Origin of the sequence: Apibacter muscae, assembly GCF_007845595.1 — a bacterium.
Lineage (GTDB): Bacteria > Bacteroidota > Bacteroidia > Flavobacteriales > Weeksellaceae > Apibacter > Apibacter muscae.
On sequence record NZ_SELI01000023.1, the window covers coordinates 57,672 to 288,357 of the forward strand.

At 29.3% G+C, this 230,686-nt stretch carries 202 protein-coding genes, 1 CRISPR repeat array and 2 riboswitches; of the genes, 109 read left to right on the forward strand and 93 right to left on the reverse strand.

What is annotated here, in order from left to right; translation table 11 throughout:
• The first annotated feature begins 58 nt into the window (after window positions 1-58).
• Together ETU10_RS09060 and tatC are read left to right on the forward strand one after the other, a co-directional pair.
• A complete protein-coding gene (locus ETU10_RS09060; RefSeq protein WP_146293151.1) occupies window positions 59-1,021 on the forward strand; it encodes a KpsF/GutQ family sugar-phosphate isomerase in 963 nt (320 codons plus the stop codon).
• Window positions 1,022-1,047: 26 nt separating this feature from the next.
• The gene (gene tatC, locus ETU10_RS09065) at window positions 1,048-1,881 is read left to right on the forward strand and encodes a twin-arginine translocase subunit TatC (protein WP_146311659.1); all 834 of its coding nucleotides are present in this window, start codon (window positions 1,048-1,050) and stop codon (window positions 1,879-1,881) included.
• 6 nt (window positions 1,882-1,887) lie between these two features.
• Here tatC and ETU10_RS09070 read toward each other — a convergent pair whose 3' ends face one another.
• Both ETU10_RS09070 and ETU10_RS09075 read right to left on the reverse strand, forming a co-directional pair.
• Window positions 1,888-2,754 carry an EamA family transporter gene (locus tag ETU10_RS09070; RefSeq protein ID WP_146311661.1) on the reverse strand — a complete coding sequence of 289 codons (867 nt, stop codon included), beginning with the start codon at window positions 2,752-2,754 and terminating at the stop codon, window positions 1,888-1,890.
• 83 nt (window positions 2,755-2,837) lie between these two features.
• Window positions 2,838-3,704 carry a sigma-70 family RNA polymerase sigma factor gene (locus ETU10_RS09075; protein ID WP_146263070.1) on the reverse strand — a complete coding sequence of 289 codons (867 nt, stop codon included), beginning with the start codon at window positions 3,702-3,704 and terminating at the stop codon, window positions 2,838-2,840.
• A 232-nt stretch (window positions 3,705-3,936) separates the two neighbouring features.
• Here ETU10_RS09075 and ETU10_RS09080 point away from each other — a divergent pair, with 232 nt between their 5' ends.
• From ETU10_RS09080 to rsgA, 8 genes are all read left to right on the forward strand, one after another.
• The gene (locus tag ETU10_RS09080) at window positions 3,937-4,878 is read left to right on the forward strand and encodes a LysR family transcriptional regulator (protein ID WP_146263069.1); all 942 of its coding nucleotides are present in this window, start codon (window positions 3,937-3,939) and stop codon (window positions 4,876-4,878) included.
• 28 nt (window positions 4,879-4,906) lie between these two features.
• Complete coding sequence (locus tag ETU10_RS09085; RefSeq protein WP_146311663.1) at window positions 4,907-5,959, forward strand: NAD(P)/FAD-dependent oxidoreductase; 1,053 nt, start codon at window positions 4,907-4,909, stop codon at window positions 5,957-5,959.
• 4 nt (window positions 5,960-5,963) lie between these two features.
• The gene (locus tag ETU10_RS09090; protein WP_146311665.1) at window positions 5,964-6,293 is read left to right on the forward strand and encodes a 2Fe-2S iron-sulfur cluster-binding family protein; all 330 of its coding nucleotides are present in this window, start codon (window positions 5,964-5,966) and stop codon (window positions 6,291-6,293) included.
• A gap of 186 nt (window positions 6,294-6,479) precedes the next feature.
• Window positions 6,480-7,343 (forward strand): DUF808 domain-containing protein, encoded by an 864-nt coding sequence (locus ETU10_RS09095; protein ID WP_146311667.1) that lies wholly within the window; start codon window positions 6,480-6,482, stop codon window positions 7,341-7,343.
• Between the two features lie 188 nt (window positions 7,344-7,531).
• On the forward strand, window positions 7,532-8,764 hold the full coding sequence (locus tag ETU10_RS09100) for a DEAD/DEAH box helicase (protein WP_146311669.1): 1,233 nt from the start codon (window positions 7,532-7,534) through the stop codon (window positions 8,762-8,764).
• 5 nt (window positions 8,765-8,769) lie between these two features.
• Window positions 8,770-9,549: a TIGR02757 family protein gene (locus ETU10_RS09105; protein WP_146311671.1), complete on the forward strand. Its 780-nt coding sequence runs from the start codon at window positions 8,770-8,772 to the stop codon at window positions 9,547-9,549.
• Between the two features lie 101 nt (window positions 9,550-9,650).
• The gene (locus ETU10_RS09110; RefSeq protein WP_146263063.1) at window positions 9,651-10,730 is read left to right on the forward strand and encodes a bifunctional 3-deoxy-7-phosphoheptulonate synthase/chorismate mutase type II; all 1,080 of its coding nucleotides are present in this window, start codon (window positions 9,651-9,653) and stop codon (window positions 10,728-10,730) included.
• A 64-nt stretch (window positions 10,731-10,794) separates the two neighbouring features.
• A complete protein-coding gene (gene rsgA / locus ETU10_RS09115; protein ID WP_146311673.1) occupies window positions 10,795-11,709 on the forward strand; it encodes a ribosome small subunit-dependent GTPase A in 915 nt (304 codons plus the stop codon).
• 61 nt (window positions 11,710-11,770) lie between these two features.
• Here rsgA and ETU10_RS09120 read toward each other — a convergent pair whose 3' ends face one another.
• The 10 genes from ETU10_RS09120 to ETU10_RS09165 all read right to left on the reverse strand — a co-directional run bounded on the left by ETU10_RS09120 (window position 11,771) and on the right by ETU10_RS09165 (window position 23,376).
• Entirely contained in the window at window positions 11,771-13,159 is a 1,389-nt protein-coding gene (locus ETU10_RS09120) for an efflux transporter outer membrane subunit (protein WP_146311675.1), read from the reverse strand.
• 24 nt (window positions 13,160-13,183) lie between these two features.
• Complete coding sequence (locus tag ETU10_RS09125) at window positions 13,184-16,336, reverse strand: efflux RND transporter permease subunit (RefSeq protein WP_146311677.1); 3,153 nt, start codon at window positions 16,334-16,336, stop codon at window positions 13,184-13,186.
• A gap of 45 nt (window positions 16,337-16,381) precedes the next feature.
• Window positions 16,382-17,518 (reverse strand): efflux RND transporter periplasmic adaptor subunit, encoded by a 1,137-nt coding sequence (locus tag ETU10_RS09130; protein ID WP_146263059.1) that lies wholly within the window; start codon window positions 17,516-17,518, stop codon window positions 16,382-16,384.
• Window positions 17,519-17,520: 2 nt separating this feature from the next.
• Window positions 17,521-18,057, reverse strand: coding sequence for a MarR family winged helix-turn-helix transcriptional regulator (locus tag ETU10_RS09135; RefSeq protein ID WP_146263058.1), 537 nt, complete (start codon window positions 18,055-18,057; stop codon window positions 17,521-17,523).
• Window positions 18,058-18,163: 106 nt separating this feature from the next.
• Complete coding sequence (purN, locus tag ETU10_RS09140) at window positions 18,164-18,727, reverse strand: phosphoribosylglycinamide formyltransferase (RefSeq protein WP_146311678.1); 564 nt, start codon at window positions 18,725-18,727, stop codon at window positions 18,164-18,166.
• 35 nt (window positions 18,728-18,762) lie between these two features.
• The gene (locus ETU10_RS09145) at window positions 18,763-19,890 is read right to left on the reverse strand and encodes a hypothetical protein (RefSeq protein ID WP_146311680.1); all 1,128 of its coding nucleotides are present in this window, start codon (window positions 19,888-19,890) and stop codon (window positions 18,763-18,765) included.
• Window positions 19,891-20,015: 125 nt separating this feature from the next.
• On the reverse strand, window positions 20,016-21,008 hold the full coding sequence (gene purM / locus ETU10_RS09150) for a phosphoribosylformylglycinamidine cyclo-ligase (protein ID WP_146311682.1): 993 nt from the start codon (window positions 21,006-21,008) through the stop codon (window positions 20,016-20,018).
• A gap of 69 nt (window positions 21,009-21,077) precedes the next feature.
• Entirely contained in the window at window positions 21,078-21,815 is a 738-nt protein-coding gene (locus ETU10_RS09155) for a uroporphyrinogen-III synthase (protein WP_146263054.1), read from the reverse strand.
• 11 nt (window positions 21,816-21,826) lie between these two features.
• A complete protein-coding gene (locus ETU10_RS09160) occupies window positions 21,827-22,492 on the reverse strand; it encodes a DUF4271 domain-containing protein (protein ID WP_146311684.1) in 666 nt (221 codons plus the stop codon).
• Window positions 22,493-22,500: 8 nt separating this feature from the next.
• Complete coding sequence (locus ETU10_RS09165) at window positions 22,501-23,376, reverse strand: carbon-nitrogen hydrolase (RefSeq protein WP_146311686.1); 876 nt, start codon at window positions 23,374-23,376, stop codon at window positions 22,501-22,503.
• A gap of 117 nt (window positions 23,377-23,493) precedes the next feature.
• Here ETU10_RS09165 and trhA point away from each other — a divergent pair, with 117 nt between their 5' ends.
• Both trhA and coaE read left to right on the forward strand, forming a co-directional pair.
• The gene (gene trhA, locus ETU10_RS09170) at window positions 23,494-24,126 is read left to right on the forward strand and encodes a PAQR family membrane homeostasis protein TrhA (protein ID WP_146263051.1); all 633 of its coding nucleotides are present in this window, start codon (window positions 23,494-23,496) and stop codon (window positions 24,124-24,126) included.
• Between the two features lies 1 nt (window position 24,127).
• Window positions 24,128-24,727, forward strand: coding sequence for a dephospho-CoA kinase (gene coaE / locus ETU10_RS09175; protein WP_146263050.1), 600 nt, complete (start codon window positions 24,128-24,130; stop codon window positions 24,725-24,727).
• A gap of 90 nt (window positions 24,728-24,817) precedes the next feature.
• On the opposite strand, the gene ETU10_RS09180 is transcribed toward coaE, so the two are convergent.
• Complete coding sequence (locus ETU10_RS09180; RefSeq protein ID WP_146311688.1) at window positions 24,818-26,032, reverse strand: RsmB/NOP family class I SAM-dependent RNA methyltransferase; 1,215 nt, start codon at window positions 26,030-26,032, stop codon at window positions 24,818-24,820.
• Between the two features lie 194 nt (window positions 26,033-26,226).
• On the opposite strand from ETU10_RS09180, the gene ETU10_RS09185 reads away from it, so the two are divergent.
• Window positions 26,227-26,925 (forward strand): OmpA family protein, encoded by a 699-nt coding sequence (locus tag ETU10_RS09185; RefSeq protein WP_146293143.1) that lies wholly within the window; start codon window positions 26,227-26,229, stop codon window positions 26,923-26,925.
• Window positions 26,926-26,971: 46 nt separating this feature from the next.
• Here ETU10_RS09185 and ETU10_RS09190 read toward each other — a convergent pair whose 3' ends face one another.
• Window positions 26,972-29,146, reverse strand: a complete 2,175-nt coding sequence (locus ETU10_RS09190) for a helix-turn-helix domain-containing protein (RefSeq protein WP_146311690.1) — start codon at window positions 29,144-29,146, stop codon at window positions 26,972-26,974.
• A 204-nt stretch (window positions 29,147-29,350) separates the two neighbouring features.
• Here ETU10_RS09190 and ETU10_RS09195 point away from each other — a divergent pair, with 204 nt between their 5' ends.
• Complete coding sequence (locus ETU10_RS09195; RefSeq protein ID WP_146311692.1) at window positions 29,351-30,013, forward strand: hypothetical protein; 663 nt, start codon at window positions 29,351-29,353, stop codon at window positions 30,011-30,013.
• A gap of 27 nt (window positions 30,014-30,040) precedes the next feature.
• On the opposite strand, the gene ETU10_RS09200 is transcribed toward ETU10_RS09195, so the two are convergent.
• Window positions 30,041-31,291 (reverse strand): glutamate-5-semialdehyde dehydrogenase, encoded by a 1,251-nt coding sequence (locus ETU10_RS09200; protein WP_146311694.1) that lies wholly within the window; start codon window positions 31,289-31,291, stop codon window positions 30,041-30,043.
• 4 nt (window positions 31,292-31,295) lie between these two features.
• A complete protein-coding gene (gene proB, locus ETU10_RS09205) occupies window positions 31,296-32,372 on the reverse strand; it encodes a glutamate 5-kinase (RefSeq protein WP_146311696.1) in 1,077 nt (358 codons plus the stop codon).
• Window positions 32,373-32,588: 216 nt separating this feature from the next.
• Between proB and ETU10_RS09210 the strand changes: the two genes are divergently transcribed.
• Window positions 32,589-32,912 carry a zinc ribbon domain-containing protein YjdM gene (locus ETU10_RS09210; RefSeq protein WP_146311698.1) on the forward strand — a complete coding sequence of 108 codons (324 nt, stop codon included), beginning with the start codon at window positions 32,589-32,591 and terminating at the stop codon, window positions 32,910-32,912.
• Between the two features lie 71 nt (window positions 32,913-32,983).
• On the opposite strand, the gene rpiB is transcribed toward ETU10_RS09210, so the two are convergent.
• The 5 genes from rpiB to purB all read right to left on the reverse strand — a co-directional run bounded on the left by rpiB (window position 32,984) and on the right by purB (window position 36,929).
• Complete coding sequence (gene rpiB, locus ETU10_RS09215; RefSeq protein WP_146263042.1) at window positions 32,984-33,442, reverse strand: ribose 5-phosphate isomerase B; 459 nt, start codon at window positions 33,440-33,442, stop codon at window positions 32,984-32,986.
• Between the two features lie 212 nt (window positions 33,443-33,654).
• Window positions 33,655-34,242, reverse strand: coding sequence for an RdgB/HAM1 family non-canonical purine NTP pyrophosphatase (rdgB, locus tag ETU10_RS09220; protein WP_146311700.1), 588 nt, complete (start codon window positions 34,240-34,242; stop codon window positions 33,655-33,657).
• Window positions 34,227-35,036 carry a CPBP family intramembrane glutamic endopeptidase gene (locus ETU10_RS09225; protein ID WP_146311702.1) on the reverse strand — a complete coding sequence of 270 codons (810 nt, stop codon included), beginning with the start codon at window positions 35,034-35,036 and terminating at the stop codon, window positions 34,227-34,229. Before ETU10_RS09225 ends, rdgB begins: the two co-directional genes overlap by 16 nt.
• Entirely contained in the window at window positions 35,029-35,502 is a 474-nt protein-coding gene (gene rlmH / locus ETU10_RS09230) for a 23S rRNA (pseudouridine(1915)-N(3))-methyltransferase RlmH (protein WP_146311704.1), read from the reverse strand. The genes ETU10_RS09225 and rlmH overlap by 8 nt, the downstream gene beginning before the upstream one ends.
• Entirely contained in the window at window positions 35,502-36,929 is a 1,428-nt protein-coding gene (gene purB / locus ETU10_RS09235) for an adenylosuccinate lyase (RefSeq protein WP_146311706.1), read from the reverse strand. The genes rlmH and purB overlap by 1 nt, the downstream gene beginning before the upstream one ends.
• 193 nt (window positions 36,930-37,122) lie before the next feature.
• On the opposite strand from purB, the gene ETU10_RS09240 reads away from it, so the two are divergent.
• From ETU10_RS09240 to ETU10_RS09250, 3 genes are all read left to right on the forward strand, one after another.
• Window positions 37,123-37,464 (forward strand): hypothetical protein, encoded by a 342-nt coding sequence (locus ETU10_RS09240; RefSeq protein ID WP_246118461.1) that lies wholly within the window; start codon window positions 37,123-37,125, stop codon window positions 37,462-37,464.
• Window positions 37,465-37,571: 107 nt separating this feature from the next.
• The gene (locus tag ETU10_RS09245; RefSeq protein WP_146311708.1) at window positions 37,572-39,461 is read left to right on the forward strand and encodes a hypothetical protein; all 1,890 of its coding nucleotides are present in this window, start codon (window positions 37,572-37,574) and stop codon (window positions 39,459-39,461) included.
• Between the two features lie 31 nt (window positions 39,462-39,492).
• Window positions 39,493-40,821: a peptidylprolyl isomerase gene (locus ETU10_RS09250; RefSeq protein ID WP_146311710.1), complete on the forward strand. Its 1,329-nt coding sequence runs from the start codon at window positions 39,493-39,495 to the stop codon at window positions 40,819-40,821.
• 254 nt (window positions 40,822-41,075) lie between these two features.
• Here the strand turns inward: ETU10_RS09250 and htpG are convergent, their stop codons facing one another.
• Complete coding sequence (htpG, locus tag ETU10_RS09255) at window positions 41,076-42,959, reverse strand: molecular chaperone HtpG (RefSeq protein ID WP_146311712.1); 1,884 nt, start codon at window positions 42,957-42,959, stop codon at window positions 41,076-41,078.
• A 264-nt stretch (window positions 42,960-43,223) separates the two neighbouring features.
• Between htpG and ETU10_RS09260 the strand changes: the two genes are divergently transcribed.
• Together ETU10_RS09260 and ETU10_RS09265 are read left to right on the forward strand one after the other, a co-directional pair.
• Window positions 43,224-43,625 (forward strand): OsmC family protein, encoded by a 402-nt coding sequence (locus tag ETU10_RS09260; protein WP_146263033.1) that lies wholly within the window; start codon window positions 43,224-43,226, stop codon window positions 43,623-43,625.
• 49 nt (window positions 43,626-43,674) lie between these two features.
• Window positions 43,675-45,117, forward strand: coding sequence for an amino acid permease (locus ETU10_RS09265; protein WP_146311714.1), 1,443 nt, complete (start codon window positions 43,675-43,677; stop codon window positions 45,115-45,117).
• A 15-nt stretch (window positions 45,118-45,132) separates the two neighbouring features.
• Here ETU10_RS09265 and ETU10_RS09270 read toward each other — a convergent pair whose 3' ends face one another.
• The 3 genes from ETU10_RS09270 to ETU10_RS09275 form a co-directional block, all read right to left on the reverse strand.
• On the reverse strand, window positions 45,133-46,287 hold the full coding sequence (locus ETU10_RS09270; protein ID WP_317129718.1) for an alkaline phosphatase family protein: 1,155 nt from the start codon (window positions 46,285-46,287) through the stop codon (window positions 45,133-45,135).
• Window positions 46,288-46,340: 53 nt separating this feature from the next.
• Window positions 46,341-46,751, reverse strand: a complete 411-nt coding sequence (locus ETU10_RS11385; protein ID WP_317129719.1) for an alkaline phosphatase family protein — start codon at window positions 46,749-46,751, stop codon at window positions 46,341-46,343.
• A 111-nt stretch (window positions 46,752-46,862) separates the two neighbouring features.
• Entirely contained in the window at window positions 46,863-47,201 is a 339-nt protein-coding gene (locus tag ETU10_RS09275; protein ID WP_146263030.1) for a translation initiation factor, read from the reverse strand.
• A 197-nt stretch (window positions 47,202-47,398) separates the two neighbouring features.
• On the opposite strand from ETU10_RS09275, the gene ETU10_RS09280 reads away from it, so the two are divergent.
• The 10 genes from ETU10_RS09280 to lepB all read left to right on the forward strand — a co-directional run bounded on the left by ETU10_RS09280 (window position 47,399) and on the right by lepB (window position 56,493).
• Window positions 47,399-48,085 carry a murein L,D-transpeptidase catalytic domain-containing protein gene (locus ETU10_RS09280; RefSeq protein ID WP_146263029.1) on the forward strand — a complete coding sequence of 229 codons (687 nt, stop codon included), beginning with the start codon at window positions 47,399-47,401 and terminating at the stop codon, window positions 48,083-48,085.
• Between the two features lie 210 nt (window positions 48,086-48,295).
• A complete protein-coding gene (rpsL, locus tag ETU10_RS09285; protein WP_146263028.1) occupies window positions 48,296-48,676 on the forward strand; it encodes a 30S ribosomal protein S12 in 381 nt (126 codons plus the stop codon).
• Window positions 48,677-48,700: 24 nt separating this feature from the next.
• The gene (gene rpsG / locus ETU10_RS09290) at window positions 48,701-49,177 is read left to right on the forward strand and encodes a 30S ribosomal protein S7 (protein ID WP_146263027.1); all 477 of its coding nucleotides are present in this window, start codon (window positions 48,701-48,703) and stop codon (window positions 49,175-49,177) included.
• A gap of 7 nt (window positions 49,178-49,184) precedes the next feature.
• Window positions 49,185-51,314: an elongation factor G gene (gene fusA, locus ETU10_RS09295; RefSeq protein ID WP_146311716.1), complete on the forward strand. Its 2,130-nt coding sequence runs from the start codon at window positions 49,185-49,187 to the stop codon at window positions 51,312-51,314.
• Between the two features lie 10 nt (window positions 51,315-51,324).
• A complete protein-coding gene (gene rpsJ / locus ETU10_RS09300; RefSeq protein WP_055425679.1) occupies window positions 51,325-51,630 on the forward strand; it encodes a 30S ribosomal protein S10 in 306 nt (101 codons plus the stop codon).
• A gap of 206 nt (window positions 51,631-51,836) precedes the next feature.
• Window positions 51,837-52,613: a ParA family protein gene (locus tag ETU10_RS09305; protein ID WP_146311718.1), complete on the forward strand. Its 777-nt coding sequence runs from the start codon at window positions 51,837-51,839 to the stop codon at window positions 52,611-52,613.
• Between the two features lie 4 nt (window positions 52,614-52,617).
• On the forward strand, window positions 52,618-53,508 hold the full coding sequence (locus ETU10_RS09310) for a ParB/RepB/Spo0J family partition protein (protein WP_146311720.1): 891 nt from the start codon (window positions 52,618-52,620) through the stop codon (window positions 53,506-53,508).
• Window positions 53,509-53,511: 3 nt separating this feature from the next.
• Window positions 53,512-54,108 (forward strand): DUF6677 family protein, encoded by a 597-nt coding sequence (locus ETU10_RS09315; RefSeq protein ID WP_146293110.1) that lies wholly within the window; start codon window positions 53,512-53,514, stop codon window positions 54,106-54,108.
• Window positions 54,109-54,142: 34 nt separating this feature from the next.
• Entirely contained in the window at window positions 54,143-54,844 is a 702-nt protein-coding gene (gene dapB, locus ETU10_RS09320) for a 4-hydroxy-tetrahydrodipicolinate reductase (protein WP_146311722.1), read from the forward strand.
• A gap of 11 nt (window positions 54,845-54,855) precedes the next feature.
• Window positions 54,856-56,493, forward strand: coding sequence for a signal peptidase I (gene lepB / locus ETU10_RS09325; RefSeq protein ID WP_146311724.1), 1,638 nt, complete (start codon window positions 54,856-54,858; stop codon window positions 56,491-56,493).
• Window positions 56,494-56,545: 52 nt separating this feature from the next.
• Here the strand turns inward: lepB and ETU10_RS09330 are convergent, their stop codons facing one another.
• A complete protein-coding gene (locus ETU10_RS09330) occupies window positions 56,546-56,968 on the reverse strand; it encodes a hypothetical protein (protein ID WP_146311726.1) in 423 nt (140 codons plus the stop codon).
• A gap of 134 nt (window positions 56,969-57,102) precedes the next feature.
• On the opposite strand from ETU10_RS09330, the gene gyrA reads away from it, so the two are divergent.
• Both gyrA and ETU10_RS09340 read left to right on the forward strand, forming a co-directional pair.
• Window positions 57,103-59,619, forward strand: coding sequence for a DNA gyrase subunit A (gyrA, locus tag ETU10_RS09335; RefSeq protein ID WP_146311728.1), 2,517 nt, complete (start codon window positions 57,103-57,105; stop codon window positions 59,617-59,619).
• Between the two features lie 415 nt (window positions 59,620-60,034).
• Window positions 60,035-60,334: a hypothetical protein gene (locus ETU10_RS09340; RefSeq protein WP_185145090.1), complete on the forward strand. Its 300-nt coding sequence runs from the start codon at window positions 60,035-60,037 to the stop codon at window positions 60,332-60,334.
• Between the two features lie 32 nt (window positions 60,335-60,366).
• On the opposite strand, the gene ETU10_RS09345 is transcribed toward ETU10_RS09340, so the two are convergent.
• Together ETU10_RS09345 and ETU10_RS09350 are read right to left on the reverse strand one after the other, a co-directional pair.
• Window positions 60,367-61,341: an isochorismate synthase gene (locus tag ETU10_RS09345; RefSeq protein ID WP_146311732.1), complete on the reverse strand. Its 975-nt coding sequence runs from the start codon at window positions 61,339-61,341 to the stop codon at window positions 60,367-60,369.
• Between the two features lie 19 nt (window positions 61,342-61,360).
• On the reverse strand, window positions 61,361-61,795 hold the full coding sequence (locus tag ETU10_RS09350) for a hotdog fold thioesterase (RefSeq protein WP_246118456.1): 435 nt from the start codon (window positions 61,793-61,795) through the stop codon (window positions 61,361-61,363).
• Between the two features lie 243 nt (window positions 61,796-62,038).
• On the opposite strand from ETU10_RS09350, the gene ETU10_RS09355 reads away from it, so the two are divergent.
• The 10 genes from ETU10_RS09355 to ETU10_RS09400 all read left to right on the forward strand — a co-directional run bounded on the left by ETU10_RS09355 (window position 62,039) and on the right by ETU10_RS09400 (window position 76,744).
• Window positions 62,039-62,677, forward strand: coding sequence for a porin family protein (locus ETU10_RS09355; protein ID WP_146263015.1), 639 nt, complete (start codon window positions 62,039-62,041; stop codon window positions 62,675-62,677).
• Between the two features lie 135 nt (window positions 62,678-62,812).
• Window positions 62,813-62,910: riboswitch (purine riboswitch) on the forward strand.
• 48 nt (window positions 62,911-62,958) lie between these two features.
• Window positions 62,959-66,639, forward strand: coding sequence for a phosphoribosylformylglycinamidine synthase (locus ETU10_RS09360; RefSeq protein ID WP_146311737.1), 3,681 nt, complete (start codon window positions 62,959-62,961; stop codon window positions 66,637-66,639).
• 29 nt (window positions 66,640-66,668) lie between these two features.
• Entirely contained in the window at window positions 66,669-67,382 is a 714-nt protein-coding gene (gene purC / locus ETU10_RS09365; protein ID WP_146311739.1) for a phosphoribosylaminoimidazolesuccinocarboxamide synthase, read from the forward strand.
• A gap of 71 nt (window positions 67,383-67,453) precedes the next feature.
• Window positions 67,454-68,878 (forward strand): amidophosphoribosyltransferase, encoded by a 1,425-nt coding sequence (purF, locus tag ETU10_RS09370; RefSeq protein ID WP_146311741.1) that lies wholly within the window; start codon window positions 67,454-67,456, stop codon window positions 68,876-68,878.
• Between the two features lie 26 nt (window positions 68,879-68,904).
• Window positions 68,905-69,954, forward strand: a complete 1,050-nt coding sequence (locus tag ETU10_RS09375) for an acyltransferase (protein WP_146311743.1) — start codon at window positions 68,905-68,907, stop codon at window positions 69,952-69,954.
• 133 nt (window positions 69,955-70,087) lie between these two features.
• Window positions 70,088-71,374 (forward strand): adenylosuccinate synthase, encoded by a 1,287-nt coding sequence (locus ETU10_RS09380; RefSeq protein ID WP_146311745.1) that lies wholly within the window; start codon window positions 70,088-70,090, stop codon window positions 71,372-71,374.
• A gap of 193 nt (window positions 71,375-71,567) precedes the next feature.
• Window positions 71,568-72,464 (forward strand): phosphogluconate dehydrogenase (NAD(+)-dependent, decarboxylating), encoded by an 897-nt coding sequence (gene gnd, locus ETU10_RS09385; RefSeq protein ID WP_146311747.1) that lies wholly within the window; start codon window positions 71,568-71,570, stop codon window positions 72,462-72,464.
• Between the two features lie 41 nt (window positions 72,465-72,505).
• The gene (zwf, locus tag ETU10_RS09390) at window positions 72,506-74,041 is read left to right on the forward strand and encodes a glucose-6-phosphate dehydrogenase (protein ID WP_146311749.1); all 1,536 of its coding nucleotides are present in this window, start codon (window positions 72,506-72,508) and stop codon (window positions 74,039-74,041) included.
• Complete coding sequence (gene pgl / locus ETU10_RS09395; protein WP_146311751.1) at window positions 74,038-74,769, forward strand: 6-phosphogluconolactonase; 732 nt, start codon at window positions 74,038-74,040, stop codon at window positions 74,767-74,769. The genes zwf and pgl overlap by 4 nt, the downstream gene beginning before the upstream one ends.
• A gap of 313 nt (window positions 74,770-75,082) precedes the next feature.
• A complete protein-coding gene (locus tag ETU10_RS09400) occupies window positions 75,083-76,744 on the forward strand; it encodes an amino acid permease (RefSeq protein ID WP_146263006.1) in 1,662 nt (553 codons plus the stop codon).
• 101 nt (window positions 76,745-76,845) lie between these two features.
• On the opposite strand, the gene ETU10_RS09405 is transcribed toward ETU10_RS09400, so the two are convergent.
• Both ETU10_RS09405 and ETU10_RS09410 read right to left on the reverse strand, forming a co-directional pair.
• Window positions 76,846-77,259 (reverse strand): hypothetical protein, encoded by a 414-nt coding sequence (locus ETU10_RS09405; RefSeq protein WP_146311753.1) that lies wholly within the window; start codon window positions 77,257-77,259, stop codon window positions 76,846-76,848.
• A 43-nt stretch (window positions 77,260-77,302) separates the two neighbouring features.
• A complete protein-coding gene (locus tag ETU10_RS09410) occupies window positions 77,303-78,472 on the reverse strand; it encodes a class I SAM-dependent methyltransferase (RefSeq protein ID WP_146311763.1) in 1,170 nt (389 codons plus the stop codon).
• 212 nt (window positions 78,473-78,684) lie between these two features.
• On the opposite strand from ETU10_RS09410, the gene ETU10_RS09415 reads away from it, so the two are divergent.
• The 9 genes from ETU10_RS09415 (at window position 78,685) to ETU10_RS09455 (ending at window position 89,106) form a co-directional block, all read left to right on the forward strand.
• Entirely contained in the window at window positions 78,685-79,794 is a 1,110-nt protein-coding gene (locus ETU10_RS09415) for a DUF6263 family protein (RefSeq protein ID WP_146311766.1), read from the forward strand.
• 21 nt (window positions 79,795-79,815) lie between these two features.
• Window positions 79,816-80,049 (forward strand): hypothetical protein, encoded by a 234-nt coding sequence (locus ETU10_RS09420; protein WP_146263002.1) that lies wholly within the window; start codon window positions 79,816-79,818, stop codon window positions 80,047-80,049.
• Entirely contained in the window at window positions 80,036-82,543 is a 2,508-nt protein-coding gene (locus ETU10_RS09425; protein WP_146311768.1) for a YfhO family protein, read from the forward strand. Before ETU10_RS09420 ends, ETU10_RS09425 begins: the two co-directional genes overlap by 14 nt.
• Before the next feature lie 16 nt (window positions 82,544-82,559).
• Entirely contained in the window at window positions 82,560-83,849 is a 1,290-nt protein-coding gene (locus ETU10_RS09430; protein WP_146311770.1) for a glycosyltransferase family protein, read from the forward strand.
• 141 nt (window positions 83,850-83,990) lie between these two features.
• Window positions 83,991-85,292 carry a 30S ribosomal protein S12 methylthiotransferase RimO gene (gene rimO, locus ETU10_RS09435; protein ID WP_146311772.1) on the forward strand — a complete coding sequence of 434 codons (1,302 nt, stop codon included), beginning with the start codon at window positions 83,991-83,993 and terminating at the stop codon, window positions 85,290-85,292.
• A gap of 115 nt (window positions 85,293-85,407) precedes the next feature.
• Window positions 85,408-86,493, forward strand: coding sequence for a M42 family metallopeptidase (locus ETU10_RS09440; protein WP_146311774.1), 1,086 nt, complete (start codon window positions 85,408-85,410; stop codon window positions 86,491-86,493).
• Window positions 86,494-86,686: 193 nt separating this feature from the next.
• Entirely contained in the window at window positions 86,687-87,124 is a 438-nt protein-coding gene (locus ETU10_RS09445; RefSeq protein WP_146262997.1) for an RrF2 family transcriptional regulator, read from the forward strand.
• Between the two features lie 28 nt (window positions 87,125-87,152).
• Window positions 87,153-87,872: an iron-sulfur cluster repair di-iron protein gene (ric, locus tag ETU10_RS09450; RefSeq protein ID WP_146262996.1), complete on the forward strand. Its 720-nt coding sequence runs from the start codon at window positions 87,153-87,155 to the stop codon at window positions 87,870-87,872.
• Between the two features lie 16 nt (window positions 87,873-87,888).
• Complete coding sequence (locus tag ETU10_RS09455) at window positions 87,889-89,106, forward strand: hypothetical protein (protein ID WP_146311776.1); 1,218 nt, start codon at window positions 87,889-87,891, stop codon at window positions 89,104-89,106.
• Window positions 89,107-89,113: 7 nt separating this feature from the next.
• On the opposite strand, the gene ETU10_RS09460 is transcribed toward ETU10_RS09455, so the two are convergent.
• The gene (locus tag ETU10_RS09460) at window positions 89,114-89,782 is read right to left on the reverse strand and encodes a hypothetical protein (RefSeq protein WP_146311778.1); all 669 of its coding nucleotides are present in this window, start codon (window positions 89,780-89,782) and stop codon (window positions 89,114-89,116) included.
• A gap of 185 nt (window positions 89,783-89,967) precedes the next feature.
• On the opposite strand from ETU10_RS09460, the gene ETU10_RS09465 reads away from it, so the two are divergent.
• Genes ETU10_RS09465 through tpiA form a run of 3 tightly spaced genes read left to right on the forward strand, consistent with a single transcriptional unit; the run spans window position 89,968 to window position 92,387 of the window.
• A complete protein-coding gene (locus ETU10_RS09465) occupies window positions 89,968-90,519 on the forward strand; it encodes a DUF1599 domain-containing protein (protein WP_146311780.1) in 552 nt (183 codons plus the stop codon).
• The gene (locus tag ETU10_RS09470) at window positions 90,516-91,610 is read left to right on the forward strand and encodes a BT_3928 family protein (RefSeq protein WP_146311782.1); all 1,095 of its coding nucleotides are present in this window, start codon (window positions 90,516-90,518) and stop codon (window positions 91,608-91,610) included. The genes ETU10_RS09465 and ETU10_RS09470 overlap by 4 nt, the downstream gene beginning before the upstream one ends.
• Before the next feature lie 18 nt (window positions 91,611-91,628).
• A complete protein-coding gene (gene tpiA, locus ETU10_RS09475) occupies window positions 91,629-92,387 on the forward strand; it encodes a triose-phosphate isomerase (protein ID WP_146311784.1) in 759 nt (252 codons plus the stop codon).
• Window positions 92,388-92,456: 69 nt separating this feature from the next.
• Here the strand turns inward: tpiA and ETU10_RS09480 are convergent, their stop codons facing one another.
• Both ETU10_RS09480 and ETU10_RS09485 read right to left on the reverse strand, forming a co-directional pair.
• A complete protein-coding gene (locus ETU10_RS09480; protein WP_146311786.1) occupies window positions 92,457-92,873 on the reverse strand; it encodes a DUF2752 domain-containing protein in 417 nt (138 codons plus the stop codon).
• A 50-nt stretch (window positions 92,874-92,923) separates the two neighbouring features.
• Window positions 92,924-93,292, reverse strand: coding sequence for a CD225/dispanin family protein (locus ETU10_RS09485; protein WP_146311788.1), 369 nt, complete (start codon window positions 93,290-93,292; stop codon window positions 92,924-92,926).
• A gap of 85 nt (window positions 93,293-93,377) precedes the next feature.
• Here ETU10_RS09485 and pncA point away from each other — a divergent pair, with 85 nt between their 5' ends.
• Window positions 93,378-93,974, forward strand: coding sequence for a bifunctional nicotinamidase/pyrazinamidase (gene pncA / locus ETU10_RS09490; RefSeq protein WP_146311790.1), 597 nt, complete (start codon window positions 93,378-93,380; stop codon window positions 93,972-93,974).
• Between the two features lie 56 nt (window positions 93,975-94,030).
• Here the strand turns inward: pncA and ETU10_RS09495 are convergent, their stop codons facing one another.
• Window positions 94,031-95,347: a solute carrier family 23 protein gene (locus tag ETU10_RS09495; RefSeq protein WP_146311792.1), complete on the reverse strand. Its 1,317-nt coding sequence runs from the start codon at window positions 95,345-95,347 to the stop codon at window positions 94,031-94,033.
• Window positions 95,348-95,538: 191 nt separating this feature from the next.
• Between ETU10_RS09495 and ETU10_RS09500 the strand changes: the two genes are divergently transcribed.
• Both ETU10_RS09500 and ETU10_RS11440 read left to right on the forward strand, forming a co-directional pair.
• Entirely contained in the window at window positions 95,539-95,880 is a 342-nt protein-coding gene (locus ETU10_RS09500; protein WP_146311794.1) for a YhcH/YjgK/YiaL family protein, read from the forward strand.
• A 479-nt stretch (window positions 95,881-96,359) separates the two neighbouring features.
• On the forward strand, window positions 96,360-97,340 hold the full coding sequence (locus tag ETU10_RS11440; protein ID WP_394344707.1) for an acyltransferase: 981 nt from the start codon (window positions 96,360-96,362) through the stop codon (window positions 97,338-97,340).
• A gap of 72 nt (window positions 97,341-97,412) precedes the next feature.
• On the opposite strand, the gene ETU10_RS09510 is transcribed toward ETU10_RS11440, so the two are convergent.
• A complete protein-coding gene (locus ETU10_RS09510) occupies window positions 97,413-97,928 on the reverse strand; it encodes a GNAT family N-acetyltransferase (protein ID WP_146311798.1) in 516 nt (171 codons plus the stop codon).
• Between the two features lie 372 nt (window positions 97,929-98,300).
• Here ETU10_RS09510 and cas9 point away from each other — a divergent pair, with 372 nt between their 5' ends.
• The 3 genes from cas9 to cas2 are packed head-to-tail and all read left to right on the forward strand — an operon-like array spanning window position 98,301 to window position 103,756.
• Window positions 98,301-102,518 carry a type II CRISPR RNA-guided endonuclease Cas9 gene (gene cas9, locus ETU10_RS09515; RefSeq protein ID WP_146311800.1) on the forward strand — a complete coding sequence of 1,406 codons (4,218 nt, stop codon included), beginning with the start codon at window positions 98,301-98,303 and terminating at the stop codon, window positions 102,516-102,518.
• Between the two features lie 12 nt (window positions 102,519-102,530).
• Entirely contained in the window at window positions 102,531-103,421 is an 891-nt protein-coding gene (gene cas1, locus ETU10_RS09520; protein ID WP_146311802.1) for a type II CRISPR-associated endonuclease Cas1, read from the forward strand.
• On the forward strand, window positions 103,418-103,756 hold the full coding sequence (gene cas2 / locus ETU10_RS09525) for a CRISPR-associated endonuclease Cas2 (RefSeq protein ID WP_146262982.1): 339 nt from the start codon (window positions 103,418-103,420) through the stop codon (window positions 103,754-103,756). The genes cas1 and cas2 overlap by 4 nt, the downstream gene beginning before the upstream one ends.
• A gap of 114 nt (window positions 103,757-103,870) precedes the next feature.
• Window positions 103,871-105,513: a CRISPR direct-repeat array (repeat unit 46 nt; unit sequence GTTGTAACAACTGTTGTAAAGATACAAAATGAAAGGAACTCACAAC).
• A gap of 331 nt (window positions 105,514-105,844) precedes the next feature.
• On the opposite strand, the gene ETU10_RS09530 is transcribed toward cas2, so the two are convergent.
• On the reverse strand, window positions 105,845-107,401 hold the full coding sequence (locus ETU10_RS09530; protein WP_246118458.1) for a Do family serine endopeptidase: 1,557 nt from the start codon (window positions 107,399-107,401) through the stop codon (window positions 105,845-105,847).
• Window positions 107,402-107,576: 175 nt separating this feature from the next.
• Between ETU10_RS09530 and pdxY the strand changes: the two genes are divergently transcribed.
• The gene (pdxY, locus tag ETU10_RS09535; RefSeq protein ID WP_146311804.1) at window positions 107,577-108,437 is read left to right on the forward strand and encodes a pyridoxal kinase PdxY; all 861 of its coding nucleotides are present in this window, start codon (window positions 107,577-107,579) and stop codon (window positions 108,435-108,437) included.
• A 583-nt stretch (window positions 108,438-109,020) separates the two neighbouring features.
• Here pdxY and ETU10_RS09540 read toward each other — a convergent pair.
• From ETU10_RS09540 to ETU10_RS09565, 6 genes are read right to left on the reverse strand one after another with little or no spacing between them, the layout of a single operon-like run.
• Window positions 109,021-109,758 carry a LytR/AlgR family response regulator transcription factor gene (locus ETU10_RS09540; RefSeq protein ID WP_146311806.1) on the reverse strand — a complete coding sequence of 246 codons (738 nt, stop codon included), beginning with the start codon at window positions 109,756-109,758 and terminating at the stop codon, window positions 109,021-109,023.
• Window positions 109,745-110,797, reverse strand: a complete 1,053-nt coding sequence (locus ETU10_RS09545) for a sensor histidine kinase (protein WP_146311808.1) — start codon at window positions 110,795-110,797, stop codon at window positions 109,745-109,747. The genes ETU10_RS09540 and ETU10_RS09545 overlap by 14 nt, the downstream gene beginning before the upstream one ends.
• Entirely contained in the window at window positions 110,790-112,010 is a 1,221-nt protein-coding gene (locus tag ETU10_RS09550; protein ID WP_146262978.1) for an ABC transporter permease, read from the reverse strand. The genes ETU10_RS09545 and ETU10_RS09550 overlap by 8 nt, the downstream gene beginning before the upstream one ends.
• A gap of 1 nt (window position 112,011) precedes the next feature.
• Window positions 112,012-112,755: an ABC transporter ATP-binding protein gene (locus ETU10_RS09555; RefSeq protein WP_146311811.1), complete on the reverse strand. Its 744-nt coding sequence runs from the start codon at window positions 112,753-112,755 to the stop codon at window positions 112,012-112,014.
• A gap of 59 nt (window positions 112,756-112,814) precedes the next feature.
• Window positions 112,815-114,029 carry an efflux RND transporter periplasmic adaptor subunit gene (locus tag ETU10_RS09560; protein WP_146311813.1) on the reverse strand — a complete coding sequence of 405 codons (1,215 nt, stop codon included), beginning with the start codon at window positions 114,027-114,029 and terminating at the stop codon, window positions 112,815-112,817.
• Between the two features lie 7 nt (window positions 114,030-114,036).
• Window positions 114,037-115,383 (reverse strand): TolC family protein, encoded by a 1,347-nt coding sequence (locus tag ETU10_RS09565; protein WP_146311815.1) that lies wholly within the window; start codon window positions 115,381-115,383, stop codon window positions 114,037-114,039.
• Between the two features lie 226 nt (window positions 115,384-115,609).
• Here ETU10_RS09565 and ETU10_RS09570 point away from each other — a divergent pair, with 226 nt between their 5' ends.
• From ETU10_RS09570 to ETU10_RS09585, 4 genes are all read left to right on the forward strand, one after another.
• Entirely contained in the window at window positions 115,610-116,611 is a 1,002-nt protein-coding gene (locus ETU10_RS09570; RefSeq protein ID WP_146311817.1) for an NAD-dependent epimerase/dehydratase family protein, read from the forward strand.
• Entirely contained in the window at window positions 116,608-117,678 is a 1,071-nt protein-coding gene (locus ETU10_RS09575; protein ID WP_146311819.1) for a diphosphomevalonate/mevalonate 3,5-bisphosphate decarboxylase family protein, read from the forward strand. Before ETU10_RS09570 ends, ETU10_RS09575 begins: the two co-directional genes overlap by 4 nt.
• Window positions 117,679-117,792: 114 nt before the next feature.
• A complete protein-coding gene (locus ETU10_RS09580; protein ID WP_146262972.1) occupies window positions 117,793-118,065 on the forward strand; it encodes an HU family DNA-binding protein in 273 nt (90 codons plus the stop codon).
• 106 nt (window positions 118,066-118,171) lie between these two features.
• A complete protein-coding gene (locus ETU10_RS09585) occupies window positions 118,172-119,242 on the forward strand; it encodes a peptidylprolyl isomerase (protein ID WP_146311821.1) in 1,071 nt (356 codons plus the stop codon).
• A gap of 59 nt (window positions 119,243-119,301) precedes the next feature.
• On the opposite strand, the gene ETU10_RS09590 is transcribed toward ETU10_RS09585, so the two are convergent.
• From ETU10_RS09590 to kdsA, 9 genes are all read right to left on the reverse strand, one after another.
• Complete coding sequence (locus tag ETU10_RS09590; protein ID WP_146311823.1) at window positions 119,302-120,549, reverse strand: ABC transporter permease; 1,248 nt, start codon at window positions 120,547-120,549, stop codon at window positions 119,302-119,304.
• An 18-nt stretch (window positions 120,550-120,567) separates the two neighbouring features.
• Window positions 120,568-121,794, reverse strand: coding sequence for an ABC transporter permease (locus ETU10_RS09595; protein WP_146311825.1), 1,227 nt, complete (start codon window positions 121,792-121,794; stop codon window positions 120,568-120,570).
• A 14-nt stretch (window positions 121,795-121,808) separates the two neighbouring features.
• The gene (locus tag ETU10_RS09600) at window positions 121,809-122,507 is read right to left on the reverse strand and encodes an ABC transporter ATP-binding protein (RefSeq protein ID WP_146262968.1); all 699 of its coding nucleotides are present in this window, start codon (window positions 122,505-122,507) and stop codon (window positions 121,809-121,811) included.
• Between the two features lie 109 nt (window positions 122,508-122,616).
• On the reverse strand, window positions 122,617-123,498 hold the full coding sequence (gene fabD, locus ETU10_RS09605) for an ACP S-malonyltransferase (RefSeq protein WP_146262967.1): 882 nt from the start codon (window positions 123,496-123,498) through the stop codon (window positions 122,617-122,619).
• Window positions 123,499-123,517: 19 nt separating this feature from the next.
• Window positions 123,518-125,125, reverse strand: coding sequence for an amino acid ABC transporter substrate-binding protein (locus ETU10_RS09610; protein ID WP_146311827.1), 1,608 nt, complete (start codon window positions 125,123-125,125; stop codon window positions 123,518-123,520).
• A 34-nt stretch (window positions 125,126-125,159) separates the two neighbouring features.
• On the reverse strand, window positions 125,160-126,749 hold the full coding sequence (bshC, locus tag ETU10_RS09615; RefSeq protein ID WP_146311829.1) for a bacillithiol biosynthesis cysteine-adding enzyme BshC: 1,590 nt from the start codon (window positions 126,747-126,749) through the stop codon (window positions 125,160-125,162).
• A 75-nt stretch (window positions 126,750-126,824) separates the two neighbouring features.
• Window positions 126,825-128,219 carry a hemolysin family protein gene (locus tag ETU10_RS09620; protein WP_146311831.1) on the reverse strand — a complete coding sequence of 465 codons (1,395 nt, stop codon included), beginning with the start codon at window positions 128,217-128,219 and terminating at the stop codon, window positions 126,825-126,827.
• Window positions 128,220-128,351: 132 nt separating this feature from the next.
• On the reverse strand, window positions 128,352-129,713 hold the full coding sequence (gene hemN / locus ETU10_RS09625) for an oxygen-independent coproporphyrinogen III oxidase (protein ID WP_185145098.1): 1,362 nt from the start codon (window positions 129,711-129,713) through the stop codon (window positions 128,352-128,354).
• A gap of 141 nt (window positions 129,714-129,854) precedes the next feature.
• A complete protein-coding gene (kdsA, locus tag ETU10_RS09630) occupies window positions 129,855-130,673 on the reverse strand; it encodes a 3-deoxy-8-phosphooctulonate synthase (RefSeq protein WP_146311833.1) in 819 nt (272 codons plus the stop codon).
• A 189-nt stretch (window positions 130,674-130,862) separates the two neighbouring features.
• Between kdsA and ETU10_RS09635 the strand changes: the two genes are divergently transcribed.
• From ETU10_RS09635 to ETU10_RS09645, 3 genes are all read left to right on the forward strand, one after another.
• Window positions 130,863-132,164: a hypothetical protein gene (locus ETU10_RS09635; protein ID WP_146311835.1), complete on the forward strand. Its 1,302-nt coding sequence runs from the start codon at window positions 130,863-130,865 to the stop codon at window positions 132,162-132,164.
• Window positions 132,165-132,170: 6 nt separating this feature from the next.
• On the forward strand, window positions 132,171-133,364 hold the full coding sequence (locus ETU10_RS09640) for a DNA ligase-like domain-containing protein (protein ID WP_146311837.1): 1,194 nt from the start codon (window positions 132,171-132,173) through the stop codon (window positions 133,362-133,364).
• A 75-nt stretch (window positions 133,365-133,439) separates the two neighbouring features.
• Window positions 133,440-134,357, forward strand: coding sequence for a phosphatase domain-containing protein (locus ETU10_RS09645; RefSeq protein WP_146311839.1), 918 nt, complete (start codon window positions 133,440-133,442; stop codon window positions 134,355-134,357).
• Window positions 134,358-134,424: 67 nt separating this feature from the next.
• Here ETU10_RS09645 and ETU10_RS09650 read toward each other — a convergent pair whose 3' ends face one another.
• Complete coding sequence (locus tag ETU10_RS09650) at window positions 134,425-135,771, reverse strand: NCS2 family permease (protein WP_146311841.1); 1,347 nt, start codon at window positions 135,769-135,771, stop codon at window positions 134,425-134,427.
• 319 nt (window positions 135,772-136,090) lie between these two features.
• On the opposite strand from ETU10_RS09650, the gene ETU10_RS09655 reads away from it, so the two are divergent.
• Window positions 136,091-136,957 (forward strand): DUF4349 domain-containing protein, encoded by an 867-nt coding sequence (locus ETU10_RS09655; protein ID WP_146311843.1) that lies wholly within the window; start codon window positions 136,091-136,093, stop codon window positions 136,955-136,957.
• A gap of 246 nt (window positions 136,958-137,203) precedes the next feature.
• Here the strand turns inward: ETU10_RS09655 and arfB are convergent, their stop codons facing one another.
• Together arfB and ccsB are read right to left on the reverse strand one after the other, a co-directional pair.
• A complete protein-coding gene (gene arfB, locus ETU10_RS09660; protein ID WP_146311845.1) occupies window positions 137,204-137,599 on the reverse strand; it encodes an alternative ribosome rescue aminoacyl-tRNA hydrolase ArfB in 396 nt (131 codons plus the stop codon).
• Between the two features lie 9 nt (window positions 137,600-137,608).
• Window positions 137,609-140,902 (reverse strand): c-type cytochrome biogenesis protein CcsB, encoded by a 3,294-nt coding sequence (ccsB, locus tag ETU10_RS09665; protein WP_146311847.1) that lies wholly within the window; start codon window positions 140,900-140,902, stop codon window positions 137,609-137,611.
• Between the two features lie 218 nt (window positions 140,903-141,120).
• On the opposite strand from ccsB, the gene ETU10_RS09670 reads away from it, so the two are divergent.
• From ETU10_RS09670 to rplS, 15 genes are all read left to right on the forward strand, one after another.
• Window positions 141,121-141,870, forward strand: coding sequence for an electron transfer flavoprotein subunit beta/FixA family protein (locus tag ETU10_RS09670; protein WP_146311849.1), 750 nt, complete (start codon window positions 141,121-141,123; stop codon window positions 141,868-141,870).
• 27 nt (window positions 141,871-141,897) lie between these two features.
• Window positions 141,898-142,857 (forward strand): electron transfer flavoprotein subunit alpha/FixB family protein, encoded by a 960-nt coding sequence (locus tag ETU10_RS09675; protein WP_146311851.1) that lies wholly within the window; start codon window positions 141,898-141,900, stop codon window positions 142,855-142,857.
• Window positions 142,854-144,350: a GH3 family domain-containing protein gene (locus tag ETU10_RS09680; protein WP_146311853.1), complete on the forward strand. Its 1,497-nt coding sequence runs from the start codon at window positions 142,854-142,856 to the stop codon at window positions 144,348-144,350. Before ETU10_RS09675 ends, ETU10_RS09680 begins: the two co-directional genes overlap by 4 nt.
• A 112-nt stretch (window positions 144,351-144,462) precedes the next feature.
• Window positions 144,463-145,905, forward strand: coding sequence for a mannitol dehydrogenase family protein (locus tag ETU10_RS09685; protein WP_146311855.1), 1,443 nt, complete (start codon window positions 144,463-144,465; stop codon window positions 145,903-145,905).
• A 139-nt stretch (window positions 145,906-146,044) separates the two neighbouring features.
• Window positions 146,045-147,148 carry a DegT/DnrJ/EryC1/StrS family aminotransferase gene (locus ETU10_RS09690; RefSeq protein ID WP_146311857.1) on the forward strand — a complete coding sequence of 368 codons (1,104 nt, stop codon included), beginning with the start codon at window positions 146,045-146,047 and terminating at the stop codon, window positions 147,146-147,148.
• Window positions 147,149-147,313: 165 nt separating this feature from the next.
• A complete protein-coding gene (gene leuS, locus ETU10_RS09695; protein ID WP_146311859.1) occupies window positions 147,314-150,169 on the forward strand; it encodes a leucine--tRNA ligase in 2,856 nt (951 codons plus the stop codon).
• Window positions 150,170-151,240: 1,071 nt separating this feature from the next.
• Window positions 151,241-154,066, forward strand: coding sequence for an excinuclease ABC subunit UvrA (uvrA, locus tag ETU10_RS09700; RefSeq protein WP_146311861.1), 2,826 nt, complete (start codon window positions 151,241-151,243; stop codon window positions 154,064-154,066).
• Between the two features lie 12 nt (window positions 154,067-154,078).
• On the forward strand, window positions 154,079-154,768 hold the full coding sequence (locus ETU10_RS09705; RefSeq protein ID WP_146311863.1) for a DUF4919 domain-containing protein: 690 nt from the start codon (window positions 154,079-154,081) through the stop codon (window positions 154,766-154,768).
• Window positions 154,769-154,839: 71 nt separating this feature from the next.
• The gene (upp, locus tag ETU10_RS09710) at window positions 154,840-155,496 is read left to right on the forward strand and encodes a uracil phosphoribosyltransferase (protein WP_146262946.1); all 657 of its coding nucleotides are present in this window, start codon (window positions 154,840-154,842) and stop codon (window positions 155,494-155,496) included.
• 32 nt (window positions 155,497-155,528) lie between these two features.
• Window positions 155,529-156,191 (forward strand): hypothetical protein, encoded by a 663-nt coding sequence (locus tag ETU10_RS09715; protein ID WP_146262945.1) that lies wholly within the window; start codon window positions 155,529-155,531, stop codon window positions 156,189-156,191.
• Window positions 156,192-156,285: 94 nt separating this feature from the next.
• Window positions 156,286-157,119: a 50S ribosomal protein L11 methyltransferase gene (prmA, locus tag ETU10_RS09720; RefSeq protein ID WP_146293602.1), complete on the forward strand. Its 834-nt coding sequence runs from the start codon at window positions 156,286-156,288 to the stop codon at window positions 157,117-157,119.
• Window positions 157,109-157,396 carry an ATP-dependent Clp protease adaptor ClpS gene (locus ETU10_RS09725; RefSeq protein WP_146311865.1) on the forward strand — a complete coding sequence of 96 codons (288 nt, stop codon included), beginning with the start codon at window positions 157,109-157,111 and terminating at the stop codon, window positions 157,394-157,396. The genes prmA and ETU10_RS09725 overlap by 11 nt, the downstream gene beginning before the upstream one ends.
• Window positions 157,397-157,497: 101 nt before the next feature.
• Window positions 157,498-158,589 (forward strand): redox-regulated ATPase YchF, encoded by a 1,092-nt coding sequence (gene ychF, locus ETU10_RS09730; RefSeq protein WP_146311867.1) that lies wholly within the window; start codon window positions 157,498-157,500, stop codon window positions 158,587-158,589.
• A 101-nt stretch (window positions 158,590-158,690) separates the two neighbouring features.
• Window positions 158,691-159,500 (forward strand): M48 family metallopeptidase, encoded by an 810-nt coding sequence (locus tag ETU10_RS09735; protein ID WP_146262941.1) that lies wholly within the window; start codon window positions 158,691-158,693, stop codon window positions 159,498-159,500.
• A 264-nt stretch (window positions 159,501-159,764) separates the two neighbouring features.
• Complete coding sequence (gene rplS, locus ETU10_RS09740; protein ID WP_146262940.1) at window positions 159,765-160,121, forward strand: 50S ribosomal protein L19; 357 nt, start codon at window positions 159,765-159,767, stop codon at window positions 160,119-160,121.
• Window positions 160,122-160,163: 42 nt separating this feature from the next.
• Here the strand turns inward: rplS and ETU10_RS09745 are convergent, their stop codons facing one another.
• The gene (locus ETU10_RS09745) at window positions 160,164-160,664 is read right to left on the reverse strand and encodes a helix-turn-helix domain-containing protein (RefSeq protein ID WP_146262939.1); all 501 of its coding nucleotides are present in this window, start codon (window positions 160,662-160,664) and stop codon (window positions 160,164-160,166) included.
• Between the two features lie 313 nt (window positions 160,665-160,977).
• On the opposite strand from ETU10_RS09745, the gene ETU10_RS09750 reads away from it, so the two are divergent.
• Window positions 160,978-162,147: a M14 family zinc carboxypeptidase gene (locus ETU10_RS09750; protein WP_146311869.1), complete on the forward strand. Its 1,170-nt coding sequence runs from the start codon at window positions 160,978-160,980 to the stop codon at window positions 162,145-162,147.
• Between the two features lie 40 nt (window positions 162,148-162,187).
• Entirely contained in the window at window positions 162,188-163,468 is a 1,281-nt protein-coding gene (locus tag ETU10_RS09755; protein ID WP_146311871.1) for a replication-associated recombination protein A, read from the forward strand.
• A 19-nt stretch (window positions 163,469-163,487) separates the two neighbouring features.
• Here the strand turns inward: ETU10_RS09755 and ETU10_RS09760 are convergent, their stop codons facing one another.
• Window positions 163,488-164,384, reverse strand: coding sequence for a helix-turn-helix domain-containing protein (locus ETU10_RS09760; protein ID WP_146311873.1), 897 nt, complete (start codon window positions 164,382-164,384; stop codon window positions 163,488-163,490).
• A 250-nt stretch (window positions 164,385-164,634) separates the two neighbouring features.
• Here ETU10_RS09760 and ETU10_RS09765 point away from each other — a divergent pair, with 250 nt between their 5' ends.
• The 4 genes from ETU10_RS09765 (at window position 164,635) to ETU10_RS09780 (ending at window position 168,496) form a co-directional block, all read left to right on the forward strand.
• Window positions 164,635-165,057 carry a cupin domain-containing protein gene (locus tag ETU10_RS09765; protein WP_146311875.1) on the forward strand — a complete coding sequence of 141 codons (423 nt, stop codon included), beginning with the start codon at window positions 164,635-164,637 and terminating at the stop codon, window positions 165,055-165,057.
• Between the two features lie 143 nt (window positions 165,058-165,200).
• Window positions 165,201-165,842, forward strand: coding sequence for a carboxymuconolactone decarboxylase family protein (locus tag ETU10_RS09770; protein WP_146262934.1), 642 nt, complete (start codon window positions 165,201-165,203; stop codon window positions 165,840-165,842).
• 112 nt (window positions 165,843-165,954) lie between these two features.
• Entirely contained in the window at window positions 165,955-166,701 is a 747-nt protein-coding gene (locus tag ETU10_RS09775) for an SDR family oxidoreductase (protein WP_146311877.1), read from the forward strand.
• Between the two features lie 328 nt (window positions 166,702-167,029).
• Complete coding sequence (locus ETU10_RS09780) at window positions 167,030-168,496, forward strand: aminoacyl-histidine dipeptidase (protein WP_146311879.1); 1,467 nt, start codon at window positions 167,030-167,032, stop codon at window positions 168,494-168,496.
• 102 nt (window positions 168,497-168,598) lie between these two features.
• Here ETU10_RS09780 and ETU10_RS09785 read toward each other — a convergent pair whose 3' ends face one another.
• The 4 genes from ETU10_RS09785 to ETU10_RS09800 form a co-directional block, all read right to left on the reverse strand.
• The gene (locus tag ETU10_RS09785) at window positions 168,599-169,291 is read right to left on the reverse strand and encodes a thioredoxin domain-containing protein (RefSeq protein WP_146311881.1); all 693 of its coding nucleotides are present in this window, start codon (window positions 169,289-169,291) and stop codon (window positions 168,599-168,601) included.
• Between the two features lie 102 nt (window positions 169,292-169,393).
• Window positions 169,394-170,269: a hypothetical protein gene (locus ETU10_RS09790; RefSeq protein WP_146311883.1), complete on the reverse strand. Its 876-nt coding sequence runs from the start codon at window positions 170,267-170,269 to the stop codon at window positions 169,394-169,396.
• A gap of 15 nt (window positions 170,270-170,284) precedes the next feature.
• The gene (locus ETU10_RS09795; RefSeq protein ID WP_146311885.1) at window positions 170,285-171,124 is read right to left on the reverse strand and encodes a hypothetical protein; all 840 of its coding nucleotides are present in this window, start codon (window positions 171,122-171,124) and stop codon (window positions 170,285-170,287) included.
• A 12-nt stretch (window positions 171,125-171,136) separates the two neighbouring features.
• A complete protein-coding gene (locus ETU10_RS09800) occupies window positions 171,137-171,934 on the reverse strand; it encodes a hypothetical protein (protein WP_146311887.1) in 798 nt (265 codons plus the stop codon).
• 284 nt (window positions 171,935-172,218) lie between these two features.
• Between ETU10_RS09800 and ETU10_RS11390 the strand changes: the two genes are divergently transcribed.
• From ETU10_RS11390 to ribH, 5 genes are all read left to right on the forward strand, one after another.
• Complete coding sequence (locus tag ETU10_RS11390; protein ID WP_317129720.1) at window positions 172,219-173,280, forward strand: GNAT family N-acetyltransferase; 1,062 nt, start codon at window positions 172,219-172,221, stop codon at window positions 173,278-173,280.
• A 174-nt stretch (window positions 173,281-173,454) separates the two neighbouring features.
• A complete protein-coding gene (gene ribD, locus ETU10_RS09810) occupies window positions 173,455-174,597 on the forward strand; it encodes a bifunctional diaminohydroxyphosphoribosylaminopyrimidine deaminase/5-amino-6-(5-phosphoribosylamino)uracil reductase RibD (protein WP_146311889.1) in 1,143 nt (380 codons plus the stop codon).
• The gene (locus tag ETU10_RS09815; protein WP_146311891.1) at window positions 174,582-175,181 is read left to right on the forward strand and encodes a riboflavin synthase; all 600 of its coding nucleotides are present in this window, start codon (window positions 174,582-174,584) and stop codon (window positions 175,179-175,181) included. Before ribD ends, ETU10_RS09815 begins: the two co-directional genes overlap by 16 nt.
• A complete protein-coding gene (gene ribA, locus ETU10_RS09820; protein WP_146311893.1) occupies window positions 175,178-176,383 on the forward strand; it encodes a GTP cyclohydrolase II RibA in 1,206 nt (401 codons plus the stop codon). Before ETU10_RS09815 ends, ribA begins: the two co-directional genes overlap by 4 nt.
• A 2-nt stretch (window positions 176,384-176,385) precedes the next feature.
• Complete coding sequence (gene ribH, locus ETU10_RS09825) at window positions 176,386-176,802, forward strand: 6,7-dimethyl-8-ribityllumazine synthase (RefSeq protein WP_146262924.1); 417 nt, start codon at window positions 176,386-176,388, stop codon at window positions 176,800-176,802.
• A 403-nt stretch (window positions 176,803-177,205) separates the two neighbouring features.
• Here the strand turns inward: ribH and ETU10_RS09830 are convergent, their stop codons facing one another.
• The 5 genes from ETU10_RS09830 to ETU10_RS09850 form a co-directional block, all read right to left on the reverse strand.
• Entirely contained in the window at window positions 177,206-177,628 is a 423-nt protein-coding gene (locus tag ETU10_RS09830; RefSeq protein WP_146311895.1) for a helix-turn-helix domain-containing protein, read from the reverse strand.
• A gap of 146 nt (window positions 177,629-177,774) precedes the next feature.
• Window positions 177,775-179,499 (reverse strand): arsenical pump-driving ATPase, encoded by a 1,725-nt coding sequence (gene arsA / locus ETU10_RS09835; RefSeq protein WP_317129721.1) that lies wholly within the window; start codon window positions 179,497-179,499, stop codon window positions 177,775-177,777.
• Window positions 179,500-179,507: 8 nt separating this feature from the next.
• Window positions 179,508-179,816 (reverse strand): arsenite efflux transporter metallochaperone ArsD, encoded by a 309-nt coding sequence (gene arsD, locus ETU10_RS09840; RefSeq protein ID WP_146311897.1) that lies wholly within the window; start codon window positions 179,814-179,816, stop codon window positions 179,508-179,510.
• A 74-nt stretch (window positions 179,817-179,890) separates the two neighbouring features.
• Entirely contained in the window at window positions 179,891-180,214 is a 324-nt protein-coding gene (locus ETU10_RS09845; RefSeq protein WP_146262920.1) for an ArsR/SmtB family transcription factor, read from the reverse strand.
• Window positions 180,215-180,708: 494 nt separating this feature from the next.
• Complete coding sequence (locus ETU10_RS09850) at window positions 180,709-181,134, reverse strand: helix-turn-helix transcriptional regulator (RefSeq protein WP_146262919.1); 426 nt, start codon at window positions 181,132-181,134, stop codon at window positions 180,709-180,711.
• A gap of 127 nt (window positions 181,135-181,261) precedes the next feature.
• Between ETU10_RS09850 and ETU10_RS09855 the strand changes: the two genes are divergently transcribed.
• A complete protein-coding gene (locus tag ETU10_RS09855) occupies window positions 181,262-181,462 on the forward strand; it encodes a SymE family type I addiction module toxin (RefSeq protein WP_221410380.1) in 201 nt (66 codons plus the stop codon).
• 241 nt (window positions 181,463-181,703) lie between these two features.
• On the opposite strand, the gene ETU10_RS09860 is transcribed toward ETU10_RS09855, so the two are convergent.
• On the reverse strand, window positions 181,704-182,303 hold the full coding sequence (locus ETU10_RS09860; RefSeq protein ID WP_146262918.1) for a nitroreductase family protein: 600 nt from the start codon (window positions 182,301-182,303) through the stop codon (window positions 181,704-181,706).
• A gap of 91 nt (window positions 182,304-182,394) precedes the next feature.
• On the opposite strand from ETU10_RS09860, the gene ETU10_RS09865 reads away from it, so the two are divergent.
• The gene (locus tag ETU10_RS09865) at window positions 182,395-182,739 is read left to right on the forward strand and encodes a winged helix-turn-helix transcriptional regulator (RefSeq protein ID WP_146312108.1); all 345 of its coding nucleotides are present in this window, start codon (window positions 182,395-182,397) and stop codon (window positions 182,737-182,739) included.
• Between the two features lie 145 nt (window positions 182,740-182,884).
• Here the strand turns inward: ETU10_RS09865 and ETU10_RS09870 are convergent, their stop codons facing one another.
• Both ETU10_RS09870 and ETU10_RS09875 read right to left on the reverse strand, forming a co-directional pair.
• Window positions 182,885-183,613, reverse strand: a complete 729-nt coding sequence (locus ETU10_RS09870) for a carbonic anhydrase family protein (protein WP_146311899.1) — start codon at window positions 183,611-183,613, stop codon at window positions 182,885-182,887.
• A gap of 512 nt (window positions 183,614-184,125) precedes the next feature.
• A complete protein-coding gene (locus ETU10_RS09875; protein WP_146311901.1) occupies window positions 184,126-184,545 on the reverse strand; it encodes a helix-turn-helix transcriptional regulator in 420 nt (139 codons plus the stop codon).
• A gap of 653 nt (window positions 184,546-185,198) precedes the next feature.
• Between ETU10_RS09875 and ETU10_RS09880 the strand changes: the two genes are divergently transcribed.
• On the forward strand, window positions 185,199-186,425 hold the full coding sequence (locus tag ETU10_RS09880) for an aminotransferase class V-fold PLP-dependent enzyme (RefSeq protein WP_146311903.1): 1,227 nt from the start codon (window positions 185,199-185,201) through the stop codon (window positions 186,423-186,425).
• A 67-nt stretch (window positions 186,426-186,492) separates the two neighbouring features.
• On the opposite strand, the gene ETU10_RS09885 is transcribed toward ETU10_RS09880, so the two are convergent.
• From ETU10_RS09885 to ETU10_RS09930, 10 genes are all read right to left on the reverse strand, one after another.
• A complete protein-coding gene (locus ETU10_RS09885) occupies window positions 186,493-187,293 on the reverse strand; it encodes a peptidase associated/transthyretin-like domain-containing protein (RefSeq protein WP_146293579.1) in 801 nt (266 codons plus the stop codon).
• Between the two features lie 71 nt (window positions 187,294-187,364).
• Entirely contained in the window at window positions 187,365-188,852 is a 1,488-nt protein-coding gene (locus ETU10_RS09890) for a lipopolysaccharide biosynthesis protein (RefSeq protein WP_146311905.1), read from the reverse strand.
• A 13-nt stretch (window positions 188,853-188,865) separates the two neighbouring features.
• Window positions 188,866-189,666 carry an FkbM family methyltransferase gene (locus ETU10_RS09895; RefSeq protein WP_146311907.1) on the reverse strand — a complete coding sequence of 267 codons (801 nt, stop codon included), beginning with the start codon at window positions 189,664-189,666 and terminating at the stop codon, window positions 188,866-188,868.
• Window positions 189,663-190,778 (reverse strand): hypothetical protein, encoded by a 1,116-nt coding sequence (locus ETU10_RS09900; protein ID WP_146311909.1) that lies wholly within the window; start codon window positions 190,776-190,778, stop codon window positions 189,663-189,665. The genes ETU10_RS09895 and ETU10_RS09900 overlap by 4 nt, the downstream gene beginning before the upstream one ends.
• Entirely contained in the window at window positions 190,775-191,629 is an 855-nt protein-coding gene (locus tag ETU10_RS09905; RefSeq protein WP_146262908.1) for a glycosyltransferase family 2 protein, read from the reverse strand. The genes ETU10_RS09900 and ETU10_RS09905 overlap by 4 nt, the downstream gene beginning before the upstream one ends.
• 27 nt (window positions 191,630-191,656) lie before the next feature.
• A complete protein-coding gene (locus ETU10_RS09910; protein ID WP_146311912.1) occupies window positions 191,657-193,114 on the reverse strand; it encodes a hypothetical protein in 1,458 nt (485 codons plus the stop codon).
• A gap of 173 nt (window positions 193,115-193,287) precedes the next feature.
• Window positions 193,288-195,906 (reverse strand): valine--tRNA ligase, encoded by a 2,619-nt coding sequence (locus ETU10_RS09915; RefSeq protein WP_146311914.1) that lies wholly within the window; start codon window positions 195,904-195,906, stop codon window positions 193,288-193,290.
• 145 nt (window positions 195,907-196,051) lie between these two features.
• Window positions 196,052-197,245: a homoserine dehydrogenase gene (locus tag ETU10_RS09920; RefSeq protein WP_146311916.1), complete on the reverse strand. Its 1,194-nt coding sequence runs from the start codon at window positions 197,243-197,245 to the stop codon at window positions 196,052-196,054.
• 14 nt (window positions 197,246-197,259) lie between these two features.
• A complete protein-coding gene (locus ETU10_RS09925) occupies window positions 197,260-198,396 on the reverse strand; it encodes a trans-sulfuration enzyme family protein (protein ID WP_146311918.1) in 1,137 nt (378 codons plus the stop codon).
• Between the two features lie 148 nt (window positions 198,397-198,544).
• Window positions 198,545-198,646, reverse strand: a riboswitch (SAM riboswitch).
• A gap of 135 nt (window positions 198,647-198,781) precedes the next feature.
• On the reverse strand, window positions 198,782-199,990 hold the full coding sequence (locus ETU10_RS09930; protein WP_146311920.1) for a serine hydrolase domain-containing protein: 1,209 nt from the start codon (window positions 199,988-199,990) through the stop codon (window positions 198,782-198,784).
• A gap of 316 nt (window positions 199,991-200,306) precedes the next feature.
• On the opposite strand from ETU10_RS09930, the gene ETU10_RS09935 reads away from it, so the two are divergent.
• Window positions 200,307-201,158, forward strand: a complete 852-nt coding sequence (locus ETU10_RS09935; RefSeq protein ID WP_146311922.1) for a fructosamine kinase family protein — start codon at window positions 200,307-200,309, stop codon at window positions 201,156-201,158.
• Window positions 201,159-201,166: 8 nt separating this feature from the next.
• Here ETU10_RS09935 and queG read toward each other — a convergent pair whose 3' ends face one another.
• From queG to ETU10_RS09950, 3 genes are all read right to left on the reverse strand, one after another.
• Window positions 201,167-202,099: a tRNA epoxyqueuosine(34) reductase QueG gene (queG, locus tag ETU10_RS09940; protein ID WP_146311924.1), complete on the reverse strand. Its 933-nt coding sequence runs from the start codon at window positions 202,097-202,099 to the stop codon at window positions 201,167-201,169.
• Between the two features lie 16 nt (window positions 202,100-202,115).
• Window positions 202,116-202,844 (reverse strand): hypothetical protein, encoded by a 729-nt coding sequence (locus tag ETU10_RS09945; RefSeq protein WP_146311926.1) that lies wholly within the window; start codon window positions 202,842-202,844, stop codon window positions 202,116-202,118.
• A gap of 109 nt (window positions 202,845-202,953) precedes the next feature.
• Window positions 202,954-204,141 (reverse strand): MFS transporter, encoded by a 1,188-nt coding sequence (locus tag ETU10_RS09950; RefSeq protein ID WP_146311929.1) that lies wholly within the window; start codon window positions 204,139-204,141, stop codon window positions 202,954-202,956.
• 191 nt (window positions 204,142-204,332) lie between these two features.
• Here ETU10_RS09950 and ETU10_RS09955 point away from each other — a divergent pair, with 191 nt between their 5' ends.
• Together ETU10_RS09955 and ETU10_RS09960 are read left to right on the forward strand one after the other, a co-directional pair.
• A complete protein-coding gene (locus ETU10_RS09955) occupies window positions 204,333-205,094 on the forward strand; it encodes a nucleotidyltransferase domain-containing protein (protein ID WP_146311931.1) in 762 nt (253 codons plus the stop codon).
• Window positions 205,095-205,100: 6 nt separating this feature from the next.
• Complete coding sequence (locus tag ETU10_RS09960; protein WP_146311933.1) at window positions 205,101-206,156, forward strand: DNA polymerase beta superfamily protein; 1,056 nt, start codon at window positions 205,101-205,103, stop codon at window positions 206,154-206,156.
• Window positions 206,157-206,217: 61 nt separating this feature from the next.
• On the opposite strand, the gene ETU10_RS09965 is transcribed toward ETU10_RS09960, so the two are convergent.
• The 4 genes from ETU10_RS09965 to ETU10_RS09980 all read right to left on the reverse strand — a co-directional run bounded on the left by ETU10_RS09965 (window position 206,218) and on the right by ETU10_RS09980 (window position 210,761).
• Window positions 206,218-207,594 (reverse strand): NAD-dependent succinate-semialdehyde dehydrogenase, encoded by a 1,377-nt coding sequence (locus ETU10_RS09965; RefSeq protein WP_146311935.1) that lies wholly within the window; start codon window positions 207,592-207,594, stop codon window positions 206,218-206,220.
• A gap of 170 nt (window positions 207,595-207,764) precedes the next feature.
• Window positions 207,765-208,646: a diacylglycerol/lipid kinase family protein gene (locus tag ETU10_RS09970; protein ID WP_146311937.1), complete on the reverse strand. Its 882-nt coding sequence runs from the start codon at window positions 208,644-208,646 to the stop codon at window positions 207,765-207,767.
• Between the two features lie 30 nt (window positions 208,647-208,676).
• Window positions 208,677-209,330: a ribulose-phosphate 3-epimerase gene (gene rpe, locus ETU10_RS09975; RefSeq protein WP_146262896.1), complete on the reverse strand. Its 654-nt coding sequence runs from the start codon at window positions 209,328-209,330 to the stop codon at window positions 208,677-208,679.
• A gap of 123 nt (window positions 209,331-209,453) precedes the next feature.
• Complete coding sequence (locus ETU10_RS09980; protein ID WP_146311938.1) at window positions 209,454-210,761, reverse strand: MFS transporter; 1,308 nt, start codon at window positions 210,759-210,761, stop codon at window positions 209,454-209,456.
• 364 nt (window positions 210,762-211,125) lie between these two features.
• Here ETU10_RS09980 and ETU10_RS09985 point away from each other — a divergent pair, with 364 nt between their 5' ends.
• The 4 genes from ETU10_RS09985 to ETU10_RS10000 all read left to right on the forward strand — a co-directional run bounded on the left by ETU10_RS09985 (window position 211,126) and on the right by ETU10_RS10000 (window position 216,166).
• The gene (locus tag ETU10_RS09985) at window positions 211,126-213,072 is read left to right on the forward strand and encodes a site-specific recombinase Gcr (protein ID WP_146311939.1); all 1,947 of its coding nucleotides are present in this window, start codon (window positions 211,126-211,128) and stop codon (window positions 213,070-213,072) included.
• 162 nt (window positions 213,073-213,234) lie between these two features.
• Window positions 213,235-214,785 (forward strand): Ig-like domain-containing protein, encoded by a 1,551-nt coding sequence (locus ETU10_RS09990; RefSeq protein WP_185145091.1) that lies wholly within the window; start codon window positions 213,235-213,237, stop codon window positions 214,783-214,785.
• Entirely contained in the window at window positions 214,782-215,222 is a 441-nt protein-coding gene (locus ETU10_RS09995; RefSeq protein WP_146311943.1) for a heme-binding domain-containing protein, read from the forward strand. Before ETU10_RS09990 ends, ETU10_RS09995 begins: the two co-directional genes overlap by 4 nt.
• Window positions 215,223-215,242: 20 nt before the next feature.
• Window positions 215,243-216,166, forward strand: a complete 924-nt coding sequence (locus ETU10_RS10000) for a S66 peptidase family protein (protein WP_146311945.1) — start codon at window positions 215,243-215,245, stop codon at window positions 216,164-216,166.
• A gap of 9 nt (window positions 216,167-216,175) precedes the next feature.
• On the opposite strand, the gene ETU10_RS10005 is transcribed toward ETU10_RS10000, so the two are convergent.
• A complete protein-coding gene (locus tag ETU10_RS10005) occupies window positions 216,176-216,550 on the reverse strand; it encodes a GtrA family protein (protein WP_246118459.1) in 375 nt (124 codons plus the stop codon).
• A 178-nt stretch (window positions 216,551-216,728) separates the two neighbouring features.
• On the opposite strand from ETU10_RS10005, the gene ETU10_RS10010 reads away from it, so the two are divergent.
• Window positions 216,729-217,817 (forward strand): agmatine deiminase family protein, encoded by a 1,089-nt coding sequence (locus tag ETU10_RS10010; protein ID WP_146311949.1) that lies wholly within the window; start codon window positions 216,729-216,731, stop codon window positions 217,815-217,817.
• Window positions 217,818-217,871: 54 nt separating this feature from the next.
• Here ETU10_RS10010 and ETU10_RS10015 read toward each other — a convergent pair whose 3' ends face one another.
• On the reverse strand, window positions 217,872-219,386 hold the full coding sequence (locus tag ETU10_RS10015; RefSeq protein WP_146311951.1) for a YARHG domain-containing protein: 1,515 nt from the start codon (window positions 219,384-219,386) through the stop codon (window positions 217,872-217,874).
• Window positions 219,387-219,454: 68 nt separating this feature from the next.
• Window positions 219,455-220,837, reverse strand: coding sequence for a DHA2 family efflux MFS transporter permease subunit (locus ETU10_RS10020; protein WP_146311953.1), 1,383 nt, complete (start codon window positions 220,835-220,837; stop codon window positions 219,455-219,457).
• Window positions 220,838-221,031: 194 nt separating this feature from the next.
• Here ETU10_RS10020 and uvrC point away from each other — a divergent pair, with 194 nt between their 5' ends.
• Window positions 221,032-222,819: an excinuclease ABC subunit UvrC gene (gene uvrC / locus ETU10_RS10025; RefSeq protein WP_146311956.1), complete on the forward strand. Its 1,788-nt coding sequence runs from the start codon at window positions 221,032-221,034 to the stop codon at window positions 222,817-222,819.
• Between the two features lie 109 nt (window positions 222,820-222,928).
• A complete protein-coding gene (locus ETU10_RS10030; protein ID WP_146311958.1) occupies window positions 222,929-223,648 on the forward strand; it encodes a DUF4197 family protein in 720 nt (239 codons plus the stop codon).
• Between the two features lie 91 nt (window positions 223,649-223,739).
• On the opposite strand, the gene ETU10_RS10035 is transcribed toward ETU10_RS10030, so the two are convergent.
• Window positions 223,740-224,525: a zinc ribbon domain-containing protein gene (locus ETU10_RS10035; protein WP_146311959.1), complete on the reverse strand. Its 786-nt coding sequence runs from the start codon at window positions 224,523-224,525 to the stop codon at window positions 223,740-223,742.
• Between the two features lie 146 nt (window positions 224,526-224,671).
• Complete coding sequence (locus ETU10_RS10040; RefSeq protein WP_146311960.1) at window positions 224,672-225,280, reverse strand: deoxynucleoside kinase; 609 nt, start codon at window positions 225,278-225,280, stop codon at window positions 224,672-224,674.
• Window positions 225,281-225,452: 172 nt separating this feature from the next.
• Here ETU10_RS10040 and ETU10_RS10045 point away from each other — a divergent pair, with 172 nt between their 5' ends.
• Window positions 225,453-226,799: an MATE family efflux transporter gene (locus ETU10_RS10045; protein WP_146293554.1), complete on the forward strand. Its 1,347-nt coding sequence runs from the start codon at window positions 225,453-225,455 to the stop codon at window positions 226,797-226,799.
• Window positions 226,800-227,380: 581 nt separating this feature from the next.
• Here ETU10_RS10045 and ETU10_RS10050 read toward each other — a convergent pair.
• From ETU10_RS10050 to ETU10_RS10060, 3 genes are all read right to left on the reverse strand, one after another.
• Window positions 227,381-228,385 carry a cation diffusion facilitator family transporter gene (locus ETU10_RS10050; RefSeq protein WP_146311961.1) on the reverse strand — a complete coding sequence of 335 codons (1,005 nt, stop codon included), beginning with the start codon at window positions 228,383-228,385 and terminating at the stop codon, window positions 227,381-227,383.
• A gap of 120 nt (window positions 228,386-228,505) precedes the next feature.
• Window positions 228,506-228,985 (reverse strand): copper resistance protein NlpE, encoded by a 480-nt coding sequence (locus ETU10_RS10055; protein ID WP_146311963.1) that lies wholly within the window; start codon window positions 228,983-228,985, stop codon window positions 228,506-228,508.
• Window positions 228,986-229,143: 158 nt separating this feature from the next.
• A complete protein-coding gene (locus ETU10_RS10060) occupies window positions 229,144-230,658 on the reverse strand; it encodes a GH3 auxin-responsive promoter family protein (protein WP_146311965.1) in 1,515 nt (504 codons plus the stop codon).
• Window positions 230,659-230,686 lie beyond the last annotated feature (28 nt).

Here is a 230,686-nt window from a genome sequence, read left to right on the forward strand (position 1 = left end):
TTATTGTGAATTTTAAAAATACAATAATATTCTCTAACAAAAAAATAATATTTATATTTTGGAAAAACATAAGATTTTAGAGTTGGGTAAAAATACGTTAAGTTTAGAAATAAAAGAATTAAATTCTTTAAATGATCGCTTGGGAGAAGATTTTGTAGAAGCTGTAAATCTTATTTTAGGATGTGAAGGAAAAATAATTTTTTGTGGAGTTGGGAAAAGCGCTCATATAGCTAATAAATTAGTTGCTACATTTAATTCAACGGGAACTCCTGCTCAGTTTTTGCATGCTGCTGAAGCTAAGCATGGGGATCTAGGAGTTATTAGATCAGAAGATATAGCTATTTGTATTTCCAATAGTGGAACTTCAATGGAGATTCAAGAGGTAGTACCGTATTTAAAAAAATATTCATCACGCCTAATAGCGATGACATCCAATAAAAATTGTTTATTGGCCGAGCAAGCCGATGTAATCTTAGACACAAAGGTTGATAAAGAAGCAGATCCTAATAATTTAGCACCTACCACGTCTACTATTGTACAACTAGCATTGGGAGATGCATTGGCAATCACTCTTTTACAAGTAAAAGGTTTTAAATCTGAAGATTTTGCGAAATTTCATCCTGGAGGAGCATTAGGAAAAAATTTATTATGGAAAGTTGAACAATTTGTTAAACAAATCCATAAACCTCAAATATGTTTAAATTCTCACTTAAAAGAAGTTATAAATTCATTAACTTCTTCTTCCCATGGTATTACTGTAATTGTAGATAATGAAAAAGTTGTGGGTGTAATTACTGATGGAGATTTAAGAAGAGTTTTGTCTAAAGATGTAGATTATAACAAAATTACAGCTAAGGAAATTATGTCTGTGCATCCTAAAACCATACAAAAAGATGAACTTGCAAGTGTTGCTTTTACTCAATTTAAAGATAATCAAATTGGTCAATTAGTTGTTTTGGATGGAGAAAAATATTTTGGAATTATTGATTTACATGTTCTTTTAGAAAATGGATACAAATAATATATTGACTTTATATATAATTATTAATGGCTAATAAAAAGAAAAATACTGCGAATATGCCTTTTCTTTCTCATGTAGGTGAATTAAGAAAACATATTCTGAGATGTTTACTTGCGGTATGTTTAGGAGCTTCATTGGTGGGTTGGAAAATTCATTTTGTTATGGATCATATAATATTTGGTCCAGTAAATAAGAATTTTATAACTTTTAAAATAATGAATTTTATAAGTCAATTATTTGGTTCTCAGGACGTATTTGTAATGCCGGATCACTTTCCCATCCAAGTAAGAAGAATCTTTGAACAATTAAACACAGCATTTTATATAGCTGTTGCAGGGGGGCTGATCTTAGTGTTTCCTTACATTATCTATGAAATGTGGAAGTTTATTGCTCCAGGTTTAAAGCCAAGGGAAAAGAAAAACTCACTATCATTTTTTATAGCTACATATTTTTTATTCATCATAGGTTGTTCCTTTGGTTATTTTTTAGTTACCCCCTTAACCATGCATTTTGGTTATTTTTTTAATATTTCAGATACCATAAAAGTGAATATAGATTTATCCAGCTATATTAGCATTTTACTTCAAACTGTTCTAGGTATGGGATTTGTATTTTTATTACCAATTATTGTTTATGTTTTAACAAGCTTAGGTATATTGACTCCAAAATTTTTAAAAACCTATAGAAGACATGCCGTAATAATAATACTAATCATTGCAGGATTTATTACTCCTGGAGATATTCCTTCTATGTTAGTGGCATCTTGTCCCTTATATTTGCTTTATGAAGCTAGCATATTAGTATCAACAATTGTTTATAAAAGAAATAATGTTAAGGAAAATAGTATTATTGCTAAGTAAGTGAATCTAAATTTTTGAAATTAAAACTATTGAGATTAAGGCTAGTAACAAACCCCAATAGTTTAGTTTAGACATTTTTTCTTTAAAAAAGATAATTCCAACTATACTTCCAAAAACAATGACTCCCAAGTTCATTGTAGCGAATACAATAGAAGGATTATCTTTTAGGGTTTGGTGAGCTCTTAAATAAAATAAAACATTACCAAAATTAAATATTCCTACTCCAAGTCCCCAGAATATGGCGGATAAATTGAATTTTTGCTTTCTATAAATAATTAAAATTACGCTAAAAATAAATGAACCTATAAAAATTATAAAGGTTGAAGTAATAAAGGAAATGTTTGAATTTTGAATGGCAATAATTTTATATAGAATACTTACCATACCCATTCCTAGAAATATTAATAAGGGTAAATACCATTTATTTAGCATGGAAGGTTTAGCTTTATTTCTATTTATCTTTTCATAAAAAATAAAAAATATAGAAATAAATCCGATACATAAACCGAATACTTTGTTTAAATGAAAAGATTCATTAAAAAATACAAAAGAGGCAATAATTGTTAAGAGTAAGGATATTCTTTGAGCAATATCAGTTTTTGCAATCCCAATATATTTAATGGATTGTCCGATAAGTAAAAAAAGACTAGGCATTAATATACTCATAAGAATATAGATTCCCCATGGAATTTTAGTAAAATTTATTGTGAATATATCAGGTTTAAATATAAGATAACAAAGTATTGCCGAGAAAAGATAATTATAAGTAATTATTTGAAATAAAAGATTCTTACTGTTATTTTTAGTACTATAAATTTTAAGAATTATGGAGACAGCTACATTAAAAATAACACTAATAATAATTTCTATCATAATAAAATTTAATTGTTTATAAAAAATGAAAAAAGAATCAATATACTAATATATTGATTCTTTTAGCTAAATTAGAATAGAATTTATTTTCCTAAGTAAGATTTTAATATTTTACTTCTACTGGTATGTTTTAATCTACGGATTGCTTTTTCTTTAATTTGTCTAACCCTTTCACGAGTTAAGTCAAATGTTTCTCCTATTTCTTCTAAGGTCATAGGATGTTGTCCACTTAAACCAAAGTATAAGCGAATAAGATCTGCCTCTCTAGGGGTAAGTGTAGAAAGTGATCGTTCAATTTCAGTTTGTAAAGATTCCAGCATTAAATCCTTATCAGGACTAGGGGATTCTCCTGAACGAAGTACATCATACAAATTAGAATCTTCTCCTTCAACTAAAGGAGCATCCATGGAAAGATGTCTACCAGAGTTTTTCATGGATTCTTTAATGTCTTCTTCACTCATATCCAGAACTTCACTTAATTCTGCGGCAGAAGGTGCTCTTTCATGTTCTTGCTCTAGATGAGCATAAGCTTTATTTATTTTATTAATAGATCCAATTTTATTTAAAGGTAATCGTACAATTCTGGATTGTTCTGCAAGAGCTTGAAGAATAGATTGTCTAATCCACCAAACTGCATAAGAAATAAACTTAAAACCTCTAGTTTCATCGAAACGCTTAGCTGCTTTTATCAAGCCCAAATTTCCTTCATTAATTAAATCCGGCAAACTTAAACCTTGGTTTTGGTATTGCTTCGCTACAGATACCACAAACCTTAAATTGGCTTTGGTTAATTTTTCTAAAGCTACTCTATCTCCAGCTTTTATACGTTGTGCTAAGTCTACCTCTTCATCAGCAGTAATTAAATCCACCTTCCCAATTTCTTGTAAATATTTATCAAGAGAAGCGGTTTCACGGTTAGTTACCTGTTTGGTAATTTTTAATTGTCTCATCTTTAAAATAGAATGCTAAGTTAAAATATTTAAAAAAGTATTTAAGTTTTAAAATAAAATATAGAATTAAAACATAAATTATTTTATTATTGTGTTTTTCATTAATAAATGTATATACGAGAAGAATATAAATAAGGTTACAAAATATTTAGATTATTTTTAAAAGATATTTAAAATCGTAGTTTTTTTAGTAAATTGCGTCTTAAAACAAAACCATAAAGCTTAATAACTAATGACTTTAATACAGCTTCAATATGTATTGACGGTGGCACAATACAAAAACTTTACAGTAGCCGCAGAAAAAGCATTTGTAAGTCAGCCCACATTAAGCATGCAAATTCAAAAATTAGAAAAAGCTTTGGGAGTTGAGTTGTTTGATAGAACAACGAATCCTATAAAAATCACATCTATAGGCGAAAAAATTATTTCTCAAGCTAGGATCATTTTGCAGGAGGCTGATAAACTACCCAAAATTGTTGAAGAAGATAAAAAAAGCATGAATGGAATTGTAAAAATTGGTATAATTCCAACAATAATTCCAACATTAGTTCCATTATTTTTTAAAATTTTTAAAAATAAACATCCAGAGTCAGAACTAATTATTAAAGAGCTTAAAACAGAAGATATTTTAAAGTCATTAAAAAACGATGAGATAGACTTTGCTATTGTTAGCACGCCATTAAATAATGATTACCCTATAATTGAAAGACCAATATATAGAGAACCTCTGGTAGCTTATATTTCTCCGCAAGACGATTTATATAAAGAAGATTTATTAGAAATTGACAAATTAGATTTTAATAATTTGTTGATGCTAGAAGAAGGTCATTGTTTTAGAGATCACGTATTAGATCTTTGCAAGTATAAAGATTCCATTCATTCCAATATTAAATTGGAAAGTGGTAGTTTTTCTACAATTGTAAGTTTAGTGAATGAAGGTTTTGGTTTTACCATACTTCCATTGCTTGAATCTGAAAACTTATCTGAAACCGATAAGAAAAATTTAAGATATTTTAAAAATTCTCCCTCTAGGGAGATTTCATTAATTTATTCTTCCAACCAAATAAGACTTACATTTGCTGATAAATTTATTGAGCTTATTAAAAGCATATTGAGAGGGAAGTTATTTTTAGAGGAAAAGATTGATAACAAACCACAGTTAAAAATAGTTTAAAATTTAATTATTAAAATTAACTAGTATAATGATTGAAACGGATATATTAATTATAGGAGCGGGGCCTACCGGACTTTTTACTGTATTTGAAGCAGGACTATTAAAATTAAGATGTCACATTATAGATTCTTTACCCAACCCTGGTGGACAATTGGTTGAATTATATCCCAAAAAGCCTATTTTTGACATTCCCGGTTTTCCAACCATTCAAGCCGCAGAATTAATTCAAAATTTACAAGAGCAAATAAAGCAATTTGAACCTGGTTTTACATTAAATGAAGTTGCGCAAACCATTGATAAAAAAGAAGACGGTACTTTTATAGTGACTACTGATAAAGGAACTCAGCATAAGGCTAAAGCTATAGCTATAGCAGCAGGTCTAGGGAGCTTTGAACCTAGAAAACCTTTAATCGAAAATATTGAAAAATATGAAGGTAAAGGGGTTGAATACTTTATAAAAAATCCTGAACTATATAGAAATAAAAAATTAGTGATAGCTGGAGGTGGGGATTCTGCCTTAGATTGGAGTATATTTTTATCAGATATAGCCGAGGAAGTAACTTTGGTACATAGAAGAAATGAATTTAGAGGAGCCTTAGATTCTGTAGAAAAAGTACAAGATTTAAAAAATAAAGGTAAAATTAAACTTATAACTCCAGCAGAAGTTATAGGCATTCATGGAGATGGTAAATTAGAATCCTTAATTATAGAGAAAGAAAATAAAAAAAATGAAATATTCACAGATTATTTCATTCCCTTGTTTGGATTAACTCCTAAGCTAGGACCTATAGCAGAATGGGGATTAGAGATTGAGAAAAATGCTATTAAAGTTAATAATGCTTTAGATTACCAAACCAATATTGAGGGTATTTATGCCATTGGAGATATTAATATCTATCCAGGAAAATTAAAACTAATCCTTTGCGGCTTTCATGAAGCAACATTAATGTGCCAAAGCATTTATAATCGAATAAATCCCAATAAAAAATATGTTTTAAAATATACGACGGTTGGAGGGATACAAGGATTCGATGGTACAATAAAAGAGGCAGAGAAAGCAGTAGTTAAATCCATAGAATAAACAAATGTCAGAAGTCAAAATAACTATAATAGATAGAAAGGGTACTAAACATGAGGTAGTAGCACCCACCGATATGTCTATGAACCTTATGGAGGTAATCAGAGCTTATGAAATAGAACCGGAAGGGACTATAGGTATATGTGGAGGAATGGCAATGTGTGCCTCTTGTCAAGTATACATATTAAATAATCAAGATAGTCTTTCACCCAAAAGTGATGAAGAAGATGCCATGCTTTCTGAAGCATTTAATGTAAAAGAAAATAGCCGTTTAGGATGTCAAATACCTATTCAACAAAATATAGATGGCTTAGAAATACAAATTGCCCAGGAATAAATTTATTATAATTAGTATTTTAAAAAGCAATATTTATAAATATAGTTCATAGTTCATAAAACTCATTAGTTAGCAGATTTATAATTATTTATAAAATATACGATACAATAAAAATTTAAAGGTTTAAGAAATATAGATTTTAATTCAAAAATAAATTTATATTTTTGAATTAAAATTAAACCTACTATGGCTTCAGGAATATTTGCTATATTGGATGATATAGCCGCACTAATGGATGATGTAGCAGTCACTACAAAACTAGCTACAGGCAAAACAGCTGGCATTTTGGGAGATGATTTAGCTGTTAACGCAGAAAAAGCTACAGGATTTGTTTCTTCTAGAGAATTACCCGTATTATGGAAAATTACAAAAGGTTCTTTAATTAATAAAATAATAATTGTACCTATTGCAATTGCATTAAATTTATTTTTTCCAGTAGTTATTCAATACATTTTAATTCTGGGTGGCTTTTATTTAGCTTATGAAGGAGTAGAAAAAATTTTCGAATATTTTTTTCATAAAAATCAACATATAAAAAAAGAAGATGTTACAAATCTTGAAAATGATCCAATTGCTGAAAAGAAAAAAATAAAATCAGCAATATTTACAGATTTTATTCTTTCTATTGAGATAGTAATTATTGCCTTAGGTACAGTAGCCAACCAACCATTATGGATTGAAATTTTTACAGTTTCCATTGTAGCTTTTATAGCGACAGTAGGGGTTTACGGAATTGTAGCTTTAATAGTTCGTTTGGATGATATGGGTAATTTTCTAATTTTAAAATCTAAAGGAAAAGGGATATTAACAGCAATAGGAAAGCTTCTAATCAAATCTTTACCAATTATAATAAAAGTTTTATCCATTGTAGGAACAATTGCATTATTAATGGTTTCCGGAGGAATTTTTGATCATAATATAAATTTTGTTCATCACATTTCATTACAACCAGAAATTTTGAAACAAATCATATTGGGATTGATTGCTGGTTCTATCATTTTATTATTAGTTTCAGGAATAAAACAACTAGTAAAGACAGTAAAATCTTAAAATCATCAAGTTTTATTATATCTATAATTTGATCTTAATAGTAAGTATATAATTGGTGAATTAATAAAAAAGCATACAACTATTTAAGTAATAAAATATTTTATTTTAAAACGTTATAACAAATTAAAAGTCTACCTTTACGGATCATTAAAATAAGAAAAGTCCGTTAAATCTAGGACTAATATAGTATGACATTTGAAAAATTAAATTTAGTTGAGCCTATACTAAGAGCTCTAAAAGATCAAAACTACATAAACCCAACTCCAATACAAGCACAAGCGATCCCCATTCTTTTAGAAGGTAAAGATTTATTAGGCGTTGCACAAACAGGAACCGGTAAAACAGCTGCTTTTTCAATTCCAATCATTCAACAACTACACCAAAATCTAAATAAAAATAGAGGACGTAACATCAAAGCATTGATACTTACACCCACTAGAGAATTGGCTATACAAATTGAAGAAAATATTAAGGAATATAGCAAATATACAAATTTGCGTCACACCGTTATTTTTGGAGGAGTTCCACAAAAAAAACAAACAGATACACTTCGTTCAGGAGTTAATATTTTAATAGCTACTCCGGGAAGATTATTAGATTTAATTAATCAAAAGTTTATAAATCTGAAAACCTTAGAATATTTTGTTTTAGATGAGGCAGACCAAATGCTAGATATGGGATTTATACACGATATAAAAAAAATATTGCCTTTATTACCCAATAAAAGACAATCATTATTCTTTTCTGCAACAATGCCTCCGGAAATTGAAAAATTAGCCAATAACATATTAAACCATCCTTCAAGAATTGAAGTAACTCCAGTATCGTCTACGGTTGATAAAATAGAACAGTCATTGTATTATGTAGAAAAGGCGAACAAAATTAAATTATTAATTGAACTGCTTCAAAATAAAAATTTAGAATCTATACTTGTTTTTGCAAAAACCAAACATGGTTCAGACAAGATTTCAAAGCAATTAAATCAGGTAGGTATAAGAACAGAAGCTATTCATGGGAATAAATCACAGAATGCTAGACAAAATGCTCTTAAAAATTTTAAGGATAAATCCACAAGAGTACTTATAGCTACAGATATTGCAGCTCGGGGTATTGATGTAGATCACCTATCACATGTGTTTAATTATGATTTGCCTAATGTTCCTGAAACCTATGTGCATCGTATTGGAAGAACAGGCCGTGCAGGGCGTAACGGTGTAGCGATTGCCTTTTGCGATCATGATGAATTACCATTACTAAAAGATATTCATAAATTAATTAAGAAAGATATTACTATTGTTAAAGAGCATACTTTTAGGAATGATGAAATAGAATCTTCTTTTTCAAAAAATTTTAAGAAGAAAGAAAATAATTTTAAAAGGAATTTCAAACCAAAAAATAAAAAGAGAAGCTTAAAAGTTTAACTTTTATGAATTTCGATGAACTCAAATTATTTTTAGATGAAAAGTTTGAAGAATACAATCATCATCGATTTATAGAAACAGATCCTATACAAATACCGCATCAGTTTACCAGCAAAGAAGATATTGAGATAATTGGGTTTTTAATAGCTACAATTGCATGGGGAAATAGAAAAAGTATTTTAAAAAGTTCTGAAAAAGTGGTTAATTATTTAGAAGGGGAACCCTATAATTTTATATTAAATCATACAGAAAATGATTTAAAAAAAATTGAAAGGTGTGTGCATAGAACTTTTAATTCTGAGGATTTGATATATTTTATAAAATCATTACAAAATATTTATAAAAATAGAGGAGGACTTGAAAAAATTTTTTCAACCCATAAAGATGAATCAAATACATTTTATGCTATAGAAAGATTTCGGAAAGTATTTTTTGAAATTTTACCATTACAAAGAACACAAAAACATGTAAGTAGCCCATTAAAAAATTCTTCTTCAAAAAGAATAAACATGTATTTACGGTGGATGGTTAGAAAAGATAATAAGGGCGTTGATTTTGGTTTGTGGCAGAGCATTTCACCTTCTCAATTGATGTGTCCTTTGGATATTCATTCGGGAAATACAGCAAGAACTCTAAAACTTCTAAATAGAAATCAAAACGATTGGAAATCTGTGGTTGAACTTACCAATAATTTGAAAAAATTTGACAAAGATGACCCTGTTAAATACGATTATTCCTTGTTTGGTTTAGGCGTTTTTGAAAATTTTGTAAATAAATTTAAATAAAATAATGGCATTTTTAGTGAAAATATTGCATTATAATTTAGATTTGAGAAAATAATATTTAAATTTGAAATTAAATATTGTGCTTAACTAAGTTTTAGATTATGAGTATACGAGATATAAATCAAGATTGGATTAATCAGTTTGACAAGCCACTGATTATTGCTGGGCCATGTAGTGCTGAAAGCGAAAAACAAGTAATGGAAATAGCGGAACGTTTAGATAAAGATTATGTACAAGTTTATCGTGCAGGAATTTGGAAACCTAGAACCAAACCAGGAAGCTTTGAAGGAGTAGGGGCTATAGGATTGAATTGGTTAAGAAGAGTAAAAGAAGAATTTGGTATGCTTACGGCTACCGAAATAGCAAATGCTTCGCATGCTAAATTAGCTTTGGAGTTTGATATAGATTATTTATGGATAGGAGCTAGATCTACGGTTAATCCCTTTGCAATGCAAGAAATTGCAGAATCACTAAGAGATACAGATAAAGTAGTTTTAGTTAAAAATCCTGTAAATCCTGATTTGGATTTGTGGATTGGTGGATTAGAAAGATTAGCAGCTCAAGGCATAAAAAAATTAGGAGTTATTCATAGAGGTTTTTCTTCTAACAATAAGTCTAAATATAGAAATAACCCACAATGGCAAATTGCTTTAGAACTTAAAGATAGATTTCCTAATATACCTATTATTTGCGATCCATCCCATATTGGTGGAACTAGAGAACTAATTTCAGAGATTGCTCAACAGGCGTTTAATTTGGAATACAATGGTTTAATGATTGAAACTCATTGTAACCCAGACGAAGCATGGAGTGATGCTAAACAACAAATTACTCCAGAAAGATTAAAAGAAATTTTAGTAGATCTTACTATTAGAAAGAAAAATGATCTTTCAGATGATTTTTCTTCTAAATTAAACAGATACAGAGGAGAAATTGATGAATTAGACAACCAATTGTTAGGTTTATTAGCTTCAAGAATGGATGTTGCTAAGAAAATTGGAATTCTTAAAAAAGATCATAACGTTGCTATTTTTCAACCAGACAGATGGAATGTTTTAAAGAAATTAGCTATTAGAAATGGCTCTAGAATGGGTTTATCTGAAGAATTTTTAGATCATTTATTAATCTCTATTCATAAAGAATCAGTAGATTTACAAAACAAAATCATGGATGATATATAATGATTTTTACAATATTTATATAATTGAAATGCATCTTTAATGATGCATTTTTTATTTTAAAAAAATGAAGCAAGCAACAATTATTAAATCCACAGGAAGTTGGTATTTATTAAAAGATAAAATAACTAGTACTATTTACGAAGCCAGAATAAGAGGGAAGTTTAAAAAAGAAAAAATTAGTACAACCAATCCATTGGCGGTTGGAGATGAAGTAGATTACGAACTTCATGAGGATGGAGTGGCATGGATAACAACTATACATCCTAGAAAAAATTATATCATTCGTAAGTCTGTAAACTTGTCAAAATCTACACATATTTTAGCTTCAAATATAGATTTAGCATGTATTATTTTTACCATTAAAAATCCACAAACTTCTTTGGGATTTCTAAATAGATTATTGATTACTTGTGAAGCTTATCATATTCCGGTTTTAATTGTTATTAATAAAATTGATTTATTAATAAACGAAGAAGATTTAAAAGAAATTAAAGAGGTAACTCATATTTATAAAAAAATTGGTTATGATATATTAGAGATATCAGCCAATAAAAATATTAATATTGATATTTTAAAAAATTTATTAAAAAATAAAGTAAGTCTTTTTTTAGGACATTCTGGGAGTGGTAAAAGTTCTACAATTAATGCTTTACAACCAGATTTGGATTTAAAAACATCTGTGATTTCAAATTCTAATGATAAAGGAAAACATACTACAACCTTTGCTCAAATGTATGATTGGAGTTTTGGAGGAAGTATTATTGACATTCCAGGAATTAAAGAATTTGAGTTGGTTGAAATTAGTAAGGAGGAATTACAAAATTTTTTTCCGGAAATATATAAATTTCGTTCTTGGTGTAAATTTCATAATTGTTTGCATTTAAATGAACCCAATTGTGCAGTTATAAAAGCTGTTGATGAAGATGAAATATCTGAGAGAAGATATTCAAATTATTTGAAAATTTTGAAAGATCTATGATTTATAACTAAAAAAGTCTGAATATTTTAATTCAGACTTTTTTAGTTTAAATTGTTATTTATTAATTAACGCCTCCACCTAAAGCTTTATATAAATTTATCGCAGATTGGAGTTGTTGAAGTCTATCATTTACTTGATTTAGCTTAGCACTTAATAAGTTTTGCTCAGCAGTTAAAACCTCTGTATAGTTGGCATTGCTATATATCAAAAGTTCTTTTGTAAAATCCACAGACTTTTGTAAGGCTTCAATTTGCAAATTCCTTCCTGTATCTTTACTTTTAGCTTTTTCGTAAGAATATAAAGCATTGGAAACCTCCATACCAGAATTAAGTACGGCTTTTTTAAAGTTTAGTAATGCTTCTTCTTGTTTGGCTTGGCTTATTCTGAGCTGGCTTTTAAGTTTTCCTTGGTTAAATATAGGTTGTGTTAATCCACCCACTATATTTGCAAACATACTAGAGTAATCAAAAAAATTGTTTAAATTTTGATAGGTTGAATATCCTACGTTGCCTGTTAAGGTTAATGAGGGATATAAGGATGCTTTAGCTATATTAGTATTTTCAAAAGAAGCCCTATATGCATATTCGTACATCATCACATCCGGTCTTTTAGACAAGAGTTGTACAGGAACTCCGTATTCAAGTTCAGTAGGAATTACTTGTTCCTCTATTTTAGATCTAACAATTGGACCTGGTTCTTTTCCAAGAAGTAAACTAATTGAATTTTCCAATGTTTTAATATTGGATTCCAAGTCAGGAACATTCAATTTTGTAGAATAAAGTAAAGCTTTACTTTGTTCTACGGCAGCACCAGTAACTATATTAGCTTCTTTCAGATATTGCATGGTTTGAACATTATCTTCTAATAGTTTAATGGTGTTTTTCATTATTTTAAGTTGTTCATCGTAAGCCAACAAATTAAAATAACTGTTTGCAATATTTGCAATTAAAGAAGTTTGAGTGACCAGTCTATAAGCATCACTTTGATAGTAAGAAGCTAAAGCTGAACGTTTGGTACTTGCAATCTTGCCCCAAATATCAGCTTCCCAACTTGCGGTTGCAGATAGTTGAGGGATTTCAGAATGTGTTCTAAATCCTGAGCCTTTTACTTCATTAAGTTTACTATTACTATAAGAAGCTTCCGCTGATAAAGTAGGTAAATATCCTAATTTTGCAGATCTTAAACTTGCTTCAGATTGTTTAATACGTGTTACAGCAATTTGTAAATCAAGATTATTTTGTAAACCCTCTTTAATAAGGTTTTGTAGATTTATATCTTTAAAAAAATTGCTCCATGGAATATCAGCGATAGTTGTACTATCCTTGCTGTTCATATCACGATAAAGTTTATTATCTATGATTTCAGGAGTCTCATACTTTGCCGTAACACAGGAAGTGAGTGAACCTGCCAGGGCTAAAATAGTTATATATTGAATTGGTTGAATTTTCATTCTTATTATTTTAATAATTTAGATTTATAAATCATCATCCTCCAAATCTTCCTTTACGGTAGTTGTAGGTTTTATCTTAGTTATTTTTTCCTGAATAGTCTGGAAAATCACATAAAGCATAGGAGTAACTACCAACCCTACTATAGTTCCTATAAGCATACCACCTACAGCAGCAGTACCAATAGATCTATTACCTTCAGCACCTGCGCCAGAGGCAAACATAAGTGGTAATAAACCTAGGATGAATGCAAAGGATGTCATAAGTATTGGTCTAAAACGAGCTTCAGCACCCTCAATAGCTGCATCAATAATAGATAGTCCATGAAGTCTTCGTTCTAACGCATATTCAACAATTAAAATGGAGTTTTTAGCCAATAGACCGATTAACATGATTAAACAAATCTGTAAGTAAATGTTATTGGTAATTCCAAAAAGTTTTGCAAATAAAAATGCTCCTGCAATACCTATCGGTAAGGATATAATGATTGATATAGGTAATATGTAGCTTTCATATAAGGCAGAAAGTAGGAAATAAACAAACACCAAACAAAGAATAAATATATAAACCGTTTGTGATCCACTGTTTTTCACTTGCTCTCTAGTCATCCCTGAATATTCAAAGGAATATCCTTGTGGCAATGTTTGTGCTGCAACTTCGTTAATTACATTCACGGCATCCCCAGCACTATAGCCTTGATTTGGAGAACCACTAACCGGTATTGATTGATATAAGTTAAATCTTTGTAAAGTTTGTGGACCGTTGGTAGGTTTTATAGTTACAAATCCACCTATAGGGGCCATAACTCCGCTTGCATTTCGCACGTACATACCATCTAAATCGGTTAAATTTTTACGTGCAGATGGATGCGATTGTATATATACTTTGTATTGCTTACCAAATTGGTTGTAATTGGATGCATATATTCCTCCAACGTATCCTTGCAGTGCGCCTAGAATATCAGTAGCTTTTAATCCAGCTCTTTTAATTTCAGCAATATTTAGACTCATTTCATATTGAGGGAAATTAGGATCAAATGATGAAGTTGCATATTGAATTTCAGGACGTTTATTGAGTGCCCCTAGGAATTGCTGACTTACTTCATAAAAATTACTTAAGCTACCACCGGTTTTATCTTGAAGTTGAAGTTCGAAACCGTTAGAGTTACCGAAACCTTGTAAAGTTGGTGCTCCAAAGAAAATAATACGAGCCCCTTGTATATGAGCCGTTTTTATAAATAATTCCTTAACAACATCTTTGATATTGATGTTTGGCCTTTCACTCCAAGGTTTTAATTTTACTAAAACCACAGAATAATTACCTCCTGCACCGCTTAAGAAACTTAAACCATTTAATTGTGCAATATGTTCAACTCCATTGATTTTACTAGCAATTTTATTTACTTCATCACCAATTTTGGTTGATTGTTCCATGGTTGAACCTGGAGGTAAACTAATATCACTTAAAATAAATCCACTATCTTCTTGAGGTACAAAGTCGGTAGGTGTAGTTTTCATTAAATAATACAGCAATCCTGAAAATACTAATATAATTGCAAAAACACTCCATTTGGCTTTTGAAGTAAGTATTAATATTCTCTTATATTTATTGGTAGTTTTTTTGAAAGCAACATTAAATCCATCTTTTAGTCTAGTTATAAATGTTGTTTTATGTTTATCATCACTGTGAGGTTTCAAAAATATTGCACATAAAGCCGGGCTTAAAGTAAGCGCGTTTACCGCCGAAATTACAATGGAAATAGCCAAGGTTAAACCAAATTGTTTGTAGAAAACCCCAGCAGTTCCACCAATAAAACTTACTGGAACGAATACGGATGCCATTACAAGTGTTATAGCTACAATGGCGCCTGCAATATCTGTCATAGCATGGATCGAAGCTTTTTTAGAATCCTTCATGCCATTCTCTAGTTTAGAGTGTACTGCTTCTACCACTACAATGGCATCATCCACCACAATACCAATAGCCAAAATCAATGCAAATAAAGTTAATATATTTATGGTAAAGCCTAAAAGTAGTAAGAAGAAAAAGGTTCCGACAATGGCAACAATTACAGAAATTGCAGGAATTATGGTCGATCTTAAATCTTGTAAAAATACTAAAACAACTATAAATACCAATATAAATGCCTCGATAAGCGTATGTATAACCTTGTCAATGGATGCATTTAAGAAATCATTGGCATTCATCATAAATACAGTTTCAATCCCTGAAGGATAAGATTTTGCGGCTTCCTTCATTGTTACTTCTACTTCTTCAATGATTTTTCTAGCATTAGAACCTGCGGTTTGTGATACTGAAATAATTGTGGAAGGATATCCATCAATGGTAGAAGTAACTTGGTAAGATTCAGCCCCTATTTCAACATCTGCAACATCTTTTAATCGTAATATATCACCAGAAGGTAGCGATTTTAAAACTATATTTTGAAACTGTTTGGCATCTGTCAATCTCCCGGTATATCTTAAAGGGTATTCAAAGGTTTGATTGCTATTATCCCCGAATGAACCAGCTGCGGCTTCTAGATTTTGCTCTGCTAAAACAGCAGAAATATCACTAGGTGTTATACCATAAATGGCCATTTTATCAGGATTAATCCAAATACGCATAGCATAGGTATTTCCACCTCGTGCCTGTGCATCTCCTACACCATTGATACGTTTAATTTCAGGTAGAATATTAATATTGGCATAGTTTTGAAGAAATTTTTGATCAAAATTTGGATTTTTACTAATTAAACCCATAAATAGAATATTACTACTTTGGGTTTTTTGTACAATTACTCCATTTTTGGTAACCTCTGCTGGTAGTAAACTATTTGCCCGAGCTGCAAGATTTTGAACGTTTACTGCGGCAATATCTGGATTTGCATCTTGTTTAAAATAGATTGTAATCGTTGCAGAACCATCGTTTGAAGCTGTTGAAGTCATATAAGTCATATTATCAACTCCATTGATTTGTTCTTCTAATGGAATTACAACACTTTTTAAAACTACGTCGGCACTTGCTCCAGGATAATTGGCTGTAACTTGAACAGTAGGGGGTGCAATTTCAGGGTATTGCGCCACGGGTAGCGTAACCATACCGATACCTCCTAATATCAGAATGATTATTGATATAACGGTTGAAAGAATTGGTCTTTCAATAAAAATTTTAAACATTTATTATTATTTTTAATTAAGAGATAAATTTGAAATTATTTAAAATTATAGTTGTGGTTTAATTTCCATTCCATCTTTTAAATTTTGAATTCCGTTTATGACTATTTTATCGTTAGCTTTTAGTCCGGAGTCTACCACATAAGATTTTCCATCTGGAGTAGGAGTAACTTTTATACTTACTTGTTTTACTTTGTTATCGTTTTGTACCACATATACAAAAGTAATTCCTTGAATTTCATAGGTTGCTTTTTGTGGAATTATTAAAGCATTCTTAATTGTATTTGTAATTCTTACAGTACCAGACAATCCACTTTTAAGAATTCCTTGTGTATTAGGGAATATAGCTCTCATGTTAGCAGCTGCAGTACCGGTATTAATTATACCACTAATTGCATCAATTCTACCACTATCAATGTATTCATTGCCTGTAGATAGTATTAATTTTACTGGCTCTATATGTTTTAATTTTTCATTTTGCGACTTGCCCGGAAGAGTTTTAAGTAAGTCTAATAATTGTTTTTCATTGATTGAAAAATATACATATACATCTGCAGTATTTGCTACAGTTGTTAATGTAGTAGAACTATTAACAAGGCTTCCTAAACGATAGGGGATGGATCCAATACTTCCATTTACCGGGCTAACGATTCTAGTATATGAAACATTTGTTTCAGCATTAGCTAAAGTTGTATATGCTTGGTTTAAAGCTGCTTGTTTTGCTTCTAGTGCATATTTTGCTGCTTCTAATTGGTATTTACTTACAATACCTTTTTCAACTAAAGGAGTTACTTTTCTTACTTCCATCTTAGCATTATTTAAATCAGCTTCTGCCGTTTTAATTGCTGCTAAAGCATTTAGTTTATTTTGCTCATACTGAGGTGCATCTAAGGTAAATAGTACTTGTCCTTTTCTTACGGTAGATCCTTCATCCACTTCAATAGTTTTGATAAATCCTTCTAACATTGGTCTAATTTCAATGTCTTGCGTACCTTTAATGGTTGCTGGATAGTCTACATAAAGTGTAGTGGGTTGTTCTGACAGGACTTGTACAGGATAAGGCTTTACTGCATTTTGTTGCATAGATGCAGCAGCACCAGTTTTACTGTCATTTTTACAAGAAGTTAATTGTAGCGATGTAATAATGAAAAGTGCTAATATAATTTTTATTTTTTTTATTTTCATGCTTATTTATTTTCTACGGTTATATTAAATTTTTCAAGTTCTTTTTGGTAATATTTCAATAAATGTTGTTTAGAATTTTCATCGGATAATAATAAATTAATTAAATTTTCTTGAAATTGTTTTTGTTGATCTTTCAAACAACTGAAAAAGGAATTATTAAAATTTTTTATAATATCATTGGCTTTTTCAACAATTGTTTTGCCTTTTTCAGTAATTTCTATTAAATGAGTTCTAGTGTCCTTATTATTAATATTTCTTATAATTAATCCTTTTTTTTGAAGTGTTCTAAGTGCTGTGGAAGTTGTCATGGCATCTATACCAGACTTATAGGATAATTCTTTTTGAGTAAGATTTAGCTCATTTGTTTTGCTCCAGAAAATACTTAGCAAAAGTAAAAGTTGACTATGTGTGATATCTAAATCTTTAAATCTTTTTTTAAATGAACGAAGCCAATAGTTATTTACCTTCCACAGTAAAAAACCAGTCTTTTCATTCTCTGTTATTTGTGAAAGTTCATTAGAACTATCTACACTTACCATAAATTATGTATATCTTATGCAAAGATAGTAAGTATACATATAAAAAAAAAATTAATATTGTATTTTGTTAATCTTATATTAAAAGGGTTAAAAATATTTATTTAATTTAAGATTGACACAACATTTGAATGGATTTTATTAAAATTTCTTTTTCAATCACTTGAATTTTTTTTTGCAAATCTTTAACTGAATCATTTTCATGTATGAGAAATGATTTTTGAAGAATTATCTTACCTTCATCAACTTCTGAAGTTACAAAATGCACAGTAGCACCTGATTCTGTTTCTCCAGCATCTAAAACGGCTTGATGGACTTTTTCTCCATACATACCTTTACCTCCGTATTTCGGCAGTAATGAGGGATGAATGTTTATTATTTTATTAGCCCATTTGTTGCAGAAATTTGAATTTAAGATGGATAAAAATCCTCCTAAGACAATAAAATCTATAGAATATGAAGACAAAATTTCATCAATTTGGGTTGAAATTTCATTACCTCTATCAACCAAATAGGTAGTTATATCATTGTCTAAAGCTCTTTCAAGTGCATAGCAATTTCTATCCGCGATTACTAATACAATTTTAACATTCTCTAAAATACCTGTATTTATGGCATCTTGAATATTTTGTAGATTAGTACCACCTCCAGAAACGAAAACTGCTATATTCATAAGTTGAAAATTTAAATCAAAAATACAAAAATAGTTTAGGTATTTTTTAAAGAAGTATTATTTTTTAGGCTAATATCTAAAAACCACATGGTATAATCATAGAGAACATATATGAGTGGTAAATATAATATAGGAGAAATTATATATTCATAATTTTTAAGTGCAATACTTCCTAAAGACCATTCTATTAATTTAAATGACAAACAATAAGTTAAGTAAAACAATGGGGGATTGATAATATTTCCTAATATTAAATAGTAATTAATGGAATGATTATCTTTTTTTCTAAATTTTTTTATGAAATAGATATGTATCAAACTAATTAATAATCCAAAAGTTAAAGTAATTCCAACGGGTTTTAACAATAGTAAAAAATAGGATAATGTTGAAATTTTAGGAGACAAACTAATTTTAAATTCTTTTTTATTAATTTTATTTAATCTCCAGAAATATAAATTTTTAGATAATTTTTGTGAAGGATTTCCTATTGTTGATTGTTTAATTTTATAGTTTGGTGGTGTATTTAATTTTACAAAAATGGGTCCAAAGGAATTCCAAAATTTATAAGGAAATAGATAATAATCTAAATTATAGTTCTTTAGAAATCCATAATTATTACTTTCTAAATTCCCTTTATAATTTAAGTGAATTTCATTTTTTCCTTTTTTTAGTAAGCTATTAAAATAAACTAATTCTTTAATATTAAATAAATTTACATTATTTTTTGTATCTATAATACATACGTTCTCATTACCATCAGATTTTATATAAGGGAATATGCTAAATATTAAATTCTGATTTTCTAATATTGAATTTGTATTTACTTCTTTGTCATTAATTAAAATATTAATAGGTGAATTTTTAAAATTTGAAGCAATAAAAATTAATGGAAGAATCTGTTCATGATCAGATTCTATGTGGTATGTAATATTATAATTTACAAAATAGTCTTTAGGATCATTAAAATATGGAACAACATCTATTTCAATTATTTCATGGATAACCTTAGCATTAGAAACTTTAGGAAATAAAATTGAATGTTTACTTCCTTCATTCATTTGCTTTTCAGGTGAATATTCAGCATTTATCTTTAATGGAAATAATATTATTATTAATAGGCAAAATATTAAAAATATGGGAGATTTCTTAATTATTCTCTTCATAAAGTATTTTTAGTTTTAATTCACAATAGCCCCTACATAAATTACAAAAAAATTTATGTAAAAATTATTTACATGTAAATTTATAAAATAAAAGAATAATTAAGATAAAAAAATAATTTTTTTATTTAAAAATTAAGAATAATTTTTTTTGAATTGTTTGTTATATTACCGATGATTGAGCTACCTTCAATTAGATTTAAAATTGGTAGGGAATTTTCTTCATCAACTATAATACACATCCCCACACCCATGTTAAAAGTGCCAAACATTTCATCATTACTTATTTTACCTCTTTTTTGAAGCTCCTTCATAATAGATGGAACATGAATAGATGAAACGCTTATGTTAGCACAAAGCCCATTGGGTATTATTCTTGGTAAATTTTCAATTATACCACCTCCGGTAATATGCGCAATTCCATATAGTGGATATTTTTCTAATATTTTAAATATATCGTTTTGATATAATCTTGTTGGAGTTAACAATGTTTGATACAATGGTTGACCTTCAAAATTTTCATTGATATCAGTGAAAATTTTCCTTATAAGCGAATAACCGTTAGAATGAAAGCCACTTGAAGGTAAACTTATAATTACTTGATCTTTCTTTATTTGGGTTCCATCAATAATATCTTCTTTTTCAACAACTCCTACACAGAACCCAGCTACATCATAATCACCTTTTTTATACATACCTGGCATTTCAGCCGTTTCACCCCCTATTAATGCTGTTTTAGTTTCTTTACAAGCCTTTACAATTCCCAAAATAATTTTTGAAGCAATATCTGAATCTAAATTTCCACAAGCTAAATAATCTAGAAAAAATAATGGCTTTGCTCCATGACATAAAATATCATTTGCACACATGGCAAAACAATCAATACCTATGGTATCATAAATTTCAGAATCTAATGCAATTCTAAGCTTTGTACCAACTCCATCAGTACCAGAAACCAATATAGGTTTTTTATAACCAGAAAGTTCATAAAAGGCTCCAAAACTTCCAATATTATTTAAAACATTTGGATTGTGTGTTTGAGATACTTCGTCTTTAATTTTAGATACGGTTTGGTACCCTTCTTCTTTATCTACACCGGAATCTTTATAAGTTGTCATTATTTAGAATAGCTTGTTTAAATTTAAATTTTTTAGTTTAATTATGTAGCAATTTATATTTTTTAAAATATCTTATTGCAAAAAATCATCCAAAGCTTTTGTCATTGAAGGAGATTCTTTGGTCGGAGCAAATAGACTTACTTTTAGTCCAGCTTCTTCAGCTGTAAATTTAGTTGATGCACCAAAAGTTCCTATGTGTATATTTCCTTGTTTAAAATCTTTGTAATTATCAAAAAGTGATTTAATGCCATAAGGACTAAAGAAAATAAGTGCATCGTAATCATAAATATCTTTGATGTTTGAAACAACGTTACTACTAACAGTTCTAAATAATATTGCACGCGTCCAATCAACTTCTGCTTTATCAAGAGCATCGGGTATATCTTGATTGAGCATATCTGAAGTTGGCAATAAATATTTTTCTTTTTGATTTTTCTTTAATAAAGGAATTATACTTTGAATATTTTTTTCACCGAAATAAATTTTTCTTTTTCGGTATACGATGTATCTTTGAAGATATAAAGCTATGGCTTCAGATTGACACACATACTTCATTGAATCTGGAACTGTAAATCTCATTTCTTCAGCTAATCTGAAAAAATGATCAATAGCATTTCTACTAGTAAAAATTATTGCTGTAAAGTTAGAGAAATCAATCTTTTGGATTCTAACTTCTTTAGCATTGGCTCCTTCAATTTCTATAAATGGACAAAAATCAATTTTAATTTTATGCTTTTTTTGCAAATCAAAATAGGGAGAACTATCTCCTATTGGTTCAGGCTGTGAAACTAAAACGGATTTAATTTTCATATTTAAACAAACTATAATTCTTCTCCTAAAAACGCTATTTTAATTAAACATAGCGTGGGCAATATTTTAAAGGCGCAAAGATATAAAAAATCATAATAATTTGGAATATTTATATTTTTTTTTATAAAAAACATTAAATATATCCATTCTAGAGTAAGTATAATTCCAAGAGTAAATATTGCTATATTTAAAGCATAAAACCTAGGAATGTTCGTATAGTAAATTATAAAACATAGTAAAATTGAAATAACAAGTTTTATAAATGTAAATCTAAAGTTATTAATGTTATTGACTTTATATTCTTCCTTTTTACCTAGTATATAAATAAAGCTATTGCCTAATACATGTGAGGTTACATGATAAATACAAAGAAATGTAAATATTAAACTTATTTTGGCTAGTTGAGAATTATTAAAAGGTATATGAATTTTAAAGAAAGGAACTAAAACTAAGGATAAGAATATTAAATATAATAATGCACAAATTGAAGTGAACAAAGTAAAATTTTCATCTTCTCCCATGAGAGCTTTAAATCTAAAAAAAGATTCTTTTTTAGGAAGGAGAACTATACGGGATAAAACTAAAATAAATAGTGAACTTAAGATAATATAGTTAATCAAGTTGTCATCTATAGAAGGACGGGGGATTGGATTTATGATAAGAAATTTTAACATCATATAATCACTTAATCTTCGTCTATAAATCTTTTACATATGGGTTGGTAAGAATCAATTCTTCGATCTCTCAGAAATGGCCAATGAACTCTATAACTGTCTGATTTTTCAGTATCAATTTCTATAACTTTAACCTCCTCATGATCATGTGAAGCTTGGTATAGAATTGATCCCAACGGATTCGAGACGAAAGATCCTCCCCAAAATTTCATTGCACCCTCTTGTTCATAACCCACACGATTTACACTAACAGTATGTACACCATTGGCTATAGCATGACTTCTTTGTATAGTTTGCCAAGCATTATACTGTTCTGTGTTGGTACCTTCATCTTGAGTAGAAGCCCAACCAATGGCTGTAGGATAAAAGAGGATTTCTGCACCCATAAGAGCAGTAATTCGTGATGCTTCTGGATACCATTGATCCCAGCATATTAGAACTCCTATTTTTGCATATTTAGTATGAAACACTTTGTACCCTAAATCTCCAGGAGTGAAATAAAATTTTTCATAAAAAGCTGGATCATCGGGAATATGCATTTTTCTATATTTTCCTAAATAAGTACCATCCGCGTCTAAAACAGCAGTAGTATTATGATAAAGTCCTTGGGATCTTTTTTCAAATAATGAAGCTATAATTACAACTTTTAATTCTTTAGCAATTTGGGAAAGTTTATCTGTAGTTGGACCAGGGATAGGCTCAGCTAACTTAAAATTATCATAATCTTCGATATCGCAAAAATATAGAGAAGAAAATAATTCTTGAAGACATACTATTTGTGCCCCATCTTTAACAGCCATCTTTATTCCTTCAATAGCTTTATTAATATTATTTTCAATATTATTGGAGCAACTTGATTGTACTAATCCAATTTTTATTTTTGCCATAATTATTTAAGATAAATGTCTTGGCAAAAATACAGTAATTTTTTTTATTTCATTTAAATAGTAAATTTATATTAAAAATATTCTATATTTAATATTTAAAATTCTAGAATTTTTTAAATGAAACTTATAAAATTAAATAGAAATAAAGAAGAAATTTTAAACACGATTTCTCATGCAGCAGGTGTTTTATTTGGAATATTTGGTTTAATATATCTTTTATTCAAAAATAAAAAAAATACTGATTTTAGTACAATTAGTATATGGATATATGGGGTTTCAATGATTGCACTTTTTTTATCTTCAACTTTTTATCATTATTTAGAAAGTGGAAAACTAAAAAACAGAGCTAGGATTTTAGACCATATGAGCATTTTTCTTTTGATTGCTGGTACTTACACTCCTGTTTGTTTAATAACCCTCGAAAAAAGTTCTGGTTGGTTATTATTTACAATTGTATGGTCCATTGCAGCTCTTGGAATAATATTGAAAATATTTTTAACGGGTAAAGTTGATAAGCTTTCTTTGTTACTTTATTTATCCATGGGCTGGTTAATTATTTTTGATATTAGAAACATAATTGATTTAATGAGCCTTCAAGCATTAATCTTCTTAATCATTGGCGGATTATTATATAGTTTAGGTACAATTTTTTATGTTATTGAAAAAATTCCATATTCTCATTTTATTTGGCATTTATTTGTCTTAGGAGGAAGCATTTCACATTTTTTTATGGTTGATTCTCTTGTATAAGATGTTTATTGTTGGATTAACCGGAGGTATGGGAGTTGGAAAATCAACTGTTGCTAATATATTTAATGAGCAAGGGTATCCTGTATACAATTCTGATTCTAATGCAAAAATTTTAATGATTCAAGATTGTCAATTGAAATCTAAAATTATAGATTTACTAGGACCTAATGCTTATATTGGTGATGATTTAAATAGAAAATTCATTGCCGACCAAATATTTTCAAATCCCGAATTATTAAGAAAACAAAATTTAATTGTTCATGAAGCCGTTAAAAATGATTTTGCCAAATGGATATCTACACAAGAAAGTAAAATTTGTATAAAAGAATCAGCTATTTTGTTTGAAAGTGGTTCATATTTAGGTTGCGATGCCACTATTGCAGTAATAGCAAGTGAAAAGATTCGCTTGAAAAGAATTATGCAAAGAGATGGTTGGTCTTTAAGAGAAATTAATGATCGATTAAAAAATCAATGGAGCCAAGAAAAAATTAAAAATTTGACTAATTTTTGTATAGTTAATGATGCAGATTTAGAAAATTTAAAGAGTCAAGTCCAAAATACAATTGAAAAACTAAAAACCTACTTTAAATTAAATGTTTAATTCAAAGTATAGGTGTTTTAAAAATTCAAAAATCCAATAAGGAGTTTTGAATTTTGAATATTCTTTAATATCTGGTCTTTTGAAAAAATATTATTTACGAACTATTTTAGCCATATAAAAACCATCAAAATTACTGGTAGAAGGCATTATTTTCTTTTCATCAATTAATTCAAAATCGGGATTTTTACTTAGAAAATTTTCAACTTGATGTGAGTTTTCAGAAGGCAAAATGGAACAGGTGGCATAAACTAAGTATCCATTTTTTTTAACAAGTTTAGAGTTGTTTTGTAAAATTTGCTTTTGTTCATCAATAATTCTATCTATAAACTCATTGTTTAGTTTCCATTTAGCATCCGGATTTCTTCTTAAAACGCCTAATCCAGAACAAGGTGCATCTATAAGTACTCGATCAGCAGTATTTTCCAAACGTTTAAAAATTTTAGAATCTGTAACAGCTTTCGTTTGAATATTATGTGCACCGTTTCTTCTAGCCCTTTGCTTAAGGGTTTGTAATTTCCACTCATGAATATCTAAAGCTAGTATTTGCCCCTTGTTTTCCATAAGTGCTGCTAAATGCAAGGTTTTACCACCTGCGCCTGCGCATGAATCAATGACTCTCATTCCTGGTTTAGCTTCAAGGTATTCTCCTACCAATTGTGAGGAAGCATCCTGAACCTCAAATAAACCATCTTGAAAGGCCTTTGTTTTAAAAATGTTTTGTTTACGTTCCAGTACTAAAGCATCTTTATAACCTTGAATAAAATTAGTTGCAACTTTTTCTTCTTCTAAACTTTTTTGTAATTTATCTGCATGAGTTTTTAGGGTATTAACCCTTATAATAGTAGAAGCTGGAATATTAAGAGCTTTCATTTCATATATCCAACTCGAACCCAGTTCATTTTCCATTCGAGATTGCAACCAATCAGGAATTGAAAATTCAACGGCTCGAGAAGGAAAAGGTTTTTTAAATCGCTCTTTTATTTTCTTAATATAAATTTTTTCAAATTCTGGAAAAGGAGGGATTTCTTGCTTATTAAGCAGCAAATAAGTAGCTATAATAAAATATATATTATCGTCTTTCATTTCTCGATTTGCATAAAATTCGAGTTGTCTTTTCCATCGAATGATCTCGTAAAAAGACTCGGAGACAAAACCTCGATCTTTACTTCCCCATTTTTTGTTAAGTTTTAAAAGTCTTTCTAAAACTTTATCCGCATACTTGTCAGGCTCAAAAAAACTTGTTTTTATCGCTTGTTCCAATCCTTGAATTAAATTTCTATGAGTCTTTATTTTTTTATTATCCATACTTTGTTGCAAACAAATCCAATTACAAATATATAAGTTAAGATTGAATAATAGATTCAATTTAATGAATGAACATTAAATTGACAAAAGTGTGTATCTATTTTATTTAAATTTTAACCCATATATTCATGTAGAATAATTCATGTTTATAAGAAAGATTTTATATAAATTAGCCTTTTAAAAGATTAAAAATTATGAGAAAAATTAAATTAAAAAGATTAGCATTACTAAATTTTGGTGCACTTGCTTTGGTTCTAACAACTGTTAGTTGTAAATGTGATAAAAATACCAATCATTCTGCTACGGCCACATCATCAACAACTTCAAAATCTGATTCCTTATCTTCAGAACAGTTATTAGTAGAAGAAACTATTGTTGGTAAATTGGATTCTGCTGGTAATTTTATATATGATACTGGTGAAATTTCTGCCATAACTTTGCCAAATAATATAAAGTTGGAAGGTGTGGGTAATAACTCTACAGAATCTAAATTATTCAATTTTTTAAGTGATTCAAGCATTTCAGTAGATGAAACTGATAAAACTAAAGGTTGGATTACTTTAGATAGAGTATACTTTAATACGGGTTCTGCAACATTAACAAATGAATCAAGCAAACAGGTGAAAAATATTGCAGAAATTTTAAAAGCTTTTCCTAATGCAATAGTGAAAGTGGGTGGTTATACTGATAATACAGGTAGCGAAGAAATTAACAATAAAGTTTCTGCGGAGAGAGCAAAAAAGGTTGAAGATGAGTTGGTTAAGTTAGGAATTTCTACCTCTCAAGTATCTTCGGAAGGATACGGTCCACAACACCCGGTTTGTCCAAGTAATGATACTCCAGAATGTAAAGCAAAAAATAGACGTGTGGATATTCGCGTTACTAAGAAATAAATTTAAAAGATAAGTTGTAAAGCTGTTAGAGTAATAACAGCTTTTTTTATTTGCTTAAATTGCTTCGAACATATTTAATTTCATCATAGGAATAATTATCTCCCAAAATTTCTTTTAATAATTTTAGTTCTATATTTTCCATTTTTTTGATTTCGTTTTCTATTTTTTCATATTTTTCTTTTGATATAAAGTTGAATACGGATACTTTATTTTGTGAAATAAGTCGTGATACATGATTGCTTATAGTTGAAATACTGAGATTTCTTTCTTTGGCTATCTCGTCTATTGATTTTCCTTGATTAAGTAATTCTAAAGTTATTTCTACAGTATTATTTTTTTCTTTTGAAACCGTTTTTCCACTATCAGAAATAAAAATGATATCTTTATAACTTAGACGATCATCAATAAGTTTAGCAATTGATATTTGCTTAATTTTATTCTTTAAACTTTCTTCAATTTCTTCAACGAATCTTAAATATTGTGTAATTCTTGATTTATTTTTATACTCTAAATAATGACTAAGTATAGGCTTCCAAACTTTGGTGAATAATTCTTCAATAAAAAATTCAACTGCACTAATGCTTCTTGTTTTTATTTTATTCCAAATTTCAATTTTTAAAGACAGGTCTTTACATTTATTAAACCATTGGTAAATAGTAGTTTCAAATTTATACAAAACAATTTGTAGGTAATTTAAGGTTTCGTCTATAGAAGATATTAGTTCTAGAACACTTTCTTTCTCAGGAATATTCTTTTCAATTGTAATTTTTTTCCATTCATTAATTTCTGTCGTTAGTTCTTTTAAACTTATAGTTTTAAATAAATTATCTAATGCATAGGCATATTTTTCTTTCTCTAAAGTTTCCTCTAACTCATTTAAATTCCACATTTGTTCTTGGAATTCTTTAATCTTTATATCTTGGATGATGTTCGAATTTTGTATTAATGATTTTAATATAATTCCTTCTAAAGTTCTACATCTACTTAAAGCAACATAGACTTGCCCTGAAGCAAATGATTTGCCTGCATCTATAATAACCTTATCAAACGTCAATCCCTGGCTTTTGTGTATGGTTATTGCCCATGCCAATCGAATAGGGAATTGCGAAAAGGATCCTAATTCTTCTTCTTTAATTTTTCCAGTTTCATTATCAACAATGTATCTAATATTTTTCCAGACTTCATGTTCAAGTTTTAATAAATCCTTTTGATTCTCAAAACGTATATAAATATCAAAATCTTCAATTTTTTCAATGATTCCAATCTTTCCATTGAAATACCTGCGTTCTCCGGAACTATCATTTCTTATAAACATGATTTGGGTTCCTTCTTTTAAAATAAGTTCAGCTTCGGTAGGATAGGAGTTTTCAGGAAAAGTTCCGTCTATAATGGCATCAAAATAGTGAATAGGGTTTTCAATTTTCTCTAAAGCTTTTTGGTTTATGGAATCTGCTAAATGATTGTGAGTGGTTAAAGTGATATATCCAAAATGTTCTGGATTAAAATTTGGATTATATCTTTTTTGCAGTAAATTAAAATCTATGGAATCATAATCCTGGTATCGTATTGCATTTAATAAATTTATGAAAACAGGGTCTGCTTGCCGATAAATTTTTTTAAATTCTATACAAATGGGTTGATTATTTTGTAGGACTAAGGCATCAAAAAAGAATAAACTTTTATAATAATTTTTTAAAATTTTCCATTGTTCCTCTTTTATTACTGGGGGAAGCTGATACATATCTCCAATCATTACAATTTGTACTCCGCCAAAGGGTTGCGAACTTTTTCTAACACTTTGTAAAGCCCAATTGATAGCGTCTAAAATATCTGCTCTAAGCATTGAGACCTCATCAATAATCAATAATTCTAATTCAGTTAAAAGTTTTCTTTTTTCTTTGTTATACTTAAAATGTTGGAAAGCTTCTTGTTTGGTAATTGCTATATTTCGATCTTCATTGACATGATTTACAGGTATAAAACTAGTGAGTGGCAATAAAAATAATGAATGTAGTGTAACTCCTCCTGCATTGATTGATGCTATACCTGTGGGAGCAGCAATAACCGTGTTTTTCTCTGACTTTTCTTTTAAGTTTTTTAGAAAAGTAGTTTTTCCTGTGCCTGCTTTACCTGTAATGAAAATATTTTTATGGGTATAACAAATGAGTTTATAAGCTAGTTCTTGTTCTAAATTCTTATTTTCATCTATAGTTTTTTCCATTTTATTAAAGCTTTGTATACAAATATAGTGTTATATGAGTTGTATCTTCGTTGTGTAGCATCTCAAAATTGAATTATACAATTGTTAAATTTTAAATATATTTGACAGGTTATTCGCACAATTATTAAAAAATAAATCATATCATAGTTTAATTAACTATAATAAATTGTTATTTTAAAAGTTAATACAAGTAGTTTAATTTTTATGATGAGGAAAAATCTTATATATTTTATAGTTGCATTGTTTTCTGTATCTGCCTACTCACAAACTCAAAATTCTTTGGATGAAAAGGATTTTACAATTAAAAGAAATAAATATTATGAAAATGAAGAAGGTGTAAAGGTACCTTTAAGATACGGACAAAAATACTCTAAAAAAACAATGAAAGTTTCCGATGAAAATTTAGATGAAAGTTATGACCAAATAGAAACTAATCAAGAATCCTCAATTCTCATTGCAATAAATGAAGATCCACAAATATTTGCAGAAAGAATCATTAAATCTTCAAAGTCAAAATATTCTTATTTAGAGAAAAGATCTAAAGAAGGAGCGGAATCTTTTACTTTTAGATATATTCCTAAGAATGCAACAAATAAAGAAGAATATCACGCAAAAAAAACATGTGCGGATTGTATGGATATAGAATTTAGAAAAAACCCTTCTGACAGTTCCTATACTTTCAGTAATGTTTGGGGAAATTTCAATGATCTATTTTCAGTATGGAAAAAAATGTTTAAAAAAGACGCTAAAGAATCTGACTACCAAGTAACCGCAGATAATCTCTTAGCTGAATGGACAACTTACTACGAAGGCAGAGAAGTAGCATTTGGTAGATTGGGTGAGGTATGGTATATAATTATGAAATAAACGATTCAAATTACGAATCCAATAAAATTATCTTATCTGTCCATTCCCTTTAATTATCCATTTATATGTACATAATTCCTTTAGAGCCATAGGGCCCCTAGCATGCATTTTTTGGGTACTAATACCAATTTCAGCGCCAAGATCAAATTGTGCACCATCTGTAAAAGCTGTTGAAGCGTTTGAATATATACAAGCAGAATCTACCAAGGTTTCAAATTTATGTATGGCTTCTAAATTCTCACTAATTATAGTTTCACTATGTTTAGAACTATACATATTTATATGTTCGATGGCTTCATCCAAACCTTTCACCGTTTTTATTGACATTTTATAGTCTAAAAATTCAGTGCCAAAACTTTGTTCATCTGCATTTGTTAGAAGAGATAGCGGGTATGTATTTAATAAAGCTTTGTAAGAAGCATCATCCGCATAAATGATTACTTTTTCATTTTTCAAACTTTCGCAAAGTTTTGGTAAATCATTTATTCTACTCTCATCAATAACCAAACAATCCAAGGAGTTGCAAACACTTACTTTTCTAGTTTTAGCATTATGTATAATTTTTTTACCAAATTCAACCTTACCGTCTTCATGAAAATAGGTATGACAAACACCTGCTCCGGTTTCAATTACAGGAACAAGTGAATTTTTTCTTACGTATTCAATGAGTTCTTTTCCTCCCCTAGGTATTACCAGATCCACATACCTATTTGCATTTAGTAAAGCATCAGTGGCAGATCTATCCGTAGGTAAAAGGGTACATACATCTGAATTTACATTTGTTTTTTCTAGTACTTTTTTAATAATATTAACAATGGATTGATTAGAATGATAAGCGTCTGAACCTCCTTTTAATAGGCAGGCATTGCCAGATTTTAAGCTAAGTGAGAAAACATCAAAACTTACATTAGGTCTAGCTTCGTAGATAATACCGACAACCCCGAAAGGAACAGAAACTTTGGATATTATTAAGCCGTTATTTAATTTTTTTTCAAAAAATTTGTGACCAATCGGATAGGGGAGCGTCGCTATCTTTTTTAGATCCTCAATAATATTTTCAATCCTAGATTGATTTAAAAGTAAACGATCATATTTAGGATTAGTGATCGGCATTTTATCTGTATCTTTCTTGTTTTCAGCAAGAATATAATCTATATTATTTTCTGTTTCTTTTGCAAGAAGATGTAAAATTTCATTTATAGTTGATTCGCCAAGTAAGCTTAATTCTTTACTTGCTTGTACTGAATTTTTAAATATGTGGTTAAAGTTCTCTTTCATAATTTTATTTGCCTATGTATAAATAATCATAATGGATAATAGGTTTCAAATTGTTTAGTCCAATACAATTTTTAGCTTCGTTACTAGTATAAGAACTACAACCTACACCAATAGAATTTTTATTTTCATCTAAAATTTCAACAATATCTCCCTCTTCAAATTCCCCAGTTATTTTAACTACCCCTACGGGTAAAATACTTATCGCTTTATTTCCAAGTAGAGCGTCTTTAGCACCGGCATTTATATAAATCTTACCCTTAGAAAAATCTTCGGAATGGGCAATCCATTTTTTTATGTTTGAGGTACTTTTTTTAGAAGCAATAAAGGTAGTGGATTTAATAGCATTATTGTTTAGTAGATCAATCAAAATGTTTGAAGTTTCCCCATTAGCTATGACTACTTCAACCCCTTCCTCTGCCACTTTTTTTGCAATATTATATTTAGATTTCATTCCTCCGCGTCCGGCTGATGACTTGGTTGTTTGAATGTATTGTTTAATATGACCATCTCCTGGATAAATTTTCTCTATTAAAGATGATTCCGGATTGCTGGGATTCCCTGTATATATTCCGTCTATATTGCTTAGTATTATCAGTTTACTACAATTCATCATAGTTGCTACAAGTCCCGAAAGTTCATCGTTATCCGTAAACATTAATTCATTTACAGAAATTGCATCATTTTCATTTACAATTGGAATAACCCCATTTTCAATCATTACTTTCATGCAATTTCTTTGATTTAAATAGTGCTTGCGGGTAGAAAAATCGTCCTTAGTTGCTAATATTTGTCCACAAACAATGCTATATTGTTTAAATAGATCGTAATATCTCTGAATTAATTTAACCTGCCCAATGGTGGAAAATAATTGTCGGGAAGAGACGCTATCCAATTTAAATTTAGGTTGAATTTCAGACTTTCCCGCTGCTACGGCACCCGAAGAAACTAATATAATCTCGTAATTATCTTTATGTAATTGAGCCAATTGATCTACTAAAGAAGACATTTGTGTTACATTTAGTGTACCGTCTTTTTTAGTTAATATTTGACTACCAATTTTAATTACTATCCTACCTTTCATATTTAATATAGAGTAACTGTAGGAACAAATTTAGCAACATATTGGTTGTGTTAATTAATTATTTTAAAATTTATTTATTATATGGAAATCGTAGAGTCTATTTATATATTATAAGCACTAATAATTTTTTATAATTGTTATAAAATATATAATTTTAGTGGTTTGCAGATACTGTTTAAATAAAGTATATTTGCCTCCTAAGTTAAAAGATATACAATGACAGATATTCTTAATTGTCCTAAATGTTCCCAAGAAAATGTTTACTTTGATGGTACGTCTAATGTTTGCCCCGATTGTTTTTTTGAATGGTCAGGTGAAGAAAATGAAGCTTCTAGCATACCTTTAGATAGTAATGGTGCTGAGCTAAAAGATGGGGATGCGGTAACTGTAATTAAAGATTTAAAAGTAAAAGGTTCTTCAATGGTTATAAAGAGAGGTACTAAAGTAAGAAGTATAAGGTTAACCGAAAATCCTGATGAAGTTGATTGTAAAATTGACGGATCTAGTATTGTTTTAAAAACATGTTTTTTAAAGAAATAATTTCAGATAAATTTAAAAGCAAAAAGCCGGAATTTCCGGCTTTTTACTTATGTTAAAAAGTAATCATTTTACTATTTATTATATTCAGCTTCGTAGTCACAGATACGTTGTACTTTAGGAGCAGAGCCTCCGCCACTAAATTCAGATTCTAACCAAATATCCAATAAGTTTTTAGCTAGTTCAACGCCTATCACTCTTTCTCCAAAACAAATAATTTGTGCATCATTGCTTTTTCTAGCTCTTTGTGCTGAGAATGAATCATGGCATACCGCAGCTCTAACTCCAGGGATTTTATTTGCAGTTATAGCCATACCAATTCCTGTTCCACAGGTTAATACAGCTCTTTCAAATTCTCCTGCAGCCACTGCTTTAGCAACGCTGGCTGCTACATCAGGATATAAAACAACTTCACCTTTATTAGCGCCAAAGTCTTTTACTTCATAACCTAGTTTTTCTAAATGATCTTTTAAAACTACTTTTAAATCATAGGCAGCTTCGTCACAACCTATGGCTATTTTTTTCTTATTCATTTTTTTAATATTTTATTTAATTGAACGATTTATGTTATACACTACAACAAATTTAATTACTATATCATAACAAAACAATAAAATACGAAATAATATTTATGATATTTAAATGAAATATATTTATTTTTAGTATTATTTAAAAATAAGTATTTGTTAATTAGTTATTTAGCGTTAAAATATTAATTTCGAAATCGAAAGTATTTAAAGAATTTTTATTTATTAATACCTAATTTTTGATTTAGAAAATTGGTAAATTTATTTAAAGCGATGGCTCTATGGCTAATTAAATTCTTTTGTGCTGGCGAGAATTCAGAAAAGCTAATATCATAGCCGTTAGGAATAAAAATAGGATCGTAACCAAATCCATTTTCACCTCTTATATTTTCTGAAATTGTACCATGAATTTTCCCTTCAAAGTATTGAACCTCATTCTTAAAAACCCAGCAAATCACACTTATAAAGTAAGCGTTTCTATTGGAATGAGCTTCCAAATTTTTAAGAACTTTGGCTATATTATCGTTAAATGAACCTGTTCCTGCATATCTTGCGGAATATATTCCAGGTTCACCGTTTAATGCCTCAATCACTAATCCACTATCGTCTGCAAAACAGGGGATATTTGTAAAGTCGAATCCAAATTTTGCTTTTATATAAGCATTTTCCTCAAAAGTTTTTCCACTTTCTTCAATCTCACCTTTAAAATTGTAATCGTTAAATGTTTTAAGATTAAAATTCTGTGGGAGGATGTTAATAATTTCTTCTTTTTTATGTTCGTTTTGTGTTGCTAAAAGGATCTCCATTCGTAATTCTTTGTTTGTTTTAAATAAATATATCCGAAAAATATAACTATTAATATTCCGATCAAAAAGGTTAAATATTCATTTAACCCTAGGGTTGGCATTTCTAATTGATGGTATTTCATAAATAATAAAAAGCCTAAAAAATTATTTAAAAAATGTAACAGAGTGCATATTAATAAAGAACCTGTTTTATAAAAAGATAAGCCTAAAACTATACCTGCAAAAAATCCGCCAACGATTTGCCAAGGATAAAAGTGTATGCCTCCAAATAACAATGCAGAAATAATTATGGATTTGTAGGGTTTAACTTGGTTGTTAAGCATACCTTTCAGTAAAAAACCTCGAAAAAAGATTTCTTCTAACAATGGGGCTAATATACAGATTGAGAAAAAAGTGATCCAAGGGTATTTTTCAAAGTTTCCAAGCAATCCATAGGACATGGATTGATATAATTTACCAAAGATTTTACCTTCGGTAGGAATTAAACTTGATATAAATTCAGAAATAAAAAATTGTCCTATAAATATAATAAGAATTAAAGGGAAATATTTAAAATTTTTTAATGAATAATTTATTTTAAAAATTTCTTTTTTTGATCGTTTTTTAAAATTAGAATAGCTAAAATAGACTAAACCATAACTTAAAAGGGTAGCTATAGGGATAACCACATAGGTATTAATGTTAAGTAAGAGAGCTAATCCCCCTAAAATTGCTCCTATAAGGTTTCCTCCTATAAAAAAGATTATTAGATATAAAGCAATCTCGTATCCGTTTAGTTTTAAATAATTATTCATTGTGGTAAGGTTTTCCTTGCAAAATACTAAAAGCTCTATACAGTTGTTCAACAAAAAATAAACGTACCATTTGGTGTGTAAATGTCATTTTGGACAAGGCTATTTTGTGCGGATTAAGACTGTACATTTTTTGAGAAAATCCCCAAGCACCCCCAATACAAAAAACTAGATGTTTTACGGAATTGTTCATGTGTTGATCCATTAATTGGGAGAACTTCATGGAAGTATATTCTACCCCCTTTTCATCTAGAAGGTAAACAACATCGTTGGGTTCAAGCTGGGAAATAATTAAATCTGCTTCTGCATTTTTTAATTCATTCTCAGAAAGATTTTTTGCATTTTTTATGTCCGGTAATTCTTTTCTTTCAAATTTTATAAAGCTGGGCAAGCGTTTTTCTAAACTTTCAATTAAATTTATAAGTTCCTTAGAGTTTGTCTTACCGATGGCTAATAGGGTAATTTTCATTAAACTTTTAAGTCGGTATCAATACCAAGCAGGTCTTTGTATTTATTTAATATAGGATTTACTTCACCATCTAAAAATTCTTCAGTTTGTTCAGGCGCAAATCCAATAAAGTTAGAAGGGTTTAATAAATTCAATAATTTATCTTTGTCAATATTTACTCTTGAATCGGCGATAATGCGTTCAATTAAATCATTGTTCTTACCTTCAATTTTCACTTGTTTACCTGCTTCCATGGAATGGGTTCTAATAATTTCGTGTAATTCTTGCCTATCTCCACCGTTTTTCACGCCTTCCATAATGATGTATTCGGTAGCCATAAATGGCAATTCTTCTTGAATATGCTTTTCAATCATTTTTGGATACACTACAATTCCATCTAAAATATTATTCCATATAATTAAAATTGCATCAATAGCTAAAAAGGCTTGCGGTAGGCTCAATCGCTTATTTGCTGAATCATCTAAGGTTCTTTCGAACCATTGGGTAGATGCAACCATTGCCGGTGAACTTGCTAATGAAAGTACAAACTTAGCTAAAGAGGCAATACGTTCTGAACGCATAGGATTTCTTTTATATGCCATTGCGCTGGAACCTATTTGGTTTTTTTCAAAAGGTTCTTCAATTTCTTTTAAATTTTGAAGCAGTCTTAGGTCATTGGTAAATTTATGTGCAGATTGTGCTATATTGGATAAAACATTTAAAGCTTGAGCATCAATTTTTCTATCATAAGTTTGTCCACTAACTTTAAAAACATGGGTAAAACCAAAACGTTCAGAAAGTTTTCTATCTAATTCTTTAACTTTATTAAAATCACCATCAAATAACTCTTTAAAACTTGCCGCAGTTCCAGTAGTACCTTTTACTCCTCTAAATCTTAAAGTTTCAATACGAAAATCCAATTCTTCTAAATCTAACAAAACAGATTGTAGCCATAGGGTGGCTCTTTTACCTACAGTAGTAAGTTGTGCCGGTTGATAATGGGTAAAACCTAGGGTAGGAAGATCTTTATACTTTAAAGCAAAATCGTGAAGACCTTTTATAACGTTTACAAGTTTCTTTTTAACTAATTCCAATCCATCCTTAATTTGAATTAAATCAGTATTGTCTCCTACAAAGGCAGAAGTAGCTCCCAAGTGTATTATAGGTCTTGCTTTAGGGGCTACGTCACCATAAGTATGTACATGAGCCATAACATCGTGACGGAACTTCTTTTCATATTCATTTGCTTTAGCAAAATCAATGGGGCTAATGTTATCTTTTAACTCCTTGATTTGTTCGTCTGTGATTTCAAGTCCTAGTTCTTTCTCAATTTCTGCCAAAGCAATCCATAACTTTCTCCAAGTAGTAAATTTTTTTTCAGGAGAAAAATTATATAACATTTCATCACTGCAATAACGACTTTCTAAAGGGTTTTGATATTTGTTCATTATATTTTTATATGTCTGTAAGTGTTAAAATAGAATCCAAAAATAATCAAATTTATTAAGTATTCTTCATTTCACTTTGCAATCCTTTTGTATAAACATTGAAATATAAACGAAAACTATATTTTAGTCAATACTCACATTTTATTTATAAATTTGATACGAATATGAACTATTAAATGTTTTTATGAATGAAATGAAAAGATGGTCTAAAATTGAAAATTTTATGAAAATAAAATTTAATCAAGATGAGACCCCTGATCTAAATACTATTATTTTTTTAATAGGTCTTCAGGAATTTGGCGGTGGGTATAGACGCTATAAAAAAGATGATAAGATGAATTTAATACACATTGCCGTTTGTAGATTGTTAGAGCCTTTTGGTTATTATAAGTTTGATAGGTTTGACGACGATGGATGGCCACATTATATAACTTTAGAAGAACTACCGGATTTAAAATCCAATGAACAAATGCTACTGATAAAAAAAGCTATTATACAATATTTTGAAGACGAGAAATTGATTGAAGATTTTTAAATTATCTGTTTTGATATTTAAATTGAAATCTTGATTAATTTTCTTTTAGATAAAAATTTTTTAAGTACTACTACTTTCAATACTTTTGTAGATAAAATTAATATATAGTGAATAAGTTAGCATTTTTTTTAGGACTTTTTACAACTACATCTTTATATTCTCAATCCGTCTTAATAACAATTAATAAAGACACCATTTATACTCAGAACTTTTTGGAGGAATACTCTAAAAGTTTAGATATATTAGGAACTGATACGACTATTGATAATTTTATTGATTATCAATTAATCAAGCAATACGGACTTAGTAAAGGGGTGGATAAATCCGTTTCTTACTTAAAGGAGTTATCCAATAAACATCGAATGATTCAGGATAGTTTATATTATCCACAAGAAATTCTAAAGCCTTTATTGCAAGATTATTTCAATAAATTACAATTGGAAAAAAAAGTTCAGATATTCATTTTTAATAAAGATAATTTCAAAGATAAATCAGTTGATCAACAAAAATTATTTATTGATAAAACAATTAGAAGCATAAAAAACAATACTAAATTGTTTGAAAAAGCTGCAAACGAATACTCTGTAGAATCTAAATGGATAGAGCCAAAATATTTAGATGTATTTTCAATTAATAAAAATTTATTAGATGCTATTTATGATGCTCCTATTGGCAAAGTAGTTACTTATAAAGACGAAGAGGGCAATAATTATTTAATATTAGTTTCAGAAGAAAGAGAATGGTTGGGGCAGGTTCGATTGGAAGAAATTAAAATTGATGATCCAACAGATAATGGAAAACTAATTATTGAAGCCATTTATAAACAACTAAAAAATGGAGATAAGTTGGAAAATGTTAAACAGAAATATTCTAAGGTTACAGATAAAACAATATTACTAAAGCATTTTGAAAATAAGGAAATCTATAATTATATTATTAGTCAAAAAAATAAATTGCCTTTACATAGAGAGTATTCCAAACCTATAAAAACCAATGAAGGATATGTTATTTATAAATTAGTTTTTTTGGACGAATTTAAAGATTATAATCTAGCTAGTTCAAAAATTTTTTATGAGTTAAAACAAAACAATTTATTGGAAGAACTAGACCGTAAACTTATAGATATATTAAAGAAAAAACCTTTTTTCAATTCAAACTCTATTGCTATAAATAATTTTATCAATAATCTTCCTAATAATTTTAAAGAATTCTCTAATTATTCTGAAAATAGAATTATAGATTTAATAAAAATTGGTAATGAAAATAATGAAGATTATATTTTAACCAATCAGAAATTATTGGATCAATTAAAGTATCAATTAACTTCTTACAATTATATTAATAGGAAATTTATTGTAGATGAATTGATTAACAATTGGCAAGATACAAAACTTATAGAGTTTTATAAAGAGAACTTCTATGATATGGATGATGTTAAAAAGCGTTTGAAATTAGAAGAAGACCAATTGTTAGTTAAATACACTGTATCTTTGTTAACTAACCAATCATATGCTGATGATGAAGGACAACAACAATTTTTAAACGATCATAAATCTAAATATATATGGAAAGAAAGAATTGATGGAACATTTTATTACTGTTTAAATCAAGAAGTGGAAAAGGAATTACTATCCTTATTAAAGAATAATCAATCCGTAGATGATATTAAAAATTTTTATAAAGCTAAAACGGACCATGAAAATAATCCATTGGTTATCATAGAGCAGGGCAAGTTTCCAGCGAAATTTTTAGGATTTTCTTCCGATACAAAATTGTCTAAGGGAATAAAAGTTTTAGACAGCAAGAACAGAAGATTAGTGATGGATATAAAAAATATTATTAAAGATGAACCCTTAAGTTTAGAGGATTTTAAAAAATACTACATTAAAGATTACGTAGATTATAAAATTCAAGAAAATATAAAACAAATGAAAAATAATGCCGTTATTAATAAAAATATAATGGAAATAAATACTTTAAAGAAAAAATATAATTAATTAGATTTTTAAATCTTACCAAATACTAAAAATGAACAGAATACTTTTAATATTAACATTTTTTGCCAGCTTATATACTTACTCACAAGAAAGAAAACTAGACGGAATAGTTGCAGTTGTAGGAGATGAAATAATTACAGATACAGATATTTTTGATGCTGAAAATTACGCAAAATCAGAGGGACAACAGATTACCGACCGATGCGATTTTTTAGAGAACATGATGAAAGAAAAAATTATTCTATATAAAGCCAAACAAGATACTTTAATTTCTGTTAGTAAAGACGAGGTGAATAGGGAAGTAGATTCAAGACTTGATGGATATAAAAATTATTTTAAAACAGATCAGGAATTGTTATTAAACTTTAAGTTTAAAACCATGGCTGAGTTAAGATCGGTTTTGGAAACCATGGTTAGGAATCAAATGTATACACAAAGAAAGATGTTTGAAATTACTAAAAATGTAGATATTTCGCCTGAATATTTGAGAGCTTTTTATCAGGCCCATGAAAATGAATTTCCATATTTAAATGATGAAATTGAATATGCACAAATACTTATGTATCCCCAACTAACAGATGCGCATAAACAAGAATTAATAAATCAACTTAAAGACATAAAAAAACAAATACAAGAGGGGGCAAGTTTTGCAGAAATGGCAAAAGCATATTCTGAAGATCCGGGTTCAGCTCCTAATGGTGGACAAATTTTAAATGTTCGTAGAGGAATTATGGTTAAAGAATTTGATGCAGTAGCATTTAGTTTAGGAGAAGGTGAGATTTCAGAGCCCTTTGAAACCGAATATGGTTACCATATTATATACTTAGAGAAAAAAAGAGGGCAAATTATAGATTTAAGACATATATTATTACAATCAAAACCCAATCAGGAAGAAATTGCTGCTGCTTTAGACAAATTAAAAAAAATAAGGGAGGAAATTATTTCTGACAAAATCACTTTTAATGAAGCGGTTACCAAATATTCCGATGATAAACTTACAAAATACAACGGGGGATTATTATCCAATCAAAAAACGGGAGATAACCGTTTTGAAAGAAGTAAATTGGCAAGAAAAGATTCTTATAATCTACTAGGATTATCTAAAGGGGATGTTTCCGAAGCATTCGAAGATGATCTTAACAATAGAACGGTTGTTAAATTATTAAAAATTACGGATGTAATTCCATCGCATAAAATGAACTTGGAAACTGATTATAATAGAATAAAAGGATTTGCTGAAAAAACTAAGCAAAATGAAGTGGTAGAAAAATGGGTTGAAACCCAAATTCCATCCACTTATATTAAAGTTCAAGACTCCTATGAAAACTGCAAATTTTCAAATCATTGGTTAAAAAATTGAAAACATAAAAAACCTCAACATTACAAGTTGAGGTTTTTTTATATTTTTTAACTAATAATATTTGCCTTAATAAATACCGATGAATTAGATTAATTATAGATAATAAAAAATATATTTAAACTCTGATCTAATCAATTAGTTACCTTGAAACCTATAAATTAATATGTTTTTTTATCCTTTTCAAAAATTTTTATTCAATCATAAAAAAAGCTGTATAATAATTATACAGCTTTTTATGTATGTAAAGAGATACCTTATTTAATTAAATCAAAACTACGTTTAATGAAATTTGTAAGATCTTTACCCTTTAAGATGTTCTGAGATAATTTTGCTAAATCTAACGCTTGTTTTATAATAGTTGCTTTTTCTTCTTTATTTTCTTTTTTCAAAATATCTGAAGCTAATGCACTATTGGTATTCACAACTAAATTATAAGATTCTGGAAAACCACCCATCATACCAAACATTCCACCACCCGTTTGTTGCATATCTTTCATTCTACGCATAAATTCTGGTTGGGTCAAAATAAATGGAGCATCATCTTTACTTAAGTTTTCCAAAGCTATCGTATAAGTTTTAGAGTCAATAGTTTCCTCTAAATCTTTTTTTAATGTTTCTTTTTCTTCATCAGTAAGTATAGAAGCTATATTTTCATCTTTTTTAATAAGATTATTAATATGATCAGCATCTACACGTACAAAAGAAATATTTTCTTTGGTAGATTCCAGTTTTTGTATTAAGTGAGGAACAATAGGAGAATCTAACAATAAAACTTCATACCCTTTTTCTTTAGCCGTTTGTATGTATTGGTCTTGTTCATCTATATTTGAAGCATAAAGAATAATTAATTTACCATCCTTATCCGTTTGGTTATCCTTAATTTTATTTTTTAATTCTTCAAAAGTTAAATATTTACCATCCACTGTTGGATAAAGAGCAAACTTATCAGATTTTTCATAAAATTTCTCTTCAGAGATCATTCCATACTCTATTACCACTTTAATATCATTCCATTTTTTTTCGTAGTCTTCACGGTTATCATTCATTAATGAAACCATTTTATCTGCAACTTTCTTTGTGATGTAAGAAGAAATTTTCTTAACCGCACCATCGGCTTGCAAATAAGAACGTGAAACGTTTAACGGAATGTCTGGAGAGTCAATCACTCCACGAAGCAACATTAAGAAGTCAGGAACTATACCCTTAACTTCGTCTGTAACAAAAACTTGGTTTTGATACAATTGAATTTTATCCTTATCAATATTTAGATTATTACCTAATTTAGGAAAAAATAAAATACCGGTTAAGTGAAAAGGGTAGTCTACATTTAAATGTATATGAAACAAAGGCTCATCAAATTGCATTGGATACAATTCGTGATAAAAAGCTTTATAATCTTCTTCTTTTAACTCAGAAGGTGCTTTGGTCCATGCAGGGTTAGGATTGTTAATGATATCATCAACTGTTACTTTTTCAGGAGTTGCATCCTTATCAGCCCCTTCAGGCAATGGTAAAGTTTCTTCCTTAGTTCCAAACTTAATTGGAATAGGCATAAAACGATTGTATTTTTGCAATAACTCACGTATTTTATACTCTTCTAAAAAATCCTGAGAATCTTCTGCTATATGCAAAACTATTTCAGTACCTCTATCTTTTTTATCAGACGGACCAAGTTCAAATTGTGGGCTACCATCACAAACCCATTGTACAGCAGGTGCATCTGTATAAGACTTAGTAATAATTTCAACCTTATCTGCAACCATAAAGGCAGAATAGAATCCTAAACCAAAATGCCCGATAATACCTTCTTTTTCAGCGTCTTTATGTTTAGAAATAAAATCTTCAGCACCAGAGAAAGCAACCTCATTAATATATTTTTGAACCTCTTCTTCCGTCATCCCTATCCCTTGGTCAATAATATGAAGAGTTTTATTTTCTTTATTTATTTTAACTTCTATCATAGGATTGCCATATTCTACCTTGGCTTCTCCTGTATTGGTTAAATGTTTAAGTTTTAAAGTAGCATCCGTTGCGTTAGAAATTAACTCACGTAAAAATATTTCATGATCACTGTATAAAAATTTCTTAATCAGAGGAAAAATATTTTCTACTGATACATTAATATTTCCTTTAGCCATATTTTAATTTATTTATTTTAATATTATTTTGAAGGTAAAAGTCAAAAAAAATACCAACCCATCGTTAATGACAAAATGACGTTGTTATAGTAAATAAAAAAATCAATTGAATTTTTTGTTACAATAGATTTAGTATGGAATTTTAAACTTATTAATTAATGACTATATAGATTTTTAAAACTAGATTATTTTTTTTAGATTTAACCATTAATTTAGCGTATTAGAATTATAAATTCTAAATAGTTTCAACAAATTATATAAATTATGACAGTAGAAGTATTATACGAAGGAAGTTTGCATACTGAAGCAACTCATATACAAAGTGGAACAAAAATATCCACAGATGCACCTAAAGATAATCATGGAAAGGGAGAAAGTTTTTCTCCTACCGATATGGTAGCAAGTGCTTTAGCTAGCTGTATGCTTACAGTTATGGGAATTAAAGCTTCTTCAATGGGAATAGATATAAAAGGAACCAAGGCAGAAGTTACTAAAATAATGAATGCGGAACCTAGGAGGATAGGGGAGATTAAAGTAATTATATTTTTCCCACTATTAAATTTAGAGGATAAGCAGAAAACAATTTTAGAAAGAGTAGCTTATACTTGTCCAGTTGGGGCAACATTGTCCCCAGAAGTAAAGCAAACCATACAATTTAATTGGTAGACCATTTAGCAGATAATTTATACAATATTATTATTTAATCTAAGAATTTTTGGAAGAAGAAAATAAGAACTTAAATAAAGGCGAGTTAAAAAGAAGTCTTTCCAATCGTCACATACAATTAATAGCATTAGGAGGAGCGATAGGTACTGGATTATTTTTAGGAATTGGTCCGGCAGCGGTATTAGCAGGACCATCCGTTATTATCGGCTATGCCATTGCTGGCTTTATTGCCTTTATGATTATGAGGCAATTAGGAGAAATGGTTGTCCAAGAGCCTATTTCTGGTAGTTTTAGTCAGTTTGCTTACAAATACTGGAGCCCCTTTACAGGTTTTGCTTCTGGTTGGAATTATTGGTTGTTGTATATTTTAGTAAGTATGGCAGAGTTAACAGCTATTGGTACTTACGTACAGTTTTGGTGGCCTGAAATTCCCCTGTGGGCTTCAAGTTTATTCTTCTTTGTAATTATAAATACGATTAACTTAGCAAATGTAAAAATATATGGCGAAGCAGAGTTTTGGTTTTCAATTATCAAGGTTGTTGCCATAGTTGCTATGATTATATTTGGAATATATTTATTATTAAGCGGATCTGGTGGGCCCAAAGCAAATATTTCCAATTTGTGGAGCGATGGAGGACTATTTCCAAAAGGTTTTTTTACCTCAGATGGTAGTGGAGGATACCAAGGATTATTATCTTCATTAGCTTTTATAATGTTTTCATTTGGTGGCTTAGAACTGATAGGTATTGCAGCTGCTGAAACTGACCACCCAGAAAAAACGATTCCGAAAGCAACCAATCAGGTCATTTATAGAATATTAATATTTTATGTAGGAGCATTAATTATATTATTTTCCTTATCTCCTTGGAGGGAAATAACTATTAAAACGAGTCCTTTTGTAACTATATTTAATTCTCTATCAGGATTTCAATTTAATTTATTTGGTACCACTATTTCATTTACTAAACTTATTGCAAATGCGTTAAACCTTGTTGTTCTAACAGCAGCTTTGTCTGTTTATAATAGTAGTGTGTATAGCAATAGTAGAATGTTATACGGTTTATCAAAGCAAGGAAATGCACCTAAATTTTTATCAAAACTAAATAAGAATCATGTTCCTATAATGGCAATACTGGTATCAGCAATTTTTGCAGCTATTTGCGTGATTGTTAATAAAATTATGCCAGAGGAAGCATTAGAATATTTAATGTCCTTAGTAGTCTCATGTTTAGTATTGAATTGGATAATTATTACTATTACACATTTTTATTTTAAAAAAGCATTAAAAAATCAAGGGATTACAAAAACAAAATTTCCATCGCTTTGGTATCCTATAGGAAATTATATATGCTTATTTTTTTTAATAGCTATCTTAATTATCATGTGGTTTACAGGAATGAAATTATCAGTGGAATTGATACCCGTATGGCTGATAGTATTATTTATATGTTACCATCTATTAAAGTATAAGAAAATAAAAAAAGGTTCTTAAAAGAACCTTTTTTTATTAATATTTTATTACTTCCGATAAAATTTGAGAATTTGTAGAATTAGGAAAAGTAATACTTATTTTTTGTGCGATTGTAGGAGCAATTTCGGTAATGTAATGTTTTTCAGAACTTGTTCCATGTGGAGTTTTCCAACCATAAAATATTAAAGGAACATGAGTGTCATAAGTGTAGCTGGAACCATGTGTAGCCCCCTGTGGTTTATATTCAATGTATCCAGGTTTTAGTAGTACATAAATTTGACCATTTTGTTTTTTATCATAACCTCTAAATATCATAGAACCATGCTCATCAACGGCAGAAATATTTAAGATTTCATCTTCAGTATATGCTCTTTTAACTTCAGGGAAAGATTCAATAAAATTAGCAAAATCTTTAACAATTTCATTGAACTTTTTACTAGGGGAAATTAGAGTATCATCAATGTAAATGTTTTGGTTAGAATATGATAAAATTAAATCTTTTTCATATTTTTCAATAGAATAAGCTCTTAATTTATTCTCCATTTCTTTTGCATTTAAAGAGGCAATATCATACCCATGATCTTTTAAATGTTTAGGATTTTCACTACCCGAATGGTCAGCCGTTAAAAAAAGTAAATAGTTTCCTTTGCCAACTTTTTTATCCAAAAATGTTAAAAATTTCCCCAATAAATCATCCAATCTCAAATAAGTATCTAAAGTTTCAATGGAACGAGGTCCAGTTAAATGAGTAATAATATCAGTAGCAGAAAAACTTAAAGCAAGAAAATCAGTGACATCACCATTTCCTAATTTTTCATTTTCAATAAGTTCTTCAGCAAATTCAACAATCAGGTCATTGGTAAATGGAGTACTTTTAATAACCTTAGGTCCAGTCTGAGCAAAATCTTCTGTTAAAAGGTATGGAAATACAGCTTTCTTGTGTATTTTTAAGCCAGTGCTTTCGTAAGGATTATCATCAGGTAGACAGTCTTTATAAAAAGATTTATCTTTAAATAGTTTCCAGCCATCTTGAATGTATTTCATATATCTTTTACTTTCATTAAAAGAAGTTACCCAACTTGGAAATTCATTCCCATAAAAATTGCTTGAAATAAAGTTTCCATTATCGGAAATCCAATAAGCACGATCCGCAAAATGTCCAGCTGGTAGAATTGCACCACGATCTTTCATACTAACTCCATAAACTTTACTCTTAAAATTTGTGGCAAGTTTTAATTCATCAGTTATTGTGCTTGATTGTAAATTTTTAGGGACATTTGTCCTTCTTTATTTTTATCAGGATTTCCAAGGGATACAACGGAAAAGTCTTCTGTACAATAAACATCTCTTTTTAAACCTCTATGGAACCATTCATTGGCTACAATTCCATGATTAACCGGAGTAGTTCCTGTATAAATGGATGCGTGTCCAGGTGCAGTAAATGTAGGCACATAATTATAATGAAGATTACTATAAAAAAAACCATCATTTAATAGTCTTTTAAATCCGTTATCAGAGAAAAGAGAGGAATATCGAAATAAAAATTCGGTTCTCATTTGGTCTACCACAATACCAATCACCAATTTAGGCTTTTGATTTTGAGAAAAGGCTAAAGAAAAAATAATTAAGAAAACCGATAGGAATTTTTTTTTCATAAAATTTGTTTTAAAATATTTCAAAACAAATCTATTTTATATTTGTTAAAAACAGGTTAAGCTATAACCGTCCACTAAAGATTTATTGAATATTTAGTGTAAGAAAGTATACTATCCCCCTACACGCTTAACCTTAAAACCTTTATTTTTTAAAATATCCATTACTTTATCTCTATAATTACCCTGTAAAATTATAATACCTTCTTTAGCAGAACCTCCAACACCTAAAATTGATTTAATTTCTTTAGCTAATTTCTTAAAATCATCATCATCTCCTTGATAACCTTCTAATATGGTAACAGGTTTACCATTTCTTCCTTTTTTTTCATATTTGCAAATGATAGGATCATCTTGAAAAAATAATTCATTATCATTAGATAAACAATCTTCTTCGTTATTTTCAATTTTATGATCTGGGAAAAGTTTTTTAAGTTGATCTTGTAAATCCATAAATGTTTTCTTAGTATTAGAAATAGATGAGATTATAAAGTTTCTTAAATTAAGCTAAAAGAAACTATTCAAAATACAAAAATAGTAAATTAAACAAGTAATAGTTATTCTACTTTAAAGTATAATTTCTCTAAATAAAATATTAAAAAAAAATTTATTTGTTATATAATAAAATTCTTATTTTGTTATAAATTATCATGAAGAATAAAAACTTATTGCTATTAGCTCTTTTTCTTTGTCTATTTTTAGTTAGCAGTTTAGCTTTATACCATAAAAATATGTACAAAGATGCATATGCATACCTAAAGGTTAAGTTATTTAAAAGTATTAATAAGGACATTGTTCATTTAAAACTTAAACCAGATAATTTAGCAGATAAGTCAAAAGAAGCGTATCAATTCATCCAAAATAATGGTTACGATACAACACATGCAATTTTAATAGATTTTAGTATTCATTCTGGGAAAAATCGTTTTTATGTATGGGATTATAACGAAAATAAAGCTATAATTAAAGGTTTAGTAGCCCATGGATATGGAAACGAAAACTTTAGAAGCACTCAAGAAAAAATAGTTTTTTCCAATGTCCCCAATAGTTATACATCTTCTTTAGGGAAATATAAAATTGGGGTACGAGCCCCTAGCCAATGGGGGACAAAAATCCATTATAAAATGCATGGTTTGGAAAAAACTAATAATAAAGCATTTTCAAGAATTATAGTATTGCATTCCTATAGTCAGATGCCTGATCATGAGATTTATCCGGAACATATACCTTTAGGATATAGTCAAGGTTGCCCGGTTATAGATAATAAAACAATGGAAAAGATGGATTCATTGTTAAAGAATAAAACAAAGCCAGTCTTATTATGGATTTATAATTAAAATTAGGACTATTCATTTAAAAGTCTAAATAAATAATTTTTCCAAGAAATCAATTTAAAAATTTTTAATAAAATCTAAAATAATTTCTATTGATCGGATATAAAGATTCACATTAAATATAAAAATTCAATTATAAAAAAGCTTTAAGAGCATAATTTTTTTATTTTGAATAAAAAACATTACATTTGCCCCAAAATTAAAAGAGCATAAATGCCAACTATTCAACAATTAGTAAGAAAAGGAAGGGCCACGCTTACCAAGAAGAGTAAATCGGCTGCTTTGGATTCTTGTCCACAAAGACGTGGAGTATGTACTCGTGTTTATACTACAACACCTAAAAAACCGAATTCAGCACTTAGAAAAGTTGCTAGGGTTCGTTTGACTAATGGGAAAGAAGTAAATGCGTACATTCCAGGTGAAGGACATAATCTCCAAGAGCACTCGATAGTATTGGTGAGAGGCGGAAGGGTAAAAGATTTACCGGGAGTTCGTTATCACATTGTAAGAGGAGCATTGGATACCGCAGGTGTTCAAGGACGTTTACAGAGAAGAAGTAAATATGGAGCTAAACGACCGAAAGACAAAAAATAGTAATAACGAAATTATTCAGGTAAGATGAGAAAAACGAAAGCAAAAAAACGCCCACTTTTACCAGATCCAAAATTTAACGATCAATTGGTAACACGTTTCGTTAATAACTTAATGAAAGATGGTAAAAAAAGTATAGCTTTTAAAATATTCTATGATGCATTAGATATTGTAGAAAGTAAAAAAGAAGATCAAGAAAAAACTTCTTTAGAAATTTGGAAAGATGCTCTAGAGAACGTTATGCCTCATGTTGAAGTTCGTAGCAGAAGAGTAGGAGGAGCTAACTTTCAAATACCAATGCCTATTCGTCCAGATAGAAAAATTTCTATGGCAATGAAATGGTTAATTAAATACTCTAGAGACAGAAATGAAAAATCAATGGCTCAAAGATTAGCAGCTGAAGTTATTGCTGCAGCTAAAGAGGAAGGAGCTGCTGTTAAGAAAAAAACAGATACTCATCGAATGGCTGAGGCTAACAAAGCATTCTCACATTTCAAATTCTAAGAATAATATGTCAAGAGATTTAAAATATACAAGAAATATAGGAATTGCTGCTCATATTGATGCAGGAAAAACAACTACAACCGAAAGGATATTATTCTATACAGGAGTTAACCACAAAATTGGTGAGGTACACGACGGTGCCTCTACCATGGACTGGATGGCTCAAGAAGCAGAAAGAGGAATTACAATTCAATCCGCTGCAACTACATGTAGCTGGAATTTCCCGTTAACTGATGATGGTAAAAAAGTAGCGGATACTCGTGCCTACCATTTTAATATCATTGATACTCCCGGACACGTAGATTTTACTGTTGAAGTAAATCGTTCATTACGTGTATTAGACGGTTTGGTATTCTTATTTAGTGCAGTAGATGGTGTTGAACCGCAGTCTGAAACTAACTGGAGATTAGCAGACAATTACAAAGTTCCTAGAATGGGATTTGTAAATAAGATGGACCGTCAAGGGGCAGATTTCTTAAATGTTTGTCGACAAGTAAAAGATATGTTAGGTTCCAATGCTGTTCCTATCGTTCTTCCTATAGGATCTGAAGAAGATTTTAAAGGAATTGTTGACTTGGTAAAGAATAGAGCTGTAGTTTGGCATAATGATAATTTTGGTTCTACCTTTGATATCGTTGACATTCCTGAAGATATGAAGGAGGAAGTTCAAGAATATCGTCAATTTTTAATCGAAGCTGTTGCTGAATACGATGAAGGATTGATGGAAAAATTCTTTGAAGATCCAGATTCAATTTCTGAAGAAGAAATTCATGAAGCTTTAAGAAAAGCTACTATTGATATTAGTATAATTCCAATGGTATGTGGGTCATCTTTTAAAAATAAAGGTGTTCAGTTTATGCTAGATGCAGTTTGTAGATACCTACCTTCTCCAATTGATAAAGAAGCAATTGAGGGTACAGATCCTAAAACAGATGAACCTATATCTAGAAAACCATCTGCAAAGGAACCATTTGCAGCATTAGCTTTCAAAATTGCTACCGACCCATATGTAGGTCGTTTAGCATTCTTTAGAGCATATTCTGGGCATTTGGATGCAGGTTCTTACGTACTAAACACACGTTCTGGAGATAAAGAGAGAATTTCTCGAATTTATCAAATGCATGCAAATAAACAGAATCCTATTGAATATATTGAAGCAGGGGATATTGGTGCAGCAGTAGGGTTTAAAGACATCAAAACTGGAGATACACTTTGTGATGAAAAAGCTCCGATAGTTTTAGAAAGTATGGTTTTCCCAGATCCAGTTATAGGTATTGCAGTTGAACCGAAAACTAAAGCTGATGTTGATAAACTTGGTTTAGCTTTATCTAAATTAGCAGAAGAAGATCCAACATTCCAAGTAAAAACGGATGAAACTACAGGTCAGACTGTAATTTCAGGGATGGGAGAGCTTCACTTAGATATTATTGTTGATCGTTTAAAGAGAGAGTTTAAAGTTGAAGTTAACCAAGGACAACCTCAAGTAGAGTACAAAGAAGCACTTATGCAATCTGCTGATCATCGCGAAGTTTATAAGAAACAAACCGGTGGTAGAGGTAAATTTGCTGATATTGTGTTTCAATTATCTCCTGCTGATGAAGGTAAAGTTGGATTGGAATTTGTAAATGAAATCAAAGGTGGAAATATTCCAAGAGAATTTGTTCCATCTGTAGAGAAAGGATTTAAAGAAGCCATGAAAAATGGACCTTTAGCAGGATATGAAATTGATGGAATGAAAGTCATTTTAAAAGACGGTTCTTTCCACCCTGTGGATTCCGATCAATTATCCTTTGAATTAGCTGCTAAATTAGGATTTAAAGAAGCAGCTAGAAAAGCGAAACCTGTAATTATGGAACCTATTATGAAATTGGAAGTATTAACTCCAGAAGAATATATGGGGGATATTGTAGGAGATTTAAATCGTCGTAGAGCTACGGTTAATGGTATGGATGATAGAAATAATGCTAAAGTTATTAAAGCTTTTGTTCCATTATCTGAAATGTTTGGATATGTTACTTCTTTAAGAACATTATCTTCTGGACGTGCAACTTCTACCATGGAGTTTGATCATTACGAAGCAGCTCCACAAAATGTTGCAGATGATGTAATAGCAAAAGCTAAGGGTACAAACGCATAATATTAAAAACATGAGCCAAAAAATTAGAATAAAACTTAAATCATACGATTATAATTTAGTTGATAAATCAGCGGAAAAAATCGTAAAAACAGTAAAAGCTACTGGTGCTGTTGTTAATGGTCCAATTCCATTACCTACACACAAAAGAATTTTTACTGTGTTACGTTCTCCACACGTTAATAAAAAATCTCGTGAGCAATTTCAGTTAAACTCTCACAAAAGGTTAATGGATATTTACAGTTCATCTTCTAAAACTGTAGATGCTCTAATGAAATTAGAATTACCTAGTGGAGTTGAAGTAGAAATAAAAGTATAATTGTAATAGATTATATTTATTAAAAGCCTCTCATATCAATGAGAGGTTTTTTATTTGTAGTAATTAAAATTTTTTATTTCAATTTATATTGTTAAATAGTGCTTCAATAAAGCTGACTAAAATGCATATACAATTGTAATGTTAATAATTTTTTCATAAAATAACATTTTAAAATCGTATTTTTACATTCGAAATTTTGAAAACTAATGGGAAAAATTATTGCTATTGCAAATCAAAAAGGAGGAGTTGGAAAAACTACTACAGCTGTTAATTTAGCAGCTGCAATAGGAGTTTTAGAGAAGAAAGTTCTATTAATAGATGCCGATCCTCAAGCAAATGCTAGTTCTGGTTTAGGGATAGATGTTGATCAAGTTGAAGTAGGAACCTATGAAGTTTTAGAACATAGTGCCCAAGCTAAAGAAGCCATTCAAAATACTACATCTCCTAATGTTAAATTAATTCCAGCGCATATTGATTTAGTAGCTGCAGAAATAGAATTAGTAGATAAGGAAAAGCGGGAGTATATGTTAAGAGAAGCGCTTCAAGATATAAAGTCAGACTTTGACTATATAATCATTGATTGTGCTCCTTCTTTAGGTTTAATAACATTAAATGCTCTTACAGCTGCAGATTCTGTGATAGTTCCTATTCAGTGCGAGTATTTTGCTTTAGAAGGACTAGGGAAATTATTAAATACCATTAACAGTGTTCAGAAATTGCATAATCCTACACTTACAATTGAGGGTTTACTTCTTACTATGTATGATGCTAGATTACGATTATCCAATCAGGTAGTGGAGGAAGTAAAAACACACTTTCCTAACATGGTATTTGAAAGTTTGATTCAAAGAAATGTAAGATTAAGTGAAGCCCCTAGCTTTGGTGAATCAATTCTAAAATATGATGCTGAAAGTAAGGGGGCTATCAATTATATTTTATTAGCAGAAGAAGTATTAAATAAAAACAAAGAGGAAGTTAAATAAACTTATGTCAGGGGATAAAAAAAGAGCTATGGGCAGAGGATTGTCTGCAATTTTAAGTGAAAATTCAAAAAAAGTGAATTCAGCAGAGGAAAAAGGAGCTGAAGAACTAGTTGGTAATATTGTTGAAATTTCATTAGAGGATATAATTACCAATCCTAATCAACCAAGAAGTAATTTTGAAGAAAAGGCACTAAAAGAATTGTCAATATCCATCCAACAACTCGGGCTTATACAACCTATCACTGTTCGAAAAAATGGTAGTAAGTACGATCTAATATCTGGTGAAAGAAGATATAGAGCTTCTAAAATGGCGGGTTTAAAAAAATTACCTGCTTTTATACGCTTAGCGAATGATCAGGAATTACTTGAAATGGCTTTAGTTGAAAATATTCAACGTAGAGATTTAGATCCTATTGAAGTTGCCTTATCTTTTGAAAAATTGATTGAGGAAATTCAAATAACCCAAGAAGATTTAAGTCATAGAGTAGGCAAAGATAGGAGTACAATTACCAACTATTTAAGATTATTAAAATTGTCTCCAATTATTCAAACTGGAATTAGAGATAATATTATATCTATGGGACATGGAAGAGCCTTAATTTCTTTGGAAGACCATGGACAGCAAATATTTGTATATGAAAAAGTAGTTAAAGAACAACTATCTGTAAGACAAACGGAAGCCTTAATTAGGACAATAAAAAATCCAAAAGAAAAAAAAGAAAAGAAGGAAAAAGAACTCTCCAATTCACTTAAAAAAGGATTAAAAACTTTTGAAGATTTTTTTGAAACAGATAAAGTAGAAATTAAGGCAAGCGATAAAGGTAAAGGTAAAATAATCATTAATTTTAGTTCCGAAGAAGAGTTTCAAAGAATTCAAAAGATATTAGAAAATTAAGTAATGATTAAAATTATACTCTTAATTTTTTCTTTTTTAACAATATCTATTGTTAAATCTCAACAGTATAAGCAAGATAGCTTAATCTCTGTTCAGGAAGATCTAATTATTAATAATACCAATAGAACTGATTCATTAACGCAAAGCCTTACCAGAAGTCCTTTAAAAGCATCCTTATATTCAGCCATATTGCCCGGTTTAGGACAAATGTATAATAGAAAATATATTAAGGCACCTATAGTTTTAGGAGTAATTGCAACCGGAGTAGGTTTTATAAAACATTATGACGATAGATACAATAAGTATCATAAAGCATATTTAGCTCAATTATCAGGTAAAACCCATGAGTTTTCAGGAGTGCAAGGAATTGATGCTCGAGTATTGGCGAATGCACAAGATACAGAAAGAAGAAATAGAGATTATGCTATTGTACTCACCACATTAGCCTATCTACTTAATATAGTTGATGCTGCTGTTGATGCACATTTATCAATATTCGATAAGGATAAAGATCTTGCGATAAAACCTGTTATACTTGAAGATCCAAATACTGTATTATACAATCAAAAGTTGGGCTTAGCATTTAGCTTTAACTTTTAGTAAACTTTAATATTTAAAATTTAAACAATATTTCATGAAAATAGCATTAGTAGGTTATGGAAAAATGGGAAAAGCTATAGAAACAATAGCTGAAGCTCAAGGAGATCAAATAGTTGCTAGACTTGAAGAAATGCCGACTAAAGAAAATATAAATGAAGCAGATGTAGCCATTGAATTTTCCACCCCTCAAACAGCATATGACAATGTTGTGGCTTGCTTAGAATTAGGTATACCAGTTGTTTGTGGAACTACAGCTTGGCTAGATAGATTGCCTGAAGTAGAGAAAATATGTAGTCAGGTTAATGGTGCATTTATCTATGCGTCTAATTATAGCTTAGGAGTTAACTTATTCTTTGAAATAAACAAAAGAATTGCTCAGTTAATGCAAAATTATCCAGATTATACAATTAGTTTGGAAGAAATACATCACACCGAAAAAAAAGATGCACCAAGTGGTACTGCTATAACATTAGCAGAAGAAATTATACCGATCTATCATATGGATGGTTGGAAATTATCTTCTGAATCTTCAAGTAATCAATTAGCCATTGAAGCTAAAAGAGAAAAAGATGTTCCCGGAACACATACAGTGTTATATAACTCAGAAGTAGATCAAATTGAAATAAAACACATCGCTCATTCTAGAAAAGGCTTTGCCTCAGGCGCTTTAGTAGCAGCTAAATGGTTAGTAGGAAAAAAAGGTATTTTCACTATGAAGGATGTGTTAGGATTATAAAATTATTTTAGATGAATTTATTACAATATTACCTTATTTTTGGAATAATTACCAATATTCTATATTTTTTAACAACATGGAAATTATTTCAAAAAGCAGGTAGAAAAGCTTGGGAATCATTAATTCCTGTATATAATTTATTAGTTACCATTAAAATCATCCATAGGCCTTGGTGGTGGATTTTTATAGTGTTTATTCCGATTGTGGGACCTATAATGACCATAATAATTTTAGTAGATTTTATCAGTCATTACAATAGAAGATCGTGGATGGATGCTTTGCTCGTTGTTTTATTTTCTTTTATTTTTTTAGCCTATATAAATTATTCACCACAAACCAAATATATCGGTAAGATAGAAAGAAAGGAAACTCTTATTTCAGCAGTTCTTTTTGCTGTTATATTTGCTACCGTTATTCATACCTTCATTATTCAACCTTTTACGATTCCAACCGGATCAATGGAAAGAACCTTATTGGTCGGTGATTTTCTTTTTGTTAATAAGATAAAATACGGAATACGATTACCTATGACCCCGGTGGCATTGCCGTTTTTACAAAATAAAATACCTTTAGGGGATAGTAGTAAGCCACAGCACCAAACCAACTCCTATATAGATAATATACGTCTTCCTTACTTTAGACTTCCTGGATGGACGGATGTCAAAAGAGGAGATATAGTAGTTTTTAACTATCCTACAGATTCCCTACATACGGCTATTGATCGTAAAGATCCTTACGTTAAGAGAGCAGTGGGTGTACCAGGAGATATTTTGGAGATTAAAGACGCAAATCTATATGTAAATGGTAAACCTGAAAATATAAAAAAGGACGAAGAGCAACAAAGAAGATATAACGTTTATACTAATGAATCAGGAATAAGTCCAAAAAAAATAGATGATTTATTAGGGTATGCTCCCTATTTTGAAACTCAATCTGAAATAAGAGATAAAAGAAAATATACTTTTGAAGGATTAACTACCGAAAATTTAAATTTAATTAAAAATTTAAATACGGTTGATTCTGTTGCTCAAGACATAGCCAAAGTAGGTGTGCAAGATCTTAGGATCAATGCTTACGGAAAAATTGATTCAGCTCAATCAATATTTCCAATCACTAAGCATTGGAATAGATCACAGTATGGACCTATCCAAATCCCACGAAAAGGTGATGTTATACATTTAAATCATGAAAATATTGAGCAGTATAGAGATATAATTACTAGATATGAAAATAATGATTTGAAGATAGTTGGTAATCAATTTTACATAAATGGAACCCCTACAGACAATTACACAATTAAACAAAATTATTATTGGATGATGGGAGACAATAGAGATAATTCTTTGGATAGTAGATATTTTGGATATGTTCCAGAAAATCATATAATAGGTTCCCCTGTATTTACTTGGTTAAGTATCCAAGGATTGTTTGAAAATACATTTAAAACACCTTCGGGAGAAAAAGTGGACGGATACGGACATAAAGCCAAGTTTAAAATAAGATGGGATCGAATGTTTAAAATTCCAAATACCGATACATTACCCAAAGATAAAACTAGTTACTTACCCTATTTCATTGTTCTTTTAATTGCATATTTTTCTTACGATTATTTTAAGAAAAAAAAGAAAAAGAAACTAAAGAATCAATAATATGTTATAAAAAAAAGATGGATTTTATATCCATCTTTTTTTATAAATTAAATTATCTAAATTCGGGATTACTACTCGTTTTAATTAGCTTTCCACTACCTTTAACACCTCTCTTACCATCGAAGTAATATGACTTATAATAAAGTGTATTGCCTTCAATTTTCTCAGGTGATATAGATATACCACCATTGTCATTTATAAATTTTTTAAAAGGATCCTTTTTAGCTTCTTTTTTATCAAAGAGTAAAATGTAATCACAGTCGTTTAACCATCTTATATTCTTATTAGATTTAACCCCATTAACTATTTCCAGTTGTTTATTTTTGTTTCGAATAATAACTGAATTTAGAGTTAGATTTTCATTATTTATATTGTTAAATTCGCCGATGGTGAATTTTCGGCATTCGTCACTATTTACTTGTCCTATAGAAAAATACGAGGAAACAGTAAAGAAAATAAAAATAATCTTTTTCATCTATCAAAGATATAAATAAATAAAAAACATAAAAAGATTTAATTTAATCTAAACTAATAGGATTTTTTGCCTTGTTTATCTATATAAAAAAGAGTACTTTTACAAGCTATCATTTATAATAAATAATAAATCATATGACAGGAGAAGGGGAAAAGTTAATTCCTATAAACATTGAGGATGAGATGAAATCATCTTACATAGACTATTCCATGTCTGTAATAGTTTCTAGAGCTCTTCCTGATGTAAGAGATGGATTAAAACCCGTACATAGAAGAGTTTTATTTGGAATGCATGAACTAGGAGTTACCTCAAGTAGTTCTTATAAAAAATCGGCAAGAATTGTAGGGGAAGTTATGGGAAAATACCATCCACATGGAGATTCTTCCGTATACGATACTATGGTACGTTTAGCTCAAGAATGGTCGATGAGATATCAATTGGTAGATGGACAAGGAAACTATGGTTCCATTGATGGTGATCCACCAGCAGCAATGCGATATACGGAGGCAAGATTAAAAAAGATTTCAGAAGATATACTTTCAGATATAGATAAAGATACGGTTGATACTCAGTTAAACTTTGATGATACTTTAGAAGAGCCTAAAGTTATGCCAACTCGTATTCCTAATCTGTTAATTAATGGAGCATCAGGAATAGCGGTGGGAATGGCGACTAATATGGCACCACACAATTTATCTGAATCTATTGATGCTATTTGTGCTTACATTGAAAATAGAGAAATAACCATTGAAGACTTAATGCAATATATTAAGGCTCCAGATTTCCCAACCGGCGGAATTATTTATGGATATGAAGGAGTAAAATCTGCTTTTGAAACAGGAAGAGGACGAATTGTTTTAAGGGGTAGAGCGAATTTTGAAGAAGTACACGGTAGAGAGGCAATTATAGTTACAGAAATTCCTTATCAAGTGAATAAAGCAGATATGATTGCACGTACTGCAGAATTAATTAAAGAAGATAAATTACAAGGAATTTCCGAAATAAGAGATGAGTCCGATAGAAAGGGAATGAGAGTTGTCTACATTTTAAAAAATGATGCAATTCCAAATGTAGTTTTAAACTTGCTTTATAAATATACGGCTTTACAAACTTCTTTTAGCGTTAATAATATAGCCTTAGTGAAAGGTAGACCGGTTCAACTAAATTTAAAAGATATTATTCATCATTTTGTTGAACATAGGCATGATGTTGTCGTTCGAAGAACCAATTATCTTTTAAGAAAAGCACAAGAGCGAGCACATATTCTAGAAGGATTTATGAAAGTGATAGCCACTCAAGATTCTTTAGATTTAGCCATTAAAATAATTAGAAATAGCTCGAATCCAAGTGAAGCTAAGTCAGGATTAATTCAAGAATTTGAATTGTCTGAAATTCAAGCTCAAGCAGTTTTAGATTTAAGATTGGCTCGTCTAACCGGAATGGAGTTAAATAAAATCCGAGAGGAGTATGAGGCTATCATGAAAGAGATTGAATATTTGAATAACATTCTTAATGATGAAGGACTACGTTTTCAAATAATCAAAGAAGAATTGCAGGAAATTAAGAAAAAGTATGGAGATGAAAGACGTACTGAAATTAATTTTGCTGGTGGAGAAATGAGTATTGAGGATATTATACCTGATGAGAAAGTAGTATTAACTATTTCTAAAATGGGTTATATTAAAAGAACTTCACTTTCTGAATATAAAACTCAATCAAGAGGAGGAATAGGAAATAAGGCAGCATCTACCAGAGATGAAGATTTCCTTGAATATGTAGTTTCAGCAACTGCACATCAGTATATGCTATTCTTTACTGAAAAAGGCAAATGTTTTTGGTTACGTGTATATGAAGTGCCCGAGGGATCAAAAGCATCTAAAGGTAGACCAATTCAAAATTTAATAAATATTGAGTCTAACGATAAAGTAAAAGCTTATATACTGACTCATGATTTAAAAAATGAAGAATATATCCGAAATACTTTTGTGGTAATGGTAACTCAAAAAGGAACCATAAAAAAAACATCCCTTGAAGCATATTCAAGGCCAAGATCTAACGGAATTAATGCAATAAACGTTAGAGATGGTGAAACATTGATTAGCGCAAGTTTAACTTCTGGGAACGATGAAATTATGTTGGCAACCTTATATGGTAAAGCACTTAGATTTCCACAAGAAAAACTTAGATCCATAGGAAGAAATGCATCAGGGGTAAGAGGAATTACACTTGGAGATGAAAAGGATGAAGTTATTGGAATGGTAATCATTTCAGATCCAGAAAAAGATACAGTGTTAGTTGTATCTGAAAAAGGATTTGGAAAGAGAACCCATGCAGATGCTTATAGAATTACGAATAGAGGAGGAAAAGGGGTAATAACATTAAATATTACCGAAAAAACTGGAGGATTGATAGCTATTCAAAAAGTTTCTGATGATAATGATTTAATGATCATTAATAAATCCGGAGTTGCAATTAGAATGTCTGTAGAAGAATTAAGAGTTATGAGCAGAAATACACAAGGAGTAAGACTGATCAATCTTAGAAAAAACGATGAAATTGCTGCAATTACAAAAATTGAAAAGGAAGAAGGTGTAGAAATTGAAGAAGAAATTAAAGATAGTGAAAACAACTCTGATTTAGTAAATGAATAAACATATCTAATAAACAAAAATTATATTTTAAAGCCTCTTAATTTAAGAGGCTTTTTTAATTAAATATTAATAATGATTATTTTCAAATCCTAAAGCAGTATTGCCTAAATTTGATTCATCTACATGGCCTTATTATATGTCTACTTTACCTAACTACACTTATTTTATGCAAGATAAGAATTAGCTAGAAACACAAAGTAGCTATATTAAATCTCAAGTGATGAATATGAATGTAAAAAATATTTCTCCTTTAGATTTATTAAACTCATTACCCTTAGAAAAACAAAATTTATTTTATAAATTAACAAAATTCGACAAATAAAAATTCAGTGAATTATTTAATAAATAATCCAAAAAGAATTTAATAATAATCGGCACAACTAATTCCTCTGCCCAACAGCAATATATAAGTCAGGTGTACAATGATTACTCAAATGAATATGATATATTTTATAAACCACACCCAGCAGATAGGGATTATCTAGATTATGAAAAAACTTATCCTGGATTAATCTTGCTACCTGCACAAATGCCTTTTGAAGTATTTGTATGGTCATTGATTGATGAAATTGATGTAATTGGGGGAAACCAATCAACAGTATTTATGACAGTTCCAGCTAATAAAATTAAATTTATATTTGCAAAAGATTCTGAGTCTTTATTTAGACCTTTAAATTTAATTTTTATAGATACAGATATTGAGTGGATACAATAATAAAAAAGCCAAAATTAATTTTTTGGCTTTTCTTATAATAAACAATCAACGATAATTTTAGATTTCATTTCAGTTTCCAACCATTCCTTTTCAGGGATGCTTTGTGCGGTAATTCCACCACCAACATAAAGTAATGCTCCATTACTAAATAGTTTTCCACATCTTAGATTTACAAAATATTGCTTAAAATTAACATCTTCTACCCCAATAAATCCTGCGTAAAAATCTCTATCATAGCCTTCATTTTCATCAATGAATTTTTTACTTAAATTTAAAGGCAATCCGCAAACGGCAGGTGTAGGATGCAAAGCGTTTATTAATTCGTATATAGATTTATCATTTTTTATTTGAGAAGAAAAATGAGTAACTAGATGTTTAATGTGATTAAGACCATAGGTTTCTGGACCTAATATTGATATATTATCGCAGTAAATTTTTAGGGTTTGAATTATATAATCAGAAACTAATTTCTGTTCATAAATTTCTTTTTCACTCCAATGGTATGAATTTTTGTTGGGTAAAGTGCCTGCCAATGCCATAGTTTTAAAAATAGAGTTGTTATAATATCCTAAAATTTCAGGAGTTGAACCGATCCAAATCTCGTCATTGTTCCACACACTTAAATGACAGAAAGAGTTTGGATTAGCATCACACAATGCCAAGAAAGAATTAATTGGATTAATATTTAATCTTGGAAGCCATAAATTTCTAGATATTACAATTTTTAAAGCATTACTGTTTTTAATATTATCAATTGTTTTATTTACTAGCGAGATATAATCACTTTTCTTTAGAATCTTTACATCTTCACTGTCGCGTAACGAGAAATTTAAATTTTTAAATTCAGGTCTTTCAATTTCAATTAATTTATGATATGAAAGTTTATATTGTTTAGAATTATTAAAGGAATTGAAAGTGTATAAATTAGAACCATTTTTATCATTTTCAATTAGAAAATATTTTGAACATTTAGGCAAACGTATTATTGCAAATGGTAATTTATACATACAGATTACTCAATATTAATTATTTAATTCTGTCCTTTTTTACAATTCTATTAATCATTGTAACAAAACAATTTTTAAATTTTTTACCTTCAATTTCATTAAAAATATTAATTTCTATAACTTGAGTTGATCTTCCTTTATGTATAAATGTAGCTATGGCTATAATTTTACCTTCTTTAACTGGTTTTAGGTGATAACCATTCACTTCAGAACCAAAAACATAATTTTCATCTAAATTAGTAGTGGTCATAGACAAGCAAGAACCTATGGTTTCAGCTAATGCTAAAGATGTTCCTCCGTGTAAAAAATTCATAGGTTGTAAAACTTTAGAGCATACTTCTAATTCTGCTATTAAGCTATCTTCTGTAAAAGAAATAAATTTAATTCCTAATGTTTCTATAAGCGTATTCTTAGAAATTTGATTTAATTGATCTATAATTTCTGAATTTTTCACAATCTTATAATATATAAATTTATGTTTACAAACATAATAAATATTTATCTAAACTTATATAAATTTATTTGTTACTCAATAATTGAAGGTATTTATTAAAAATTATTAATTAATATATTTATTTTTATAATGTAAATAATTTTAAATCATAATATTTATTCTTTATTATAATTAATAATATACACATGTTTATTTTTTTAATTATATTTTTGCCACAAACTAAAGAAATTATTGCCAAATATTATGAAAAACAAATTCATATTGCTTAATTTATTCGTTATAAGTTTTTTTAACGTAAAATCTCAAGCTCAAAATCGTTTTGGTGTTAAGACTAATTTACAATTCACGAATGTAACCAATGTACATGAAGATTCAAAAATAAGAAATTTTGGTTTAGGGATAGGTTTTTTTTCTCAAGTTCCTATGAATGATTATAATGACAGATTTTTTCTTAGACCTGAATTATTTTATTCCCAACAAGGGGGCGAACAAAATAAAGATAATCATTTAATAAAGTTTTATCAAAATTATTTAAACATAAATCTATTGTTAAAATATTATTTTCCAGATCAAATATTTATGTCTAGACAGGGATGTGCCTGTCATATGAAAACCAATCACGAATTTTTCATAGAAGCAGGACCACAGTTTGGATATATTTTAAGTGAGAATAATAAATATTTAGATGATTTAGAGTTTGGAGGTTCTACAAAGTTTGATTTGTCTCTAGGTATTGGTGCTGGTATTAGTATAAGGAGAAAATTTGAATTTAGTCTACGTTATAATTATGGCTTAACAGATACTTATAGATTCTATCCCAAACAAAATTCTACAACTAACTTAGCCTTTTCAATATCTTATTTTTTTGGACGTGAAGCATAAAATATCAAAATTAATTATTATAATTTAATAATAAGTTTCTATTAAATGATATGTAACTATTTATTCAAATTTTTTGGAATAATTTATGATTAAATATATCCATAAATGGAAAAAATAAAAGTATATTTGTAAGCAACCTAAATTAAATTTATCATTTGTATAAGCTCATAATAAGGATGGGTGTTTCTACGGCAAACCTTAAATTTGTCACTACAAATGGGTAATTCTTTTGTCCATTTGTAAGTTAATCTATTTTTATTATAAAGATTGAAATTTATTAAATGAACAAAAGAATATTTATAGAAAAAAAAAATGATTTTGACTTTGAAAGCCAAAAATTATTTACGGAAATAAAAGACATATATTCTATCAATTATTTAAAAGTATATCTCATTTATGATATTTTTAATGTAACAGATAAGGAGTATACTCAAATTTTAAATACTATATTTTCTGATAAAATTACCGACATATGTTATGAAAATATTCCTGTTCAAGAAGATTGTTTTGCCGTAGAATATATGCCAGGTCAGTATGATCAAAGAGCCGATTCAGCACAACAATTAATTTCAATATTAACTGGAAATGTAAATTGTAAAGTTAAAACAGGGAAATTATATTGCATTAAAGGTTCATTTGATCTGCAATCCATAAAAAAATATTTAATTAATCCAGTTGATAGTAGAGAGAAAGATTTAACTGTTCTACAAGATTCATATTCACAACCTCCTTCTAATGTAAAAATTTATGATAATTTTATTCAATTAGATCAACAAGAATTAGAAAGGTTCTATCATGAAAATAATTTCGCTTTTGACCTTGATGATCTAAAATTTATTCAAAATTATTTTCATCAAATCAATAGAAATCCAACTGAAACTGAGCTTAAAGTATTAGATACTTATTGGAGTGATCATTGTCGTCATACAACCTTTATGACTGAATTAAAAAATATAAGTTTTGTTGGAAATTTTAAAAATACATTAGAATCAATTTTTTCAAAATATTTATCCTTAAGAAGTGAATTGGGTAGAGACAATAAACCAATCACATTAATGGATTTAGCAACTATAGCCGGAAGATATTTTCTAAAAAATGGTAAATTGGATGACCTAGTTATTTCAGAAGAAATAAATGCATGCACTATAAAAGTAGATGTGGATGTGGATGGTAAAAAGGAACCTTGGTATCTATTATTTAAAAATGAAACTCATAACCATCCCACTGAAATTGAGCCTTTTGGGGGAGCATCTACATGTATTGGCGGAGCAATTCGAGATCCATTAAGTGGCAGAGCTTTTGTATATCAAGCCATGAGGATTTCTGGCTCAGGAAATCCATTAGAAGCATTTGATAATACTTTACCAGATAAGCTACCACAAAAGAAAATAACACAAGGAGCAGCCAATGGATATTCGTCTTATGGGAATCAAATAGGATTAGCAACTTCTCATATATCGGAGATATATGAGGAAGGGTATAAAGCTAAGAGAATGGAAGTAGGTATGGTTGTGGGGGCTGTACCTCAGAATTGGGTTAGAAGAGAAAAACCTGTTGAAGGTGATAGAATAATTGTCTTAGGAGGAAAAACAGGGAGAGATGGAGTAGGAGGAGCGACAGGATCATCTAAAGTACATGACGAGACATCTATTCATACATTAAGCGCAGAAGTTCAAAAAGGAGACGCTGTTCAAGAAAGAAAAATCCAAAGATTTTTTAGGAATAAAGAAGTAACTCAATTAATTAAAAAATGTAACGATTTTGGTGCAGGTGGAGTTTCCGTTGCTATTGGAGAGCTTGCAGAAGGATTAGAAATTAATTTGGATGTACTTCCAGTTAAATATGAGGGGCTTAATGGAACTGAACTAGCAATTTCAGAATCTCAAGAGAGAATGGCTGTTGTAGTAGAGGCTAAAGATGTAGATAAATTTATTCATCTCGCACAGCAGGAAAATCTTTTAGCTGTTGAAGCAGCTAAAGTAACGTCCGATCAAACTTTAACTATGATCTGGAGAGGTCAAAAAATAGTTGAATTATCAAGAACATTTTTAGATAGTAATGGAGCAACAAAAGAAAATCAAGTTTCAGTAAATATTAATGATAAGATTTTTGATAATAAAATAATAAATTTTACAGAAGAATACTTTGAAAACGAATTAAAATCATTAAATCATTGTTCACAAAAGGGCTTGATTGAAAAGTTTGACAGTACTGTTGGAAGAACGACTGTACTTATGCCTCTCGGAGGAAAAAATCAAATAACACCAGCCGAAGGAAGTGTTCATACATTTCCATTGTTAAAAGGTAATACAACGACTGTATCCCTTGCCACTTGGGGATTTTCTCCTGAAATATCTAAAAAAAGCACATTACATGGAGGAGCCTATGCCGTTGTGGAATCTGTAGCCAAAATTGTAGCTTTAGGAGAAGACTATAAAAATATAAGATTTAGTTTTCAAGAATATTTTGAGCGTTTAGGACATAATCCAGAAAAATGGGGAAAACCTTTTGCTTCATTATTAGGTGCTTTGCAAGCTCAGCTAGCTTTTGAATGTCCAGCTATTGGAGGAAAAGATAGTATGTCAGGAACGTTTAAAGACATAAACGTACCGCCCACATTAATATCTTTTGCTTGTTCTGTAGGTAGTAAAGAAAATATAATATCATCTGAATTAAAAAATGAAGGAAATTATATTTATTTATTTGATCATATAGCTAACGAGGATGAAATGCCTAATTATGAACAATTGAAAAATGTATATAGTTTCATACATCAACAAGTTATTCAAGGAAATGTAAAAGCTATAAAAACCATAAAAAATTCACATCCCGCTATTGAATTAGCCAAAATGGCATTAGGGAATGATTTAGGTTTTAAAGTTGAAATTCCAAATAAAAAATGTATTGTAGGTTCATTATTAATTGAGAGTAAAAATGAAATTAATCATCCAAACCTAACTAAAATAGGAGTAGTTACCAGTGGTGATATATTTAGCGTAAACTCTATTTTATACAATATTTCTAAACTTAAAAAAAGTTATGAGAAAACCTTAGAACCTATATTTATTTCCAATAAATCTCAAGATAAAAATTTTGAAGAAATAAAAATTCAAAATTTGAATTCGGGAAAAACTATTCAAAGTAACTCAAATTCAATTCAACCCAAAGTAGTAATACCAATTTTTCCTGGAACGAATTGTGAGTACGAAAGCATACAAGTATTTCAAGAAGAAGGAGCTAGTGTAAGTTCTGTAATCATTAACAATCTTAATTTTAATCTTCTTAGAGAATCAATTTTAAATTTTGAAACTCAATTACAGGATGCACATATATTAATGTTACCTGGTGGATTTTCTGCTGGAGATGAGCCGGATGGTTCTGCTAAATTTATGGTTTCAATTTTGAAAGATGAAAGCATAAAAAATGCTGTACACAGATTATTAGAAAGAGGTGGACTTATTTTAGGAATTTGTAATGGATTTCAAGCCTTAATAAAATCTGGTTTATTACCTTATGGTAGAATACAAGATGTAGATGAAAATTCGCCAACTCTTACCCATAATTTTATAGGAAGGCATATATCACAAATGGTTACAATTAAAGTACATTCAGACCGAAGCCCATGGTTGAAAGGAATGAAAGATCAAACTTTTACTATACCTGTTTCACACGGAGAAGGACGTTTTTATGCTAATGATAAAACAATTGAAAATTTATTAGAAAATGATCAAATAGCTACCCAATATATTGATTCTAATGGAAAACCCTCTCTACAAATGCCATTTAATCCCAATGGATCTACCTATGCTATTGAAGGTATAACAAGTAAATGCGGACAGATATATGGGAGAATGGGACATCCAGAAAGATTTAACTCAGGACTAATTAAAAATATACCAGGGGCCAATTATCACAACATATTTAAAAATGGTGTTGATTATTTTAAAAATAATAAAAAATAATAATTACCGTTAAAAATTTCTTTCAAATAATGGAAAAAAAAGAATTTCTTTACGAAGGCAAAGCAAAACAAATTTATGCAACTGAACATACAGATAAAGTAGTTGTACATTATAAAGATGATGCTACCGCTTTTAATGCTCAGAAAAAAGGGTCAATTACAGATAAAGGGGTAATAAACAATGAAATAACTACATTACTATTTGAATACTTACAAAAGAAAGGTATTCCTACACACTTTATAAAAAAATTGAGCGATAGAGAACAGTTAGTTCAAAAGGTTTCAATTATACCTTTAGAAGTTATTATTCGCAATTATATTGCTGGTAGCATGGCAAAAAGATTAGCAATAGAAGAAGGAACTAAATCTCCAGTAGTAATCACAGAGATCTGTTATAAGAAAGACGAATTAGAAGATCCATTGATTAATAATGATCACGCAGTTGCACTAGGAGTTGCTACTTACAGCGAATTAGATGAAATTTTTAGAATTACACACAAAATAAACGAGTTAATTAAAGATTTATTTGATAAAATTAATATCATCTTAGTAGATTTTAAAATTGAGTTTGGAAAAAATTCAAAGGGAGAAATTATATTAGCAGACGAAATTAGTCCTGATACATGTAGATTATGGGACAAGGATACATTAGAGAAATTAGATAAAGATAGATTTAGGAGAGATTTAGGGAAAGTTGAAGATGCCTACCATGAAATTTTAAATAGACTTAAAACAGTTCTATAAATATTTTGAGCTTACTTTTATAAGTACAGTTATTTATTGTCTTAAAATTGTTATTTGAATATTTATAATCAATGGATAAAAATTATTATCAAAGAAATAGATTTAGAAAAAGTGAAAATATTTTATTTGATTCTCCAGAAGAAGAATGTGGAGTATTTGGAGTCTATTCTACTAAAAATATAGATACATTTTCACTTGTTCAATTTGGATTATTCGCCTTGCAACATAGAGGTCAAGAGGCCTGTGGTTTTTCGGTCTTAAAAGAGGGTACTATATATACAGTTAAACAAAGCGGCTTGGTATTAGATGCTTTCAAATCTGTAGAAGATACTGAAAATTATCAGGGAAATGCTGCCATAGGTCATAATCGATATACAACTGCCGGTGATAAAAAAAGATACAATTATCAACCCCTATTTGCTAAAAATGAGTACGATAGAACTATATTATCCATTGTACATAATGGGAATTTGGTTGGTATCGATGAATTAAGAAATCGTTTAGAAAAAGAAGGCGTTAATTTTTTAGCAACCTCAGACACTGAAGTAATGCTTCGATTACTTCAAAAACATTTAAGTAATGGCTTAGAAAATGCAATAAAAGAATCTGCTAAATATTTAAAAGGTGCATTTTCTGTATTAACACTAACTAAAGAAAAATTAGTGGCGTTTAGAGATCCCAATGGTATTAGACCTTTGTGCATTGGAGTAATTGATGAAAACACTTATGTATTTGCTTCAGAGTCCTGTGCCTTAGATGGAGTAGGAGCACAATATTTAAGAGACGTAATGCCTGGAGAAATGGTAATTGTTGACAAAAATGGATTAAGATCTGAAATGATTTATGAAAATCCAATTCGTAGAATATGTTCTTTTGAATATATATATTTTGCACGTCCGGATTCAATTATTGAAAATATAGAAGTATATAAAGTACGCGAAAAAAGTGGTGAAAAATTATGCGAGCAAAGTCCTGTTGAAGCAGATTTAGTAATTGGAGTTCCAGATTCAGGTATTCCTGCTGCTATAGGATATTCAAAAGCTTCTAAAATTCCATTTATGCCTGTTCTTATAAAAAATCGTTATATTGGTAGATCCTTTATTGTGCCTACTCAAGAGATGAGAGAAAGGGTTGTTAATTTAAAACTTAATCCTATTGAATCTGAAATAAAAGGGAAGAGAATTATTATAATTGATGATAGCATTGTTAGAGGTACAACGTCCAAAAGACTCGTAAAAATTCTTCAAGAAGCAGGTGCAACAGAAATACATTTTAGAAGTGCATCCCCCGCAATTATTGCACCCTGTTACTTAGGAATAGATACACCAGATAAAACCCATCTAATATCTTCTCAAAAGTCTAAAGAAGAGCTTAAAAACTATTTGAATGTTAATTCGCTGGATTTTTTATCTCTTGAAAATCTTTATGAAATTCTAGGTAGTAAAAACCATTGTTTTGGTTGCTTTACAGAAAAATATCCAGTTAGTAAAGATTAATATGCATTCATATTATAATTTACCTAATGGCAAAAATTTTAAAAAATAATTATCACATTATTTGGATTGAAAATTTAAGGGCAATTGCAACTTTAGCAGTAGTCTTGTTGCATGTTGCATCTCAAATGTTTTATAATTTTGGAAAGGTTTCTGATATGCATTGGTGGGCTTCTAATTTGTATATCAATTTAGGTAGATTTTCAGTTCCATGCTTTATAATGATTACAGGCGCGCTTATACTAGGAAAAAACTATAATTGGAAAAACTTTACAAAAAGAAGATTAGTAAGAATACTATTCCCATTTATTTTTTGGAGTATAATATATATTATATATAATTTAGTTAGAATTATATATAAAGACTCATCTAAACTCAATTTAAAATTTATATTAGATTATGTTCAAAATAAATTGGCATACGGTGCATCATATCAGATGTGGTACATATATATGTTAATTGGAATATACTTAATCTTTCCAATTTTTAACAAATGGATTATTAATAGCAATAAAAAAGAACAACTATATTTTCTTTTAATATGTTTATTAAATTATTTAATACAAAATTTACCTATTGATTTTCTAAAAACAGATGTCAATATTAGTTTTTTTTCAGAATCTCTTGGATATTTAGTTTTAGGATATTATTTAACAAACAATAAGTTTAATTTTGATGGGAAAAAAAGATTTTATTTTTTAATACTTATTTCAGTCTTTTTAATTTCGTATTTGATTATTTGTATAGATACATATTATTCTTCAATTATTAAAAATTCACCTATTCAAAAAATTAAACCTTGGGATTTACTACAAACAATTTCTATATTTTTATTATTTTTATATATACCGTATTTAAATAAAAAAATAAGACTTTTGTCTATAGTTAATAATTATAGTTTTGGAATTTATTTAATTCATGTGCTTATTATGGATTTACTTGCTAAAGCTGGATTAGCATATTATTCTTTTAATCCTTATCTATCCATACCAATAACATTCATTTGTACAATATTTTTTTCAATTTTAGTGCTATATTTACTTAGTAAATTACCCTATGGTAAGTATGTAACAAGATAAATTTACGTTTTTTAATTTTTTAAATTAAACTAATTATAATTAATAATATTCTATTAATTTTGTAAGGAAAGAACCCAACTAAAATAATTTCTTTCCTATTAAAAATTAAGATAACAAACAAAATTCAACCAATATGTCAACGTACGTTGTTGTCGGTCTGCAATGGGGCGACGAAGGAAAAGGAAAAATTACTGATGTTTTAGCAGAGAAATCGGATTATGTAGTTAGATATCAAGGAGGAAATAACGCTGGTCACACTGTATATGTAGGAGAAAATAAATTTGTTTTACACCTTCTTCCCTCAGGAGTATTGCAATGCAAAGGTAAATGTATTATCGGAAATGGTGTTGTCGTAAATCCAGAAGCATTTTTAGATGAAATTTCTCAAATTGAAAAAAAAGGATTGTCAGCAGATCATGTATTTATTAGCAGTAGAGCACATATAATTATGCCTTATCATATATTATTAGATACATATAGAGAGGAAGCAGTTGGCAATACACCTATAGGCACTACCAAAAGAGGTATAGGACCTTGTTATGAAGACAAAGTAGCAAGAGTAGGAATAAGGGCAATCGATCTTTTAAATAAAGATATTTTAAAAGAAAAAATTAAACAAAACTTAATTGTAAAAAATGCCTTGTTCGAAAAATTATTTGATAAAGAGCCATTGTCCTTTCAAGAAATATATAATCAATATTTAGACTTTTCTGATAAATTAAAGCCTAGAATTATTGATTGTGAGTATGAATTAAATACAGCTATCTGTGAAAATAAAAATGTTTTATTTGAAGGAGCTCAAGCCTTAATGCTAGATGTAGATTTTGGAACCTATCCTTATGTTACTTCATCCTCTCCAACTACAGGAGGTGTTAGCATAGGTACAGGTGTTCCACCCACCCGTCTGAAAAATTTAATAGGAGTATCAAAAGCATATTGCACTAGAGTAGGAAATGGTCCCTTCCCTACAGAATTAGAAGATGAAACCGGTGAGCAAATGAGAAAGGTAGGTCATGAATATGGAGCTTCAACCGGACGTCCTCGTAGATGCGGATGGCTAGATTTAGTTGCATTGCGTTATTCCTGTATGATTAATGGAATAACTCATTTAGTTATTACAAAACTAGATGTTTTAAGTGGTTTTGATAATATTAAAGTATGTACATCTTACAAAACTCCAGAAGGAGATAATATTGATAAATTTCCTTCAACGACTGAAGAATTATCTAAATATAATGCAACATATACAGATTTAGAAGGCTGGAAAGAAGACATTTCAAAAATTAAAAAATTTGAAGATTTACCACTAGCAGCTCAGAATTACTTGCAATTTATTGAAGATTTTTTAGGAATTAAAATTCATTTAATATCTGTAGGACCAGAAAGATCACAAAATATTATTAAAACCGAATTGGATTAAATAAACGAATCATATATATCGTAAAGTCTAACATTACAATGTTAGACTTTTTTATTTTAAAATATTAATATAATTTATAAAAATTCAATTTTTTTGAATATAAGATTATAAAAAAAGTTACTTGAATTCATATTTTATATGCATGATTTTTGTTAACTTGTATTACAAATAAAAATTAAAGCAAATATAAATTATGAAAATAGGATTTATAGGTCTTGGTAAGATGGGTGGGAAAATGGTAGAGCGATTATTAAATCAAAATCATGAAGTTGTAGCTTACAATCTTACACAAAAAGAAATTGACGATGTATGTAAGAAAGGAGCAATACCAGCAAATAGCGTAAAAGATCTTGTTGATAAACTAGAAGGCAGAAAATTAGTATGGTTAATGGTACCTGCAGGCAAACCTGTAGATGAAAATATTGATGAACTGCTTACATTACTGGATCAAGGGGATATTATTGTTGATGGTGGAAATAGTTTTTGGAAAGATTCAATTCGTAGAGGAAAAAAATTAAAAGAAAAAGGAATCTATTATTTAGACTGCGGTACAAGTGGAGGCGTATGGGGACTTCAAAATGGTTATTGTTTAATGTATGGAGGTGAAAAAGAACCTTGCGATTTTGCTGAGCCTATATTCAAATCATTAGCCCCAGAAAATGGATATTTACGTTGTGGAGAAGTAGGTTCTGGGCATATGGTTAAGATGATTCATAACGGTATAGAATATGGAATGATGCAAGCCTATGCAGAAGGTTTTGAGATTATGAAAAATTCCCCTTATAATGTGGATTTAGAAAAAGTTTCTCGTGTTTGGATGCAAGGTTCCGTAGTAAGATCTTGGTTATTAGAGCTTATTGGTAATGCTTTAGATGGCAATGAAAATTTAGATGGCATTAAGGATTACGTTCAAGATAGTGGAGAAGGTAGATGGACTGTAGAAGCAGCTATGGAATTTAATGTACCGGCACATGTAATTACTTCATCTCTATTTACAAGATTTGCTTCTAGGCAAGAATCATCTTTTGCAATGAAATTACTAGCGGCTATGAGAAATCAGTTTGGAGGTCATGAGATTAAAAAAGATTAAAAATAAATTTTACAGCTACATTTAAAACATAATTTATTAGCATGCCGACTAACAAAATTGCCAATCAGATATTAATTATTTTTGGCGCATCAGGAGACTTAACATATAGAAAGTTAATTCCAGCAATCTTTGATCTTTATAAGCAAAATTCTTTACCAGAAAAATTTTCTGTTCTGGGAGTTTCTCGAACACCATTTACAGACGATTCATTTCGTGAAAAAATGAAAGAAGGAATCTTGAAATTTTCGGGACTTAAGCCTGAAAATGAAGATGAGCTAAATAAATTTTGTAATATTTTACATTATTTACCTATCAATACAGCAGAATCTAAAGACTATTCCCAGTTGACTTTAAGATTGGACGAAATTGATAAAAATGAAAATACACAAGGAAACTATATATTTTATCTATCTACTCCTCCATCACTTTATGGAGTAATACCAAAATATTTAGCTGCCGAAGGATTAAATATTGAAAATAATTGCTTTAGAAGAATTATAATTGAAAAACCGTTTGGAACAAATTTAAAATCTGCCATTGAGCTCAATTCTATTTTAAAAGAGGATTATAAAGAAGAACAGATCTATAGAATAGACCATTACTTAGGAAAAGAAACCGTACAAAATTTATTAGTCACACGATTTGCAAATGGAATTTATGAACCCCTTTGGAATAGAAATTATATTCATCACGTTGAAATAACAGCCGCTGAAAGTATAGGTATTGAAAATAGAGGAGGATATTACGATCATTCAGGAGCATTAAGAGATATGGTTCAAAACCACCTCATGCAATTGTTAGCACTTGTAGCTATGGAGCCACCAATGTCTATTGATGCAACCTCCATAAGAAATGAAAAACTAAAAGTTTTTCAGGCTCTTCGCCCTATGAAAGACGATGATTTATTTAAAAATGTAGTTCGTGGACAATATCTACCCTCAAATACGAATGGAAATTATTATAAAGGATATAGAGAAGAAAAAGACGTAGCCAAAGATTCAAGAACTGAAACTTATGTAGCTTTAAAACTATTTATTGATAATTGGCGATGGGCAGATGTTCCGTTTTACATTCGAACAGGAAAAAGATTACCAACCAGAGTTTCAGAAATTGTTATACATTTTCGCCCTGCTCCACAAAACTTATTTCCAGGACAAGAAATTCATAAGAACAATGACAATCAATTAATTCTAAGAATACAGCCGGATGAAGGAGTATCGTTTCAAACTAAAATGAAAATTCCTGGTAGTGGTTATAGAGTTAAAAACGTAAATATGGATTTTCATTACTCGCAACTGCATAATGTTTATTTGCCTGATGCATATGAACGTTTATTGTTAGATTGTATGATGGGAGATCCTACACTATATATTGATAGTGGAGCTTTAGAAGCCACTTGGAAATTTGTTCAACCGTTGTTAGACTTTTGGAAAAATAATACCGAAGCTCCGCTTTACGGATATCCAGCAGGTTCTTGGGGGCCTGAAAATGCAGATCGATTAATTGAAGGAGAAAATAAATCTTTTCGCTATCCATGTAAAAACTTGTCCAACGATGAAAATTATTGTGAATTATGATAAAAGAAAATATTCAAATATTTAATACATCTGATGAACTTAGTGAAAATTTCACTAAGTTCTTACAAAATTTACTTTCCGTATATCCACATATAAATATATCTTTATCCGGTGGTTCTACGCCAAAACAGTTATTTAATTATTGGTCTCAAAATAATAAACAAAATCTAAAATTAGATTGGGGAAGAATTACTTTTTATTGGGGAGATGAACGATGCGTTCCACCCGACAATGAAATGAGTAATTATGGAATGACTGAAAAATATTTGTTTAAGAATATTCACCAAATTCAAAACCAAAATATTCATAGAATACAAGGGGAAAATGATCCTACTATTGAGGCCCAGAGATACGCTAAACTTTTAAATAGTAATTTGGCAGTTTATAAAAATACTCCTTGTTTTGAATTAATTCTATTAGGAATGGGGGATGATGGTCATACCGCATCCATATTTCCAGATCAAATGAATTTGTGGAATAGTGAAAATGATTGCGTTGTAGCTAAACATCCTGAAACAGGAATGCAAAGAATAAGTCTTAGCGGAAAGGTTATTAATAATGCACAACACGTTGCTTTTTTAGTAACAGGAAAAGACAAAGCTGAAAAGGTTAGTGAAATTATAAAGAATAGATCTGCTTCTGAAACATTATATCCTGCGGCAAAAGTGAATCCTTCTAATGGATTTTTATATTGGTTTTTAGATAAAGAATCGGCAAAACTCTTATAAAATATATAAAAGAATTATTAGGCAAATATCTATCAAGATTTTGCCATTATTTATACTTATAAATCTCAATTTTTAATCTCATATCTAAGTATTTAAATTAATGATACTTAGATATATATATTTATTTTTCCATGAAGTTAATTTTCATATATTTTATTATATATTAAAATATATGAATTTAAAAATAGAAAAAATTCTTAATTCATGATTTTCATTTATATATAAAAAGTCAAATATTATTATTAAAGTACTTAAAGATTGCAATTATTATTAATTTTTTAAATATTTTTGTAACAAATAATTAAGCCTTAATATGTTATTCAAACGAAAACCCATTGAAAATATAATCGAAGAGTCTGGCACAAAATCAAATCTAAAGAGATCTTTAGGGCCCATAGCTTTAATTGCTTTGGGAGTTGGAGCCATTGTTGGTGCAGGATTATTTTCCGTTACTGGAAAAGCTGCTGGGGATTATGCTGGACCGGGAGTTATGATTTCCTTTTTAATTGCGGCTATAGGATGTGCTTTTGCTGGATTATGCTACGCTGAATTTGCCTCCATGATACCGGTTGCAGGAAGTGCTTATACTTATTCCTACGCTACAATGGGAGAATTTATAGCTTGGATTATTGGTTGGGATTTAGTCTTAGAATATTCTGTTGCATCTGCTGCAGTTGCCTCTAGTTGGACAGGGTATTTTAATCAATTTTTACTGAGTTTTAATATTCATTTCCCTGTAGAATTATTAAAAACACCCTTTGAAGGAGGAATTATAAATCTACCTGCTGCCTTTATTGTAATTGCTATGTCATTGGTTTTAATGAGAGGAACTAAGGGGTCTGCTTCATTCAATAATTTTATAGTTATACTTAAAGTTTCTATTGTATTAATATTTATTGCCTTAGGTTTTAAATATATTAATCCTGAAAATTTAACCCCTTTAGTACCACCCAATACCACCGGTAAGTTTGGAGATTTTGGCTGGAGTGGAATATTAAGAGCTGCCGGAATAATGTTTTTTGCTTATATAGGTTTTGATGCCGTATCAACAGCAGCACAAGAAGCTAAAAATCCTAAGAAAAATATGCCTATAGGTATATTGGGTTCGCTATTAATTTGTACTATTTTATATATAACATTTGCTTATGTTATGACAGGGATAGTTAATTATACAGAATTTAGCAATGCTGGTACAGAATCTTTAGCCCCTGTAGTTATAGCAATCAATCAAATGGGAAATATAGGAGCTGATGGAACTATAATTCCTGCCTACCCATGGCTCAATATATTTATTGTATTTTCCGTATTACTAGGTTTTTCGTCCATTATTCTAGTGATGCTTTTAGGTCAAAGTAGAGTGTTTTTTTCCATGAGCCAAGACGGTTTAATTCCAAAGATTTTTTCACAAACCCATTCCAAATTTAAAACACCTGTAAAATCTAATTTTATATTCATGGTATTTATTAGTGCTTGTGCTGGATTTATACCGGGAAGCGTAATAAGTGAAATGACGAGCATTGGTACTTTGTTTGCATTTGTTTTGGTTTGTATAGGAGTTATTGTATTAAGAAAGAAAAATCCTAATGCACCCCGAGGATTTAAAACTCCTCTAGTACCACTAATACCAATTTTAGGTGTTTTGACCTGTTTTGGATTAATGGTTTCATTACCTTTAGATACATGGATAAGATTGGTTATTTGGATGATATTAGGCTTCGATATTTACTTATGGTACGGAATTAAGAAAAGTATAATGGCTGTAAAAGATACAGATAACGACCGAAGAAAAAGCTATACAATCACCTCTTATTGTGGGATTTTTGTCAGCATAATTCTAATGATCTTAACCTACCTACATCATAAATTAAGCGATGGGAATGATCAAATACTTATTTATTTTTCTGTAATTTTTTGTGTAATAAATTTATTAATTTTTATCTATTACATATATAAATCAAAGTTCAACTCCAAATAGTTAAATTTTATCATAAATATTGGCTATCATTAAAGCAATAAAAAACATTAAATGGTTACCATTTAATGTTTTTTATTTGAAATAATTTAAAACTAAATCCTTTAATGTAATAGTTTATTAAATTCCTCTTTAAAATCAAAGTTATTAATTTCTTCTTCAACTTTAGGGAATAAAAAAACTCTATTAAAAATTCCAATCCCTATGGGATTCCACTGATCTCTATAATTTAATTCAATGACAGTAAGCAAATAATAATTTTTGTTTCTTATTCTGCTATCAATCTTCTCTTTTATCCATTGATCACCGGCTAGAGGTAGTAAATTTTTACCCAAATTAGCCAATAAGCGTAATTTAGGATCATTGGATTGGCTAATTTCCTGAGAAACCTTATTATTAAAAACAGAAATAAATTTTTGTTTAATAAAATTATCTACTACAGGTTTTGAAGGATTTGTGTAAAACAAAATTCCGGCTATAGATACTATCAATAAAAGAAATATATATTTTATTTTCATAATTTTTTATTATCCAACTAACAAATAAATTGCCAAACTAATATTATACAAGAGAACACACAATTTTATAAGTTTTGTTTTTTGCTTTTAAGAAAATTAAGTATAAATTTCCACCCTCCAACAGTTTATATTTTTTTTTAATTTCATCAATATTCAAAGGATAGTTTTTTGTAATGATGTTAAACTTTTTCTCATCATATTTATTAGGTTGGAAATTTAGATCAATAATTCTAAAAATTCTACCTGGAAAGTTTTCAAGCTTTATATCTGAAGTATAAATATGTGTATTATTGTCTAATTTGTCTAATTGATAAGAATTTCCTAATAATTTAAATGCTCCAGATTTTAATATGGAAGCATTAGGCATATAAAGATATTTCTTTGGAACGGACAATTTAGAGCACAAGTATCTATTTTCTTCATTATAATTAAAATTAAAAATGGGTTGATTAGATTCTAAATTGATACAATGAATTTCTGGGTTGTTAGAATAACTATTGATATGTAATTTAAGTATTAACTCTTTCACTTCATTTTTAACAGAAATAATATAAATTTTTTGGATAGGAAGTAATTCAATACTTCTTTTTAAATCTAATAAAGGAGAAAGCTTAATATAAACGCACGGAGCTAGTTTGCATAATTGTTCTTTAATCTCCATAACATTTGGACATAAGTCTTCAATCAATATTTTTTTATTCTTATTTTCATCTCTTCTAGAAGGATCCATAAAAATAAAATCTAAACCAGGCTTTTGCTTTGATATAAATTCTTCAGCGGAACAATTCTCTAGAACAATGTTATCTTTCTTTAATACCTTAAAATTATGTTTGGTAATATTAAATAAATTTAGATTGGGTTCTACATAGTAAAACTTATCCCTATTTTCAGAGAGAAATAGAGTATCTATTCCCATTCCACCAGTTAAATCCGCACCAATTTTTCCCTCAAAAATCTTTTGTTTAAATAAAGCTGTACTTTGTGACGAAGCTTGTTCTAAATTTAAATGGGGAGGATATATAATTTGATGATTATTATATAATATGGGGAATTTTTTTTGAGCAATTCTTTTCCCTTGTATTTGCTGCACCAGCTGTAAAGAACTAATGTTTTCAAAAGGAGATTTTTTCATTCTTAGTTCTACTAAATCTGTATTTATATGTTCATTTATATATTCCTGAACTTTTTTATCTAATAAATTTATTCCTTCCAATTTTAAATATGCTTTTTTTATATTTCACAAAAATAAATTTTATATATATAAATGTGTGATAATTAAATATTATATTTAAAGTTCTTAAATGAAAGATTAAAGAAATTTTAGTAAAAAATAATTCCTAAAATCATGTTAAATATTGGCAGGTTTTGTGTATTTAACTCATATATTTATAAATTATCTTGTTAAATTGCGAAAAATTTCATCCAATGAAAAAATCTCTTACAGTATTGTCTGTAATTTCAGCTTTAGTTTTAACTATAGTTTCTTGTAAGAATAAAGAAGAATCTAAATTAATAGATACTTCTGTTCAAAATTCTAATACAACAAAAGGTGATAGCCTAACTCATTTTAATTCTCCTGCTACACCATTAATTAACGTTTTAGAACAACCTTCTACGGAGAATTTAACAGGAATTTATCAAAGTTCTGATGGTGCATACCACCTAGTTTATAATTTAGAAAAAGGCAAAACCTATAATTTTAATATAAGAGAAGTAAACACCCAAACACAAACTTTATCAGCGTCTGGAAAAGATGAAAATGGAGAGAAAAAAACTGTAAACGAGACTAGTAAGCCACTCGTACAGGAATCTATTGAGCCTTTAAGTTTTACAGTCTCAGATTTTACAGATGGGGTATATACCCTTCAAGTAAAAATGGGAGGTCGAAAATTAATTATGAAGGCAGACGGAAAGCAACAAACCATTTTGGATACCAATGGAAAACAACCCACAAATCCAGAACAAGCGCGCCTATGGAAAATGTATAAAGCCATTAGCGAATTATCATTTATTATAAAAATGAATATTAACGGATCCATTTTACAAGTAAGTGGTTTTGAAAGTATCTACGATAAAGCTAAAAATGCTGTTAAGAATGACTTAAAGGGGAAAGAGTTAACAGAGTTTATAAACGATTTTAAAAAAGGTGTTAATGAGAATGTATTCAAAGCTCAATTTGAAAATAGCCTTATGAAATTCCCTGCAGAAGGGGTTAAAGTTGGAGGTAAATGGAACAACGATCCAGCCATGAAAGGGAAAGGATACAATCAATTAGTTAGGGTAGATACTAATACAGCCGTTGTAAAACTATACGCAGATATACCCTCCCAATCGCAATCTGATAAAAAAGATGGTGTAAGCTTAAAGGCTAGTTTAACAGGCTCTCAAAGCGGGAAAATAAGTTTAGATATAAAGTCTGGTTGGGTTTCTAAAGGTACTTTAACAACATCTGTAACTGAAAGTCAAACGGCTAGTAAAGATGGAGACTACCAAAAGATGACGAATAAAGTGGTTACAAATATTTATATAAATTAACATTTAAAAAGCAAATAAATAATGGCGAAATTATTTGAATTCATATTTTTTGTTGTTGTTGCTTATTTTGTATTTAAATTTTTAAATCAATTTTTTACTAAAACTACTATTAAAACAAATCATAGAAATACAAATAATCAAACAAAATCCCAGTACAAACAACAAAACCAAAAGTCTAAAACCTCAGATATAAATTGGGATGCTGAAACCATTGATTATGAAGAAATAGATTCTAACGAAAATGAAAAAAAATAATTTATTTCCTATTTTAGGCTGTCTTGTTTTATTTGCAATTATTTCATTTGCATACTTTACACCGCTTTTGTCTAACAAATATATCTCTCAACCCGATATTATTCATTACAAAGGCGGAGCGCATGAATTGGAAGAATATAGAAAGATACATGGAGAAGATACTTATTGGAGTAATTCCATGTTCGGAGGGATGCCGACCTATCAAATGGGAGCTAACTATCCTTCAGACATAATTAAAAGTATAGATCGTATTCTTCGATATTTTCCTACACCTGCCAGCTATCTATTTTTACTCCTTAGCGGATTCTTTCTTTTAGGCATGGTTTGGTTAAAGAACTGGAAATATGCTCTGCTAGGAAGTGCAATGTTTGCTTTTTCTACTTATTTTTTTATCATCATTGGTGCTGGACATAATGCAAAAGTACATACCATTGCTTATTTTGCTCCATTTGTAGCTGGTGTATATTTATTATATCAAAAAAAGTATGTTTGGGGCTTTATTTTATCTACCCTATTTTTATCCTTACAAATAGCGGCGAATCATCCTCAGATGACATACTATCTTTTTTTAGCTTTGGGAATATTTGCAGTTGTTGAAATTATTCAAACTATAAAATATAAGACCTATAAATCCTTTGCAATTTCAACTGGTTTATTGATCATAGGTTTATTTTTAGCTATAGGTATGAATTCATCTCGCTTACTTTCAACCTATGAATATTCTAAAGAAACTACAAGAGGTAAATCTGAATTAACCATAAATAAAAATCCAACATCCTCCGTTAAAGGATTAGATACGGATTATATTACGCATTGGAGCTATGGCATTTTGGAAACGGCAAATTTGTTTGTTCCAAATTTTATGGGAGGCGGAAATAATGAAAAGGGTTTTAAACCTAATCATTTACAATCTGCTTTGCAGCAAAACATTAAGTCAGAAGAGGAATATCAGCAATTTCAAAGAGCATTCAACGGTTCTTATTGGGGTGAACAACCCGGCACCTCAGGTCCGGCTTATCAAGGTGCAGTAGTGATTTTTTTGGCTATACTTGCTTTATTTTATTATAGTGGGAAATACAAATGGTGGTTAGTCTTTGCTACACTACTAAGCTTTTTATTGGCATGGGGTAAAAATTTTGGAATTTTTACGAATTTTATGATTGAGTATTTTCCATTCTATACCAAATTTAGAGCAGTTTCGTCTGCATTAGTCATTGCAGAATTTACAATCCCTTTACTTGCATTGCTGGGTCTTTACGCTTATTTTAATGATAAAACTTTAAAATCAGTATATAAGAAAAAAGTTTTATTAGTTAGTTCTGGTATTATTGTACTTGGACTATTGATATTATATTTGTTTGGACTTCACCTGTTTAGTTTTCATACAAAATTAGAAGGGGAATATATTAGTACTTCCATTCTGGAAGCTATTAAAGAAGATAGATTTAGTCTATTTCAAAAAGATGTATTAAGAACTTTAATATTTGTCATATTTACAGGAGGAATACTATACGTTTCACTGTTAAATAAATTGAAATCAGATTATTTGGTATTATCCTTAGCTATCTTATCATTGTTAGACTTATGGGGAGTAAATAAACGTTATTTGAATGATGATAACTTTGTAGAAAAATCACTTTATAAAAATCCATTTCCAACCCAAGCCTCAGAACAACAAATTCAAAGAGCAGAACATGATCCAAGTTTAGCAAGAATTTTAAATGTAATACCTGTCAATCAAGTATTGGAAGAAATAAAAGAAAAAGATCCTTCCAATTATAGAATTTATAATCTATTATTAAGTCCCTTCAACGAAACGAATACTTCTTATTTTCATCAATCCATTGGAGGTTATCACGGTGCAAAATTAAGACGTTACCAAGATGTAATTGACTTTTATCTTACGGATAGTTTGAATTTTCCAATTTTGGATATGTTGAATACTAAATACATCATTACCGCTGATTCAATCATACGTCCGATTCCTAATCCCAATAATAATGGGAATGCTTGGTTTGTAAATGATCTTGTTTTTGTTAATAATGCGGACGAAGAAATAAGTCAATTGGCAAAAATTAATAATAAAAAACAAGCCATTGTAAACCGTAAATATCAACAAGAATTAAATATTTCTCAACCTAAGGATTCTTTAAAAGGAACTATAACTTTAGAAAAGTATCAACCCAATCAACTAACTTATAAATCGTATAATGCCAACGAACAGCTAGGAGTTTTTTCAGAGATTTATTATCCATACGGTTGGACGGCTACCATTGATGGTAATCCGGCTACCATTTATCCGGTAAATTATCTTTTAAGAGCATTAAAGATTCCAAAAGGTACACATACCATTGTATTTAAATTTGATCCTCCGGTTATTCATAAAGGCAAAACGATCACGCAAATATCATTTATAATTTTCATTCTTTTAAGCGCTGGATTTTTATTTTGGGATACTTGGAAGAAGAAAAAAAAACAATCAGTTCATTCTTAATATTATGTGCGGATAAATGAAAAAAATTTTAATCGTTTCCTATTATTGGCCACCGGCAGGAGGGCCAGGAGTTCAAAGGTGGTTAAAATTCACAAAATATTTATCTGAATATGGGTATGAACCATTTGTTTATATACCAGAAAACCCATCTTATCCTATATTAGATGATTCATTGAAAAAAGAAATATCTTCAAAGGTAAAAATCTTAAAAAATAGAATATGGGAACCTTATCAAATTGCTGAAAAGATAAGCAAAAAGAATAAGGACTATAAGGCAGGGCAATTTGAAACAGAAAAAAAAGAAGGATTAATTTCTCAGTTATCCGTATTTATTAGAGGAAATTTTTTCATACCAGATGCAAGAAAGTTTTGGATTCAGCCATCCATAAACTTTTTAGAAAAATTTTTAAACAATTATGAGATTGATTATTTAGTCACTACAGGTCCACCGCATAGTATGCATTTGATAGGCTTAGGATTAAAAGAAAAATTTCCTCTATTGAAATGGATTGCCGACTTTAGAGATCCGTGGACACAAATTTCTTATTATTCTCAGTTAAAACTAACCTCATGGGCAGATAAGAAACATAAATTTCTAGAAAAGAAAGTTTTGCAAAAAGCAGATCTTATTCTTTCCACCAGTTATACCGATAAAGTTAATTTTGAAAAATTAGGAGCAAAGAAAGTATCTTGTATTACCAACGGTTTTGATACAGAAATCCAAGAATCATATCAATCCACTTCATTATTTACCTTGTCCTATGTTGGAATGTTGGAAACACTGAGAAACCCTACCAATTTATGGAAAGTTTTACAGGATATACTTTTGAGTGATGAAAATTTTAATAAGGATTTTCGACTAAGATTTGTAGGAAAAATAGCGGATTCTATTCTTGAAAATATTAAGCATAGTTCTTTAAAAGACCATACTACTATTCTTGGTTATGTCTCTCACGAGGAAGCAATCCTAGAAATGAATCAATCAAATTTATTACTTATAACCAATTTTCCAGAAGAGAAATCCAAAGGTATTATACCGGGTAAGTTGTTTGAATATTTAGCCACCAATAAAACAATTTTATCTTTGGGGTATAAAGATTCAGATGTAAAAAAAATTCTTCAGGAAACCCAAGCTGGAGAACATTTTACTTTTAATGATTATGATAATTTAAAGTCATTTATACTTGAAGAATACTTTAAGTGGAAAAATAATTTAACGTCAAATAAAGTTAATTCAACTCAAAAATATCATAGGAAAGAATTAACAAAAAAATTGGTAGAATGTTTGGAAGGACTTGAACAATAAAGTGTTTTTTTATATTGCAAATGGTATCTTACTAATTTCATTTATATATTTGTGAAAATTTATAATGAATCGTCCAACCTCTCATAATAAAAAAATTAAATCTTAATAAATTCTTTAAAAAGTATTTTTACTTAATAAATCATGCGAACAAAATCAATAGGTAAGAAAAAAATTAACATCATAACTTTAGGATGTTCTAAAAATGTATATGATTCTGAAGTGTTAATTAATCAGCTTAAAGCAAATAATAAGGAAGTGGTTCATGAGCAAAAGGGAGATGTTGTTGTGATTAATACCTGTGGATTTATAGACAATGCAAAAGAAGAGAGTATAAATACTATTTTAGAATGTGTGGAGAAAAAAGAGCAAGGATTTATAGAAAAAGTTTTTGTGACCGGTTGTCTTTCAGAAAGATATAAACCTGATTTGGAAAAAGAAATTCCCAATGTAGATCAATATTTCGGAACTCGTGAATTACCATTATTATTAAAAGCTTTAGGAGCAGATTATAAACACGAACTGGTCGGAGAAAGATTGGTGACAACCCCAAGGCACTATGCCTACTTAAAAATTGCGGAAGGTTGTGATAGACCTTGTAGCTTCTGCGCTATTCCTTTAATGAGAGGAAAACATATTTCAACCCCTATTGAAAAGCTTGTTAAGGAAGCTCAGGCTCTAGCAAAAGGTGGAACAAAAGAATTAATATTAATAGCACAAGATCTTACCTATTACGGCTTAGATTTATACAAAAAAAGAGCTTTAGCAGATCTTCTTAAAGAATTGGTAAAAGTAGATGGAATTGAGTGGATTCGTTTGCATTATGCCTTTCCAACAGGTTTTCCACACGATGTATTAGAACTAATGAAAGATGAAACTAAAATTTGCAACTATTTAGATATTCCATTGCAACATATTTCTGACAGTATTTTGGCTTCAATGAAAAGAGGTACCAATAAGGAGAAAACTAATCGTTTATTGAATGAATTTAGGACTATAGTCCCGGATATGGCTATAAGAACTACCTTAATTGTAGGATATCCTGGTGAAACTAAAGAGAATTTTGAAGAATTAAAAGAGTGGGTAAAAGAACAAAGATTTGATCGCTTGGGATGCTTTACCTATTCACACGAAGAAAATACCACCGCATACCAATTGGATGATTCTATTTCAGATAAAGAAAAAATGGAGAGAGTAAATCAGATCATGGAAATACAATCTCAAATCTCATGGGAACTCAATCAAGAAAAGATTGGAAAAAATTTCAAATGCATCATTGATAGGAAAGAGGGAGAGTATTTTGTGGGTAGAACAGAGTATGATTCTCCAGATGTGGATAACGAAGTACTTATCACCGCTAAAGACCTATATTTATCTCCAGGAAGTTTTGTGAATGTAAAAATTACTAAAGCAGAGGATTTTGATTTATACGGAGAACTCGTATAATTTAAATTTATACTTAATTAATAAAAAAATATCTTATAGATGATAAAATTATTAGTTATTTATAAATTCCTTATATTTGATAATCAATCATTAATAATAAATATATAAAATAAAAATGAAAGATTTTGAAATAAATAAAAAATCAATTAAATTCCTAGAAAAATATTTAAACACCCCCTCTCCAACAGGAGCAGAAAGCGAAGGCCAAAAAGTTTGGATAGATTATATAAAGCCATATGTTGATGAAGTTAGAACCGATAATTATGGTACAGCTTATGGAATCGTTAATCCTAAAGCGGATTACAAAGTTGTCATAGAAGCACATGCGGATGAAATCTCTTGGTTTGTAAATTATATCACAGAAGATGGGTTGATATACGTAGTTAGAAATGGAGGTTCAGATCATATGATTGCTCCTTCTAAACGTGTAAACATACATACTAGTAAAGGTATTGTGGAAGGGGTTTTCGGTTGGCCAGCCATTCATACAAGAAATTACACAGTAGCCGAAGAGGCGCCAAAGGTTGAAACACTTTGGGTTGATTGCGGTGCAACTTCAAAAAAAGAAGTTGAAAAATTAGGAATTCATGTTGGTTGTATTATAACCTACCCGGATGAATTTTTTATATTGAATGATAATTATTTTGTTTGTAGAGCTTTAGATAATAGAGTAGGAGGTTTTATGATTGCTGAAGTAGCCAGACTATTAAAAGAAAATAAAGATGAATTAGGCTATGGGCTATATGTAACGAATTCCGTACAAGAGGAAGTAGGTTTAAGAGGAGCTGAAATGATAACACAAACCATAAAACCCGACGTTGCTATTGTAACCGACGTTACTCATGACACTTCTACCCCAATGATTGAAAAGAAAAAACACGGGGAGATTAAATGTGGAGAAGGCGCTGTAATTTCTTATGCACCTGCCATACAAAACAATTTAAGAGATTTAATTATACATACCTCAGAAAAAAATAAAATTCCTTTTCAAAGACAAGCGTCTAGTAGATTTACAGGTACGGATACTGATGCTTTTGCTTATTCTAACGGCGGAGTTCCTTCAGCATTAATTTCTTTACCTTTACGCTATATGCATACCACCGTAGAAATGGTAAATAAAAAAGATGTGGAAAATGTTATAAAACTGATCTATCAAACTTTAAAAAATATTAAGCCTAACCATATTTTTAAATACATATAAAATAATTTAAAGTATAAAAAAAGCTAAATCTGAATGATTTAGCTTTTTTTATTGTCAAATATTTGGAGAATCTGATAGATTAGTTCAACTATTAATAAAACCGAATAATATTTTCAATAATAAAAATAATAAAGGATAAATTTGTCCTTTATTATTTTTATGTATATATTTGATTATAGATATAAAATATCATATGTTTTCAAAGAGTTGTGAATATGCAATTAGATCCTGTTTGTTTATTGCTATAAAATCTAGCAATAATTATAAAGTGGGAATTAGAGAGATTTCTAACGAAATTAATTCTCCCATTGCATTTACAGCTAAAATTTTACAAAAATTAGGTAAAAATCATTTAATAAAATCATTGAAAGGACCCAAGGGAGGTTTTTACCTTGAAGGTAAAGATTTAGAAAATATAAAATTATCTCATGTGGTTTCAGCCATAGACGGCGAATCCGTTTATAAAGGTTGTGCCTTAGGCTTGCCTAAATGTTCTGAAACCCAACCATGTCCCGTTCACTTTAAATTTAAATCCATAAGAGAAGAATTAAGTAAAATGTTGTTATCAACCAGTTTAAAGGATTTAATAGACGGATTGGATAGGGGAGAAACTTTCTTAAAAATAAAATAAATATTAATAAAATTAAATTATTTACTCAATGGAAACCATGTTTAAAAAAGCTACAGTAGGAGAAATAGTAGCTGAAAATTATAAAACTGCAGCAGTATTTTCAAAACATAAAATTGATTTTTGTTGCAAAGGAGACAGAACTTTAGAACAAGTTTGCGAAAAAAAATCAGTAGATTATTCAACCTTAGTTAATGAATTGAATGAGGTAATAAAAGATAAATCTTCTGGTGAAGATTTTAATACTTGGCCATTAGATCAATTATCTGATTACATCGTTAGAACCTATCATGAGTATATAAGAGAAAAAATCCCACCATTAACACAGTTTTTAACTAAGGTAGATAAAGTACATGGAGATGGACATCCTGAATTGCATGAAATCTTAGCCATATTTTTAGAATCTGCTGAGGATTTACAAACTCATTTAAGAAAAGAAGAGATGATTTTATTTCCATTTATTAAACAAATGACTCAGGCAAAAAACAATGGTCAACCATTGCCTACTCCTCCTTTTGGTAGCGTTGAAAATCCTATTGAAATGATGAAAGATGACCATTCAATAGAAGGAGATAGATTTAGAAAAATTTCAGAATTGTCTAATAATTATACACCTCCTGAAGGAGCTTGTAATACTTATAAAGTATCTTTGGCTATGCTTCAAGAATTTGAAGAAAAATTGCACGAGCATATTCATTTAGAAAATAATATTCTATTTCCTAAAGCCATTCAGTTAGAAAGTACTTTTTAAATTATTTTATTTTTCAATGAACAAGAGCTGGGTTCTATTAAATCTATCCAATCTATTAATTGTTTCGTTTCTAGGAATAATACTTAGATTTTTCCAGCTCTTTCATACTAAATATTTATATGGAAATTATTTACATACACATTCTCATGTAGCCATTTTAGGTTGGATGTTTTTATCTTTTTTTATTGCAATCTACTATTTTTTTATACCTAAAAATAATGGTAATCTAAAAAAAATTCAGACACTTTACATTATTTCGCAAATAAGTGTTTGGGGTATGTTGCTAAGTTTTCCCTTTCAAGGCTATGGATCAATTTCCATAGCTTTTTCAACCATACATATTTTATGTGCTTATGCCTTTGTATGGCTAATATGGAAAAATATAAATTTGAAGGAATATGACCAAAAATTCTTAAAAACTTCCCTCATATTTATGGTTATTTCCACCTTAGGGATATGGGGTTTAGGAGGTGTAATATCAATAGTTGGTAAAAATTCATTTTTATATCACTTAGCTATACAGTTTTTTTTACATTTTCAAATTCAGGGATGGTTTCTATTTGCTTTATGGGCATGTTTATTTAAGTTGATAAAAAATAAATTATCCATTTATCCAAACTATAGCAAAGCGTTTTTCAATTTAAATCTAATTGCAGTAATATTTTCCTTTTCATTACCCATTTTAAAATATCAAGAAAATCAAATTACTTATCTTAATATTTTTCTACATCTAAGTAGTATTTTAAACTTCATTGCCTTGATAATTTATTTAAAACATATTCATCCTAAGATTAAAACTATAATAAAGAATGAACCTGCTTGTTGTTCCATGGCGTATCATACCTTTTTATTAAGTTATAGTTTAAAAATAATTGTACCTATGTTTTTACTTATTTCTAATTCAATTAACGAAATAATAATTATAAATAATTTTTACATAGGATTTTTACATCTTACAGTTTTAGGAGTTTATTCTTTTTTTATATTTTTTTTAATGAGTCTTAAAATTGAAAAAAGACATTTAAATAAATTCACCTTAGGATTAGGTTTAGTGATCACAGCCTTTATAATAACTGAACTATTATTAATGATTCAGGGGTTCTTTATCTATTTTAATTTAGGAAGTTTAAAATTTTATTATCCACTAATAATTAGTTCTTCCATCTTATTTCCATTTGGTACTGCATTGTTATTACTTAGTTTTATCCCACAGAGGATAAATAAATTTAAATAAATTTGATCTATTGACTAATACTTAGAATTTTTTTCCAGTTATACAATTTTGGATTATAAGTTTTATTATAAAATTTAGCATAAGCAACCAACTGTTCTTCAGTTGTAAAATTTCGCACATTTAATTTCCCAAAAGTTTTAAATTTATTAAATATTTTATTAAAATTTTTATTTTGCAAAGAATCTTTAAATATTGAAATTGAAACTCTAGTTCTATAGCCAGGATTATCTTTTATTTTCATAGGTAATAAATTAATTTTTTCAACTAAGAATGAATCAAGTTCATAATATTTAATATATTTTAGTTTACTAGGATTTAAATAGATGTAAGGATATTTAGTTGAATCAGATATAAATATTAGTTTTTCACTATTAAATATTACAAGTGTTGCTTCTTGGTTTTTGTTCGGTATAAAGCGTCCTTGGTCTTCAAAAAAACAAATTGTTGAATCATTATAAAATATAAAATTGTACAAACCATAAATGCCCTGATTTTTTAGTTTTGAGTTGCTAAACTTAGAATTAAGTTTTGATTTGTTATACTCAGCTAAAATGAATATATCATCTTTATTATTCATTAAAAAAGTATTCTCGCTTTTTTTACAGGAAAACAATAAAAATACGAATCCAATAGCAAGCGATATATATCCAATTGGTATTAATCTATATATTTCCATAAAACAATATTAAATATATTTAATTGTTAAAACTTTATATAAATTATAAAATTTCAAAATAAGGTATTAACTCTAATACTAATTTTTATATTACAAAAAAGATATATCAACAATATAAACATTCAATTTCTAGGAATATATATACATAAATCTTATTTTTGCAGTACACCCATTGAAATATTATCATGTCACAAACTTCTCATGAATTTGATACGATTATAAATAACTGCCAAACATTATTCAAAAATAAAATGCTGGATTATGGAGCGGCTTGGAGAATATTAAGATTACCCTCTTTAACCGATCAAATCTATATAAAAGCGAACCGAATCAGAACCATTCAAGAAAAAGGAGAGCAAAAAGTGGAAGAAAATATTGACAATGAATTTATTGCAATTGTTAACTATTCCATAATGTCACTGATTCAATTGGAAAAAGGAGTAGCCAATCAACCGGATTTAAGTGTTGAGCAAGCTTTGCAATGGTATGATAAAAAATCCAAGGAAGCTAAAAATCTAATGTTAGCTAAAAATCACGACTATGGAGAAGCTTGGCGAGATTTACGTATAAGCTCCATTACAGATCTTATTTTACAGAAATTGTTAAGAGTAAAACAAATTGAAGATAACATGGGTAAAACAATAGTTTCAGAAGGTTTGGAAGCCAATTATTTTGATATCGTTAACTATGCGGTTTTTGCACTCATTCATCTAAACAATAAAGAAAATAATAAATGAAATATATCACCCATTTAGTGAGATTTATTGTAGGGATTATTTTTATTATATCAGGATTTGTAAAAACCATTGATCCCATAGGGTTTTCTTATAAATTGGAAGAGTATTTTGGACCCGGAGTATTTAACATTCCAATATTACAAAACTTTGCATTGCCCCTTTCAATTCTATTTGTAATTCTTGAAGTGTTAGTAGGTGTGTTGTTACTCTTAGGAATGTGGAAAAGATTAACAGTATATTTACTTCTTACACTTATCGTTTTTTTTACTTTTTTAACCTTTTATTCCGCCTATTTTAATAAAGTAACAGATTGTGGTTGTTTTGGAGATGCTTTAAAGTTAACCCCTTGGATGTCTTTTATTAAAGACATTATCCTATTAGTTATGATTATATTTTTAGCAAGGCAAATCAGATTTATAAAACCATTTTTAAAATACAAAACAAATAAAATAATAGTTATATTATCATTAATTCTATGTATAGTAGTGGCTTACCAAGGAATTGCTCATTTACCAATTATAGATTTTAGACCTTATGCTGTTGGAAAAGATTTAAAAAAAGGCATGCAAGACGGAAGTCCACAGGTTGAATCCATTGTATATACCTTAGAGAATTTAAAAAATAAGGAAGAGAAAAAGATGACTTCTGATGAGTATATTAATTCAAATATATGGGCTGATACACTAACCTGGAAAATTAAAAATTCTGATATTAAAATAATTAAAGAAGGAGTTTTACCTTCTGTGCATGATTTTATTATTGATTGTGGAGGTCAAGATCGAACAGAATCCATTTTAGAAGAAAATAAAATAGTGGTGATTACGGTGCCTTATGCAGAAAAAATGAGTCTATTAGAAAAAGCAAAGCTTAAAAAAATTATTTCAGATTTAAAAGTTAAAAGGCTTAAATATGTACTTATGGCGAATGATCCACAAAAATTAAGAATACCCAACGCTTGTATATCAGACCAAACCACCATAAAAACCATTAATAGAAGTAATCCAGGATTTATGGTATTAAAAAAAGGAATAGTAGTTGCTAAATATCATGGGGATGATTTTCCATCCTTAAAAAAAATTGAAAAATTATAATAAATATTTGAGTTTAAAATGAGAAAAAAAATAGTTGCTGGAAACTGGAAAATGAATAAAACGCTTTCTGAAGCCAATACATTATTAGCTGAATTAGATTCTTACGTAAAGACTAACAATCCCAAATGTGAAGTGGTTGTAGGAATTCCTTACCTATATTTAGCGAATGCTAAAGAAAAATATGAAAATTTAAATATTTATGCTGAAGATGTTTCAGAACATCAGTCAGGGGCTTATACGGGAGAAATTTCTGCAGAAATGCTAAAATCCATTCAAGTAGATGGAGCTATCATTGGACATTCCGAAAGGAGACAATACCATAAAGAAACGGATGAGCAAATTGGAGCTAAGGTTAAAATTGCTTTAGAAAATGGTTTAACTCCAATTTTTTGTAACGGAGAATTATTAGAAGAAAGAAAGTCAGGAAAACACTTTGAAGTTGTAAAAAAACAAACAGAAGTTGCTCTTTTTCAATTGTCCCCAGAGGAAATCAAAAAAGTAGTGATTGCTTACGAACCGGTTTGGGCTATAGGTACAGGAGAGACAGCTACTCCAGAACAAGCGCAGGAAATTCATGCGTATATTCGTTCTCTAATTGCTGAAAAATACGGAAAAGAAATTGCTGATGAAATTTCTATTTTATATGGAGGAAGTGTTAAACCTGCCAATGCTAAAGAGATTTTTTCTAAACCTGATGTTGACGGTGGATTAATTGGCGGAGCATCCTTAAATATTAAGGATTTTGGAGCTCTAATTCAGACATATTCAGATTTATAATTAATAATATATAAATAAGAAAACGCTTATATAAAGCGTTTTTTTTATTTAGTCATAAATATATAATTTTTATTTAGGAGGAGATAAAAATATAAAAGGCTTACAAGGAATGTTTCTTAGAATTGTATAAAGTATAATTACGATTAATGCAATTTTACCAAACTGATTGGAAAATATAAAACCTTGCTGAAATTTTTTATTTTTAAAAAAATAAACTTCTATAATTACATATAATAGATATATAAATAAAGGAATAAAATAAATAAATATATTGTACTGCAAAGCTTTCCAAAATTCACCATGTAGAAGAAAATGAAAAGCTCTTTGTCCTCCACATCCTGGACAGTTTAAACCTGTGAATTTCTTAAATGAGCATGTAAAACCTAAATTAGTTTCTTCTGGATTTATATAATAATAAAAAACTACTAAAAATATAAGTGAGAATAGGAATACTAACCCTATTAAAATTTTAAAACCTTTATTCATTCTCTAAAAACTTTAAAAACATCTATGCGCTCAAGGTCTACATAGGCGAATTAGTCCAAATTTAAAATTCCTTTTATGGTAGTAAAAAATATAGGAAAAATAATATTGATAATTATACCTATGGCAAATAATCCAATGGCAATAAGAGATAGAATCTTAGCCGTTTGAGAAGATCTTTTAGCCCCCAAATAATCTTGAAGAATAAATTTATCTTTAACTTGATTAGCATAAACAATTGCTATTATCCCTAAAATTAAACTTATACAATTAAATGAACAACAAGAAATAAAGGTTGCAATTATAGCTAAAGGCATATGAGTATTCGGAAGAATAGGAGTACTATTTAATTGATCAAATTCAGAATCTGAATAAAAATTATCGTTGTACTGCATATCTAATAGTAGTGTTGCGTTGAACATTAAATAACAAATATAAGTGAATATTTAAAAAGAAATTTATAATTATAGAAAAACGATTAAATTTGAAAACCTAATCACTAGAACTATGAAAGCACTTATTATTGTTGATATGCAAAATGATTTTCTGCCCGATGGAAGTTTGGCTGTTGAAAATGGCAATGCAATTATACCCAAGATAAATAGTATACAAGCGAACTATGAACTAGTGGTAGCAACCCAAGATTGGCATCCAAAAAATCATAAAAGTTTTATAACTCAACATCCTAATAACAGAGTGTTTGATCAAATTCAATTAGAAGGTTTAAAGCAAACTTTATGGCCAGAACATTGTGTGCAAGGTACCCAAGGCGCAGAATTTTCATCTTTATTAAATCAAAACTCAATTGAAGCAATTTTTAGAAAAGGAATGGATGAAAATATTGATAGTTATAGTGGTTTTTTTGACAATGGAAAAAAGAAAAGCACAGCCTTAGGAGATTATTTACGAGCAAAAAATATAAAAGAAGTACATATTTGCGGTTTAGCTGCAGATTTTTGTGTGTATTATACAGCTAAAGATGCTTTGGAGCTTGGTTATAATACTTCTATTGTTGAAAACGCAACTTTAGCAATTAATCCCCATGATTTTAACGATAAAAAAAGGTATTTTCAAGAGGAAGGCGGAAAAATTATTCAGTTATAATAAGGGTTTGTAATCACTTCTAATATATTTAAGATAAAATATTTTCAAACAAATGTTTATTCTTTAAACATTTGTTTGAAATTTATTGATTCTTTTCCCGGAAGAATTTGATTTAGTATAATTCCAATAATTGAAGCTAGCGCCATACCTTCCAATGAGAATAAATCTCCCACATGTATAGCAGCACCCCCTATTCCAATCACTAAGATAACCGAAGCAATTATTAAATTACGTTTCAGGCTAAAATCAACTTTATTTTCTACCAACATACGTAATCCACTAGAAGCTATAATCCCGAAAAGAAGAATAGAAACTCCGCCCATAACTGGGGGAGGAATAGTACTTAAAATCGCTGCTATCTTACCACAAAAACCAAATAATATAGCAAAGATAGCTGCTCCAATAAAAAGGTATATGCTATAAGCTCTAGTTATGGCAAGAACACCAATATTTTCCCCATAGGTGGTATTGGGTGGTCCACCTAATAGAGCCGCAAACATGGTTGCAACCCCATCGCCCAACATAGATTTATCCAATCCAGGATCTTTGATTAAATCTTTATCTACAACTTTGCTTAGCACCAATTGATGTCCAATATGTTCAGCAATAGGTACTATAGATACAGGAATCATTAGCAATAATATACGAGTTGAAATGCCCGGGGTATAATCTATAAATGGAAATGTAAAGGGAGGAATTTCAAACCAATCAGCCTGTAAAACTGTAGTGAAATTTACCAATCCTAGAAAGGAAGAAAATAAGTATCCACCAACGATGCCTATTAATACAGGAATCACACTCAAAAAACCTTTAGTAAACACAGCAACCAGTATGGTTATTGATAAGGTTACAAAACCAACGGCAACATATTTTAGATCGTATCCCTGTGTGTCAATGTTATTTGTTACCATACCTACGGCAGTAGAGGCTAATCCTAAGCCTATAACCATAATCACCGGTCCTACAACAATAGGAGGGAGCAGTTTCATGAGCCATTGGGTGCCCACTTTAGATATAAGTAAGGCTACGCAAGCATAGGTGAGACCCACAAAAAAACAGCCCACTAAAAAATCTCCGGAACCTACTCCAGAGTTAGGATCAGTAGCTAAACTTTTCGCTACTAAAATAGGATTTATAAAAGCAAAAGAAGAACCTAAATAAGAAGGAACTTTTCCCTTCGTAATTATAATAAAAGTAAGGGTTGCTATTCCGCTGGATACCAGAGCAACAGCAGGACTCATTCCAGTTAAAGCAGGTACCAATACCGTTGAGCCAAACATTGCAAATAAATGCTGTATACTTAATAATATCCATTGTAAAAACCTGGGGCGCTCATTGATTTGCAAAATCACCCTTGAATTTTTATCTTTCATCGTATATTTATCTAAATAAATTAATATCTTCCTAAATTAAAATTTTTCTAAATAAACTAAGTATTAATTGAGTTTAAAAAACATTAACGGCTGGCAAAAATAATTCTTTGTTAGATTTTTACAAGGTAGATTAAAAAAATATAAGGAAAAAAGATTAAATTTATTAGTAAATTAAAATAAATTTAATCGTTATGATCATAGACTCATTAAATAATATATCTAAATATACCGCTTTACATCCCTTGTTTCCTAAAGCTTTTGAATACATTCAAAATTTAGATATAAAAAATTTAAAAATAGGTACATTTCCAATACAAAATCAGTATATTTTTGCTATAATTAATAAAAGCGATATGGGTGCAATTGAAAACACCTACTTAGAAGCTCACAATCAATACATAGATATTCAAGTGCCATTCTTTAAAACGGAAAAATACGGTTGGGCACCCCGCTTCTTATTAAAAAATCCATTAGCTAAATACGATGAATTAGAAGATATTCAATATTTTAAAGATCAATATTCCTTAACTTAACCCATGGTGCATTTAGAAAAAAAATAAATGTTACTGATTATCAGTGAAATAATATTTCCAATTTTAATGATTATATTCAAAATAACCTCAAAACACTTAAAAATTTAAAATCAGAATAACAAATAATTTTGAGCAATAAATATAAGTGATTAATATTCAATATATTATATTTTAATTTCTAAATGCACCATGGGTTTAACTTATGATTTAAAACCTGAAAATTTTGTGTTTTTCTTCCAGAAGATGCGCACGCTCCTTGCCTAAGGGAAGGCAGTATTATTAAATTAGTTATAAAAGTAGCTACTATAATTTAAGATAAAACTACTAATAATTTATACAAATTCCATCAATAATTTTTAAATTTATTGATTATTATAATGCATATTTGAAAATCATTATTATATTTAATATAAATTTTATTAGTCTACAAATTAGCTATGAAAAACTATATAAGTAATTTAAGAAATATATCAACTGTAATGGTTATAATTATACATACAGTTGCTGACTATATAAGATTTTATAATATTACTGATCTAAATCTTTGGCAAATATCTAATTTCATAAATTCAATGGTCAGATTTTGTGTTCCTATTTTTTTTATGATTTCAGGAGCTACACTTCTAGGTAAAGATGAAGATTTAATAGTCTTTATAAGTAAAAGATTCAAAAGAATTTTATTACCATTCATTTTTTGGGTAACTATATATTTCTTTATTTACTTAGAGTTTAATTTACTCAGTTTTATTGATATATTAAAAATTTTCCTTGTAAATTTATTTAGAGGAGCTCAATATTCATATCATTTCTGGTTCATATATACATTATTAGGATTATACTTATTTTTACCAATTTTAAGAAAATGGATATTAAATTCAAGTAAATATAATGTTATATATTTTATAGTAATTTGGGGAGTAACATTACTTATAAATTATAAAACTCAAAAGTACTTTCCAGCAATTGATTTATCTTACTTTAGTGGTAGTATTGGATATTTAGTATTAGGTTATTTTATAGATAAATACGTTAGTAATTATAATAAATATAATTTGTATACATCAATGATCTTTATTTTAATAGGTTTTATGTCTACATTTTTTTTAAGTGAATTTTACAGTATTAAAAATAATAAATTTGAAGATTTCTTTTATGATTATTTATCACCTAATATCGCTCTTTATTCTATAGGTATTTTTATGCTATTTAAATTTAAATTTAATAAAGTTTTTAAAATAGGTCAATTTTTAGATAAAAATAGTTATGGTATTTATTTAATTCATGTTTTTATACTTAATATAGTTGAAATAGTATTTAAGACTTTCAATATTTTTATAATTGATAAACCTTTATATTTTATTTTTTATATAATATGCGTAAGTTTTTTAACCTACAGCATATCATTATTAATTATAAATACTCTATCAAAAATTAAAATTTTAAAATCATTTATAACTTAAATTAGAATAAAAAAATGCATTTAATTATAATTTTAAAATAAATTGATGGATTCTAAAACCTTAGAAAAACATTTAATCCTTAGGTATTAGAAGTTTTTCAAAAGCTTTTCTAGAAGATCCTCTAAAAGTTACCTCTCCACAAAATTTATATCCTAATTTATGAAAAATGGCTAGCATGCCAGCATTGTCAAAATTAGTATCAGCTTTAATGCTTTTTATATTATTATTTTCTGCAAATTCTTCAATAAAATTCATCATTTTTATAGCTAAACCTTTGCCCAAATAGTTTTCTGATATTGCTACACGATGAAAAGCTACAAAGTCACCATTACTAAGCCAATTTCCTACAATATTACTATAAGCAGGTTCATCATTGATGAAAATAGCACAATACCCAACCACTTTATTATCGTTTACCAGCACATATCCTGCGTTAGAGTCTATATCCTTTTCAATTACCTGAGGGTTAGGATATCCATCCTGCCATTGTTTACTACCCTCAGCTTTTCTTCTTGCGATGGCTTGTTGTAATATTTCCCAAATAACTTCAATGTCTTCCTTGTTTGCTTTTCTAAATGTTAATTCCATAATTGATATGAGTGGAGATAAATTTTTATAAAAATAAGAGTTTTTTTTAAAAATTTAGATCTATAAATGAATTAAATAAACATCCGAGTTTATATCTACTACTTTGGTTTGGGATATAATAGGCTATTATTTAAATAATAGTAATCATAACAATGGAAGGAATTAAGACTAAAATTGGCTTAGAATGTCAAAAACTTAGAAATTAATTCAATAAAAAAAGACGAGTTGCCCCGTCTTAAATGTTTTCACAACGGAATAATCCTTATTGTGAGTCCTTTCACTGCAAATATAGATAATATTTTTAAAATAAATACCTTTTAAAGATAAATATTTATGTATATTGTGTCAATATAATATATTATTAATAAATATATGAAACATATTTTAGGTCTGGATTTAGGGACTACATCCATCGGATGGGCGTTAATTAAAGAAGCGGAAGATGCAAATGAAAAATCTTCCATAGTAAAAGTAGGAGTAAGGGTAAACCCTTTAACGGTGGATGAGCAAACCAATTTTGAAAAGGGAAAACCAATTACTACCAATGCAGTAAGAGCTCAAGCACGATCAGCTCGAAGAAATTTACAACGCTATAAGCTACGTAGAGAAAATCTTATCCAATTACTTATAGAAAATCATTTTATAGATTCCTCAACTATCTTAGCAGAGAATGGAAAAAATACTACTTTCCAAATTTGTGAACTACGTGCCAAAGCCGCTCAGGAAGTTTTAAGCCTTACAGATTTTGCAAGAGTTTTATTAGCCATTAATAAAAAAAGAGGTTACAAAAGTAGTCGGAAAGTGAATACTACAGAAGACGGTCAATTGATCGATGGAATGGAAATAGCTAAAAAATTATACGAGGATCATTTAACCCCGGGGCAATACGTTTACCAAAATTCTTTACATAAAAACTTTTCAATTCCTGAATTTTATCGATCCGATTTAGAAAATGAATTTTTACGCGTTTGGGAATTTCAAAAACAGTTTTATTCAGATATATTGACGGATGAACTTAAAGAAAATATTAAAGATAAAAATAAATCACAAACATGGGCCATATTAAAAGAGCCTTTGCAGTTGGTAGGCATTAAGAGAGATAAAAAAGGTAAAGAGCTACGTTTAGAGAACTACCAATGGAGAAATGAAGCTCTAGTACAACAACTAAACTTAGAAACTTTGGCAATTGTGCTACAAGAAATCAACGGACAAATTGCAGGATCCTCGGGGTACTTAGGAGCAATCAGCGACCGAAGTAAAGAACTATATTTCAATAAACAAACGGTAGGGCAGTATTTATATAGCCAATTGCAAAAAAATAAACATGCGCGTTTAAGAGGGCAAGTATTTTATAGACAAGACTATTTGGATGAATTTGAAAAAATTTGGGAAGTACAAGCCCAACAACACCAAGAACTTACCAGTGAATTAAAAGAAAAAATTAGAGATGTCATAATTTTTTACCAACGTAAACTAAAGTCCAAAAAAAACCTTATTAGCCTTTGTGAATTTGAGCAAAGAGAAATTAAAGACAAAAACGGAAAAGCACGCACCGTTGGTTTGCGAGTAGCACCAAAATCTTCTCCATTATTTCAAGAAGTTAAGATTTGGCAACAGTTGCACAATGTAAAGATAAAACATAAAAAAACGGGTGAAGAGTTAGATTTGTGCCAAGAAGATAAAAATTTACTTTTTGAAGAACTAAATTTAAAAGGTTGCATGAGTGCCGAACAAGTCCTAAATATTTTAGGCAAGGGTAAGGAATACAAGTTAAACTACAAAGTACTGGAAGGAAATCTTACCAACGAACAATTGTACAATAAATATTTAGATATTTTAGACCTATCAGGATACGATCTACGTAAAAATTTTAAAGTTAGTACCGGGAAAGAAGAAGTAAACCTAAAAGATATAAAATTAGATGCTCATGAAATAAAAAATACAGTGCAAGCGATCTTTGAAGATTTAGGAATTAATACTGAAATACTAAATTTTCATTCGGAATGGGAAGGTGAACAATTTCAAAAACAGCCGGCTTACCAGCTTTGGCATCTTTTATATTCTTACAATGAAGATGATATACCGCCAGAGATAAAAAAAGAATCCCGTACCGGAATGGAATATTTATACGTACAGTTGCATAAAAAATTCGGCTTTACTTTAGAGCAAGCCAAGCGATTAGGAACGGTAGTTTTTAAAGATGATTACGGAAGCTTAAGCACCAAAGCATTAAAGAAAATATCGGTATATATCAAAGAAAATGACTACGCACAAGCCTGTGCATTGGCAGGATACAGACATTCCAAAAACTCTTTAACCCAAGAAGAATTAGCCCATAGAAAACTAAAAGACAGGTTGGAAAATCTTCCTAAGAACAGCTTAAGAAATCCAGTGGTTGAAAAAATTTTGAACCAAATGGTAAATGTTGTAAATACCTTATTGGATAGTGAAAACGACCGATTAGAAGCACAAGGTCAGGAACGAAATTTTAAATTGGATGAAATACGTATAGAGCTAGCCCGCGAGTTGAAAAAAAATGCTAAAGAAAGAGAGGAACTTTCTAAACAAGTGGAATCTGCCCATAAGTACCATCAAAAAATAATTGAAATTTTACAGCAAGCACCCTTTCATATTAAAAATCCAAGCCGTAACGATATTATTCGTTACAAACTTTACCAAGAACTTAAAATCAATGGTTATAAAGACTTATATACCAACCAATACATAGAACCCCAGCATTTATTTTCTAACTTGTACGACATTGATCATATACTACCGAAAGCTCTTTTGTTTGACGATAGTTTTTCTAATAAAACCTTATCTCCCAAAAAAATTAATAGAGATAAGAGTGCAAGTACAGCCTACGATTATATCCTTAATCACCAAGGTCCCCAAGGGTTGGAAGATTTCATAGCAAGAGTAGAAAATCTTTATAAAGCCAAGGAGGGAGGAATTACTGAGGCTAAATATAAAAAACTACTAAAAAAAGCTACTGAAATTGGAGACGGTTTTATAGAAAGAGATTTAAGAGATACCCAATACATAGCCAAAAAAGCCAAAGATTTACTGTTTCAAATTACTCCTACGGTGGTCTCTACCACCGGTTCGGTTACTCAAAAATTAAGGGAAGATTGGGGCTTGTTAAATGTAATGAAGGAACTGAATTTACCCAAATACAGGCAAGCAGGCTTAACAGAAATCATAGATAATAAAAAAGGGGAACAAATTATAGATTGGACAAAGAGAAATGACCATCGCCATCATGCCATGGATGCACTCACCGTTGCATTTACTAAACCTTCCCATATTCAATATTTAAATTATAAAAACGCAAGGTCAAATGAAAATCATCCCTTTCATCCGATAATTACAGCCATAGAAGATAAAGAACTTATAAAAGTGAAAAGTAAATCCGGAAAAAATAAATCTTTATTTAAGGAACCCCTTCCCAATTTTAGACAACAAGCGCGAGAACACTTAGAAACAGTATTAATCTCTCATAAAAATAAAAATAAGGTAGTTACTAAAAACAAAAACAAAATTGCAGGCAATTCTAAAATACAAGATACTCTTACCCCTAGAGGGCAGATGCATAAAGAAACCATCTATGGTAAAATTAAACAATATGTTTATAAAGAATATAAGATAAATGCTTCGTTTGACGAACCAACCATTCTTAAAATTTGCAATTCTTTACACAGAAATTTACTCTTGAAACGGCTCAAAGAAAATAACAACGATCCTAAAAAAGCCTTTACAGGAAAAAATTCGTTACGCAAAAATCCTATTTATTTGGATGATGAAAAAAAAGAAACTTTGCCTGACAAGGTGAAATTGCGAGAGATCGTGGAGAGATTTACCATAAGAAAAAATGTTGATCCTGATTTGAATATTGATAAAGTGCTTGACGAGGGAATTAAGCGAATTTTAAAGCAGAGATTGTTGGATTATGGAAACAATCCTAAAGTTGCTTTTTCCAATTTAGATGAAAATCCCATTTGGTTAAATAAGAAAAAAAATAAAGCTTTACGTAGGGTAACTATTTTTGGAGTTATTAATGCTGAACCTTTACATACAAAAAAAGATCATTTAGGAAAAGAGATATTAAACGAGAAAGGCCACCCAATACCGGTAGATTACATTAGTACAGGTAATAATCACCATGTGGCTATCTATAGAGATGAAAAGGGGAATTTGCAAGAAAAAGTAGTTTCATTTATGGAAGCTGTTGAAAGGAAAAATCAAAACTTGCCCGTAATTGATAAAACCTATCAACAAAACTTGGGTTGGACGTTTTTATTTACCCTTAAACAAAATGAAATGTTTGTTTTCCCTTCTGAAGATTTCCATCCTGCTGAAATAAATTTACTGGATAAAAAAAATTACCAACTTATTAGTAAACATTTATTTAGAGTACAAAAAATAGCCACTAAAGATTACTTTTTTAGGCATCATTTAGAAACCAATGTTGAAACCCATGCAAAAACTAAAGATTTGACATGGAAAAGAGTAAGATTGTCAGAAATTGAAAATATTGTTAAAGTTAGAATTAATCATTTAGGTGAGATTGTGCAAATCGGCGAATATTAAAATTGTAAACTCATGCTTAAGCGAACCATCTATGTAGGCAATCCCGCCTATTTAAAACTGAAAGATCACCAGTTAAATGTTGAAGATCCTGCAACGGGAACAATTAACGGTACAGTTCCCGTGGAAGATATGGGCTTTTTGGTACTTGATCATTCTCAAATTACTTTGACACATCCACTTATGGTTGCTTTGCAACAGAACAATGTAGGAATTATAAGCTGTGATGCTTACCATTTGCCCATTTCCTTAATGTTACCGTTGGCCGGTCATGTCGAACATTCCCGTAGGCTCAGAGAACAAACAAATCTTTCCGAACCTTTGCGCAAACAACTGTGGAAACAAACGGTGGAAACTAAAATTTATCAACAAAAATGTTTATTACAAAAACTAGGACATTCTTTTGAACCGATGTTGGAGTATATGAACGAAGTAAAATCTGGAGATACCACCAATAGGGAAGGGATAGCCGCCCAATACTATTGGAAACAAATGTTTGAGAATTTTACCCGAGAACGAAAGGGAGAAACACCTAACCAATTTCTAAACTATGGCTACAGCCTTTTAAGAAGTATGGTAGCAAGAGCTTTGGTTAGTTCCGGCTTGAATCCAACCCTAGGGCTGTTTCATAAAAATAAATACAACCCGTACGGGTTGGCGGATGACGTTATGGAACCCTATCGTCCTTTTGTGGATGAAATGGTGGTGGAATGGTTGCAGCAGAATCTCCAAGAAGAAAAACTTTCTAAATCAGCCAAATTGCATTTTTTGCAGTTGCCTACACGGGATGTACGATTGGAAGGGAGTAAAAAACCTTTATTGGTAGCCCTAAGCTCAACCACCAGTTCCCTGTATAAATGTATAATCGGAGAAAACCGAATCATTCGGTATCCTGAATTTGTATGAGTTTTAGTCGTTACAATGCATATAGAATCATGTGGGTATTAGTATTGTTTGATTTACCAACCGAAACTAAGAAACAAAGAAGCCAAGCCTCTAGATTTAGAAAGGATTTGTTGGACGATGGGTTTACTATGTTTCAATTTTCTATTTATTTACGCAATTGCCCCAGTAAAGAAAATGCCGATGTGCATATAAAAAGAGTTAAAAATAAACTGCCCCAGTACGGAAAAGTAGGAATTATTAGTATCACTGATAAGCAATTTTCTCAAATGGAAATATTCTTTTCCAAACAAGCTTCCAATTTGCCTTTAGCTCCCCAACAATTAGAAATGTTTTAGGTTAGAAAATCAAAAAGCCATAAGAAAAAGTTTTTTCTTATGGCTTTTAATTCTTTTTTTAAATCCTAATTGAGCTTCTAAATATTTATCTATCAACCCTTTGTAGGATTAGAGGTTGTAACAACTGTTGTAAAGATACAAAATGAAAGGAACTCACAACCAAAGCTTGTCATTATTTTTTTCATTAATTGTTGTAACAACTGTTGTAAAGATACAAAATGAAAGGAACTCACAACTGATAGCTGGAGTAGTAGCAACTCTGGCTGGGTTGTAACAACTGTTGTAAAGATACAAAATGAAAGGAACTCACAACGATCGTGAGCAAGTTTTAACAGGAACACTTGTTGTAACAACTGTTGTAAAGATACAAAATGAAAGGAACTCACAACGTGTGTTTAGTTATTGCTTGAATAGTAGAAGTTGTAACAACTGTTGTAAAGATACAAAATGAAAGGAACTCACAACTACTTTTACTTACGCTTTCCTTGGTTGTAAGTTGTAACAACTGTTGTAAAGATACAAAATGAAAGGAACTCACAACTAAATAGGCTTTTTTATAGTACCTCTTTCTGTTGTAACAACTGTTGTAAAGATACAAAATGAAAGGAACTCACAACAAACGCGTGGATAATTTTAGAATGGAATAAGTTGTAACAACTGTTGTAAAGATACAAAATGAAAGGAACTCACAACAAAAAAGCGATATAAATTATGTTACTGGTGGTTGTAACAACTGTTGTAAAGATACAAAATGAAAGGAACTCACAACAGATATTCACAAAAATGATGGGAAATGTGAGTTGTAACAACTGTTGTAAAGATACAAAATGAAAGGAACTCACAACCTAGAGTGAAGTGTTATGGTGCATTCTTCTGTTGTAACAACTGTTGTAAAGATACAAAATGAAAGGAACTCACAACCAATGTATTAATTGGTGCTTTTGCCCCCTGGTTGTAACAACTGTTGTAAAGATACAAAATGAAAGGAACTCACAACTAAAAATGAGTACATCCAAAGGATAATTTAGTTGTAACAACTGTTGTAAAGATACAAAATGAAAGGAACTCACAACTGATCATTATTTTGATTACTTTCACGAAAAGTTGTAACAACTGTTGTAAAGATACAAAATGAAAGGAACTCACAACTGATTTATATCTTTCTACCCATGAGCTTATGTTGTAACAACTGTTGTAAAGATACAAAATGAAAGGAACTCACAACACCCGATAACTCCTTCTACTCCCTTGTACCGTTGTAACAACTGTTGTAAAGATACAAAATGAAAGGAACTCACAACCTTCAATGATTTCTTTTGTTGACGGATATCGTTGTAACAACTGTTGTAAAGATACAAAATGAAAGGAACTCACAACCTTCAATGATTTCTTTTGTTGACGGATATCGTTGTAACAACTGCTGTAAAGATACAAAATGAAAGGAACTCACAACTACGTTATATACAGGACTTTTCATAAAATAGTTGTAACAACTGTTGTAAAGATACAAAAGGAAAGGAACTCACAACCATTTCGTAGTTGTTTTCATCTAAAAGTTCGTTGTAACAACTGCTGTAAAGATGCAAAATGAAAGGAACTCACAACCCTATTTCACTAATGAACTATCTGTAGAGCGTTATAACAACTGCTGTAAAGATACAAAAGGAAAGGAGCTCACAAAGAATGATAATAATGTCAAAAACTTGTTATTGTTGTTACAACTACTGTAAAGATATAAATGGAAAGGGACTCACAAACCTTTATAGTTATAAAAATATTCTTGTTTAAACTTTTACAAAGGTATAAAATTTAATTTATCAACCAAGGCATACCATGATAGTTTTATATATTATATTATTAACCTAATTTTTAAAAAGTTTCATTTTCAATACTTCAATACTAGATATAAACTAATAAGATCGTGGCATGCTTTATAAAACAAGAATATTTTAAAACCACTACTATACCTTGTTTTCAGAGCTTAATTTATATTGAAGTTAATTAAATAATTAAATAGAAAAAGCATTAATAAAAAAAAGCATCCGTATTGATACGGATGCTTGTTTATAGGTTAATATTTTTCAATTATTAATTCATTTTGAAACCCCTTCTATAAAATCTACCGTAAGGATCTACGTATTTTACAGAAACAGTACCGTTGTAATTTTTTAATAATCTTTCTATATCCTTGTCACTGTTTACAGGTTTATCATTGATTTCCATAATAATGAAACCTTCATTAATTCCAATGGATCTAAGTTTTCCATTGGCATCCACGTTGGTAACAACCACCCCGGATTCAAGCCCGTAATTCACTTTTTCTTGCTCGGTTAAAGAAGTAAATTCTCCTCCTAATTTTTCAGTCACCGATAAATCTGCTTTGGTTTTTACAGAAGTTCCTCCTTGTGCATCTTTTACTTTTACTTTAAAAGATTTTAAACTACCGTCTCTCATAATCGTTACAGAAACGTTGTCTCCCGGTCTTTTTTCACCAATAATTCCGGAAAGGGTAGGGAAGTTTCTTATAGTAACCCCATCAATTTGGGTAATGATATCTCCTTTTTTTATGCCAGCATCTTTAGCGCCACCGTCTTCCTGAACTTCGGTAACTAAAACCCCTTGTTGAGATTTGTAAGAAGTTTTATTTTTTGCATTGTATTGTTTAACCGCAGAATCATCACTCATATCTAAAGCCCCAATCCCTAAATATCCTCTTTGCACCAAACCGTATTTTCTAATATCTTCTACAATTTTTTTAGCAATGTTTGACGGTACAGCAAAGCTATAACCTTCAAAAGTACCCGCACCGGAATGGGAAGCAATAGCAGTATTTATACCTATAAGATCGCCGTTGGTATTAACCAAAGCACCACCGCTATTCCCAGGGTTTACAGCCGCATCGGTTTGTATAAAAGATTCAATAGGGTTTTTAGAGTTAGATCTTAGTATATCTAAACTACGTCCTTTGGCAGAGATAATCCCCGCAGTCACGGTTGATGTTAATCCAAATGGATTACCCACAGCTAAAACCCATTCACCCACCTTTACATTGTCCGAATCATAAAAATTTAAAAAAGGCAAGCCTTTTTCTTCAATTTTTAGTAAAGCTATGTCTGAATTGGGATCAGTCCCAACTAAGGTAGCGGTATAAGTTTTTTGGTTGTTAAGAGTAATTTCAATTTTATCAGCGCCGTCAATAACATGATTGTTGGTTACTATATAACCGTCTGATGAGATAATTACTCCGGAACCTAAACCGTTAGGTGTATCTTTGGGTTGTTGAGGTTGTGATCTTCGAGGTGAATTATTAAAAGGATCTCCGAAAAAGAAATCAAAAGGATCAATAAACTGTTGTCTTTGTTGCTGTGGGCTGTAGGAAGAATAATTCTTAACACTTACCACTGCATTGATGGTTTTTTCAGCAGCTACCGTTAGATCAGGCGGATTATAGCTTGCAGTGCTATAGCTTGCCGATTGAAAATAGCCTTTTTCATTTTGGTCTTTTTTAAATATTTCGAAATCACTAAGATTTGTGTTTTTTTTCATTGCAGAAAAAACACCTACGGACAGTGCAGCTCCTGCAACTCCCATAAGGATATAAGAAGCTACTTTTTTAATTTGAAATTTGCTTTTTTTATTATTCATAGTCATTAAACTAAATTGAATTATTAGTTATTTCTCATTTCAAAAGTAGTACCAAATTACTAGTTTGTCTGTGGTTTAACATATATTTACCGAGTACCTGACAGCTTATAGTTTTTATACTATTTTACAAATAATTTGTATAGATTTGCTTCCTAAAATAAAAGTAAATTTAAGGATGAAAAATATTTTATCCATTCAGTCACATGTCGTATTTGGGCATGCAGGAAATAGTGCCGCAGAGTTCCCTATGCAACGATGTGGGGTAGGTGTGTGGTCTTTAAATACCGTACAATTTTCCAATCACACACAGTATGGTAAATGGACGGGTGAGGTAATGCCTGCCCTCCACTTATTGGAAATTGTTGAAGGTATAGACAACATACAACAATTAAATAAATGTGATGCTATTCTTAACGGTTATATTGGTTCTCCGGAACAGGGAAAAGCCATTTTAGAAATAGTAAAAAAAATTAAATCCATCAATCCGAATGCTGTTTATTTTTGCGACCCTGTGATGGGGCATCCAGAGAAAGGTTGCATAGTAGCGGAAGGAGTATCAGATTTTTTTAAAAATGAAGCTATTCAAGCTAGTGACATTATGTCGCCTAATTTACTGGAACTTGAAATACTGACAGGCAAAACCATGAATCATATGGACGATGTTTTGCAAGGAACTAAGATATTACACCAAAAAGGGGTGAATATTGTATTGGTGAAACATTTAAGCAAAGCAGCTAAAAGTTTAGATCAATTTGAAATGATTCTATCCACGAAAGACGAAGTTTGGCATATTGCACGACCTTTGTTTGATTTTGGTACTCGACAACCGGTAGGAGTCGGAGATTTAACCTCAGGTTTATTGTTGACGCATTTATTACTAGGTAAAAATGGTAAAGAAGCATTGGAAGCGACTACTGCAGCCGTTTATGCGGTAATGTTGGAAACCTATAAGCGGGGAGAATATGAATTGCAATTGGTAGCGGCGCAAGAAGAAATTGCTAATCCTTCCCAACATTTTGAAGCTATAAAAATATAATTTTCTAAATTTTTCTTAGATACGTCATATTTACTCCATTATTGGAGTAAATATGCTTGCTTCTATCCTTGAGTATAAAATTTTTATTAAGATAGGGGGTAAGGGTTTGCACAAAACTTTCTAATTCTTTTAAATCCTTCGGTTTTGAAAAAGGTATTAAAAGATTAATGCTGGTTCGAATTTTAATTTTATCGGTTAGGGTACAGAGGGTTAAATATCAAAAATTATAATTTCTATCAATGGTAATTTCATGGAGTTGTTCAAGAGGTACCATCCATTCTTTATTGGAGTAATTAATAGTTAAATGGGACAGATCATAAATAATTTTCCACTATATTTTTTGATTGATTAGCAATCCATAACAAGAATAAACCTTCGAAAAGTAAAGATATAGCAATGTCTATTTTAAATATTCCATTGCCTCTTAAAAAGGGTACTAAAGCAGAAATAATTAGCATAAATAAAAACAGGCTTAACAGAAAAAAATACAACAAGAAACCTATATTTAGCTCTGTTTTAAAATCTATTCCATAAAATTTATACTCTTTCTTAAAACTACTCGTGCCAATATTTTTGCCCCCCCTTAATTTATGGAATTTGATTGTATGAATTTGTAAAAATTTTCTTTATGCTGTTCTGATATGGTAATGTGTTGCTGATGGATAATGACTTGATTTTTTTCTATGGATTGTATATGTTCAAGAGAGATAATAAAAGATCTATGTACCCGCATAAATCGATCTTTGGGTAACTCTTCTTCCAATTTTTTTAAACTCATTAAAGTTAGAATTGGTTTAGGCTCATCTTTTAACCAAATTTTCACATAATCTTTTAAACTTTCTATATATAAAATTTTATGAAAGCTTATTTTTATTTGTCTGTATTCTGACTTTACAAAAAAATACTCCGGAGATTGTCTTTTACTTACCCCTTTTTGATCTTTTGCATGAATTAATTCAAACCATTCTTTAGCTTTGTTCGCCGCTAGAATAAATTCTTTATAATCAAAAGGTTTTAAAAGATAATCCAGTGCATTTACTTTATATCCCTCTAGGGCGTATTGATCGAAGGCAGTTGTGAAAATTATTTTAGTATGGTCTTTTATGGTTTCTGCCAATTGTAAGCCATTCAATTCTGGCATTTGTATATCTAAAAAAATTAAATCAACTTTTTGTTTATTTATAAAGTCAAGAACTTCAATAGCATTGTTAAATTTTCCTATTAGTTCTAAATATGCCGTTTGGTTTACATAATTTTCAATCAGTTGAAGCGCCATAGGCTCATCATCTACGATTATGCAAGATATTTTATTGGAATTCATTTGTTTTTAATTTAATCTCTAAATTAAAAATAAATTCATTCCCACAAATTTCTGAACTATATCGGTATTGATTGGGGTATAAAAGATCCAATCTTTTTTTTAAGTTTTGCATACCAATTCCGGAACCGCTTTTATCCATTATATTTTTTTGAAAGTTATGGTTTTTAGAAAATAAAGAAATTCTATCTTCCCACAATTCCATAGAAAATTCTATCACAGAAGTTTGTGTGGCGGAAACTCCGTGTTTAAATGCATTTTCAATAATTGAAATAAATAATAAAGGAGGAATTTGTATGGATGAACTAATTTTAGGAAAGTTTACTTTCACTTGGGTTTTCTCTGTAAGCCTTAGCTTCATTAACTCAATATATTTGTTTAAAAATTCTATCTCTTTTTCTAATCGTACGGTTTCTGTATTGGATTCATAGAGCAAATATCTCATCAGCTTGCTTAAGCTATGTATGGTTTCTTTAGCTTTTTCCGGTGAAATATCTACCAATGAATATATATTGTTTAAAGAATTGAAGAAAAAATGAGGTTGAATTTGGTATTTTAAATGCTGCAACTCGGCTTGCAATTTATAATTTTCAACTTCATTTTTTTCTGATTCAGTTTTTACCCAACGTTCGCTAATACGAAATGCAAGAGCAAATACCATGGGAATAATCATAGAAATGCTATCAAAATATATAAAAAAGGAACGTGAGGGTCTGGATGGTCTTCTAAAATGAGGATCTTCTGTAAGCAGTTTAAATATTAACTCGTGCTTTAATATTACTAATAGAGCTATAACAATAACATTTATTGTTATAAAAATTAAAATTTTATTGTTGAAAATAAATTTTTTTATCAGCCATAAATAATTAATATAAAACAAAAAAGCATAGATTAATAAAGATACCCAGGACCTTCTTGCCACAAACGATAATTCTTCTTGTCCATAAGAGAATAAATAAGGCGAAATGAAAAGTACTCCCCAAACGACAAAGTGCAGAAAATATACTAATTTTTTGTTTTGTAAAAGGCGAAATTTATTCATATCTTAATGCATCAATAGGGTCTAAATCAGAGGCTTTTTTGGCAGGATACCATCCAAAAAATATTCCGGTAACTGTACATACTGCGAAGGAAATAAATATGGAAAAAAGAGTTATGCTTACCGGCCAGCCTGCAAAAGTTTTAATACTGTACGTAGATATTAAACCAATTAAAACTCCTATGGCTCCTCCTGTAAAACTAATAAGAATAGATTCTATTAAGAATTGCATAAGAATATCTTTTCCTTTGGCTCCTACAGCCATTCTCAAACCTATTTCTCGGGTACGTTCTTTTACGGATACATACATAATATTCATAATGCCTATTCCTCCTACAAGCAAGGAAATGCTAGCAATTGCCACTAAAAGTATAGTTAGCATTTCGCTGGTGGAATTCATGGTTGAAAGTATTTCTTGTTGAGAGGAAATATTAAAGTTATCTGGATCGGATGAATTTAATTGATGGGATTCCCTCATTAATGTTGTAAGCTGATCTACTGCATTGGATGCTTGTTCTTCGCTAACGGCTGATGCAACAATGGAATTTAGGTAAGTTATAGCTAAAACTCTTTTTTGTATTGTTGTAAAAGGTGCTAAAATTATATTGTCTTGGTCTTGCCCAAAAGCATTCTCCCCTTTAGGGCTAAGGGTTCCTATAACTTTTAATGGGATTTTATTGAAACGAATAATTTGTCCTATGGGGTTTTCTCCATTGGGAAATAAATTATCTATAACCGTTTTACCTAAAATGCAGACTTTAGAATAAGAATTGACTTCTTGTGTTGTGAACATACTTCCATCAAGAATTTCTAAATTCCTAATAGATAGATATTCCGGAGTAACCCCGTAGAGGGTAGTAGGCCAGTTGTTAGCTCCATGTATGGATTGTCCACTGCCATTAACCACCGGGGAAATTTCTGTGATTAAATTGGCATTTTTGCTAAGAAAATTTAGATCCTTTAAGGTTAAAGTTTGAGAAGCACTCATATCTAAACGTACGCCTCCTTGTCTTCCAGCCCCTGGGCGTATGGTTATAATATTGGAACCCATGGAAGAAAGGCTGTCTTTTATACTTTGTTTAGAACCTTCTCCAATGGCTAGCATAGCAATTACGGAAGCAACGCCAATGATGATTCCTAGCATAGTTAGCAAAGTTCTCATCTTATTAAGCAAAATCGCTCGAAATGATATTTTAAAAAGGTTAGATAAGTTCATTTTAATCGGTTTTGTTGGATAATTTTTGTAATTCATCCGAGGCATTAAGTCTATTTTTAATAGCTTCGTCTTTAATAATAAAACCATCTTTTAAAACTATGGTTCTATGGCTAAATAAAGCTATATCGGGTTCGTGAGTTACAAATGCAATGGTAATTCCTTGTTCGTTAAGTTCTTGAAATAGTGCCATAACTTCATAGGAGGTTTTGGTATCTAAATTACCGGTAGCTTCGTCTGCAAGTAATATTACTGGGTGATTCACTAAAGCTCTTGCAATAGCTACCCGTTGCTGTTGACCTCCGGATAGTTGGCTGGGAACATGGGTTAACCTACTTTCCAAACCCACTCTCTTCAAAGCTGTTACCGCTCGTTCTTTACGTTCTTTGGAAGACACCGTTGAATTGTACATAAGTGGTAGTTCTGCATTGTCTATGCAGGTGGTTCTTGGCAATAGATTATAAGCCTGAAAGACAAATCCTATTTTTTCATTTCTAATTCTAGCCAACTGATCTTTGGATAAATTTTTAACTCTTACTCCGTCTAATTCATAAGTACCTTCGGAAGGCTGGTCTAAACATCCAAGAATATTTAAAAGGGTAGATTTTCCTGATCCACTGGAACCCATAATGGTTAAAAATTCTCCTTCTTGAACCGTAAGATTTATTCCTTTTAGCGCTTGAACAATCTCTGACCCCATTTTAAATTCTCTTTTTAAATTTTCTATATGTATAATGGGTTTACTCATCTCATGTATTTTTAATTATTTGTAAAGGTTCCTTCTAAACTAAATATTTAAGAAATCAACTATTTTTTCTTACTTGCTCCAGGTCTTTTAGGCATAAAAGGACTGCTTTCTTGTTTGTTTGAAGATGTACCGTCTTGCTTATTTTTCATACTATAAACAACTTCATCGCCTACTTTTAAACCACTTATAACTTCAACATTTATTCCATCGCTTTCGCCAATTTTCACTGATTTTTGTTCTAAAATTCCTTGTTTGTTTCTGATCCACACATATTTCTCGTCATCATTACTTTTATTAATGGTACTTATTTTAGTATTTAATTGATGTTCTTTATTGTATATTTCCAAAATTTTAGAATCCATGGTGAAATTTAATGCCTTAGCTGGTAAAGTAATAATATCATTTAATTCTTTTGTATAAATGGTAACAGTTGCGGTTAATCCGGGTTTTAATTTTAAATTGCTGTTATCTGTAACAATAATAACTGTATAGGTTACTACATTAGAGGTTACAGTGGCTCCTAAACGTACTTGATTAACCGTACCGTTAAAAGTAATGGAAGGATAAGCATCAACCGTAAAAGTTACTCTTTGCCCAACTTGTACATTTCCTATATCAGCCTCATCTACATTGGCTTCCACTTGCATTTTTGTAAGATCTTGAGCAATTGTAAATAGAGTAGGAGTGCTCATGGAAGCTGCAACGGTTTGCCCTTCTTCTACTTCTTTAGTGACGATAACTCCGTCTATAGGGGAATAGATGTTCGCATAACCAAGATTGGTTTGTGCCTTTTGCAAAGTTGATTTTGCTTGTTTCACGGACTCTTTTGCATCATTCAATGAAAAACTAGCCGTTTCAAAATCTGCTTTGCTAATCACTTGTGCGTTGTACATATTCTTTTGCCTGTTAAAATTTTGTTGTTGGTAGCTTAGTTGATTCAATGCGGAGGAATAGGTGGCTTGTGCATCGGTTAGAGTTGCTAATAGATTGGTTCTATCAATTTGTGCTATAAGTTGCCCTTTTTTTACTGGACTATTATAATCTACATATATTTTTTCAATTATTCCCGAAACCTGCGTACCTACAGTCACTTCATTTACAGGATTTACAGTTCCTGTGGCTGTTATGGCTTCACTTACATTTCCTTTTTCAACTTTAACAGTTTCTACGGAGAGTGTTGGTTTAGAAGCTGAAAAGAAATATTTATAAATAAAAAATATGGATACAATTGAAATTATTGCAATCACTAATATTTTAATTTTATTTGTCTTCATATTTGTTTTATTGAATTTTAATAGGTTGTCCTTGGTAATATTGAAGTAATTGTTGGTATAAAAGCCCCATATATTTGGTTTGTAAGTACTTTTGTTCGGCGTTTAAATAATTGGTTTGACTAACCAAAAGATCCGTGGTTGTTGATCCACCAAATTCATATTTTTTAATAGATAAGTCGTATGATAATTTGGAGGTATCTCGTAAAGTTTTTGAAGATTTAGATTCTGCTTGATTTGTAGTTGCATTTAGCCATGCCATTTCAATTTTTTGATATAAATCTTTATTAGCCTGAATTTTATTCAATTCACTTTGTTGAATATTGATTTTTGCTAAAGCTACATTGGTTTTGTTTTGAAATTTAGAGAAAATTGGAATATTTAAAGACAAAGATACATTCTGACTTTTATTCCCGTCTAGTTGCCTACCAAAGTCAATATAATCACGCGTGCTTGAATAACCAGTACTTAAACTTCCAGATAAATTTAAGGTAGGTAAATACCCTGCCTTAGCAATCTCCAAATCCTTTTCATTGATTTGCTTTTCTATGTCGTAAATTTTAGTATCGGGCAATTTATTTACCGCTTGTTCAAAAATAATCTCTTTGTTAGGAATTAAATAATCTTTGGTATCCGATAATTCCGGAATTTCGATTTGAAAATCTATTTTTGGATCTAGTTCAAGCAATTGCTTAAGTGCTAATACTTGTTGTGCATACTGGGTTTGTGCTGATACAATATTATATTGATTGGTAGCATTTTGTGCTTCTAAATCAGCCAAATCACTTCTTGACAAAGCTCCGTTTGAAAATTTTATTTGTCCTTGCTTTAAAAGGTCTTCAGTAGACTTCGCTGAATTTTTAGCAATTTCAATAGCTTCTTGGGTGTATAAGGCTTGTACATAAGCTTCAAGTATACTTAAAATAATATTATTTTCTGCTTGTTCTATATACAAACTATTTTGATTAACTAATAATTGATTTTGTTCAATAGTATTGGTAAGTTTATTACCATTGTAAAGAGCTACGCTGGTAGAAATGTTTCCGTTTACAGATTTATAAAATTCATTTTGAAATGATGAGGTGATAGGATCTATACTACTTCCGTTAGTCATACCCCCATTAATATTTGTATTTAGATTGGGTAATCGATTATTTTTGGATTGTTTTAAATTTAAATCAGAAGAGTTTTTACTTAAAATAGCTTTTTTAATCGTAATATTGTTGGCTATTGCATACTCTAAACATTCTTCTAAACTCCAAACAAACCTTCTATTTAAATTATTTTGAGATTTTATATTTATTAATGATAATAAATAAATGGTTACAAGTAATAACAATTGTTTATTTAACGTCATTGTTAATTCATATTTTTTATTCTCCAACAAATGTAATCCTAATCCTAAAGAAATTATTTACAAATCGACTTGAATGAATTATTACTATATAAAAAGCTATTTTTTAAGGATAATTAAATTACTTTTGCATACGTCTGTATTAGTTAATCTATATAAAATGATGAATTACTATATAAATCTTTCATTTAATAATTTATCTAAAAATTAATTTCTTCATAATTTATCTATGATATTAGTTACCGGTGGAACGGGTTTATTAGGAACATATGTAGTTTTAAAACTAGCAAAAGAAAATCAAAATCTAAAGGTTTTGATTAGAGATGAAAATTTAAAAGAAAATATTTTATATATATTCAAAATTTATGAACCGATTAATTATCAAGAATTATTTAATTCAATCCATTGGGTCAAAGGAGATATTCTTGATATATATTCACTGGAACCAGCCCTGGAAGGTGTTACAAAAATATATCATATTGCAGGAAAAATCTCTTTTCAAGAAAAAGATAAAAAAGAATTATACAAAGTTAATGTTGGAGGTACAAGAAACTTAGTAAATCTTTCCATTGAAAAAAATATAAATAAATTCTGTTATATAAGCTCTATAGCAACACTAGACCCAGAGATTGATCAAAATGATATCTATGAAAATTCTGAATGGAATTTTAAAACCTATCATTCTTCCTATGCATGTTCTAAATTTGCTGCAGAAATGGAAGTTTGGAGAGGTTCACAAGAGGGGTTAAATGTTATAATTATTTGTCCAGGAGTCATCTTGGGATCTGGAAATTGGAATCGAAGCAGCGGAATGCTTTTTGACATGGCAATTTCCAATAAAGTTTATAGTACCAAAGGTTTAACTGGATTTGTTGATGCAGAAGATGTAGCTAATATAATTGTGAAGCTAATGGAAAGTGACGTAATTAACGAAAAGTATATAGTTGTTTCTGAGAATGCTTCTTACAAACAAGTTTTTTCAATTTTAAGAAGACACATAAATCAGTCAGAACCAATTGTGATTTCTAATTTTCTGATCAAATCATTAGCCTTACTTATCAAAGTTTTACCTACACAAAAAAAATTAAGTAGATCTGTGGTAAATGCTTTGATTAACACTACGACTTATTCTAATCAAAAAATAATTTCTAAAATTAACTATAAATTTAAATCTTTAGAAGACTCTTTACTATTTCATTTTAATAATTTTATTAAGCATAAGAATTTATGAAAATAACTGAAAAAGAATTTATTTCCGAGGATAATTATACACTGATTGAAAAAGGAGAAGTCAGCCACAAGTGTCCTTCCAATATAGCGTTGGTAAAATATTGGGGGAAATATGAGAACCAAATCCCTGCAAATCCTTCATTAAGTTATACATTAACAGATAGTTTTACTGAAACAAAGATAGAATTTAATAAATCTGATAAATTTAAGGTTGAGGTATACTTGGATGGAAGGTTCCAAGAAAGTTTTACTGAAAAAATTAAAAAATATTTTCTATCACTTAAAAAGTATTTACTTTTTATTGATCAATATCATTATAAAATTTATACTGAAAATAATTTCCCGCATAGTAGTGGTATAGCCTCTTCTGCTTCCGGGTTCGGAGCATTGGCTAAATGCTTGATAGAAATGAGTAAAATATTAAGTGATGATAAACTATCTGAAGAATTTAAATTAAAAAAAACATCATTTATAGCCAGACTAGGTTCTGGTAGCGCTTGTAGATCATTATATAATGGCTTGGTTCTATGGGGTGAACATCCGGATATTATTGAAAGCTCAAATTTATATGCAGTCCCTTATCCTTTAGAAATTAATTCAGTGTTTGAAACTTTTATAGATACAGTTTTACTTTTGGATGAAGGGGTTAAAGAAGTAAGTAGTTCTGTAGGGCATCAATTAATGAATGAACACCCCTATGCATCTGTACGCTTTAACGAAGCTACTAAAAATATAACTAAATTAATTTCAATATTGAAAGAAGGAGATTTAGAATCTTTTGGATACATAGTTGAGAATGAATCACTTAGCTTGCATTCGATGATGATGACTTCTAAACCTTCATTTATATTATTAAAACCAGCAACACTTTTGGTTATTGATAAAATTTGGAAGTTTCGAAAAAATTGTAATGCGCATCTCTATTTTAGTATAGATGCCGGTGCTAACATCCATTTATTATATCCTGAAAAAGACAAAGGAATAGTTTCAAGTTTTATTCAAAATGACTTGATTAAATTTACAGAAAATGGAAATTTAATATCCAATCAAATATCTTTTTTAAAGTAAGTATATAATTTATATATATAAAAGATAAAAAAATTGAAAAAACTTGTACATAAGAAACAAAACCTTATCTTTGCGTCACGCAACATGTAGAACCTTATATAAAAATAAATTGTCATGAACAAATCAGAATTAATCGATGCAATTGCAGCTGATGCTGGTCTATCAAAAGCAGATGCAAAAAAAGCATTAGATGCTTTTACATCTAATGTAACAAAAACTTTAAGCAAAGGTGATAAAATATCTTTAATCGGATTTGGTACTTTTTCTGTTACTGAAAGAAGTGCTAGAGAAGGAATTAATCCTCAGACTAAAGAAAAAATAAAAATAGCTGCGAAAAAGGTTGCTAAATTTAAACCAGGCGCTGAATTATCTGATGCAGTAAACTAAGACATCGATAGAAATATATAAAAAGCTATTACAAATTTTCGTAATAGCTTTTTTATTTTTAGAATACTATACATTTTCTTAAATTTGATTTAAAATAAATAAAAATATGATTCAAAAGATCATAATTTTTTTGTTACTATCATTAACCCTTATAAATTGTAAAACTTTGGAAACAATTGACAATCAAACGTATGATAATCTTGAAAATGGACTATATGCCAATATAAAAACCAATCAAGGCAATATATTAGTAAAATTTTTTGATAAAGAATCACCGGTAACTGTCGCAAACTTTATTGGTTTAGCAGAAGGAAATATTCCTAATAGTGCTAAGAAGAAAGGAGAACCTTTTTATGATGGAATTATTTTTCATCGTGTTATCAAAGACTTTATGATTCAAACCGGAGATCCTGAAGGAACAGGTATGGGAGGACCTGGATATAGATTTGAAGATGAAAAAAACAATTTAAAACATTCTGGTGGTGGAATATTGTCAATGGCAAACTCAGGACCCAATACCAATGGAAGCCAATTTTTTATTACTGAGGTTCCAACTCCATGGTTAGATGGGAAACATACTATTTTTGCTGAAGTTATAAAAGGTATTGATGTAGTTAATACAATAGCAGCTGCTAAAACAGGGGCACAAGATAGACCTTTAGAACCTATTATTATTGAAAAGGTTAGTATTCTTAAAAAAGGGGATGAATATAAAAACTATGATGCTGCTAAGTTCTTTGAAGAAAATAAAGATTTAATTTCTGAGAGAAATAAAAAATTTATAGATGAAAAAGAAAAAGAAAGCACCTTAAAATTAGAACAATTAAAATCAGAAATGACCCAAACACCATCAGGACTCTATTACAAAATTTCTCATGAAGGCTCAGGTTCTATGGCTAAAGTGGGTGATAAAGTATCTGTTCATTACGAAGGATCATTATTAAACGGAAATATATTTGATTCTTCTTTTGCTAGAAATGAACCAATAGATTTTCCTTTAGGAAAAGGTATGGTTATTCAAGGATGGGAGGAAGGTATTTCTTTATTGAAAGAAGGTTCAAAAGCGACTCTTTTAATTCCACCAGCTTTGGGTTATGGCTCTCAAGGTGCTGGAGGAGTGATTCCACCCAACGCTTGGTTATTGTTTGAAGTTGAACTTGTCAAAGTAAATAACTAGTTTTTAAAAGTAAAAAAGTATTTTCAATATAATTTGGAAATACTTTTTTTAATTAAATATTATTCAGCCCTTAATGCTTCAATGGGTTTTATTCTTACAGCTTGTTGTGCTGGTATCAAACCGATAGATAAACCTAAACTGACCATTAAGCTAAGTGCTGCAAGAACATTCCACATACTTATGGAAGGATTATAAAACGGGATATTCGGATTGTTTACGATCATTTGATTAATAAAGAATAAAAAAAGTATTCCTCCTATAAAACCTATTAAACCAGAAAAAATTGTTAAAAAAACACTTTCCATCAAAATTTGGTATCTAATTTCTTTAGGTTTCGCACCAAGAGCTCTTTTTATTCCTATTTCTAAAGTTCTTTCTTTAACTGTTATTAGTAAAATATTAGAAATGGCTATTACCCCAGCCAAAATTGTTAGTCCCCCCACTATCCATGTAAGTAGTTGCATACCTTCCAAAAATCTAACTAATTTTTTATAACCCTCTGCAAAATTAAACCCGGCAAAAGCTTTTTCATCTGTGGGTGAAACTTTATGTCTTTGTTTCAAAATATTTTTTATTTTTATTTCAGCTTTTTTTACATCATATTGAGGCTTTATAACTATAACCATCCATCCAATTTTATTACCTCTATTGTAAATTTGTTGATATGTGTTAAAGGGTATAAATAATTGATTATCGCTGGTGTTACTTCCATTAGGGTTTTTATAAACTCCAATAACTTTAAAATACGTATTATTAATTTTAATATATTCACCTATTGGATTTTCATTTTTAGAAAAAAATTGCTCTGCGATCTCTTTTCCTATAACGACTACTTTTCTGTTATGATTAATATCTTCTTCGTTTAATAACCGACCACGAATAATTTCTTTTTTTACCAACTGATTAGCAATGGGATAATCACCAAATACACTATATCTTTTCGTAATTTTATGCCTGTTTATAATTCCTTGTTCAGAAGAGGCTGCACTTCTGGGGGCTATAGTTTCAATTTCTTCTACTTCAGTTTTTAAATAATTTATATCTTCTAAATTTAAATCAATAGGTCGATACTTAGGTAATCCATGATAAGGTTCACTAGTAGATTCGCCCCAGAGAAATATACTATTGGTTGCAAAACCATCAAATATTTTATTAAATCCATTTTCAACTCCTTTTGCTGCTCCTAATAGAAAAACATACAAAAACATTCCCCATGCAACTCCAATCATCGTTAAAATTGTTCTAAGCTTATTCTTACTAAGCGTATAATAAATTTCACTCCAAATTTCTCTATTTAAAATAAGCATGATTATTAAGTTTATGTATTAATCTTTTAATGCTTCCACAGGTTTTATCTTTGCTGCATTTCTAGCTGGTATAAATCCAGCAATGGCTCCAAATATTACAAGAGCTAAAGTGGCATATAAAATTAACTTCCAACTAACAGAAGGGTTAATAATTAAAATTTCAACATAACGATCTTTAATAAGATTCAAAACTAATATACCTACTAAAGCTCCGAAAATCCCTGAAATTAAAGTTATAAATATGGATTCTTGCAAAATCAAACCAATAATATTCCAAGGATGTGCACCAAGTGCTTTTCTAACACCAATTTCTTTGGTTCGTTCTTTAACAATAAAAACCATTATATTACTAATTCCAATAATTCCTGCCATTATGGTTCCAAAACCTATAAACAATACTAGAAAGGATATAACATTGAAAAAAGCGAGAGGTTTTTCCATATTTTCTGCTTTATTTCTTACAATCAAACCGTTATTATCCTCCTTAGAAATCTTTAGTTTTGTTTTTAAAGTTGTTTTAATGTTCTCTCCAAGCTCAATAGCTTTAGTAGGTGATATGTTATCGTTATAGACAACATCAATTTGATTAATAATATCTGTATTTGATTTTTGTTTTTGATGCGTTCGAATGGGTATATATATAATTCTTTCATAATTATCCCCATCCTTATTGTTGAAAACACCTATGACTTTATAATTTGTATTTCCAATATTTATATATTTACCTAGAGGATTTTCATTTTTAAATAAATCTTTTTGCACTAGGCGACCAATAACAGCAAATTTAGACTCGTTCTGTAAATCGTAATTGTTTAAATACCTACCAGAAGTAATGATAATTTTTTCAATATATTTTTTTTCAGGATAAGTGGCAATAATAGAATAATTTCCGGACTCATTTTTGTAAAAAACATTTTCTGAGCTTGACGAAGTTGATGTTTTATATTTTAATTGATTGGAATAATTCTTATTAATTAAATCTAAATCTTCATTTTTTAAAGTAATGGTTCTATATTCTTGTAAACCGGCATAAGCCCTTGAAGTAATTCCTGGAATATAACTAATTAGATTTGGGGAGTCTAGTATAAATTGAAGTGAAAATCCATTTTTTAAACCATTACCAATTCCAGAAAGTAATATAAATATAAATAATCCTAAAGATATTGTTAATCCAGATAAAAAGGTTCTTAATTTGTTTTGCTTAATTGAATAAAAGATTTCATGCCAACGATCTAGATTAAACATAGTATTAATTGTTATTAAAGTTTTATTTGATCTATGATTTCATCTTTTTCAATAATTCCATCTTTTAAATGTACAATTCTTTTACACTGTGCTGCTACTTCTGGTTCATGAGTAACTATTAATATGGTTTTACCTTCCATATTTATTTCTTGAAAAAACTTCATTACCTCGTAAGTAGTTTTACTATCTAAAGCTCCAGTAGGTTCGTCTGCTAGAATAACTTTAGGATGAGTAACTAGAGCTCTTGCAATTGCTACTCTTTGTTTTTGTCCCCCAGAAAGTTCATTGGGCATGTGAGTAGCTCTGTCGTATAAGCCTACTCTTTTTAAATAATCTAAAGCTATTGAATTTCTTTGAGATCTCTTAACCCCTTGGTAATATAAGGGCAAAGCAACATTTTCCATGGCATTCTTGAAGTTAATTAAATTAAAGGATTGAAAAACAAATCCTAAGAATTTATTTCTATAATCTGCTGCCTTAGATTCGCTTAAATGATTATCAATCTTAACTTGATTCAAAAAATACTCTCCTTCATCAGCATAATCTAATATTCCTAGAATGTTGAGCAGGGTTGATTTACCTGATCCTGATGAACCCATGATAGCAACCATCTCACTTTCTTTTATTTCTAGATTAATACCTTTTAATACATGCAAATTATTATTCCCAGTGTTATAATATTTATGCACATTTTTTAATGAAATTAGATTCATTTTAAATATAACTATAGTATTGCTTTATAAATAAGTAGCAATATTTTTAAAATTGTTACTTATTTATAAAACTTATATAGAATATTTGAATTTGAAGAATTTTGTAATTTTATAAACTATTAACTTCTACTGAGTTATTAATTTTTTTAATTAATCCTTGTAAAACTTTTCCTGGTCCAGTTTCTTTAAATGTTAAACAACCATCCAAAATCATTTGATTTACAAGTTTTGTCCAATTTACTGGAGAGGTAAGCTGTTGAATTAAATTTTCTTTAATTTCTTCAACTTTTGTAACAGAAGTATTGGTTGTATTTTGATATATGGGTATAGTAGGGGATGAAAAAGTGGTATTATTTATGGCTTTTTCTAATTGGTCTTGAGCGGGTTTCATTAAGGGGGAATGAAATGCACCTCCCACAGGAATCACTAAAGCTCTTTTAGCTCCAGCTTCTTTTAATTTTTCACAAGCCTCTTGAACGGCTTCCACATGTCCTGAAATTACTAATTGCCCGGGGCAATTGTAATTGGCTGGCACTACTATATAATCAGGCTTAGAAATTTCTTTACAGATATCTTCTACAACTTGGTCAGATAGACCTAATATTGCTGCCATGGTAGAAGGATTTTTTTCACAAGCTTCTTGCATAGCTAAGGCTCTTTGATAAACTAGTTTTAAACCATTTTCAAAGGTTAGTACCCCATTGTTTACTAATGCTGAAAATTCTCCTAAAGAGTGTCCAGCAACCATATTAATATTCGAATTATTGATTGTTTTAGAAATAGCTACAGAATAAATAAAGATCGCTGGCTGTGTAACATTCGTTTGAACCAGTTGTTCCTTTGTTCCATGAAACATGATATCTAAAATATCAAAACCTAATATTTCATTGGCAGAATCCATCAATTTTTTAATGTCCGAGCTACTATCATAGATATCTTTACCCATCCCAGGAAACTGAGATCCCTGTCCAGGAAATACTAATGAATTCATAAATTTTATATATTTTTTATTACATTAATTTTATAATTCTAACTCCTTGATTTGTCCAAGCTCCACTCTTTTTAACTCTATTAAAATAATATTTATTACTTAATTGCTTTCGTTCAATTTTCATGGAATGATCGGCTAGATTACCTTTAGAATCTACACGGTTTAATATATCATAAGTTACATCAAAACCTGAAACAGAATATTTATTTAAAGATTCACAGAATTTCTTTTTGTAAGAATTGAGTGTTTTTTCTTCATTAAATCCATTTTCATTTACGTAATTAGTATCCGAATATAAAAGCCCCATCTGTAGTAGTTGGTTTGAATATTTAGGTAAATCAAATAGATAGGAATAATTTAATGAAATAGGAAATACATTGCTTTGGTTCAGTTCTAATAATTGGTCTAAATACTGTTTAGTAAGACTTTCTTTATCAGAAATTAAAACCGCATAAATATCATCCGTTTCATCCGTAACTAAATTTTGCTCAGTTTTAATCTCTTGTGCATTTTGCGTTAATATAACTTCTGCATTATTTTTTCTACTTAAAATAAGAGATTGTAAATATAAGGCATTTTGATAATTGTTTTCATCGTATAAGATGTAGATTTTTTCTCCATCATACTTTTTAAGAAGCTCATCCGCCAATTTTTCAATTAGTGTTTGCTCTTTAGTATTGTACATAATAATGTTAGAATAGTCATCCAACTCATCACTAGATGTAAATGGGGAGATTATAGGTATATTTTTATTAATTTTTGCTACGTTAATTAAATCAGATTTAAATAAAGGCCCTATAATTAAATTTGTAGTTGAGAAATCGTAAGAATTTATCATATCAACAAAATTAGTTCCATCACTATTGTCAATTAAACTTAAGTTAAATCTCTTTCCATTGTTTGATAAAGAATCAAGAGCTAATTTAGCTCCTGAATAAAAATCCAATGCTAATTCTTTTTCCTTATTCGATTTAGATTGAAAAGGAAGAATCATAACAACATTAATAGCATCTTTAGAATAGTAATCTGAGGGTAAACTAGTATTTTTCGATTCATTTAATATTGTATCTGACTTGATAACTTTTCTTTCTTTAAGTTTTGAGTTTTTATTAGGTAATTTTAAAACCTCTCCAATTTTAGGTCCATGAATGTCCATGGTAGGATTAAGTTTTTGAATTGTTTCAATAGACACATTATATTTCTTACTTAATGAATATAATGTTTCTTTAGGTTCTATAGTTATATAAATATAATTTGGCTCATTTAAATTTTGTCTAACAATATTATCTATGATATCATCTTTAGAAATGTTTTCACTGTTGGATTTATTTCCCTTAGATGAACCAATTTCTGAAATTTTATTATTAGAATTTTCCTCTAATTCAACATTCTTTGAATTAGAAACTTTATTAGGCGTATTATTTTCAGGAATGGAGAGCTTTTCACCTATTTGGGGTGTTCTCTCCAAAAGTTTAGGATTTTCTCTTTTTAAATCTTCAATAGAAACATTGTATTTTTTACTAATACCATAAAGAGTTTCTTTTGCTTCTACTATGTGTTGTTTTTTTTGTCCAAAAATAAAAGCGTTAAATAATAATATAGATAGTAAAATAAAAAATTTTTTCATTTTAGTTAATATAATTTGTACAAATGTAAATAAATTATTTATCAATATTTACTATTGAAATTACAGATTCAAATTCATTAATATTTGAATATATAAGATCAAAAAAATCAGTTCCCATATTGGCATAATACTCTGAAAAATTTATAATTCTTTCTTGCCACTGGTTGTATGGAAAAATTTCCATATACAATTTTTCAAAGTTTGATATATATTCATTGTATTTTAACCGTTCAGCTTTATGAAATCGTTCATTTATCTTATTTAAACCATTCAATTGCTTTTTTTGTTGGGCTAGAATCATATCTCTCCAGGTAGAATCTGTATTTATTGATTCATGAATAAGATCATTAAAAATATTTTTAAGTTGATTTTCATATTTTTTTAAATCAAATTTATTAGTGGAGAGCTGATTCACCAAAGAATCTATAATTTTCTTTTTTGATTCAAAAATATTAATTCCTTTCCAATCAAGCTTTTGCATTTTTTTCTCCTGAATGCTATTTAACAATAGAACTGAATTACGTGGGATAAGAATAGGATAGACTAAATTTTGTTCATCAAAATATTTTTTTAATTCCAACCAATAGGCAATTTCCGCATTTCCACCTATATATGCTACATTGGGCAATATAACTTCCTGATAAACAGGTCTTAATAAGGCATTGGGACTGAATTTCTCCGGAAATAAATCTAACTCTTTTACAATTTCATCTGAACTAAAAGTTTTTTTAGTATCTACAATTTTATATTTATTACCTACAGGTTCAATTCTTTTTCTTTCTTGATTGTCTCTATAAAAGAAATTTATATTTCTAGGATTAACTTGTATCTTATAATTATCTTTTAATAAATTAATTGTTTTCGAAATTTCATGAAATGACTTTTGATATTTTATATCATCTTTGATGAATGGAACAAAAAGCTTTTTTAAATTTCTACTATTTCCATCAATAAATAGTAAACCATAATCTTTAAATAACCTATGCACAAATTTCTGAGTAGCTTCTGCAAGATTTTCTGATGTAAAATAAGAATTTTCAATAATTTCTCTAAGTTGTCTTCCCTTTGGAAAATATTTTAATTTTTCATGAAAAGGATGTAGAACATCTTCTAAGCTTGTAGTTGGTATTTCTCCTACATAATCTTTAAATTGATCCTTCCATTCTATTTTTTTATTATTAAAATAAAAATGATTAATTTCCTCAAAGTCATGATCTTCCGTAGCCATCCAAAACATCGGAACAAAATAAATTTCTTTTTGATTTTTATTCATAAAATCACATAATTTAATTACGTGTAATATTTTATAAATAAAAAATAAAGGTCCAGACATTAAATTTAATTGGTGACCGGTAGTAATCGTTACCGTATTTTTTAAAGAAAGTTTCTCTAAATTTAATTTTTGCTTATCAGATAAATGTATTTTACTCAGCTGTTCACTGAGTTCATAAACTAGAGTTTCTCTATGGAGATAATTATTTATTTTTTCTTTGGACTGATTTATTAAATTTTGATAATTAAAATCTTGATGATAAAAAGATCTTACAAATGATTCTTTATTTAAATAATCCTTTACAAGTTTATTAATAGAAGGAATCTCTGAAATATTAATTTGATTTTCCATTAATTTCAAATTTACGATAAAATTAATTTGTATTAATTTAAAGATTTAGAAAATCATTACCTAATAATATTTTATTTAGCCAGCTTCTGTAGTATTAGAATCATTATTTAGATCTTCGATAATTTTAAGTTGTATGGATTCAACAGAATTTCTATACATCTTTAAAATTTTACCTTTATATTCATCTAAATCAATAATATCATTTACTTTAAGTTCCCTTTCATTGTATTTTTCCGAAATATATCCAGCTAATGTTTCATAGTGTTCATTTTCTTCAAAAGGGTAGGGAATGAATTTATTTATATCCGATATTTTATTGTGAGAATTTACAATATAAATATCTTTAGAAACATTAACAACTATAGGTTCTTCATTGTCGTACTCATCTTGAATTTCACCCACTAGTTCTTCTAATATATCTTCTAAGGTTACTAAACCAGAGAATTCTCCTAATTCATTGGTTACAATGGCTAATTGTGAGTGTTTCTGCTGAAAAGTTTTTAATACATTTTTTATTAATGCTGTCTCACTAACGAATAAAGGTATTCGTAAAATTTCTTTAATTTTTAGATTCTTTTGATAGCTAGTATAAGCTTTAAACAAATCTTTTGTATATAAAATTCCTTTGATATTTTCAATAGAATGCTCATAAACCGGATATCTTGAATAGCCTTCAGCTAAGGTATATTTTATAATTTCTTCAATAGGGGAATCTATATTTATGGCAGAAACATTTTTTTTGGGCATCATTATGTAACCCACTCTTCGATTATCAAAATCAAAAACATTTTGTATTAATTCCCTTTCTGTTTCTTTGATAGCTCCACCTTCTTGACTTTCAGAAATAATCATTTTTAATTCTTCCTCCGTGTGAATGTCTGAACCGTGAATAGGTCTGATTCCAAAAATTTTTAAAATTATACTAGCTAAACCATTCATTATAAAAATTACGGGTTTAAAAATAGCATAAAATAGTTTCAAGGGCCATGCTACGGCAAAGGTAGTTTTAGTAGGAAACTGAATGGCTAATGATTTAGGCGCAAGCTCTCCGAATACTATGTGTAACATAGTAATAATAATAAAGGCTATAGGAAAAGATATTTTACGAGCTATTTCTGCGTATTCATTACCTATAAACCCAATAAAAGTAAAGGTTTTATAAATGACTGGAGTTAAAGAACTTTCACCTACCCATCCCAATCCTAATGAGGCTAGCGTAATGCCAAGTTGTGTTGCTGCCAAATAGGAATCTAAATTATTGACAATTGTTTTAGCCGCTTTTGCTTTTCTTGGACTCTGGCTAGATTCAACTACTATCTGAGAAGATCTAACTTTTACAATTGCAAATTCTGCTGCAACAAAAAAACCATTTAAAAGTACTAAGAATATGGTTAAGAATAGTTTAGGTAGTGAAATAGTATCAGTTACATTGAGTACAGTAAACAATATACTCAGGGGTAAATCATCCATAAAAATTTTAATTATATAAAACTAGTGCAAATTTATTAATTCAAAACAATTTATTCTAAATATTGTAAAAAAAATCTAATTTTTTATTTGATCAAATAAGTGTTCAATATAAAAATTATATTAAAAAATTATTTATACAGTCATTGAAAATAATTGAGTTTGAGGAAGTTTTCTCATCATTCTTAAATCAAAAGCCATACATATATTACGAATGTAGGGTCTGCCTTTTTCATTAACCTTTATTGAATTTGAAGTTAAGGATATCAATTTATCATGTTCAAATTCCTGCAATCGTTCAAAAATGTCTGGATGATGATGAATTAAATCCTCCGCGTCCCAATGAGTTTCAAGCAAACACATTAAATTTAGTATATGTTTACGAATGCTTAAATCTTCCTCATTTAATATATGTCCTTTAAAAACGGGTAATTCTTGATTATTAATTTTATCGTAATATTCCTCAAGAGTTTTTACATTTTGGGCAAAAGAATACCAACTGTCAGAAATTGACGAAACTCCTAAACCAATCATAACTTGGGTTGAAGATGAAGTATATCCCATAAAATTTCTATGAATATTTTTATCCATCATCGACTGGTATAAGGAATCAGTCTTTAAAGAAAAGTGGTCCATTCCTATTTCAAAATATCCCATCTCTTCTAATTTTTCTTTACCTTTCTTATATAGCTCCCTTTTTTCCTCACCACTAGGCAAATCTTTGTCTTTAAAACCTCTTTGTCCCACACCTTTTACCCAAGGAACATGAGCATAGGAATAAAAAGCAATTCTATCCGGATGAAGCTGTTTAGTTATTTCAATGGTATTTAAAACTTTAGATAAATTTTGAAATGGAAGTCCAAAAACTAAATCATGACTAATACTTTCGTATCCAATATTTCTTGCCCATTCGGTTACCTTTTTTACATTTTCTAAAGGTTGAAATCTATGTATAGCTTTTTGTACTTCCGTATCATAATCTTGAACCCCAAAGCTCACACGTCTAAATCCTAAATCATATAATGTTTGTAAATGTTCTTGACTCGTATTATTAGGATGTCCTTCAAAACTAAATTCTTTATTGGGGTGTAAAATTGAACTTGCCAAAATGGTATCAAGTAAAAAATGTAAATTTTTAGGAGAAAAAAAAGAGGGAGTACCTCCACCTAAATGAATTTCTCTTATTACAGGTTTATCAGGAAGTATGGAAAGATATAACTTCCATTCTTTAATTAAAGCCTGAATATAAGGAAGCTCTACATTATGCTGTTTAGTAATTCGCTTATTACAAGCACAAAAGGTACATAAGCTTTCGCAAAATGGAAGATGAATATATAAGCTAATACCTTCTTTATTATTGCTTTCAATAAAAGATTTTTGTAATGAATCAATCCATTTATTTTGTGTAAAAGTATCCAAATCCCAATAGGGAACAGTAGGGTAGCTTGTATATCTGGGCCCAGGAACGTTATATTTTTGAATCAAGTTGTTTTGCATCATCGCAAAGTTATTCATTTATAATATTTATTACTATTTTAGTATGATATCCAGTAAAAAAAAATTTACACCTAACAAAGAAAATTTTCTATATAAATATTTATAAATAATAACTTTAAAATTTTATGGTTAATAAGAAATTTATAATATAGCTTTTCTTATTTTAACTAATTTTTCTAACAAATCTTCCAATAAATTAATATTTAGCATATTAGCTCCATCGGAAAGTGCTTTTGAGGGTTGAGGATGGGTTTCAATAAAAATACCATCAGCACCTACAGCAATTCCCGCTTTGGCAATAGTTTCAATCATATCCGGACGTCCTCCGGTTACTCCTGAAGTTTGATTGGGTTGCTGTAACGAGTGGGTAACATCTAATACAACGGGTGCATATTGTTTCATGGTTGGAATTCCACGGTAGTCCACAATTAAATCATGATATCCAAATGAAGAACCTCTGTCAATAATAGCATAATTTTCATTCCCAGAATCTTTGATTTTTTGAGCCGCAAATTGCATAGCTTCTGGAGAAAGAAATTGACCTTTTTTTAAAGTTATGTACTTTCCCGTTTTAGCCGCTGCAACTAATAAATCGGTTTGTCTGATTAAAAAGGCAGGTATCTGTAACACATCCACATATTTTGCAGCTAAAGCAGCATGTTCATTTTCGTGAATATCTGTAGTTGTAGGAATATTATAAGTCTCTCCAACTTTTTTTAAAATCTCTAAAGATTTTTCTTCCCCAATGCTGGTAAAGCTATCTACGCGTGATCGATTTGCTTTCTTAAAAGAACCTTTAAAAATGTAAGGAATCCCTAGTTTATCTGTGATTTCAATAACTTTACCCGCAATATCTAGAGCCATTTGCTCTCCTTCAATAATACAAGGACCTGCTATTAGCACAAAATTATTTTTATCGGTATTTTTAATTTTTGGTATGTGATATAAACTATTTTTCATTCAGTTATTTTTTACAAATTTACCAATAAAAATCATGATCAATACAATCCTGTGAAAATAATACGGGAATTACAATCTCATATTGTTCTTAAAGATTTAATAAAAAATCCATCAAAAAAAAAATAAAAAATTAACTACGTATTTAGATTGCGTATATCTGTTCTAGGTTTGCATCATAATAATAAAGTTATGTTTATCAAATTTAAAAGTGAAAATGAATATCTGCTAGATATTCTTTATAAAAATCCACAAACAGATTTAGGTTTATATTTTAAACCCCTTAAAAAGGGAATTATTGTGGGCAATGTAGTTAGTTCTAAAGAATACGAAATTATTTTTCAGGATTCTAAATACAGTTATCTACCAGAAAGCAGTAATCAAATAGATTTTCAAAGTTATTGTAGCCCACTCGTAATTTTAGATATTTCTAAAGAATTATTTTCCCATCTTTTAAAAGAAAAAAACGAATATAAAAATAAATCCATCCATTGGTTAAATATATCGCAAGGGGAAGCAGATGTTAAGGAATGCACTATAGAAGTCCCAACTTTCTTTATTGATTCCAATTGGTATAAAAATGATGAATTTCTACTGTCCAGATATTTTACAGGTGTAGAAATATCACATAAAAGCGGAAAAATATTTAGTTTAAAGATTACAGCGAAATCAGTATTTGAAGCATTAAATTTGCTGAACCTTATTGCCTTGTTTGTTCATATAACCAATAACTATGGCGTATTCACCTATATCACTGATGATTTTGCTGAAAAATATGTACGCATATTAACCAATATTGATGAAGTTCCATATTTCGTATTTTATCTATTTATTAAAAGAGCGGTAAAATCTGAAAAGCAATTTTTAAATTTTAAGCCCATTTTTGAAAATTACTTGAATAAATATCATATTAAAGCTAATCTTACCTGGTATAGTACTCATGCAGATCGTATAAATTTCATTACTTCTCAACTAGATATAAATACACCTATCGTAGATATTGGTTGTGGCGAATTTATCTATTATAAAAGAATTATGAATAAAAATTTTACAGCCTCATATATTGCTATAGATAAAGATGAGAAATTTTCATCGATGGCAGGTAAAATGGCAGAAAGATTTAAAACAGGAAATCTGCATTTTTATACTTCCTTAGATGAAGTTATAATTCAAGAAAAAGTAAATATTCTTCTAACTGAAGTCATTGAACATAATACTTTAAATGAGGCTGAAAAATTAATTAAGCAAGCACTAACATTTAACTTCAATCAAATATTTATTACAACTCCAAATCCTGATTTTAATCCCTATTATTTTGAAAATTTAAAATTTAGGCACGACGATCATAAATTTGAATTAAACTCTAAAGAATTTAAATCTTTTATATACAAATGTCTGGAAGGCAGTATTGGATTAGAAGTTGAATTTTTTGGTATAGGAGATCAATTAAACGGAACACAACCAACTCAAGCAGTAATAATTACTAAAAATTAAAAAACGATGGAAAAAACGGATGAACTAAGAAGACTAAAAAAACGCATCGATTGGTTTTGTGAAAATAAAGTAAATGCCTTTTCACCCACAATTGCACCCGCACCTAAATCTATGGAAAGAAATGAAATTGAAAGTCCATATGAAGCTATTCAATATTATTTAAAAAATGGTATTGAAGAGCTAATTGTGCAAAAGAAATATATGGGATCTTATTGTGACATTTATTTGCATAAAGATTTAAATAAAACTTATTTTGTTAGTAGAAATGGTTATATTATTGAACATATAGATTTAGATAAGGCTAAACAAGCCTGTAAAGAATTACATTCTCGATTGGATTGGAATGGGATTGAATATATAATTATACAATCTGAATTGATGCCTTGGAGTGTTTTAGGAAAAGGATTAATTGAAAATGAATTTGGGGGCTACTTATATATTCATGAAAATCATTTTGAAGTATTAAAGAACTCTGAAGTTTATAAAAAAATAGAAGCCTTAAAACAATCCTCCGATTATAAAAATTACATCCAATTTAGAAATAACCATTCTTCTAAAGAGATTAAAGAGAATTTTCCTGAACATATAGTTAGACAATACAATTCTTTAGAAATTTTTTGGGTGAAAAATCTAGATAACTATAAAAAAGCAATTGATATTTATTCTAAACAAATTTCGCATTTTGGAAAAGAGCAAGAAATATATTTTAAACCTTTTAATATTCTAAAAATTGTAAGAGAGGATAAATCTGAAATTTTTGTCAACGATAATTTAAGTTATCAGGAAGTAAATGACGACTATTTTTTACACATTCCCATAAAAACAGAAAAAGATATAAAGATAGCAGAAGAAAAAATTTACCACTGGTTCAATGATTTAAGTAATGAAAATGAAGAAGGAATTATTATCAAACCACGCAAAGCTTTTATTAAAGGAGTTGCACCTGCTTTAAAAGTTAGAAATGATCGATACTTAACTATGATTTACGGTATTAATTTTTTAGAGGACTACCAATATTATTTAAATAAAAGAAAAATTAATAAAAAATTGGAATGTTCTATTAATGATTGGATGATAAATTGGGATTTATTGAAAGTACCTTATACACAAATCAACAAAGAAAATTACTATTTCAAAAATCTGGTTTATGATAGAATTATGGGTGAGAGGGTAGAAGGTACATTGGATCTAAGATTGTAAGTTTATAAATAACACTGAACCAACTTTTTTATAACTTAAATATTATATATTTTTTAACCAATAAGAATATAAATAATGAAAAAAAATTTAAATATATTATTACTAGTGGGACCTCCAGGAAGTGGAAAATCCACGTTTGCTAAATACTTTTTAAGAACAGAAGAGAATTGGATGAGAGTAAGTAGAGATGATTTCCGAATGATGAACTTTACTCAAGGAAATCTTTCAGATAAACAAGAAAATTTAATCACCGAAATGGTTGATGCTTCAATCACGGCTTTATTGAATAAAAACATAAATGTATTAATAGATGCTACCCATTGCAAAAAAGAATATATAGATAATTATATAAAAAAATACAATTCGCGAGCAGATATATCTTTTAAATTGTTTGATATTGAAAAAAATGAATTGTTGAAACGATGTGAAACACGTTACAAAGAAACTGGTAAATATATACCTGAAAAAGTTTTAAATAAAATGTATTCGCAATTTGAAATTTTAAAAAATGAATTTGATTTTTCAATTCGTTCAAAAATTGAAAATCTACCCGTGGAAATCCGCCAACAGAAAGCAGATTTACCCAAAGCTATCATCTGTGATTTAGATGGTACATTGGCATTGATTCATGGAAGAAATCCGTTTGATGCATCCAAATGCAATGACGATCATTTAAATGAACCCATTGGTAATTTATTAAAGAATTATGCGCAACTGGGGTACAAAATATTATTAGTTTCTGGACGGGAAGATAGATTTAAAGAGCCTACTTTAGAGTTTTTAAATAAATATAAAATTCCATTTAACGAATTATGGATGCGTAAAACTTTGGACAAGAGAAAAGATGCTATTGTTAAAGAGGAAATTTTTGAAACTCATATTAATAATAACTATTATATTGAATTTGTTTTGGACGACAGGAATCAAGTAGTAGATATGTGGAGAAAAAATTTAAAAATTACTTGTTTTCAAGTCAATTATGGAGATTTCTAATTAATTTTTAAATACAATAAAAAAAGCTGTTTAATTTATAAACAGCTTTTTTTATATAGATACTTTACTATCCCAATATATGCAAGGCATCTAAAACAATTTTTAGTATAAATAATACAGATACTAAATAAACGGTCATTGAAACTTCTTTATGTCTACCTGAAAAAACTTTAAGAATCATAAAACTTAACATACCAAAAACAATACCTTCAGCTATACTATAAGTAAATGGCATGAAAGCAATTGTTAAGAAAGCAGGCAAACCTTCAGTAAAATCAGAAAAATTAATTTTTGCCACTGAAGAAATCATAAATAATCCTATAATAATTAAAGCTGGAGCAGTAGCAGCCGTAGGAACCATAAGAAAAAGAGGAGCAAAAAATAAAGCCAATAAAAACATAAGAGCCGTACCTACGGAAGTTAACCCCGTTTTTCCTCCGGAAGCTACTCCGGCAGCACTCTCTACATAAGCGGTTATGGTACTTGTACCTAAAATAGCACCTGCTGTTGTACCAATAGCATCAGAGAATAAAGCTTTTTTCATTCTAGGAAAATTTCCATCCTTATCTGTAATACCCATTTTTGAGACTACTCCTATAAGCGTACCCACCGTATCAAATAAATTAACAAATAAAAAGGTAAATACTATAATTAACATATCTACCGAAAAAATCTGTTTCCATCCCTCCAAAGTAAGCATAGGTTCAATGGCTTTACCAAATATGGGAGATATAGATGGTGGAACACTCATAAACGAACCCTCTGGTAAAGTTATATCTCCTAAAATAAAAGCAAATATTGTAGAAACAATGATACCTATTAATATAGCACCGTTGACATTTCTTGCGAAGAAAATTGCGGTAACAATTAACCCTGCAAATGCAATCCATACATTATGCTGAGAAAAGTCTCCTAAACTAACAAGAGTATTAGGATTTGACACTACTATACCAGACACTTTAAAACCTATAAGCGCAATAAACAATCCAATTCCGGCAGGTATAGCATCTTTTAATACATTGGGTATGCTCTTTATAATTATTTCTCTAATATTAAAAAAAGTAAGTAAAATAAATATCACTCCCTCTATAAAAACAGCTGTTAGAGCAAATTGCCAAGAATAACCTAAGCCTAAAACCACAGAAAAAGCAAAAAAACTATTTAGTCCCATCCCTGGTCCCTGGGCTATAGGCAATTTTGCTAAAAATGCCATTAAAAGAGTGGCAAGAATGGTAGCCAATGCCGTTGTAGTAAACAAGGCTTCACGATCCATGCCTGTTTCAGATAAGATGTTTGGATTTACGATCAACACATAAGACATGGTTAGAAAAGTAATTATTCCTGCCAATAACTCTTTTTTTATTGTCGTTTGATTTTCCTTCAGTTGAAAAAAATGATATAAAAATTGTTTCATGGGTGATTCTTAAAAAAAATTTTTGCGAAAATAAAAACATTGAAAAGAATAATGCATAGAAATGCCTGAAAATATTCACGATATATAAAACTAGTTTTTTCAGATGAACAAAAAAAATTATTAATTACTTGAATTTTAACTTAAAATAGATCAAAATATACGTATTGTTTTTTATTTTCTACACTTTTAAAACAACTTAAGTAATTAATTTTCAATAGATCAATTTTGTAAAACTTATTTACAATTATTTTATAAGAGAAGATTAAAACTTTACAAGAGATTGCTCAATACTTTTGCTTCGAACACAAAATTAAATATTATGAAAAAGTTTATTTTTCCAATTATTTTGGCTATTGGTTTAATAAGTTGTGAACAAAAAAGATTTAAAGATTCTACTTTAGACGAATCCATTGAAAGTATTACAATAGAATCTACCTTAAAACAAACGAATAAGCAGTTTATTCATAAAGCCCATATTGATGGGGAAGTTAAAGATGTTTTGAAATCCACTTTAAACATAGAAAGAAGTGTTATAGATTTAGGCGGATATATTACAACCAGTAAGATCAATTCAGAACTTAAATCAAAAACGATTGAACCAATATCAGCAGATAGTGCAAAAGAAATTAAGATTTTTAAAACGCTGGCCGAAATACAGGTAAAAGTCCCTCAAATCTATTTAAGCCAATTTTTAGCAAATGTAAATGCGGAAATAGAATACTTAAACACAAGGGTAATTGAAGCTACTGATATTACATACCAAGGACAAGAACTTAGTTTAGATGAAAAAAGATTGATTCAAACACAAAAAAAACTTGATACTGTTAATATTCCTAATAAAAATAAACAGCGTTTAATTAAACAACAAGACCATATACAGCTTAATCTAGATCATACCAAATTAGCCCAAGCTATTTTATCTGATAAAATTAAATTTTTAACGGTATCAATTAATTTAATAGGAAAAGATACATTTCAAGAAAATATAGTTCCGAATACTGATCATTATCAGTTATACAATAACAATCATTTATTCTATAGATTGAAAACAGCATTTGTAAGTGGTTGGATTATTTTACAGACCATCATAGTAACCTTATGTTATTTGTGGCCCATTGTAATCTTAGCTTTTATAAGTTTTATACTTTATAAAAAATATAAAAAAGAAATTAGAAAGAGTAAATAAAATGAGTGAATTGTTATTTTATTTTAAAACTTCTTCAACAGAAGCTATTTTCCTAGCTATGTTAAAATAAAATTTTTAAGTAAATTCAGATTTATATAAGCGGATAAAAAAAACTAAACCTAACTAAGAAAAGGTCAATTAAGGATATAGAAAGTAAATCAAATTTAGTGAGTTGGAAATAAGGAAAGGATTTGAAAGAATTGGAATATAAGTGATAAAAAAACACTCTCTATTAGAGAGTGTTTTTTATAAAATAGAATTATTTCTAAGTTTTTTTATTTCCGAATTCTTTTTTTTCTCTTTCAAACGCCTTTCTATGGAAGATTTGCTTCTTCTAGTTGCTATTCTATTTTTAGGTATATATAAAGAGCAAGATACTAAATCAGTAATTCTTTTTAAAACTAAATTTTTATTCACTAATTGAGATCTGTTTTCTGAACATTTAACAAGTAACTCGCCTTCTTTATTGATTCTATTTTTTAATTTAAAGTTGATTCGTAGTTTTTCATCCTCCGAAAAAAAAATTGAATCATTTACATTCCAGACGGCTTCAACCATAGTTTCAACCTTATTTACATTTTGTCCCCCCTTACCGCTGCTTCTTGAAGTTCTAAATCTTATTTCTGATTGAAAATCCTGCATTCAAAATTTTTATTTATTAAACTTACGTTTATGTGCAAAATAAGAAGAATTGGCCAGTAATGTTACAATGGCAATTACAATATACACCCAATTAGGCACAGGAACCGGATCACCCTGTGCATAGGAATGTAAACCGGATAGATAATAATTTACGCCAAAATAAGTCATAATAACACTAGAAAATGAGAGTAGAGATAATAAATTGAAAATATATTTGCCTCTCCAACCAGGAACCAATCGTATGTGTAGTACTACAGCATAAATGATAACCGAAATAAAAGCCCATGTCTCTTTAGGGTCCCAACTCCAATAACGTCCCCAGCTTTCATTTGCCCAAACGCCACCTAAAAAAGTTCCTACAGTTAATAGAAATATTCCAATGGTTAGGGAAATTTCATTTACAATGGTCAATTCTCTTATAGAATCTTCAACCTTTAAATAAATCTTTTTATTATTAAGGGTGAATAATAGCAATACTACAGTACCAATTAATGCGCTTAATCCAAAAAATCCATAACTGGACGTTATTATTGCAACATGAATCATCAACCAATAAGATTTTAACACAGGAACTAAAGGAGTGATTTGTGGATTCATTTGGTCACCTCCATGAGCAAAACCCATTAGTATTACTGCTACTAAGCATCCAGCCGCAGGAATAAATCCATTCCGGTTTCTGTAAAGAATGAAACCAGACAATACACTAATCCAACTAATAAACATTACGGCTTCATACCCGTTGGACCATGGCTCATGCCCAGAAATATACCAACGAATTCCTAAACCAAATCCATGAATAATAAAGGTAATTATAACCAAGAGTAATAAACTGCGCTCTAAAAATGTAATTATACTGCTTTTATCTAAAAATAATTTTACAAAAGCTATTGTTAAAAGTACAGTACCCAAAAGGGCATAGACTATCATTATTTTAAAAAATATGTTCCAATGATTGTATCTAATTTCCCAATGAATTTTGGTTTCTGATGGAATCACCTGTTTTCCCCATTTGTATTGATATTCAGATATTCTATTTAATTGCTCATCAGCCAATTTCCAATTTCCAGTTTTTTCTGCATCCATAACAGCTCTAAAATATCCACCTATAAAACGTGTAGCTGTACTATCCGTTTTAAAATCTGGAGTAGCCCAAGAAGTCCAAGTATTTTTAGGATCGTTTTGTATAGGTATAAAACGTAAATATAAACCACTAATAACCGCTTGTAAAGCTTGTAATTTATCGTTTAATTCTATTATCTCTTTGTCGTAATTAGAGCGTTCCGCAGGTTTTTTTGCAAAAGATTTTTTATACTCACTATCCAGTACAAAGTAAGGCAACCCATCGGGTCCGGGAGGAAATAAATTCATTAAAGTGGTATATCCATCTTCATTTGCACGCGTGAGTTTTTTAAGATCATCGCCCCCTTTGTTACCCACTTTAATTAAAGGTACTTGCGACCATGATAAGGGATCCAAAGAAATGGAAATTAAAAACTGATTGGCATCTAAATCATAAAACTTATCACTCTTGTGTATTTTTCTTAGAATTTCTAATGCTAAAGTATTGGTAGGTTGTATACGACCATCAAAAGATTGCACTAACATTTCTCCAAACTTATCCGCATGTTCCTTAGGAATTTTTATTGTTTCTGAAAAAACCTTCGGATCTAAAGGTTGTTTAGGTATAGAATTTTTAAATGAAAAAATGGAACTAGAACTATTTCCACTATTTTCATGAATCTGTTTCCCCTCATGTACACCCTCTACAATGGTTTCTTTTTTTATGGATCCATCCTCAGTGCCATGCATATCAATATTCTGAGAATATGTGATTAGGCTTGATAAGAACAATAAAAGAACCATCATTTTTTTATTTTTTGCAATTTTTTTCAATTGATCATTTAATTTCCAAAAACGAGTTCCTTTCCAAAATAATGTTGTAAACATGCCTAAGATTAACAAAGCATACCCAATATACGTGATGGTGGTTCCCCAAAAATCATGATTCACTGACAAAATTGTTCCTTTTAAATCAGGATCAAAACTAGATTGAAAGAATCTATAACCTTTATAATTCAATATATGATTCATGTATATTTTATAAGGAATTTCTTTGCCTTCATCTATAATTGAAACTTCAGATTCATATGCAGAAGGACTATTACTTCCGGGGTAATGCTCCATGATAAATTTATTTAATTTTAAATAAAAAGGTTCTGTCTTATAAATTTTAGAGCCATAGCCCACTGAAACCAACAATCCATCTACCATTACTTGTTTTTGTAATCCTGTCCAGCCTTTTTTTCCATAAAAAGAAAATTCTTTAGAATCATTACCCGAGGATACTTTCATGAAAATCAAGTCTGGATCTGAAGAATTTTTATTTTTATCACCCGCATAATGTACAATTTTACCCCTTTCTGGTGCTGTAGGAACAACGAAAGTAAGATTGGGAAACTGGTACAAGCTTGCCAATTGCAAAGGCTGTACTTTATTTTCTCCCTGTACGGTTAGTTCTTGCTGAGTGGTCATAACCATTCTTCTACCCATTAAAGGCGAAGAAATTGTCAGTTCATCCTCTGGACTTGACGTAATATGAATTGCCGTAGAATCAGGATTTTGAACATTAAAGGCCACTAAAGCATTTTGAATTTGTTTAGAGGCACCTTCTTCAATAAATTCAGTTTTTCGGCCTTCTTCACTTGTAGTTATTAATTTCAATATTTTTTTTCCATTCGGTAATGGTTGAATGGAATCTTGTGCCCAAGGTATAAAACCGGTGCTTTCTAACTGAACAATTTTTCCTAAATAGTCATATTTGGAATTAAATTTTTTTTGAAAAGGTTTTAATAGAAATGGAATATTTTCTGGCGTAAAAATAAAAGGAATATCATTGTAGGCTTTTACTATTCCTTTATCATTCGTAATTTGAGTTTTTAAAAAAGTTCCTTCAGAGGTTACTTGGTTGGTAGTTTCATTCTCTCTAATATGCATTTGTCCCTCATAACTTATGTAGCGAGTAATAGCTCCTCCTACAAACAAAAAAATAAATGAAATATGAAAAATTAAAACCGGCCATTTTTTTATAGACCAGAGCTGATATCTTTGTATATTCCCTATGAAATTTAGTATTAATATAAGCATTATAATTTCAAACCAAGTAGAATTATAAATTAATGCTTTAGCCACAGGCGTACCATAATTATTTTCAATCAACGTAGCCCATGCCATACTTATGGCGTAAAGAGCTAACATTATAGCTGTAGTTTTAGTTGAAAATAATAGGTTTATAAATTTTTTCATAATTGATTTCTAATTAAAAGAATTCCAAAAATACATCAAGATAGTTCTACAGCAAAATGTTTACTACTAAAAATCCTAGATGTTTCTACCAATTGGCAATAATATACTTAGAATGTATAATTTGAATTATATTTACGTCTATCTATGCATTATTACACTTTTACTTCTTGTAGTGTAGATTCTTTTTACTATTTTAGTACAGAGAAAATGTTAATAATATGAAAATATTGGTAGCTATTAGTGCGGTACCGGATACTACTTCTAAAATAAATTTCAATGATAATGACACAAAATTCGATAAAAGTGGAGTTCAATTCATTATAAATCCATTAGACGAATATTGTGTAAATAAAGCTTTGCAATTTCAAGAAAATCATCAAGCAGAAGTAAGCTTGATTACCGTAGGTGAACCGTCCATTGAATCAGTAATGAGAAAAGCCTTGGCTTTGGGAATTAATGAAGCCATAAGAGTAAATATTGAACCTACGGATAGCGAAATAGTAGCCCATGAGATAGCAACTATAGCCGAAAAGAACAATTATGATCTTCTCTTGTTAGGAAAAGAATCTTTAGACTTTAACGGCGCGGCTGTGCCAGGCTTAACGGCAGCACTATTAGGATATAATTTTGTCAATGATGTGATCTCCATAAATATTTTAGACAATAATAAAATAAGTGTTGTTAGAGAGTTCGATAATGGTGTGGAAACAATCGAATTAAAACTCCCAGTTGTTTTAGCCGGTAAAAAAGGATTGGTTAAAGAAAATGAAATTAAAATTCCTACTATGAGAGGTATAATGGCTGCTAGAACTAAAAAAATTATAGTTGAAGAAGCTCAAAATATTCCTTCCAAATTAAAATCGATCAAATTTGAAAAAGCGAAGGCACGATCTGAAGTTAGGTTGATTGATCCCAATCATTTGGATGAATTGGTTAATTTACTTCATGATGAAGCTAAAGTTATTTAGAATTTACTTATTATAATTATACTTACAATGATTTACATCTATATAGAAACTTTAAATAAAATTTTTAAAAACTCAGCATTTGAATTAGCTACTTATGCAAAAAAAATTGCTGATTCTACTCAAGATAAAGTTTATGCTATTGTAATAAATTCAGAAGATAACCCTGAAAAATTATTGGATTACGGAGTTTCATTAGTACATAAAATTAATGATGAAAAACTTAAAGATTTTAACCCTAAGGTGTATGCCTCGGTAATCTCTCAAATAGCCAATGGCAATTTGATTCTTTTTTCACATTCCTCCGAAAGTCTTTCAATAGCCCCCTATGTTGTTAAAGATAAAAAAGCGGCTTATATAACAAACGTTGTTTCTTTGCCTTTATCCTTATCTCCATTTACGGTAAAAAAGAGAGTTTTTTCCGGAAAAGCAGATGTTATTGTGGAAACTGATGATAAATGTAAGGTTTTAACAATTTCTAATTATTCAATAGGTGCTCTACAATCACCTGTAGAAGGTACCATTGAACAAAGTACAGTTCAAATAAATCCGGATTCTAACTATGTAGTTTTAGATCAAGAGATATCAACAGGATCCATAAGTATAGAAAATGCTAAAATTGTAGTTGGAGGAGGTAAAGGCATTGAAAGTCCTGAAAATTGGAACATGTTAGAAAATTTAGCAAATGTTCTAGATGGCACTACGGCTTGTTCACGTGTAGTTTCCGATTTAGGTTGGAGACCTGATTCTGAGCATGTAGGACAAACCGGTAAATCTATAGCTCCAAATCTATATATAGCTGTAGGAATTTCAGGTGCAATTCAACACCTTGCTGGAGTTATAAATAGTAAAACCATTGTAGTAATAAATAAAGATCCTGAAGCACCATTTTTTAAAACTGCTGATTATGGTGTTGTAGGAGATTTATTTGAAGTTGTACCCCAATTAATAGAAAAATTGCAAGCATTTAAAAAGCAATCCAATTTATGAGCTTTTTAAAGTCTAAAATAGCTAATGCATGGGCTTCCTTTTATGTAAAGAAAGATTATAAATGGATTGAAAATCCTGTAGATTATCAAAATTTATGGTTTAAAAAATTAATAAAGGATGCTGAAAATACAACTTTTGGTAAGGCCCATTATTTCTCTGAAATTAATAATATTAAAGATTTTCAGGAAAGAGTTACCTTACAGGATTATGAAAGCTTAGTACCTTACATTGATAAAATTAAAAAAGGAGAAAAAGATATTCTATATTGTAATAAGCCACAATATTTAGCAAAAACCTCAGGGACAACCTCGGGTACCAAATATATTCCTGTTACTGAAAAATCTATGACTTTTCAAGTAGAAGGTGTTAAAGGGGCTTTAATGCACTATATTCATAAATTCGGAAATTCAAATTTTATTAATGGTAAAATGATATTTCTTCAAGGTAGCCCTAAGTTGGAAGAACTAAACGGATTAAAAATTGGTCGATTGTCCGGAATATCAGCACACTTTGTTCCTAAATATTTACAAAGAAATCGATTGCCATCATGGGAAACCAACTGCATAGAAGATTGGGAAACTAAAGTAGATAAAATTGTTGATGAAACTATAAACCAAAACATGACTTTAATTGGTGGTATCCCTCCTTGGTTAGTCATGTACTTTGAAAAACTGATCGAAAGATCTGGAAAACCTATAAAACACTTGTTTCCGAATCTTCAATTATTAGTTACTGGAGGAGTGAATTATAACCCATATCAAGAAAAATTAGAAGACTTAATGGGGCAAAAGATTGATACTATTCAAACTTATCCTGCATCTGAAGGATTTATAGGTTTTCAAGATGATGTAAATTCCAATGATTTATTATTAATGGTGAATCACGGAATTTTTTATGAATTTGTACCAGCCGAAGAAATTGGAAAAAATAATCCGACTCGATTAACTTTAAAAGAAGTTGAATTAAATAAAGATTATGCGATTATTCTAACGACCAATGCCGGCTTATGGGCTTATGAAATTGGAGATTTAATCCGTTTTGTTCATTTAAAACCTTATAAAATTATAGTTTCTGGAAGAACTAAACATTTTACTTCCGCCTTCGGAGAGCATGTAATTTCCTGCGAAGTAGAAGAATCTATGCAAGAGGCTACCAATCAATCACAAATTATTGTTACAGAATTTACATTAGCACCACAAGTAAATCCAAAAGAAGGTTTGCCATACCATGAATGGTTTATTGAATTTGAAAATTACCCAACCAACCTAGATGAATTTGCCTTAGAATTAGATAATGCAATGAGAAAAAGGAATTCTTACTACGATGATCTTATTTCAGGTAATATTCTAAGAACACTAAAAATTACACCTATACAAAAAAATGGTTTTAATGAATATATGAAAGAAATAGGAAAACTGGGAGCACAAAATAAGTTACCTAGACTTTCCAATGATCGAAAAATTGCAGATAAATTAATTAAATATATGTTATAATAATTTAAATTTTCAAAATTTTATCAATTAATTAGCATAAAATATCTATTTTTTATATCTTAGTTATTCTAAGTTTCTTAAAAAAAACCTAGAGCAATTAAATATTTAAATTATGGAATTTATAAAATCAAATTTTGAATCTTCTACTATTAATTGTGGAATTTTACATATTGGTGTAGGAAACTTTCATAGAGCACATCAAGCATATTATATCAATCAATTATTAGAATTTAAAGACCAAAACCAATGGGGAATATGCGGAGTTGGCTTGCTTCCTTCCGATAAGAAATTAATGGATGCTTTACATTCGCAAAATCTAGCTTATACACTTACCGTTTGTGGTAGAAATGGAGACAAAAAAGTTTATGAAATAAATTCTATACAAGAACTAATATGGGGAATTGAAAATCCAGAAGCCGTACTTAATAAAATTGCCGATGAAAGTATACGAATAATTTCTTTAACTATCACTGAAGGAGGTTACAATATAGACAAAGAAAACGGTAATTTCGACATAAACGAAGAACAGATTAAGCACGATTTAGAAAATCCCCAAAATCCTAGGACTATTTTTGGGTTTATTTCAGAAGGATTAAGAAGAAGAAAAGAAAAGTGCAATAAAGGCTTAACAATCCTTTCGTGCGATAATTTACAACACAATGGGAATACAGCAAGAAAAGCATTTCTAACTTTTATCCAAGCTCAAGATAGTGAACTTGCTCCATGGGTGGAACAAAAGGTTACCTTTCCTAATTCTATGGTAGACAGAATTACACCCGTAACTACTGTTGAGGATATTTTTAAATTAAATAACCTAAGCGGAATGGAAGATAAGGCCCCGGTGTATTGCGAAGATTTTATACAATGGGTGATAGAAGATAACTTCGCAGAAGGACGGCCAAATCTTGAAAGGGTGGGAGTGGAATTTACCCAAGAAGTAGATATTTATGAAAATATGAAACTAAGCTTATTAAACGCTTCACATACCTTACTATCGTATCCTGCATTTCTCAAAGGATTTAGAAAAGTGGATGAAGCTATGTATGACGAAGATATACTTGAATATGTAAAAGAATTTATGAATGAAGACATTACTCCTTATGTACCAGCACCTCCAAATACAAATTTAGAGGATTACAAAAAAATTCTAATCGAAAGATTCTCAAATCATGCAGTTAGTGATCAGGTATCAAGATTATGCGCCGATGGGGTGTCCAAGTTTCCAGTATATATAGTTCCTAACTTAATCAAAATGATTGAAGATCGTAAAGATTTAAAGCGAATTGCTTTTTTAGTAGCTTCATATAGACATTATTTAAAATATAAAGTTGATGATAAGGGTAATTCTTACGAGATCAATGAACCTTGGTTAAGTAATGAAGATCAGAAAAATATTGAAAGTTCAAATGTTAGAGATTTTTTAAAAATATCTCCATTTAAAAGTTGTAATTTAATTGATGTAGATTCATTTGTTGATACATACATTATATATGCAGAAAATATAAACAAAAATGGAATGTCTATAGAGCTAAAAAAATTGATACATAAGCAATAATTTAATTCTATATATCTTCAAATATTTAATTATCTTCTAATTAATTGAACATTATAGAATAAAATATATTTTAAATTATCAGATAATATGATTAATTTAGCAAATTATTTTTTAATTCAAAATAATTAAAGCTAATGTTATGATTCCTGTTACTAAACCTCAATTACCTCCTTTAGAAGAATTTAATGAATATTTAATAAAAATATGGGACAAACAGTGGTTAACCAATAATGGTCCCTTACATCAAGAGTTAGAAGAGGAACTATGTAAGTATTTAGGTGTGAAATATATAAGTCTTTTCGCAAATGGTACAATGGCTTTAATTACAGCCATACAAGCCTTAAATCTTTCTGGAGAAGTAATTACAACTCCATATAGTTTTGTTGCTACCACTCATTCTTTATGGTGGAACAACATTAAACCTGTGTTTGTTGATATTGAACCCACATACTTAAACATTGATCCAAATAAAATTGAAGCAGCAATAACTCCAAAAACTACAGGAATACTCCCTGTACATGTATATGGAAATCCTTGTGAAGTAGATAAAATTGAAAAAATTGCTGAAACCTATGGACTAAAGGTTCTATACGATGCTGCTCATGCATTTGGTACAAAGATAAATAATAATTCAATTTTAAACTTTGGCGATTTATCCATTTTAAGTTTTCATGCTACTAAAGTTTATAGTACTATTGAAGGAGGAGCAATAATATCTCATACAAAAAAGGAAAAAGATAGAATTGATAAGCTTAAAAATTTTGGCTTTGAAGATGAAATAACTGTTCTTTCCCCAGGAATAAATGCAAAATTAAATGAAATTCAAGCAGCTTATGGTTTATTGCAGTTAAAATATGTAGATCAAATGATTAAAAATAGAGAAAATATTGATTTACTCTATAGAAAAAATCTAGCTGATATTAAAGGAATTCATTTATTACCATCAAAAAACAATGTAAGTAAGCCCTATTCCTATTTTCCGATTTTAATAGATAAGTCTGAATACGGGAAAACTAGAGACGAGCTTTATGAAATATTCAAATCTAAAGAAATTTTCTGCCGTAGGTACTTTTATCCCTTAATAAGTAATTTTCCTACCTATAAAGGTTTAGAATCTTCTTCAATTTCAAATCTATCCATAGCCAATAAAATTGCAAATGAAGTTCTATGTTTGCCCATGTTTTCAGAATTGGAATTGAGAGAAGTTGAGAAAATTACCCAGATCATAAAAGAATATTCTTAAGAATAAAACCGCTATAAAAATTTTTTATAAATATTAAATTAAACAATATTCAATATTTAATATAATTAAATATTGAATAACCAAAATACTACTTAATTTTATTAACTATCATAAATTATTACCTTTGTAGAAATTCATAAATCTTAAAAAGATCGTAGTATAAATATGCAATATAACTTCAAAGAAATAGAAAAAAAATGGCAAAAGAAATGGCTTAATCAAAAAACTTTTGCTACCTCTCAGGATCCTTCAAAACCTAAATATTATGTTTTAGATATGTTCCCTTATCCATCTGGAGCTGGGCTGCACGTAGGACATCCTTTAGGATATATAGCTTCAGATATTTATGCAAGATATAAAAGGCATCAAGGATATAATGTACTGCATCCCATAGGTTATGATAGTTTTGGACTTCCGGCAGAACAATACGCTATACAAACAGGGCAACATCCTGCTACAACAACAAAAGTAAATATTGATGGCGGATTGGATAAAAAAGGTGATAAAATTACTGGTTATAGTAATCAATTAAAAAAATTAGGTTTCTCTTTTGACTGGGATAGAGAATTACGCACCTCAGATTCAGAATACTACCGATGGACTCAATGGATATTTATACAATTGTTTCATTCCTATTATTGTAAAAATAGTAATAAAGCACTACCAATAAATCATTTGATAGATATTTTTTCTAAAGAAGGGAATGCTACAATTAATGCTTGTACAACACAAAAAAATATTTTTACCGCCAACGATTGGAATAATTACTCTGATAATGAAAAGCAAGATATACTTTCTAAATATAGATTAACTTATCGCGCAGAAGCCACGGTTAATTGGTGCCCAGCCCTAGGAACTGTTCTTGCCAATGATGAAGTAATCAACGGTGTATCCGAGCGAGGAGGGTATCCTGTATATCAAAAAAAAATGATGCAATGGTCTATGAGGATTACAGCATATGCAGAACGATTGCTATCAGGATTAGATAAAATTGAGTGGAGCGAGCCCATCAAAGAAAGTCAAAAAAATTGGATTGGTAAATCTCAAGGTGCAGAAATAGATTTTGAAATTGCTAACTCTAATAAAAAAATTAAAATTTTTACTACACGTCCGGATACCATTTACGGATCTACCTTCATAGTTTTAGCTCCAGAACATCCCTTGGTAGATGAAATAACCACGGAAGAATTCATAATGGCTGTTAATCAATACAAAGAAGATAGCTCCAAACGATCAGAAAGAGAAAGAATTGCAGATGCTAAAACAATTTCAGGACAATTTACCGGAGCCTATGGTATTCATCCCTTTACCAAAAAAAACATTCCTATCTATATCGCTGATTATGTGTTAATGGGCTATGGTACTGGAGCTATCATGGCAGTGCCTGCTCATGATGATCGAGATCATCGATTTGCCAAACATTTCCAAATTCCTATAGTAGAAGTAATTCAAGGCGGAACAGATGTGCAAGAAGAAGCCTTTACTTCCAAAGATGGTATTTGCATAAATTCTGAGCTAATTAATGGTTTAAAAGTTAAAGATGCCCAACAAGTTATAATTTCAGAAATTGAAAAAATAAATATTGGACACGGAACTATAAATTATCGATTACGAGACGCTGTTTTTTCAAGACAAAGATATTGGGGAGAACCTATTCCCATCTATTATAAAGATGATATTGCCTATACGCTACCAGAAACAGCATTGCCTTTGGTACTTCCAGAAGTAGAAAAATATTTACCCACAGAAGACGGAGATCCACCCCTTGGACGTGCTTCTATTTGGGCATGGGATATAGAAAAAGAACAGGTAGTTAGTAAAGAAAGAATAAACCATACTACAGTTTTTCCATTAGATTTAAACACCATGCCGGGCTGGGCAGGAAGTTCATGGTATTATTTAAGATATACTGATCCCAAAAACGGATCAAAATTAGCAGATCCTGAATGCATAAAATTTTGGGAAAATGTAGATCTTTATATAGGGGGGAGCGAACATGCAACCGGACATTTATTGTATTCTCGTTTTTGGAATAAATTTTTAAAAGATTTAGGTTACGTAAATAAGGAAGAACCTTTCCATAAGCTTATCAATCAAGGAATGATTTTAGGACAAAGTGCTTTTGTTTATAGAATGGATGGAACACAGAACTATATTTCTCGCAACTTAATTGAACCCCAACACAAAATTACTCCTATTCATGTAGACGTAAATTTATTAAAAGGTACTTCTGATGAAATTGATATTGACAAATTAAGAAATTGGAGAGATGAATTTAAAGAAGCCGAATTTATATTAGAAAATGGGAAATACATTTGTGGAAGAGAAATTGAAAAAATGTCTAAAAGATGGTATAATGTAATAAACCCAGACGATGTATGTGAAGAATATGGCGCAGACACGCTCCGTTTATACGAAATGTTTTTAGGTCCATTGGAACAATCGAAACCATGGAATACACAAGGATTGGTAGGCGTTCACAATTTTGTGAAAAAATTATGGAAATTGTATCATTCCGGTCCTAACGATTCTTTTTTAGTTTCAGAAGATAAACCTTCGAAAGAAGAATTAAAAATTTTGCATCAGCTAATAAAAAAAGTAACTGATGATCTAGAAAATTTTTCCTTCAATACTACCGTGAGTTCTTTTATGATTGCTGTAAACGAATGGTCTAAGTTAAAATGTACTAAGAGAGAAATTTTAGAATCCTTACTTCTAATTTTTTCACCTTATGCTCCACACATTGCCGAAGAATTATGGGAAAAACTAGGACATTCTGAAAGTATTGAATATGTTGCAATGCCAGCCTTCAATCCTTCATATCTAGTTTCTGATTCATTTGAATACCCAGTGAGTTTTAATGGGAAAGTTCGATTTAAAATTGAACTACCTGCTAATTTATCTTCCAAGGAAGTTGAAATTGCTGTGCTGGAACACGAAAAAACGCCTAAATATTTAGACGGAAAAAATCCTAAAAAAATTATTGTTATACCTAATAGAATTGTAAATATTGTTTTATAAAGTTTTTAATAAATTCTATTATATATTACAAGATAAAAAAAGTAATTGATCTAATTTCAATTACTTTTTTATTTATAATAAACAGATTTTAAGAAAATTTCTCATATCCCATATAATATAAATTGAACATCTTTAAATGAATAGATATCATTCAAAAAGTATATTGAAAAACACGTAATGAAAATTATTAACATAATACCCATGGTGCATTTAGAAAAAAAATAAATGTTACTGATTATCAGTGAAATAATATTTCCAATTTTAATGATTATATTCAAAATAACCTCAAAACACTTAAAAATTTAAAATCAGAATAACAAATAATTTTGAGCAATAAATATAAGTGATTAATATTCAATATATTATATTTTAATTTCTAAATGCACCACGGGTAACATAATATATTTTGGTATACTTTTAATGTATTTTAAAGTTTTATAATTACATAAAATTCCCAAAATAAAAAAAGGAAAAAAATAAAAGGTTCTTCCAACAGCAAAATAGTACTGTTGGAAATCTGAATAACTAATAATAACTGAAGAAAATATTGATAATAAAAGTATAAATTTTAAGCTAAATTTTTTTCTTAAAGAAATAAAAATATATCTCCAACAAATCAAACTTATTAAATACCAAAGTGAAAAATTTGGAATCAATAATAGATTTAACAATGAGAATTTATTAAAAATAATATAATCAATTATAGTATAAATTATTTGAAAAATAATTTAGATATAGATTAATTTTTTAGATGTATGTTTTAGTTTATCTAAGCATATATTTTTAGAAAAATATCCAGAGATAAATATAAATAATGGCATGTAAAAAGAATATATAAATAAATATATACTCTTAAAATATGTAATATTCTATAATACGCCCGAAAATAACAAGTAGGATTAATAAAAACTTAAGATTATCAAAAAAATAACTCCTTTCTTTAAAAAAATTCATATAAGGTAGCGTTTAAAAAATCTAATTTATAAATAATAAATTAGATATTAGAAAATACATTTCTATCTTTGTTTAATCTTTCAATTAAGTCTACTCATTAATTCCTAGTAATAAACAATGAATCAGGATTATATTAAAATATACGGAGCTAGAGAACATAATCTAAAAGACATCTCCATTGAAATACCTAGAAAAAAATTAGTGGTAATAACAGGGCTTAGTGGAAGTGGAAAATCATCCCTAGCTTTTGATACAATTTTTGCAGAAGGGCAAAGACGATATATAGAGACTTTTTCTGCCTATGCCAGACAGTTTTTAGGAAATTTAGAGCGACCCGATGTAGACAAAATTGACGGACTTTCTCCTGTTATAGCCATAGAACAAAAAACAACATCTAAAAATCCACGTTCAACAGTGGGTACTGTAACTGAACTATATGATTTTTTACGCTTGCTATATGCAAGAGCTTCCGATGCTTTCTCATATAATACAGGTGAAAAAATGGTTAAATACTCAGAGGACCAAATTATTGAACTAATATATAAAGATTTTAATCATGAAAAGGTTATACTATTAGCTCCCATTATACGCTCTAGAAAAGGACATTATAGAGAGTTGTTTGCTAGCCTTGCTAAAAAAGGTTTTTTACAAGTAAGAGTAGACGGTGAAATTTTAGATATTCAAACGGATATGAAATTGGATAGATACAAAATCCATGACATTGAAGTAGTTATTGATAAATTAGTTATTGATACTGAAGATCATTCTCAGCGTATTCTATCATCTATTCGTTTAGCTATGCAATACGGAGAAGGAACTATAATGCTTTTAAAACAAGGCGAAAATCTTGGCAAACTTTTTAGTAAAAACTTAATGTGTCCCACCACTGGATTGTCCTATCCAATGCCAGAACCCAATACCTTTTCCTTTAATTCTCCCAAAGGTGCTTGCAATACTTGCAATGGTTTAGGTAAAATTAATGAAATTGAAATTAACAAACTAATTCCGAATCCTAAACTGAGTTTTAAAAAAAATGTTATCCCCATTTTTGAAGAACTTAAACATACCGGATGGCTGATATCTCAAATTGAAGTTATTCTTAAGAAAAATGACTTTAATTTAACTACTCCTTGGGAAGAAATTTCAGAGAAAACACAAAATGAAATTTTATACGGCGTAAACGAAAAAGTTACTTTAGATTTAGATTATGCGCAAATTAAGAAAACCTATAAAATTAGCTTTGAAGGAGTCATCCAATATTTAACTCGTTTAGCTAAGGGCAATGAAGAGGGTGAGTCCCAAAAATTTAAAACTCTAATTTTTGAAGATAAAATTTGTCCAAATTGTAAAGGTAAAAGACTAAAAAAAGAAAGTCTTTTTTTTAAACTAGACCATAAAGATATTTCCGAAATTTCTAATTTCCCTTTAAAACAATTAGAAAAATGGTTAAAAGTATTGCCAAAACATTTATCTGAAAATCAGAAAATAATTGCGACTGAGCTTTTACAGGAAATAAGCAAACGTTTAAGTTTCTTGCTGGATGTTGGTTTGGATTATTTAAGTTTAAATCGACCATCACAAACTCTTTCCGGAGGAGAATCTCAAAGAATTAGATTAGCCACACAAATCGGATCCCAATTGGTAAACGTTTTGTATATTTTAGATGAACCCAGTATTGGCTTGCACCAAAGAGACAATGTAAAACTGATAGATTCGTTAAAAAAATTAAGGGATTTAGGAAATTCTGTTTTAGTGGTTGAGCATGATAAAGATATGATTCTAAATGCGGATTATGTCATTGATTTAGGTCCATATGCTGGTAAAAATGGAGGAGAAATTGTTTGGCAAGGAGATCCTAAAGATATTATTAAGGCTAATACATTAACTTCTAAATATATAAATGGAGAATTAAAAATTGCTGTGCCTCAAAAAAGAAGGACAGGTAATGATCATTATTTAAAGTTAACTGGATGTACAGGTAATAATTTAAAAAATGTGACCTTAAAAATCCCACTAGGAGTTCTAACTTGCATAACTGGAGTTTCAGGAAGTGGAAAATCTTCATTAATCACCAATACCCTTTACCCCATACTAAACAAACATTTTTATAGAGCAGAAAAAGAACCTTTGCCTTACAAAAAAATTGAAGGATTGGAACACTTAGATAAAATTGTAGATGTAGATCAATCTCCCATAGGGAGAACGCCACGCTCAAATCCGGCTACTTATACAGGTGTTTTTACAGAAATACGCAACTTATTTGCAAATTTACCGGAATCCAAAATTAGGGGTTACAAATTAGGGAGATTTTCCTTTAACGTAAAAGGGGGGAGATGTGAAGTATGCCAAGGATCTGGATTACGATTAATTGAAATGAATTTCCTACCAGACATTTATGTAAACTGTGAAACTTGTCATGGAAAGAGATTTAACAGAGAAACTCTTGAAGTTCGTTATAAAGGAAAGTCCATTTCAGATATTTTAGAAATGTCTATTGATGAAGCGGTAGACTTCTTTCAACCCATTCCTAAAATATATCAAAAAGTAAAAACTTTACAAGAAGTAGGATTAGGTTACATTACGCTAGGGCAACAATCTACTACACTATCCGGTGGGGAGGCACAAAGAGTAAAATTAGCAACCGAGCTAAGTAAGAAACAAACCGGCAATACCATATACATATTAGATGAACCAACCACGGGCTTGCACTTTGAAGATATTCGTATATTAATGGAAGTAATCAATCGTTTGGTAGACTTAGGCAATACAGTCCTAATCATTGAGCATAATCTAGATGTTATTAAAGCTTCAGATTATGTGATTGATATAGGCTTAGAAGGAGGAGAAAAAGGGGGAAGCATCATTGTAGAAGGCACACCAGAACAGGTATCTCAAAATAAAATTAGTTATACTGCTAAATTTTTAAAGAAAGAACTTATTTAATATAATAAACCTATGAAAAATAAAATTTTAACCTATGTTTTTTTACTAATTGGCATATTTTCATTAGGACAAGAAATTGATTTAGAAAAAATAAAAAACAATACTCAAGACAAAGATTCAAAATACTATTATGATAAATTAGTAGAAGAATTTATTCAATCTAATCAATCACTTTTAGCAGATAAAGAAAAATTGCAAAATCTCTACTACGGTAAACTTTTTTCTCCATATTATAAAGAATCCTCCGAAATGAAATCTGATTATTTAAAATTTATGAAATTGGTAGGAGCAAAAAAAATAAAAAAATATCCGAAAGCTATTGAATTAGGAGAAAACATATTAAAAAAAGATCCCATCAATCTCATGGTTATTATGAATTTAAGGAATTCATACACCAATACCAAAGACAATGAAAATAGATTGAAAGAACTTAAATCTCAATCAGAACTCTTAATGTCTGCGATAGCAGCAAGCGGTGACGGTACATCTAAAGAAACTGCTTTTAAGGTGATAACCTTGGCTGATGAGATTACACTTTTAAATTATCTAGGTATAAATATGGGGAAATACAATAGAAATTCAAAGATCATAAATAAATATACGGTCTTAGATCTATGGACCAAACATAATAATTATAATGAAGAACATAGAGATCAAATATTTATTGAAGTGTTTAATAATGGAAATAAAATTAAATTATAAGTTTAAAAATTTAATTTAATTGAAATCTTAGCTTAAATAAAAATCTTAACAATTAAATATATAAAGAAAAAATGATAATTCATGATTTTACCCATAAACGTTCCATACTAAATCACTTTGTGGGAGAACTACGAGACGTAAACATTCAAAAAGATAGAATGCGATTTAGGCGAAACCTTGAAAGAATAGGGGAGGTTTTAGGGTATGAACTTAGTAAAACATTAGATTATTACCCTGTAAATATAAATTCACCCTTGGGCATAAAACCCTCTGAGTATATAAGTAAACAACCCGTCTTATGCACAATTCTACGTGCAGGATTACCATTGCACCAAGGAATGATGAATTTTTTTGATCAAGCAGAAACTACTTTTGTATCTGCATTTAGAAATCATTCCAAAAACAGTAAAGAATTTGAAGTCGTTGTTGAATATTTAGCTACCCCATCTTTAGATAATAAAACACTTATTATCTCAGATCCCATGTTAGCTACAGGAGAATCATTAGCTAATGTTTACGAAGTACTGCTAAAATACGGCTCACCTAAAAAAGTACACATTGTAGCAGCTATAGGATCAAAACCAGGCATTGATTATATTAAGGAAAAATTACCAGAGAGTACAGAGCTTTGGATAGCTTCTGTAGATGAAATTTTAAACGAAAAACAATACATTGTTCCAGGATTAGGAGATGCAGGAGATTTAGCCTTCGGAAAAAAACTACATTAATCAAAAACACTCTACATAAAAAACTAACTACTATGAAAGAAAATTTAAAATATGCCGTAAAATTATCTGCGGTAGCAATCAAAAGTTTTATAAAAGTAAACTTTTTAGGAGGAATTTCAACAATCCTATTTACAATCTTAGGACTTTTATTATTAATAAAAGACATGGGTAATGTGCAGACAGGTCATGTAAATCCTACTATTGCGTTTGTTATACTTTTCACACATCGCCCTACAGCAACAATTTTAATTGTACTAGGTATTATTTCAAGTCCATTTATATTTTTTACATTAGGTAATAAATATATAATTAGTAAACTCTCCAATAAAATAATTAACGATAAAGCGGAAAATTTTATTTATCCATTTATTGATAAAATTTTAAATATTTTTCAAAAAAACCAACCCAAAATTATTCAAAATGCGGCTGATTTTTCAATGAATAAATTGAAAATAATTCAAACCATTAAAGAAAATAAAGAAACCAATAAATGGATAAGGAGGATAGTTGCATTCGGAATGAATAAAGTACATTTAAGTGATATTGATTTTAATCATGGAAATCAAAATTTTAATGAAATATTAAAAAATAAAACTCTACAAAGTTTAAAAAATATTTCTGAACCTAGCCTTAAATTCGTTTGGATAGCTATAGCTATTCAGTGGATAATCATACTATATATTTGGTTATTTTAATTAAGAAATAATTATTTAAATGTTAAGCGAATATAGTTTTCTAAAAATTATTTTTAATTAATTTATTTTAAATTTGCAGTGTTTTATAAACTATATGAAGTATAAAGAATACCAATTTAATATTGAACCGCTTGAACCATGGAGAGAAATCTTAATTGCCTATTTAGCAGAACTACCCTTTGAAAGTTTTGTAGAATCTGAATTAGGGTTGCTTGCCTACATAAAAGACGAGTATGATAAAGAAAACTTAATTGAAGATCTACCTCTATTTTCTAATAAGGAAGTGAAGATAAGCTTTACTAAGCAAGGTTCACCGGATATTAATTGGAACGAGGAATGGGAGAAAAATTTTCCTCCAGTCTTAGTCGAAAATAAAATTTATCTACACACTGATTTTCATCCAAAAAAAGATGAAATTCCTCATCAGATTCTTATTGAACCTAAAATGTCGTTTGGGACCGGACATCACGAGACCACCTACAATATGCTAAACGCTATGTTAGAAATTGATTTTAAAAATAAGGATGTTTTAGATATGGGAACGGGAACGGGAGTTTTAGCAATTTTTGCAAAAATGTTGGACGCAAATTATGTGGATGCTATTGATATAGATCATTGGTCTTACCAGAATGCAATTGATAATGCAAAAAAAAATAATATGCATATTAATGTTCAATTGGGAGATGCAAGTTTATTAGGACAACAGAATTATGACATAATATTAGCCAATATAAACAAAAATATACTATTACAAGATATCGGTGCTTATGTGAAAAATTTAAAACCGAAAGGATTTTTATTAGTAAGTGGAATCTATGAACACGATTTTAATGATATTATTAAGAAAGCTAACCTACACGGATTAAATTTTATAAAAAAATGGTCTAAAAATAATTGGATATCAATCTTATTAAATTATGAATTATAGCAACTCTCCTCTTTGGAAAGAAAAAGAGGAACTAGATACTTTATTAGAAGAAGAACAGTCTCATACTATTGTCTTACATAATGACGAAGTGAATACCTTTGATTACGTCATCAATTGTTTAATCGAAATCTGTGAACACACATTGGAACAAGCTCAACAATGCACTTATTTAGTTCATTACAAAGGCAAATGTGAAGTTAAATCAGGATCTATTGATTATTTAATACCTATAAATAATGCTTTACTAAAAAAAGGATTATCCTCGGAAATTGTTTAATAGTATATTTCGATAAATTCATTCTCTAATAAGAATCGTCTGAACATAGAATAATAAATCTCTAAATATAAGCACTATATTTGTGCAAATTTTTTCAAAATATGAAATGTGGAATTGTTGGCTTACCAAACGTAGGGAAATCTACTTTATTTAATTGCTTGTCTAATGCTAAAGCACAATCGGCAAACTATCCGTTTTGTACCATAGAGCCTAATGTTGGAACAGTATCCGTTCCAGATCCTAGATTAAATAAATTAGAAAAATTGGTGGTACCTGAAAGAGTGCTCCCAGCAGTTGTTGAAATTGTTGATATCGCCGGATTGGTGAAAGGAGCAAGCAAAGGGGAAGGTTTAGGAAACCAATTTTTAGCTAATATTAGAGAAACCAATGCTATTATACATGTACTTAGATGTTTTCAAAATGAAAATATTACGCATGTAGAAGGAAGTATAGATCCTGTTAGAGACAAAGAGATTATTGATATTGAGTTGCAATTAAAAGATTTAGATACTATTGAAAAGAAAATAGAAAAATCCAAAAAAGCAGCAAAAGCTGGTAATAAAGAGGATCAGTTAATTGTTTCAGTTCTTGATAAGTTAAAATCATTTATGGAGGAAGGAAATAATGCTAGAGAATTTGAAACGGATGAAATTTCATTTCCTGTAATCTCTGATCTACAATTGCTCACTTTTAAGCCCATCTTGTATGTTTGCAATGTAGATGAAAAATCAGCCAAATCAGGAAACGAATATGTAGAACAAGTGAAAGAAAAAGTGAAAAATGAAAATGCACAAGTACTAGTTTTGGCAGCCCAAATTGAAGCCGATATTTCTGAATTGGAAACCTATGAAGAGCGTCAAGTATTTTTAGAAGAATTAGGATTAGATGAACCTGGAGTTAATCGATTAATAAGACAAGCCTATCAACTCCTAAATTTACAAACTTATTTTACTGCTGGAGTAAAAGAAGTAAGAGCTTGGACCATTCAAAAAGGTTGGACAGCACCACAGGCGGCTGGAGTTATTCATAGCGATTTTGAAAAAGGGTTTATTAGAGCAGAAGTCATTGCTTATGAAGATTTTATTAAATATGGATCTGAACAGAAGGTAAAGGAAGCAGGTAAATTATCTGTAGAAGGAAAAGAATACATTGTCAAAGATGGGGATGTTATGCATTTCCGATTCAATGTATAAGTACACTTTTATAATATATTTAAAAAAACGATTAAAAACAAGCTTTAATCGTTTTTTTTATCTTAATATTTTATATATTTGAAAAAAATTTACTTAATATTATGAAAAAAATTATTTTAACTATTTCATTCGCTTGCTTAGTTGCTTCAGGAATGACCGCTCAAATTAAAATTGGTAAAACAAGTATTGGCAAAGGTAAAATTGAAGCCGCTCAGAAAGCAGCTAAAGCATTAACAGTATCTGATGCAGAAATGGCAGAAATGGCTGCCAAATCCATTAAATGGATGGATGAGAATAATCCGGTTTGTACTACTAAAGATAAAGATAAAAAGAAAAAAGCTTATGCTGAAAGACTTGAAAAAATTTTTGGTCCCTATAAAAATTATGATGGACTAAACCTAAACTATAAAGTTTATTATGTAACCGATATCAATGCCTTTGCTAGTCCAGACGGTAGCGTTCGTGTATTCTCATCACTTATGGATATAATGACAGATGATGAACTTTTAGGAATTATTGGGCACGAAATTGGACATGTAAAATTAGGACATTCTAAAAAGGCTTATAAACAAGCATTACTTACTGCAGCTGCAACTCAATATGCAGGAGAGACCGGAGGATCTGTAGGAAGTTTAGTCAATAGTGCTAATATAGGAGATTTTGCTCAAGCTTTGGTAGAAGCTCAGTTTTCTCAAACACAGGAAACAGCTGCTGATGAATATTCTTATACATTCTTAGTATCCAATGGTAAGGATCCTAAAGCATTAATTTCTGCATTCAAAAAATTAGCTGATTTAGGAAGTGGTAAAGATTCATTTAAGGATAAAATACTTTCTAGCCACCCAGGAAGTGAAAAGAGAGCACAAAATATTGAGAAAAAAATTGAAAAGGATTCTAAAAAGAAAAAATAGAAGTCATTTAACCATTAAGTTATAACACATCCGAATAATTATTTGGATGTGTTTTTTTATTTAAAATTAGTTATATCATCAGTTTTAGATTTTCATTAATAAAAATGAGCTATTGATCCTTGATTTTAATAATATATAATGTAAAAATTTATATTTTAATTTTTGTATAAACCATTAAAATATTTATTTTTGTAACCAATTGACCAACCTCTGGCGAAAGACGTATATTGTTGCTCAATTTTAATAAATATATTTATTTATATCATGGAACCATTAATTAAATATGTACAAGAAAAGTACATTGCAAAAAAAGAATTTCCTAAATTCGGAGCAGGGGATACCCTTACAGTTTATTACGAAATTAAAGAGGGTAATAAGACAAGAACCCAGTTCTTTAAAGGTGTAGTTATTCAAGTAAGAGGTACTGGCGCTACTAAAACTTTTACCATTAGAAAAATGAGTGGTGATGTAGGAGTGGAACGTGTATTTCCAGTAAATATGCCGGCTTTACAAAAAATTGAAGTAAACAGAAAAGGTAAAGTTCGTAGAGCAAGAATTTATTACTTTAGAAAGTTAAGAGGTAAAAAAGCAAGAATTAAAGACGCTAATACCTTTAATTAAAAATAAAAAAGGAGAAATATATTTTATTTCTCCTTTTTTATTTTAACTTTCATAAACCTCAAAAGTACCATCTTCATAAAAAAACAAAATTCTATTAATTTTTTTCTTACTATTTAATTGGCTAAATCTAGGGAGATCTTCCTTAGGTGTGGAATCATTTTTAGAATTTACATTATTCTTCTCTTCATCTATATCAACTAAATTATAACTATTAGATTTATAATTTTTCTTAGATTCGCTATTATCAACCACAGTTGTAAATAATGTTGGCTGTTCAATAATATTATTTTTTAAAATATTCTTTTTTTTATCAATTTCTTCTTCCTTATTCTTTAAAGGTTTCCCTTTCCCCAATATTAACCAATCAGAATTTATCTCAGGAAAAACGGATAAAGTTCTTTCTAGAAAATCCAAAGAAGGTTTATTCCTTGCAGAAGTAATATGAGAAATACTAGATCTCTGAACATTAATCTTATCTGCAAATTCACCAGGAGATAAACCTAGCAATTCAATTAAAGTTATAATTCTCTTATCAATATCCATAATTTACAAATGTTAACTATTCACATATGTAAATAGAAGCAGTTTATTACAAATGTAAGAAACTTTAAGTATATATACTTAAATTACAATTTAAAGTTTACTTAAAGTGAAGGTTTATTAAATAGGTGTTATTTAGTTGATTTTTAATTACTTAAATTTTTTAATTATATTTTTGTTATTGGATTTTTGTTACCCCTGTCATTTTGTCTGAGTTCCCATCAGTTGGTTTAAATTGGTTTTTTACATGCGTGAATTACAAATGTAAATAAATATTCATTTTTATATTTTGTATATTTGTATTAAACCAAAGCCTATGACTTTTAATATTTTAGAATTAGATAAAACATTTGAATTAGAATCAAATTTTAATTGTAGATATTTATCCCCAACAAAACTTCATCACTTTCTAATAGAATATTATGATAAACACATTGATAAAATTGGTTGCTCCGAACTAGGAAAACCTATTTATAAATTAACACTGGGTAATGGTTCTAAAAATATTCTTTTATGGAGTCAAATGCATGGCAATGAAACAACAGGAACATTCAGCTGTTTAGATGTTATTAAATTTCTTGCTGAAGATTCTGCTATATCAAAAAAAATACTAGAAGCTTTTACATTGGATTTTATCTTAATGTTAAATCCGGATGGAGCTGAAATTTGGACACGAAGAAATATATTAGGTATAGATATAAATAGAGATTTTCTAACTTCTTCTTCTATAGAAATGCAATTGTTAAAAAAGGTTGCATCAAGTAAAAAATACGATTTAGCTTTTAATCTACATGATCAAAGAACCATTTTTGGAGTAACCGGAAAAAAAGAACCAGCAACCTTAGCTTTCTTATCACCTTCTGAATCAGAAAATAGAGAAATTACAGAAACCAGAAAAAAATCTATGGGACTTATTGCTGATATATATAAAGAAATATCACAAGTAATTCCTAATAAAATTTCCAGATTTACAGATGAATTTTATCCTCGTTCTGTAGGTGATAATTTTCAAAAATTAGGAATTCCTACTATTTTGTTTGAAGGAGGACATTATCCCAAAGATTACTTTAGACAAAATACAAGAAGATATTTTAGTTTAGCTCTTATTACAGCATTATATTATGCCACAGTCAAAAATAATTGGGAAGAAAATTATGAAGTTTATGAAACTATCCCAAAAAACTCTACTTCTTTTTATGATATTATATATAGAAATGTGCAATTGAGCAGTATAAATGATACTAAAGCAGACCTAGGAATCCAATATTCTGAAGAAATAAGAAAAGGAGACACTGAGATTATTTTTGTAGCAAAAATAGAAGACATTGGAGATTTATCGCTAATGCATGCTCATAAAGAAATAGATGCAGAGGGTAGATATTTAAGCTTACCGGATGGAAAATTACCTAAAATAGGTATTCTGGCAGATTTTAAATTGGATGAATGGATTATTAGTAACGGTAAAAAATTAGAACATTGGGTGTAATAATCCTTGTTTTATTAAATAATTTTAAAACTATAATTTCATGAATTTACCTCCTTTAGCAGAAAGAATGCGTCCCCAAAAACTAAATGAATACTTATACCAAAAACATTTAGTAGGTGAAGGAGCTTCCATAGAGCGAATGGTAAAAAATGATTCAATTGCTTCTATGATTTTATGGGGACCACCAGGAACAGGTAAAACAACCCTAGCAGAAATCATTGCTAAAGAATCAGGAAGAGAATATTATACATTAAGTGCGATAAATTCAGGAGTAAAAGAAGTTAGAGAAGTTATAGAGCAAGCAAAAAAACAAAATTTATTTAAAGGTAAAAGTCCAATTTTATTTATTGATGAAATTCATCGTTTTAATAAATCCCAACAAGACAGCTTATTACAAGCGGTAGAAAAGGGATGGATAATTTTAATAGGGGCAACTACAGAAAATCCTAGTTTTGAAGTGGTTTCAGCCTTACTTTCCAGATGTCAGGTTTATACCTTAAAACCCTTGGATAGAGAAGCTTTATCCAACCTAATTCAAAGGGCAATTCAAGAAGATAAACTTTTAAGTCAAAAAAAAATAATAATAAAAGAAAAAGAAGCCTTGATCCAATATTCTGGAGGTGATGCCCGTAAGCTATTGAATGGATTAGAATTAGTAGTTCAACAAATTAATACCACAGAAGAAATTTTGATAACCAATGAAGAAGTACAAAAAGTGATACAAAAAAATATGGCTTTGTACGACAAAAATGGGGAGCAACATTATGATATTATTTCTGCTTTCATAAAATCCATAAGAGGTTCAGATCCCAATGCAGCAGTTTATTGGTTGGCAAGAATGTTGGAAGGAGGAGAAGATATCAAATTTATAGCCCGTCGGTTAGTTATATTAGCTTCGGAAGATATTGGAATGGCGAATCCTACCGCACTTATTTTAGCCAATAATACCTTTCAGGCTATAAACGTAATAGGGAATCCTGAGTCCAGAATTTTACTTAGCCAATGTGCTATTTATTTAGCAACTTCTCCCAAATCTAATTCTTCATATTTAGCCATTAATGAAGCAACTAATTATGTTAGAGAAACAGGAGATCTCTCTGTTCCATTGCATCTTAGAAATGCTCCTACTAAATTAATGAAGGAATTAAACTATGGAACCCATTATAAGTATTCTCATGACTATCCGGGCCATTTTGCTTTTCAAGAATTTTTACCTGAAGAGGCTTCTAACAACGCTTTTTATAAACCTTCAGATAATCCCAAAGAAAATAAATTAAAAGAGTATTTAAAAAACTTATGGGGGGATAAATATAATATGTAATATAAAACCAGTATAATTTTTAATTTAGATTTCTATATTCATTAGGAGTAAAACCAGTTTCTTTCTTAAACATTCGACTAAAATGTTGAGGATATTTAAAACCTAATTCATAGGCGATTTCATTGATGGATTTAGAGTTATCAAATATTTTTTCCTTAGAAAGGTTCATTAACTTTAAATGAATGTATTCTTGAGCACTTTTTCCGGTTTCTTTTTTTACTAAATCACCAAAATAATTGGCGGATAAATGAAGTTCTTCAGCAAAATAATTTACTTTCGGATGCCCTTTTTTTTGAAGAAGATCCGAATATAGGTAATTATTTAATAGAATTTCAAATTTTTCTAAAATTCCTCTATTAATTGTGTCCCGAGTAATGAATTGACGATCATAAAAACGGGTGCAATAGTTAAGTAATAATTCTATATTACTTACCACCAGCTTTGAACTATGCTTATCTATTCTTTGCTCTATTTCATCCTCAATTTTTTTTAAACATTCCAAAACTACCTTTCTTTCTCTTGTTGATATATGTAAAGCCTCATGAGCCTCATAAGAAAAAAAAGAAAAATTATTCATTTCCTTGGCTAAGGATGTCCTACTTAAAAGATCAGGATGGAAAAGTAAAGCAAATCCTTTAGGAATTACTTTTATACCATTATTTTCAATCTTCATTATCTGTCCTGGAGCAAAAAAAACTAAGGTTCCTTCTTGATAATCATAATATTCTTTTCCATATTTAATATCCCCACATTTTACATCCTTTAAGAATATTGCATAAAAACCGAAGTTAAAGGAACCGTGATTAACCGGTTTACATTTTGAAAAATCAATAACACTAACCAAAGGATGTAAGGTTTCAACACCAAGAAGATCATTATAATCGGATATCTTATTCAGTTGTTCTATTTTCTCCATAGCGAATAGTTATAACATATAAGCAATACAAATTTATCCATTTATTTTTGGCTTAAATGAATTAATCTAGAAAATAAGTAAAAATGGTAGAAATATCCTTAATACATATACAGGTTTAAATTTAGATATTTTAGAATTTTGTATTAAATAAAATATAAAAAAAAATTTTTGATGTTTTTAAAAATAATCATGTCTGCATCCATATTTATATTATGCATAACATGTAGTCCACTAAAAACAAAACAACAAAATGCAAACAAAAAATTCAAACATCAGTAATTTTCTTATAGGAGAAGAAAACACTTCGTATCAACAATATTTCTCAGGAAAATCATGGCTTGCTCCACTTACAAAAAATAAGGATTTAAATGTACCTATGAATAATGTAACCTTTGAACCTGGTTGTAGAAATAATTGGCATAGTCATACAGGTGGGCAAATCCTTATCGCAGTAGGAGGTGTTGGTTATTACCAGGAAAGAGGAAAGGAAGCACAGCGTTTAGAACTTGGAGATGTAGTTGAAATAGCTCCAAATATAGAACATTGGCATGGAGCAGCACCAGATAGTTGGTTTTCACATATAGCAATAGAGTGTAATCCCCAAACCAATAATAATAAATGGCTAGATCCAGTTTCTGATGAAGAATATGCAGAAGCTGTAGGAAAAAAATAAAACTTTTTCCAATAAGTATTTTATAATAACTATGAGAGCAATCCTAAATTATTGATTAAGTAAAATGTTTTAAAGTGAGTATAAGAACATTAATATTCCTATTACCAATGCTTGTAAACTCACAATCTTATAAACAAAATAAAATGGGAAATAAAATAAATTTAGATAATAAACAACAACTTGTAGTAAATATTTCAGCATTTACAGCAGTTGGGAATATGGACAGCCTTACTATTGAGCTTGGTAGAGGGTTAGAAGCAGGATTAACCATCAATAAAATTAAAGAAATTTTAGTGCATTTATATGCTTATACAGGTTTCCCTCGTAGTTTAAATGCACTTGCTGCATTTATGCAAGTAATAGAAGAAGCTAAGAAACAAGGAAAAGAATATATTGAAGGGGAAAATACCAGTCCTTTACCTGAAAATACAGATATATTGAAATTGGGAACTCAAGTGCAAACTGAATTAGTGGGACAGCCTGTTTCAGGAGGTGTTATGGAATTTGCCCCTGCCATTGACCGATATTTAAAAACACATCTTTTTGGAGATATCTTTGCAGGCGATGTACTTACTTACCAACAAAGAGAATTAGTTACAGTATCTGCATTAGCAGCAATGACTGGATTAGAATCTCAGTTACAATCACATTTGGTTATAGCCATGAATACAGGACTTACAGAAAACCAATTATTAGAGGTAATGGATCAAATTGAACAAAATATTAATAAAGAACAAGCAGATATAGGCCGAAAAATTTTATCAAAATTAAAAGAATATAAGTGATTATAGAATAATAAAATACCGAGCACAAATGATTGGCTATATGCTTATTTCTTTATATAGTGAATTACATGGAAATTTTAACAAATGAAAAACTATACAATATAAATAAAAAATGGAAAATAACATCAAAGAAAAAGTAGTGGTAATTACCGGAGCTAGTAGTGGATTTGGAAAAATATCCGCAGAACATTTATCTAATTTAGGAGCAACGGTAGTATTAGGAGCACGTAGTACTGATAAAATTGAAAAAATATCAGAAGAAATTAACTCTAAAGGAGGTAAATCCTTAGCGGTAACTACAGATGTTACAAAAGTTGAACAAGTAAAAAACCTTGTTGATAGTGCAATCAATAAATTTGGTAAAATAGATGTTTTATTAAACAATGCAGGTTTGATGCCCCTTTCACCACTTGAATATCTAAAAGTAGAGGATTGGAATCGATGTATTGATGTGAATATTAAAGGAGTTTTATATGGTATTGCAGCAGCACTTCCTTATATGAAAGAACAAAAATTTGGTCAAATCATAAGTGTTTCCTCAGTAGCAGGTCATACCATTCGTCCCGGAGGTGCTATATATTCTGCTTCAAAATATGCCGTAAGAGTAATTTCAGAAGCTTTAAGACAAGAAGTTAAACCCTATAATATACGCACAGCAGTAATATCTCCGGGAGCTGTTGAGACAAACTTACCCAATAGCATAACTGCTACTGATATTTCTAAAAATATTCACGAATATTATAGTAAACATGCTATTTCTGTTGATTCTTTTGCTAGATGTTTAGAATTTATTATAAACCAACCGGAAGATATGGATGTTAATGAAATCTTATTCCGCCCAACCATTCAGCAACTATAAATTTTGAACTAAAAATAAAAGAAGAATTTATAACTATATAATTTTAAAAAAAGCAATTTCCATTAATTGAAATTGCTTTTTTCATAGTTAATTATAAAAATAAGTTCATTTTATCTTAAAAAAAAAGTTAAAAAAAATTTAAGTTTATCAATATTTTATTGGCTCTTTTGTTATATGATATAAATCTGACTTTTTACTTCTAAATACCTATTTACAAAATGAAAAATCTTAAATCTAATTATATGTAATTGAATATTTATTATATATATTAAAACATCCTTTGTTTAATAAAAAAATTGCGAACTTTGAGTGATAAATTATAATTTAAATGAGCAGTAATCAATTAATACGAGAACAAGAACCGAAAAAATTATGGAATTTCTTTGCTGATATCAATGCAATTCCTCGCCCTTCTAAAAAAGAAAAAAAAATAAGAATATTTATTCAAGAGTTTGCAAAATCATTGAATTTAGAAGTGAAAGAAGATTCCGTTGGAAATATTTTAATAAAGAAAGAAGCATCTGAAGGTTATGAGAATCGTAAGAAAGTAGTACTACAAGCTCATTTGGATATGGTATGTCAAAAAAATACGGATACAGATTTTAATTTTGATACCCAAGGGATTCAAATGAAGATAGAGGGGGAATGGGTACAAGCGAAAGATACAACCTTAGGAGCAGATAATGGGATAGGAGTGGCAACTATATTAGCCATACTAGCATCTAAAAATATAAAGCATCCTGCAATAGAGGCTTTGTTTACGGTAGATGAAGAAACAGGTATGACTGGAGCTTTTGGATTAGATAAAAATTTTTTAAGTGGAGACATTCTTTTAAATTTAGATACAGAAGAAGATAATGAAATAGATATAGGGTGTGCCGGAGGGGTAGATGTTACAGCCGAAATAAGCTATAAAGAAGAAAATATTACCTCTGAGATGATTGGCTTTAAAATAGAATTAACCGGATTGCATGGAGGACATTCAGGAATTGAAATACATAAAGGCTTAGGAAATGCTAATAAATTATTAAATCGGTTTTTATATGAATTTTTAGATTTTAAAATTCAATTAATTTCTTTTATAGGGGGTGGTTTAAGAAATGCTATACCTAGAGAAGCAATTTCTTATTTTATTATTCCCAAAAATTACAAAGCTGAATTGGAAATCTGTTTTAAATCTTTAAAAAAAGAAATTATAGAAGAATTTAAATCATTAGAAGAAAATGTTTTAATTACTCTTTCCCCAATTGAAATTGAAAATGAAAAATCTTTAGGTTTCACACAAAGCAAACAAATTATTGAAGCCATACAAACTGCCCATGATGGGGTTTATAAAATGAGCCCAGATATTGAAAACCTTGTAGAAGCTTCTAATAATCTAGCACGCGTTGAAATAGGAAAAGGTAAAGCTAGCATATATTGCCTTACACGTTCTTCTGTAGAAAGTTCTAAAAAATGGGTAAGTACATCCTTAAAAGCAGCCTTTGAATTAGCTGGAATGAAAGTATCCTTTTCAGGTTCTTATCCAGGTTGGAAACCTAACCCTAATTCAGAAATATTAAAAATAGCATTAGATATTTATGAAAAACAAAATAACGAAAAACCATTTGTAGTAGCTTGTCATGCAGGTTTAGAATGTGGTATAATAGGAGAGAAGTTTCCAGATATGGATATGATTTCTTTTGGCCCAACCATTAAAGGAGCCCATTCTCCTAAAGAAAGAGTAAGCATTCCTTCAGTACAAAAATTTTGGAAATATACTTTAGACCTGTTAGAGAATATTCCTCTAAAATAAGCTTTCAAAAAATAATGTAATTAAATATTTTAGTTAGTGTTTGAATCTATTAAAAAAACAGATAATATTAATATTATCTGTTTTTTTAACTAGATTAAGTAATTAATTGATAAGATCTTCAATTAACTTAGTTAGACTATCTTCATCCAGCAGACCAATCTGCTCCCATTGTATTTTTCCATTTTTATAAGCTATTAAAATTGGAAATCCTTTTTCAATATACGGCTTGGATAAATTTTTATTTTCATCTGCATTTATTTTTACTAAAGTTAACTTATCCTTATATTTATCTGAAAGTCTTTCAAACATAGGAGTCATCTGTACACAAGGACCACACCAAGGAGCATAAAAATCAACTAAAACTATATCATCACTTTTAAGTAATTTATTAAATTCATCATAAGATATCTTATCAGGCATTTCACCTACTACAGGCCTATTTTGTTTCTTCCATTCCGTAATACCACCTTGTAAATCATATAAATTTTTAAAACCTAATGATTTTAATGAATCAATAGCTGCCGCAGATCTTACACCTGTCCTACAATATACCATATAGGTTTTATTCTTATCTAATTTTTGAATCTTTTCTTTAAAATTAGGATTTCTATAATCTATGTCAATAGCATTTTCTAAATGTCCTGTATTGTATTCTTCTGGAGTTCGTACATCCAGAATTACAACTCCATCCTCGGAAATTTTTTTTGAAAAGTCATCTGCCTTTAACAGATTCTTGGTTTGAGAAGATAAAAAGCCTCCTAATATGATTGTAAAAGATAAGAAAAGTTTTTGCATATTAAATTTTTTATTTATTAAATCTATATTTCCTATCGCAAAGATAGGAAATATATTTTAGAAAACAACATGCTTATATTTTATAACAAAATTGAATTACTATTAAATCTCAGCAATTGTAAGAACATTAGAAGCACCATCTGGTGATAATTGAGCTGATCTGATAATGTTAATAATATTAACAGCAATATAAACAGACTCGCCTTTTTTTAAGTAAAATATTTTTTTACAAGTATTAGACATAGTTATTGAACCTGTACCTCCAAAGTAGGTAACAACACTTTTAGCCCCTTGATAATCAATGGCTAAATAATCATCTAATAATTGTATTAAGCTCAATTCATAACTAGAAATAGAACCAGACCTAATTTGTACATTATTAAATACTGCTGATACTGAAATTCTATATACCCCGTCTCTAGGAGCTGTAAATAAACCTGAAACTGGATCAAAACTTTTAGTATCATCACTCACAACTGTCCAATTATTTAAAACTTGATTTATAGATCCGAAAGAGACAATATAATTGCTACCCGATGTATTTTCAGCCAATACAAATACTCTTTTTTTCTCAGAGGATAATTGGACCCAATTACTACCATTTGAAAATTCAAGAGCTTTAAATGTAGGATTGTATCTTAAGACTCCAGAACCTACCAAACTTGGATCAATATCTGAATATCCTATTCCTAAAGAACGATTAAATTGATTGGGTGATTTATCCCTTAAATCAAGTTTCACCAAAGAATTACTGTTTTCAACTATATCAATATACCCTTTTTTATTAATACTGAATAAACTTAATCCTTTAGAATTTTTCACATTAAAGATCTTATTAATATCATTAGTAGAATTAGTAACTATATCTAATACTGCTGTAGGATTTTTAGTATTTATTCCAACCTGTGCATAAATTTTAAGATTACCTGTTGATAGAAAAAATACATAATAAATTAAGAATATATAAAATAATTTCATGATAATTTATCTTATTTATTGAGCAAAAATATATAAGTTATTATAATTTAAATCTGATTCAGGTTGAGATGGTGTTGAACCATAAACTCTTAATTTTTTTTCAGTACCTAAATTATGATAGATTTTAGGTGTAAGTGTGTAACCTTTTAAAAGTTTCATAGAACCTGAACAAGTAATGGAACCCATACCATTACCTTGTACAGGAAAATATTGAATAGATTTTACAACATAGCCGTTGCTAGCAATCCATGATGCTTCAATATATGAATCCGCTAAAATTTGACCGTATGCAAAAGAGATAGTAAAGGAAAAAACATATACTCCATCCATCGGTATAGTATAAGTTGAATTATTTATATCAAAAGCATTATAACTATCTTTTATAACAGTAAAACCATCGAGAACAGTACTTTGATCATTGGGATAAGTCCCAGCAATATAATTGTTCTCAGCAACTAAAAACGGTCGTTCTAAGTTAGATGTAAATCTATACCAAGAATTATTAACAGAAGCTTGAAGTTCACTAATTCCAGGTACATAACGAATTACACCATCTCCAAGAATTTCAGGAGATAGATTAGTTGATCCTATCCCTAATAAAGGTATTTTATGATCACTTCTAAGGTCTAATCCTACCTTAGGATTTTCTACACCAACTCCTACATTTCCATCAGCAGTTATGTTAAATATTTCTTTACCATCGGAACTGGTCATTTTTAAAAGTTTATCATTCAAATCAGTAGGAATCTGTTGAATTTCAACATTAGTTTCCTGATTGGAAATACTAATTCCTAAGTTTTGAGAATTAATGCCTATATAGATAAAAAATAATATGTGAAAAAATTTCAACTTCATTTTAATGAAAATTTAAAGTTCAACAATTGAAAAAAAACTATATTCTTGTATTATGGTTTGTGAATAACCGGTGTTTTGAAAAATTTCTACATAAAAAGTTTCATCTTTATCTAACAAAAAACTCCCACTACACTGTATAGTAGGATAATTTGTTGAACTAACTGCATAGGTATCTAAACATTTATTTTTTTTTCCATCAGAAGTTAGAAAATTTGTTTCAAAATAAGTATTTGCATTAACCATAGATTTTCGAAAAGTAATATTCAGATTAAATGCATAGTTGCCACTATGTGGAGCCTTAAAGTATCCAGAAGTTAAGTCCATAGATTGATAGTCATCGGACAAAATTTCCCAATTGATATTTTTTTTAGTTAAATCATTCTCAATAGATAAACCTTCCTGCGGTCGTGCAGATACTAAAACACGTAAGGGTTTTAAATTTATTTCTTTCCATGCAGAATCCGTAGATAAATAATATTTATTACTATCTATTTCGTACTTTATAACTCCTTCTCCTGCATCTTTATAACTTAAAGAAGTGTTACCTACTGCTAATACATCCCCTTCTTCACCTCCCCTTAAATCAAAAAGTAAAGGCGAATTATTTACTCCCTTAGTTTGTACTTTACCATCATTTTTAATAGTAAAAATTTGATTGCCTTGAGAATCTTTGATTGAGAAGATGTCATCCAATACCAGATTTGATTGACGTATATCTAGAGTAGCTTCTGGATTACTAGTATTGATACCCACTTGAGAAGGAGACATTATATAAACGAATAAACATAAATTTACAAACGCAGATCTCATTGATTAATAAGTTTTAAATACTATAAAATTAATAAATTTTATGCAAATATAAAATAATATTAATAATTATTTATATTTTTTAAATTTTATTATAAAAAAGTCACTTAAAACAAAAATTTATAATTATTTATTAAGAGTTATATAATTGAAAGTATTATACTTTTTAAAAGTTTAAATTCTCAGTTATTTATTTATATAATTCTGCTATAATAAATAGAATTTAAAAGTTTTAAAATTTTAAATAAAATTTATTTACTTTGTCCGTTTTAAAAAATAAGATTGCAATGGAAAAGATTTGTATAAAAAATATTAAATCTAAGGATGTTCATATTCTACAAACAATTGCTAAACAAACATTTATAGATACTTTTGAAGAATTTAGCTCTCCGGAAGACATGGAGCTATATTGCAAAAATAGTTTTAGTTTAGAGCAACTAAATCAAGAATTAAATAATACTAATTCCCAATTTTATATAGCAGAAAATAAAAATGAAATTGTATTAGGTTATTTAAAAATTAATTTTAAAGAAGCCCAAACGGAATTAAAAGATAATTTAAGTTTAGAAATTCAACGTATTTATGTTCTTAAAGATTATCAAAAACAGAAGGTAGGACAAGCATTGTTAGAAAAAGCTATGCAGATAGCCATTCATGATAACTTAGAATATGTGTGGTTGGGAGTTTGGGAAGAAAATCATAAAGCTATATCATTTTATAAGAAAAATGGATTTATTCCCTTTGATAAACATGTATTTAGATTAGGAAATGAAGATCAAACCGATATTTTAATGAAAAAAGAAATAAAAATATCTAATACTATTCATTTACAGCCTTCACTTGAAAATGACAAGATTCTTTTAAGCCCGCTTTTAAAAGAAGATTTTTTATCATTATATAAGGTTGCTTTAGACCCTGAAATTTGGGAACAACATCCCAACCAAGATCGTTGGAAAAAGGAAATTTTTGAAGTTTTTTTCAATGGTGCCATTGAAAGTAAAGGAGCTTTTAAAATTCTGGACAAAGAAACCAATCAAATAATTGGATCTACACGATATTATAATTTTAACCCAATAGAAAACAGCATATGTATAGGGTATACTTTTTTTAGTAAAGCTTGTTGGGGAAAAGGAATTAATCCTAAAGTTAAAAATCTTATGCTTAACTATATTTTTAAGTACGTAACTATCGTTTATTTCCATGTAGGTTCTGAAAACAAACGTTCCCAAATAGCAATTGAAAGATTAGGAGCGAAAAAAATAGATGAAAAAGAAATAACCTATTACGGTGAAAAACCTAAATTAAATTTTATTTATAAAATAGATAAATCTGAGTGGAGCAACTCTTAACTATTAGAATAAAAAACAATCACTTTTTTCACCGGTAAATGATAAAATTTACAGTAGTGTAATAAAATTTATGATTAAAGATTTAATAAAATTTTACATTTTTTTACAGATGTTTATATCTATAAGGCTTATAAAACCCAAAAAATAGAAAAATATTTAACTAACTTTGCCTATATGCAAATCACCGAAGATACATATATGCAACGGGCTTTAGAACTAGCTGCTCAGGCAGGTGGTTATTGTTATCCCAATCCTAAAGTGGGTTGTGTTATAGTTAAAGATGGAAAAATAATTTCTGAAGGATATCATAGAAAATACGGAGAGTATCACGCGGAAAGAATGGCTATTCTGAACAGTAAAGAAAGTGTAGAAAATTCTGAAGTTTATGTTACCTTAGAACCTTGTTCACATACAGGTAAACAACCCCCTTGTGCTGATTTACTTATTGAATCGAAAGTTAAAAGAGTAATTATAGCTAATGCAGATCCAGATACAAAAGTAAACGGTAAAGGTATTGAAAAATTAAAAGACTCAGGTATAGAGGTTCATCTAGGAATTTTAAATGATAAAGCCTACCAACTAAACGAAGATTACTTTTATCATAGAATTAACCAAGTACCCTATGTAGTTGGAAAAATTGCTACGAGTATAGATGGAAAAACTAGTACTTTTAACAAAAAGAGTCAGTGGATCACCAATGAAAAATCCCGACAATATTCTCATTACTTACGTAGTAGATTCCAAGCCATTATGGTCGGGGCTAGTACCTTTAACGAAGACAATCCCAAGTTAAATGTAAGAATTAATGATGGAAAAGACTACTACAACCCCATAAAAATAATAGTTACATCTTCTGGTAAAATAAATCTTAACCATGATTTATTTAAAGAAAGATCTAATAATATCATTATTTGTACCACTCCTAAAATTGATTTTCAACAAGAAACTAAGTTAAATCAAATGGGTTGTACTGTACTAAAGATTCCAGAGAATGATCAAGGGCAGGTAGATATTAAATTAATGCTAAAAGAATTAGGAAAACGTAACATTGTATCTATATATTTAGAAGGAGGAAGCGCTTTATTGGAAAGTTTTATAAAATTAGATTTATTGCAAAAATTACTTGTATTTATGGGAAATCAAATTTTAGGTGGACTAAACAACGGCATTATAAATTCAAACATTTATCCTGAAATTTCCAATTCGCCTTCCTTTGTTTTAAATCAAGTACGTACCTTTGAAAATAATGTAATGCTGGATTATTACACTCAAAATTATTACAAGAAATTAAAAAAACAATTATGTTTACCGGTATAATTAAACACCAATCAAAAATAATATCTTTAGAAAAATCCGAAGATATTATAAAATTAACTGTAGAATCTGACCAATTATTTCAGAATGCAGCTGTTGACGATAGCATTGCAGTAAATGGTGTATGTCTTACCATTACTCAATTGCAAGAAAATAAAGCTAGTTTTGATGTTCTTCCTGAAACTATTGAAAGAACCAATTTATCACTTTTAAAAGTAGGGGATGTGGTAAATACAGAAGATTCAATGACAGCATCCACCAGAATTGGTGGACATTTTGTACAAGGACATGTAGATACCAAATCAACCATTACCAAAGTAGAAGAAGACGGAGAAGCCTACGATATATATTTCACTTGCGATAAAAAATATCTAAACATGCTGGTGGAAAAAGCCTATATTGCTTTGGATGGCATGAGCCTTACAGTTACAGCCGTAACCCCTGAATTTTTTAAAGTAATGATTATACCACATACATTTTCCCAAACCATAGTTAAAAACTACTGGAAAGTGGGTTACCAAGTAAATACAGAAATAGATATTTTAAATAAATCTATATATAAATATATAAACGATATACAAAAATGAGTAATACGGTTTTAAAAGCCTTAGAAAGTCTAAAACAAGGTAGACCTATTATAATCGCTGATAGCAAGGATAGAGAAAATGAAGGGGATTTGGTAGCTTCTGCACGTACGGTAACTGATGGAACTGTAAATTTTATGGTGCAACATAGTAGCGGGGTTTTATGTTTAGTAATGACGGAAGATCGGATGAAGGAACTAAAATTAACCAAGTTAAGAACAGAAGATCACCAAAGAGATAAGTTTATGACCAATTTTGGTGAAACTTTTGAAGCGGCAGAAGGTATTACAACAGGAATAAGTGCTAAAGATCGTGCTTATAGTGTGCGTCTAGCCGCAGATCCTTCTACAACTTATAAGGATATAATTTCTCCGGGGCATGTATTTACTTTGGCAGCACATAAAAATTTACTAAAAGGAAGACGCGGACATACGGAAGCTAGTGCCACGGCTTGCGAATTGGCTGGATTGGGACAATCGGCTGTAATTGTAGAAGTTGCTAGCCCCAGCGGTGGAATTATGACAGGCAATGAGCTAACCAACTTTGCAAATACTTATAATATAGATATTGTTACCATTGATGAGCTGGAAGAATTTTACGACAACCCTAGTCGTGTAATTAAATATTCTGAAAGTAATTTACCTACGCAATTCGGAGAATTTAAAATTTCTGTATGGAAAAATACCTCTGGCGAAGAAATTATTGCAGTAGCAAAGGGAGATTTACAAGGAGAAGGTATTCCTGTTCGTTTTCATTCCCAATGTTTAACCGGGGAAGTTTTTCACTCTTTAAAATGCGATTGTGAAGAACAACTCGACCGTTTTTTACAATTTATGCAAGAAAATAACCAAGGATTACTTCTTTATTTAAATCAAGAAGGGAGGGGAATAGGCATTGCAGACAAAATAAAAGCGTACTCTTTGCAAGACCAAGGAAGAAATACCATAGAAGCAAATTTAGAAATTGGTAAACCTGTAGACGCTCGTAATTGGGATTTTGCCTTAGAAGTTTTAAAACAATATCCATTAAAATCAATTAAATTAGTCACAAATAATCCTGATAAAGTTAAAGCAGTCTCCGAGATTATTAACCAGGTAGAAGTCATACATTTACCATCAACAGTAAATAAATACAACCAAGGTTACTTAGAAACTAAAATAAAACAATTAAATCACAACATTAGGATTAATAAAGATAAAAATTAACCATGAACATTGCAATAGTTAAAGCCCTTTGGAACCAAGACATCAACGACTTATTAGAAAATAGTTGCGAACAAGAGTTGCTGAAACAGGGAGCAAAGATCTCTAAATATACCGTTTCCGGAGCGGTTGAACTCCCGGTATTAGCAAAACAAATCATTGAAAAAAAGAAAGTGGATGCCGTTATTTGCATTGGTACTATTATAAAAAGAGAAACTGATCACTATACCTTTGTGGCTTATCAAGCCTCCTACGGTTGCCAAAAAGTGGCAGTTGAAACCGGTACTCCGGTAATTTTTGGAGTTTTAACCACCAACAATAAAGAACAAGCATTGGCACGTGCCAATGGAGAGCATTCTTTTTCTGGAAAAGAATGGGCAGAAGCCGCAGTACAATTGGTGAATACTATTAAATCTTTGTAATTTAAGGTTTACAATAATAAACATCAACCAGCAATTGCCTAAGTAATTGCTGGTTTTATAATTGATTATTCTTTGCTTTTCTAAAGCTGGTATTAATACGAATTACTTCTTCCTAAATATGTATGGCTTATTTTCATTCTTTGAAATGCTGGGGAGTAAGTGCTTAAAGCTATGAGTGTAATACAATGAATAAAACTTTGATAAACAACAACTTTAGAAACCTAATAAATGCAAAAAAGAATTACATATATAATAATCCATTAACTTAATATTTCTTAACTAATTATTACTGCTCAGGTTTAATTATTTATTCAATAAACATTGAATTTAATAAATATTAATATGCTATAGAATTTTTGAGGAATATTTCTATTCTTAAATTTTATAATACTAATCTTAGAAATTAGCCCATTTTATCTAAAATATCCTTCATAAGTTTAGTTTTCTCTTTTTCGCTTTCCAATAGTCGCTCAAAGAGCTCCATTACTTTATCTACAGGATTGAAGGTAGGTTGGTAACTGAATCCAGAGGCTACAGCATTATCTTTAAAATCTTGAAAAGAATATGTATTTGCAATTACGTTTACAGCTTTTTCATCATCAAAATTCTGAAAAGCTTCCATCGGAATTTTTAAAACTCCGGAAATTTGTTGAAGTAGGGCAGGTTCAATTTCTTCTTTTTGTTCCAAAAGTGAAATCTTTTTTTGGTTCCATTCTTCTCCCAACTCCAAGGCTAAAGCTTCTTGTTTGATCCCTAACATTTCTCTAAAACGCTTTATATTTCTCCCTTGGTGCACTTTTTTGGGTTGTGTTACTTCTACATTCATGGAACAAAAATAGTTATTTTTAATAGTTGCTAATTTACAAAATTTTAAGATAAATAACTGGAGGCTTATATTCTATAAAATTTAATAATCATAATTTAAATTATATGTGCAATATTTTTAAATTTTATACTTATGTAAAACTTAAATCAATGATCCATCCATTGCACTAAAGCCACATTTCCATGGGAAAGCTTATCTACTTTAGCTATCCAATCGATTTCACTTTGTGCTTTAGACATCAAAAAAGGATTATTGGTATTCGTTAAAGATAAACAAGAATTCACGATCCACCATTTATTAAAGATATTGGCCCGTTTCAAATCTTTTTGTAAGCGCTCGGCTTCTAAAACTGGAGTAGCTTCTGGTAGGGTTACAATGACAACTTCAGTTACATTGGAGTCTCTTAATCTGGGTAATAAATTTTTCACTGAGTTAGGAATGTCCCCTCGGCTTCTTTCCACTTCTTTATGATAACTTTCAGAAGCATCTAAAAGCAAAAGAGTATGTCCGGTAGGTGCCGTATCAATCACCACAATTTCATCATCTGCCTTTTCCACAATTTGTGCAAAAGCTTTAAAAACCGCAATCTCCTGGGTGCAAGGGGATCTTAAATCTTCTTCAATATAGGCAATATCTTCATCACTTAAAGTTTCCCTTGCTTTATCTAAAACTTCTTTCTTATATTCATTTAAAGCTTTTTTTTCATCAATATGGCTCAAAGTAAGGAAAGAACTATTTATCAAATCCGAATTTAGATGATTGGCAGGATCTGTGGTAGTTAAATGGACTTTTAACCCTTTTTTAGCCAATCCTTGTGCTATTTGTGTAGCTAAAGTAGTTTTTCCTACCCCGCCTTTTCCCATGGTGAAAATGACCCGTTTATGGGTTAAGTATAAATCATCAATTAAATCCCCTAATCCATTTTTAGAAAATGAAATATTTTCAAAATCTTCTAATTTAGTGCTAATTTCTTCGTGTAACATTTTTCTAATACTATTAATATTAGATAAGTGATACGAGCGTAATGAAACTTTGTAAGATTCAATATTTTTTAAATTATTCGGTAAGTTTTCTAATGCCAATTGTTGTCTATGAAACATAAATTGGGAAATTTCATCAGTGATATTAGCTTTATCCAACAAACCATTAACAACTAAAACTTGATTTTTTAAACCTAATAATTTAAGTTCCTGAGAGGAACGAGAGGCTTCTTTTAAGGGAGATTCCTCTGGACGAGTCACTAAAATTAATTGGGTTAAACAAATATCTGAAAGAATTTCTACGGCTTGTTTGTATATATTTTTTTTCTCTTGTAAACCCGACAATTGACCTAAACAAGAAGCTCCATGGGTGCTTTCATTTATAAATGTATTCCAGGCTGAAGGTAGTTGTAACATCCGTAAGGTATGTCCGGTAGGGGCTGTATCAAAAATAATATGATCGAATTCTTCCTGTTTTGCATCGTCCGTAAGAAATGTACAAAATTCATTAAATGCCGCAATTTCTACTGTGCATGAACCGGAGAGCTGTTCTTCCATGTTTTGAATAACTGTTGCTGGAAGTTTTCCTCGGTAGGGTGCAACTACAGATTCTTTATATTCGGCAGCGGCTAACTCCGGATCTAAATTAGCAACGGTTAAACCCGGAACTTCTTCTATATTTTTTCCGTGAATATTTAATTCCTGATTAAAAACATCCTGCAAGTTGGAAGCTGGATCCGTACTAATTAGTAACACTTTTTTACCCTGATCGGCTAACCCTACAGCCGTAGCACATGCTAGAGAGGTTTTACCAACTCCACCTTTACCTGTAAAAAAAAGGTAAGTAGTAAAGTTTATTTTTGTTAAATCATAATTTTGCATTTCAAGCATATAAAAAGTTATATAGTTAATCCTGTCCAATTTTCTAGTTGGGCATCCGTTGGATATTTTTTGGTTAAAACAATATCCCCATCTACCACTGTGATTGGTAGTATATCTACTCCGAACTTAGTTAGTTGCTCATTCACCAACGGATGATCTATATAGGCTTGGGGTTCGGTATTTAAATTATGACGTAAGATAGTTGCTCCTTGTTTTTTTAGTTTATCTAAAGAGCTCGCAATACGCATTAAATCAGTATCTACACTTGGGCCACATACTCCGGTAGAACAACATAAGGAAGGATCAAAAATTTCAATGGTTTTCATTTTTCTATGATTTTATTTATAATTATTCAATTGTTTGTATATCGTAAAAATACGAACATTAGATCTAAATTTTTTTAACAGCTTTCATTCTGTTTACCTATTTCGGTAAACAGTTGATCAAATAAAGTTTTTAATCGTTCTATATTTTTTCTATCTACACAATAGCGAATGGAGGGAGGATTAATTTCTCCCTGAATAAGTCCGGCTTCTTTTAATTCTTTTAAATGTTGGGAGAGGGTGCTTTTTGCTATGGGCAATACTTCGGATAAATCGCCGTGATAGCAACAGCTTTGGCTGGCTAGTAATTGCAATATAGCAATACGTACCGGATGCCCCATTGCCTTGGCAAATCTAGCCAGTTGTTCCTGCTCTTGTGTATATTTTTTTTCTGTACTCATACTTATTAGTATTTCGCAAATATACGAACACTGGATTATATTGCAAAATTTTTTGAAGGGAATTTTACATATGTATTTTTTTATTGTAGTAATGAGATTTAAAAAAGCGGAATGAAATCTATGAATAAATTTATCTAGATTTTCCATACAACAAAATATCTGAAATAAATACCAAAGTTCAAATTTTAAATCATTATCCATATCTAACATTTCTGCTTTACCACATAATTCTAATAAAGATACTAGGTAATTTATTTCGTTAGAAATAGGTTTGTTAAATATATCTTTTAGTTTTTTATAAGTGGAAAATTATTATCTATATTCAGGATAATTCACCAATATAAAAACAAGATAAGATAAAAATATTTACTATAAATATTTCAGAAACTTATAATTAATTAGTTTAACCGAATAACGATTAACTATTTTCTCTTTTAATAAAAAAGTCGTAGATGTTTAAATAAATTCTTAGCTGTAATACTAATCTGAGATAATTAACCCATTTTGTCTAAAATATCCTTCATTAGTTTAGTTTTCTCTTTCTCGCTTTCTAATAGTCGTTCAAAGAGTTCCATAACTTTATCAAAGGGATTAAACGTACATTTAAAATTTACTTGTGCACTATCACTAAAAGTATTTGCAACAGCGCTATCATGAAATGTATTAGCAATAATATTTATAGCTTTTTCTTCATCAAAACTTTGAAAAGCTTCCACCGGAATTTTTAAAACTCCGGAAATTTGTTGGAGTAGGGTAGGTTCAATTTCTTCTTTTTGTTCCAAAAGTGAAATCTTTTTTTGGTTCCAATCTTCCCCCAATTCAAAAGCTAAAGCTTCTTGTTTGATCCCTAACATTTCTCTAAAACGCTTTATATTTCTTCCTTGGTGTACATTTTTGGGCTGTGTTGCTTCTACATTCATGGAACAAAAATAATTTTTTTAATGGTTGCTAAATTACTAAATTTTAGGATAAATGATTCGGTAAAATATCCATGCAAAGATTTTTATATGCTTAAAATATGGAATTGTTTTGTAACAAACATGATAAATGAAAAGCAAAGAAAAAAATTTAAGAAATATAAAGGTTAAAAAAGTTTATGATATAGGTTTCGAACGAATGCGCCATAGCTGTGTTTATTATCCAGAAATAAGGTTGGCGGGTAAATGGTTGCAAGATTTTGGGTTTAAAGCCGGGGATATTCTAACCTTAGAGTGCAACAAAAACCAAATTGTTATAAAAAAAGTATAGTTTGGGTGAGATATATTGCTCACTAAAATTATTTTAATAAATATAGATTATAATTGTAATCCCATATATAAAATAAGTTCATTTTTATTTAATTCTTAATTATTTAAGTTACTTCCATCTGCAATGCTATTATTATTTTAATTACGTATTGCAGGTTATCTAATTTTGCTGAAAGCTATTTACCTACGGTAAATAGCTTTTTGTTCTTAAATAATACAGAATTTATTTTTAAAGGAGATTCTTATCTAAATTCAATTATCTGTTCCTGATCTTTTCTAGATTTAGGAGTAATATTGGGTTGGTTTTTATCTTCCGGATCTCTGTAACCTATGGCTACGGCAAACATGGTTGTATAGTCTTTAATTTTCAATAATTCATCGTATTCTTCTTTTACAATCCCTTCCATAGGGGTACTGTCTATACCCATAGCAGCACAAGCGCTAAGAAAATACCCCAACGATATATATACTTGGTTGTGTAGCCATTCTTTAATGGTGGTTTCAGGTTTTGTTTTGATCATTTGATTGTAATAATTGATACTCCCTTCGTCTAAATAATCTTTCATTGATTCTTCAAAAACGGAAAGATTATCTATACAACTAAATATTACTAAATGGCTAGCTTGGTTTACTCTACTTTCATTGATAAATGAAGATTTAGCAAATTTCTTTTTAAGTTCTTCATTAGATACAATGGTAAATTTCCAGGGTTGAGAGTTGATAGAGGAGGGTCCTAATTGTAAAATTTCTTTTAACTTTTCAATATCTTCGTCAGATACTTTTTTTGTGGTATCGTATTGTTTGGTTGTGTATCTATTTCTTGCTAATTCTAAAAAATTCATATTCAAAGTTTTTGTTATACTATATTTTTTATAGTAGCAAAATTAAGTATAGTTTATTATTTTTGCAAGAACTATTAAAATGGATAGTACCATGTATTATATAGAGAATAAAAAATATCCTTGCAGTACAAGCCTAACCATGAGCTATATTGGTGGAAAATGGAAATCTGTGATATTAATTCATTTAAAGGAAAAAAAAAGATATAACGAGTTGAGGAAAAATATCCCCGTGATTACGGAAAGAACCTTAAGCCTACAATTGAAAGAATTGGAAGCGGATGGTTTAGTGCTACGCACGGTGCATACCCAAAAACCTCCTTTAAAGGTAGATTATGAATTAACCGATTTTGGTAAAACATTAATACCTTTGCTAGAAGCCATATCTGAATGGGGGAAAATGGCTGCAAAGTATAATCAGAAAATTAAAGGAAATTAATTACTTACTAAACTTTATTTATAAAAAAAACTATGCTTTCCGTTCATCAAGCATAGCTATATAGTTTCTTCTTATAGAGTAAAAATTTAAGTATAATAAAAAAGTAAAATTTACTTTTTTAGATTTTTTACTATAAATTTTAGAATTATAGAAATTCTACTTTTCCCTCCTTCATATCGTAGATGCCCCCAATAATTTTTATTTCTCCCTTTTCTTCCATATCTCTTAGTATAGGGCTTCTTTCCCTAATTTCTTTTAAGGATAGTTCTACATTGTATTTACATACAGCATCTACAAATTCAGGATTTTTTGCCGATTGTTCCCCTTTAAAAGTTTCTTTGGCTTCCAGCACCGCAGGTTTTATTTTGTCCAGCAAATGGGTGATATGCCCAAGTTCAACCCCTTTAATACTGGATTTTATAGCCCCGCAATGTTCATGCCCCAATACTAAGACTACTTTAGAACCGGATACTTTACAGGCATATTCTAGACTACCTAAAATATCATCATTAACAATATTTCCAGCTACCCTAGTTACAAAAATATCTCCAATGCCTTTGTGAAAAACATCTTCTACAGGTACTCTGGAATCTAAACAAGACAAAACCACAGCTTCTGGATATTGTCCTAAGGAAGCCTCACGAACTCTTTCTGAATTATTGCGGATGGTTAGTTTATCATCAACAAAATCTTTATTACCATCTTTTAAATCTTGTATTACTTGATCGGGGGTTAATTTTTCTTGATCTTCTTTGGTTATAATTTTGTTACTAATAATTTCTTCATTAGTAACAATGGTTAAAGGATCTTCTAGATTATTTTTGCACGAAACGAGCAAAACAATTACACCTAGAGAAATAATTAATCGTCTCATGTAAAGTTTTTTAGTGTTAATTTGCTTTAAGAAAGCTCTTAACCCATAGAAAAAATCGTACCAAACTTTTAAAATATATAAAATGTTTATTTTTTTTAATATTTTTGATTGATTACAATTAAAAAATTAAAATATTAAAATATCATTGATTGAATATAAAAATAAATAAGCATGATTTTTATGATCAATGGTTTAAAATTTTATATTTAGTACTTATTTTTATATTTATAAAGTATATAGTTATTTAAAACAATTAAAATTTTTATACTGTTAGAAACTTTGGGAGTATTTAATTTAAAAAAAGGGGAGTATGTGAAAGGATTATTTATATTCTTTATTCATTAATAAAAGGGACTTTATTAAAGTGAAATATTCTTACAATAAATTGATGCGTTAGTCCACCAGCTTTATAACTATCTACAAGTGTTTTTTTTTTTTTTAAATGCATCACATCTTTTCTAAAATATTCTCAATAACTTAATTTTCTCTTTTTAACTTTCAAGTAAAAGTTATTACTTACTCTCAATCAACCTCTCTAACTTATCGATCATTTCCTTTTGTTGTTGGAGCATACGCTCATAAAGCTCCACCATTTTATCCACAGGATTAAAGCTTGGTTGATAATTTAAAACTGCTGGATTTGTCATAGTTGCATTGTCATTATTGTTTATTGTATTAGAAATAACATTTATAGCAAGCTCATCATCAAAATTTTTTATAGCTTCCGCAGGAACTTTTAAAATTTCAGCAATTTTTTCCAACACTTTGTCTTCCACCTGATCTTTTTGTTCGAGTAAGGAAATTTTCTTCTGATTCCAGTCTTCACCCAGTTCCCAAGCCAATGCTTCCTGTTTTATTCCTAACATTTCGCGGAAACGTTTTATATTACGACCTTGGTGAATATTCTTAGGGGTAGGGTTTTCAATAGTCATAGTTACAAATCTACAAATTTATCTTTGGGCTAAGATACAAAAATGATCTAAAATATTAGTCTATCACTTGCCTGAAGTGGGCATATAATAATTAAAACAAGGAATTTTTGTACTAAATATTAAACTTTAAAATATTATGTTAAATAGAATGGGTAAAAAATAATATATGAGAGTAAAAAAGGTTGATTCTTTAATCTTAAATAATCTTAGGATCTAATTTTTATATACTTTACATACCTAAATATCTTTAGAAATTAATAAAGAAGCATAAAATATTTCTAGACAAATAAAACTGCCTTTGATTAAATTTTTTATAATATATAATGGATGATACCCGTAAATAAAATTTTACAGGTGTTCACCAAAAAATCTGAATAACTTTTCAGATATAACGTATACTTATTTAGTGCAAAAATTTATTACATAAATTATTTCTAAAGGTTGTCAATTTTAAAGAATATGCACATGGAATGTGAAATTTGACAATAATTACATTATTGGAATCTTTATAGAACTTACTAAAAATCACTATAAAATCTAAAATCTAAAAATTTGCCTATAATTTATATTATGTTAAATAGGGTTTTTCAATTCCTATTCTATTTATTGCCATCCTAATTTTCACTAACTTTGGGTTTCTATTAAATTTTAAAATGAGTATTGATACAAAACATATACAAACCCAATTTCCTATCTTAGGTGAAAAAATAAACAATCATACAATTGTATATTTAGACAATGCTGCAACCACGCAGAAACCTAATATGGTTTTGGATGCAGAAATTAACTATTACCAAAACATTAACTCCAATGTACACAGAGGTATCCATACCTTAAGCCAATTGGCTACTATGGAAATGGAAGAATCCAGAAAGGTGGTACAATCATTTATAAATGCTAAGAAAGACTATGAAATTATATTTACCAAAGGGACGACCGAAGGTATAAACTTAGTAGCTTCTGGTTTAGAAAGATTATTAAATGCTGGAGATGAAATTATTATTTCTCAGTTAGAACATCATTCCAATATTGTTCCTTGGCAACTGTTAGCCAATCGAAAAGATTTGATATTAAAAATTATCCCAGTAGATGAGCATGGAGATTTAATTCTGGAGGATTATAAAAATCTTTTGACGGAAAAAACAAAATTGGTAGCGGTAAACCATGTATCCAATGCTTTAGGAGTTGTAAATCCTGTAGAATCCATTATACAACTCGCACATCAAGCCGGTGCCTATGTATTGATAGATGGTGCACAATCCATTCCACACTTAAAGGTGGATGTGCAAGAACTAGACGCGGATTTCTATGTTTTCTCGGCTCATAAAATGTATGGACCTACGGGTGTGGGTATTCTTTACGGAAAAGAACATCTTTTGGAGGTTATGGATCCCTACCAAGGCGGTGGTGAAATGATTAAAGAAGTTACTTTTGAAAAAACCACTTTTGCCGAATTGCCTTTTAAATTTGAAGCTGGCACTCCTAATATCGCGGGAAATATAGTTTTAAGAAAATCCATTGAATTTATACAAAGTTTAGGTTTAAAAAATATTCAACATCATGAAGATGAACTACTAAGATATGCAACCCAAAAACTTGAAGAAATTGAAAACTTAACGATTTATTCTAAAAATGCTAAACAGAGGGCTGGATTGATCTCTTTTAATCTGGATATAGCCAATACAAATTCTTCTGACGTTGGATTTATTTTAGACAAACATGGAATAGCGGTACGTACGGGACACCATTGCGCCCAACCTATAATGAAAAGATTTGAAATACCGGGAACCATCCGTGCTTCCTTCGCAGTTTATAATACGCTGGAGGATATAGATTTACTTGTAAACGGTATTCAAGAAGCAAAAAAAATGTTATTATAAAATTTACCTTACTTATTTAAAATCCAAGTGCTTATCTTTGATAAGCACTTGGATTTTAAAGGACTTATTACTTAGATTCATTTTTTTTAGATTTATAATTTTCAATTGATTTATTGAAAATGCTTAGAATTACATAATAATTCTGATGATCGTAGAAATATCTTAAGTTGTAATTTAAATACGTAAATAATAAAAATTCATTGATTTGATCTTTATTTAACCCTTGATCGATAAAATATTGATCTCCTAAATAGTCTCTAATATCTTGCAAAACATTCATGCGATCTTCATAAATGTATAATTTTTCTTTCTTTTTAGTTTCTCCAGACAAGGCTCCTAGCATATTGTCTATACTAAATTTCATAGGTGCTAAACGTGCCAACTGCGAATCTAAATCTGTAGAACCGTCCATTTTTTGCGTAGGCATTAATTCTCCTAGTTTATTCATCAGTTCGTTGGTTTTATTCTTCATAGGAATTCGTTTAACATCCAATTCTAAACTTCCATAAGATTTAAGTCCTACCACTGTAACACTTTCTAAAACCGTTCCGGTAGAAATATCCAATTGAATTCTCATTTTTTTTTCTTCATACATTGTTGGTGTAACAGTTACGATTCGTTCTTCTGTATGATAAGAGGTAAATTGTATTTTATCTTCTGCTTGTGCAGGTATAACAAAATTTCCTGTTAAATCGGTTATAGTGGTATAGCCGGTATTTATATTTTTTACGTAAATATCAGCAACTGATTCCTCCGAAGAAGTATCAAAAAAATATACTTTGCCTTTCAATAATCTTTCTTGGGAATAAGTGAAACAAGAATATATAAGTATGAAACTTATGGATAGGTATTTTTTATATATATTCATTAATTTTTTAGGTATTATACAATATAAACGTTAAGAAATTCTTATTTATTTCCATTTTTAACTCATAAAATTTATTTTTTATTTACTCCTGTTAAAAATGTTTTCCAATTTTTATTGCATATTTTATCTAAAGGTACAAATTTGAATAGTAAATTGCTTAGGGAAAAAGTTATTAGTACAGTTAAAGGCTTAGTTATTAGATTTATAAAATTAATGGTAGATTCTGGAATTATTAAAGCAATTCCATAGGCGATGATTCCAACTATAAATATATATAAGTATTGAATAGTAAAGGGATGAATTTTAAATTTAGCATAGTTAAACCACAGTTTAACAATATTATATATAGTTAATGAAATAGCTGTAGCCATAGCTACTCCTTCAATACCAAGATTTAGATGTTTTATAAAAATCCAATTCGTGCATATGGTTAACCCAGCTAAAAATAGCATTGTATAGATATTAAATCTATAGTATTTTGAGTAGGTAATTATATGGCTGTTAAAACCTGTAGCTAAATCAAACAAGGTTGATACTCCTAGTATATAAATGATGGCTTTAGCATCTAAGAGATCTTTACCATTTTTCATTAATAAAAAAAGGTATTCCATCCCAGAGAGAATACATGTTAATAATACAGTTCCAAATAAAAATAAATATTTAGAAATATTTTTATAGAAGATTCCTAGTTCCTCGAATTTATGGTTTTCTATTTTTTCAACAATTATAGGCCCTGAAATTGCAAATATTCCTGCCAAAGGTATGGTTAGAAAACCTATGATTGACATTAAGATCGAGTAAATTCCATTCTGTTTATAATCTATAAGTTCCGAAATCATAAGATTATCTATGCGCAATGCTAGTTGGTTTCCTAAACTACCGAGTACTGAGAAAAAACAAAAATAAAAAACTTCAGTTCTAAAGGGTTTGTCTTTAAGAATATCTAAGCGATTACTTCTCTTATCCTTGTTTAGCTTAAAAAAATATAGCACCATTCCCAGCATAGCTATAGCAAAGAAAAAAACAAATATGGATAAGGACGCAGAGGATGAAAATCCAATATACACACAAAATACAAAACCTACTAGAGAACCTAGTTTGGGGAAAAAATTTTCGAATATTCCTGTAATGGCAACTCTTTTAAAATTGGAAACATATTTTGAAAATAGTTGAGTAATTGCTAAAAATAAGGCTGCGGGTAAAATGTATTGTTTCATTTTCCAAAAATCGGAACTGCTTATACCTGAATAATAAGTAGCTAAAAGCCAAAAGATGAGTGAAAGTATTATAAAACTTAGGAATATAAACTTTATAGAAAATAGTAAAAAATCTATTTGTTGATTTTTAGCCTTAAATTTTTGATGATATTTTATATTGGCATAACTAAGACCAAATACCATAAATGGAAAAATAATTTCTGCCGATGGTTGTATGAAACGTATTTTTCCTAAAAACTCTGTATCTGCCGGATAAATTACTATGGTAGAGAAAGTTCCCAATAAAAAACTTAAATAACTAACAATACTGTATTTTATTCCCTGCCGGGCAACAATTCCCATTCCTTAGATCAATTTAATTTTTTGGTAAGAAAATAAAATTATTTAAATATTGTTTTTTATTTTGAATATCTGAATTCTTTTGATTCGTATCTACCATTGAGGTGAAATTCTTTAATTGAAAAGAATTCTTGTCCCAAAAATAGGGATCGTAACCCAATTTTAAAATAGGCTGTATTACCTTCCATACAGATTCCTGATTATGATGCCTCTCTTCTACTTCAACGATTAAAATCGGTTTAAATTTTTGTATAGCATTTATGCCTCCAGCAATTACATCCATCTCTGCCCCCTCTACGTCTATCTTTAAAAAATCTATTTTTTTAATATGGTTTTTGTTTACGTAATTATCCAAGGTATCCGCAGGTACCCCTAATAATTTAAAAGAGGTTTCATTATCCTCAACATATTCAGTTTTTAAGGTACCTCTCGTGGATATTTCTTCATTATTTATACTGGGAACTTTAAAGGTTAATGTTCCCTGAGTATTACACAGTGCCAAATGCTCTAAATGTACAGAAGGAAATAAATGTTTAGTTCTTTTAAATAAATAAGGATTGGGTTCAAAACCATAAATATGATTAGAACCTATAATTTTTTCTACATAATAAAGGTATGATCCTACATTCGAACCAACATCAAAAAAAACATTGTTCGGTTTCAAATATTCTGATAAATAAAGAAATTCATATTCTACATTTCTTTCTTCGATATTTATTTTTGTTAAATGATTTAACTTTTTAAAAAATCTTTTTTTATATAAGTAAGGCAAGTATTTATAGGTGAATTCTATTAATTTTTCTCTAAATTTCGTCATACATTTATTAATTTATCAAAGACATTGATCATATGCTTACTTGCATTTGATTGGGAGAATAATTTGGCATTCTTTAATAATCCTTTGGTGTCTTCAATATATTTCTCAAAGGTAAGATTTTCTAAAATATTAATTAAGTCTTGATGATTTTTATAATAAAGATTATCCCAATTTTTCATTTTATAAAATTCTGGGAAAATTCCTATTTTTCCATAATAGATGCAATCGGTTTCATTTCCTGAAATCTTAGTTTTTCCATAAATTTCTTTTTGTAAATAAAAGGAGGTTTCTTTATGCACAAGACATAGTAGATAATGAGAAGAAAACATTTCAGCATCAAATTCCTTTTGTGAAATCCATTGAGAATAATATTTAATTTGAATTCTGTTCGAAAATTTAGATTTAGAAAAATTTTCTAATTTTTTTTGCATTTTAACATTTTCAGGCTTTCCTAAAAAAACAAAACATAAATTGGCTTTCGGAGCTAATTCTGGCAAGATTTTAAATATCAAGTCGTAGTCTCTTCTTATTTGGGAAATATTACCTGGAATAACAATCTTTATTTGTGATTGGTTGTATGAAATTTCAAGAGACTTATTATAAAATAGAGGAATAAAATACTTGTTTTTATTATGATCGTTACTGTTACTAAGAATTTCTTCAGATAAAAATCCGAATCCCCCTGCCCTATTTATAATACTTTTATTTTTATAAATTTTTTCTTTATAAATTAATTTTAGATAATAATAATTCAATTGTACATTGAAATTTTTAATAAGATATCTAAATTTATAATTGGTAGACTTAAAATAAAAATTTGAATTGTGAACTAATAAAAGTGTCTTATATTTTTTAAATATAAAAGCATATTTTTCAAAATTTCTATGTAGTGTATTAATAATTACTAAATCAAAATTAAACAATTTATTATTTAAATCAATAAAATGTTCAATTACTGTTATTTTAGTAGAAGTTATATCCCTTAGCTGTTTATTAATATTTTTGGATACAAAAAAATGGTATTGGTAACTATTTTGATCTTGAAGTATCCTATCCCACAAATAGAGCAAATGAGAGTGAGTTTCAAATTCTAAAATAGCTACATTCTTCATAAACCTATCTTCTGTAAAGTCTCATACCATCGAAACTTTCTTATAAACTTTATTTCTTCAGGAGTAATTTCTCTTTTCGTTTTTTTTACACTCATTTTTACATAAGTTCTGTAGGAAATAAAAAAATTCTTTACAGATTTATCTATCCATGCAGCTTTAGCACTAGAAATAAATGCAAGACCGTAGTCTAATCCTATATTATAATAGTACTTTCCTAATTTTTCTGCTTTGGTATCCTTATAGACATGGGCGGTAGGTTTTAGCAATTTAACCCAAATATCTTTAATTACCCTTACTTCCCAACCTTTCATATGGGACAATAGAACATCTAGATTATCCCAACCCAAAGTTTCCCTTAATCCTCCTATATCTTCAAAACATTGTCTTCTATAGGTTTTTATTGCTCCTCGTATATGATTTTTATTTGCAACTCCTTCATGAGCCCAAACTCCATTTTGTTTTGTATATACCAAACCTCCAACCATTCCAACTCTTGAATTAGCTTTCAATGTATTAATCATTATTTTGTAATAGTCCGGAGGTAGAATAATATCTGCATCTAACTTAGCTATTGCATCATATTGTGAATAGTCAACAGTATTTAAGCCGGAATAAAAGGTTCGTACCACCTTAGCCCCAGGACTATGTTCTGATCGATGATTGAGGCTAAGGTATTGAAAATTAGGTTTATCTTTTATAAAATTTTGAATGATCTCTGGAGATTTATCTGTGGAAGCATCATTAACTATTACCCAAGTAATTTTGTCATAAGTTTGATTTTCAAATGACTCTAAACAAGATAGAAGAAACTCTGCTTCGTTATAAACAGGTATAATTACAAGTAATTTCAATTTAATTTATTAATTTTTGTTTGAGTTTTATTTCTTTATATATTCCACACTTTTTGGTAATTTATAACTATATTCTTTCAATGATGTTTTTAAGTATTCAATATCTATTAAATCATTACTTACACTAAAGATAGCTACCTCATTATCTCCTAATGCAACAGGGTTATATTTTAGCTTCCAACTTCCTATTTCTTTATATTTTGAATAAAAATTTGGACTAAACCAACTTTTATATATAAAAATAACTTTAACATTATTATTTTCCAACTCTTCATTGGATACTTTAATAACATCTTTCTGATTTTTTTTTGCTAAGGCAATATTCGTATTTCCTAAACCAACAAGATCTACAACATGACCTTTTGAAATCAGAGAAGGATATCCTACATCATTAACTCCAATATTAGCATATGGATAGAATTCACTTATAAAAAGAGCTGTTTGATATTGTTGATTATAAATATCATTGCAAGCTAATAACAAATTTTTGGTATTATTATAAGTTCTTTTGGATAAATAATAACTTGGATATAAAAGCACAATAAAACACCCCAAATATAAAATATTCTCAAATGCCATTACTTGCTTTAAATTTATATATAAATAATATATTGAATAAAATAAAATGCATAATATGGAGGGTATAATATAAGCCTCGTATCTATCAAGCCACCCAAATTTTGAATATAAAACCTGTAAAAACAAAGCTATAAATAAGGTAACAATTATAGAATATATTCTATTTTTTCCTTTTTGTATTATTAATGTATAAATTAAAATAATTATAAAGCTTAGAAGTAATGAACGGTAAGATTTATTACTAAAATAATTTAATTTTATTAAGTTATATGGAAGAATTTTAGATATAAGTCCACCATTTTCACTAACTAAAGATGTTTTCAGTATTAATGAATATGGCAAAAATGTTCCTCCCTTAGAAATAAAATAAAATCCAAAAATTGATATTGAAAATAAAGCTATCAATCCACCCAAAATTGACAATTTAAAATTCTTTAGACATAATAATACAATACTCCCTCCTATAATAATAAATAATCCTTCATACCTTGAAATTGGTAATAAAAAACAAATTACTAAATATAAATATGCAATTTTATTACTCCTTTCTTTATACACTACAATCCTCCATAGGATAAGAATATATAAAAGTGTGAAAAAAGCATGCATGACATGTTCCATTGCAATAATAGTCATGTTAGGTAAAGGAGTTATAATTATGATAGTTAACAATAATATACTTAATAAAAAAATATTTATTTTATTTTTAAAAAAATTCCAAGCAAAATAAATTATTAGTATAGAAAAAAAAATATTTATAAATATTGAAATATAAATATTTACTCCAAAAAAATAAAAAAGTGTAGATAGGAGTACTGTAAATAATGGAGATGAAGAGGCAGAACCAAATTCATCATAACAAACGCCCCAAACCCCATTTTGAACAATATTTTTTGCTATACTCATATGAATATAAGAATCATCTAAAGGATAAATAAATATATTATTATTTTTAGAAACAAAAAATAAATATCCCACACAAAATATATAAAATAATACTGATATTATCAATATTAAATTCAATGAAGCTTTATTATTCATAAAATTAGACATACTTCTCATAAAATTAGTTTTAGTATTTATAAACTCTGTAATTGCTTATTTAAAATTTCAATTTTTTGTAAAGCATCTGCTTGTTTCTTTCTTTCTATTTCAATCACCTTTTCTGGCGCTCCATTCATAAATTTTTCATTGGACAATTTTGCCATTACCCCCTTTAAAAACCCTTGGTAATAATTAATTTCTTCTTGTAGTTTTTTCTTTTCGTCTTCTATATTGATAGTTTCTGCAAAAGGTATTGAAAACTCTGTTTTATCAATTAAAAATTTATAAGCAGGTAAATCTGTATTTTTATTACAGTAAATAGTACTTAAATTGGCTAGTTTTTTTATACTTTCCAAATTATCTATACTTTCTTCTGAACCAATATATAATTCAAAAGCTTCCTTATGAGAAATTCCTTTTCCAGATCTAAAATTTCGAACTGCGGTAACGATTTCTTTCGATTTTTCAAATTTAGCTATTAAATTATCATCGTAAGGAATATTTTCGGGATAAGTGGATATAATTAAACTTTCGTTGATATCTCTATTTTTCATATTTTGCCATATTTCTTCTGTAATAAATGGCATATAGGGATGCAACAATTTTAGTAAGTCTTCTAAAATGGAAAGTGTCTCATTGTAAGATTCTTCATCTATTTTTTCACCAAATGGAGGCTTTATTATTTCTAAATACCACGAACAATAATCATCCCAAACCAATTTATACAAGGACATTAATGCCTCAGAAATCTTATATTTTTTATAATCTAAATTGGTCTGATCAATTGTTTTAGAAATTTTATTTTTTAACCAAGTAATAGCTTCTTTATTTTCAATTGGTAAAACTTTATCTGAAGCAATTTCCCAAGACTTCACTAATCGATAAGAATTCCAAATTTTATTGGCAAAATTACGACCTTGTAAACAAAGATCTTCATCAAACATAAGATCATTTCCCGCTGATGAACTTAGCAAGACACCTACCCTAACTCCATCCGCACCGTATTGTTGAATTAGATCTATAGGGTCTGGAGAGTTTCCCAATTGTTTAGACATTTTTCTTCTTTGTTTATCCCTTACAATTCCTGTAAAATATACATTGAAAAATGGTTTTTCATTTCTAAAAGCATAACCTGCCATTACCATTCGGGCTACCCAAAAGAAAATGATATCGGGACCTGTTACTAAATCTTGGGTAGGATAATAATAATTGATTTCTTTGTTTTGGGGTTCATTAATCCCATTAAATACGGATATTGGCCATAACCAAGAAGAAAACCAAGTATCCAAAACATCTTCTTCTTGAATTAAGTTTTCAGCTTTAATGTTAGGATTTTTTTGTTGGGCTAAGATCAAAGCTTCTTCCAATGTTTCAGCCACTACAAAATCGTCTTCATCGGTTCCGTAAAAGAAAGCGGGTATACGATGTCCCCACCACAATTGTCGAGAAATATTCCAATCGTGAACATTCTCTAACCAGTTTTTATAAGTGGTTTTAAATTTTTCTGGATATAATTTTAATTCATCCTTTAAAACGACATCTAAAGCAGATTTTGAAAAATCCCCCATTTTCATAAACCATTGAATAGATAATCTAGGTTCAATTACTGCTCCCGTTCTCTCAGAAGTTCCAATCTTGTTTAAATGATCCTCTTCTTTTTCTAATAAGTTTTTTTCTTTTAATTCTTTAACAACTTCCTTTCTAACTATAAAACGGTCTTTGCCTTGGTAGTGAAGTCCTTTATCGTTTAAAGTAGCATTTTTTTCAAAAATATCAATAACTTCTAAATTATGTTTTAGACCCAATTGGTAATCATTCACATCATGGGCTGGAGTAACTTTTAAAGCACCGGTACCAAATTCTATATCTACATAAGCATCTTCAATCACTGGAACTTCTCTATTAACGATTGGTACAACTACCTTTTTTCCTTTTAGAAAAGTGTATCTTTCATCGTTGGGATTAATACATAAGGCTGAATCACCAAAAATTGTTTCCGGGCGAGTGGTGGCAACCGTTATAAATCTATCTTCATCAACAACTTTATATTTTAAATAATATAATTTTCCGTTTTGTTCTTTATAGATAACTTCTTCATCAGAAATATTGGTTTGAGCTTCTGGATCCCAATTAATCATTTTATTTCCTTTGTAGATATATCCTCTTCTATATAAATCTACAAAGCTTTTAATAACAGAAGTATATAAGTCTTTATCCAGAGTGAATTTTGTTCTGTCCCAATCGCAAGAACATCCTAATTTCTTCAATTGTTCTAAAATAATTCCCCCATGTTTATGGGTCCATTCCCAAGCATGTTCCAAAAATTTTTCTCTACCTATTTCATGTTTATTTATACCCTCTTCTTTAAGCTTGTCTACTACTTTAGCTTCAGTAGCAATAGAGGCATGATCGGTGCCAGGAACCCAACAAGCGTTAAATCCTAACATTCGCGCACGCCTAATTAAAACATCCTGAATGGTATTGTTTAACATATGCCCCATATGTAATACTCCTGTTACGTTGGGTGGAGGTATTACAATGGTATAAGGTTTTTTATCGTTGGGTTCTGAATGAAAAAATTTATGATCCATCCAAAACTGATACCATTTAGATTCTATTTGATTGGGCGAATATTTGGATTCTATTTCTGACATGAAATTTTATTTATGATTTGTAACATGGATACAAATGTAATATTTTTAGAATCTTTTTTAAAGTTGAATTATTATAATGTGTATATATTTAAAAAAAATCCAGAAAGTTAGTTTCTGGATTTTTTCATGATTAAATTATTGTAAATTATTCGATATTTTGATTACAAAATATAACATTGATATTTTTATCTTTTATCCATTTTGAATTTATGATTTTATCTAATGTTATGATTCCAATGAAATAATTTCCTTGCGGGCTAATAAATTTTTCTTCCATGGTTAAGAAATCATCAAAGCTATCAAAATCATCATAATATCTAACATACACTCTATATTTACCTGTACTTTCCAGTTTTAATGATGGATCTACATGTAAATATTTTTTATTTTCATACCTATACCCATAAGTTAAGGCAGAAATATCTGAAAGTACGGCAGAACCTGTAGGTTTATCACCAGCTCCTTTTCCAATCATTAGTTGATTTTCGGAAAAAGCACTTTCTAAAACTACACCATTGTATTCATATTTTACGTGAGCTAAAGGATCTTTATTTTCTATAAAACTAGGTGCAACCAAGCCACTAATCTCATTTCCGTTTTTCTTACAACTGGCGATTAATTTAATTGCATAGTTGCGTTGGGTAGCAAAATTTAAATCAAAATCATTAATCCTAGATATTCCAAAGTTAAAAATATTTTCTGGTTTAGTAATTAAACCAAAGGCATGGAATAAAATTATACATAACTTATATTTCGGATCAATGCCTTCCACATCTAAAGTAGGATCAGTTTCTGCAAATCCTTTATTTTGTGCCTCTTTTAATGCCTCTGGATAGGGAATATTATCATCAATCATTTGAGTAAGAATATAATTGGTAGAACCGTTAAATATTCCTGAAACTGATGTTAATAAATCATTATCATAATATTCTTCTAAATTTCTAATGATGGGTATACTTGCACATACAGATGCCTCGTATAAAAATGAAACTTGATATTTTTTCTCAAGTTCTAAAAGTTCAGGCAAATGCTCCGCAATCATTTTTTTATTGGCTGAAACAACGTCTTTACCCTTTTTCATTGCTTCTGATACAATTTCAAAAGCAGCTTCTGCATCATCAATTAATTCAACAATTACATTGATTTCCGGATCGTTTAAAAGATCTTCTTTGTGGGTTGTAAAGTATTTTGCATCTATAGGACGAGGCTTATTGGCATGCTTTATACATATTTTTTTGATATTTGCTTCTACACTACCCGTTTCCTCTAGCACTTTGTAAAGCCCTGTGCCTACGCACCCAAATCCAAAAATACCTAATTTCAACCTATTTCTTTTCATAATAATTTATCGTATTAACACAATGCTTGTTCTATATCTTTAATTAAGTCTTCAGGATCTTCAATACCTACCGATAAACGTATTAAAGAATCTTGAATACCTGTTTCTCTTCTTATTTGAGCTGGGGTTGATTTATGTGTCATTGTTGCTGGATGACTAGCTAAACTTCTCACATCTCCCAAATTCTCAGCTAATATAAATATTTTTGTTTTTGTAAGAAAGCGTGTTGCTGCTTCTAATGTATCTTCTTTTAAACTAAAAGAAACCATTCCTCCAAAAGCATCTTGTTGTTTTAAAGCAATCTCATGATTTTTATGGTTTTTTAACCCTGGATAGTACACTTTATCAATTTTTGGGTTAGTTAAAAGATATTCAGCTATTTTTTGAGCATTGGAAGAATGTTTTTGTAAACGTAAAGCTAAGGTTTGAATTCCTCTTAAAGTTAGCCATGAATCAAAAGGTGATAAAACAGCCCCTGAGGTATTTTGAATATATTTAAGTTGCTCGGCAACTTCCTCTGAATTAACTACTACGAATCCGGACAATACATCTCCATGTCCGGACAAATATTTGGTACCGCTATGAACAACTATATCTGCACCTAATTCTATTGGACGCTGCAAGGCAGGTGATAAAAAAGTATTATCTACAATCAGCCATGCTCCTATACTCTTAGCTATTTTAGCTATTTCTTTAATATCTGACACTTTTAATGTTGGATTGGTGGGAGTTTCAATCCAAATTACTTTTGTTTTATCAGAAATTGCATTTGCAACATTTTTTACATCGGTGGTATCAATAAATTTGGAAGTAATTCCAAATCGATTATATACCGTACTTAATATTCGGTAAGTACCTCCATAAATATCATTACCCGCAACCACTTCATCTCCCTGATTCAATAGCTTTAATACACAATCAGTAGCTGCTAGTCCAGAAGAAAAAGCAAATCCTGCAAATCCTACTTCCAATTCTGCTATGGCTTGTTCTACCACTTTCCTAGTCGGATTGGCAGTTCTAGAATAGGCAAATCCTTTGTGTACATCTGGAGATTCTTGGATATAGGAAGACGTTTGATAAATAGGGGTTGAAATGGCGCCAGTTAATTCATCAGGCTTAGAAATGTGTACGAGTTTGGTTTGTAATTTCATGAATTTTTTATTAATTAATTAGTAAAATTTATTAATCAATCATCAAAAAATAACTTACTCAAGAGTCTTTTAAAAAAAATAGCTTCTTCCGATAAAATTGGAAGAAGCTATTCTTAAATATTATTGTTTTAAATTTAAAGCTACTTACAACTTATCTTTCCTTATATAAGGGTTGGATGCAGCACCTACTCATTACAGAGGGTTGCTAAGGTATCATAGGGCCAAATCCCTCCACCTTTCTTGATAAGTATTTTGTTAATGATCTTAGGTTTATCTCATGCAAACTTATTTATTTTTTTTTTAGCAAACAAGAAAAATTTATTTTAATTTAACTTTTAATAGAAGTTTAAAAAATTTAAATGAAATATAAGTTAAAGATTTTAAATTAATGAAGATCCTCCATATTCAAAGGATAATCACCAAAAAGAGCGGTTAAATTTATAGCAGAATATATGGCTCTTGAATATTTATTACCTATAGCAATAATGGTAACTTTTTCATCAAGAAGATGAATAAATATTGCATTACTTCCGTGCCACCAACCGGTATGATAAACTATCTTCTTCCCGTTTTCAAAAACCATTAATCGCATTCCTAGACCATAATTCTTAATTCCTTTTTTTTCATTACTATAAGGGGTGAACATTTTTTCTAGCAAATTTTTAGGTAAAAAATTTGGAGCAAACATAGCTTTACTCAATCTAAATAAATCATCAGGAGTAGTATATAAATTCTTATCTCCGTATATCAGGTCTAAATATTCAAAATTATATGGTTTTCCATTGGCATAGTAGGATAATGTTGAATATGGCACATATTTCTCTTGAAGTATATAGGAATGATCCATGCCCAAAGGTTTAAAAATCATATAGTTTACAAGACTTGGAAAAGAAGTATTCGTAATTTTTTCAGCGATTAAGGCTAGTAGAACAAAATTTGTATTTGAGTATAAAAATTGTGTATCTCTTTTAAATAAAAGCTCCGGTTGTGTGTTTGAAAATAAGTTTAAAATGTCTTGATTAGATAGTAAGGTCGTTCTATCTGTATTTTTATCCGTTAAATAGGCATAGTTGGGTAGTCCGCTTCTGTGCGTTAATAAATCTTGTATGGTTAATTCTGAATATGGAAAGTTTTTCAGTATGGTGTTTACTTTTTGATCAAAGTTTATTTCACCTACTTCAACCAATTTTAATATTACTAAAGAGGTTAGTATTTTACTAATAGAAGCTACATGCATAGGCGTTGTAGCTGTTATAGGAGTTTTAAGATCATAATTTGAATATCCAGAATACTTTTCTAGTAAAATATTATTACCTCTAGCCACTAAAATTCCTCCACTTAATTTAGCTGTTTCCCATACATCTTTATAATATTTATTTAATATAACTTTTATTCTATTATCGTCGGCAGAATAATTATCACTTTCTGTGAAAATAGATTGAAAATTAATCCCTGAATAAGATGGAATGGGTGGATTTTGTAAACTATGATTAGAATTTTTATTTATTTTTTCAGATTTATTACAGGATATTAGGGTATTACAAAAAACTATAAAGATTAAAAGAATGAATCCTGTATATTTACTTATTATCATGAGAATTTTAAAATAATGTTTTAAATATTTAAATATTATTTATGCTATAAATTTTTTGTTATAAATAATTTAGTATATATATATCAAGCATCAACTATGCTTACAAATAATTCTACTTGCATTTACAAGAATTAAATTTTAAATTTATCTTAACAAAACTTTGAATGTAGCAATTCCTATGCCTTAAAATAGTAGAATTTAAATTTATATATAGTTTTGAGATCATTTCTTTATTAGCCTATTTTCAAAAAATTATAAAATTCATATTTTTATAATTACAACTTTAGAACTTGAAAATCTTTAATTATAAATTAAGATGGAACTCTTAAAAATTTTAAATATTCTTTCTTTTAAAATAAAAAATTATAAATTTATTTCTGGCGGAGATATTAATCAAACCTATTGTTTAGATACCGATCAAGGCAAAATGTTTTTAAAGTACAATTTAAAATCCTATTACCCTAATTTGTTCAAATGTGAATACAAAGGTTTAAAAGTGATTGAAGAATCACAAACATTTAAAATTCCTACGATCATTGAATGTAATGAAGAAAATCACTTGCAATTTTTAATTTTAAAATGGATCGAAAAAGGTACTCCCCAGAAAAAAACATGGGAAATTTTTGGTTCAAAATTAGCTAAAATGCATTGCATTCCCCAACCGTTTTATGGATTTACTGAGGATAATTATTTAGGAACTCTAGTTCAAAAAAATCCTCAATGTATATCTTGGAAAGATCTTTATAGCAATTTTAGAATCTTGCCTTTAGCAGAGAAATTATTTAATGATAAAAAATTTAATTCTAAGGATTTACTATCTACTGAGAAATTTTGTAATTCCATAAATGAAATTTTTCCAACTGAAAATCCTTCTCTTTTACATGGCGATTTATGGAGTGGAAATTTTATAATTTCTAATACACAAGAAATTTATTTCATTGATCCTGCTGTCTACTATGGACACAGAGAAATGGATCTAGGAATGTCTAAATTGTTTGGAGGATTTCCTCCCTTATTCTATGAATCCTACAACGAAGTATATCCTTTAGAGAAAGGATGGATATTTCGTTTGCCATATACACAATTGTATCCCTTAATGTTTCATGCTTATGAATTCGGAGGTTTCTATATAGATGAAGTAAGAAATATTCTAAAAAAATTTTATTAACCAATTATTTATTTCTTTTTTATAAAATTGATATTTCCTTTTAAACCAGTATACTTTGCTCTTTTGATGGCTGAATATTTAAAAATTTTTCTAAAAGTTTCCTCTTCCAAATCTTCCCAATCTTTATAAGTAAAGTCTAATAAATCTGAAGAAGGTTGAAATCTTGATTCAGTATTGGGTTTTGAAAATCGATTCCAAGGACAAACATCTTGGCAAATGTCACAACCAAAGATCCAATCCTTCATTTTTCCCTTAAACTCTTCCCCTATTTCATCTTTAAGCTCAATGGTTAAATATGAAATACATTTTCTAGAATCTATAACTTTTTCAGAAATGATTGCTTGGGTAGGACAAGCATCTATACAACGTGTGCAACTTCCACAATGGTTGGTTTTAAAAGGAGAATCATACTCTAATTCTAGATCGCAAATAATTTCTGCTAAGAAAAAGAATGAACCTTTTTGTTTAGATAATAATAATGAGTTTTTACCTATCCAGCCCAAACCTGATTTTTTAGCCCAAGCTCTTTCCATAACTGGAGCAGAATCTGTAAATACACGATAAGAGAAATCTCCCACTTTTTCTTTAATCAGATGAATTAAAAACTCAAGTTTTTCTCTGATAACTATATGGTAATCTTCTCCATAAGCGTATTTAGCTATTTTATAGGTATCGGATTTTTGAGTTTCTGATGGGTAGTAGTTGTAGGAAAAACTAATCACAGATTTGGCTCCATCTACCAATAGTGAGGGATTTAATCTTTTATCAAAATGATTTTCTAAATAAGACATTTTCCCTTGATTGCCCTCTTTCAACCATTTCTCTAAACGTGGGGCTTCTTCTTCTAAAAAGCCTGATTTAGAAATGCCACAATCTAAAAAAGAAAGTTCTTGTGATTTTTGTTTTATGAATTGAGTAAGCTGTTCTTTATTCAAAATTATAGATTAGTAGTATTGCTTACCAATCACTTTCTCTTTCATCTAGAAAAAATCCTCCTCCTGATTGTGGTGGTTTTTCGTTGGTCTTATGTTGAAGGTTTTTCATGGAAAATCTTTGGTATTCTTCTTCCTCAAATTTCAACCATTCTTCTTTCGTAAATGCTTTACCTTTAAAAATTTTATATGGTTGATTGGGGTTAACTTCAGCTTGATATTCTTCTTTTTTCTTTACCGACTGTTTTTCTTCTTCTATAGAGTGATTGGTATCCAGATCATCAATAAAAGATCTATTCCTGTAATTATCTTTCTCATTCTTGGTATCTGCATTTAGCTTTTCAGTCTCATTTTCATCATCTAAACTAGATTTTAATATCTTCATTAAAGCACCTTTTTCTCTAGTAGCTAGCATTTCTTTCAAAATACTAAAGGGTGAGAAAATCATTCCCACAGGTTCAAAATTTTTTATAACTGGTTTTTTATAATATTTTGAATTTTCATTTTTATCTATTTCCCAATCGCCACCATAATTTTTTTTAAACAATTCTCCCAAATAGCAAGAAGCATCGTAGAAGTCATCATCTTTTATAGTTACATGTTTATCTAATAGATAATTTTCTAAAGTGTTTATGGATGTCTTTGTGAAATCAATAGAAAAACCTAATTGATTCAATTTTTTAATAAAACTATCAACTATATCGTCTAAATTATAAATAAAATCTCTAAATTCTTTGTCAAAATTATTTTCCATACCCTTATATTAAAATAAATTGAATATTTATTTATGAATTACTAAGCTAATTTAAAAAATTTTCATCTAACGTGGATTAAAAAAAATTGGATGTTCTATTTTGTGAAACTTATTTTTGTGATTTTATATGGTACAAATGAAAAATCATTAGTAATAATGCAATAAATCCTCCAGTAAAAACTACTCCGAACCAATTGTAGTATTGAAATGCATTCGCTGCCAAAGCGGTGCCTATTGAACCACCTATAAAATAGCTAGTCATATATATGGTGTTTACACGATTGGATGCCTCTGGATTACTAGAAAAAATAATGGATTGATTAGTGATATGCGTAGCTTGCACCCCTATATCCACTAAAATTACTCCAACAATTAACCCTAAATAAGAAAAACCTCTCCAATAAAAGATAAACCATGATAATAATGTTAATGCAGAAAAAAGGGTAAGGAGTGTATTTTTATTGTATTTAGGAATTACCTTTCCTATAAACACAGCTACAATCGCACCGCACGCCCCTACCAATCCAAACTTACCAGATATGTTACTAGCTGCACCATTGCTTAATTGAAAATTTTTTTCTAAATGAAAGACTAAAGGTGTCCAAAAAGCACTTAAAGATCCAAATGCTAAGGCTCCTCGTAATGATGCCATTCTTAAATCAGGATCTTTTTTAAATAAATCCAACAAAGACTTCATCAGTTGTTTATAAGTGCCTTTAAATTTTGGATACACTTCGGGCAATTTAAAATAAATTAAAACAAAAAGAATAATCATTATTATAGCCGCTATGTAGTACATGGTTCTCCACCCCCAAACATCGCCCACATATCCGCTTAACACACGTGAACCTAAAATCCCTACTAGTAGTCCCCCCATTACAATTCCAACTACCTTAGGTCTCTCCTCTGGTTTGGCTAATGATGCAGCCATGGGCACAAATAATTGAGGAATTACTGAAGTAAAACCAATAACAAAACTAATAGGAAATAATAAAACTACAGATTTACTCACTGCCATAGCTAAAAGGGACATGATAACAAAAATAAAATCTATAAGAATTAATTTTTTTCTTTTAAACCTATCACCCAATGGTATGAAGAAAAACAAACCAAAAGCATAACCTATTTGTGTACACATAGTTATGGCACTAATTTGTGATTCTTTTACATTGAAGTCTTTAGCCATTAAACCCAATAGGGGTTGATTGTAATAGTTGTTAGCAACGACCAACCCAGTACTGATTGTCATTAGCCATAGTATTGAATTGGTTAATTTTGGCTGTTTTTTAATTTCCATAAATATTAATTAGTTTTGAATAGCTTGTATAAAGTTTAAAATATCATTGCATTAAAAAAGTTAACGAAGGTATACTTTTTTAAAATAAAAAAAAATAATATTGTTTCCATGGACTAGTCTCATATACTTTGAAAGAGATATTATACAATACTGGATACTTTTATCGTTTTATAAAAAACTATTTAATTGTTATGCTAAAAATAGATATTATTGATTCTCTATGCAAAATTGAAAAAAAGTACAATATTAAAATTTTATATTCCTGTGAATCGGGAAGTAGAGCTTGGGGATTTCCTTCTCCTTCCAGTGATTTTGATGTTAGATTTATTTATGTTAGAAATATCAAGGACTATTTATCCGTTGAGAATTTAGATTTACAGATTAATATTCCAATCAGTAATGATTTAGACTTGGTTGGCTGGGATTTAAAGAAAGTATTGCAATTAATAAAAAAATCTAATACTACTCCTTTTGAATGGTTACAATCTCCAATAATTTATACTGAAATAGAAGGTTTTCATCAACGTCTATTTAAATTATGTGAAAATTATTTTCACCAACGCTCCAATGTATTTCATTACATTGGTGTTGCTAAAAGTGCATTAAATAATTTAAATGGGAATACTATTAAAATTAAGAAGTTATTTTATATACTTCGACCACTTTTAGCAGCCATGTGGTGTTTGAAAAATAACCAGATTGCTCCCATGGAAATCAAAGATTTATTAATTAATATACCATTAAATATATCGTCTAAAATCATAGATTTAATTGAGTTTAAAAAAAATGTTGCTGAGGATTATCCTATAAATTTAGAGCAAGAATTGAAAGAATTTATATTTAAAAATTATGAGAATTGTTTAGTGATTGCTAATTCCTTGGAAATAAAATCTTTTTCATTAGAACCTTTGAATGAATTTTTCTCAACAGAACTAGATTTATATAAAATATAGAGAATAATGACTATACAGGATTTAAAAAATCAAAATCTTATTTTATTTGAAGTTATTAGTGGAAGTAAAGCATTTGGGCTTAGCACTCCTTCCTCAGATACTGACATTAAAGGAGTTTATTACTTACCCAAGGATAGATTTTTTAGTATGAATTATATACCACAAATTAGTAATGAAACGAACGATGAAGTTTATTTTGAATTAGGAAGATTTGTTGAACTGTTATTAAAAAATAATCCTAATACTCTTGAAATTTTAGCTTCCCCTGAGGATTGCATTCTATATAAAAATTCAGTTATGAGTAATTTAACTATTGAATTGTTTCTTTCTAAATTAGTTAAAGATACTTTTGCTGGTTATGCAATAAGCCAAATAAAAAAAGCACAAGGTTTTAAGAAGAAAATAGTAAATCCTATTGATAAACAAAGAAAATCTATTCTTGATTTTTGCTTTGTTCTTTATGGAAATAATTCCATTGAAATAAAGGAATGGTTACTAATAAATAATTTAAAGAAAGAATTATGTGGTTTAGTTAAAATTCCTAATACTATAGGTATTTACGCTATTTACTACGATTATTTGGAAATAAACAATTTTCGCGGAATTTTACAAAATGAATTATCTAATGAATTAAGTCTATCATCGATTCCTTCCAATTGCCCTGTTAAAGCATATCTTTACTTTAATAAAGATGGTTATTCCTCATATTGCAAAGAATATAAACTATATTGGGATTGGGTAAATAGTAGGAATATTGAACGTTTTAAAATGAATCAATCTCACGGAAAAAATTACGATTCAAAAAACATGATGCATACGATACGTTTACTTCAATCTGCAAAAAATATATTAAAAACTGGTACTTTAAATATTCGTAGTACAAATAGAGAAGAACTTTTGAATATAAAATATGGAAAGTGGTCTTATAAAGATCTAATGAGTTATGCCAATCAATTATTAAATGAAATTGAAATATTATATGAGAGAACTTCTTTGCCTAAGTTGCCTAATTATAGTTTAGCAGAAGATACTTTAATAAAAATGAGAGAAACGTTATATTAAAATTAAAAAAAACAAAAATTTTAAAATTTTCGTTTTTTTTAATTGTTCTGTTCTATTAGAATCATTTTGCTATACGAATCAATTTTTCATTCACAAATTCATAAATACCTAATTCAGACAATTCTTTTCCATAGCCTGATTGTTTGGTACCTCCAAAAGGAAGTTCAGGGGATGTCCCTGTTAATTCATTGATAAAAACCATACCGGTATCAATTTTTCGGGCAACTTCTACAGCATGATTGATATCTTTAGAAAATATGGTTGCACCTAATCCAAATTCAGTGTCATTGGCTAGTTCTATTGCCTCAGCTTCATTCTTTACAGCATATATACATAATACAGGACCAAAAATTTCATCAGTATAGGCTAGCATACCTTTCTTAATCCCTATGAGTATGGTTGGTTCCATATATGCCCCCTCTCCCTTTATTTTTTTGCCACCAAAAACCAATTTAGCTCCTTGCGAAACTGTCTTTTCCACTTGACTAATTACTTCTTCTAAAGCTTTTTGGCTACTTAATGGTGCTAAATTTGTATTTGGGTCTAAGGGATCTCCAACTGTAACCCTTTCATAAATCTCCTTGGATTTTTGAATAAACTGATCAGCAAAAGATTCCATAACAATAATTCTTTTAGGCGATACGCAAACTTGACCTGCATTCCACAATCTACCGTAGGCGGCAACTTCAACCGCAGAATCAATATCTGCATCTTCTAAAACAATAAAAGGATCACTTCCCCCTAACTCTAAAGTAGATTTCTTAATATTTTTTCCTGCAACGCTTGCTAAGCTAGCACCTGCGGGTTCGCTACCGGTTAATGCTACACCTTTAATTCTATTATCAGCGGCAAGATTAGAAACTTTACTACCGGGTATAAATAGATTTGTATATACACCCTTTGGCAATCCAGCATCAAGAAATAGTTTTTCCATCATTTCTGCACATTGGGGTACGTTGGAAGCATGTTTCATAACCATTGTATTACCTGCCATTATATTTGGTGCAGAGGAACGCACAAGTTGATAAAAGGGGAAATTCCAAGGCTGTACACTTAGTATTACTCCTATAGGCTCATAGCAAATGAATGCTTTTCCTTGAGGTGTGTCTATGGGTTTATCTGCTAAAAATTCCTTGGACTTATCGGCATAATAATCCAATATGTTGGCACATAATTCAACCTCTGCAATTCCTTCTTCTAGAATTTTACCCATTTCTTTGGCGCAAAGCTTTGCAAGGTCCTCTTTTTTTTCTCTCATTAAAGAAGCTGTAGTATGAATAATTTCAGCTCTATCTTCAAAACTTGTAATTTTCCATTGTTGAAATGCATAAACTGCCTTATCTAAAATTTGGTTAATTTGTTCTTCAGACATTTCTTGAAATTCCTTTTCAATTTTACCTGTGGCTGGATTGACTGTTTTAATACTAGATGTTTTCATAACTAATAAGAATTTAATTTTAAAACAATTAAAAGTGAAAGATTTTTTTTAAAGTTTTAAATATTCTACTTATTAATTAGCAAATTTTATTCCTTTTTTAAATAAAATATCAAAAATAAAATAGTTTTATATATTGTATTGAAATAAGAATTTGCTTAATTGTATAAGAATTATCCTACGAGGATTTTTAAAGCTTTAGGAATAATATTAATTTTTAATGAAGAAGAATTTAAAGATAAATATTCACCGTCTATCTGCATAACATTGGAAGAAGTATTCAATTCTAATTCTTTTACTTTCAATTGAATGCGATTTTTACCTAAATCTAAATGAAGAAGATAACCAATACCAATCCATAAAAATGCAAGCCAATTGGATTTTTTTACTATATTAACATCGAGCCAACCATCTTTCAATGAAGCTTTAGGACAAATAGAAAAATTATAACCCATACAATTACTATTGGATATATTGAGCATCATAATTTCTCCAGAATATTGATGGTTGGGTGGTTTGATAGTAGCAATTACAGGCTTAAAGTTTCTAATACTAAGTACTATTGATTTTAAGTACCCTATTAGCTTCCTTGTCTTTTGATTAGAATAATTTCCAATGGTTTCAGCATCAAAACCAATACCTGTATTACTAAAGAAATAATTTTCATTTACTTTACCTACATCTATCGTTTCAATATATTTTTTTGAATTCAAAATTAAATCCAAAGCCTTGGTATAAGACAATGGAATCTTTAAATGTCTAGCTAATCCATTTCCTGAGCCTATAGGTACAATGGCTAAGGGAATATGGCTTCCAACCAAAGCAGAGGCAACCTCATTTAAAGTTCCATCTCCACCACAACTAACCACACAACTAGCATTATTTTCTATTGCTAGCTTGGTAAATGCATGAGCATCCCCCTTCTGCGTAGTTACATGTATATGGGATATGTAATCTAAAAATTTATTTTTTATATATTCTACTATTAGTTTACCTTTTCCTCCTCCAGAAATTGGATTTACAATAAAATAAATTATTTTATTTTGATTTATCAAACTATACGATCAGTTTAAACAATAAGAATATTAAACAGCTAAAGATTTAAAACTTTTAATCGTTTCTAAAGGGTTCTCGGAATTAAAAATAGCACTCCCTGCGACTAAAACATCCGCCCCCGTATCAGCCAATTTTTTTATATTATTAGTATTCACTCCACCATCCACTTGAATCCGTGCAGATGAATTTTTTTGAATAATTAAATCTTTAGTATTCGCGATCTTTTTATACGTATTTTCAATAAATTTTTGACCTCCAAATCCTGGATTCACACTCATTATTAGAACCAAATCCAGCTCTTCAATTATATCATCCAATAAATGAATGTTTGAATGTGGGTTTAGGGCAACTCCAGCTTTTAATCCTTCTGATTTTATAGCTTGTATAGTTCGATTAAGATGTAAACAAGCTTCATAATGCACAGTTAAAGAGTCTGCTCCTAGTTTTTTAAAAGTTTGTATATATTCATCGGCATGAGCAATCATCAAATGAACATCTTTAAACTTTGTAGCTTTTTTATTTAAGGCTTCTAAAATAGGAAACCCAAAGGATATATTAGGTACAAATACACCATCCATAATGTCGACATGAAACCAATCAGCTTCACTTTGATTAATCATTTCAATATCTTTATTCAAATTTCCAAAATCTGCGGAAAGTATGGATGGAGCTAGTAGTATCATATTTACAGTAATTTATTCAAGTCATACAAATTTATTAAAATATTATCAATTATTAAAGTTTATAAAAAACTATTATAGCTTATAAAAAACAGTTCCGAGGATTATTAAGTTACTTTTTCATACTTAATTTTTTGCAAAAGATTCATCTCTTGTTTTAGTGCGAAGAAGATAGAATCCAAGTAACAATCCCATCGTAAACAAAAGTATTACATAATAGGCCGGTGCCTTATGACTTACCAGATTAGTTAATAAAGATAGTAACAAGGGAGTTAATCCTCCGGCTATTGCATATGCCATATTAAAAGAAAAAGATACACCGGAATATCTAATATTGGCTGGAAAACTTTTAACCATATAATGAGCAAATGATCCTACAATTCCTACTCCAAAGCCAGCCAATCCATAGGTAATAAAAAGGATTTCCGGATGTGTTACCAAAGAGGTATAGAAAAATATGGTGGTTAAAATACAAAGTATACATCCAATAATTAAAGTTTTGGAAAAGCCTATTTTATCAGATAGCATTCCAAAGACCACACAACCAATGCCATTCATTAATATAGCTACGCTATTGGCTTCTTGCGATTTTAAAATTGTATAGCTATAAACATTATGTAAATAACTAGGTGCTAATAAAATTATAACCATAATTCCCGCAGATAAAACCCAAGTAAGTAACATACAGATAATCACTGAATGTTTATGCTTAGAAACTACAATTTTAACGGGTATATCCTTATCCAGTTTTTTCCTTTTTTCCATTTCAGAAAAAATGGGTGTTTCTTTTAGCCATCTTCTTAAGAACATGGAAATTAAACCAAAAACACCTCCAATAATGAACGCTAATCTCCAACCTATAATTAAAATTTGAGTTTCTGAATAATTTCTATTTATTAAGGTAGCAATGATTGACCCCAATAAAATGCCTGTAACTAATCCTCCCGTTAAAATCCCGCAAGCCAATCCTATCCTCTTTTCAGGGACGTGTTCAGAGACAAAGACCCATGCACCTGGAATTTCACCGCCAACCGCTGCACCTTGGCAAATTCTCATAAATAACAATAGTAGTGGTGCAAAAATTCCTATGGTTTGATAAGTGGGTAATAAACCGATGAATAAAGTTGGTAAAGACATGAGTAGAATACTAAAGGCAAACATTTTTTTTCTACCCAATCGATCTCCAAAATGTGCCATAATTATACCACCAAAAGGTCTTGCTAAATAACCAGCAGCAAAAATGCCAAATGTTTGTACTTGTGATAGCCATTGTGGAATATCTGATGGAAAAAATAGGGTTTCAATAGCTTTTGAAAAAAATACATATATAATAAAATCATAGAATTCTAAAGCACCACCTAAGGCTGATAACCCCAAAATTTTATAATCTTGTGTAGATAATTTTCTAACTGAATTGGATTTAATTTCTTGCATAAACTTTAAGTTCAATAATAAATTAGCAAGCAAAAGTAATTATTATTCTATTCTAAATAAAATTACTACTATACTTATTAATTATATTTAAACTCAACAGTTTTTTTTCATATATTTTATAACTAAATGATATATTTATATTAAATGAGGATCTGTTTTATATCAAAAATATTTTAAAATCTTTACATTATACTGTTTAAAAAGTACTTATAAAATATAGAAAAATAGGAAAAAAAAATATTTTTATTTATCTTCGAACGGAAATTTTAAATCTTTTAATGAAAATTGATGCCTTATTTGCATTGTTAAATATATATATTTTAAATTTATAAGCTTGAATTTCATCTACCTTTGTTAATGAATTATGGAAGAAAAAATTGAAAAAATCTTAAGTTCTAACGAAGAACGAAATTTTTTATTGAGTTTACTACGAGTGGGTCGTAAAGACTTTGACAATTCAATTGAGTTTATAGATTTTCTTACCGAAACTATTAAAAATAACCCTATCATTAAAGAAAAATTTAATGAACGGTTAAAACCTATCTTTAGAGGTATAAGGATGCAAAGGTTTATCACTGATTTTGGTATTTTTTCTGATGATAAAATAATTCCTCTTCTTTTTAGAGAGCTAGGAAATAAAATTTTACCTCAAATTTCTGACGACCAAACACTTTTATCATTAACCAATGAGGTTCTATACTCTCGTGAAAATCATAACTTTGTTAAATTAATCCCTGTTGATCGGTGGGCAAATTTTTACGAAGCTTTATTCAACAATGATAATTTAATTTGCAACCGGGAATATGTAAAAAAACAAATTCGTGAAGGGGCTTTAATTCTTATTGATAGAATTGTCGGAGGGGCTGCTGATACTGAAATTTTTAAAATGGGTACGATTAAAAGTATTGAAGAAAATCCATTTCAAAAATTAGATCGGAATCTTATTAAAATTCTGCAAGATCATGATATTATTGACATTGAAAAAGTAGAAGGAATTATAAGACAAATACAAGTCTGCTCTGTTTATTTAGATTCTATTATCGATCAAAAAGAAGTTAAAGGTATTTCTCTAAAAATAACCATTAAAATAACTCTACTTAAGCAACAACTGGAAAGAATCAAAATTTTAGTAAATGCCTTACATTTACTAGATGATTCTACAATTTCTTGTGCTATGGCTAATATTACCAAAAATTGGCTAGGGTTTTATTCTACCAAAAGCAAAGTAAGTAATACATTCCAAAGCACACTTTATGTAGTTGCTTCATTAATTACTTGGCACAATAAACAAACGGGAGAAAAATACATAACCACTACTACTAAAGAATATATGAAAATGCTATATTCTGCAATGGGTGGTGGTTTATTAGTAGCTATATTATGTTTTATTAAGACACAAATGGGTATGGGAATACATACCCCATTTTTTCAAGCTTTGCTGTATAGCTTAAATTATGCTTGGGGTTTTACCGCTATTTATCTAATGCATTGGTCTTTAGCTACAAAACAACCCGCTATGACGGCGGCTGCACTGGCACATGCCCTTAGTCAAGACGAAAAATCTGATTCTGACTATAAAGAGTTTGGTATTATATTTTCTCGTTTATTTAGAAGTCAATTTATAGCATTTATTGGTAATGTACTAGCTGTATTTGTCGTGGCAATAATTCTTTTTTATGCTTTGTCTTTCTTTACTAATTTAGAATTAATTAACAATCATAAAGCGAATGATGCCATCAACGAATTAGTAAATTTAGATCCTAAAATATTTTGGTTTGCAGCAATTGCAGGATTATTTTTATTTTTATCAGGATTAGTAACCGGAATAACAGATAATTATACTCGTTATAATAATATTCCTGAGAGGCTTTATAATCATCCGTTATTAAAAAGATTTGTTAAAGAAACCAGGAGAAGAAAATGGTCCAATTGGTACAAAAATAATATTGGCGGAATTTCCGGAAATGTAATTTTTGGTTTCTGTTTGGGAAGTTCATTCTTAATTGGTAATTTCTTAGGAATTCCATTTGATATTAGACACATTACTTTTTCTGCAGGAAATTACGCCATTGCTCTTGCTCATTTTAATTTTGAAATCACATGGCAAGATTTTATACTCGGTTGCATTGGCATTTTTGGTATTGGTGCATTAAATTTTTTGGTAAGTTTCTCTCTTTCCCTTTGGTTAGCTATGAAATCTGTAAATGTACCTACCCGAGAAATGGGTAAAATATTATATTCTGCGTTAAAATTGTTTCTTAAAAATCCTGTTCAATTCTTTATACCTATAAGAAGTAAGAAGAATAACTAGGGTTTCAATTACTATGGATGAAATGTGAGCTTTATTTTCAATGAGCTATCAAGGATTTTTAAATTGATTAAATAAGTATATTTGTTCTAGATATTCAATCTAAATATGCAAAAACTCTTATACATTTTCTGTTTAACTTATTTATTTACCTCTTGTGCTAGAATGAGTATGCCAGAGGGAGGACCTAAAGATATAAACCCACCCAAGTTTTTAGGATCTAATCCAAAGATGTTTGCTACCAATGTTGATGTAAACACTAAAGATTTAACTTTAGATTTTGATGAATATATGCTTGTGAAAGATGTTGATAAACAAGTGGTAGTATCGCCACCTCCACAAACATCTCCTGTGATAACTCCTACCTCTAGTGCTCAAAAAAAATTAACGGTTCGTTTTTCAGAACCTTTGGAGAAAAACACCACTTATACCATTAATTTTGGTTCAAGTATACAGGATAATAATGAGGGGAATCAACTAAAAAATTTTTCTTATATTTTTTCAACCGGCGATTATATTGATAGTCTTGAATTGTCAGGTAAAGTACAAAAAAGTCTAAATAAAGATTGGGATCCTTCAACAGTGATTGGGCTTTACAAAGTTGTAAAAGATAGTTTAGGGAATGATTCCATAAATCTTAAAAATAAACCTTACTATATTACAAAAATAGATTCTGCTGGGAATTTTAGCTTAAAAAATTTGCACGAAGGTAATTATCGTTTATTTGCTTTTACGGATCTGAATTCAAATTTAATTTTAGATACTAAAAATGAAGCCGCTGGTTTTTATCCAGAAATCATAAATCCTTTACTATCCTCTGAATATTCTATCACCCTATCTCCAATTAAACAAGCATATAGGGCTGAAAAAATTAGTCAAGAAGCTCAAGGTATAATAAAAATTAATTTTAAAGGTAATCCTAAAGATGTAACCATTCAACCTTTGGATTCAAATTTCCCTTCCTATGATATAGATCACAAGCCTTTTTCAGATAGTTTATACCTATACTTTAACAATAAAAAATTCATTAATAAAGAAAAAAAATTTAAACTGGAATTTTTAGTTGAATCAAGTAATATTAAAGATACATTATCCTTCATCTACGATAACAGTAAAGAAAGTCCTTTAAAATTAGCTCAAAACCATAAAGAGGTTACCCCTACACAATCTTTAACTTTAGAATCCAATAATTATATTAAAACTATTGATAATAATTTAATAAAAGTCTATAAAGATTCTGATACTTTAAATTTCATTGCTGTCATCGATTCTACAGATACAAAAAAAATTAATCTAAATTTCCCTGTTACTTATGATTCTAATTACAAAATTGAAATCAATAAGAATGCAATTGAAGATTTTTTAGGTCAGAAAAACGAAGATTCAATAGTCTATACATTGAAAACAAAAAAACAAAATGAATTGGGTAATTTAAATATAGAAATACAAAATAAACCTACTTCTAATTTTTTCTTCCAATTGCTAGATGATAAAGGAAAAATTATTGAAAACATTTATGGCAATAATGATTCTTTTAATTTTAAAAATTTGATTCCTGGAACTTATTCTATTAGAATTTTAGTGGATGAAAACAACAATGGTTTTTGGGATTTACTAGATCTTGAGAATCTTATTCCTGCTGAAAAATATTACCTTTATCCTAAAGCTATTGAAGTTAGACCTTATTGGGATCTAAATGAAACATGGGTATTATGAAAAAAAAAATACTAATTGCACTAGCGATTCTATTAGCTATACAATTGTTTCGGATTGATAAAACTAATAAACCCATAAATAAAAACCTAGATTATGTTTCACTTACTTATGCACCAAAAAATATTGAGAAAATTTTAGAAAAATCTTGTTATAATTGTCATTCAAACCAAACGATTTATCCTTGGTATGCAAATGTAGCTCCTATCTCGTGGTTGGTAAAAAGCCATATAAATGAAGGAAAAAAATTTCTTAATTTTTCAGAATATGGTTTATATAATGTATATCAAAAAGATCATATCAATAAAGGGTTGTATGAAGTGATTAAAAACGGGCGTATGCCATTGTCTAGCTATTTATTTTTACATCAAGAAGACAACTTATCAAAAGAACAAAGACAAGAATTACTAAACTGGTTTAGTATTATTTTAAATCAATAAAATTCTATAAAATAGACTGAATGCATTCACTTAAAAAAAATGATAAAATTTTAATTGTAGCTCCTGCCGGAGCAGTAACTAAGGAACATATACAACCGGCAATTAAAATAATTGAAGATCATGGTTGGAAATATGAAATTGGAAAAAATACTTTTAACAGTTACTCTTTCGGTTATAATTATTCAGGAAAACCTAAAGAAAGATTAAATGATTTACAATGGGCTTTGGATCATCCCGAAGCTAAAGCCATTTGGTTTGCCAGAGGGGGGTATGGAGCTGTACAAATTGTAGATCTACTTAATTTAAATAAATTTATAAAACATCCCAAATGGTTGATAGGTTATTCTGATAATACTGTATTTCATCAACATTTCAATAGACGTGGATTTCCAACTCTACACGCTACTGTATGCAAACCTTTAGCAGATGGTCATTCTGATGAGACTTTTACTTCTTTAATCAATGCTTTACAAAAAAATAAATTAAACTATTCTTTTAATGTTCATCCATTAAATAAAGGCAATTCATTGGAAGGGACAGTCACAGGCGGTAATTTATCCATATTGTATAGTTTAATTGGTAGTAATTCTTTAGATCTTTTCGATGATAAAATTTTATTTATTGAAGATTGGTATGAGAATTTTTACCATATAGATAGGATATTAATAAGTTTAAAAAGAGCAGGTGTCTTAAACAAAGTTAAAGGATTCTTAATTGGTGGATTTACAAGAATGGATAGCAAAGAGGACAATATAAATTATAATAATCCTTTTGATAATGAAGCATATCTTGTGATTGATGAACGGCTTAAAAGTTTTGACGTGCCAAAAATATATGGGTTTCCAGCAGGTCATATTCACGACTGTAGAGCAATAATTATGAATGGTAAAATTTCAATTAAAATTGAAAATAATAAAATTTTATTTAGCAATAGTATTTCCTAACCCAGTCAATTAGTTAGAAAACACTATTTTTTTCTTGGCAATATAATTTATTACAGATACTAGTAAAATTGCAACGGCTTTGCAGAATACAATATCTCCCACTGTAATTATATGAAAAATATTAATGGGTTCATGTATAAATGAATGAAAGAATGCAAATACCCCCCAACTCATAAGCATAGTTATAATGGATAATATTAAAAATAGGGCAAATTCTTTTCTTTTTGAATGTTTCCCTCTTTCAAAAACATAACGAATACTAAAAAAATAATTGCTCATAATACCACCAGCCGTTGAAATTATATTTGATAATGGATAAGCATGAGCCTTATTTTCAAATGAAAATAAACTTGGTAGCATTTGTGGTAAACTTAAAATTTTCATTAAGCTTATCTCTATTATCGCACTTATGAAACCAGCAATAAAGAACAAAATTATTTGTTTTTTGTGTTTTTTTATAGCAGTTATCATTTATATTAAATCTTAAAAATATAGCAACAAAAATAGGCTATTTTTTTTATAATCTTTATTTTTGAAACTAAATTTTATACTAAATAATAATATGGACAAAACAAAATATATTAAAAATATAACTTCAGATATTAACAATTATACTCCAAAAGAATTGGGGTATTATTTCCCTGCTGAATTTTACCCTCATAAAGCTACTTGGTTATCTTGGCCGCATAGAGAATCTTCTTGGCCTGGAAAAATTGTTAAAATCTATCAGCCCTATTCAAAATTTATAGCAGAAGTTTCTAAAGGTGAATTAGTAAATATAAATGTTGTAAATCTTGAGATGAAAGACTTTGCTTTAAAATATTTAAAGCAAACTGATGCAAATTTTGAACACATCAATTTTTATATTCATCCTACAAATGATGCGTGGTGTAGAGATCATGGTCCAGCTTTTTTAATTAATCCTTTAGCTAAAGATTATAAAAAGGTAATTGTAAATTGGGAGTTTAATGCTTGGGGAAGTAAATATCCCCCATTCGATTTGGATAATCGCATACCTTTATTAATTGCTAATGAACTTAAATTACCTGTATTTAATCCAAAAATAATTATGGAGGGTGGATCTGTTGATTTTAATGGTAAAGGAACGGTTATAACTTCAAAATCTTGCTTATTAAATAAAAACAGAAATCCGAATTTATCACAAGAACAAATAGAAAATTACTTAATGGATTTCTATGGAGTAGAACAAGTTTTATGGGTAAATGATGGAATTGTTGGTGATGATACGGATGGACACATCGACGATACTGTACGATTTGTGAATGAGGATACTGTGCTAACAGTAACTGAAACAGATCCGAATGACGAAAATTATGAGCTTTTACAAACCAATCTGGAACAATTAAAAAATATGAAGTTAATAGGTGGTAAACCTTTAAATGTAATTGAACTTCCTATGCCTAAACCAGTGATATATGATGGAATTCGTTTACCTGCTTCTTATGCCAACTTTTATATAGCTAACGAAGTTGTTATTGTACCTATATTTAATTGTGATAATGATGAAATTGCATTAAATATAATTCAAAAATGTTTTAAAGATAGAAAAGTGATTGGAATTGATTCTACTGAAATAGTTTGGGGATTAGGTAGTTTTCATTGTTTAAGTCAACAAGAACCAGCAATTTAATTTAAATATCATATAAAAAAATAGGTTAATTCTATGAATTAACCTCTCTTTAATTTAATAATATTGATATTCAAGTATAGATATATAATATTTATAGTTTTCTTCCTCCACAAGTTTTACTGATGACAGTCTAGAATTTTTACCTCGAACCACTTCCTTGACATCTCTATTTAATCTATAAAAAGGATACTCTTTCTCCTTAACTATTTTAAAACAGTTCTTACTAAGAAGTAAGTCTTGTGTCTCATTGTATTCATAATTGCAACCTGTCTCTTTATTTTTTAAGTATCCTGTATTCAAATTATCTCTATTCTCAAAAAAATATTCGGTAACCATTTCCTCATTGCCTTCTTTATCTTTATAATATTCTTTTACTAAATTACCATCATAGTCATAATCATAGTAAATAGACTCATTAAAATTATTATTCTGATAAATATCTTTCTGTGTTATATTTTGGTTGCTATCATAAGTAAAAAAAGTTTCTTCCGTTGTTCCAGCCGTATAATCTAACTTAACGGTTTTTAAAGGAAGTCCATTAAAATCATAATAAAAATAGGTATCGTTTGCCCCATCAACATGCTCAACCAATAGATCTTTATTAAAATAGTTTACAAATTTATCTTTATTAATCATACAATCTTGTTGAAAGGTTGCAATCCCTTTTTTATTGTATTCAGTATATACACATTTACTACCGCCTAAAGTATCTTGTTTCATATATTTCATACTTTTTAAGAGATTTTCCCCATATGTTGAATTGCTTGAAGTTTCTAATGGCAATACTTGGCTGTAAGATTTCAAATTCAAATCATGATAGGCTACTTTTCCTCTATAGAGATCAATCATAGCCACATTATCCAATTCTAAATCATTCAATTCTACTAGTTTATTATCAACAAGAGGTTCGTACCAGTTTTGACTAAAAAAGTAATCAGCCACTGATGGTTCTGAAAATCTATACCCATATCTAGCATAAATTTCGTTTCTCATAATTTCCAATTCCTTGGGTTTTTTATTCCTTAAATCTTCATCACCCAATCTAGTAAAGCCTGTTTGTGGATATTTTCCTGGAAATTCTTCCGGGGTAATTTCTACCTCATCATCGTTAATTCTACAATTGGTATTTCCAAACTTATCTTTAGAGCACACCATAAGTTTGATAGGAATTTCATTGATATTTTCATAATTAGTTCCTTTTTCTTTTAGTAATATGTAAGATGCTTTTAGCTGATCTGAAATAAAATTATTCCCATCAATTGTAATATTGGTAAGTTTTTCAACTTTTCTATGTAAATCTCCACCTTTTTTACTATTAAAATCTAGAATTACAAATTCACTAATACTTTGGGCATAAGTTTTACCCTCTAAATTCATAATTTTAATAAAATGGCTTTTATTATCGTTTCTAAAATGAAAAATATGATTGACTTTTTTTGCTCTATCCCCCACCTCTTCATTAACTAAGGAAGGATCTACTTTAGCCCCACTTTTAAAATAATTTTTAGTTCCTTGAGAATTCCCAATCAAAGAAATTAAAATAAATGTATAGCATAGTATGCTTTTCATAATTGCAATTTTTTAGCAAAGATACTAATACTTAAACAATATAATTAAGAATGTTTTTATACAAATTACTAGTTTCCGGACATAGATGTGCCATCATCATTTTTTAAAAATGCAAAGGTGAATGCCGATAAAATAGTTATAATTCCTAACGTTAAAAATGTTAATTTAAAAGCTGTAATTACATGGTTGTTTTCAAATATTTCGTAGCTGTTAAAAAGCATCGCACTTAAAGAAATACCAAAGCTCATAGACAGTTGCTGCGTCACAGAAAACATGGTATTCCCTCCACTAGCATCCTTAGGGGTTAAATCAGCAAGTGATATACTATTCATTGCAGACATTTGTATAGAGTTAAACGCTCCATATGCAATTAGAATTGGGATTAACCAAACCAATGGAGTATTTTCATTGGGAAACATAAATAAGGTTATAGCCACTCCTAAAATAATCGTGTTATAAATCAATAGTTTTTTATAACCAAAATGTTTGATTAATGGAATAGCAGATGATTTGGCCAATATAGTAGCAACAGCTGAAAATATAAGCATTGCTCCTGAAATTACAGAGTTTTTTCCAAATCCTACTTGTAGCAATAAGGGAAGCATTAAAGGAATCCCTCCTACCCCTAATCTTGTAATTATATTACCTATAATTCCTATACGTAAGGTTCTAATTTTAAATAATTTTAAATTGATTAAGGGTTTAGACACTTTTTGTGAATATACTATATATAAAACAATAAGTATGATACCAACAAATAAAACAAGAAATACAGTATTTAATGATATTATTCTATTCCCGGCAAACTCTAAGCTTAATGATATTAACACCAATCCTAAACTTAGTAGTAAGAAACCTATAAAATCAAATTTTCCTTCCGTTCTTTTATAATTAGGTATGAATTTCCAAGCAAGAATCATCCCTGCCACTCCAATTGGTATATTTATTAAAAAAATCCAATGCCAACTGGCAACATGCACCAACCAACCTCCTAAGGTAGGTCCTATAACTGGTCCTATTAATCCTGGAATTGTTATAAAATTTATAACTTTTAAAAGCTTATCTTTGGGATAGGTGTACAACAAAGCAAGTCTTGATACGGGTACCATCATTGAACCTCCAATGGCTTGAAGTATTCTCATATAAACCAAGGCTTCCAAACTGGTACAAAATACACAAGCCAATGACCCTAGGGTGAAAATTCCTACGGCAAATGTAAAAATATTTCTAGAACCAAATTTATCTGATAGCCAACCGCTTAAGGGGATTAATAAAGCTAGGGTTAATACATAAGCAATGATAATGGGTTGCATTTTTAGCGGCGATTTATTTAAATCATGCGCTATGGATGGTAAAGCAGTATTCAGTATAGTCCCATCCAACGATTGCATAAAAAATGCAATAGCAGCTACCCAAGGCAACCATTTTGATACTTTGATCTCCTCTTCCATAAATTTCTCTTAAAATTGTAAGTGATGTATTTTTGTAAACGTCAAAATTAAAGCTATTTTTTCAATTCATTTAAATATTTAGAATTTTTATGAATGTATTCTGCTTTTGATTTATTAAAAAATTTTTTAGAATTTAAACTTAAAGCGTTATAAATTTAAATTGGTAAATTTGAATTTATCTTATATAGAATAAAATGTCTATTGAATTACAATTAAAAACTTTACCTAATCAGCCGGGCGTTTATCAATTTTTTGATGACAAAAAAGTAGTTATATATGTGGGTAAAGCAAAAAACCTAAAAAAAAGAGTTACATCTTATTTTTCTAAAGAACACACGGGAAAAACTAAAGTTTTAGTCTCAAAAATTCGAAATATAAAAACAACAATTGTTGATACTGAATACGATGCTTTGTTATTAGAAAATAATTTAATAAAAGAGTTCCAGCCTAGGTATAACATTCGTTTAAAAGATGACAAAACATATCCTTGGATTTGCATAAAAAATGAACCATTTCCTAGAGTTTTTTTAACCAGAAAACTTATTCACGACGGTTCTGAATACTATGGGCCTTACACCTCAGTAATTATTGCCAGAGCTTTATTGGAATTAGTGAAAAGTATTTACCCTTTACGAAGTTGTAGTTTAGATTTAAAGAAAGAAAAGATATTGCTTAATAAGTTTTCTGTATGTTTAGAGTTTCACATTCATAATTGTTTGGGACCTTGTGAAGATAAACAATCTAGCGAAGATTATTTAGAGAATATTCAAGGGGTGAAAAATATTATTAAAGGAAACATTTCAGAGCCTTTAGCATTATTAAAGAAAAAAATGTTTACGTATTCAAAAAAAATGGAATTTGAACAAGCCCAGAAAATTAAGGATAAATTAGACTTATTAGAAAAATATCAAGCAAAATCTACCATTATTTCACCTTCCATTTCAGATGTGGACGTTTTTGGTTTTACCAGTGATGAATCTGCCGCATATATTAACTATTTTAAAATTATCAAAGGAAGAATCATACAATCTTATACCACTGAGATAAGAAAATTATTAGACGAAACTCAAGAAGAATTATTAGAAAAAGCAATTATAGATATTCGCAAAAAATTTCAATCTATTTCTAAAGAGATTTTTGTCCCATTTAAAATTGATATTGAGATACCTTCAGTGAACTTCTATATACCTAAAATTGGCGATAAGAAAAAGATTTTAGATTTATCTGAAAAAAATGCTAAAGAATATCGCTTAGAAAAGATGAAACAAATAAAAATTATGGATCCTGAAAGACATTCAAATCGCATAATGTCTGAAATGAAACAATTGCTTCATCTTCCTAAGGAACCAAGATTAATTGAAGGTTTTGATAATTCAAATATTCAAGGTACAAATCCAGTATCTGCCTGTGTTGTTTTTAGAAATGGCAAACCAAGCAAAGGTGAATATAGAATATTTAATGTTAAAACCGTTGAAGGTCCTAACGATTTTGCTACTATGGAAGAAGTAATCTATCGTAGATATAAAAGACAGTTAGAAGAGGACAACGAACTCCCACAACTAATATTAATAGATGGGGGAAAAGGTCAGCTCAGTTCTGCCTATAAATCTTTAGAGTTACTAGGCTTAGCCGGTAAAATTCCTATCATAGGCATAGCTAAACGTTTAGAGGAAATCTATTTCCCCCATGACCCAGTACCGTTGTATTTAGACAAAACTTCAGAAACATTGAAAGTCTTGCAACAAGTAAGAGACGAAGCTCACCGATATGGAATTACCCGACATAGAAACAAAAGAAGCAAAAAAACCTTTACATCTGAGTTAGAAAATATAAATGGTATCGGTGAAAAATCCATACAACTATTACTTAATACATTTAAATCTGTGCAAAAAATAAAGGAAGCTCCCCTAGAAGAAATTGAATCTATTATTGGAAATAAAAGAGCATTAATAATTATGGATTATTTTAAAAAAGAAAGTTAGTCTATAGAATTATCCTAATACTACATAAAATATTAGCTCTTATATATCCTTAAAAAAAATTAATGATTATGGTGTAATCTTTGATGCAGTATAGAAAAGTTTATAAATTATGAAATTAGTTACTCTATCTAAAGTCGTTTTAGCTTCCACTTTAGTCTTAAGTTTGCAATCCTGTGATACACAAACTATATCTGTAAACAATAAAGGTGTAGGTGTAAACGCAATTAAACAATTGCTGACTTCTACAACCAATAAAAGTTTTTCAATTCTTGAAAATTCTGAATCTTTTTTAACAAATTCTTTGATTGATGCTGCAATGCCAAGCCAACTAAAACAAATTAACTCTACATTGGAAAATTTAGGCTTAAACTCACTTGTTGAAAAAGAAAAAAAATATATTGCCGATGCTGCTTCAACTTCAGCTACAGTAGCTAAGCCAATTATTGCTTCAGCTATTCAAGATATAACCTTAACCGATGCTATTTCTATAGTTAAAGGTGGAAAAGGGGCTGGAATTGAATATTTAAAAAACAAAACTCAAGATAAACTTATAGCAGCTATACAACCGAAAGTTGAGCAACAATTAAATGCTAACGGTGTTACTTCTCTAATTGAAAATGCTACCGGGAATAATTCAAAAATTCAAAATACTTTAAATTTAATCATTGGTAATAAAAACACTACTTCAGCTCAAACTTTGAAAAATTCTATCAGTAAATATGCATCTGAACAGATTGTTAATGGTATGTTTGATATAGCAAAAGACTACGAAGTTAACCAATCCAACATATCATCTAAAATCATCAATTCTGTTTTGAAAGGTAATTAAAACAAAATTATACTTGCTTAAACTTTAGATTATTTTTTTATAAAAAAGGAGATAAATAATTATCTCCTTTTTTTATCATTAAATAGAATTTTTATTTCCCTAAAAATTCTTTCATTTTTTCTAGCTCTTCTTTAGCTAAATATTCATCCACTAAAATTTTACCGCTATGCTCATCCAATATAATTTTCTTTCTGGATGCTATTTCCACTTGTTTTTGAGGTGGGACTGTAAAGAAAGAACCTACTACTGCTCCCCTATCAATACTTGTAATAGCTAACCCATTTTTAGAACTTTTTCTAATTTTACGATAACTATTTAATAATCTTTCATCAATTTTAGTTGATAATTCCTTAGATTTTTCAAGTAAGAAATTTTCTTCATTCTCCGTTTCTTTTATTAAATTGGATAACTCAGATTTTTTATGATTCAAATGATTATTTAGACTTGCTAATTTAGATTGTTGTTCTTCGATTTGATTTTTTTTGAAATCTATCTTAGCATTAATTTCTTTAATCTTTTTGTTCTGCAACTGAATTTCTAATTCTTGATACTCTATTTCTTTAGCTAATGCTTCAAACTCTCTATTATTTCTAACGTTTTCTTGTTGAGTTTTGTATTTTTTAATTTGAGATTCTGAATTCTTGTTCAATTCATTTTTAACCTTGATGTCATTTGATAAGTTAATAACCTCATCTTCAATTTTTTCAATCCTTTTTTCAAGACCAACAATTTCATTTTCTAAATCTTCAACTTCAATAGGTAACTCACCTCTTAAATTTTTTAATTCATCCAATCTAGAATCAATAATTTGTAAATCATACAAAGCTCTTAATTTATCTTCTACTGTAGTCGTATCTGCTTTTTTATTTGTAGCCATAGGATATCAATGTGTAATTATTTTAGTATTTTTAAGAATATTAAAATTGCTAATTTCATTCAAGGCTACAAAAATACTAAAATTTACTATATTTTTACTACTTAATTATTTACTTTTTTAATTCATTTTTTTTATAATAATTAAGTCTAAATACGAATTTTTGTATCCACTAAATGAATTATATGTTCAAAATCTTTGGATTGATCTACAAAATCTAACGAGTCTACATCAACAATTAATAGCTCTCCTTCCTTATATCCACCAATCCATTTTTCGTACTTGTCATTTAATCGATTTAAATAGTCTAAACTAATCGAAGATTCACATTCTCTCCCTCTTTTTTTTATTTGATTTACCAGTGTTGGAACAGAGGCTCTTAGATATATAAGTAAATCAGGAGCTTGCACATACTCTTTCATTAGAGTGAATAACGTTAAATAATTATTGTAATCACGCGTTTGCATTAAATTCATTTCATACAAATTAGAAGCAAAAATGTAAGCATCTTCATATATTGTTCGGTCTTGAACAAAGTTATTTTTACTTTTTCTTATCTCTTGGATTTGTTTAAATCTTAAACTTAAAAAATAGATTTGAAGATTAAATGACCATTGGGCCATATTGTAATAAAAATCATCCAAATAAGGATTATCTTCTGTGTCTTCAAAGTGAGCCAACCATTTATAATGATTCGCCATTAATTTGGTTAAAGTTGTTTTTCCAGCTCCTATATTTCCAGTAATTGCAATATGCATTATTATAATATCTAAGTATGTAAAGATACATAAATCGTTTTATTTTTTTAAGCTGGATGTTTTAAAATATCCTATAAAAAATTAAAATTTATTAATAGTTCGTAAATTGAAATACAAAAAAATATTGTTCCAATTTTAGAATTAGTATCTTTGCCGATTGCAATTTTTATATATGACAATTAAAGAACATTTTAAAGCTAATTCTAAATTAGCCATTCCTGTATTAATTACTCAACTAGGACAAGTATCTGTAAATTTTATTGATATTATTATCATTGCCGGACTTGGTGAAAAAGCGGTAGCTTCAGCTTCTCTAGCTACTAGTGTTTTTATTGTTTTTTTAGTATTTTTATTAGGATTTTCATTCTCGATGTCTCCTTTAATATCTTCTTCCGTGGCTAGAGGCAATAATGAAAGAGTAGGTAGAATTTTTACTCATGGTTTTACAATGAATGTGTTACTTGCATTAATTAGTATCGCAATATTAGAAATAGGTTCTCCTTTATTGTATTACACCAAACAAGACCCATCAGTTATTCCTGACGCCATTCGTTTTTTAAATATAAGTGCATATAGTTTATTACCATTAATGATCTTCCAGTCATATAGACAATTCTCAGAAGGTATATCCATGACTATTCTTGTTACCATTGCTACAATTATTTCAAACATAACTAATATAATTTTAAATTTTGGATTGATTTATGGCAAATGGGGTCTTCCTAATATGGGAGTAGAGGGTTCTGCAATGGCTACTTTAATTGCTAGAATATTAATGATGCTAATAATAATAACCGTATTGCATATAAATAAAAAATCAGCTTTTTATTTAAATATGATTCAATGGAAATCTTTAAAGGCTGTTTATTATAGAAAATTAATTTCCATTGGTCTTCCCTCCTCTTTACAATCTTTATTTGAAATTTGTTCTTTTGCTATATCAGCATTTATTGCAGGGGCTGGCATTAATAAATATTTAGATACCTCTGCCCATTCGGTAACTACTAATTTAGCTTCTATGACATTCCAAATTTGTATGGGCTTTGGAATAGCTGCTACTGTACGTGTGGCTGGTTTTTATGGTCTTAAGAATAGAATTGATTTAAGAAAAGCAGGTCTTACCAATTTGTATTTGGTAATCGCCTTTATGACATTTGCAGGTATTATATTTGTAACTTTCAGGAACTATATACCTCTAATCTACTTCAAAAAAGAACAGGTAGAAGTAATAAAATTAGCCTCTCATTTAATAATTATAGCTGCCATATTTCAAATTTTTGATGGCATTCAGGTTGTAATGCTTGGTGCATTAAGAGGAATGAGAGATGTTAAAATACCAACCATAATTTGTTTTATTGCTTACATTATTATTGCTATTCCTATTGGCTATTACTTATGTATAGAAAAAAAAATGGGTGCTTTTGGTATGTGGATAGGATTATGTTTGGGGCTAATATTTGCCTCCATACTTTTATTATTAAGATTCAATACATTAACTCGTAAAAATTCCGACTTTTGATTATTAAAAATTTTTAAATATTCATTCTTGATATGCTCTAGCGAAATTAAAACTTTAAACTTTCAAAAAATATGAAGTTTTTAAATTTTTAATTAAAATTCAGCTATTGGAAATTTAAAATACTAGGAATATTATTCAATTGTAATGAGATGATAGATTTAAAAACCTATTAGTAAATTTATATAATTAATGACACTTTTTATAGGATTAAAATCAAAAACTTTAAAGGCTTCCATGTTAAATAAATTAGGTAATAAGCTACATCAAAGATTAAATTTCAGGCAAGTAAATTTTTTAATTTATTTGTCCTGAATATTCCTAATAAAAGAAAAATTATTCCAAAAAGCACAAATTTAAATATTGGTAGAGAATAACTAATTTTCATTAAATGAAACCAATCTTTCAAAGATATTTCTCCTGTAAATAGAAACTTAGAGGTAAAATAATTGTCAACAAATGAATGTAGCAAAAAGTCAATAACAAACATAATAAAGAGTAGTATAGAAAGAAAAATTATTATATAACCTAATCTTCCTAGAGAACTGAATATTTTTTTTTCAATTTTTAAATATTTCATAGTGTTATTCATGGGTTGAAGATTTTAAGGCATGATGTTTATCTATTTCAATATTATCCACCGTCCATGTTATTTCTTTTTCAAAAAAGTGTTTTCTATATGGACATTCTTTTTTTTTGCAGATTTTACATGAAAAATCTTCGCAACCTTCTACATAAACAAACATTTCAAAACTATTCCCAAAATTATCTTGAATAATTTTTTCAAGTTTATCAGATTCTCTTTTGGTTTCTTTTATATTAAAAAACCATGGCATAGTAAGGTGGCAATCTAGATGTAAGCTACTACCATATTTTATAAATCGTACGTTATGAATATCTATCCAATTTGGATTTCTATTTTCTTCTAAAGTACAAACCAATTTTTTAATAAGCTCTTGATCTGCTTCATCCATAATTCCGGCAAGAGATTTTCTAATAATCTTTACTCCTGTGAAAATAATTATACCCGAAAAAATTAAAGCTATTATACTATCCAACCAATATATATGAGTAAAGTAGATAATTATTAATCCTAGTACTAAACCTATCGTTGAGTAAGTATCAGATTTCAAGTGTTCTCCACCAGAAACAAGTGCTAATGAATTATTTTTTTTTCCTTTTCGAATCGCTAATTCTCCTAATACATAATTGGCTATCCCTGTGACTGCAATTAGAACAATTCCATAATCTAATTTGGAAATAGTATTTGGATATAAAATATTTTTTACTGATTCATAGATGATTATAATTCCTGCAATTGTAATTAGCCCTCCTTCTATACCTGCTGAAATAAACTCAATCTTTCCATGTCCATAAGGATGATCTCGATCTTTAGGTTTTCCAGATATGTATAAACTGTAGAGAGAAAATAAACCTGCAATTACATTGATTGTGCTTTCTAAAGCATCAGTCAATATTGCCACAGATCTTGTAAAAAACCATGCTGCTAATTTTATAACAAATAAAATTACACCTATAATTACAATAGATTTTTGAAAAGAATAATTTTCCTTAGCAACGGAATTCATTTACAAAATTTAATATAGAAAACAAATATACTTTTTTTAGTATAATTACCATTGAAATAAAAATAAATAAAAAAACTATCACTTAGATCGTGATAGCTTTTTTTATAAACTTTTTTTAAATTATTGTTTTTTTAGGATATAATGAGCAGAAATATCCCCTGTTATTTCATTGCCTTCTTGATCCAGCCATACCAATCTATCTTCTTGAACTTTAAATGATTGTTTTGTACTATTCTGAACTATTGTAATGATTGTTCCATTGTTATTCCATGTATAATTACCTTCGATAACGGTAGGTTTACTCTTATCTTTCTCTCCTAAATAATCCGAAGTGAAAATAAACTGATTTCCCTCTTTTAATTCAACTGTTACTTTTATTCCCTCACAATCAGCACAAGGTATAATCCCTTCATAAATCCCTAAATAATCTAGGGAATTTTGTGGAGTACTGTTATCAATTATTGGTGATTCATTATTATTTACTTTAATTGAATCTATAGAATTGCTATTTTCTTTAGGAACTAAAGTTTCTGAGTTTTTTTTAGTACAGTTTAAAAGTGTTAACGAAAACAATGATAGTATGAAAATCTTTTTTAACATATAATTAATTAAATTTTGAGTCAAGAAATTTAAACAAAAATAGTGCCGACAAGCTTAATCAATTTTTATACTTTAAATTAAACAATTAATAGTATTGTATTTTCATATTTATAATTTATTTATTATAAAAGTCTTTGCAAAAGTATTATTACAAATTGTTATAGCTCATTATTCATTTCTAACAAAGCATTTAAATATTCTCGATCATTAGCTAAACGTGGAATTTTATTTTGTCCTCCTAACTTTCCTCTTAGTTTCATCCATTCATAAAACAGATTCTTTTTTGCAGAATGTACTTTAGGTGGATTTAATGTCATATTATTATATCGTTTGGCTTCATAGTCAGAGTTTAATTTTTGTAACTCTAAATCTAATATTCTTGTAAATTCTTCCATTGAATCTGGTTGACACTCAAACTCTATAATCCATTCATGTGCTCCTTTTTCTTTACCATCCATAAAAACAGGTCCGGCTGTATATTCAGAAATAATAGCTTTAGTTTTTTCTTGAGCTACTTTTAGCGCTTGTTCTGCATTTTCAACCATTAATTCTTCTCCAAATGCATTGATATAAAATTTAGTTCTTCCTGTTACTTTTATTCTATAAGGTTTTTTAGAAACAAAGCGAACCGTGTCCCCTATAATATAACGCCAAAGACCTCCATTAGTTGAAATAACCAATGCATAATTTATATTTAATTGAACATCTTCTAAGCATACGATTGTAGGATTTTCAGAATAAAATTCATCCATAGGGATAAATTCATAAAAAATTCCATAATCCAACATTAATATCATATCCTTCGATGAATTGGTATCTTGCATTGCAAAATATCCCTCAGAAGCATTATAGATTTCGTAATAATTAATAGATTTTTTTAAAATATTTTTATACTGCTCCACATAGGGAGTAAAACTTATACCACCATGGAAAAAACATTCTAGATTGGGCCATATTTCATCTATATATTTAATATGATTGTTTTCCAAAATATTCCTAAGTAAAATCATCATCCAAGAAGGTACCCCTGTAAGACTTCCTACATTTTGATTAACAACTTGATTAATAATTGCTGGCATTTTAATCTCCCAATCTTTTAATAAGGAAACTTGTTTATTAGGTGTACTTTTCCATTCTGCCCAAAAGGGTAAGTTGTCTATAAGAACAGCAGATAAATCTCCGTATTTAGAATTAAAGCCTTCATAGTCTTCCCGAGTTCCTCCTAAACGTAAATTTTTACAATTAAAAATTTTAGTTTCGGGATTATTGTAGGCGTAAATGGAAAATAAATCTTTCCCTGCTTTGTAGTGGCAATCGTTTAAACTGCTTTTAGTGATAGGTATAAACTTACTCTTTGCGTTTGTTGTTCCTGAGGATTTAGCATACCACTCAATACTTCCCGGCCAAATTAAATTCTTTTCACCTTTTCTTGAACGAGTTATATACGGTTCAAAATCTTCGTAATAAACTAAAGGAACTTGATCTTTGAATTCTCTATAGGAGATAATATCATTAAACTTATATTTTTTTCCGTATTCGGTATCTTTAGCAGCTTTTAATAATTTAGATAATACATTCTTTTGAATATCAATGGGATTTTCAAAAAAAAACTGCATTTGCTTTACTCTTTTACGAACATACCATTGAATTAAAGAATTAGTTATCCCCTTCATATTTTAACTTTTGTTATTGATTTATAAA

What these genes read in the sequence shown, in the direction of transcription:
- ETU10_RS09685 (WP_146311855.1), top strand. Translation starts at nt 144,463, where the DNA reads ATGGAATTTATAAAATCAAATTTTGAATCTTCTACTATTAATTGTGGA.
- ETU10_RS09640 (WP_146311837.1), top strand. Translation starts at nt 132,171, where the DNA reads ATGGAAAAAACGGATGAACTAAGAAGACTAAAAAAACGCATCGATTGG.
- ETU10_RS09120 (WP_146311675.1), bottom strand. Translation starts at nt 13,159, where the DNA reads ATGAAAATTCAACCAATTCAATATATAACTATTTTAGCCCTGGCAGGT.
- prmA (WP_146293602.1), top strand. Translation starts at nt 156,286, where the DNA reads ATGAAGTATAAAGAATACCAATTTAATATTGAACCGCTTGAACCATGG.
- ETU10_RS09790 (WP_146311883.1), bottom strand. Translation starts at nt 170,269, where the DNA reads ATGAAATTATTTTATATATTCTTAATTTATTATGTATTTTTTCTATCA.
- leuS (WP_146311859.1), top strand. Translation starts at nt 147,314, where the DNA reads ATGCAATATAACTTCAAAGAAATAGAAAAAAAATGGCAAAAGAAATGG.
- ETU10_RS09680 (WP_146311853.1), top strand. Translation starts at nt 142,854, where the DNA reads ATGAGCTTTTTAAAGTCTAAAATAGCTAATGCATGGGCTTCCTTTTAT.
- ribH (WP_146262924.1), top strand. Translation starts at nt 176,386, where the DNA reads ATGAACATTGCAATAGTTAAAGCCCTTTGGAACCAAGACATCAACGAC.
- pgl (WP_146311751.1), top strand. Translation starts at nt 74,038, where the DNA reads ATGATAAAAGAAAATATTCAAATATTTAATACATCTGATGAACTTAGT.
- ribA (WP_146311893.1), top strand. Translation starts at nt 175,178, where the DNA reads ATGAGTAATACGGTTTTAAAAGCCTTAGAAAGTCTAAAACAAGGTAGA.
- ETU10_RS11440 (WP_394344707.1), top strand. Translation starts at nt 96,360, where the DNA reads ATGGTTATAATTATACATACAGTTGCTGACTATATAAGATTTTATAAT.
- purC (WP_146311739.1), top strand. Translation starts at nt 66,669, where the DNA reads ATGGAAAAAAAAGAATTTCTTTACGAAGGCAAAGCAAAACAAATTTAT.
- ETU10_RS09240 (WP_246118461.1), top strand. Translation starts at nt 37,123, where the DNA reads ATGAAAAGATGGTCTAAAATTGAAAATTTTATGAAAATAAAATTTAAT.
- ETU10_RS09600 (WP_146262968.1), bottom strand. Translation starts at nt 122,507, where the DNA reads ATGAATCTAATTTCATTAAAAAATGTGCATAAATATTATAACACTGGG.
- rpsL (WP_146263028.1), top strand. Translation starts at nt 48,296, where the DNA reads ATGCCAACTATTCAACAATTAGTAAGAAAAGGAAGGGCCACGCTTACC.
- ETU10_RS09480 (WP_146311786.1), bottom strand. Translation starts at nt 92,873, where the DNA reads ATGAATAAAGGTTTTAAAATTTTAATAGGGTTAGTATTCCTATTCTCA.
- ETU10_RS09655 (WP_146311843.1), top strand. Translation starts at nt 136,091, where the DNA reads ATGAAAAAGTTTATTTTTCCAATTATTTTGGCTATTGGTTTAATAAGT.
- ETU10_RS09100 (WP_146311669.1), top strand. Translation starts at nt 7,532, where the DNA reads ATGACATTTGAAAAATTAAATTTAGTTGAGCCTATACTAAGAGCTCTA.
- ETU10_RS10060 (WP_146311965.1), bottom strand. Translation starts at nt 230,658, where the DNA reads ATGAAGGGGATAACTAATTCTTTAATTCAATGGTATGTTCGTAAAAGA.
- ETU10_RS09145 (WP_146311680.1), bottom strand. Translation starts at nt 19,890, where the DNA reads ATGAAGAGAATAATTAAGAAATCTCCCATATTTTTAATATTTTGCCTA.
- cas9 (WP_146311800.1), top strand. Translation starts at nt 98,301, where the DNA reads ATGAAACATATTTTAGGTCTGGATTTAGGGACTACATCCATCGGATGG.
- arfB (WP_146311845.1), bottom strand. Translation starts at nt 137,599, where the DNA reads ATGCAGGATTTTCAATCAGAAATAAGATTTAGAACTTCAAGAAGCAGC.
- ETU10_RS09420 (WP_146263002.1), top strand. Translation starts at nt 79,816, where the DNA reads ATGGCGAAATTATTTGAATTCATATTTTTTGTTGTTGTTGCTTATTTT.
- ETU10_RS09560 (WP_146311813.1), bottom strand. Translation starts at nt 114,029, where the DNA reads ATGAAGACAAATAAAATTAAAATATTAGTGATTGCAATAATTTCAATT.
- purF (WP_146311741.1), top strand. Translation starts at nt 67,454, where the DNA reads ATGGATAAAAATTATTATCAAAGAAATAGATTTAGAAAAAGTGAAAAT.
- ETU10_RS09670 (WP_146311849.1), top strand. Translation starts at nt 141,121, where the DNA reads ATGAAAATATTGGTAGCTATTAGTGCGGTACCGGATACTACTTCTAAA.
- uvrC (WP_146311956.1), top strand. Translation starts at nt 221,032, where the DNA reads ATGTCTATTGAATTACAATTAAAAACTTTACCTAATCAGCCGGGCGTT.
- ETU10_RS09990 (WP_185145091.1), top strand. Translation starts at nt 213,235, where the DNA reads ATGAGTATGCCAGAGGGAGGACCTAAAGATATAAACCCACCCAAGTTT.
- ETU10_RS09745 (WP_146262939.1), bottom strand. Translation starts at nt 160,664, where the DNA reads ATGGATATTGATAAGAGAATTATAACTTTAATTGAATTGCTAGGTTTA.
- ETU10_RS09850 (WP_146262919.1), bottom strand. Translation starts at nt 181,134, where the DNA reads ATGAATGTAGAAGCAACACAGCCCAAAAATGTACACCAAGGAAGAAAT.
- upp (WP_146262946.1), top strand. Translation starts at nt 154,840, where the DNA reads ATGATAATTCATGATTTTACCCATAAACGTTCCATACTAAATCACTTT.
- gnd (WP_146311747.1), top strand. Translation starts at nt 71,568, where the DNA reads ATGAAAATAGGATTTATAGGTCTTGGTAAGATGGGTGGGAAAATGGTA.
- ETU10_RS09155 (WP_146263054.1), bottom strand. Translation starts at nt 21,815, where the DNA reads ATGAAAATTAAATCCGTTTTAGTTTCACAGCCTGAACCAATAGGAGAT.
- ETU10_RS09690 (WP_146311857.1), top strand. Translation starts at nt 146,045, where the DNA reads ATGATTCCTGTTACTAAACCTCAATTACCTCCTTTAGAAGAATTTAAT.
- purB (WP_146311706.1), bottom strand. Translation starts at nt 36,929, where the DNA reads ATGAACAAATATCAAAACCCTTTAGAAAGTCGTTATTGCAGTGATGAA.
- ETU10_RS09455 (WP_146311776.1), top strand. Translation starts at nt 87,889, where the DNA reads ATGAACAAGAGCTGGGTTCTATTAAATCTATCCAATCTATTAATTGTT.
- rpsG (WP_146263027.1), top strand. Translation starts at nt 48,701, where the DNA reads ATGAGAAAAACGAAAGCAAAAAAACGCCCACTTTTACCAGATCCAAAA.
- ETU10_RS10005 (WP_246118459.1), bottom strand. Translation starts at nt 216,550, where the DNA reads ATGAAAATTTTAAGTTTACCACAAATGCTACCAAGTTTATTTTCATTT.
- ETU10_RS09495 (WP_146311792.1), bottom strand. Translation starts at nt 95,347, where the DNA reads ATGAAAGATAAAAATTCAAGGGTGATTTTGCAAATCAATGAGCGCCCC.
- pncA (WP_146311790.1), top strand. Translation starts at nt 93,378, where the DNA reads ATGAAAGCACTTATTATTGTTGATATGCAAAATGATTTTCTGCCCGAT.
- ETU10_RS09930 (WP_146311920.1), bottom strand. Translation starts at nt 199,990, where the DNA reads ATGATAATAAGTAAATATACAGGATTCATTCTTTTAATCTTTATAGTT.
- ETU10_RS09785 (WP_146311881.1), bottom strand. Translation starts at nt 169,291, where the DNA reads ATGCAAAAACTTTTCTTATCTTTTACAATCATATTAGGAGGCTTTTTA.
- ETU10_RS09585 (WP_146311821.1), top strand. Translation starts at nt 118,172, where the DNA reads ATGATTCAAAAGATCATAATTTTTTTGTTACTATCATTAACCCTTATA.
- ETU10_RS09470 (WP_146311782.1), top strand. Translation starts at nt 90,516, where the DNA reads ATGAAATATATCACCCATTTAGTGAGATTTATTGTAGGGATTATTTTT.
- ETU10_RS09195 (WP_146311692.1), top strand. Translation starts at nt 29,351, where the DNA reads ATGATGAGGAAAAATCTTATATATTTTATAGTTGCATTGTTTTCTGTA.
- cas1 (WP_146311802.1), top strand. Translation starts at nt 102,531, where the DNA reads ATGCTTAAGCGAACCATCTATGTAGGCAATCCCGCCTATTTAAAACTG.
- ETU10_RS09165 (WP_146311686.1), bottom strand. Translation starts at nt 23,376, where the DNA reads ATGGCAAAAATAAAAATTGGATTAGTACAATCAAGTTGCTCCAATAAT.
- ETU10_RS09160 (WP_146311684.1), bottom strand. Translation starts at nt 22,492, where the DNA reads ATGATGTTAAAATTTCTTATCATAAATCCAATCCCCCGTCCTTCTATA.
- ETU10_RS09870 (WP_146311899.1), bottom strand. Translation starts at nt 183,613, where the DNA reads ATGAGACGATTAATTATTTCTCTAGGTGTAATTGTTTTGCTCGTTTCG.
- ETU10_RS09920 (WP_146311916.1), bottom strand. Translation starts at nt 197,245, where the DNA reads ATGAAAAGAAATAGGTTGAAATTAGGTATTTTTGGATTTGGGTGCGTA.
- ETU10_RS09915 (WP_146311914.1), bottom strand. Translation starts at nt 195,906, where the DNA reads ATGTCAGAAATAGAATCCAAATATTCGCCCAATCAAATAGAATCTAAA.
- ETU10_RS09380 (WP_146311745.1), top strand. Translation starts at nt 70,088, where the DNA reads ATGTCAACGTACGTTGTTGTCGGTCTGCAATGGGGCGACGAAGGAAAA.
- ETU10_RS09130 (WP_146263059.1), bottom strand. Translation starts at nt 17,518, where the DNA reads ATGAAAATAAAAAAAATAAAAATTATATTAGCACTTTTCATTATTACA.
- ETU10_RS09945 (WP_146311926.1), bottom strand. Translation starts at nt 202,844, where the DNA reads ATGGAAAATAATTTTGACAAAGAATTTAGAGATTTTATTTATAATTTA.
- ETU10_RS09310 (WP_146311720.1), top strand. Translation starts at nt 52,618, where the DNA reads ATGTCAGGGGATAAAAAAAGAGCTATGGGCAGAGGATTGTCTGCAATT.
- ETU10_RS09565 (WP_146311815.1), bottom strand. Translation starts at nt 115,383, where the DNA reads ATGACGTTAAATAAACAATTGTTATTACTTGTAACCATTTATTTATTA.
- ETU10_RS09985 (WP_146311939.1), top strand. Translation starts at nt 211,126, where the DNA reads ATGGAAGAAAAAATTGAAAAAATCTTAAGTTCTAACGAAGAACGAAAT.
- trhA (WP_146263051.1), top strand. Translation starts at nt 23,494, where the DNA reads ATGAAACTTATAAAATTAAATAGAAATAAAGAAGAAATTTTAAACACG.
- ETU10_RS09735 (WP_146262941.1), top strand. Translation starts at nt 158,691, where the DNA reads ATGAAAAAAATTATTTTAACTATTTCATTCGCTTGCTTAGTTGCTTCA.
- arsD (WP_146311897.1), bottom strand. Translation starts at nt 179,816, where the DNA reads ATGAAAACCATTGAAATTTTTGATCCTTCCTTATGTTGTTCTACCGGA.
- ETU10_RS09485 (WP_146311788.1), bottom strand. Translation starts at nt 93,292, where the DNA reads ATGTTCAACGCAACACTACTATTAGATATGCAGTACAACGATAATTTT.
- ETU10_RS09330 (WP_146311726.1), bottom strand. Translation starts at nt 56,968, where the DNA reads ATGAAAAAGATTATTTTTATTTTCTTTACTGTTTCCTCGTATTTTTCT.
- ETU10_RS11390 (WP_317129720.1), top strand. Translation starts at nt 172,219, where the DNA reads ATGGAAAAGATTTGTATAAAAAATATTAAATCTAAGGATGTTCATATT.
- ETU10_RS09760 (WP_146311873.1), bottom strand. Translation starts at nt 164,384, where the DNA reads ATGGAGAAAATAGAACAACTGAATAAGATATCCGATTATAATGATCTT.
- rpsJ (WP_055425679.1), top strand. Translation starts at nt 51,325, where the DNA reads ATGAGCCAAAAAATTAGAATAAAACTTAAATCATACGATTATAATTTA.
- ETU10_RS09890 (WP_146311905.1), bottom strand. Translation starts at nt 188,852, where the DNA reads ATGGGAATTGTTGCCCGGCAGGGAATAAAATACAGTATTGTTAGTTAT.
- ETU10_RS09770 (WP_146262934.1), top strand. Translation starts at nt 165,201, where the DNA reads ATGGGAAATAAAATAAATTTAGATAATAAACAACAACTTGTAGTAAAT.
- ETU10_RS09910 (WP_146311912.1), bottom strand. Translation starts at nt 193,114, where the DNA reads ATGAGTATAGCAAAAAATATTGTTCAAAATGGGGTTTGGGGCGTTTGT.
- ETU10_RS10045 (WP_146293554.1), top strand. Translation starts at nt 225,453, where the DNA reads ATGACAATTAAAGAACATTTTAAAGCTAATTCTAAATTAGCCATTCCT.
- rpe (WP_146262896.1), bottom strand. Translation starts at nt 209,330, where the DNA reads ATGATACTACTAGCTCCATCCATACTTTCCGCAGATTTTGGAAATTTG.
- ETU10_RS09540 (WP_146311806.1), bottom strand. Translation starts at nt 109,758, where the DNA reads ATGAATTCCAATAAAATATCTTGCATAATCGTAGATGATGAGCCTATG.
- ETU10_RS09865 (WP_146312108.1), top strand. Translation starts at nt 182,395, where the DNA reads ATGTATTATATAGAGAATAAAAAATATCCTTGCAGTACAAGCCTAACC.
- ETU10_RS09645 (WP_146311839.1), top strand. Translation starts at nt 133,440, where the DNA reads ATGAAAAAAAATTTAAATATATTATTACTAGTGGGACCTCCAGGAAGT.
- gyrA (WP_146311728.1), top strand. Translation starts at nt 57,103, where the DNA reads ATGACAGGAGAAGGGGAAAAGTTAATTCCTATAAACATTGAGGATGAG.
- ETU10_RS09955 (WP_146311931.1), top strand. Translation starts at nt 204,333, where the DNA reads ATGCTAAAAATAGATATTATTGATTCTCTATGCAAAATTGAAAAAAAG.
- uvrA (WP_146311861.1), top strand. Translation starts at nt 151,241, where the DNA reads ATGAATCAGGATTATATTAAAATATACGGAGCTAGAGAACATAATCTA.
- ETU10_RS09425 (WP_146311768.1), top strand. Translation starts at nt 80,036, where the DNA reads ATGAAAAAAAATAATTTATTTCCTATTTTAGGCTGTCTTGTTTTATTT.
- ETU10_RS09135 (WP_146263058.1), bottom strand. Translation starts at nt 18,057, where the DNA reads ATGGTAAGTGTAGATAGTTCTAATGAACTTTCACAAATAACAGAGAAT.
- ETU10_RS09715 (WP_146262945.1), top strand. Translation starts at nt 155,529, where the DNA reads ATGAAAGAAAATTTAAAATATGCCGTAAAATTATCTGCGGTAGCAATC.
- ETU10_RS09965 (WP_146311935.1), bottom strand. Translation starts at nt 207,594, where the DNA reads ATGAAAACATCTAGTATTAAAACAGTCAATCCAGCCACAGGTAAAATT.
- purN (WP_146311678.1), bottom strand. Translation starts at nt 18,727, where the DNA reads ATGAATATAGCAGTTTTCGTTTCTGGAGGTGGTACTAATCTACAAAAT.
- ETU10_RS09400 (WP_146263006.1), top strand. Translation starts at nt 75,083, where the DNA reads ATGTTATTCAAACGAAAACCCATTGAAAATATAATCGAAGAGTCTGGC.
- ccsB (WP_146311847.1), bottom strand. Translation starts at nt 140,902, where the DNA reads ATGAAAAAATTTATAAACCTATTATTTTCAACTAAAACTACAGCTATA.
- ETU10_RS09880 (WP_146311903.1), top strand. Translation starts at nt 185,199, where the DNA reads ATGAGTATTGATACAAAACATATACAAACCCAATTTCCTATCTTAGGT.
- ychF (WP_146311867.1), top strand. Translation starts at nt 157,498, where the DNA reads ATGAAATGTGGAATTGTTGGCTTACCAAACGTAGGGAAATCTACTTTA.
- ETU10_RS09580 (WP_146262972.1), top strand. Translation starts at nt 117,793, where the DNA reads ATGAACAAATCAGAATTAATCGATGCAATTGCAGCTGATGCTGGTCTA.
- ETU10_RS09355 (WP_146263015.1), top strand. Translation starts at nt 62,039, where the DNA reads ATGAAAAACAAATTCATATTGCTTAATTTATTCGTTATAAGTTTTTTT.
- ETU10_RS09900 (WP_146311909.1), bottom strand. Translation starts at nt 190,778, where the DNA reads ATGAAGAATGTAGCTATTTTAGAATTTGAAACTCACTCTCATTTGCTC.
- ETU10_RS09895 (WP_146311907.1), bottom strand. Translation starts at nt 189,666, where the DNA reads ATGACGAAATTTAGAGAAAAATTAATAGAATTCACCTATAAATACTTG.
- ETU10_RS09675 (WP_146311851.1), top strand. Translation starts at nt 141,898, where the DNA reads ATGATTTACATCTATATAGAAACTTTAAATAAAATTTTTAAAAACTCA.
- ETU10_RS09780 (WP_146311879.1), top strand. Translation starts at nt 167,030, where the DNA reads ATGAGCAGTAATCAATTAATACGAGAACAAGAACCGAAAAAATTATGG.
- ETU10_RS09750 (WP_146311869.1), top strand. Translation starts at nt 160,978, where the DNA reads ATGACTTTTAATATTTTAGAATTAGATAAAACATTTGAATTAGAATCA.
- ribD (WP_146311889.1), top strand. Translation starts at nt 173,455, where the DNA reads ATGCAAATCACCGAAGATACATATATGCAACGGGCTTTAGAACTAGCT.
- rimO (WP_146311772.1), top strand. Translation starts at nt 83,991, where the DNA reads ATGCGAACAAAATCAATAGGTAAGAAAAAAATTAACATCATAACTTTA.
- ETU10_RS09460 (WP_146311778.1), bottom strand. Translation starts at nt 89,782, where the DNA reads ATGGAAATATATAGATTAATACCAATTGGATATATATCGCTTGCTATT.
- ETU10_RS09070 (WP_146311661.1), bottom strand. Translation starts at nt 2,754, where the DNA reads ATGATAGAAATTATTATTAGTGTTATTTTTAATGTAGCTGTCTCCATA.
- ETU10_RS09375 (WP_146311743.1), top strand. Translation starts at nt 68,905, where the DNA reads ATGGCAAAAATTTTAAAAAATAATTATCACATTATTTGGATTGAAAAT.
- ETU10_RS09830 (WP_146311895.1), bottom strand. Translation starts at nt 177,628, where the DNA reads ATGAATGTAGAAGTAACACAACCCAAAAAAGTGCACCAAGGGAGAAAT.
- fusA (WP_146311716.1), top strand. Translation starts at nt 49,185, where the DNA reads ATGTCAAGAGATTTAAAATATACAAGAAATATAGGAATTGCTGCTCAT.
- ETU10_RS09440 (WP_146311774.1), top strand. Translation starts at nt 85,408, where the DNA reads ATGAAAGATTTTGAAATAAATAAAAAATCAATTAAATTCCTAGAAAAA.
- ETU10_RS09610 (WP_146311827.1), bottom strand. Translation starts at nt 125,125, where the DNA reads ATGAAAAAATTTTTTATTTTACTATCTATATTATTATTTAACGCTTTT.
- ETU10_RS09275 (WP_146263030.1), bottom strand. Translation starts at nt 47,201, where the DNA reads ATGGATTTACAAGATCAACTTAAAAAACTTTTCCCAGATCATAAAATT.
- rdgB (WP_146311700.1), bottom strand. Translation starts at nt 34,242, where the DNA reads ATGGAGATCCTTTTAGCAACACAAAACGAACATAAAAAAGAAGAAATT.
- ETU10_RS11385 (WP_317129719.1), bottom strand. Translation starts at nt 46,751, where the DNA reads ATGAAAAAAAAATTCCTATCGGTTTTCTTAATTATTTTTTCTTTAGCC.
- ETU10_RS09935 (WP_146311922.1), top strand. Translation starts at nt 200,307, where the DNA reads ATGGAACTCTTAAAAATTTTAAATATTCTTTCTTTTAAAATAAAAAAT.
- ETU10_RS09875 (WP_146311901.1), bottom strand. Translation starts at nt 184,545, where the DNA reads ATGACTATTGAAAACCCTACCCCTAAGAATATTCACCAAGGTCGTAAT.
- ETU10_RS10055 (WP_146311963.1), bottom strand. Translation starts at nt 228,985, where the DNA reads ATGTTAAAAAAGATTTTCATACTATCATTGTTTTCGTTAACACTTTTA.
- rpiB (WP_146263042.1), bottom strand. Translation starts at nt 33,442, where the DNA reads ATGAATAAGAAAAAAATAGCCATAGGTTGTGACGAAGCTGCCTATGAT.
- arsA (WP_317129721.1), bottom strand. Translation starts at nt 179,499, where the DNA reads ATGCTTGAAATGCAAAATTATGATTTAACAAAAATAAACTTTACTACT.
- rlmH (WP_146311704.1), bottom strand. Translation starts at nt 35,502, where the DNA reads ATGAAAATTACCCTATTAGCCATCGGTAAGACAAACTCTAAGGAACTT.
- fabD (WP_146262967.1), bottom strand. Translation starts at nt 123,498, where the DNA reads ATGAATTCATTAGTATTTCCTGGACAGGGATCTCAGTTTCCTGGGATG.
- ETU10_RS09500 (WP_146311794.1), top strand. Translation starts at nt 95,539, where the DNA reads ATGATCATAGACTCATTAAATAATATATCTAAATATACCGCTTTACAT.
- ETU10_RS09405 (WP_146311753.1), bottom strand. Translation starts at nt 77,259, where the DNA reads ATGAAAATAAAATATATATTTCTTTTATTGATAGTATCTATAGCCGGA.
- ETU10_RS09595 (WP_146311825.1), bottom strand. Translation starts at nt 121,794, where the DNA reads ATGTTTAATCTAGATCGTTGGCATGAAATCTTTTATTCAATTAAGCAA.
- ETU10_RS09125 (WP_146311677.1), bottom strand. Translation starts at nt 16,336, where the DNA reads ATGTTTAAAATTTTTATTGAAAGACCAATTCTTTCAACCGTTATATCA.
- rsgA (WP_146311673.1), top strand. Translation starts at nt 10,795, where the DNA reads ATGAAGCAAGCAACAATTATTAAATCCACAGGAAGTTGGTATTTATTA.
- ETU10_RS09075 (WP_146263070.1), bottom strand. Translation starts at nt 3,704, where the DNA reads ATGAGACAATTAAAAATTACCAAACAGGTAACTAACCGTGAAACCGCT.
- ETU10_RS10010 (WP_146311949.1), top strand. Translation starts at nt 216,729, where the DNA reads ATGGACAAAACAAAATATATTAAAAATATAACTTCAGATATTAACAAT.
- ETU10_RS09755 (WP_146311871.1), top strand. Translation starts at nt 162,188, where the DNA reads ATGAATTTACCTCCTTTAGCAGAAAGAATGCGTCCCCAAAAACTAAAT.
- ETU10_RS09430 (WP_146311770.1), top strand. Translation starts at nt 82,560, where the DNA reads ATGAAAAAAATTTTAATCGTTTCCTATTATTGGCCACCGGCAGGAGGG.
- ETU10_RS09315 (WP_146293110.1), top strand. Translation starts at nt 53,512, where the DNA reads ATGATTAAAATTATACTCTTAATTTTTTCTTTTTTAACAATATCTATT.
- ETU10_RS09465 (WP_146311780.1), top strand. Translation starts at nt 89,968, where the DNA reads ATGTCACAAACTTCTCATGAATTTGATACGATTATAAATAACTGCCAA.
- proB (WP_146311696.1), bottom strand. Translation starts at nt 32,372, where the DNA reads ATGAAAGGTAGGATAGTAATTAAAATTGGTAGTCAAATATTAACTAAA.
- ETU10_RS09200 (WP_146311694.1), bottom strand. Translation starts at nt 31,291, where the DNA reads ATGAAAGAGAACTTTAACCACATATTTAAAAATTCAGTACAAGCAAGT.
- ETU10_RS09225 (WP_146311702.1), bottom strand. Translation starts at nt 35,036, where the DNA reads ATGAATAATTATTTAAAACTAAACGGATACGAGATTGCTTTATATCTA.
- ETU10_RS09855 (WP_221410380.1), top strand. Translation starts at nt 181,262, where the DNA reads ATGAAAAGCAAAGAAAAAAATTTAAGAAATATAAAGGTTAAAAAAGTT.
- ETU10_RS09590 (WP_146311823.1), bottom strand. Translation starts at nt 120,549, where the DNA reads ATGCTTATTTTAAATAGAGAAATTTGGAGTGAAATTTATTATACGCTT.
- ETU10_RS09105 (WP_146311671.1), top strand. Translation starts at nt 8,770, where the DNA reads ATGAATTTCGATGAACTCAAATTATTTTTAGATGAAAAGTTTGAAGAA.
- ETU10_RS09555 (WP_146311811.1), bottom strand. Translation starts at nt 112,755, where the DNA reads ATGAGTAAACCCATTATACATATAGAAAATTTAAAAAGAGAATTTAAA.
- ETU10_RS09530 (WP_246118458.1), bottom strand. Translation starts at nt 107,401, where the DNA reads ATGAATAATAAAAAAAGCAAATTTCAAATTAAAAAAGTAGCTTCTTAT.
- ETU10_RS09725 (WP_146311865.1), top strand. Translation starts at nt 157,109, where the DNA reads ATGAATTATAGCAACTCTCCTCTTTGGAAAGAAAAAGAGGAACTAGAT.
- ETU10_RS09190 (WP_146311690.1), bottom strand. Translation starts at nt 29,146, where the DNA reads ATGGAAAAAACTATAGATGAAAATAAGAATTTAGAACAAGAACTAGCT.
- ETU10_RS09765 (WP_146311875.1), top strand. Translation starts at nt 164,635, where the DNA reads ATGCAAACAAAAAATTCAAACATCAGTAATTTTCTTATAGGAGAAGAA.
- ETU10_RS09510 (WP_146311798.1), bottom strand. Translation starts at nt 97,928, where the DNA reads ATGGAATTAACATTTAGAAAAGCAAACAAGGAAGACATTGAAGTTATT.
- ETU10_RS10020 (WP_146311953.1), bottom strand. Translation starts at nt 220,837, where the DNA reads ATGGAAGAGGAGATCAAAGTATCAAAATGGTTGCCTTGGGTAGCTGCT.
- ETU10_RS09575 (WP_146311819.1), top strand. Translation starts at nt 116,608, where the DNA reads ATGAAAATAACTGAAAAAGAATTTATTTCCGAGGATAATTATACACTG.
- ETU10_RS09305 (WP_146311718.1), top strand. Translation starts at nt 51,837, where the DNA reads ATGGGAAAAATTATTGCTATTGCAAATCAAAAAGGAGGAGTTGGAAAA.
- cas2 (WP_146262982.1), top strand. Translation starts at nt 103,418, where the DNA reads ATGAGTTTTAGTCGTTACAATGCATATAGAATCATGTGGGTATTAGTA.
- ETU10_RS10035 (WP_146311959.1), bottom strand. Translation starts at nt 224,525, where the DNA reads ATGGCTACAAATAAAAAAGCAGATACGACTACAGTAGAAGATAAATTA.
- ETU10_RS09095 (WP_146311667.1), top strand. Translation starts at nt 6,480, where the DNA reads ATGGCTTCAGGAATATTTGCTATATTGGATGATATAGCCGCACTAATG.
- rplS (WP_146262940.1), top strand. Translation starts at nt 159,765, where the DNA reads ATGGAACCATTAATTAAATATGTACAAGAAAAGTACATTGCAAAAAAA.
- ETU10_RS09650 (WP_146311841.1), bottom strand. Translation starts at nt 135,771, where the DNA reads ATGAAACAATTTTTATATCATTTTTTTCAACTGAAGGAAAATCAAACG.
- ETU10_RS09775 (WP_146311877.1), top strand. Translation starts at nt 165,955, where the DNA reads ATGGAAAATAACATCAAAGAAAAAGTAGTGGTAATTACCGGAGCTAGT.
- tpiA (WP_146311784.1), top strand. Translation starts at nt 91,629, where the DNA reads ATGAGAAAAAAAATAGTTGCTGGAAACTGGAAAATGAATAAAACGCTT.
- ETU10_RS09845 (WP_146262920.1), bottom strand. Translation starts at nt 180,214, where the DNA reads ATGAGTACAGAAAAAAAATATACACAAGAGCAGGAACAACTGGCTAGA.
- ETU10_RS09270 (WP_317129718.1), bottom strand. Translation starts at nt 46,287, where the DNA reads ATGAAAGATCGTGGTGCAATTCTACCAGCTGGACATTTTGCGGATCGT.
- ETU10_RS09415 (WP_146311766.1), top strand. Translation starts at nt 78,685, where the DNA reads ATGAAAAAATCTCTTACAGTATTGTCTGTAATTTCAGCTTTAGTTTTA.
- ric (WP_146262996.1), top strand. Translation starts at nt 87,153, where the DNA reads ATGGAAACCATGTTTAAAAAAGCTACAGTAGGAGAAATAGTAGCTGAA.
- ETU10_RS10050 (WP_146311961.1), bottom strand. Translation starts at nt 228,385, where the DNA reads ATGAATTCCGTTGCTAAGGAAAATTATTCTTTTCAAAAATCTATTGTA.
- ETU10_RS09635 (WP_146311835.1), top strand. Translation starts at nt 130,863, where the DNA reads ATGTTTATCAAATTTAAAAGTGAAAATGAATATCTGCTAGATATTCTT.
- ETU10_RS09210 (WP_146311698.1), top strand. Translation starts at nt 32,589, where the DNA reads ATGACAGATATTCTTAATTGTCCTAAATGTTCCCAAGAAAATGTTTAC.
- ETU10_RS09570 (WP_146311817.1), top strand. Translation starts at nt 115,610, where the DNA reads ATGATATTAGTTACCGGTGGAACGGGTTTATTAGGAACATATGTAGTT.
- pdxY (WP_146311804.1), top strand. Translation starts at nt 107,577, where the DNA reads ATGAAAAATATTTTATCCATTCAGTCACATGTCGTATTTGGGCATGCA.
- ETU10_RS10030 (WP_146311958.1), top strand. Translation starts at nt 222,929, where the DNA reads ATGAAATTAGTTACTCTATCTAAAGTCGTTTTAGCTTCCACTTTAGTC.
- ETU10_RS10000 (WP_146311945.1), top strand. Translation starts at nt 215,243, where the DNA reads ATGCATTCACTTAAAAAAAATGATAAAATTTTAATTGTAGCTCCTGCC.
- ETU10_RS09345 (WP_146311732.1), bottom strand. Translation starts at nt 61,341, where the DNA reads ATGTATAAATTACCATTTGCAATAATACGTTTGCCTAAATGTTCAAAA.
- ETU10_RS09185 (WP_146293143.1), top strand. Translation starts at nt 26,227, where the DNA reads ATGAGAAAAATTAAATTAAAAAGATTAGCATTACTAAATTTTGGTGCA.
- ETU10_RS09800 (WP_146311887.1), bottom strand. Translation starts at nt 171,934, where the DNA reads ATGAGATCTGCGTTTGTAAATTTATGTTTATTCGTTTATATAATGTCT.
- ETU10_RS09885 (WP_146293579.1), bottom strand. Translation starts at nt 187,293, where the DNA reads ATGAATATATATAAAAAATACCTATCCATAAGTTTCATACTTATATAT.
- ETU10_RS09085 (WP_146311663.1), top strand. Translation starts at nt 4,907, where the DNA reads ATGATTGAAACGGATATATTAATTATAGGAGCGGGGCCTACCGGACTT.
- ETU10_RS09705 (WP_146311863.1), top strand. Translation starts at nt 154,079, where the DNA reads ATGAAAAATAAAATTTTAACCTATGTTTTTTTACTAATTGGCATATTT.
- ETU10_RS09445 (WP_146262997.1), top strand. Translation starts at nt 86,687, where the DNA reads ATGTTTTCAAAGAGTTGTGAATATGCAATTAGATCCTGTTTGTTTATT.
- tatC (WP_146311659.1), top strand. Translation starts at nt 1,048, where the DNA reads ATGGCTAATAAAAAGAAAAATACTGCGAATATGCCTTTTCTTTCTCAT.
- bshC (WP_146311829.1), bottom strand. Translation starts at nt 126,749, where the DNA reads ATGGAAAATCAAATTAATATTTCAGAGATTCCTTCTATTAATAAACTT.
- ETU10_RS09620 (WP_146311831.1), bottom strand. Translation starts at nt 128,219, where the DNA reads ATGGATGATTTACCCCTGAGTATATTGTTTACTGTACTCAATGTAACT.
- ETU10_RS09545 (WP_146311808.1), bottom strand. Translation starts at nt 110,797, where the DNA reads ATGAATAAATTTCGCCTTTTACAAAACAAAAAATTAGTATATTTTCTG.
- ETU10_RS09960 (WP_146311933.1), top strand. Translation starts at nt 205,101, where the DNA reads ATGACTATACAGGATTTAAAAAATCAAAATCTTATTTTATTTGAAGTT.
- ETU10_RS09180 (WP_146311688.1), bottom strand. Translation starts at nt 26,032, where the DNA reads ATGGATAATAAAAAAATAAAGACTCATAGAAATTTAATTCAAGGATTG.
- ETU10_RS09360 (WP_146311737.1), top strand. Translation starts at nt 62,959, where the DNA reads ATGAACAAAAGAATATTTATAGAAAAAAAAAATGATTTTGACTTTGAA.
- ETU10_RS09995 (WP_146311943.1), top strand. Translation starts at nt 214,782, where the DNA reads ATGAAAAAAAAAATACTAATTGCACTAGCGATTCTATTAGCTATACAA.
- htpG (WP_146311712.1), bottom strand. Translation starts at nt 42,959, where the DNA reads ATGGCTAAAGGAAATATTAATGTATCAGTAGAAAATATTTTTCCTCTG.
- ETU10_RS09260 (WP_146263033.1), top strand. Translation starts at nt 43,224, where the DNA reads ATGACAGTAGAAGTATTATACGAAGGAAGTTTGCATACTGAAGCAACT.
- ETU10_RS09950 (WP_146311929.1), bottom strand. Translation starts at nt 204,141, where the DNA reads ATGGAAATTAAAAAACAGCCAAAATTAACCAATTCAATACTATGGCTA.
- ETU10_RS09080 (WP_146263069.1), top strand. Translation starts at nt 3,937, where the DNA reads ATGACTTTAATACAGCTTCAATATGTATTGACGGTGGCACAATACAAA.
- ETU10_RS10040 (WP_146311960.1), bottom strand. Translation starts at nt 225,280, where the DNA reads ATGCATATTGCAATTACTGGAAATATAGGAGCTGGAAAAACAACTTTA.
- ETU10_RS09280 (WP_146263029.1), top strand. Translation starts at nt 47,399, where the DNA reads ATGAAGAATAAAAACTTATTGCTATTAGCTCTTTTTCTTTGTCTATTT.
- ETU10_RS09250 (WP_146311710.1), top strand. Translation starts at nt 39,493, where the DNA reads ATGAACAGAATACTTTTAATATTAACATTTTTTGCCAGCTTATATACT.
- dapB (WP_146311722.1), top strand. Translation starts at nt 54,143, where the DNA reads ATGAAAATAGCATTAGTAGGTTATGGAAAAATGGGAAAAGCTATAGAA.
- ETU10_RS09550 (WP_146262978.1), bottom strand. Translation starts at nt 112,010, where the DNA reads ATGAACTTATCTAACCTTTTTAAAATATCATTTCGAGCGATTTTGCTT.
- ETU10_RS09795 (WP_146311885.1), bottom strand. Translation starts at nt 171,124, where the DNA reads ATGAAGTTGAAATTTTTTCACATATTATTTTTTATCTATATAGGCATT.
- coaE (WP_146263050.1), top strand. Translation starts at nt 24,128, where the DNA reads ATGTTTATTGTTGGATTAACCGGAGGTATGGGAGTTGGAAAATCAACT.
- ETU10_RS09090 (WP_146311665.1), top strand. Translation starts at nt 5,964, where the DNA reads ATGTCAGAAGTCAAAATAACTATAATAGATAGAAAGGGTACTAAACAT.
- lepB (WP_146311724.1), top strand. Translation starts at nt 54,856, where the DNA reads ATGAATTTATTACAATATTACCTTATTTTTGGAATAATTACCAATATT.
- ETU10_RS09110 (WP_146263063.1), top strand. Translation starts at nt 9,651, where the DNA reads ATGAGTATACGAGATATAAATCAAGATTGGATTAATCAGTTTGACAAG.
- kdsA (WP_146311833.1), bottom strand. Translation starts at nt 130,673, where the DNA reads ATGAAAAATAGTTTATATCACATACCAAAAATTAAAAATACCGATAAA.
- ETU10_RS10015 (WP_146311951.1), bottom strand. Translation starts at nt 219,386, where the DNA reads ATGAAAAGCATACTATGCTATACATTTATTTTAATTTCTTTGATTGGG.
- zwf (WP_146311749.1), top strand. Translation starts at nt 72,506, where the DNA reads ATGCCGACTAACAAAATTGCCAATCAGATATTAATTATTTTTGGCGCA.
- hemN (WP_185145098.1), bottom strand. Translation starts at nt 129,713, where the DNA reads ATGCAAAACAACTTGATTCAAAAATATAACGTTCCTGGGCCCAGATAT.
- ETU10_RS09860 (WP_146262918.1), bottom strand. Translation starts at nt 182,303, where the DNA reads ATGAATTTTTTAGAATTAGCAAGAAATAGATACACAACCAAACAATAC.
- ETU10_RS09815 (WP_146311891.1), top strand. Translation starts at nt 174,582, where the DNA reads ATGTTTACCGGTATAATTAAACACCAATCAAAAATAATATCTTTAGAA.
- ETU10_RS09980 (WP_146311938.1), bottom strand. Translation starts at nt 210,761, where the DNA reads ATGCAAGAAATTAAATCCAATTCAGTTAGAAAATTATCTACACAAGAT.
- ETU10_RS09925 (WP_146311918.1), bottom strand. Translation starts at nt 198,396, where the DNA reads ATGAAATTACAAACCAAACTCGTACACATTTCTAAGCCTGATGAATTA.